196 protein-coding genes, 2 tRNA genes and 2 pseudogenes (2 of these 200 cut by a window edge) are annotated in these 230,686 nt (G+C 43.4%); 122 read left to right on the forward strand and 78 right to left on the reverse strand.

All coding sequences use genetic code 11. The annotated features are described in order from the left end of the window. The 18 genes from gmd to AAA942_RS00545 form a co-directional block, all read left to right on the forward strand. On the forward strand, positions 1 to 1,110 hold the 3' portion of the coding sequence (gene gmd / locus AAA942_RS00460) for a GDP-mannose 4,6-dehydratase (protein WP_338218254.1). 30 nt of this gene lie to the left of the window's left edge; 1,110 of the gene's 1,140 nt are visible here — the last part of the coding sequence; the start codon falls outside the window, past its left edge; the stop codon is at positions 1,108 to 1,110. Between the two features lie 162 nt (positions 1,111 to 1,272). Further along, positions 1,273 to 2,583, forward strand: coding sequence for a nucleotide sugar dehydrogenase (locus AAA942_RS00465; protein ID WP_338218255.1), 1,311 nt, complete (start codon positions 1,273 to 1,275; stop codon positions 2,581 to 2,583). Between the two features lie 137 nt (positions 2,584 to 2,720). Beyond that, positions 2,721 to 3,869, forward strand: a complete 1,149-nt coding sequence (locus AAA942_RS00470; protein WP_338218256.1) for a DegT/DnrJ/EryC1/StrS family aminotransferase — start codon at positions 2,721 to 2,723, stop codon at positions 3,867 to 3,869. Continuing rightward, complete coding sequence (locus tag AAA942_RS00475) at positions 3,866 to 4,441, forward strand: acyltransferase (protein WP_338218257.1); 576 nt, start codon at positions 3,866 to 3,868, stop codon at positions 4,439 to 4,441. Before AAA942_RS00470 ends, AAA942_RS00475 begins: the two co-directional genes overlap by 4 nt. Positions 4,442 to 4,445: 4 nt before the next feature. Then, positions 4,446 to 5,417 carry a Gfo/Idh/MocA family protein gene (locus tag AAA942_RS00480; protein ID WP_338218258.1) on the forward strand — a complete coding sequence of 324 codons (972 nt, stop codon included), beginning with the start codon at positions 4,446 to 4,448 and terminating at the stop codon, positions 5,415 to 5,417. Next, entirely contained in the window at positions 5,417 to 6,682 is a 1,266-nt protein-coding gene (locus AAA942_RS00485; RefSeq protein WP_338218259.1) for a lipopolysaccharide biosynthesis protein, read from the forward strand. The genes AAA942_RS00480 and AAA942_RS00485 overlap by 1 nt, the downstream gene beginning before the upstream one ends. Then, positions 6,679 to 7,791, forward strand: coding sequence for a hypothetical protein (locus tag AAA942_RS00490; RefSeq protein ID WP_338218260.1), 1,113 nt, complete (start codon positions 6,679 to 6,681; stop codon positions 7,789 to 7,791). The genes AAA942_RS00485 and AAA942_RS00490 overlap by 4 nt, the downstream gene beginning before the upstream one ends. Then, positions 7,788 to 9,104 carry an O-antigen polymerase gene (locus tag AAA942_RS00495; protein WP_338218261.1) on the forward strand — a complete coding sequence of 439 codons (1,317 nt, stop codon included), beginning with the start codon at positions 7,788 to 7,790 and terminating at the stop codon, positions 9,102 to 9,104. The genes AAA942_RS00490 and AAA942_RS00495 overlap by 4 nt, the downstream gene beginning before the upstream one ends. Positions 9,105 to 9,112: 8 nt before the next feature. Continuing rightward, complete coding sequence (locus AAA942_RS00500) at positions 9,113 to 10,174, forward strand: glycosyltransferase family 4 protein (RefSeq protein ID WP_338218262.1); 1,062 nt, start codon at positions 9,113 to 9,115, stop codon at positions 10,172 to 10,174. Beyond that, the gene (locus AAA942_RS00505) at positions 10,146 to 10,850 is read left to right on the forward strand and encodes a WecB/TagA/CpsF family glycosyltransferase (RefSeq protein ID WP_338218263.1); all 705 of its coding nucleotides are present in this window, start codon (positions 10,146 to 10,148) and stop codon (positions 10,848 to 10,850) included. The genes AAA942_RS00500 and AAA942_RS00505 overlap by 29 nt, the downstream gene beginning before the upstream one ends. After that, positions 10,850 to 11,905 carry a non-hydrolyzing UDP-N-acetylglucosamine 2-epimerase gene (wecB, locus tag AAA942_RS00510; RefSeq protein WP_338218264.1) on the forward strand — a complete coding sequence of 352 codons (1,056 nt, stop codon included), beginning with the start codon at positions 10,850 to 10,852 and terminating at the stop codon, positions 11,903 to 11,905. Before AAA942_RS00505 ends, wecB begins: the two co-directional genes overlap by 1 nt. Positions 11,906 to 11,934: 29 nt before the next feature. Continuing rightward, positions 11,935 to 13,602: a capsule assembly Wzi family protein gene (locus AAA942_RS00515; RefSeq protein WP_338218265.1), complete on the forward strand. Its 1,668-nt coding sequence runs from the start codon at positions 11,935 to 11,937 to the stop codon at positions 13,600 to 13,602. Between the two features lie 556 nt (positions 13,603 to 14,158). Continuing rightward, positions 14,159 to 15,316: a glycosyltransferase family 4 protein gene (locus AAA942_RS00520; protein WP_338218266.1), complete on the forward strand. Its 1,158-nt coding sequence runs from the start codon at positions 14,159 to 14,161 to the stop codon at positions 15,314 to 15,316. A 335-nt stretch (positions 15,317 to 15,651) separates the two neighbouring features. Further along, the gene (locus AAA942_RS00525; protein WP_338218267.1) at positions 15,652 to 16,788 is read left to right on the forward strand and encodes a DegT/DnrJ/EryC1/StrS family aminotransferase; all 1,137 of its coding nucleotides are present in this window, start codon (positions 15,652 to 15,654) and stop codon (positions 16,786 to 16,788) included. Between the two features lies 1 nt (position 16,789). Then, on the forward strand, positions 16,790 to 17,398 hold the full coding sequence (locus AAA942_RS00530; protein WP_338218268.1) for a sugar transferase: 609 nt from the start codon (positions 16,790 to 16,792) through the stop codon (positions 17,396 to 17,398). Positions 17,399 to 17,584: 186 nt separating this feature from the next. After that, entirely contained in the window at positions 17,585 to 19,498 is a 1,914-nt protein-coding gene (locus AAA942_RS00535) for a polysaccharide biosynthesis protein (protein ID WP_338218269.1), read from the forward strand. A 254-nt stretch (positions 19,499 to 19,752) separates the two neighbouring features. Then, entirely contained in the window at positions 19,753 to 21,333 is a 1,581-nt protein-coding gene (locus tag AAA942_RS00540; protein WP_338218270.1) for an NAD(P)/FAD-dependent oxidoreductase, read from the forward strand. Positions 21,334 to 21,566: 233 nt separating this feature from the next. Further along, positions 21,567 to 22,970, forward strand: a complete 1,404-nt coding sequence (locus tag AAA942_RS00545; RefSeq protein ID WP_338218271.1) for an exonuclease domain-containing protein — start codon at positions 21,567 to 21,569, stop codon at positions 22,968 to 22,970. Positions 22,971 to 23,027: 57 nt separating this feature from the next. On the opposite strand, the gene AAA942_RS00550 is transcribed toward AAA942_RS00545, so the two are convergent. After that, a complete protein-coding gene (locus AAA942_RS00550) occupies positions 23,028 to 25,070 on the reverse strand; it encodes a S9 family peptidase (protein ID WP_338218272.1) in 2,043 nt (680 codons plus the stop codon). A gap of 295 nt (positions 25,071 to 25,365) precedes the next feature. Between AAA942_RS00550 and mscL the strand changes: the two genes are divergently transcribed. Continuing rightward, complete coding sequence (mscL, locus tag AAA942_RS00555; protein ID WP_338218273.1) at positions 25,366 to 25,791, forward strand: large-conductance mechanosensitive channel protein MscL; 426 nt, start codon at positions 25,366 to 25,368, stop codon at positions 25,789 to 25,791. A 57-nt stretch (positions 25,792 to 25,848) separates the two neighbouring features. Here mscL and AAA942_RS00560 read toward each other — a convergent pair whose 3' ends face one another. The 11 genes from AAA942_RS00560 to AAA942_RS00610 form a co-directional block, all read right to left on the reverse strand. Continuing rightward, positions 25,849 to 26,295 (reverse strand): hypothetical protein, encoded by a 447-nt coding sequence (locus AAA942_RS00560; RefSeq protein ID WP_338218274.1) that lies wholly within the window; start codon positions 26,293 to 26,295, stop codon positions 25,849 to 25,851. A 22-nt stretch (positions 26,296 to 26,317) separates the two neighbouring features. After that, on the reverse strand, positions 26,318 to 26,671 hold the full coding sequence (locus AAA942_RS00565; RefSeq protein WP_338218275.1) for a hypothetical protein: 354 nt from the start codon (positions 26,669 to 26,671) through the stop codon (positions 26,318 to 26,320). Between the two features lie 31 nt (positions 26,672 to 26,702). Beyond that, positions 26,703 to 27,248, reverse strand: coding sequence for an RNA polymerase sigma factor (locus AAA942_RS00570; protein WP_338218276.1), 546 nt, complete (start codon positions 27,246 to 27,248; stop codon positions 26,703 to 26,705). Positions 27,249 to 27,335: 87 nt separating this feature from the next. Next, entirely contained in the window at positions 27,336 to 28,259 is a 924-nt protein-coding gene (locus AAA942_RS00575; RefSeq protein WP_338218277.1) for a universal stress protein, read from the reverse strand. 430 nt (positions 28,260 to 28,689) lie between these two features. Continuing rightward, complete coding sequence (locus AAA942_RS00580; protein WP_338218278.1) at positions 28,690 to 30,165, reverse strand: lipopolysaccharide biosynthesis protein; 1,476 nt, start codon at positions 30,163 to 30,165, stop codon at positions 28,690 to 28,692. 43 nt (positions 30,166 to 30,208) lie between these two features. Continuing rightward, complete coding sequence (locus AAA942_RS00585) at positions 30,209 to 30,325, reverse strand: FeoB-associated Cys-rich membrane protein (RefSeq protein ID WP_338218279.1); 117 nt, start codon at positions 30,323 to 30,325, stop codon at positions 30,209 to 30,211. Positions 30,326 to 30,328: 3 nt separating this feature from the next. Beyond that, on the reverse strand, positions 30,329 to 32,461 hold the full coding sequence (gene feoB, locus AAA942_RS00590) for a ferrous iron transport protein B (protein ID WP_338218280.1): 2,133 nt from the start codon (positions 32,459 to 32,461) through the stop codon (positions 30,329 to 30,331). A 5-nt stretch (positions 32,462 to 32,466) separates the two neighbouring features. Further along, positions 32,467 to 32,688, reverse strand: a complete 222-nt coding sequence (locus tag AAA942_RS00595; RefSeq protein ID WP_338218281.1) for a FeoA family protein — start codon at positions 32,686 to 32,688, stop codon at positions 32,467 to 32,469. Positions 32,689 to 32,765: 77 nt separating this feature from the next. Next, positions 32,766 to 33,401, reverse strand: coding sequence for a hypothetical protein (locus AAA942_RS00600; RefSeq protein ID WP_338218282.1), 636 nt, complete (start codon positions 33,399 to 33,401; stop codon positions 32,766 to 32,768). A gap of 74 nt (positions 33,402 to 33,475) precedes the next feature. After that, a complete protein-coding gene (locus AAA942_RS00605) occupies positions 33,476 to 35,878 on the reverse strand; it encodes a TonB-dependent receptor (protein ID WP_338218283.1) in 2,403 nt (800 codons plus the stop codon). Positions 35,879 to 36,072: 194 nt separating this feature from the next. Continuing rightward, entirely contained in the window at positions 36,073 to 37,335 is a 1,263-nt protein-coding gene (locus AAA942_RS00610) for an NAD(P)/FAD-dependent oxidoreductase (protein WP_338218284.1), read from the reverse strand. A gap of 277 nt (positions 37,336 to 37,612) precedes the next feature. Here AAA942_RS00610 and AAA942_RS00615 point away from each other — a divergent pair, with 277 nt between their 5' ends. Beyond that, entirely contained in the window at positions 37,613 to 38,269 is a 657-nt protein-coding gene (locus tag AAA942_RS00615) for a Crp/Fnr family transcriptional regulator (RefSeq protein ID WP_338218285.1), read from the forward strand. On the opposite strand, the gene AAA942_RS00620 is transcribed toward AAA942_RS00615, so the two are convergent. Beyond that, positions 38,270 to 39,073 (reverse strand): universal stress protein, encoded by an 804-nt coding sequence (locus tag AAA942_RS00620; RefSeq protein ID WP_338218286.1) that lies wholly within the window; start codon positions 39,071 to 39,073, stop codon positions 38,270 to 38,272. Between the two features lie 409 nt (positions 39,074 to 39,482). Here AAA942_RS00620 and AAA942_RS00625 point away from each other — a divergent pair, with 409 nt between their 5' ends. From AAA942_RS00625 to AAA942_RS00640, 4 genes are all read left to right on the forward strand, one after another. After that, complete coding sequence (locus AAA942_RS00625; RefSeq protein ID WP_338218287.1) at positions 39,483 to 40,289, forward strand: sulfite exporter TauE/SafE family protein; 807 nt, start codon at positions 39,483 to 39,485, stop codon at positions 40,287 to 40,289. A gap of 4 nt (positions 40,290 to 40,293) precedes the next feature. Continuing rightward, positions 40,294 to 41,169, forward strand: a complete 876-nt coding sequence (locus AAA942_RS00630; protein WP_338218288.1) for a sterol desaturase family protein — start codon at positions 40,294 to 40,296, stop codon at positions 41,167 to 41,169. After that, on the forward strand, positions 41,151 to 41,408 hold the full coding sequence (locus AAA942_RS00635) for a hypothetical protein (protein WP_338218289.1): 258 nt from the start codon (positions 41,151 to 41,153) through the stop codon (positions 41,406 to 41,408). The genes AAA942_RS00630 and AAA942_RS00635 overlap by 19 nt, the downstream gene beginning before the upstream one ends. A gap of 75 nt (positions 41,409 to 41,483) precedes the next feature. Next, complete coding sequence (locus AAA942_RS00640; protein ID WP_338218290.1) at positions 41,484 to 41,819, forward strand: rhodanese-like domain-containing protein; 336 nt, start codon at positions 41,484 to 41,486, stop codon at positions 41,817 to 41,819. Between the two features lie 62 nt (positions 41,820 to 41,881). On the opposite strand, the gene AAA942_RS00645 is transcribed toward AAA942_RS00640, so the two are convergent. After that, entirely contained in the window at positions 41,882 to 42,166 is a 285-nt protein-coding gene (locus tag AAA942_RS00645) for a TIGR03643 family protein (protein ID WP_338218291.1), read from the reverse strand. A gap of 39 nt (positions 42,167 to 42,205) precedes the next feature. Here AAA942_RS00645 and AAA942_RS00650 point away from each other — a divergent pair, with 39 nt between their 5' ends. Together AAA942_RS00650 and AAA942_RS00655 are read left to right on the forward strand one after the other, a co-directional pair. Then, complete coding sequence (locus AAA942_RS00650; protein ID WP_338218292.1) at positions 42,206 to 43,675, forward strand: cryptochrome/deoxyribodipyrimidine photo-lyase family protein; 1,470 nt, start codon at positions 42,206 to 42,208, stop codon at positions 43,673 to 43,675. A 40-nt stretch (positions 43,676 to 43,715) separates the two neighbouring features. Further along, entirely contained in the window at positions 43,716 to 43,862 is a 147-nt protein-coding gene (locus tag AAA942_RS00655) for a DUF2256 domain-containing protein (RefSeq protein ID WP_338218293.1), read from the forward strand. Here AAA942_RS00655 and AAA942_RS00660 read toward each other — a convergent pair. Beyond that, a complete protein-coding gene (locus tag AAA942_RS00660) occupies positions 43,859 to 44,506 on the reverse strand; it encodes a sulfate ABC transporter permease (protein WP_338218294.1) in 648 nt (215 codons plus the stop codon). The genes AAA942_RS00655 and AAA942_RS00660 overlap by 4 nt on opposite strands. Positions 44,507 to 44,582: 76 nt before the next feature. On the opposite strand from AAA942_RS00660, the gene AAA942_RS00665 reads away from it, so the two are divergent. From AAA942_RS00665 to AAA942_RS00685, 5 genes are all read left to right on the forward strand, one after another. Then, complete coding sequence (locus AAA942_RS00665; protein WP_338218295.1) at positions 44,583 to 45,779, forward strand: tetratricopeptide repeat protein; 1,197 nt, start codon at positions 44,583 to 44,585, stop codon at positions 45,777 to 45,779. A gap of 211 nt (positions 45,780 to 45,990) precedes the next feature. After that, positions 45,991 to 46,473, forward strand: coding sequence for an Lrp/AsnC family transcriptional regulator (locus AAA942_RS00670; protein WP_026952335.1), 483 nt, complete (start codon positions 45,991 to 45,993; stop codon positions 46,471 to 46,473). 57 nt (positions 46,474 to 46,530) lie between these two features. Beyond that, on the forward strand, positions 46,531 to 47,073 hold the full coding sequence (locus tag AAA942_RS00675; protein WP_338218296.1) for an NUDIX hydrolase: 543 nt from the start codon (positions 46,531 to 46,533) through the stop codon (positions 47,071 to 47,073). Positions 47,074 to 47,079: 6 nt separating this feature from the next. Continuing rightward, on the forward strand, positions 47,080 to 48,450 hold the full coding sequence (locus AAA942_RS00680; RefSeq protein WP_338218297.1) for an MATE family efflux transporter: 1,371 nt from the start codon (positions 47,080 to 47,082) through the stop codon (positions 48,448 to 48,450). A gap of 55 nt (positions 48,451 to 48,505) precedes the next feature. Next, on the forward strand, positions 48,506 to 49,855 hold the full coding sequence (locus AAA942_RS00685; protein ID WP_445083315.1) for a M24 family metallopeptidase: 1,350 nt from the start codon (positions 48,506 to 48,508) through the stop codon (positions 49,853 to 49,855). On the opposite strand, the gene AAA942_RS00690 is transcribed toward AAA942_RS00685, so the two are convergent. From AAA942_RS00690 to AAA942_RS00740, 11 genes are all read right to left on the reverse strand, one after another. Next, a complete protein-coding gene (locus tag AAA942_RS00690) occupies positions 49,849 to 51,030 on the reverse strand; it encodes an MFS transporter (protein WP_338218298.1) in 1,182 nt (393 codons plus the stop codon). The two genes, AAA942_RS00685 and AAA942_RS00690, sit on opposite strands and share 7 nt — an antisense overlap. A gap of 47 nt (positions 51,031 to 51,077) precedes the next feature. Continuing rightward, a protein-coding gene (gene prfB / locus AAA942_RS00695; RefSeq protein WP_338218299.1) for a peptide chain release factor 2 occupies positions 51,078 to 52,179 on the reverse strand; the annotation gives its coding sequence in 2 pieces (ribosomal slippage) (positions 51,078 to 52,118 and positions 52,120 to 52,179; 1,101 coding nt in all). 66 nt (positions 52,180 to 52,245) lie between these two features. After that, a complete protein-coding gene (locus AAA942_RS00700) occupies positions 52,246 to 52,758 on the reverse strand; it encodes a hypothetical protein (RefSeq protein ID WP_338218300.1) in 513 nt (170 codons plus the stop codon). Between the two features lie 75 nt (positions 52,759 to 52,833). After that, positions 52,834 to 53,901 carry a branched-chain amino acid aminotransferase gene (locus AAA942_RS00705; RefSeq protein WP_338218301.1) on the reverse strand — a complete coding sequence of 356 codons (1,068 nt, stop codon included), beginning with the start codon at positions 53,899 to 53,901 and terminating at the stop codon, positions 52,834 to 52,836. Between the two features lie 64 nt (positions 53,902 to 53,965). Continuing rightward, on the reverse strand, positions 53,966 to 54,514 hold the full coding sequence (locus AAA942_RS00710; RefSeq protein WP_338218302.1) for a cob(I)yrinic acid a,c-diamide adenosyltransferase: 549 nt from the start codon (positions 54,512 to 54,514) through the stop codon (positions 53,966 to 53,968). A 59-nt stretch (positions 54,515 to 54,573) separates the two neighbouring features. After that, the gene (locus AAA942_RS00715; RefSeq protein WP_338218303.1) at positions 54,574 to 55,290 is read right to left on the reverse strand and encodes an ABC transporter ATP-binding protein; all 717 of its coding nucleotides are present in this window, start codon (positions 55,288 to 55,290) and stop codon (positions 54,574 to 54,576) included. A 77-nt stretch (positions 55,291 to 55,367) separates the two neighbouring features. After that, the gene (locus tag AAA942_RS00720) at positions 55,368 to 58,133 is read right to left on the reverse strand and encodes a tetratricopeptide repeat protein (protein WP_338218304.1); all 2,766 of its coding nucleotides are present in this window, start codon (positions 58,131 to 58,133) and stop codon (positions 55,368 to 55,370) included. Continuing rightward, positions 58,126 to 58,422 (reverse strand): Asp-tRNA(Asn)/Glu-tRNA(Gln) amidotransferase subunit GatC, encoded by a 297-nt coding sequence (gatC, locus tag AAA942_RS00725; RefSeq protein WP_338218305.1) that lies wholly within the window; start codon positions 58,420 to 58,422, stop codon positions 58,126 to 58,128. The genes AAA942_RS00720 and gatC overlap by 8 nt, the downstream gene beginning before the upstream one ends. After that, positions 58,419 to 59,174, reverse strand: a complete 756-nt coding sequence (locus AAA942_RS00730) for a lysophospholipid acyltransferase family protein (RefSeq protein WP_338218306.1) — start codon at positions 59,172 to 59,174, stop codon at positions 58,419 to 58,421. Before AAA942_RS00730 ends, gatC begins: the two co-directional genes overlap by 4 nt. Continuing rightward, entirely contained in the window at positions 59,167 to 59,544 is a 378-nt protein-coding gene (locus tag AAA942_RS00735; RefSeq protein ID WP_338218307.1) for a globin domain-containing protein, read from the reverse strand. The genes AAA942_RS00730 and AAA942_RS00735 overlap by 8 nt, the downstream gene beginning before the upstream one ends. A 26-nt stretch (positions 59,545 to 59,570) precedes the next feature. After that, complete coding sequence (locus tag AAA942_RS00740; RefSeq protein WP_338218308.1) at positions 59,571 to 60,917, reverse strand: NfeD family protein; 1,347 nt, start codon at positions 60,915 to 60,917, stop codon at positions 59,571 to 59,573. A 156-nt stretch (positions 60,918 to 61,073) separates the two neighbouring features. On the opposite strand from AAA942_RS00740, the gene AAA942_RS00745 reads away from it, so the two are divergent. The 3 genes from AAA942_RS00745 (at position 61,074) to AAA942_RS00755 (ending at position 63,674) form a co-directional block, all read left to right on the forward strand. Further along, on the forward strand, positions 61,074 to 62,261 hold the full coding sequence (locus AAA942_RS00745) for a LysM peptidoglycan-binding domain-containing protein (protein ID WP_338218309.1): 1,188 nt from the start codon (positions 61,074 to 61,076) through the stop codon (positions 62,259 to 62,261). 86 nt (positions 62,262 to 62,347) lie between these two features. Then, positions 62,348 to 62,902 (forward strand): hypothetical protein, encoded by a 555-nt coding sequence (locus AAA942_RS00750; RefSeq protein WP_338218310.1) that lies wholly within the window; start codon positions 62,348 to 62,350, stop codon positions 62,900 to 62,902. Positions 62,903 to 62,906: 4 nt separating this feature from the next. Further along, positions 62,907 to 63,674 (forward strand): TIGR02757 family protein, encoded by a 768-nt coding sequence (locus AAA942_RS00755; RefSeq protein WP_338218311.1) that lies wholly within the window; start codon positions 62,907 to 62,909, stop codon positions 63,672 to 63,674. On the opposite strand, the gene msrB is transcribed toward AAA942_RS00755, so the two are convergent. From msrB to AAA942_RS00780, 5 genes are all read right to left on the reverse strand, one after another. Continuing rightward, the gene (gene msrB / locus AAA942_RS00760) at positions 63,671 to 64,120 is read right to left on the reverse strand and encodes a peptide-methionine (R)-S-oxide reductase MsrB (RefSeq protein WP_338218312.1); all 450 of its coding nucleotides are present in this window, start codon (positions 64,118 to 64,120) and stop codon (positions 63,671 to 63,673) included. The genes AAA942_RS00755 and msrB overlap by 4 nt on opposite strands. Before the next feature lie 39 nt (positions 64,121 to 64,159). Beyond that, positions 64,160 to 66,553, reverse strand: a complete 2,394-nt coding sequence (locus AAA942_RS00765; protein WP_338218313.1) for a penicillin acylase family protein — start codon at positions 66,551 to 66,553, stop codon at positions 64,160 to 64,162. Between the two features lie 86 nt (positions 66,554 to 66,639). Beyond that, entirely contained in the window at positions 66,640 to 67,821 is a 1,182-nt protein-coding gene (locus AAA942_RS00770) for an aspartate aminotransferase family protein (protein ID WP_338218314.1), read from the reverse strand. A gap of 15 nt (positions 67,822 to 67,836) precedes the next feature. After that, complete coding sequence (locus tag AAA942_RS00775) at positions 67,837 to 68,733, reverse strand: class I SAM-dependent methyltransferase (protein ID WP_338220018.1); 897 nt, start codon at positions 68,731 to 68,733, stop codon at positions 67,837 to 67,839. Positions 68,734 to 68,788: 55 nt separating this feature from the next. Further along, positions 68,789 to 69,625 (reverse strand): SDR family NAD(P)-dependent oxidoreductase, encoded by an 837-nt coding sequence (locus tag AAA942_RS00780; protein ID WP_338218315.1) that lies wholly within the window; start codon positions 69,623 to 69,625, stop codon positions 68,789 to 68,791. Between the two features lie 161 nt (positions 69,626 to 69,786). On the opposite strand from AAA942_RS00780, the gene AAA942_RS00785 reads away from it, so the two are divergent. The 3 genes from AAA942_RS00785 (at position 69,787) to AAA942_RS00795 (ending at position 72,061) form a co-directional block, all read left to right on the forward strand. Beyond that, on the forward strand, positions 69,787 to 70,620 hold the full coding sequence (locus tag AAA942_RS00785) for a 1-acyl-sn-glycerol-3-phosphate acyltransferase (protein ID WP_338218316.1): 834 nt from the start codon (positions 69,787 to 69,789) through the stop codon (positions 70,618 to 70,620). Between the two features lie 108 nt (positions 70,621 to 70,728). Further along, positions 70,729 to 71,694, forward strand: coding sequence for a GNAT family N-acetyltransferase (locus AAA942_RS00790; protein WP_338218317.1), 966 nt, complete (start codon positions 70,729 to 70,731; stop codon positions 71,692 to 71,694). After that, positions 71,675 to 72,061 carry a CoA-binding protein gene (locus AAA942_RS00795; RefSeq protein WP_338218318.1) on the forward strand — a complete coding sequence of 129 codons (387 nt, stop codon included), beginning with the start codon at positions 71,675 to 71,677 and terminating at the stop codon, positions 72,059 to 72,061. The genes AAA942_RS00790 and AAA942_RS00795 overlap by 20 nt, the downstream gene beginning before the upstream one ends. Here AAA942_RS00795 and AAA942_RS00800 read toward each other — a convergent pair. From AAA942_RS00800 to AAA942_RS00810, 3 genes are all read right to left on the reverse strand, one after another. After that, complete coding sequence (locus tag AAA942_RS00800; protein ID WP_338218319.1) at positions 72,042 to 72,926, reverse strand: Brp/Blh family beta-carotene 15,15'-dioxygenase; 885 nt, start codon at positions 72,924 to 72,926, stop codon at positions 72,042 to 72,044. The two genes, AAA942_RS00795 and AAA942_RS00800, sit on opposite strands and share 20 nt — an antisense overlap. Continuing rightward, positions 72,913 to 74,055: a lycopene cyclase family protein gene (locus tag AAA942_RS00805; protein WP_338218320.1), complete on the reverse strand. Its 1,143-nt coding sequence runs from the start codon at positions 74,053 to 74,055 to the stop codon at positions 72,913 to 72,915. The genes AAA942_RS00800 and AAA942_RS00805 overlap by 14 nt, the downstream gene beginning before the upstream one ends. A 135-nt stretch (positions 74,056 to 74,190) precedes the next feature. Further along, positions 74,191 to 74,940 carry a bacteriorhodopsin gene (locus AAA942_RS00810; protein WP_338218321.1) on the reverse strand — a complete coding sequence of 250 codons (750 nt, stop codon included), beginning with the start codon at positions 74,938 to 74,940 and terminating at the stop codon, positions 74,191 to 74,193. A 354-nt stretch (positions 74,941 to 75,294) separates the two neighbouring features. On the opposite strand from AAA942_RS00810, the gene gyrB reads away from it, so the two are divergent. From gyrB to AAA942_RS00825, 3 genes are all read left to right on the forward strand, one after another. Beyond that, positions 75,295 to 77,253 carry a DNA topoisomerase (ATP-hydrolyzing) subunit B gene (gene gyrB / locus AAA942_RS00815; RefSeq protein ID WP_338218322.1) on the forward strand — a complete coding sequence of 653 codons (1,959 nt, stop codon included), beginning with the start codon at positions 75,295 to 75,297 and terminating at the stop codon, positions 77,251 to 77,253. 91 nt (positions 77,254 to 77,344) lie between these two features. Then, a complete protein-coding gene (gene ppk1 / locus AAA942_RS00820; RefSeq protein ID WP_338218323.1) occupies positions 77,345 to 79,471 on the forward strand; it encodes a polyphosphate kinase 1 in 2,127 nt (708 codons plus the stop codon). Positions 79,472 to 79,707: 236 nt separating this feature from the next. After that, positions 79,708 to 80,601 (forward strand): DUF3078 domain-containing protein, encoded by an 894-nt coding sequence (locus AAA942_RS00825; RefSeq protein WP_338218324.1) that lies wholly within the window; start codon positions 79,708 to 79,710, stop codon positions 80,599 to 80,601. Between the two features lie 387 nt (positions 80,602 to 80,988). Here AAA942_RS00825 and AAA942_RS00830 read toward each other — a convergent pair whose 3' ends face one another. From AAA942_RS00830 to AAA942_RS00850, 5 genes are read right to left on the reverse strand one after another with little or no spacing between them, the layout of a single operon-like run. After that, complete coding sequence (locus tag AAA942_RS00830; RefSeq protein WP_338218325.1) at positions 80,989 to 81,780, reverse strand: queuosine precursor transporter; 792 nt, start codon at positions 81,778 to 81,780, stop codon at positions 80,989 to 80,991. Then, positions 81,767 to 82,705 (reverse strand): ribonuclease Z, encoded by a 939-nt coding sequence (locus tag AAA942_RS00835; protein WP_338218326.1) that lies wholly within the window; start codon positions 82,703 to 82,705, stop codon positions 81,767 to 81,769. The genes AAA942_RS00830 and AAA942_RS00835 overlap by 14 nt, the downstream gene beginning before the upstream one ends. Continuing rightward, positions 82,702 to 83,079 (reverse strand): STAS domain-containing protein, encoded by a 378-nt coding sequence (locus AAA942_RS00840; RefSeq protein ID WP_338218327.1) that lies wholly within the window; start codon positions 83,077 to 83,079, stop codon positions 82,702 to 82,704. The genes AAA942_RS00835 and AAA942_RS00840 overlap by 4 nt, the downstream gene beginning before the upstream one ends. Before the next feature lie 12 nt (positions 83,080 to 83,091). Continuing rightward, positions 83,092 to 84,033, reverse strand: a complete 942-nt coding sequence (locus AAA942_RS00845) for a phosphoribosylaminoimidazolesuccinocarboxamide synthase (RefSeq protein WP_338218328.1) — start codon at positions 84,031 to 84,033, stop codon at positions 83,092 to 83,094. 59 nt (positions 84,034 to 84,092) lie between these two features. Further along, positions 84,093 to 85,199: a toxin-antitoxin system YwqK family antitoxin gene (locus AAA942_RS00850; RefSeq protein ID WP_338218329.1), complete on the reverse strand. Its 1,107-nt coding sequence runs from the start codon at positions 85,197 to 85,199 to the stop codon at positions 84,093 to 84,095. Between the two features lie 100 nt (positions 85,200 to 85,299). Here AAA942_RS00850 and AAA942_RS00855 point away from each other — a divergent pair, with 100 nt between their 5' ends. Then, positions 85,300 to 86,304, forward strand: coding sequence for an FAD:protein FMN transferase (locus tag AAA942_RS00855; protein WP_338218330.1), 1,005 nt, complete (start codon positions 85,300 to 85,302; stop codon positions 86,302 to 86,304). A gap of 50 nt (positions 86,305 to 86,354) precedes the next feature. On the opposite strand, the gene AAA942_RS00860 is transcribed toward AAA942_RS00855, so the two are convergent. From AAA942_RS00860 to AAA942_RS00875, 4 genes are all read right to left on the reverse strand, one after another. Further along, a complete protein-coding gene (locus tag AAA942_RS00860) occupies positions 86,355 to 87,536 on the reverse strand; it encodes an acetyl-CoA C-acyltransferase (protein ID WP_338218331.1) in 1,182 nt (393 codons plus the stop codon). Positions 87,537 to 87,666: 130 nt separating this feature from the next. Further along, complete coding sequence (locus tag AAA942_RS00865; RefSeq protein ID WP_338218332.1) at positions 87,667 to 88,275, reverse strand: hypothetical protein; 609 nt, start codon at positions 88,273 to 88,275, stop codon at positions 87,667 to 87,669. Beyond that, the gene (locus AAA942_RS00870; protein WP_338218333.1) at positions 88,265 to 88,909 is read right to left on the reverse strand and encodes a hypothetical protein; all 645 of its coding nucleotides are present in this window, start codon (positions 88,907 to 88,909) and stop codon (positions 88,265 to 88,267) included. Before AAA942_RS00870 ends, AAA942_RS00865 begins: the two co-directional genes overlap by 11 nt. Next, entirely contained in the window at positions 88,909 to 89,874 is a 966-nt protein-coding gene (locus AAA942_RS00875) for a VWA domain-containing protein (RefSeq protein WP_338218334.1), read from the reverse strand. Before AAA942_RS00875 ends, AAA942_RS00870 begins: the two co-directional genes overlap by 1 nt. A 135-nt stretch (positions 89,875 to 90,009) precedes the next feature. On the opposite strand from AAA942_RS00875, the gene AAA942_RS00880 reads away from it, so the two are divergent. From AAA942_RS00880 to AAA942_RS00905, 6 genes and pseudogenes are all read left to right on the forward strand, one after another. Beyond that, positions 90,010 to 92,409, forward strand: coding sequence for a TonB-dependent receptor (locus AAA942_RS00880; RefSeq protein ID WP_338218335.1), 2,400 nt, complete (start codon positions 90,010 to 90,012; stop codon positions 92,407 to 92,409). Then, a complete protein-coding gene (locus tag AAA942_RS00885; protein WP_338218336.1) occupies positions 92,409 to 93,245 on the forward strand; it encodes a DUF4249 family protein in 837 nt (278 codons plus the stop codon). The genes AAA942_RS00880 and AAA942_RS00885 overlap by 1 nt, the downstream gene beginning before the upstream one ends. A 359-nt stretch (positions 93,246 to 93,604) precedes the next feature. Next, positions 93,605 to 93,973, forward strand: coding sequence for a BlaI/MecI/CopY family transcriptional regulator (locus tag AAA942_RS00890; protein WP_338218337.1), 369 nt, complete (start codon positions 93,605 to 93,607; stop codon positions 93,971 to 93,973). Positions 93,974 to 94,290: 317 nt separating this feature from the next. Next, positions 94,291 to 94,719: pseudogene (locus AAA942_RS00895) on the forward strand (M56 family metallopeptidase); the annotation flags it as partial. A 207-nt stretch (positions 94,720 to 94,926) separates the two neighbouring features. Then, positions 94,927 to 95,238, forward strand: a pseudogene (locus AAA942_RS00900) (energy transducer TonB); the annotation flags it as partial. A 125-nt stretch (positions 95,239 to 95,363) separates the two neighbouring features. Continuing rightward, a complete protein-coding gene (locus tag AAA942_RS00905) occupies positions 95,364 to 95,765 on the forward strand; it encodes an energy transducer TonB (RefSeq protein ID WP_338218338.1) in 402 nt (133 codons plus the stop codon). 102 nt (positions 95,766 to 95,867) lie between these two features. Here the strand turns inward: AAA942_RS00905 and AAA942_RS00910 are convergent, their stop codons facing one another. Next, positions 95,868 to 98,408 (reverse strand): M14 metallopeptidase family protein, encoded by a 2,541-nt coding sequence (locus tag AAA942_RS00910; RefSeq protein ID WP_338218339.1) that lies wholly within the window; start codon positions 98,406 to 98,408, stop codon positions 95,868 to 95,870. 136 nt (positions 98,409 to 98,544) lie between these two features. Here AAA942_RS00910 and AAA942_RS00915 point away from each other — a divergent pair, with 136 nt between their 5' ends. The 16 genes from AAA942_RS00915 (at position 98,545) to AAA942_RS00990 (ending at position 121,258) form a co-directional block, all read left to right on the forward strand. Then, positions 98,545 to 99,312: a 3-keto-disaccharide hydrolase gene (locus tag AAA942_RS00915; protein WP_338218340.1), complete on the forward strand. Its 768-nt coding sequence runs from the start codon at positions 98,545 to 98,547 to the stop codon at positions 99,310 to 99,312. Positions 99,313 to 99,411: 99 nt separating this feature from the next. Further along, positions 99,412 to 100,752 (forward strand): Gfo/Idh/MocA family protein, encoded by a 1,341-nt coding sequence (locus AAA942_RS00920; protein WP_338218341.1) that lies wholly within the window; start codon positions 99,412 to 99,414, stop codon positions 100,750 to 100,752. 78 nt (positions 100,753 to 100,830) lie between these two features. After that, positions 100,831 to 101,715, forward strand: coding sequence for a M14 family zinc carboxypeptidase (locus tag AAA942_RS00925; RefSeq protein ID WP_338218342.1), 885 nt, complete (start codon positions 100,831 to 100,833; stop codon positions 101,713 to 101,715). 15 nt (positions 101,716 to 101,730) lie between these two features. After that, the gene (locus AAA942_RS00930) at positions 101,731 to 102,087 is read left to right on the forward strand and encodes a hypothetical protein (protein ID WP_338218343.1); all 357 of its coding nucleotides are present in this window, start codon (positions 101,731 to 101,733) and stop codon (positions 102,085 to 102,087) included. A gap of 234 nt (positions 102,088 to 102,321) precedes the next feature. Beyond that, the gene (locus tag AAA942_RS00935; RefSeq protein WP_338218344.1) at positions 102,322 to 104,736 is read left to right on the forward strand and encodes an ABC transporter permease; all 2,415 of its coding nucleotides are present in this window, start codon (positions 102,322 to 102,324) and stop codon (positions 104,734 to 104,736) included. Between the two features lie 191 nt (positions 104,737 to 104,927). After that, the gene (locus tag AAA942_RS00940) at positions 104,928 to 106,571 is read left to right on the forward strand and encodes a TldD/PmbA family protein (RefSeq protein ID WP_338218345.1); all 1,644 of its coding nucleotides are present in this window, start codon (positions 104,928 to 104,930) and stop codon (positions 106,569 to 106,571) included. Positions 106,572 to 106,585: 14 nt separating this feature from the next. Continuing rightward, positions 106,586 to 107,902: a TldD/PmbA family protein gene (locus AAA942_RS00945; protein ID WP_338218346.1), complete on the forward strand. Its 1,317-nt coding sequence runs from the start codon at positions 106,586 to 106,588 to the stop codon at positions 107,900 to 107,902. A gap of 106 nt (positions 107,903 to 108,008) precedes the next feature. After that, positions 108,009 to 108,647: a DUF4159 domain-containing protein gene (locus AAA942_RS00950; RefSeq protein WP_338218347.1), complete on the forward strand. Its 639-nt coding sequence runs from the start codon at positions 108,009 to 108,011 to the stop codon at positions 108,645 to 108,647. Between the two features lie 165 nt (positions 108,648 to 108,812). Then, positions 108,813 to 109,805, forward strand: coding sequence for an AAA family ATPase (locus AAA942_RS00955; protein WP_338218348.1), 993 nt, complete (start codon positions 108,813 to 108,815; stop codon positions 109,803 to 109,805). Continuing rightward, positions 109,795 to 110,661 carry a DUF58 domain-containing protein gene (locus AAA942_RS00960; protein WP_338218349.1) on the forward strand — a complete coding sequence of 289 codons (867 nt, stop codon included), beginning with the start codon at positions 109,795 to 109,797 and terminating at the stop codon, positions 110,659 to 110,661. The genes AAA942_RS00955 and AAA942_RS00960 overlap by 11 nt, the downstream gene beginning before the upstream one ends. Further along, the gene (locus AAA942_RS00965) at positions 110,661 to 111,821 is read left to right on the forward strand and encodes a BatA domain-containing protein (RefSeq protein ID WP_338218350.1); all 1,161 of its coding nucleotides are present in this window, start codon (positions 110,661 to 110,663) and stop codon (positions 111,819 to 111,821) included. Before AAA942_RS00960 ends, AAA942_RS00965 begins: the two co-directional genes overlap by 1 nt. After that, positions 111,818 to 114,004, forward strand: coding sequence for a hypothetical protein (locus tag AAA942_RS00970; RefSeq protein ID WP_338218351.1), 2,187 nt, complete (start codon positions 111,818 to 111,820; stop codon positions 114,002 to 114,004). Before AAA942_RS00965 ends, AAA942_RS00970 begins: the two co-directional genes overlap by 4 nt. After that, a complete protein-coding gene (locus AAA942_RS00975; protein ID WP_338218352.1) occupies positions 114,001 to 115,590 on the forward strand; it encodes a hypothetical protein in 1,590 nt (529 codons plus the stop codon). Before AAA942_RS00970 ends, AAA942_RS00975 begins: the two co-directional genes overlap by 4 nt. Before the next feature lie 447 nt (positions 115,591 to 116,037). After that, positions 116,038 to 118,662, forward strand: coding sequence for an alanine--tRNA ligase (gene alaS / locus AAA942_RS00980; RefSeq protein WP_338218353.1), 2,625 nt, complete (start codon positions 116,038 to 116,040; stop codon positions 118,660 to 118,662). Between the two features lie 18 nt (positions 118,663 to 118,680). Further along, complete coding sequence (gene gatB / locus AAA942_RS00985; RefSeq protein ID WP_338218354.1) at positions 118,681 to 120,141, forward strand: Asp-tRNA(Asn)/Glu-tRNA(Gln) amidotransferase subunit GatB; 1,461 nt, start codon at positions 118,681 to 118,683, stop codon at positions 120,139 to 120,141. A 4-nt stretch (positions 120,142 to 120,145) separates the two neighbouring features. After that, on the forward strand, positions 120,146 to 121,258 hold the full coding sequence (locus AAA942_RS00990; RefSeq protein ID WP_445083316.1) for a redoxin domain-containing protein: 1,113 nt from the start codon (positions 120,146 to 120,148) through the stop codon (positions 121,256 to 121,258). A gap of 811 nt (positions 121,259 to 122,069) precedes the next feature. Here the strand turns inward: AAA942_RS00990 and proC are convergent. Continuing rightward, entirely contained in the window at positions 122,070 to 122,870 is an 801-nt protein-coding gene (proC, locus tag AAA942_RS00995) for a pyrroline-5-carboxylate reductase (protein WP_338218355.1), read from the reverse strand. 173 nt (positions 122,871 to 123,043) lie between these two features. Here proC and AAA942_RS01000 point away from each other — a divergent pair, with 173 nt between their 5' ends. The 6 genes from AAA942_RS01000 (at position 123,044) to rfbB (ending at position 127,595) form a co-directional block, all read left to right on the forward strand. Further along, positions 123,044 to 123,466 carry a hypothetical protein gene (locus tag AAA942_RS01000; protein WP_338218356.1) on the forward strand — a complete coding sequence of 141 codons (423 nt, stop codon included), beginning with the start codon at positions 123,044 to 123,046 and terminating at the stop codon, positions 123,464 to 123,466. Positions 123,467 to 123,477: 11 nt separating this feature from the next. Continuing rightward, positions 123,478 to 123,933: a hypothetical protein gene (locus AAA942_RS01005; protein ID WP_338218357.1), complete on the forward strand. Its 456-nt coding sequence runs from the start codon at positions 123,478 to 123,480 to the stop codon at positions 123,931 to 123,933. Further along, a complete protein-coding gene (locus tag AAA942_RS01010; protein ID WP_338218358.1) occupies positions 123,930 to 124,130 on the forward strand; it encodes a helix-turn-helix transcriptional regulator in 201 nt (66 codons plus the stop codon). Before AAA942_RS01005 ends, AAA942_RS01010 begins: the two co-directional genes overlap by 4 nt. A 150-nt stretch (positions 124,131 to 124,280) precedes the next feature. Next, positions 124,281 to 125,435 (forward strand): glycosyltransferase family 4 protein, encoded by a 1,155-nt coding sequence (locus tag AAA942_RS01015; RefSeq protein WP_338218359.1) that lies wholly within the window; start codon positions 124,281 to 124,283, stop codon positions 125,433 to 125,435. Between the two features lie 51 nt (positions 125,436 to 125,486). After that, a complete protein-coding gene (locus tag AAA942_RS01020; RefSeq protein WP_338218360.1) occupies positions 125,487 to 126,539 on the forward strand; it encodes an NAD-dependent epimerase in 1,053 nt (350 codons plus the stop codon). 3 nt (positions 126,540 to 126,542) lie between these two features. After that, positions 126,543 to 127,595 carry a dTDP-glucose 4,6-dehydratase gene (rfbB, locus tag AAA942_RS01025; RefSeq protein ID WP_338218361.1) on the forward strand — a complete coding sequence of 351 codons (1,053 nt, stop codon included), beginning with the start codon at positions 126,543 to 126,545 and terminating at the stop codon, positions 127,593 to 127,595. Between the two features lie 53 nt (positions 127,596 to 127,648). Here the strand turns inward: rfbB and serA are convergent, their stop codons facing one another. Next, entirely contained in the window at positions 127,649 to 129,541 is a 1,893-nt protein-coding gene (serA, locus tag AAA942_RS01030) for a phosphoglycerate dehydrogenase (RefSeq protein ID WP_338218362.1), read from the reverse strand. Positions 129,542 to 129,855: 314 nt separating this feature from the next. Between serA and AAA942_RS01035 the strand changes: the two genes are divergently transcribed. Beyond that, positions 129,856 to 130,374: a DUF4920 domain-containing protein gene (locus tag AAA942_RS01035; protein ID WP_338218363.1), complete on the forward strand. Its 519-nt coding sequence runs from the start codon at positions 129,856 to 129,858 to the stop codon at positions 130,372 to 130,374. Beyond that, positions 130,374 to 130,577: a hypothetical protein gene (locus AAA942_RS01040; protein WP_338218364.1), complete on the forward strand. Its 204-nt coding sequence runs from the start codon at positions 130,374 to 130,376 to the stop codon at positions 130,575 to 130,577. The genes AAA942_RS01035 and AAA942_RS01040 overlap by 1 nt, the downstream gene beginning before the upstream one ends. A 71-nt stretch (positions 130,578 to 130,648) precedes the next feature. Here AAA942_RS01040 and AAA942_RS01045 read toward each other — a convergent pair whose 3' ends face one another. Continuing rightward, a complete protein-coding gene (locus tag AAA942_RS01045; protein WP_338218365.1) occupies positions 130,649 to 131,533 on the reverse strand; it encodes an HAEPLYID family protein in 885 nt (294 codons plus the stop codon). 44 nt (positions 131,534 to 131,577) lie between these two features. Next, the gene (locus tag AAA942_RS01050; protein ID WP_338218366.1) at positions 131,578 to 131,979 is read right to left on the reverse strand and encodes a hypothetical protein; all 402 of its coding nucleotides are present in this window, start codon (positions 131,977 to 131,979) and stop codon (positions 131,578 to 131,580) included. A 123-nt stretch (positions 131,980 to 132,102) separates the two neighbouring features. Between AAA942_RS01050 and AAA942_RS01055 the strand changes: the two genes are divergently transcribed. The 7 genes from AAA942_RS01055 to AAA942_RS01085 all read left to right on the forward strand — a co-directional run bounded on the left by AAA942_RS01055 (position 132,103) and on the right by AAA942_RS01085 (position 138,529). Beyond that, positions 132,103 to 132,474 carry a DUF983 domain-containing protein gene (locus AAA942_RS01055; protein WP_338218367.1) on the forward strand — a complete coding sequence of 124 codons (372 nt, stop codon included), beginning with the start codon at positions 132,103 to 132,105 and terminating at the stop codon, positions 132,472 to 132,474. Between the two features lie 69 nt (positions 132,475 to 132,543). Then, positions 132,544 to 132,951 (forward strand): DoxX family protein, encoded by a 408-nt coding sequence (locus AAA942_RS01060; protein WP_338218368.1) that lies wholly within the window; start codon positions 132,544 to 132,546, stop codon positions 132,949 to 132,951. Continuing rightward, the gene (locus AAA942_RS01065) at positions 132,944 to 133,303 is read left to right on the forward strand and encodes a DUF2237 family protein (protein ID WP_338218369.1); all 360 of its coding nucleotides are present in this window, start codon (positions 132,944 to 132,946) and stop codon (positions 133,301 to 133,303) included. The genes AAA942_RS01060 and AAA942_RS01065 overlap by 8 nt, the downstream gene beginning before the upstream one ends. Before the next feature lie 106 nt (positions 133,304 to 133,409). Continuing rightward, the gene (locus tag AAA942_RS01070; RefSeq protein ID WP_338218370.1) at positions 133,410 to 134,087 is read left to right on the forward strand and encodes a TetR/AcrR family transcriptional regulator; all 678 of its coding nucleotides are present in this window, start codon (positions 133,410 to 133,412) and stop codon (positions 134,085 to 134,087) included. Beyond that, the gene (locus AAA942_RS01075) at positions 134,080 to 135,780 is read left to right on the forward strand and encodes a peptidase domain-containing ABC transporter (RefSeq protein WP_338218371.1); all 1,701 of its coding nucleotides are present in this window, start codon (positions 134,080 to 134,082) and stop codon (positions 135,778 to 135,780) included. Before AAA942_RS01070 ends, AAA942_RS01075 begins: the two co-directional genes overlap by 8 nt. A 5-nt stretch (positions 135,781 to 135,785) precedes the next feature. Beyond that, positions 135,786 to 137,141, forward strand: coding sequence for an HlyD family secretion protein (locus AAA942_RS01080; protein ID WP_338218372.1), 1,356 nt, complete (start codon positions 135,786 to 135,788; stop codon positions 137,139 to 137,141). After that, positions 137,138 to 138,529: a TolC family protein gene (locus AAA942_RS01085; protein ID WP_338218373.1), complete on the forward strand. Its 1,392-nt coding sequence runs from the start codon at positions 137,138 to 137,140 to the stop codon at positions 138,527 to 138,529. The genes AAA942_RS01080 and AAA942_RS01085 overlap by 4 nt, the downstream gene beginning before the upstream one ends. Before the next feature lie 7 nt (positions 138,530 to 138,536). Here AAA942_RS01085 and AAA942_RS01090 read toward each other — a convergent pair whose 3' ends face one another. Continuing rightward, entirely contained in the window at positions 138,537 to 139,868 is a 1,332-nt protein-coding gene (locus tag AAA942_RS01090; RefSeq protein WP_338220020.1) for a tagaturonate reductase, read from the reverse strand. A gap of 26 nt (positions 139,869 to 139,894) precedes the next feature. Between AAA942_RS01090 and AAA942_RS01095 the strand changes: the two genes are divergently transcribed. Both AAA942_RS01095 and AAA942_RS01100 read left to right on the forward strand, forming a co-directional pair. Next, a complete protein-coding gene (locus tag AAA942_RS01095) occupies positions 139,895 to 140,176 on the forward strand; it encodes a DUF1330 domain-containing protein (RefSeq protein ID WP_338218374.1) in 282 nt (93 codons plus the stop codon). 124 nt (positions 140,177 to 140,300) lie between these two features. Next, entirely contained in the window at positions 140,301 to 140,984 is a 684-nt protein-coding gene (locus AAA942_RS01100) for a hypothetical protein (protein WP_338218375.1), read from the forward strand. A 123-nt stretch (positions 140,985 to 141,107) separates the two neighbouring features. Here AAA942_RS01100 and AAA942_RS01105 read toward each other — a convergent pair whose 3' ends face one another. Beyond that, entirely contained in the window at positions 141,108 to 142,736 is a 1,629-nt protein-coding gene (locus AAA942_RS01105; RefSeq protein ID WP_338218376.1) for a UxaA family hydrolase, read from the reverse strand. 46 nt (positions 142,737 to 142,782) lie between these two features. Between AAA942_RS01105 and AAA942_RS01110 the strand changes: the two genes are divergently transcribed. Genes AAA942_RS01110 through AAA942_RS01130 form a run of 5 tightly spaced genes read left to right on the forward strand, consistent with a single transcriptional unit; the run spans position 142,783 to position 147,194 of the window. Then, on the forward strand, positions 142,783 to 143,775 hold the full coding sequence (locus AAA942_RS01110; protein WP_338218377.1) for a sugar kinase: 993 nt from the start codon (positions 142,783 to 142,785) through the stop codon (positions 143,773 to 143,775). Beyond that, positions 143,775 to 144,446, forward strand: coding sequence for a bifunctional 4-hydroxy-2-oxoglutarate aldolase/2-dehydro-3-deoxy-phosphogluconate aldolase (locus AAA942_RS01115; RefSeq protein WP_338218378.1), 672 nt, complete (start codon positions 143,775 to 143,777; stop codon positions 144,444 to 144,446). The genes AAA942_RS01110 and AAA942_RS01115 overlap by 1 nt, the downstream gene beginning before the upstream one ends. Further along, on the forward strand, positions 144,443 to 145,423 hold the full coding sequence (locus tag AAA942_RS01120) for a TRAP transporter substrate-binding protein (RefSeq protein ID WP_338218379.1): 981 nt from the start codon (positions 144,443 to 144,445) through the stop codon (positions 145,421 to 145,423). The genes AAA942_RS01115 and AAA942_RS01120 overlap by 4 nt, the downstream gene beginning before the upstream one ends. Next, the gene (locus AAA942_RS01125; protein ID WP_338218380.1) at positions 145,420 to 145,893 is read left to right on the forward strand and encodes a TRAP transporter small permease; all 474 of its coding nucleotides are present in this window, start codon (positions 145,420 to 145,422) and stop codon (positions 145,891 to 145,893) included. Before AAA942_RS01120 ends, AAA942_RS01125 begins: the two co-directional genes overlap by 4 nt. A 2-nt stretch (positions 145,894 to 145,895) precedes the next feature. Continuing rightward, entirely contained in the window at positions 145,896 to 147,194 is a 1,299-nt protein-coding gene (locus tag AAA942_RS01130) for a TRAP transporter large permease (protein ID WP_338218381.1), read from the forward strand. Between the two features lie 68 nt (positions 147,195 to 147,262). On the opposite strand, the gene AAA942_RS01135 is transcribed toward AAA942_RS01130, so the two are convergent. After that, positions 147,263 to 147,898: a peroxiredoxin gene (locus AAA942_RS01135; protein WP_338218382.1), complete on the reverse strand. Its 636-nt coding sequence runs from the start codon at positions 147,896 to 147,898 to the stop codon at positions 147,263 to 147,265. A gap of 305 nt (positions 147,899 to 148,203) precedes the next feature. On the opposite strand from AAA942_RS01135, the gene AAA942_RS01140 reads away from it, so the two are divergent. From AAA942_RS01140 to AAA942_RS01165, 6 genes are read left to right on the forward strand one after another with little or no spacing between them, the layout of a single operon-like run. Further along, positions 148,204 to 148,536: an arsenosugar biosynthesis-associated peroxidase-like protein gene (locus AAA942_RS01140; protein ID WP_338218383.1), complete on the forward strand. Its 333-nt coding sequence runs from the start codon at positions 148,204 to 148,206 to the stop codon at positions 148,534 to 148,536. Next, positions 148,536 to 149,588, forward strand: a complete 1,053-nt coding sequence (arsS, locus tag AAA942_RS01145) for an arsenosugar biosynthesis radical SAM (seleno)protein ArsS (RefSeq protein ID WP_338218384.1) — start codon at positions 148,536 to 148,538, stop codon at positions 149,586 to 149,588. Before AAA942_RS01140 ends, arsS begins: the two co-directional genes overlap by 1 nt. After that, positions 149,588 to 150,235, forward strand: coding sequence for a TIGR04282 family arsenosugar biosynthesis glycosyltransferase (locus AAA942_RS01150; protein ID WP_338218385.1), 648 nt, complete (start codon positions 149,588 to 149,590; stop codon positions 150,233 to 150,235). Before arsS ends, AAA942_RS01150 begins: the two co-directional genes overlap by 1 nt. Further along, positions 150,204 to 150,836: a DUF6134 family protein gene (locus AAA942_RS01155; RefSeq protein WP_338218386.1), complete on the forward strand. Its 633-nt coding sequence runs from the start codon at positions 150,204 to 150,206 to the stop codon at positions 150,834 to 150,836. Before AAA942_RS01150 ends, AAA942_RS01155 begins: the two co-directional genes overlap by 32 nt. Then, complete coding sequence (locus AAA942_RS01160; RefSeq protein ID WP_338218387.1) at positions 150,833 to 151,537, forward strand: TIGR04283 family arsenosugar biosynthesis glycosyltransferase; 705 nt, start codon at positions 150,833 to 150,835, stop codon at positions 151,535 to 151,537. The genes AAA942_RS01155 and AAA942_RS01160 overlap by 4 nt, the downstream gene beginning before the upstream one ends. Then, positions 151,530 to 152,588 (forward strand): VOC family protein, encoded by a 1,059-nt coding sequence (locus AAA942_RS01165; protein WP_338218388.1) that lies wholly within the window; start codon positions 151,530 to 151,532, stop codon positions 152,586 to 152,588. The genes AAA942_RS01160 and AAA942_RS01165 overlap by 8 nt, the downstream gene beginning before the upstream one ends. Here the strand turns inward: AAA942_RS01165 and gap are convergent. Beyond that, the gene (gene gap / locus AAA942_RS01170; protein ID WP_338218389.1) at positions 152,569 to 153,597 is read right to left on the reverse strand and encodes a type I glyceraldehyde-3-phosphate dehydrogenase; all 1,029 of its coding nucleotides are present in this window, start codon (positions 153,595 to 153,597) and stop codon (positions 152,569 to 152,571) included. The two genes, AAA942_RS01165 and gap, sit on opposite strands and share 20 nt — an antisense overlap. A gap of 184 nt (positions 153,598 to 153,781) precedes the next feature. On the opposite strand from gap, the gene AAA942_RS01175 reads away from it, so the two are divergent. The 5 genes from AAA942_RS01175 (at position 153,782) to AAA942_RS01195 (ending at position 158,832) form a co-directional block, all read left to right on the forward strand. Continuing rightward, positions 153,782 to 153,853: transfer RNA gene (locus AAA942_RS01175), tRNA-Glu, on the forward strand. Between the two features lie 75 nt (positions 153,854 to 153,928). Further along, positions 153,929 to 154,000: transfer RNA gene (locus AAA942_RS01180), tRNA-Glu, on the forward strand. A 181-nt stretch (positions 154,001 to 154,181) separates the two neighbouring features. Then, positions 154,182 to 157,595 (forward strand): HEAT repeat domain-containing protein, encoded by a 3,414-nt coding sequence (locus AAA942_RS01185; protein ID WP_338218390.1) that lies wholly within the window; start codon positions 154,182 to 154,184, stop codon positions 157,593 to 157,595. Continuing rightward, positions 157,592 to 158,446: a PIG-L deacetylase family protein gene (locus AAA942_RS01190; protein WP_338218391.1), complete on the forward strand. Its 855-nt coding sequence runs from the start codon at positions 157,592 to 157,594 to the stop codon at positions 158,444 to 158,446. Before AAA942_RS01185 ends, AAA942_RS01190 begins: the two co-directional genes overlap by 4 nt. Positions 158,447 to 158,490: 44 nt before the next feature. Then, positions 158,491 to 158,832, forward strand: a complete 342-nt coding sequence (locus AAA942_RS01195) for a zinc ribbon domain-containing protein YjdM (protein WP_338218392.1) — start codon at positions 158,491 to 158,493, stop codon at positions 158,830 to 158,832. A gap of 28 nt (positions 158,833 to 158,860) precedes the next feature. On the opposite strand, the gene AAA942_RS01200 is transcribed toward AAA942_RS01195, so the two are convergent. Continuing rightward, positions 158,861 to 160,465, reverse strand: coding sequence for a hypothetical protein (locus AAA942_RS01200; RefSeq protein ID WP_338218393.1), 1,605 nt, complete (start codon positions 160,463 to 160,465; stop codon positions 158,861 to 158,863). Positions 160,466 to 160,778: 313 nt separating this feature from the next. On the opposite strand from AAA942_RS01200, the gene AAA942_RS01205 reads away from it, so the two are divergent. From AAA942_RS01205 to AAA942_RS01215, 3 genes are all read left to right on the forward strand, one after another. After that, positions 160,779 to 161,795 carry an alkaline phosphatase D family protein gene (locus tag AAA942_RS01205; RefSeq protein ID WP_338218394.1) on the forward strand — a complete coding sequence of 339 codons (1,017 nt, stop codon included), beginning with the start codon at positions 160,779 to 160,781 and terminating at the stop codon, positions 161,793 to 161,795. A 74-nt stretch (positions 161,796 to 161,869) separates the two neighbouring features. Beyond that, positions 161,870 to 162,247: a metallophosphoesterase N-terminal domain-containing protein gene (locus AAA942_RS01210; RefSeq protein WP_338218395.1), complete on the forward strand. Its 378-nt coding sequence runs from the start codon at positions 161,870 to 161,872 to the stop codon at positions 162,245 to 162,247. Further along, on the forward strand, positions 162,244 to 163,365 hold the full coding sequence (locus AAA942_RS01215; RefSeq protein WP_338218396.1) for a calcineurin-like phosphoesterase C-terminal domain-containing protein: 1,122 nt from the start codon (positions 162,244 to 162,246) through the stop codon (positions 163,363 to 163,365). Before AAA942_RS01210 ends, AAA942_RS01215 begins: the two co-directional genes overlap by 4 nt. A gap of 350 nt (positions 163,366 to 163,715) precedes the next feature. Here the strand turns inward: AAA942_RS01215 and AAA942_RS01220 are convergent, their stop codons facing one another. Then, the gene (locus AAA942_RS01220; RefSeq protein ID WP_338218397.1) at positions 163,716 to 165,584 is read right to left on the reverse strand and encodes a gamma-glutamyltransferase family protein; all 1,869 of its coding nucleotides are present in this window, start codon (positions 165,582 to 165,584) and stop codon (positions 163,716 to 163,718) included. Between the two features lie 97 nt (positions 165,585 to 165,681). Beyond that, on the reverse strand, positions 165,682 to 166,743 hold the full coding sequence (locus AAA942_RS01225) for a carboxypeptidase-like regulatory domain-containing protein (RefSeq protein WP_338218398.1): 1,062 nt from the start codon (positions 166,741 to 166,743) through the stop codon (positions 165,682 to 165,684). A 175-nt stretch (positions 166,744 to 166,918) separates the two neighbouring features. Between AAA942_RS01225 and AAA942_RS01230 the strand changes: the two genes are divergently transcribed. The 4 genes from AAA942_RS01230 (at position 166,919) to AAA942_RS01245 (ending at position 170,188) form a co-directional block, all read left to right on the forward strand. After that, positions 166,919 to 168,280, forward strand: coding sequence for a DEAD/DEAH box helicase (locus AAA942_RS01230; protein WP_338218399.1), 1,362 nt, complete (start codon positions 166,919 to 166,921; stop codon positions 168,278 to 168,280). An 83-nt stretch (positions 168,281 to 168,363) separates the two neighbouring features. Further along, complete coding sequence (locus AAA942_RS01235; RefSeq protein WP_338218400.1) at positions 168,364 to 169,191, forward strand: N-acetylmuramidase family protein; 828 nt, start codon at positions 168,364 to 168,366, stop codon at positions 169,189 to 169,191. Continuing rightward, positions 169,191 to 169,640 (forward strand): DinB superfamily protein, encoded by a 450-nt coding sequence (locus AAA942_RS01240; RefSeq protein WP_338218401.1) that lies wholly within the window; start codon positions 169,191 to 169,193, stop codon positions 169,638 to 169,640. Before AAA942_RS01235 ends, AAA942_RS01240 begins: the two co-directional genes overlap by 1 nt. Positions 169,641 to 169,711: 71 nt before the next feature. Continuing rightward, a complete protein-coding gene (locus tag AAA942_RS01245; protein WP_338218402.1) occupies positions 169,712 to 170,188 on the forward strand; it encodes a TspO/MBR family protein in 477 nt (158 codons plus the stop codon). A 4-nt stretch (positions 170,189 to 170,192) separates the two neighbouring features. On the opposite strand, the gene AAA942_RS01250 is transcribed toward AAA942_RS01245, so the two are convergent. Both AAA942_RS01250 and AAA942_RS01255 read right to left on the reverse strand, forming a co-directional pair. Next, positions 170,193 to 171,470, reverse strand: coding sequence for an APC family permease (locus AAA942_RS01250; protein ID WP_338218403.1), 1,278 nt, complete (start codon positions 171,468 to 171,470; stop codon positions 170,193 to 170,195). Between the two features lie 257 nt (positions 171,471 to 171,727). Beyond that, complete coding sequence (locus tag AAA942_RS01255) at positions 171,728 to 174,853, reverse strand: WD40/YVTN/BNR-like repeat-containing protein (protein WP_338218404.1); 3,126 nt, start codon at positions 174,851 to 174,853, stop codon at positions 171,728 to 171,730. Positions 174,854 to 175,021: 168 nt separating this feature from the next. Between AAA942_RS01255 and AAA942_RS01260 the strand changes: the two genes are divergently transcribed. Continuing rightward, positions 175,022 to 176,860 (forward strand): M1 family metallopeptidase, encoded by a 1,839-nt coding sequence (locus AAA942_RS01260; protein WP_338218405.1) that lies wholly within the window; start codon positions 175,022 to 175,024, stop codon positions 176,858 to 176,860. Between the two features lie 174 nt (positions 176,861 to 177,034). Here AAA942_RS01260 and AAA942_RS01265 read toward each other — a convergent pair whose 3' ends face one another. After that, positions 177,035 to 177,784 carry a 3-keto-disaccharide hydrolase gene (locus tag AAA942_RS01265; RefSeq protein ID WP_338218406.1) on the reverse strand — a complete coding sequence of 250 codons (750 nt, stop codon included), beginning with the start codon at positions 177,782 to 177,784 and terminating at the stop codon, positions 177,035 to 177,037. Positions 177,785 to 177,968: 184 nt separating this feature from the next. Between AAA942_RS01265 and ypfJ the strand changes: the two genes are divergently transcribed. Then, the gene (ypfJ, locus tag AAA942_RS01270) at positions 177,969 to 178,871 is read left to right on the forward strand and encodes a KPN_02809 family neutral zinc metallopeptidase (RefSeq protein ID WP_338218407.1); all 903 of its coding nucleotides are present in this window, start codon (positions 177,969 to 177,971) and stop codon (positions 178,869 to 178,871) included. Positions 178,872 to 179,134: 263 nt separating this feature from the next. Here ypfJ and AAA942_RS01275 read toward each other — a convergent pair whose 3' ends face one another. Further along, positions 179,135 to 180,361, reverse strand: a complete 1,227-nt coding sequence (locus AAA942_RS01275; RefSeq protein ID WP_338218408.1) for an NRAMP family divalent metal transporter — start codon at positions 180,359 to 180,361, stop codon at positions 179,135 to 179,137. 76 nt (positions 180,362 to 180,437) lie between these two features. On the opposite strand from AAA942_RS01275, the gene AAA942_RS01280 reads away from it, so the two are divergent. From AAA942_RS01280 to AAA942_RS01295, 4 genes are all read left to right on the forward strand, one after another. After that, entirely contained in the window at positions 180,438 to 181,454 is a 1,017-nt protein-coding gene (locus AAA942_RS01280) for an alpha/beta fold hydrolase (protein WP_338218409.1), read from the forward strand. Beyond that, entirely contained in the window at positions 181,444 to 182,685 is a 1,242-nt protein-coding gene (locus tag AAA942_RS01285) for a DNA recombination protein RmuC (RefSeq protein ID WP_338218410.1), read from the forward strand. The genes AAA942_RS01280 and AAA942_RS01285 overlap by 11 nt, the downstream gene beginning before the upstream one ends. 143 nt (positions 182,686 to 182,828) lie before the next feature. Then, complete coding sequence (gene trkA / locus AAA942_RS01290) at positions 182,829 to 184,175, forward strand: Trk system potassium transporter TrkA (RefSeq protein ID WP_338218411.1); 1,347 nt, start codon at positions 182,829 to 182,831, stop codon at positions 184,173 to 184,175. 3 nt (positions 184,176 to 184,178) lie between these two features. Further along, positions 184,179 to 185,627, forward strand: coding sequence for a TrkH family potassium uptake protein (locus AAA942_RS01295; RefSeq protein WP_338218412.1), 1,449 nt, complete (start codon positions 184,179 to 184,181; stop codon positions 185,625 to 185,627). Here the strand turns inward: AAA942_RS01295 and AAA942_RS01300 are convergent. Both AAA942_RS01300 and AAA942_RS01305 read right to left on the reverse strand, forming a co-directional pair. After that, positions 185,624 to 188,083 carry a ligase-associated DNA damage response DEXH box helicase gene (locus tag AAA942_RS01300; RefSeq protein ID WP_338218413.1) on the reverse strand — a complete coding sequence of 820 codons (2,460 nt, stop codon included), beginning with the start codon at positions 188,081 to 188,083 and terminating at the stop codon, positions 185,624 to 185,626. The genes AAA942_RS01295 and AAA942_RS01300 overlap by 4 nt on opposite strands. Further along, on the reverse strand, positions 188,073 to 189,665 hold the full coding sequence (locus AAA942_RS01305) for an ATP-dependent DNA ligase (protein ID WP_338218414.1): 1,593 nt from the start codon (positions 189,663 to 189,665) through the stop codon (positions 188,073 to 188,075). Before AAA942_RS01305 ends, AAA942_RS01300 begins: the two co-directional genes overlap by 11 nt. A 129-nt stretch (positions 189,666 to 189,794) precedes the next feature. Here AAA942_RS01305 and AAA942_RS01310 point away from each other — a divergent pair, with 129 nt between their 5' ends. Further along, complete coding sequence (locus tag AAA942_RS01310) at positions 189,795 to 190,301, forward strand: hypothetical protein (RefSeq protein ID WP_338218415.1); 507 nt, start codon at positions 189,795 to 189,797, stop codon at positions 190,299 to 190,301. Positions 190,302 to 190,369: 68 nt separating this feature from the next. Here AAA942_RS01310 and AAA942_RS01315 read toward each other — a convergent pair whose 3' ends face one another. The 6 genes from AAA942_RS01315 to AAA942_RS01340 form a co-directional block, all read right to left on the reverse strand. Beyond that, positions 190,370 to 190,966: a hypothetical protein gene (locus AAA942_RS01315; RefSeq protein WP_338218416.1), complete on the reverse strand. Its 597-nt coding sequence runs from the start codon at positions 190,964 to 190,966 to the stop codon at positions 190,370 to 190,372. 14 nt (positions 190,967 to 190,980) lie between these two features. Then, positions 190,981 to 193,341, reverse strand: coding sequence for a TonB-dependent receptor (locus AAA942_RS01320; RefSeq protein WP_338218417.1), 2,361 nt, complete (start codon positions 193,339 to 193,341; stop codon positions 190,981 to 190,983). A gap of 109 nt (positions 193,342 to 193,450) precedes the next feature. Then, entirely contained in the window at positions 193,451 to 193,885 is a 435-nt protein-coding gene (locus AAA942_RS01325) for a hypothetical protein (protein WP_338218418.1), read from the reverse strand. A gap of 71 nt (positions 193,886 to 193,956) precedes the next feature. Continuing rightward, positions 193,957 to 195,138 (reverse strand): class I SAM-dependent rRNA methyltransferase, encoded by a 1,182-nt coding sequence (locus tag AAA942_RS01330; protein WP_338218419.1) that lies wholly within the window; start codon positions 195,136 to 195,138, stop codon positions 193,957 to 193,959. Beyond that, positions 195,135 to 196,523: a sodium:solute symporter family protein gene (locus AAA942_RS01335; RefSeq protein WP_338218420.1), complete on the reverse strand. Its 1,389-nt coding sequence runs from the start codon at positions 196,521 to 196,523 to the stop codon at positions 195,135 to 195,137. The genes AAA942_RS01330 and AAA942_RS01335 overlap by 4 nt, the downstream gene beginning before the upstream one ends. Positions 196,524 to 196,534: 11 nt before the next feature. Further along, positions 196,535 to 198,154 carry an ABC-F family ATP-binding cassette domain-containing protein gene (locus tag AAA942_RS01340; RefSeq protein ID WP_338218421.1) on the reverse strand — a complete coding sequence of 540 codons (1,620 nt, stop codon included), beginning with the start codon at positions 198,152 to 198,154 and terminating at the stop codon, positions 196,535 to 196,537. A gap of 358 nt (positions 198,155 to 198,512) precedes the next feature. On the opposite strand from AAA942_RS01340, the gene AAA942_RS01345 reads away from it, so the two are divergent. From AAA942_RS01345 to galE, 5 genes are all read left to right on the forward strand, one after another. Then, positions 198,513 to 199,820, forward strand: a complete 1,308-nt coding sequence (locus AAA942_RS01345; RefSeq protein WP_338218422.1) for a T9SS type A sorting domain-containing protein — start codon at positions 198,513 to 198,515, stop codon at positions 199,818 to 199,820. A gap of 35 nt (positions 199,821 to 199,855) precedes the next feature. After that, entirely contained in the window at positions 199,856 to 200,443 is a 588-nt protein-coding gene (locus AAA942_RS01350; RefSeq protein WP_338218423.1) for a hypothetical protein, read from the forward strand. A 120-nt stretch (positions 200,444 to 200,563) separates the two neighbouring features. Continuing rightward, entirely contained in the window at positions 200,564 to 203,707 is a 3,144-nt protein-coding gene (locus AAA942_RS01355; protein WP_338218424.1) for a PKD domain-containing protein, read from the forward strand. A 21-nt stretch (positions 203,708 to 203,728) separates the two neighbouring features. Beyond that, a complete protein-coding gene (locus tag AAA942_RS01360) occupies positions 203,729 to 206,869 on the forward strand; it encodes a PKD domain-containing protein (RefSeq protein ID WP_338218425.1) in 3,141 nt (1,046 codons plus the stop codon). A 62-nt stretch (positions 206,870 to 206,931) separates the two neighbouring features. Next, positions 206,932 to 207,942, forward strand: coding sequence for a UDP-glucose 4-epimerase GalE (gene galE / locus AAA942_RS01365; protein WP_338218426.1), 1,011 nt, complete (start codon positions 206,932 to 206,934; stop codon positions 207,940 to 207,942). Between the two features lie 262 nt (positions 207,943 to 208,204). Here galE and AAA942_RS01370 read toward each other — a convergent pair whose 3' ends face one another. From AAA942_RS01370 to AAA942_RS01385, 4 genes are all read right to left on the reverse strand, one after another. Continuing rightward, a complete protein-coding gene (locus AAA942_RS01370; RefSeq protein WP_338218427.1) occupies positions 208,205 to 208,846 on the reverse strand; it encodes a hypothetical protein in 642 nt (213 codons plus the stop codon). Between the two features lie 47 nt (positions 208,847 to 208,893). Beyond that, a complete protein-coding gene (locus AAA942_RS01375; RefSeq protein WP_338218428.1) occupies positions 208,894 to 209,520 on the reverse strand; it encodes a hypothetical protein in 627 nt (208 codons plus the stop codon). 374 nt (positions 209,521 to 209,894) lie between these two features. Further along, positions 209,895 to 211,589 carry a gamma-glutamyltransferase gene (ggt, locus tag AAA942_RS01380; RefSeq protein WP_338218429.1) on the reverse strand — a complete coding sequence of 565 codons (1,695 nt, stop codon included), beginning with the start codon at positions 211,587 to 211,589 and terminating at the stop codon, positions 209,895 to 209,897. Positions 211,590 to 211,667: 78 nt separating this feature from the next. Beyond that, complete coding sequence (locus tag AAA942_RS01385; protein WP_338218430.1) at positions 211,668 to 212,327, reverse strand: metal-dependent transcriptional regulator; 660 nt, start codon at positions 212,325 to 212,327, stop codon at positions 211,668 to 211,670. Between the two features lie 152 nt (positions 212,328 to 212,479). Between AAA942_RS01385 and AAA942_RS01390 the strand changes: the two genes are divergently transcribed. After that, entirely contained in the window at positions 212,480 to 214,756 is a 2,277-nt protein-coding gene (locus AAA942_RS01390) for a TonB-dependent receptor (protein ID WP_338218431.1), read from the forward strand. A 123-nt stretch (positions 214,757 to 214,879) separates the two neighbouring features. Then, on the forward strand, positions 214,880 to 216,976 hold the full coding sequence (locus AAA942_RS01395; RefSeq protein WP_338218432.1) for a fibrobacter succinogenes major paralogous domain-containing protein: 2,097 nt from the start codon (positions 214,880 to 214,882) through the stop codon (positions 216,974 to 216,976). Between the two features lie 64 nt (positions 216,977 to 217,040). Here AAA942_RS01395 and AAA942_RS01400 read toward each other — a convergent pair whose 3' ends face one another. Genes AAA942_RS01400 through sdaAB form a run of 3 tightly spaced genes read right to left on the reverse strand, consistent with a single transcriptional unit; the run spans position 217,041 to position 220,425 of the window. Further along, the gene (locus AAA942_RS01400; protein ID WP_338218433.1) at positions 217,041 to 218,351 is read right to left on the reverse strand and encodes an efflux RND transporter periplasmic adaptor subunit; all 1,311 of its coding nucleotides are present in this window, start codon (positions 218,349 to 218,351) and stop codon (positions 217,041 to 217,043) included. Between the two features lie 3 nt (positions 218,352 to 218,354). Next, positions 218,355 to 219,707 carry a TolC family protein gene (locus tag AAA942_RS01405; RefSeq protein WP_338218434.1) on the reverse strand — a complete coding sequence of 451 codons (1,353 nt, stop codon included), beginning with the start codon at positions 219,705 to 219,707 and terminating at the stop codon, positions 218,355 to 218,357. Between the two features lie 40 nt (positions 219,708 to 219,747). Continuing rightward, positions 219,748 to 220,425, reverse strand: coding sequence for an L-serine ammonia-lyase, iron-sulfur-dependent subunit beta (gene sdaAB, locus AAA942_RS01410; protein ID WP_338218435.1), 678 nt, complete (start codon positions 220,423 to 220,425; stop codon positions 219,748 to 219,750). 589 nt (positions 220,426 to 221,014) lie between these two features. Between sdaAB and AAA942_RS01415 the strand changes: the two genes are divergently transcribed. From AAA942_RS01415 to xylA, 3 genes are read left to right on the forward strand one after another with little or no spacing between them, the layout of a single operon-like run. Further along, entirely contained in the window at positions 221,015 to 222,658 is a 1,644-nt protein-coding gene (locus AAA942_RS01415; protein WP_338218436.1) for a sodium/sugar symporter, read from the forward strand. 3 nt (positions 222,659 to 222,661) lie between these two features. Next, the gene (locus tag AAA942_RS01420; RefSeq protein WP_338218437.1) at positions 222,662 to 224,158 is read left to right on the forward strand and encodes a xylulokinase; all 1,497 of its coding nucleotides are present in this window, start codon (positions 222,662 to 222,664) and stop codon (positions 224,156 to 224,158) included. 58 nt (positions 224,159 to 224,216) lie between these two features. Continuing rightward, entirely contained in the window at positions 224,217 to 225,530 is a 1,314-nt protein-coding gene (gene xylA / locus AAA942_RS01425; protein ID WP_338218438.1) for a xylose isomerase, read from the forward strand. A 145-nt stretch (positions 225,531 to 225,675) separates the two neighbouring features. Here the strand turns inward: xylA and AAA942_RS01430 are convergent, their stop codons facing one another. Together AAA942_RS01430 and AAA942_RS01435 are read right to left on the reverse strand one after the other, a co-directional pair. Then, entirely contained in the window at positions 225,676 to 226,749 is a 1,074-nt protein-coding gene (locus AAA942_RS01430) for an alpha/beta hydrolase (protein ID WP_338218439.1), read from the reverse strand. 1 nt (position 226,750) lies between these two features. Then, positions 226,751 to 227,401 carry a hypothetical protein gene (locus AAA942_RS01435; RefSeq protein WP_338218440.1) on the reverse strand — a complete coding sequence of 217 codons (651 nt, stop codon included), beginning with the start codon at positions 227,399 to 227,401 and terminating at the stop codon, positions 226,751 to 226,753. 135 nt (positions 227,402 to 227,536) lie between these two features. On the opposite strand from AAA942_RS01435, the gene AAA942_RS01440 reads away from it, so the two are divergent. Together AAA942_RS01440 and AAA942_RS01445 are read left to right on the forward strand one after the other, a co-directional pair. After that, the gene (locus AAA942_RS01440; protein WP_338218441.1) at positions 227,537 to 228,118 is read left to right on the forward strand and encodes a hypothetical protein; all 582 of its coding nucleotides are present in this window, start codon (positions 227,537 to 227,539) and stop codon (positions 228,116 to 228,118) included. Between the two features lie 382 nt (positions 228,119 to 228,500). After that, positions 228,501 to 229,091, forward strand: a complete 591-nt coding sequence (locus AAA942_RS01445) for a hypothetical protein (RefSeq protein WP_338218442.1) — start codon at positions 228,501 to 228,503, stop codon at positions 229,089 to 229,091. Between the two features lie 50 nt (positions 229,092 to 229,141). Here the strand turns inward: AAA942_RS01445 and AAA942_RS01450 are convergent, their stop codons facing one another. After that, complete coding sequence (locus AAA942_RS01450) at positions 229,142 to 230,392, reverse strand: ADP-ribosylglycohydrolase family protein (RefSeq protein ID WP_338218443.1); 1,251 nt, start codon at positions 230,390 to 230,392, stop codon at positions 229,142 to 229,144. 1 nt (position 230,393) lies between these two features. Beyond that, positions 230,394 to 230,686, reverse strand: partial view of a phosphotransferase gene (locus AAA942_RS01455; protein ID WP_338218444.1) — the 3' portion only. 670 nt of this gene lie beyond the right edge of the window; 293 of the gene's 963 nt are visible here — the last part of the coding sequence; its start codon lies beyond the right edge, outside the window; its stop codon occupies positions 230,394 to 230,396.

Genomic DNA, 230,686 nt, shown 5'->3' on the forward strand with positions numbered 1-230,686 from the left:
CTTATTACAGGAATCACCGGACAGGATGGTTCGTATTTGGCCGAGCTACTGCTAGAAAAAGGCTATCAAGTTCACGGCATTAAGCGTCGTGCCTCATCCTTCAATACCCAAAGAATAGATCACCTGTATCAAGACTTACATGAAGGCGAAGTGAATTTTTTTCTTCATTACGGTGACCTTACAGACTCTACCAATATCATTAGAATCATTCAGGAAGTACAGCCAGATGAGATTTATAATCTCGGGGCTATGTCTCATGTAAAAGTATCTTTTGACTCTCCAGAGTATGTGGCCAATGTGGATGCGGTAGGGGCCTTGAGAATCTTGGAGGCAGTCCGAATTCTTAAGCTAGAAAAAAAGACCCGTATCTATCAAGCATCTACCTCGGAACTTTACGGAGGCATGCCGGATAATAAAAATGAAAAGGGCTTTTATGATGAAAACACCCCTTTTTACCCTCGTTCTCCCTATGGAGTAGCCAAAATCTACGGTTTCTGGATTACCAAAAACTACAGAGAAGCCTATGGCATGTTTGCTTGCAATGGAATTCTCTTCAACCATGAATCCCCAAGAAGAGGGGAAACTTTCGTGACCCGAAAGATTACCATGGCGGCGGCTGCAATTGCTTTGGGAAAGCAGGATTGCTTGTACTTGGGTAATTTGGATGCCCTGAGGGACTGGGGACATGCCAAAGACTACGTTAAAGCCATGTGGCTGATTTTGCAGCAGGAAAAACCCGAGGATTTTGTCATTGCCACCGGCAAAACCACCAAAGTCCGTGACTTCGTCCGTATGGCCTTTGCCCACGTCGGCTTCCATATTCGGTGGGAAGGAGAAGGAGTCGAGGAAGTCGGAATCCTTGATTCCATCGATGAGCAGAAATACTACAGCGCCACCAACTCCCCCCTTAAGGGGGGGCAGGGGGGGGTAAATTTCGGCCACATCCTTGTTCGCGTAGATCCAAGGTACTTCCGCCCCACTGAAGTGGACCTCCTCCTCGGTGACCCTACCAAAGCCAAAACCCAATTAGGCTGGGAACCGGAATACGATCTGGAAGGATTGGTAGAAGATATGATGAAAGGAGACCTAAAGGAGTTAGTTAAGGGTTAATAGTTAATGATAGTCTAGTTAACCCTTAACCATTAACCCTTAACACTTAACTTTTACCATTACCATTTATGTTGCTTCCAACTGCGGTTCCCCAATTAAACCACAAAAAAACTCTGTGTTCCTCCGTATCTCTTCGGTGGTTCTCTGTGTAACTATTTAATTATGCTAAAACCTTTTAACGAAAGTAAGATTGCCATTATCGGCCTGGGCTATGTAGGATTACCTCTTGCTGTAGCGTTTGCCGAAAAATTCAAAACTGTAGGGTACGATATCGATCCCAAGCGGGTGGATGAACTTCAAAAGGGACATGATCGGACTTTGGAAGTAGAAGATGACTTGCTCCAATCCGTGTTGGTCAAGACCTCCATGGGATTGGATGAAAAAGAGAAGGGTTTATTGATTACCGATGCGGTCCTTCCCATTTCTTCTGCCAATATCTATATCGTTACCGTTCCTACCCCTACCGATAAGCACAATAGACCGATTCTCACCCCCATGCTAAAGGCTTCCGAAGCCATAGGTAAGGTCCTGAAAAAAGGAGATGTGGTCATTTATGAATCCACGGTTTACCCTGGGGTGACCGAAGAGGAATGTGTTCCGGTATTGGAAAAAGTATCCGGGCTAAAGTTTAATGAAGACTTTTTTGCAGGCTACTCTCCAGAACGAATCAATCCCGGAGATAAGGAACATACCGTTACCAAAATCCTGAAAGTAACCTCAGGGAGTAACCCGGAAGTGGCCGAATATGTGGATCAATTATACAAAGCAGTCATTACTGCTGGAACACATAAGGCCTCTTCCATAAAGGTTGCTGAGGCTGCCAAGGTGATCGAAAACTCCCAACGCGACATCAATATTGCCTTTGTCAATGAGCTAAGTAAGATATTCAATCTCTTGGGTATCGATACGCAGGAAGTGCTCGAGGCAGCAGGTACCAAGTGGAATTTCTTGCCTTTCCGTCCTGGATTAGTAGGGGGGCACTGCATCGGAGTAGACCCTTTCTATTTGGCCCAAAAGGCCCAGGAAGTAGGGTACCATCCGGAGATTATCTTGGCTGGACGCCGGCTTAATGATTCCATGGGCAAACACGTAGCCACGGAGACCATTAAGTACATGATGCGAAAGGATCTTAAGGTAATTGATTCTAAGGTACTGATCTTGGGTTTTACCTTTAAGGAAGACTGTCCGGATGTAAGAAATACCCGGGTGATTGATATCTATCGAGAATTAAAATCCTTCGATATGGAGGTGGATGTGTATGACCCTTGGGCGGATCCGGAAGAGGTAAAGCAGGAATACGGATTAGAGATTATCAATGGGAAAACCAAGGAAAATCTGGATCAATATTCCGCAATTATTTTGGCTGTTGCCCACAAGGAATTTAGATCTTGGCCAATTCAGAAATCAGAGAATCAGGTTGTTTTTGATGTGAAGAGTGTGTTGGAGAAGAATAAAGTGGATGCAAGACTTTGATTGAAGATACAAGGATAAAAAGATACAAGATTCAAAAAATGAACTGTTCAGGGTTCGGAGTTCATTGTTCTATGCCACAACCCGGAAAATTGAATCTCGAACCAAGAACTTAAAACAATTAACTCTTAACCTGTTTCATGCAAAATCTTACAATTCCTGAAAAGATCCAAATGGTCGATTTGAGATCGCAATATGAACGAATCAAACCTGAGATTGACGCTGCTATTCAGGATGTTATTGACCAAACAGCCTTTATAAATGGTCCTCAGGTCAAGAAATTTGCTGAGGAACTCAAAGACTACACAGGTTCCGGATTTGTAATTCCCTGTGCCAATGGTACAGACGCTCTTCAAATAGCTATGATGGCTTTGGATTTTGAACCCGGAGATGAAGTAATTGTTCCTGCCTTTACTTATGTAGCAACGGTTGAAGTTATAGCCTTGCTGGGACTAAAACCTGTCTTTATTGATGTCATTTCAGAGACTTTCGAGTTAGATGTCAATCAATTGGAGTCCAAAATTACAGATAAAACAGTAGGTATAGTTACTGTTCATCTGTACGGGCAATGTTCCAATATGGAGGAAATCCTTAAAATTGCTCAGTTATATAAACTTAAAGTTATCGAAGATACTGCTCAGGCAATTGGTGCTGTTTATACCTTTTCAGATGGAAGAAAGGCCCAGGCAGGAACTATGGGTGATATTGGGACTACTTCCTTTTTTCCTTCCAAAAATCTGGGCTGTTATGGCGATGGTGGTGCCATGTTCACAAATGATCCTGTTTTGGCAGAGAAATTACAAATGATTGCCAATCATGGTCAAAAAATGAAGTATTACCACGATTCAATTGGAGTAAACTCCCGCTTGGATACGTTACAGGCTGCCATCTTAAGTGTAAAGTTAAAGCACTTAGATAGATATTCTAAGGCGAGGAATGAAGTTGCAGATCGTTACGATAGAGCGCTTTCAGGTCATTCAAAACTACAAGTTCCTAAACGAGTTCCAAATTCCACTCATGTATTTCATCAATACACTATTAGGCTTGATGAATCGGTGGATAGAGAACAGTTCAAGAAGTACCTATCAGAGAGAGGTATTCCCACCATGGTTTACTATCCCTTACCCTTGCACTTACAAAAGGCTTATTTGGAATATGGAGGACGGGAAGGGCAATTTCCTGTCTCAGAGGCGCTTTGCAAACAAGTGATTTCTCTTCCTATCCATACTGAAATGAAAGAGGAAGAGCAGAATTATATAATTCATCAAATCTTAACTTATTTTCAATGAGCAATTTTTTTGCACACGAGACAGCTGTTATTGATGAAGGCTGTGAAATTGGCGAAGGAACAAAAATCTGGCATTTTTCCCACATAATGTCAAATTGCAAGATTGGAGAAAACTGCAATTTTGGTCAAAATGTGGTGGTCTCTCCGGGTGTAGTTTTGGGAAAAAATGTTAAAGTTCAAAACAATGTTTCGATCTATACAGGTGTGACTTGCGATGATGATGTGTTTTTAGGGCCTTCCATGGTCTTTACCAATGTAATCAATCCCAGAAGTGCCATTAATAGGAAATCAGAATACGCAAAAACCCATGTAGGTAGAGGAGCAAGCATTGGGGCAAATGCAACAATCGTCTGTGGACATAATATAGGGGAGTTTGCCTTTATTGGTGCAGGTGCAGTGGTGACAAAAGACGTTCCTGCCTTTGCCTTGGTAGTAGGTAATCCCTCCAAACAAATTGGCTGGATGAGTGAGTGTGGTCAGCGTCTTAATTTTGATCAAAATGGCTTTGCTATTTGCTCTGAGAGCGGAGAAAAATATATTTTAAATAATAACCGAGTAGAAAAACAACTTTAATTATATGAAAAATTTTGGATTGATTGGTGCTGCTGGATACATAGCACCTAGACATATGAAAGCGATTAAGGATACTGGTAACAATCTTTTAGCAGCATACGATAAATTTGATTCTGTTGGAATAATGGATAGTCATTTTCCGAATGCTGACTTTTTTACTGAATTTGAACGATTTGATAGGCATGTTGAAAAGTTAAAAAGAAGTGAACAAAAGATAGATTATGTAAGTATCTGTTCTCCAAACTATCTACATGATTCCCACATCCGTTTTGGACTCAGGGTAGAAGCAAATGTGATATGTGAGAAACCACTAGTCCTCAACCCTTGGAATATTGATGCTTTAGGAGAAGTAGAAAAAGAGCATGGTACTCGTGTTTTCAATATTTTGCAGTTAAGATTGCACCCGTCTATTATTGCTTTACAAAAGAGAATTGAAGAAGGGCCAAAGGATAAAATATATGATATTGATTTAGCCTATATCACCTCTCGGGGACATTGGTATTATACTTCCTGGAAAGGCGATGAAAGTAAATCTGGTGGAATAGCGACTAACATCGGAGTACATTTTTATGACATGCTAACCTGGGTTTTTGGTGCCGTCAAAAAAAATGTTGTTCATATCCATACCCATGATCGAGCTGCCGGCTATTTTGAATTGGAAAAGGCTAGGGTAAGATGGTTTTTAAGTATTAATGCCGATACCCTTCCTTATCATGTAAAAGCTAAGGGCGGCAGAACCTATAGATCTCTAACTATAGAGAATGAAGAGATTGAATTTAGCGATGGATTCACTGAACTTCATACACATAGTTATCAGCATATTTTGGATGGATTTGGCTTTGGATTAGAAGAAGCTAGGCCTAGTATTGAGATAGTTCATGATATTCGATATATGCACCCAAGTGGTTTAAATGGAGATTATCATCCTTTAGCAGCAGGAAAATTGGCAAAACACCCATTTTTTGTGGGTATTTAATGAAAATGGGAATAAAAATAGAAATTGACAGTTATTTAAGAAATATATTATCTCTTTTAACTGGAACTGGTGTAGCTCAGATTATTCCTATTTTATTTTCTCCAATTTTAACAAGAATATTTAGTCCAAAAGAGTTTGGATTATTTGCTTTTTTTTTTAGCATATCTTCCATTCTCAACATAGCCGCGGCAGGAAGACTTGAGCTTGCTATTTTAATACCTAAAGAGAATAAGGATTCCTTGATGGTCTTGAAAACTTCAATTTTTTTCTCAATTACTTTTTCACTCATAATTTTCATCTCTTTATTATTGTTTTATGATCAAATAAAATTCTTATTAATTGACGACTTTAATATTCTTTATTTGTTTTTTATACCAGTAAATACTTTAATTTATGGATTCTATCAAAGTTTAAATTATTGGTTAAATAGAAAGAAAGAATTTAAGCGTTTGTCGATAAATAGAGTACTACAAAGTGTTTTTACGATAAGCTTCCAATTAATTTTAGGGCTTGGAATTATTAATAGTGCATTGAGTCTCATAATAGGTTCGCTTTTCGCTCAATTTATAACTTTATTATTTTTAATAAAATATTTTCTTGAAAAGGAAAAATCAATTATTAGATTAAAGTTTAATGATTTCTTTAAAATTATAAATAGATATAAGAGTTTTCCACTTGTAGATGTTCCAACTATGTTATTAAATGTTGGAGCAAACCATATTCCTAATATTTTTTTTAATATTTTAAATTCAGCGAACATTGCAGGTAATTATTATTTCACTCAGCGGATTCTTCAAGTTCCTGTTACACTTATTTCAGGATCAGTGTTAGATGTTTTTAAGGAAGAAGCTTCAAAAAGATATAGGGAATCGGGAGAGTGTAAAAAAATATTTCTTAGAACAGCTAAATTATTATTCTTTTTGACTGCAGTTCCTTCGATTTTACTTTTTTTTTATGTAGAGAATATTTTCGTGTTTATTTTTGGTGAAGAGTGGAGGATAGCGGGTTTTTTTGCAAAAATCCTGATTCCTTCTTTAGCGTTAAGGTTTGTTGCAAACCCACTTAGCTATATGATTTATATAGGTCAAAAACAAAAAATCAATTTCTTATTAATGTTATTTTTATTTTTAAGTGTATTGATAATATTTTATTTATTTAAGGATTTTAATGTTATAATTAAATTAATCTCTTTCGTTTATTGTATTTATTATTTGTTAAATCTATTTATTTCTGCTTTAATCGCCAAAGTATTTCAATTTATATGAAAATATTGTTTATTACTTATTACTTTGATCCTTATACTGGAGTAGGGGCTAAAAGAGTTTCTTATTGGGCAAATGAAATTTTTAAGGTTTCTAATTTTAAAATTATGCCGACAGTAATAACTGCAACTAATCCTATAAGAATAAACGAATATACTTATGATGGACCTAATGTAATATTTATTCCAGATAATAAAAAACCTATCTTTAATTCTTTAATAAATTTTGATCCTGGATATTCATGGTATTTTGCATTAAGGGATTATTTTAATGTGATAAACACATTTGATTATGAGTATGTGATTCTCTCAGGAAATCCTTTTTTACATTTCTACATTTCAAGGTATATTAAAAGTAAATTTGGTTCAAAAATTGTTTTAGATTTTAGAGATCCCTTTGCAAATAATCCTTTATTTTTTAGATCACACTGGCTTAAAAAAATTATTAAAAAACATTTAGAAAAGCTATTTATAAATAATTCTGATTTGGTTATTACTGTTAATAAATATTGCCTTAAACTTTTAGAATTAAATTCCACTTCTAATACCTTAATAATTGAAAATGGATATGATGAGCGTGTTCTAAATTTCTTAAAGAAGGTAGAATTTGATGGGATTTTCGTTGAATTTGTTTACTGTGGAAAAATTTCCCTAGGTCGTGATTCGCTTTGGTTAAAAAAAATTGTTGAGTCTGATGAAAAGTTTAGAGTTCATTATTTTGGCGATGACTTCCATAAAATTGAAAAACACAATAGGATAATTATTCATGGTTTTAAAGATTATGATTATGTTATGTCTTATATCAATTCATGTCATTTTGGAATTATTTTATCTACAGGAAATGAATTTGAATCAACAACGAAAATTTTTGATTATATTGGATTGAAAAAGAATATAGTTGTTTTGTCTGATAGGCCATTAACAAAGGGTAGTATATTTGATTTGAGTTTAGTATATAAGAAAATATTTTTTTTCTCAAGTTTAGGTAATGATTTTACTGATTTTGTTGGTAAGGTTATTAATCAAAATGTAAGTGTTGATGTTGAAGAATTTTCAAGGTTGGAAGGTCTGAAAAGGTTGATTTTTACATTGAATAATTATAATAAGATATGATTTTAGCTAATCTTATTACTGCTTTTTCCTTAATATGTTTTTGGATCTTTTGGTTACGTGATCAAAAAGTAAATAAGTATATATTTTCTCCAGTAAAATTGTTCATTATTGCTTCTTTTATCTATTTGATTCTCCCGTCAATTATTATTCCTAATTTTTTTCCAGTAGGACTTTTTTGGAGAATTAACATGAGTGTTATACCTCTAAATCATTTTGTAATATTTGTATTTAATTTTATTTTTCTTTTTTTCTTTACATTACTTTCTAAATTAAGATTTTATAAAATTAATTTTGATTTTTCAAATAATGCGTTGTATTTATCTGTTTTGTTTTTAATATTAGCCATCTTCGCAAAAGTATATATGATTAATAGTGGTTTGTTTTTTGTCGAAGATGATAATATGGTTGAAGTAGTTAATGTACCTAGGTTTATTAGATTGTTCAATAATCTTCATTTATGGGGCTTTATGATTATAACTATTATGTATTTTAAAACTAATTATAATCCCAATATTAGTTCTTTTAATAAAACTAAGTTTATATTTTATTTTTATTTCTTATTTACTGCTATTATACCTTTTTTACAAGGTAGAAGATTTGGTGTTTTGTTTCCAATAATAATTGTTTTATCAATTTATTTTATTTATAATATTATTAGTAAGAGAAAAATCTTTATTTATTCTTCTATTGTTTTTTCTATTTTTTTATTAATGACTTTATTTAGACAAGCTCAAATTTTTTCTTTGTCATATTACAATTCAGTAGACATTTTTTCTATTTTTAAATCTATTAGTCATTTAGATAATAATTTTTTAGTCGAAAGTTTCTCGAGTAGACTTTTTAACGTTTATATTAATTTGGTTCGTGTTATAGAATTTGTAGAAAGTTCTTATTACACACCTTTTTATAATCCTTTTTATTTAGCTTTTATTGGTTTAATTCCTTCAATTTTTTGGTCTTCAAAACCTGGTCTATCCATTGGAAATGCTTTAGGTAAAGAATTAAGTTTGATTCATCAGAATAATGATTTAATTGGAATTAATATTGGATGGATAGGAGAAGGATATTATTTTGCTGGTATTATTGGAGTTATTTTTTCTAGTCTTCTTTTTTGTGTTTCAATTATATTTTTTTATAAAATTGTCAATTATCAATCAGATAGTGGCAAAATTGTTATTCTTATGTATGTAATTTTTCTTATTTCTGGTTTTCAAATGGAACTTGCATTCACATTCAATAGTTTTTTTAAAGGTAACTTTATTTTGTTGTCATTATTATTCTTTTCTTCAAGGTTTAAATCTATCAAAATTTAATGAGATTTATGAAAAAGATGCTTTTAATATCTAATATGTATCCAAAAAGTGATCTAGATTTTTTTGGTATTTTTGTAAAAAAGTTTGAATTAGGAATAAAAGAGGAATTTTTTATTAAAAAAGTTGTTTTAGTTGGTAATACTAATACTTTTTTTTTAAAAGGTATTAAGTATCTTATATTTTATTTAAAAATTTTTTATAATATATTTTATAATTTCGATGTTGTCTATGTTCATTTTCCAACTAGGTCAGCTGTTCCTATTCTTTTAAATCCTTTTTTTTATAAAAGATTGATAGTTCTTAATTATCATGGGTCTGATTTAAATTCTCTCTCTAAAGTTAATAGATTTTTAAATTTTATTTTAACCCCATTAATTAAAAGGTCATCTTTAATTGTTGTTCCTTCTCATGTTCTTAGATCTACTTTTTTAAATAAGTATAATAATATCAATATTTTTATTAGTGCTTCTTCAGGAGTCCCTGATAACTTCTATATTAAAAATATAAAGAATAATTATACCTTAAATATATCTTTTATATATTTATCTAGTTTATTAGAAAGTAAAGGTATTTTAACTTTGTTGGATTCTATAAAAAAGTTAATTAATAAAGGTTATAAATTTCGTTGTTCTATTTATGGTGAGGGTCCTTTATTGGAATATGTTAAATCCTTTTCGAAGAAATATAATACTTTTGTTTCTTACAAGGGAATTCTTGAAAATGGTATGATTCCTCAAATTTATTCAAAACATGATTTTTTTATCTTTCCTTCTAAAACAGAAAGTCTAGGTTTAGTAGGCCTTGAAGCATTAGCTTGTGGCTTACCTGTAATAGGTTCAAAAATTCCAGCCATAGAATCTTATCTTATTGATGAGTATAATGGTCTTTTGTTTGATCCTTTTGATTCTAATGATTTAACTGAAAAAATAGAGATTTTATTGCAAAATAGAATGTTACTTGTTTCATTAAAAAATAATTCAAGTTTTTCCGTTTTAAAGTTTAAAAATTCACATATTAATTATAATCTGGTTAAAAAATTAAATGAAACTATTAGAGATTTCCGGGGTTAAATGTTATTGTTTTTCTTCTGATTTTGATGTTTTTAAGATTTTTGATTATTTAATATCAAATTCATTAGGCACGTATAGTGTTGCAATCAATGCTGAAAAGATAATTAGATGTCATGAAGATCCTGATTTTTTAAAAATTGTAAACGAATCATTTTTTCAAGTTCCGGATGGATTTGCAGCTATCTTATTTTTAAAGAAGAAATTTGGTTTAAAAAGCCTTAAAATTGATTTGCCTAGAATGGCTTTACAATATTCTAATTTAAAAAGATTAAGATTGGCAATTGTAGGAACTAACGAGGAAAATAATAAGTTGGCATATAATTTTATTGAAAAGAGTTTTTCCGAAATTAATTTAGTGGGACGACTTAATGGGTATAATGATTTTCAGGCAATAGTTGATTTTTTAGGTATTAATCAGCCTCAAATTATTTTATTAGGGTTGGGTTCTCCAAAGCAAGAAATTATTTCTTCAAAATTGTTAGGAATATTTCCTAATTTGATAATTATAAATTGTGGAGGGGCATTGGATATATTATCTGGTTCAGTTAAAAGGGCTCCTGTTTTTTTTCAAAAGTTTAATTTAGAATGGCTTTACAGGCTATTATCTCAACCCAAAAGATTTAAAAGACAAGTTAAGTTATTTAAAATAATACCAATTTATTTATTTAATGTATAATGAAAATTCTTACCATTTTAGGCGCTAGACCTCAATTTATAAAAGCTGCTTCACTAAGTAGAGTTCTTAAATCTAATCCAATTATTCAAGAAATCATTGTTCATACAGGTCAACATTATGATCCTAATATGAGTGACGTTTTTTTTAAGGAATTAAGTATACCGAAAGCTAATTTTTATTTAGGTATCGGTGGAACTTCTCATGGAGCAATGACTGGAAAAATGATAGAAAAAATTGAAGAAATTGCTATTTTGGAAAAACCAGATTGGATATTAGTTTATGGAGATACCAACTCTACTTTAGCTGGAGCTATAGTAGCTTCTAAATTGCATATTAATCTTGCACATGTTGAAGCTGGTTTAAGAAGTTTTAATATGAATATGCCAGAAGAAGTGAATAGAATTTTAACTGATAGAGTAAGCAATATCTTATTTTGCCCTACTGATCAAGCAGTTCTTAATTTAGAAAAAGAAGGGTTTAATAATTTTAATTGCTCTATTATTAATTCTGGAGATATTATGTTAGATGGAATTTTGTTTTATGGAAATCTTTGTAAACGTCCTAATGAAATATCTACTAACAATTTTGCTTTAGCCACTATCCATAGAGCTGAAAATACCGACTCTAAAGATCGTTTGGAATCAATCCTTTCCGCTTTAAACGAGATTAATAAAGAGATTAATATTATTCTTCCTTTACATCCAAGAACAAAAAATAAGATTAAAGAATTCGGTATTCAAGTTGATTTTGAAGTAATAGATCCTGTTGGATATTTAGAAATGATTTGGCTAATTAAAAATAGTTCTATTGTTTTAACTGATAGTGGCGGACTTCAGAAAGAAGCATATTTTCTTAATAAACCTTGTGTTACTTTAAGAGATGAAACAGAATGGATAGAGCTTGTAAATAGCGGTTTTAATATTTTAACTGGATGCGAAAAAGATAAAATAGTTATGGCTTATAATAAATTGATTAATTTTAATTTTAGCTCTAATAATCTTTATGGTAATGGAAATACTAGTAAAATAATTATGGATTCATTGTTATCTTATTGAAAAATGTTAATTAATAGTTCAATTTTATTATGAAGTTTAAATTTTTTATTTTGTTAATTTCATCTATTAGTTTATTTCCATATTCTTTCGGTCAAATTCTTTTTAGAGATTTTTCTATTTTAAGTGAGTATTCTAGACGAGATATTCTGACAAGTCAGGACTCAATTAATTCTGCGATTAGGCCTCAATTTATATTTAATTCAGATTCACTTATTTCATTAGATGAGTTTATTGATTTCAAATTTGAGGATATTGAAGTTAAAATCCTTCCTCTTTATGCCATTTCAAGGATAAATACAAAACGTCCATATGGCTGGGGAGATATGCTGATGATTCCCAATGTTGGTTTCCAGCAATATGTTTCTACAGGGATTTTTTCAAAGTGGAAATTTTTAAATCTGCAGATACAGCCAGAGATTGTTTTTGCTCAAAATGCAAGTTATCAGGGATTAGAAACTGATCTTACCAGAATAAATTATTTAGATCGGTATTACGTATGGAGTAGAGGAGACTATCCTGAAAGATATGCGGAGAATGCATATTCAAAACTTTGGTGGGGTCAATCGAAATTGACTGCTACATTTGGAGCCTTTGAGGCTGGAATTTCGACTGAGAATATTTGGTGGGGGCCTGGGCAGTTTAATTCTCTTTCTTTTTCCAACAATGCACCTGGTTTTCCGAACATTACAATAAACACTACTAAACCGACAAAGACATTTTTGGGAAACTTTGAAACTCAACTATTAATTGGGAAATTATCATCAAGTAGCCAGCCAGCTTCTCAAAATGATAGCCTCAATGTTATTTATGAAGATCAAGTGCCGCTTGGAAAAAGATATTTAAACGCATTAATGCTTTCATATCAGCCTAAATGGATACCTAATCTTCGAATTGGTTTTGCAAGAACTTTCCAAGTATATGATTCCTTGCCAAGAACGAGTTTCTATGATTGGCTCCCTGTATTTGAAGCCTTTCAGAAAGAACGATTTTTTGAAAATGGAAATACTGTGGAATTTGATGGCAATGGCAGGGATCAGCAAGTTGTAGTGTTTGGAGATCTTCGGTTTCCCAAAAGTCAATTTGAGATATACTTCGAGTACGGCAAAAGGGATCATGCTTTAAATTGGAGAGAATTTATTCTAAATCCTGACCATTCACGTGCATTTATGTTTGGATTGATTAAGCTTTTTGATGTACCTGAACTAAAGAAAAAAATCCAAATACGAGGTGAAATTACGCATCAGCAGGAATCAATAAATAGAATTGTTCGATATTCCGGGTTGGGCGGCAGAAACAGTTGGCATGAGCACGCTCAAGCGAGAGGCTTTACCAATTTTGGTCAGGGGCTTGGAGTTGGAACAGGGCAAGGCGCAAATGTTCAAACTTTAGAGTTTGCTCTAGTTGATGGGTTTTCAAAGCTTGGTGTCTTGTTTGAAAGGGTGGAAAGAGATCAAGGATTTTATTATAGATCCTTTTTTGAACCGAATGAACGCAAACCCTGGATCGACCTTTCTCTTGGCTTCCTTTACGACAAGCAATTCAATAACCTCTTGCTGAGTTCCAAGCTGCAGATCATTCATGCGAGGAACTATCAATGGCAGCTCGATCCGGCAAGTACTCCTGAGTTCCCGAAAGGGGAGAACCTGACCAGTGTTATGGCTCAGGTTAGTGCGATTTATTTTTGGAATAAAGATTAAGAGAGTATCTAGTAGCAGGTATCAAGTATCAAGAAGCTAGAATCGAGAAACAAGAGACAAGAGACAAGAGAAAAGATCAAAAAACTCATAACCACGTACCCCGAACCACTCAATTCGACAATTCCCCGATTCATCAATTCGATAAAAAATCACCCGCAAATGACACCAAAGGAATTTTAAACCACCAAGGACACCAAGGGTACTAAGAAACCAGAAAAAATTCTTTGTGAACTTCGTGCTCTTCGTGGTTTAATTTTTTACCCTATATTAATCCCGAATAAACCCTGGATAAAAAGTATATTTGATTCCACTTGATTTGAGATTGGTTAAAACTTGATGGGAAAGATTTTTTGAGTTTCCTTTCAAGATTTTCTTTCAAAAGAAAAAATCAAGAAAAACGCATTTTGATATAACCAAAGTTGTTTTTAAATTAATCTTTTCGTATTTTAAATTACTCAAGATTAGGTCTCTATAATTATTAAATCATTAAAAATTAGGTTCTTTCCCTATCGAAAATTATTTTTGTTCCGTAATTCTTTCATTTCCAAATACCACCATGTATCTCCTTTTAGCAGCCCTCACTTCTTTTTCCGTGGGTTTTTTGATCACTCCTGTTTTGATTTCCATCCTAAAGAAGGCTCAAATTGGAGATGTCCCCGGAGGACGCAAAATTCACAAGACCTTTACCCCATCCATGGGTGGAATTGCCTTTATGCTTTCCACTTTCATTGCTTTGGGAATTTGGGGTTGGCAATATCCTCTTCCTGATATTCGCTACCTGTTAGGGGCTATTGCCCTGATGTTTTTTGTGGGTTTTCGGGATGATATGGTTGAGCTAAAGGCCAAACACAAGCTGATGGGACAGCTCGTTGCCGTGATTTTGGTGATTGGTGCTGGAGATATCCGGATTCGGGATTTCCATGGTTTCTTAGGGGTAGGGGAGTTAAATCTCTGGTTTAGCTATGGCTTTACGGCCTTTTCCCTATTGGCTTTGACCAATGCATTTAATCTAATCGATGGATTGGACGGATTGGCAGGAACAGTCGCCGTGATTACGCTGGCACTCTTGGGTTCCTGGTTTTATTTTCAGGGATTGGCTAGCTATTCGGTACTGAGTTTTACCCTTTTGGGAGGAGTTTTGTCCTTTTTGGTTTTCAATTGGCACCCTGCCAAGATTTTCATGGGGGATACCGGTTCTCTCACCCTTGGATTTGCAATGGGAAGTTTGGTGGTAGCCTTTATGGATTACAATGCTGCCTTGCCTCAAGGTGCTCCTCTGAAACTAATGCCTTCCTTCACCATGGGAGTTGCGCTGTTGATTTATCCTCTATTTGACATGGCTAGGGTTTTTGCCAGAAGGATTCGGAGAGGTAGGAACCCCATGATTGCAGACAAATCCCATATCCATCATTTTATGATGAGGATGGGGTTTAGCCATGACAAGGTTGCCCTGATTTTGGGAGGAATACAACTGTTTCTGATTGCAGGAGTTTTTGGAATGAGTGAGCTTACTGATAATATGGCATTGCCTATACTGTCCGTGGTGGTGCTTTTTATGGGGTATCGTTTAGACCGGGTAACTCCAAAGTATATCAAAAAGAAGGTGTTGAAAAGCTCTAATCAAACCCACGAAAATCTTCCTGCAAAAAGGGAGAAAAAGAAAATTAAGCTTGAAAAAACCGTACTCAAACAGGATGAAATCAATTTGAATTAAGAAATCATTTTTAAACCACAAATACTTCAGAAAAGCACCTGATATTTAAAAGATTCAATTTCAATGGCTTGATCATCTGTTGTTTAAGAAAAAAAGAGGAGAAAAATGCGCCTAATCGGCGATTTTCTCCTCTTTTTATTTTTATCCTCCTATACTCAAAAAGGGAACTTGATGCAAAAAAAATGAATTTGGTTTGGCCCATTGGGCTAGAAGCTTGGTTAAAATAAATTTAGTGTAGTTTAAATACAAAAAATTGATTTTTAGAATTTGACTTTTGGTTGGGTTTTTGTTTTGGTAAATTTTATAACTTACCAAGCATTCTGATCACCCCCTGAATGGTGTTTAAAATACCTCTATCTTTTCCTGAATTTTCTTCCACGGAAGGACAGTATTTGGAGCAAGCGGTCCAGTCAGGACAGTTGGCAACGAATGGCCCATTCATCACAAAATTTGAGTCTAAGCTTTCCAAAAGACTAAAAACCCATCAGGCAGTAGCTTTGAATTCCGGTACATCCGCCTTGCATTTGGCATTGGTAGTCTTGGGTATTGGAAAAGGGGATGAGGTAATTTGTCAGTCTTTTACATTTTGTGCTTCTGCAAATCCGATCGTGTATTTAGGTGCCACACCTATTTTTGTTGATAGTGAAAAAGATACATGGAATATTTCTCCCGAAATCCTGGAAGATACCATCTTGAGCCGAATTGCTTTGGGGAAAAAGCCTAAAGCGATAATCTGCGTTCATCTTTTTGGTATGCCTGCCAAAATGAAGGAAATACTGGAGATATGTCAGAAATACCAAATTCCGCTTATAGAAGATGCGGCTGAAGCTGTGGGTAGTAAGTACGATGGACAGCTATGTGGTACTTTCGGGAAACTTGGGATTTTCTCCTTCAATGGAAATAAAATTATCACGAGTGGGGGAGGTGGAGCTCTGATATGCCAGGATTCATCCCTGATCAGAAAGTCAAAATATCTTTCAACCCAAGCAAGGGAAGATTTGCCCTACTACCAGCATTTGGATATTGGGTATAATTATAAAATGACCAATATGGCCGCTGCGGTGGGTTTGGCACAGCTTGAGCGTTTGGATGAGATAGTAGAAAAGCGGAAACGAATAAATAAGCAATACAAGGAGTTGATGAAGAGTTATCCGGGAATTTCCTTCCAGGAAAATTCAGGGATTTCAGATTCCAATTATTGGCTGACCTCAATATTGGTAGATGAGCAAATCACCGGCTTTTCCAATGATCGGCTGAGGGTAATCTTGCTAAAAAACGGTATTGAAACCCGATTTCTTTGGAAACCTCTTCATCTGCAGCCGGTTTATAAGGGTGTTCCATTTTATGGGGGAAAAGTTTCTGAAAACCTGTTCTCCAAGGGTCTTTGCCTCCCGAGTTCTGCGAATTTGACTTTTGAACAACAGGAGTGGATTGTAGAACTCATCGAAAAGGAGTATAAAAAAGTAGTTTAAAGTGGTTTATTCTCAATTTGGAAAAAGGTTTTTGGACGTGGTGCTAGCCACTCTTATGCTTCTTATCCTTTCTCCCTTCTTTATCCTGATCTTTTTGATTTTGGGGATTCACCACAGAGGCAATCCATTTTTTTATCAGGAAAGACCAGGGAAGGGATCTCATATTTTTGAAATAATCAAATTCAAAACCATGAGAGATGGAGTGGATAATAATGGGGATCCATTGCCTGACGAATATAGAATTACCGCTCTTGGAAAATTTATTAGAAATACCTCTTTGGATGAGATTCCGCAATTACTCAATGTGCTCAGAGGGGATATGAGTCTGGTAGGCCCCCGACCTTTGCTCAAGGAATATTTAATCCTCTATTCTCAGGAACAGTCCCGAAGACATCTGGTGAGACCGGGAGTGACAGGCTGGGCCCAAATTAATGGAAGAAATGCGATATCTTGGCAAAGAAAATTTGCTTATGATACTTGGTATGTAGATAATATTTCGTTTGGCCTTGATGTTAAGATTTTATTTATCACTCTTTGGAATGTATTAAGAGGAAAAGGAGTAAGCCAGCAAGGGCATGTCACGGTAGGTAGGTTTACAGGTAATAATTAAAGTTTAGGAGAAACTAAATGTTAGGAGATATTTTATTCAGCAGCATTAAATTTTTCTTTTGATTCAGTTTTCGAAAAAAAATTATTGTTTTTTAGCAATAATTAATATATGTGTATACATTTAGCGGTCACTAAGTCATCCTAACCTCCACTAGTAGAGCGTGAAGAATTTAAAAGTTTCTTTTTTATGAATTTTTTATCCAGATTAAAAATCCTTCCCAGATGGATTATTGTAATCTTAGATTCTTCTATTCTCTTCTTTTGTTCCCTCTTTGGCTATCTGGTTAGATTCAATTTTGACCCTGTTGCCATTTCAAAATCCAATGCTTTTGCCGGGAGCCTTACATTCATGCTTGGAGGCCTTTTGGTTATGCAAAATACCAAGAGCTATGAAGGAATAGTCAGGCATACGGGCTTTAGGGATGCAGGAAATATTTCAAAAACCATCCTTATAAATTTTATCATTTTCCTCTTCTTGAATTTCTTTCACGGGAGTTTTTTGAATGAGAGGTTTTTGCCACCCACTTCTGTGTTAATCATTGCCAGTTTGTCTGGATTAATTAGTTTGATCTTCTACAGGCTTTTGGTAAAGGAGATTTTTGTCTATTTGAAAAGTGGAGTTTCTGAAAAGAAGCTGCTAAGGAATGCTATTATTTTCGGTGCAGGTGAGGCAGGGATTATTGCCCAGGAAGCCATTAACAGAGACAGTAAAAGTTTACTTAATGTGGTGGCATTCTTTGATGATGACCCCAAGAAGGAAGGCAAAAACATTGATGGAAAGAGGATATATAGAGGTTTGGATAATCTGGAAAAATTATCCAAAGAGCAGAATGTAAAAGATCTAATCATAGCTGTAAGGTATCTGTCTGTATCCCGAAAAAAACAGATCATCGATGAATGCCTAAGACTAAATGTATCTGTATCCATGGTTCCACCTGTAGATCAATGGATCAATGGAGGTCTAACAGCGGGAGAAATCCGGGAAATAAAAATTGAGGATCTTCTGAGCCGGGAACCAATCGTCTTGGATAATCCAAGAATTGAAGAAGATATAGCCGGAAAAGTGGTTTTGGTCACAGGAGCGGCCGGTTCCATTGGTTCTGAGCTTTGTCGCCAAATCAGCTATTATCATCCTAAAGAATTGATCCTTTTGGATATAGCAGAGTCACCTTTATATGACATTGAGCAGGAATTCAAGCAAAACTATCCTACTTGTCCCATAAAAATTATTTTGGGTGATGTAAGGAATAAAAGGAAAATGACCGAGGTATTCAGGGAGTTTAGACCTCAGGTAGTCTTTCATGCCGCTGCTTATAAGCATGTCCCTATGATGGAAAATTATCCTGAAGAGGCTATTCATGCCAACGTAATCGGCACCAAAATTCTTGCAGATCTCTCTGTTTTGGCAAAAGCGGAGAAGTTTGTCTTCGTGTCTACGGATAAAGCAGTAAATCCCACCAATGTCATGGGTGCCAGTAAAAGGGCTGCAGAAATGTATGTGCAGGCCTTAAATGAGTTTCTTGAAAAAAATCATCGCCAACCGCATACGAAATTTATCACAACTCGATTTGGAAACGTTTTAGGTTCAAATGGATCGGTAATTCCTCTTTTCAAAAAGCAAAATGAACAGGGTGGACCTATCACCGTCACTCATCCGGATATCACCCGCTACTTTATGACTATTCCAGAGGCCTGTCAGTTGGTGTTAGAAGCCGGCGTAATGGGAGAGGGAGGAGAAATTTACGTTTTCGATATGGGTGAACCAGTAAAGATTCTGGATTTGGCGAAGAAAATGATTCAGTTGTCGGGGAAAAAAGTAGATCAGGATATTAAGATTGTTTTTACCGGTCTAAGAGAAGGGGAGAAGCTTTTTGAGGAATTGCTCAATGATTTTGAGACAGTGAAAATCACCCATCATCCGAAAATTAAAATCGCTCAGGTTTTACCTTCTTCCTTCAAGAAAATCGAAGGTCAAATAGAGTTATTTCAAGAATTGATCACGAAAAATTCTGAAACGGACATCGTCAGGCATTTGAAAGTATTAGTGCCGGAATTCATTTCCAACTCCTCCCGTTTTGAGGTTTTGGATAGAATGAATTGAGATTTAAAGTATCAAGTATCTGGTATCAAGTATCTGGTATAAAGTAGAACAATTTAGAATCAATTGAGCTGCAAGAGATTGCGGCTTTTTTTTTGCCCAAAATTCCGGCAGCTTAATAGACCAAAATTACCAATTACCAATTACCAATTACCAAAAACCACCTAATAACCAATAACTAAATAACGAACACCCAATAACCAATTTCTCGTCCTGCTTTCTACCTTTGCATCACTTTAAGGATAAATACCTTACCCATGAAAAAAGAATTTTCCCTCAAGCTCAGCCCAGAGGAGGCCTATGATCCTGAGCTTTTCCAGCAAGCCGTACTCAAAAGGGCAGGTTTAACTCCAGATTTTCCTCAAGTCTTTGCCAGACAAACCCGTAGATCCATTGATGCGCGTGGCAGAAAAGTCATCGTGAATGTGGAGGCTGATTTATTTATCAACGAAAAGCCCGGTTCTCTTCTTGATCATTCACCTGATTATCCCTTTGTGGGAAATGCTGAAGCATTGATTATAGTTGGGGCAGGTCCCGCAGGCATGTTTGCAGCCCTTAGGGCTATCGAACTTGGGATCAAACCCATCCTTATCGAAAGGGGGAAGGATGTCAGGGCAAGAAGAAGGGATTTGGCCGCGATCAACAAGGAGGGAATTGTCAATCCTGACTCCAATTACTGTTTTGGAGAGGGTGGGGCAGGCACTTATTCAGACGGCAAGCTTTACACCCGTTCTAAAAAGCGGGGAGACATCCGGAGAATCATGGAGATTCTAGTGACTCATGGCGCTACAGAGGAGATATTGGTCGATGCTCATCCCCATATTGGGACCAACAAATTGCCTGTTTTAGTTGCCAAGCTCCGGGAAAGCATCTTGGAAGCGGGTGGAGAGATTCATTTTGAGACCCGGGTGGAAGATTTGATTATCAAAGAAGACGAGATCAAAGGAGTAATCACCCAAGCAGGAGATCAAATCCATGGAATAGGTGTTATTTTAGCTACAGGACATTCGGCAAGAGATATTTTTCAGCTTTTGGACAGAAAAAAGGTATTTATCGAAGCTAAACCTTTTGCCCTAGGCGTACGCATAGAGCACGCCCAAAACCTAATTGACCGAATTCAATACCATTGTGAAGTGGATCGTGGGCCCTATTTGCCAGCCTCATCCTATTCTTTGGTTCATCAGACACAGTTTCAAGGAAAGCAAAGAGGGGTATTTTCCTTCTGTATGTGTCCTGGAGGATTTATTGTACCTGCTGCCACGGCCCCCGGAGAATTGGTAGTGAATGGGATGAGCCCAAGCCGTAGGGATTCCCGATTTGCCAATTCGGGCATGGTCGTATCGGTGGAGTTGGAGGATTTGCCCCAATATCAAAAATACGGCCCATTGGCAGCCATGCACTTTCAGGCTGAAATCGAGCAAAAGGCATGGGAACTGGGAGGTAAAACCCAAACCGCACCTGCCCAACGCATGGTGGATTTTGTGAAGAAGCGGGTAAGTACCTCTCTTTTGGACACCTCTTATCAACCAGGTTTAAACTCGGTGGAAATGCGTGAAGTATTGCTCCCATTTATCGCAGAGCGCATGGCCATGGCATTTACGGCTTTTGGGCAAAAGATGAAGGGCTATTTTACCAATGAAGCTCAAATCATCGGAGTGGAAAGCCGAACTTCCTCACCGGTAAGAATCCCGAGAGATCGTGAAACCTTCGAGCACCCACAAATCAAGCGGCTTTATCCTTGCGGAGAGGGGGCGGGCTATGCCGGAGGAATTGTCTCCGCAGCCATGGATGGAGAAAGATGCGCGGAGAAACTGATTGAGGCATACGCGAAGAAGTAGGGGAGCTTTGTCGGATGACAGATGTCCGTTGTCCGGTGTGGGATGATCCATGTTTGGTGAGACGGATGGAGGTAGGGTTTTAATGGAAAACTACCCAAAATAAGGGTTGAGGTCCTAGAATAGGTCGTAAATCGTCATTAAAAGGGCTTCAAATGGCACGGAAATCAAAAAAGGAAGATTGTCATTTTTCGTCAATCAATCCCCAATAAACAGACAAATCCCTACTTTTAGCCATGGAATTTGCCATTGTGGATATTGAGACTACGGGAGGTTCTCCTGCTTCAGGGGGAATCACCGAGATAGCTGTTGTGATCCATGATGGAGAAAAGATTACCCATGAATTCCAATCTCTGATCAATCCCCAACAGTCAATTCCCCATTATATCACCGGTCTCACCGGAATTGACCAATCTATGGTGCAGGACGCGCCCACTTTTACTGAAATCTCCGAAGAGCTTTGGAGTTTGCTCGAAGACCGGGTTTTTGTTGCCCATCAAGTCAATTTTGACTTTGGGTTTATCCGCGCAGCCTTTCAAAAAGAAGGAAGAAACTTGACTAATTCAAAGCTGTGCACGGTAAGACTAGCGAGAAAAGCCTTTCCGGGACTCCCATCTTATAGCTTGGGCAGGATTTGTGAAAATCAGCGCATCCCTATCCTTGCACGCCATAGGGCTATGGGAGATGCCAAAGCAACCGCGATTCTTTTTGACCGAATGATCCGTCAGCAAAGCGAGGTGATTTATTCTTCTCTGAAAAAAAGGGCTGGAGAAAACCACCTTCCACCCAATTTTTCCCCTGCCCGATACCGGGAAATTCCGGAAGCATGCGGAGTCTATTACATGCTCAACTCCTTCGGAAAGGTGATTTATGTGGGAAAAGCCAATAATATCAAGGAAAGGTTTAAGGGCCATTTTTCAGGAAATATTCATCCTCATCTCAAGCAGCAACTAAAAGCCGAAATAACCGACTTGCGCTGGCAATTGACCGGATCGGAGATGATGGCCTTGCTTTTGGAGGCTTTGGAGATCAAAAAACTCTGGCCCAAGTATAATTCAGCCCTAAAGCTGCCTAAGACACTTTGGGGGATTTTTGATTATCAGGATTCTTCCGGGTATTTGCGGTTTCAGGTGGCGAAGGTGACCAAGAATCTCCGTCCTTTGGAAACCTTTTTTTCTTCAGAAGAAGCCCTTTCCTACCTCAAATCGGGTATTGATTCCTTTCAGCTCTGCAAAAAACTCAGCGGTTTGCGAAAAGTAACTTGTGAGACCGTTCAGGATGAATTCTGTCAAGGTGCCTGCAAATCCGAAGAATCTCCAAAAAACTACAATGCTCGAGCTAGGGAGTTTATCGCTTTGATTCGGAAAAGTAAATTGGACTTGATCATCGAACTTCCGGGAAGAGAGAAAGCAGAAAAGGCGGTCTGCTACTTCGAAAATGGAATGTTGAGTAGGTTTGGGTATCAACTGGATTGGGAAGGGGATATCGACTCTTTGGAGGTGGTGCCCAAGATTCCCGAGACTTTTTATATTCTCAGGCAGTTTTTGCCCAAGCTGGATCAAGAGTCTATTCGGATTTTGGAAGGGGAAAAGATCCCTGCCAAAGGAGAACCCCAATTAGGTTTTGGTTGGGATTGGTAAAAAGGGATAAGAAATCAACGTTTCCTGATCCCTTATCCCTGTATTAGATTTTAACTATTACCCAGCTTTTCCTTCCAGCATGAGGAGGAAAGTGTATTCCAAAGCCAATTCTTTCAAAGCATTGAATCTTCCCGAGGCTCCACCGTGACCCGCTTCCATATTCGTGTGAAGGAGGAGGTGGTTGGAGTCGGTTTTCAATTCTCTGAGTTTGGCTACCCATTTGGTTGGTTCCCAATATTGGACCTGAGAATCGTGCAAACCAGAGGTCACCAGCAAATGCGGATAATCTTTGGCCTCGACATTATCGTAAGGAGAGTAGGAGAGCATATACTCGTAATACTCCTTATTCTTAGGATTTCCCCATTCCTGAAACTCTCCTGTAGTCAAGGGGATGCTTTCATCCAGCATGGTAGTTACCACATCTACAAAAGGAACGTTAGCAATGACTCCATGGAACAATTCCGGCCGCATATTGATCACCGCCCCCATCAGTAGTCCACCGGCACTTCCTCCCATGGCATACATTCGGGAAGCACTTGTCATTTTTTCAGCAATCAGCTTTTCTCCACAGGCAATAAAATCGGTAAAGGTATTTCGTTTTTTCAGGAGCTTGCCATCTTCATACCAAGGCCTTCCCAAATCTTCACCTCCCCGAATATGAGCTATCGCAAAGACAAAGCCCCTGTCCAATAAGCTCAGTCGGGTACTGGAAAAATAAGCATCCATGCTGAATCCATAGGACCCATAGGCATAGAGTAGAAGAGGATTACTTCCATCTTTTATGAAAAGGGATTTTTTATAAACCAGAGAAATGGGAACCTGAGCTCCATCCTCGGCTGTTGCCCAAATCCTATGAGCCTGATAGGCTTCAGGATCATAGCCTCCGACAATTTCCTGCTGTTTGAGCAGAAGTTTCTTTCGGCTAGGCATATGATAGTCAAAGGTGGAGTTGGGAGTAGTCAAGGAAGTGTATCCAAATCTCAGCATATCTGACTCAAACTCCGGATTGATGCTGATCCATGCGGTGTAGGTTTCCTCTTCAAAATCCAGAAAATGACCTTCCCCATCCCAAGGTTTGATATGAATCCGCGTCAATCCATTTGATCTTTCCTGAGTGACCAAATAGCTTGAGAAAAGCTCGAAATTTTCGAATAGGACATCGGATCTGTGCGGAATTTCATCCTGCCAATGGGCTTTGTCCGTCTGGGTGACTGGAGTTTTGACCAGTTTGAAATTAGTCGCCTGATCGTTGGTTCGGATCCAAAAATAATCTCCATAGTGGTCAGCTGCGTATTCCAGATGGGGAATACGGGCCTGCAATAGTTGGAATTCTCCGGAAGGATTATCCGATTTGAGGAATCGCATTTCGGAGGAAATGGTGCTGGAGGAGTGAATGAAAATGTAGTCCTCCGATTTGGACTTGTGAACTGCACAGGTAAATTCCTCATCCTTTTCCTCAAAAATCAGGATATCTTCCTCAGGCTTTGTGCCCAAGACATGCCGATAAATCTGAAAGGAGCGAAGGGTTTGTGGATCCTGTTTGGAATAGAAGATAGTCTGATTATCTGCCGCCCAAGTCAAATTTCCCGTTACATAAGGAATGGATTCGGAGAGGATTTCCCCTGTTTCAAGATTTTTAAAATGAATAGTAAAAATCCTCCTTCCCACTTCATCGGCAGCAAATGCCAGCATTTTTTGATTGGGTGAAGAGGAGGTTCCGCCGACTTGGTAATAGGCTTTTCCTTTTGCCAATTCATTTACATCCAAAAGTACTTCCTCAGGACCTTCCAAACTCCCTGCCTTTCGGCAATAGATGGGATATTCAGCTCCCTGTGTGTATCTCACATACCAATAAAATCCCGATTTGAAATAGGGTACACTTTGATCATCCTCTTTGATTCTGCCCTTCATTTCCTCAAAAAGCCGGTTTTTGAATTCCTCTTTCGGCTTCATGATTTCTTCCAAATAGGCATTTTCTTCATTGAGGTAGGAAATGACTTCCGGGTTTTCCCGCTCATTCATCCAATAGTAAGGGTCCATTCGTTTGTGGCCGTGGATTTCCAGAATTTTCTCTTTTTTTGGCGCTTGAGGTACTTTCATTTTGGATAATTTTTGGATTGCAAGGATAAGGAAAAAATTCCCCCTTGGAATAGAAACTAAAGTGAAAAAGGACTAAAAAGGGATTATTGTTTCAATGCCTTCGCTTTTTCAATTGGCTTAAAAATGTTAGGCGTTTATAAAAATGAGTCAAAGATAGATTGCCTGGCTTTTTCCAAAATTTCAGAGTTCAGTCTCTTTCCCCAAAATGATAAAATAAAGCGCAGTTTTTTGTAGATGAATGCGAAATAGCTATTTTCCGAATAATTAAACCATCATCAACCTAACCATTCACCTTATGGGATTTATTAAAGAATTCAAGGAGTTTGCCGTCAAAGGCAACGTGATCGACCTAGCAGTCGGTGTGATCATCGGTGGAGCATTCGGAAAGATCGTATCCTCCTTTGTTAATGATATCGTAATGCCTCCAATTGGCTTAATGCTAGGAGGAGTTGATTTCAAAGATCTTACGCTAACTCTCAAGGAAGCAACAACCGATGCAGCTGGGGAAGCAGTAGCTGCAGTGACTTTAAATTACGGGATGTTTATCCAAAATGTAGTGGATTTTGTCATCGTTGCCTTTGTGATTTTCCTTGCCATCAAAGGGGTAAATAAGATGAATAAAAAGAAGGAAGAAGCACCGGCACCACCTCCGGCACCGCCTGCGCCTACTCCATCAGAAAAGCTCTTAGAAGAAATTAGAGACTTGCTGAAGAAGCAATAAAAAATGGCCCGGAGCATATAATCAGGGCCATTTTCATTTTTATAGAAAGCAATTTGGCTAAAGACCACCTCCTCCGCCACCTCTCTGCCTTTGATAAAGCTGTCGGGTAAAATCTCGGGCGATATTGTTCAGCATCAGGATTTGTTTGGCTGTCAACACTCCAGAGGCTTTTTGAACAAACTGCTGCTCTTCATTCAGCATGGCTTGCTGCAGTTCAAATCTTTTTTTGATCCGGTCTTTGGCTTGTTCTTCTGATATGGATTCTGTATTCCGATTGAGCTCAGCTATTTGCCGCATGGTAGCTTCCCTTTTGTCGTTGTACTCGTTGAATATGGGCCAAAACTTCTCAGCCTGCTCTGGCTTAAGGTCAATCCGCGTTGTGATAAAGGCTATTCGGGCTGCCTGAAGCTTTTCGGGGTCGATTTGTCCCGGTCGCTGTGCAAAACTTTCCCAAGAGAGCAGAAGCATGATCAGGGTGATGAGTATAGATTTTATATTTTTCATTTTATTTTCATTTAGGTTCAGTTTAGAACCAGTTTTCTTCTTCGTAGTAGAAAAGACCATCTTCAGGCATTTCCTCGGCTATGATTTCATCTAAGATAGAATTGGGGTCTTCTGCCATGCTGAGTACATCCTCGGCTGTCCATTGATTGCTTTCTATGTACAGCATAGCTTCTTCATCGAGGCTGAGTTGCTCATTTTGATTGGAGACAGAGCTCAGTTGCCACCAACCCAAGGAGAGAATCAGAGCTGCAGCTGCTGCATACTTGATCCATGGATTGGATTTTTTGGCCGAGGCTTTTTCCAGAATCCGGTCCGGAAGCTGCTCAAAGTAACCCTCAGGTGCTTTGAATTCCTTGAATTTAGGTAACTGTTCCATCTTTTTTTAGACCCGTTTGTAGGCCGTAGGTTTATTCTTGTAAGACAAAATGCTCAATTTTTTTTACTGCATGGTGAAAACTTGCCTTCAAAGCTCCCACACTTGTCCCTGTTATTTCTGAGATCTGCTCATAGCTGAGATCTTCCTGATGCTTCAGGTTGAATACCAACCTTTGCTTTTCCGGAAGAAGAAGTAGGGCCTTTTGGAGTTTGAGCTGGATTTGATCACCGTTGAAATTTCCGGGTTGATCAAGATAGGATTCCAACCTTTCCTGATGGTCGTCTATGGAAAAAAAGAAACGCTTCTTCTTTTTTTCCAGAAAGGTGAGGGTTTCATTCGTCGCTATCCGGTAAAGCCAGGTAAAAAGGGATGAATTCCCTTCAAATTTCTCCAAATACCGATAAGCTTTGATAAAGGTGTTTTGGGTCAGGTCATCTGCATCCTCATGGATGAGTACCATTCTTCGGATGACGTGGTATACTTTCTTTTGATAAGTTTCGATCAGTAGCCGAAAACCCAGTTCTCGCGTAAACGGAGAATGAATTTGGTCCAGAATTTTTTGATCGATTTCTTTCATTGACCCCGTTTGGACTGCTTGAAGAGGCTAAGGTTTAATCTGAAAAAAAATGAGTCGAAAAATTCGACTCATTGTACTTGTTTCTTTTTAGATCTCCAGGATGTAATCCAGAATCCCTGCATTTTTTCCTTTGGGACGGGTGACAAGAAGAGGAAGACTGTCATTGTATTGGATCAATCGCTCGGCCATACTGCCAATAAAAAGTGCTGTGGCGGCTGTTCTTCCCTTAGCCCCGATAATGATTCCATCCACATTTTGCTCCAGAGCCATATTTACGATTTCTTGCACCGGATCATCGTCATCGTCTTTGGTATAAATGGGGATAATTTTCAAGCCTTTGGTATCGATCCTCCGGATAAACTTCTTGTAATTGATCTCGGCATGCATCCGCATGATCTCGGTGAATTCCTCATAGCTTTTACCTGTGAAATGATATCCAGTGGGCACGCTGAATACATTTTGGCAGATAATCTCCGCATTTCCCCCGTGTTTTTCCACGATCATGATTGCCTCCTCGAGGGCATCTTTGGAGTATTCGGAGAAGTCACTCGGTACCAGCAGTCTGTTGATTTTTGGTTTGGAGCCTTCAGGTACAATCAGGAGGGAACAGCTTGCTCGTCTTGCCAATCGCTGAGAAGCCACGCCTGTTCCTGGTAAATCGACTTTTCTCCCGATCAAAATCATGTCTACAGACTTTTCTTCGGCGAGTTTGAGGATCTTTTTCGAAAGGTTACCTTCTTTGACCACGTAGCTGATGGAGATGCCTTTGATCTTAGGGAAGTGCTCCTCTACCAATTTTTCCATGGCTTCCTTTCTTTCGTTGACCATGTTTTCTACCAGATTGGGAAATTCTTCCAAAATCTCCTTGGGGATAGAAAGGTTTTTGATGACGTTGGTAAAGTATATTTTTTTGGTTTGATTGACTTTAGCGATAAAAGCTGCATGCTCAATCAGGGTCTGGTCAAGCGGGGTTTGATCGAGGCAAACGATCATTTTTTTAATCAGGTACATGGCAAGCGCGGTTTTGCAATGCAAATTTACATTGACACAAGTAATCTATTCAGAATTTGGCAAAATATTATTTTGAATTTTTATTCTCACTCTTGCTCAGGGCTCAATTTTGAATTTTGAACTAGGTTTAATGAAAAATAAAATTTGGTAATGGTGGAAAGTAGGCCCGTTACAAAAGAATAAATGAAGTTCTTATTTGCTATAATTTCTCTTTGCCCAAACTCCTTCCTGCCAAAATCGTATATTTGCAGTATCCGGGCCGTCGACATGTTCGAACTTCACAATTAAAAAACAATTCCGAGTGAAGCCCTCTCCAAAAACAGGCCTCATCCCGCATCTGCGGGACCTCGCACAAAAAGCAGGATAACAGTGGAAGTTTGCGGTTTTAAGGCAGCTCAAATCTTGTCTATAAAAGAGGTTTCGTAACACTCTAAGGCCCGGATTTTTTAAACAGCTTTTTCAAATAGTCCCATTCCTCTCTGCCCACATTCAAAGCCATGGACATGACTCCGTAAATCCCCAGGATAAATAGGCTCTTGAAGAAGATATTGATTATTGGGGCTGCACTTTCTATCCCATGTCCGCTCAGAGAAAGAACCATGGATCCGATAAATAAAATCCGAAGTGTATCCCAGCTAAAAGGGTCCAGACGTAATTTCCACTTCAAGTAACCATATTTGATCCCATTGAAAATCAGCATGACTAAAGCTGATCCTATGGCAGCTCCATTGATCCCATAGATAGGAATCAGCCAAAAATTGACCGCGATGATGAGGACACTCATGGCGATAGTCAAAATCAGATTGAATCGATAATATTTGGAAAAGACCAGGATCTCAGAGTTGATGGAAAAACCCACGTCGAATATTTTTCCCAAAGCGATATAGAAAACCACCCACTTTCCCGCTTGATAGATTTCCCGGTTGGGAACAAAGTGGTAAATCTGATCAATATTCCCCCAAATCAGAGCAAAAATCAGCAGGCAGATGTACAGCTGACGGTTGGATATCTGCCGGTAGAGATGGTTGATCTCTTCGATTCGGTCTTTGGCAAAATGATCCGCAATCACAGGCATAGCCACCTGAGAGACCGCCCTTCGGGGAAGTTCGATGACCAAAGCCATGTAAAAGGCAATGGAATAGATGGCATTGGCTTCGAGTCCCACCATGGCACTGACCATGATGCTGTCGATCTTCATGATAAGCGTAGAAGCAGCTGTAGCCAAAAAGGTGATCAGGCTAAATTTCAGAAAAGAGCTTCTAAATCCCGTGGGGAAGTTTTTCCAACGAAAGTCCAAAACCAGCACTTTTCTCCAGACCAGAAAAATCAGAACACCTGCAAATGCCAAACCATAGACCACAATCAAGCCCAGCATCACCTGCTCAAAATCAATCCAATCCAGTAGGTAAAGACAAATCAGCACTGAAGTCAAAAACCGAAGAAAAACCTCCCGAAAAAAGGTGGGTACAGCCACTTTCAGAAAAGATCGGGCATAGGCATCCATAACGCTACCCAATAGGGCAAAAAGGGTGATCAGCAGGACTATTCCCAAGAAATCAACAACCTCTGGAGAATTGATTGCAAAGACTTGAATCACTTCCTCTTTAAATCCCAGAAATAAAGCTGCGACCACCAAAAATCCCAGAAGTGAAAAAGCTAATCCATAGCTAAGAAAGGCGGATTGATTGGATTCGAGTTTGGGAAAATATCGGGTGATGCCATGTCCGACTCCCAGTTGGGCAAAGGGTACAAACAAAAGCGCTAAATCCTGAATGGTCCGGAAGATTCCCAGTTCGTTGGCATCAAGCGCGTAGGGATAGAGCCAAAGGACATTGACATAACCGATCAGGACACCCAGGTAAGAAAAAACGGCAGTGAGAATGCTTTGGCTGGCGATTTTGCCCATAGGCTAAATGTATCAAAAAAATCAGAACCTGAAAATTGATCGCTTAGGGCTTGGCACATTTATCACAACCCGGCTGGGTTTTGGGCTTGACCATAAACTTCCGGATCAAAAATACGGCTGCGGCCAAAACCAACAATCCGACGATTAATTCCTGCCACATGGTTTAAGATAGAATTTGGTAGGTGATGAATGCGGTCAGATAGGCCAGTCCGGTCATGTAAATAGTCTGAAGAATTGGCCACCTCCAGCCTTTGGTTTCTCTTTTTACCACTGCCAGCGTACTCATACACTGCATGGCAAAAACATAAAACACCATCAGAGAGAAGGAAGTTGCAACATTGAAGGTTTTTTCGCCGGTATTGGCATTCACTTGCTGTGCCAGTTTCTCACGAATGGTCAGTTCGTCTTCCACATCACCCTCAATGCTGTAAATGGTAGCAATGGTGGATATGAACACTTCCCTTGCCGCAAAAGAGGTAATCAAGGCAATCCCAATTTTCCAGTCGTATCCCAAGGGTCGAATTACAGGTTCTATGGTCCTGCCCATGATTCCGATAAAGGAATTTTCCAAAAGTAAAGAGCTCGTCTCTGCCTCTATAGCGGCTATTTCTTCTTCTCCTCTTGCTTGCTCAAGCCTTGCTTCCCCTTCAGCCCGGATTTGGTCCATCCTGCTCGGAGGACCATAAGAGGCAAGGACCCAAAGCAGAATGGAAATCGCTAGAATTACTTTTCCTGCCTCAAAAACGAAGGTCTTGGACTTTTCGATCATGGTAAGTCCAACATCCGCCCATCTCGGTAGTCGGTAGGGAGGCAACTCGGAGAGTAGGAAGCTTTTTTCATCTGTTTTCAGGATAAGCTTCAAAAAGAAGGAGGTGATCAAAACCCCGATAATTCCCAGCAGATAAAGACTCAAAAGTGCCAAGGCCTGCAAATTGACAAAGCCCATCACGACTTCATCCGGTACCGTAAGACCGATCAAGATGATATAAACTGGAAGTCTCGCCGAGCAACTCATCAGGGGAGTTACCATGATGGTGATCATTTTTTCCTTCCAGTTGGAAATATTTCGTGTAGCCATGATGCCCGGTATGGCGCAGGCTACTCCGGAGACAAGCGGCACGATACTTTTGCCATGAAGCCCAAAGGGTCTCATCCATCGATCCATCAAAAAGACCACTCGGGACATGTAGCCCGTATCTTCCAAAATGGCCAAAAACCCAAAAAGAAGGGCGATTTGAGGAATGAAAATAACCACTCCGCCTATTCCCGGGACAATACCTTCTGCCAACAAGCTGGTCAAGGGACCTTCCGGTAGCCAGCTGACAAGTCTTGTGCTGATGTCTGCAAAGAATCCATCAATCCAGTCCATGGGATAGGAGGCCCAAGTGAAAATGGCCTGGAAAATCAGCAAAAGGATCAAACCAAAAATGACATATCCCCAAACGGGGTGGAGGGTAAGCTGATCAAATTTGGATTTGGGCTTGACCTCTTCCCTTTTTGCCACAGCTTTGGTCACCAAATCGGTGATTTTCTTGTATCTCAGCTTTGTTTCTTCAAGTTGAGCTTCTTCCAAGTTAAATTGAATGGAATCCAAAAGGTCTGAAATCCATCTCCTTTCTTCGGCAGGCATGGCCTTGTCCTTGGACCCAAATCGGATCATCTGATAGGCCTGGTAGTGGTTTTCAAGCTGAAATCTCTCTGCTACCCTATCCAGAATCTCAACGGGAATCACTTGGCGGATATCCACAAAGGTGGAGGCTTTGGAGAAGTTTTTCTCTCCAATCAGCTGCTTGACCTGGTCAAGTCCCTTTTGGCTTCGGGCATCGGTAGAGACGATTGGCACACCCAGAGCTTTGAAAAGCTCATAGGTTTTGATCTCAATTTTTCGCTTTTCAGCGAGATCAGACATATTGAGGATGACAGCAAGATTGACCCCGAGGTCAATCAATTGTGAAGCTAGAAAAAGCCCTCTGGAAAGTTGCGAGGAATCAATGACCATCAGCACAAAATCTGGTCTATCTTCGATCCGTGTGTGGTTTAGGACCCGATGGGCGATGATCTCGTCTTCTGAGTTGGGAAAAAGACTGTAAGTACCGGGAAGATCTACAATCTCAAAAGTCGCTTCACTTAGATGAAGTAAGCCGGTTTTTTTGTCTACCGTTACTCCGGGGTAATTTCCGATTTTTTGATTTAAACCAGTCAGGTAGTTGAAAATCGTGGATTTGCCAACATTGGGATTCCCGATGATTGCTACTTTTTGGGTACGTGTGGTAGAGGAAAGAAGGGCTTCAGACATGGGCTTCAGATCAGTTCGACTTGGATTAATGCAGCCTCTGATGTTCTGAGCGCCAGAAGCGTCTCTTCCATTCGGAATGCTTTAGGTCCACCGGATGGGGCTTCATGCTGCAGGGTGATTTTTTTTCCGGGCAGAAATCCTAATTCCATCAAATTCAATTTCAACGGGGAGGGAAGAATTTCAATGATTTTTCCGGTTTGATCTATCCTGAGCTGATCAGCTGTCATTGGGCGATTTTTGGGCTTAGTGCCGCAAAAGTAGGTGTATTTGGAATGAATCTAAAGAAAAATAAAGAAGATTTTTGTCAGTTTTTTGAACGAACGCTTAAAATCTCATTTGAGATTTGGAATGTTTCTCCATTTTCCAGCACTAGGTTAAAGCTGAGTTTTAGCTCCAGGCTTTTTCCGGGGTCTTTTATCAAGCCTACTTTTAGAAAATCTTCCAATATCAGGGTCAATCCTTCTCCTATGAACTCGTCAATTGGAACCAGCGAGGAACTGAAAAAACTATTCATCCCAAAGAATTCTGAAAGTTCCTGACCTACTTCCCATCGGGTTCCATCCCCAAGGATTACCTCCTCCTGATTGATGATCCGCAGGTCGATCAGCTGCTTGTCCACTGTAATCGGAGGAGGGCTGCATGCATAGGCTACTCCAAGATTCCAGTTGAAATTGGAAGACTTTTCAGCTGAAGAAATCAGGTCAAAATCCTTGATTCGAAATGCCTTTACCACTTGGTCGTATGGCTGATTTAGACTGGGAGTGATTTGTTGCCCACCGGTGGAAAATGTCAGAAGCTCGAAAGACCGGATTCTGGCACTCTGCTCGGGAAAAGTCGGATTGCATCCACAGGGGTTGTTGCAGAGAATCCCACAACCTCCAGGGGCCAAGGCCAAGAATGCAAGCAGAAGAAGGGTCAATCCCGATTTTTTCGAAGCCATCTGTAAATCAGTAAGTAGGTAAAGATAACTTCCTCAAAGGCTTAAAGTTATATTAATACGAAAATTTCTTGAGCTTAGAATGAAGCCTTAAGACTTAAGGTAAAGTTCCTTCCGGGAGCCACAATTCCCGAACTGTATGGTCTGTAGCGCAGATTGCCGATATTTTCCACTCCTCCATTAATCTGCAAAAAAGAAAAGGCCTGATAGGAGGCATTAAGGCTAAAGATCGTCCAAGCCGGTGAATAGGGATTTTCGTTTTCATCCAAAGCATAAATGAAGGTTTTGGATTTCTCTTCTTCTGGCATATTCTCAAATGACCGTTCTGCACTGTATTGAGAGCTAAGTTCAACTCGAAGATCTTTATGGGTATAGGTCAATCGGGTGAGTCCAAATGCCGGAGCCGCATGACGGGAAGGACTTTGGGTGGCATCGTCCAATTCTTCCGTCCCTTTCTGCCAATTGTATCTGGAGGTAAGAACCCAGTTTCGGGATATTGCCCATTCGAAGCCCGCTTGAATCCCATAGACTTCGGTGAATGCTGCGTTTTGTATGGCCAAGACTTGGCTGAGCTCTCCGTCGTAGATGATTTCATCCTCTCCGTTGAGCTCGAAGGGTCTTCGGACCAATGCATTGTCTAGGTAAGTAACAAAGCCTGTGAGGTCGATTTTGACCTTGTTTTGAAAATGCTTGTTCAGATTGAGTTCAAAATTATAGGCATATTCTGGTTTCAAATCAGGATTGGGAACCACCGCAGCGCCGGGTTCTGAATCAAAAATTTTTCCGATGTCATCTACATTTGGAGCTCTGAAGCCCGTGGAGAAAACAGGGGAGATGGACAAGCTTGGCTCCGGAGTGTAGACCAATCCAAGATTTCCGGTAAGGGATTGATTTTGTTGACTGGCTTTACTGAAGGGTAGGGGAAAAAACTCCGTGTTGTTTCCAAAATCTGCATCCAGACTTACCCAATTGTAGCGCAAGGCAGTCTGAATTTTCCATTGAGAAGAAAGCACTCCAAAAAAGTTGCCATAAGCGGCCAAAGAGGCCCAATTCGAATCGGGGTATCTGGCCGAGGCTTTTTGAGATTCTCCTGACTCTATATTTCTCTCCGAGCCGGTGGATTCTACCCGATTAGTTACCCCTTCCAGTCCGTAGGTAAAATAATTCTCATTTTTTAGACTTTTGAAAAAATCCGCATTGAGAGAGTAGGCATTCACTTTTTCTCTTCGGTCAAACTCCAAGACGCTTTCAAATCTCCTGTCGATACGACTTTCCTCGAAGTATTGCTGCGCAATAATCACCTTTACCTGATCAAACCATTTGTTTTCGGCCTGATAGGTCCATTTCAGATTATTCATCATCCAAACCTGAGGACCATAATCCCATCTGGCAAATCTTAGTTTTCCGTTTCTCTCTTCCAGCAAGCGGTCATACCTCGGGATATCAGAGGTTTCGGAATAGTGAAAACCATAGTCCCAAGTAGATCGATCATTGGGTTTCCATTGGACTTTTTGCATGAGGTTCAGTTGCTGATATCCGCTTTCTACCTGCACCAATGGGTCGGGATTGGTGATTTCTACATCTTGTCCGTCAATCTGATCGGCATATTTGAGTCTGAGATAAGAATCTGGACCTCCTGAATTTCCCATTTTTAGATCACCATAGTCAAAATGGGTAGCACTGGTGACAAACTTCCACTTTTTACCTCCATAGGACAGGTCTGCATGGAATGTTTTTTCAGAATAGGCAGATGAAAACCGGCTGACTACATTCCCTGAAAGTCCCTGAGTTTGGGGTTGGAGAGTTTCAAAATTCATCACTCCGCCGATGGCATCGGATCCATACATGACCGAGCCGGGCCCAAATAGAATCTCCGTATTGGCTAGGGAAAATGGATCGAGGGAAATGACATTTTGAAGATTTCCGCTCCGGAAGATGGCGGTGTTCATTCGTACTCCATCCACGGCGTAGAGGAGGCGATTGGCAGAAAATCCCCGGATCATTGGGCTTCCTCCTCCCAGTTGACTTTTTTGAACAAATACCTCACCGGAAGAGCCCAGCCAATCGGCAGTGTTGGCAGGGTTTCGGATGGAAAGCTGTTCAGGATTGAGCCGAACTATTTTACTGGATACTTCTTGGCTGTTTTGTTCCCACCTGCTGGCAGAGATGACTGCAAAATCCAATACCAGAGGACTGATTTCCAGTTCGATTACTCCATTCATCGATTGGATTTGAGCCCAAGAAAGTTTCAGGGATTCATAGCCCATCATCTGAACTTGAATGGCATTTATATCTTCAAACGTTGACAAATCCGCCTGTCCTTTTGCATCAGTAAGTCTGCTGATTCCCAGCTCCTGAGAATAAATCAATACCCCTTCGATCGGCTGACGGCTCTCCTTGTCAACGACACGAATGCTTTGGCCAAAGCCAAAAGAAGTGAAATTCAACAAAAGGAAGGTGAAAAGAAGGAGTCTTTGCATAGCTAGGCGCAAAGCAAAAGTAAGCCGCGAATTAATCCAAAATATTTTATTCAGATGGAATAGAATGGGCTTTTTGGTAGCAATTGCTTCTTCTTGATTTGTTCTTATTTCAAAAAAAAGAAGGAAAGCACCAGGCTCAGGTACATTTCCTGAGCCTTGGAGACTTTCCTTCTTCGGATTTAAGGAGGGTGGACTTAGGCTTTTCCTCTCAGCATCAGATTCCAATACATAAATGGTAGACCATATTTTTTCAGCAACCACATGCTGTACTGCTCTTTGGTAGTGTCGACGAAGGTCGAGATCATCGGATCGCTATCCTTCACATTGTCGTATTTGAACTCGCAAAGCAGCATTTTGCCGTAGCCAGTGACGATAGGGCAGGAAGAGTATCCTTCGTAAGATTTGCTTCCAGCTTTACCGGATTGGATAAGTCTAAGCAGATTTTCAACCAGGACAGGTGCTTGCTTACGGATCGCTGCCCCGGTTTTGGCTGTAGGCAGATGGGCCACGTCTCCGATGGAGAAAATATTCGGATATCGCTTATGCTGCATGGTATGAATGTCCACATCTATCCAGCCTTTTCCAGGGCCTTCCTGGATGGAAATCTTGGAATCGCGGATAAACTTTGGAGCCGCCTGAGGTGGGGCCAGGTGCAGCATGTCGTAATGCACTTTGATTTCTGTTGCTCCAGTCAGCTCTTCTCCTAGAGGATTTCCCTCCATGATGGTACAGTTACTTTCGCCCGGTTTGGAATATTGAAAGTAGATTTCCTGCTTTTCGGGATCAATTTTGATTGGCGCGTAGAAAGGTTTGAAAATGATGTCCCGATCGTGAATGATTTTATTCAGCGTCTTGGCAAATTCCGGAACGCCAAAGATGACCGTTCCAGGGGTGGCAAAAAGGACATTGGTTTTATCACGGATTCCTTTCTTTCGGAAATAATCCTCCGCCATATACATGATCTTTTGCGGAGCACCCCCGCATTTGATCGGAGTGGTTGGCTGGGTAAACACTGCATTTCCGCCTTTGAAGTTTTGAAGTACTTCCCAAGTATGCTCTGGATCGGTGTAGTTGGAGCAAACCACCCCTTTGTCCATGGCCTCAGTAAGCCCGGGCAATAGTTCTGGTGCCATGACCAAACCGGGAACTGGAATCAGATAGTCGTAGGTAAAATCTCCGGAATTGGCAGTAGATACCTGATTGAGATCCGGGTCTATCGCAGTAGCCTTATCCTTGATCCAATCTACTCCCTTCGGGATGTAGTCTACTTCATCTCTTTCAGTTTCTTTGAAATCGAAGGCACCAGCACCAACCAAGGTCCATGCAGGCTGATAATAATGTTTTTCAGAAGGTTCGATCAATCCAATATTCAGAGAAGAATCCTTTCTTTTCAGTTGGGCTGCGATGGTGATCCCGGCAGTTCCTCCGCCAATGATCAAAATTTGATAATGTTTCATTTGAATAAGGGTTTCTTCTGGAATTTTTGATTTTTGGAAATAGAGGAAGGAAAACTCTTTCACCTTTTTCCGCAGAATCTGATCCAGTCAATTAGTCCTGGGTTTTATTAACTGGAAGAAAGGTACTTAGCTCCTTTATTAAAATTGGTGATAATTGTCACCTTTTCGCCTGATCTTTTAAAAGAGATCAGGGAAGATGAAGAATGGTTTTTCCAAGTGACATTTATCACTAAATTCGTATGTGTCCCCAGGACATTTTTGCAAATTGTTTTTGAAAATGACACTAGAAAAGCTCAAGCAAGCCTTACCCGAATTAACTGACCCAAAATTGCTTCAGGCCATTTTGGACAAAGGTCAAGTCATGCACTTGCCATCCGGAAAAACACTCATGGAACCAGGCCAATTTATAAAGGCTGTTCCTTTGGTGATTGACGGTTCCATCAAAATCATGCGAATGGATGAAGACGGGAAAGAGTTGTTTTTGTATTACCTGGAGGAGGGGGAGACCTGCGCACTTTCTCTCACCTGCTGCTCGGCAGCCAAGCCCAGTGAAATCAAAGCTGTAGTGGAGGAAGATGTCACTATAATTTTTATCCCAGTTCAGATTCACGAGCAATGGGTCGATGAATTCAAGCAGTGGAAAGATTTTGTGTCCAGTACCTATCAGCAGCGATTCCGGGAAATGCTTATTGCTCTCGATGCAGTCGCATTTAAGCGGATGGACGAGCGACTGATGCGCTATATCGTAACCAAAATGAAGCAGCTCAAAGCCAATGAACTGCACACCACCCATCAGGAAATAGCCAATGAACTGGGGACTTCCCGGGAGGTGATTTCACGTCTGCTCAAGCAACTGGAGAAGAAAAAATGGATCGAACTGGGAAGAAATGTGATCTATATCCGGGATGATTTTGAGGAATTGATCAGCAAATGATCAATTCATGATCAAAAGCGGAATATGTGTATGGTAAGCCATGGCTACCGACTCGCTTTTTTCTAGAATTTGCTTCCACAAATTCTTATGCTCATGACACATAACGAGGATGGTGTTTTCATGCTCATCCAGGTATTCCTCCAAACCTGCAGAAGCAGATTCTGCATAATACGTGTGGATTCTTACCGGTAGCTCTGGGTATTTTTTTTCTAAATATTTTTCCAGTCCCAGCACAGAAAGCTGGTCTCGGAATTCCTGCTGAGTCTGGACATGTAAAAATTCCAATCCCAATTGCCAACGCTGGGACATATTCACGATCCAATCGATAAACTTCTCCTCATGATTGGCAAATTCTAGTGCCAACGTGACTTTTTTGATACTAGCGATATTGGCCTTTTCTGGAATGATTAATACCGGACAAGTAGCCTCTCGAATCAAATTAACAGCTGTAGATCCAATCAGGACTTTATTGATCCCGCTTGCTCCCTTTGTACCCATCACGATGAGGGTGGCATTTTCTTCCTCTGCCAGTCTGGCTACAGTAATCGCCGGACTTCCTTCCAGCAATTTGTAGCTCATGTTGATTTGGGACCCAGAGTAATTATTGATCAGAGCCTTAAGCTGCTTTTCTCCATCGCTATACATGGACTCCAGTGCTATTGCGGCTTGGGAGGCGAAATCATAGACCATCTCAATGACATGGATGAGGATGACTTGCCCATGCTTTTTATTGGCCATGGTCAGTGCCATCTCAAGTGCTTTTATTGAATTGGGAGAAAAGTCAATTGGGACAATGATCTTCATGATAGCCTGATTTTATTCGTTAATTTAAGGTTTATCGATTGTTTATTTCTTTCCGGAAAGGGATAATAATGGAAATTTAACAGTGAATTTTTTCAAAACACTAATTCCAAATGAGGAAAAATGAGACTGTTCTCATTAGGAATCCTTCTTTTTTGGCAGAAAGAATATTTTTTAGAAAGGATGGGATAAAGTCTCCAAAACCAAGAGATTCTTACCTTTGGTATAACTCACTTGGGAATCGGATTATTTAAAGGGAATGGTTGGGTGAAGGATTATTCCGGAATTAGTCGGGCTTTCGGATGCGCATACCCAAATGACGGAATTGAAAACTGACATGTAACATTTGTCACCACATTCAGGTCTTTAGGCTCTTTACTTTTGTCATCAGAAATCAAAAGAAGAAAAGATTATGGATTTTATTGTCCTCATTGGATTTGCAGCCGCAATATTGATTGGAGTGAGTTTGGGACTTATCGGTGGAGGTGGTTCCATACTTACCGTTCCGGTATTGGTTTATATTCTTGGAGTTGATCCAGTCTTAGCCACCGCCTACTCTCTTTTTGTAGTAGGTTCTACCTCATTGGTGGGTGCCGGCACTTATATGAAAAAGGGCTTGGTTAATTACAAAACAGCAATAGTCTTTGCTATCCCTTCCTTTATCGCAGTATTCCTGACACGTAAATTCCTTGTTCCGGCTTTGCCAGACCCTCTTTTTACATTGGGCGGTGCAGAGATTACCAAAAACATTGGGATTATGGTGTTTTTTGCCATCATCATGTTGGCTGCATCCTTTTCCATGATTCGAAACAAGAAGTGCGTGGATTGTGATGAAGATGTAGAAATCAAATTCAACTTCCCAATGATTGCCCTTGAAGGTTCTGTGGTGGGTCTTGTCACAGGGATTGTTGGCGCTGGTGGTGGATTTTTGATCATTCCAGCTTTGGTTATTCTGGCCCGATTGCCTATGAAGATGGCCGTGGGAACATCCTTGCTGATCATTGCAGCCAAATCCCTGATTGGGTTTTTGGGGGACGTGTCTACCCAAACCATTGATTGGAACATGTTGTTGATCTTTACCGGACTGTCCATTGTGGGGATATTTATCGGTAGCGCAATTTCCAAGAAAATCAATGAAAAAGCTTTGAAAAAGGGATTTGGATGGTTTGTCCTCGTCATGGGTGTCTATATCATTGCAAAAGAATTAATGAGTTTGTAAGACTATGCTAAACGAGTATTTCAAAGTCTTTTTGGACGGATACTATGGCTATTGGAATTATCTCAAATCCGAAGTGCTGTATCCATCTTGGCACAATTACTTTTATTGGCTGATTGGATTATCGCTTCTGGTTTGGGTATTGGAATTGGTTTTTCCCTGGAGGAAAAACCAGCCTGCCTTCCGTAAGGATTTCTGGCTGGATGCTTTTTACATGTTTTTTAATTTTTTCCTATTCTCCTTAGTCGTCTACAATTCCCTTTCCAATGTGGCTGTGGAGGCTTTCAATGATTTTCTGGGCCTTTTTGGTGTCAGTAATCTGGTAGCGATTCAGGTAGCATCTTGGCCCGGTTGGGCTCAATTTCTCCTCATGTTTGTGGTAGCGGATTTTATCCAATGGAATGTGCACAGATGGCTGCACAGAAGTCCTTGGCTTTGGGAGTTTCACAAGGTCCACCACTCAGTTGAGCAAATGGGTTTTGCCGCTCACCTTCGATATCATTGGATGGAGACGATCGTCTATAAATCTGTCCAATACATTCCCCTGGCAATGATTGGGTTTGGACTGGATGATTTCTTTATACTGCACATATTCACCATTGCCATCGGTCATCTCAACCATGCCAATATCAAAATCACCTACGGCCCATTAAAATATGTCCTAAATAACCCAGTCATGCATCTATGGCATCATGCGAAGCACTTGCCTGAAGGAAGCCATGGGGTGAATTATGGGATTTCATTAAGCCTTTGGGATTACCTCTTTGGTACTGCTTATATCCCAAATGAGAACGAGAACGAGCCTTTGGGTTTTGAGCATGTGGAGGAATTTCCCAAGACCTTTTGGCAGCAAATCACCTATCCGTGGAACAAAAAGAACTAAACCGAAAAGTCTTCTACAACAGTTGGAGCTTTGTCATCATCCTCTGCATTGCTTTGGGTTTGGCCCCAATTACTCAAGAGCCCCATATCTTGGGCAAGATCCAATGGGTAGCAGGAGGAGCTGTGGGAATGAAGCTCATCGATTGGGGAGACTTGTTGATGCATGGGTTTCCATGGGTATTATTGATTCGACTTTCTTTCTTGGACATAAAAAAGAAATTCTTTTCAGCCAAAGCCTGATTTTTTTTCAAGTGACTTTTATTACTGATAGTCAGCCGATAGGTGGATTAACTTTGAAGAAAAAATAAAACAACCATGTTTGACTTCTTCAAAACCACACCAAAGAATTACGAAGATATCCCCGCAGGTCCATTTCATGACCTCATGCTACAGCCTGACACAATTATTCTGGATGTACGTACTGCAGGAGAATTTGCAGGAGGCAAAATCCGGGGTGCGAGAAATCTCGACATCATGTCCAGAGATTTTGTGAATCAGATCAAAAACCTTCCCAAAGACAAAACCTACCTCGTGTATTGCCGAAGTGGAAACCGAAGTGGGCAGGCTTGCGGAATAATGGCTGATATGGGCTTCAAAAACTTGAAAAATCTGGCAGGAGGCATCATGAGATGGCCTTTTGAGACAGTATAAAATAAATAGGTTGATAGTTTTGGGTTAATGAAAAAGACTGGGTCCAATGGGATTCGGTTTTTTTATCTTTTCGAAATTTTATTCAGGGCAATACTCTTTTGCATCCTTGATTTAAAAGTATCCATGTCTTCGGGAGCTTTTTTGGCATGCTTGGTAGCTCTGCCCTGCACTCTTGCTCTCCACATTTTGAAAGAGCTTCTTTTCATCGTATTTCGCATTAGAGCAATGGTTTCTGCCTCACTGATCCCAAACTGAGCCTGAATCGCGTCGAATGGTGTACGGTCTTCCCAGGCCATTTCCACGATTCTATCCACCTCTTCCTCAGATAAATCTTTCAATTTCTTCATGAATCTCAAACTTTGCCCAGTCCTGAAAGTTTTCTGGTTGTGCAGAAAATTTCCCTGGTTTGGCTGAAAAGAGACCTACGACTGAGCGATCACGCCCCGTTGGCAGAAGCGATTGACTCAGGCTTTCCTATATTGATCATCTATTGTTTTGAGCCAAGCCTGATTCAAGCTCCCCAAAGTGATGTCCGGCATTGGAGATTTGTCTGGGAAAGTCTTCAGGATCTTCAAATCCGACTCCGGGCCTATTCAACTCAAGTAGCCATATTTTATAGGGAAGCGGAAGAAGTTTTTTCATTTCTCGCTGAAAAGTTTGCCATTCAGGCTGTGTATTCCCATCAGGAGACAGGGATTGATTTGACCTTCAAACGGGATTTGAGCTTGGCCGATTTTTTCCGAAGGAAAGGAATCAAATGGAAGGAATCTCTTCAGCAAGGGGTGGAAAGGGGGAGGAAAAACCGACATCGATGGAATAATCTCTGGTTTGGATTCATGAGCTCAGCCCTTGCTCAACCCAAGTGGGATAAAGCTTCTTGGGTTGAATTATCAAAAGAGATTTGGGATGAGTTTTCGCAAAACCCTATTCCTGAAGAATGGAAAGTCCCCAATCCTCAAATGCAGCCGGGAGGAGAGTCCAAGGGAAGGAAATACCTTCAGAGTTTTCTTTCCGATCGGGTCAAAGATTACAGCAGACATATCAGCAAGCCGGAACTCAGCCGTAAATCCTGCAGTAGATTGTCACCTTATTTAGCCTGGGGATGCCTGTCCCTGCGAGAGGTCTACCAGCTTTCTCAGATTCAGGCTAAAACAGGTAAACAAACCCGTAATTGGACCAATTTCCAGTCCCGACTCAAATGGCATTGTCACTTTATCCAAAAATTTGAAATGGAGTCCCGAATGGAGTTTGAGCCCATCAACAGGGGATTCCTTCAATTGCCTTTGGAGAAAAATGAGAATTGGATCAAAGCCTGGGAGGAGGGGAGAACGGGAGTGCCTCTGGTAGATGCCTGTATGCGATGCCTAAGGGAGACCGGATACCTTAATTTCCGAATGCGGGCCATGGTCGTTTCGTTTTTGACTCACCATTTGGGACAAAGTTGGAAATCCGGTTCGGATCATCTGGCGAGGATGTTTTTGGACTTTGAGCCAGGTATTCATTATCCCCAATTACAGATGCAATCCGGTGTCACAGGTATTAATACAGTCAGGATATACAATCCAGTCAAGCAGTCTCTGGATCATGATCCGGAAGGGGTATTTATCCGAAAGTGGGTTCCCGAACTCCGGGAGCTCCCCAATTCCCTAATCCATACCCCTTGGGTTGTCACTCCCGTGGAGCAGAGTGATTTAGGCTTTGAGCTTGGCAAGGACTACCCTCTGCCCTTGGTGAATTTGGAAAAAGCGGCAGCAAGAGCAAGGGATGTGATTTGGGGAGCCCAAAAACTCCCTGAAGTGCTCATGGAGGCTGAAAGGATTTTGGCCAGACATACCCTGTCCAAGCGTTGGGCTTAGCTCAAAAAGAGATTCACCAGATCAAAATCATCGAAAATCTATGAAAAAAGAACATTTGCCCACCAAAATGTGCCCTGTCTGCTCCCGCCCTTTTACCTGGAGAAAGAAATGGGAAAAAAACTGGGAAGAGGTCAAGTACTGCTCCAAGCGATGTTCAGGAGAGGCCAAATCCATGAGAAAAGCCTAGCGATAGGCACCTACATAAAAAAGCAACCATATAAACAAAGGCAGGAAATAAGCCAACAGCACCACCAAAGTACTTTCAGAAAGGCTTCTTCTGCTGATCATGTGATAGCCGAATACCCAAAAGATTCCATAGAGAATCTCGAATACATTCAGTACAGAAAGCGCATAGTGGTACTTTTCCTCAATATTTTCCGGCCCAACCAGCCAAAGGGCTGAAAGCGGTTCAAAATTCTGGATTTCCTGATAGGTGATATTGCCCGAGGGATTAATATAGGTAAGGATTCTAAGGAGTTCTGGAAAAATAAAAATCACTTCTGCGACCAATGCAAACTTCCAAAGTGCTTTAAAGTCCGCCTTGTATCCGATCATTAGTCCAATAGACCAAAACAGAAACGCAATGACGGTGAACTTCCATAGTAAGGCAAAAGGGGTCCATAGATAATTCAGGGAATTGAAGAGGTGAAAAAACATCAAATCGCCTTTTCTCTCTAAATCCTCGTACCCTGGGATAGCCTCCAATACCAAAACATTGGTCAGATACCGGATTAAAAGAAAAATGAAGAGCAGAAGGAAAAAAAAGACACGTTTATCGAAATCAATCAGTTCGCTTAAACGTTGTGCCAAAGGAGAAGCGTGTTTTGCCATGGGAAATGCTAAATCCTCCTAAATCTAATTGATTGTGGCCAATTCGCTTTAGTTTTGTGGAGAATACCTGTGTAGGATGAACAAAAGAATAACTGGATATATCTTTTTCTTAGTGTTGCTTCTTGGGTCTCTTGGACTTCATGCCCAGCCTCAGCAGCCTGTAGATTTACCGTCAAATTCAGAATATCTGCTTTTGGACAAAGGCTTGCAGTACCGGATTACCAAGGCGATCAACAGCATGTACAATTTTGACTTTCCCACAGCAGAGCGGGATTTTTTAGTCATTATGTACCAATACCCCGAACACCCGCTTCCGGATTTCCTGATGGCTTTGGGTTATTGGTGGAGAATCGAAGTGGATGTGACCAATACTAGGTATGACAATGTCTTTGTGCAATACCTCGAGCGTGCAAATGATAAGGCAGAAAGAATGTTTGATGCCAATCCCAATAACAAAGAAGCCGCTTTCTTTTTGGCAGCCGGATATGGGTTTTTGGGAAGGCTATATAGTGAGCGAAAAAGCTGGACTAAGGCAACATTTGCCGGGAAAAATGCCTTAAAGTACATGGAATTAAGCAGGGGAGAGGAAGAATTCAATCCCGAATTGCTGTTGGGAGATGCCTTGTTCAACTATTTCTCCGTTTGGATTCCTGAAAATTATCCCTTACTCCGTCCTGTGATGGCGCTTTTTCCCAAAGGAAATAAGGAACTGGGGATCCAACAGCTCGAAACTGTTGCGAGCAATGCCTTCTACACTCGAGTAGAGGCACAGTATTTTCTTTTTCGGCTTTATGCTTCCATGGAAAATCGGCCCTATGATGCCTTGAGAATTTCAGAATATCTTCACCAGAAGTTTCCAAATAATCCCTATTTCCACAGATCTTATGCGCGACACCTTTATTCTGTGGGAAGATGGTCTGAATCAGTCCGGGAATCCTATGAAATTTTGGATCGAATAGATCAAAAGCAAACCGGCTATGAAGCAAATAGTGGAAGGTATGCGTCCTTTTATGTAGCTGAGTACAATTTCAGGACAGGAAATAAAAACGTAGCAAAGCAGTACTACCAAAAAACAGTGGCTTACGGAGAAGAGTCGGAATCTCAGGAAAGCGGATATTACCTGCACGCCTTAATTCAATTGGGGAAAATAGAATCCCAAGCAGGCAATAAGGCTAAGGCGAAAGCGTATTTTAATCAGGTGAAAAAATACGCCAAGCGAAAACACCCTGCGCACAAAGAGGCTCGAGATTTTATAAAAAAGAATAAACTTTAATTTCGGCCTTCCCGTTAGTACCACTCTAAGGCAAGAGATAATTTGAAATTTTCGCGTGTACCTTGCTGTTTGTAAGGAATTCATTGCCAAATACTCAGGAATACTTCTAAAAAATTTTGAATCCGTTCATCAAAAAGCGAATAATCGATTTAAAATTTTAATCAATTATATTAAATTTGCGCCACAGAAAATTTTGTAAAGACGTAGAAACATGGACAATAGTGTAAGAATCAAATTTGATAAAATCGACCGTAGAATACTTGAGATTCTTCAGGCCAATGCCAAGATTACCAATGCCCAATTGTCCAAGGACATCGGACTCTCTCCTGCACCTACTTTGGAGCGAGTAAAAAAGCTGGAGCAATCTGGAATTATCAAAAGCTACCATGCAAAGCTGGATCCTGAAAAAATCGGATTAGGGGTGAGTACTTTCGTTTTGGTCAGTCTGATCGGACACAACAAAGGAAATATTGATGCCTTCATGAAAGAAATTAATGACATTCAGGAGGTAATTGAGTGCCATCATATTACCGGTACAGGCGATTTCATTCTTAAAATCATCGCCAAGGATATTACCGCTTATCAAAAATTAATGCTGGAGAAAGTTTCCGAAATCAAGGAAGTGGATTCCATGCAGTCTATGGTAATTCTCTCTACCTTTAAGGATTCAAAAGTTTTGCCTATTCCTGCCTAATCAGCAAACTAATTATAGAAAGGGTGGCAAATTGCTACCCTTTTTTTTTGAATAAATATGGAATCAAACCCCTGGAAAACCCTCAAAGAGGAAAAGATTTATGAAAACCCTTGGATCCGGGTAGAGAATCATCTGGTACTCAATCCTGCCGGTAAAGAAGGGATTTATGGAAAAGTCCATTTTAAAAACCGAGCCTTGGCAATAGTACCCATCGATAAAGATCATACTACTTGGCTTGTAGGCCAATATCGGTATACTTTGGAGGAGTATTCATGGGAAATTCCTATGGGCGGAGGCAAAATCGATCAGGATTATTTGGAGTCTGCCAAAAGAGAACTGAAAGAGGAGACGGGAATTTCCGCCTCGAAATGGACCGAAATCATGAAAATACATACGTCCAATTCCGTCACGGACGAAGTGGGATATATTTATTTGGCAGAGGACTTGAGTTTTGGAGATACGGAATTTGACGAGACGGAGGTATTGAAGATCTTCAAGTTGCCTTTTCAGGAAGCCTTGGATTGGGTGATGACCGGAAAAATCACAGACTCGATCAGTGTAGCAGGAATTCTAAAAGCTGCCCGTATTTTAGGTTATTAGTAAGCCATGACGATTAGAGATCATTTTAAGACGACTTTTATTCTGGCCTACCCGGTGATGCTGAGTCAGTTGGGGCAGGTGGCTGTAGGCGTCGCAGACAGTATGATGGTGGGGCAGTTGGGCCCTGTCCCTCTGGCTGCTTCTGCTTTAGCCAACAGTATCTTTTTTGTGATTATGATGTTTGGAATCGGTGTGTCTATGGGCATCACTCCCTTGGTCTCCATTGCTGATGGCAAAAGTAAGTTGAAGCGAATATCCAGGCTATTTAGTCATGGGCTTTGGATCAATGTCACTGCAGGAATTCTTTTGATTGGGGTCATTTTGGGCTTGTCCCAAGGGCTTTCCTACCTGGAGCAGCCAGAAGAAGTGGTGGTTTTGGCATTGCCATACCTGTTTATCATCACCGCCTCCTTGCTGCCCATGATGGTCTTCCAGACTTTCAAGCAGCTGGCAGAGGGACTTTCCCAGACCAAACAGGCGATGTATATCACCATCTTTTGTAACCTGGTCAATGTCTTTTTGAATTGGGTTTTCATTTGGGGGAAGTTCGGAATGCCGGCTATGGGATTGAATGGTGCGGGCTTGGCTACCTTGATTTCCAGAGTATTGATGATGCTGATGATGGGGGCCTATATTCTTTCCTCATCCAGATATAAAAAATATCATTTCAAGCTTCGCAATCCAAGTCCCAGCTTTTTGATGATTACCCGTATTTTGAAAATCGGTATTCCCACCGGCTTCCAGTTTATCTTCGAAGTATCAGCATTTGGTACCGCAGCCATTATGATGGGTTGGATTGGAGTCAATGCACTTGCCGGTCATCAAATTGCGCTCAATTTGGCTTCCATCAGCTACATGATGGCTACAGGGCTTTCTACAGCCGGAATGATCCGGGTAAGTAATCAGATTGGAAAAGGCAATCTGAAGGCCATGAGAGAGGCTGGGATGGTAGTCTTCGGGCTGGTGATGGCTTTTATGTTTCTCTGTGCGGTGATATTTGTGGTTTTTAGGGACTTTCTACCTGAGCTTTATATCGATGATCCTGAAGTAATTGCATTATCTTCTTCCCTATTAATCATCGCTGGTCTATTCCAGTTGAGCGATGGGGTTCAGGTGGTTGGTTTAGGCGTATTGAGGGGATTGGAGGATGTAAAAGTTCCTACTTTGGTCACTTTGATGGCTTATTGGGTATTGGGTCTTCCTTTGGGCTATGTTTTGGCTTTTGAATTTGGATTTGCTGAAAAGGGCATTTGGTACGGATTGCTAATTGGTCTGAGTATCACCGCGGTGCTTCTATTCTTCAGGTTCAATTCCCTGAGCAAGAAAAAAATCCTTTCTTCAAATCCTTATTTTTCTTCAGCCCAACTGGCGGAATAAATGCTTTCCATTTCAGTCCAAACATTTATCTTGGAGCTGAAAAACCGCCATTCTTATGAGATTAATGATTATTTCGATCCTGTGGATCGCTTTTGTTTTTTCTTCTTTAGCCCAAGAACCGGCTGTCCTTACGCAAAGGGAACAGTCTCGGGTTATTGATCAATGGCTGGAAGACCGAATCGGGAATCTCCTTCCAAGCCTGATGACAGAAACCGGCATTGATATGTGGATCGTGATGTCCCGGGAGTACAATGAAGACCCCGTCATCCGCACTTTGCTTCCCTCTACTTGGCATGCTGCGCGAAGAAGAACCATCTTGGTGATGTATCAGCCTTCTCCAAATGCGCCTATAGAATCATTTGCTATAGCCCGATACGATGTGGGCAAATCCTTCAAAAAAGCCTGGGACCCGGAAGCCCAGCCTGATCAATGGAATGCTTTGATGGAGATTATTCAGGCAAAAAATCCCAAGAAAATAGGGTTAAACTATGCCAAAGACTACGGCCATGCTGATGGACTTACTCATTTCGATTATGAGGAGTTTATGAAGCGACTCCCTGATTCATTTCAGGACAAAGTAGTCTCTGCCCAGACTTTGGCTGTGCGCTGGTTGGAGACTAGAACAGCCTCAGAAATGGCAGCCTATAAGCATATTCAAGAATTGGCCCATTATATCATCGCAGAGGGGCTTTCTGATCAGGTGATCACTCCGGGGGTCACTACCACAGATGATGTGGTGTGGTTTTACCGCGAAAAAATCAAAGAGATGAAACTGGACACCTGGTTTCACCCTACCGTGGATATTCAGCGACCTGATCCCAATTCCAACGAGGCCAATCGCTCTTTTGCCGTAAGACCTGATGTGGCAGTCATCATGCCCGGAGACCTGCTCCATATTGATTTTGGGATTTCCTATCTGAGGCTCAATACCGACACCCAGCAGCTGGCCTACGTCTTGAAAGCGGGCGAAACCGAGGTGCCTGCCTATTTGCAGGATGCTTTGAAAGTCGGCAATCGACTTCAGGATATTCTCACCTCCAACTATGTGGAGGGTAGAACAGGAAATGAGATTCTTCGGGCCTCACGTAAGCAGATGGAGGTAGAGGGGATTCGGGGAAGCATTTACACCCATCCGCTTGGGTTTTATGGCCATTCTGCCGGACCGACTATCGGTATGTGGGACAATCAGGGGGATACACCGGGTGCGGGTGATTTTCCGCTTCATGCCAATACTGGATATGCCATCGAACTCAATGCCGTAGTTTTTGTCAAAGAATGGAACAAAGACGTACGGATCATGCTGGAAGAAGGGGCGTTTTTTGACGGAGAAAAGGTGACCTACTACAATGGTCGCCAAAAGTCCATTTTGGCCATTCCAAGGGTAAGCAATTACTTGGGCTATTGATGGGGTTGGCTGAGTTTTCGGTCCCTTTTGGTGAAAATCAAAATCAAAAAGGATAAAAAGGCAAATCCAGCTGCTGTCAGGAAAACCAGTTTGAAATTGGAGGAAGAATTGGAATAGAGCCACCCGGAGACGAGTGCGCCTACGCCAATTCCGCTTTCCAAAAAGATATACATGGTAGCCAAGGCCCTGCCCCGGAATTTGTCCAGAGACAAGTCCACCACCCAAGCAGTAGTAGTAGGGCTATACATTCCTACAGCAGCACCAAATAGAACCCCTGAGGCGAGCAAAACAGTCTTGCTTTCTGCTAAAGCAATGGCTGCCATCGCTGCAACCATGCAAATGCTGGCAACTCTCATCACTACCACCCGACCGTACCTGTCTGAGGTTCGGCCTGCAATAAGACGGATACCCAAGCTGGAAAGGGTGAAGACAGCGAAAAACAGCCCTTTATTCTGTATACCCAAATGAGTGGAAAAATCCGGAATGATGGTCAGGACCACTCCAAATGAAAAAACGGATAAAAACAGAACCACTGAGGGAAGAAGTACTCTTTTTTCAATAATTTCTTCTCGATTCAGTTTAAATAGTCTGGGAGTAAGTTTTTCTCGCTCCACCAAGGTCTCCTTGAGCTTGATCAGAATCAAAATGGAAAAGATAGCCGTGAAAGCAGAGCAGTAGAAAATCCAATCTATACTCCAAAACCCGGCTAACCAGCCTCCCACAGCCGGTCCTGCCGCCATGCCCAAGGAACCAAAAAGAGATTGGATTCCCATGGCTTCCCCTCTTTTCTGAAAAGGGACAATGTCGGCAACATAGGCAGATGCCCCTGTAGGGGTAAATCCCGCCGAGAATCCATGGGCAAATCGGAGAAAAAGAAATCCGGAGACAAAGGTAAGCAGGGGATACATCAGGCCCACCACGAAGCAGACGGAAGCTCCAAACATCATCACCGGAATTCGGCCGACTTTATCTGCCAGTTTTCCGCTGAATGGTCTGGAAAGTCCAGCTGAGAGGGTAAAAAGTGCAATAATCAATCCTTTGTAATCTTCTCCTCCCAAAGAGCTCAGATAGGCTGGGAGTTCGGGAATGATCATGTTGAAAGAAGAAAAAAACAAAAAGTTGCTGAGGCAGAGCAGAAAAAAATCAAGGGTGAAAAAGGAGGGTTTGATGGCCATATATCGAAAATTCGAAAAAAGGCTGGAAAATCTCCGGCCTTTGTTATTTACTCTTTATTGGCTTCTTCTTCGCTTTGGGCGAGTAGGAAGGCTTTCATAAACTCATTTAAGCCACCATCCAAGACGCTTTGTGCATCTGAGGTTTCATGTCCTGTTCTGTTGTCCTTGACCAGTTTGTAAGGGTGGAGGACATAGTTTCGGATTTGAGAACCGAAGTCCACTCGGAGTTTGGAAGATTCGATTTTGGCGATTTCCGCGTTTCGCTTTTCCAATTCCATCTGGTAGAGGCGGGATTTTAGCATCTGCATTGCTTTTTCCCGGTTGGCAAGCTGAGAGCGCTCCACTTGGCAGACTACCACGATACCTGTTGGCTTGTGCGTCAGCTGAACCTTGGTTTCCACCTTGTTCACGTTCTGTCCACCTGCGCCACCAGATCGAGAGGTGTGCAATTCCACATCAGCAGGGTTGATTTCGATCTCTATCGAATCATCCACTTCCGGATAGGCATATACCGAAGCGAAAGAAGTATGTCTTCTTCCTCCTGAGTCAAAAGGAGAGATTCGAACCAATCGGTGTACTCCAGTTTCGGATTTCAGGAAGCCATAGGCCAAAGGACCTTCAAATTCCAGTGTGGCAGATTTTATTCCTGCAACTTCACCGGGCTGCACATCCACCTCGCGGACTTTGTATCCGTTTTTCTCCCCCCACATGATGTACATTCGCATCAGGATAGAGGCCCAGTCGTTACTTTCTGTTCCTCCCGCTCCCGGATTGATTTCCAATACCGCATTGAGTTGGTCTTCTTCGGCAGAGAGCATTTTTTTGAGTTCAAGCTCTTCTACTGCAGCCTTGGCTTTGATGTATTCGGCTTTGATTTCTTCCTCGCTTACTTCCTCCATGCTGTAGAAGTCATACAATACTTCCAGGTCTTGGATGGTCTTGTCAAGGTTTTCGAAATCGCTGGTCCAGGTCTTTCGGGCCTGGATTTGTTTCATGGTTTTTTCTGCCTCTTCGGGGTTATTCCAGAAGTCAGGCTGGGCCGAAACGGCCTCTAGATCTTGGATTTCTAATTTCTTCCGATCGTAGTCAAAGATACCTCCTCAAAGCCGAAGTGCGGGCTTTCAAGTCTTTCAGTTGTTCTGAAGTCATCTGTCTAAGTTAAAATTTCGGTTGCAAAAGTCTGAAAAAAATCGGGCATATACCAGCAAAGCCGGATTAATCCATTCGCATAATGATGATTTGAATCCGGTTGTCTCCCTGGTTTTTAAAAGTCTTATAGCGAAGGGGAACCAAAGCCAAACCTGTACCTACCAAGACAGCCGAGAGAGTAGCTACTCCGGAGTCAATCTCAAACTCCTCATCTTGGTAAATGCTATTTATAGTCTCAACGGAAAACAAAAGAACTCCAGAACCTAAAAACAAGGCTGTCAGGTTTCTTAAAGTTCTGTTTCTTTTATCCTTTTGCCTGATTTCAATAGCTTCTATATCGTTTGGACTGATGATGTTTTCTGTGAGGAAAATGAAATCATTATCCAGTCTTTCGATTTTGTCAGTAATGAAATAGCCCAGCTTTTTGCTTTTGTAGGTAATCATTTCTCCGGGATAAAACCGGATTTGGCTCTTTTGGTTGCTTCCTCTTTTGAGCAAAATGAAATCCTTCGAAGGGGTCTGTGAAAAACCCAAAGTGGAGAAGGAAAATAAAAAGAGGAAGAAAAGCCGTGCTAGCATAGGGTTGAAAAAAAGGAGGGCTGAGTCCAGAAGTGAGAATCCTTTTCTCTACAAAATGAACTCAGCCCTTTTTGTTTAGATTTTGATAATCCAGCCGTGTGGATCGGTGATTTCTCCGTATTTGATCCCGTCCAATTCTCTCAGGATTCGATTGGAGAAGGCTTCATTGCTCTTTTCTGGCAGGGTGTAGGTCTTTCCGTTCACTTGGATCTTGGCAATATGGGCAATGGTAGCAGCAGTTCCTACGCCAAAAGCCTCTTCTAAAGTCCCGTTTTCCAAGGCTTCCTGAAGCTCGCTTACGTTCAAAAAGCGCTCTTCCAGAGGTTCTGACCAGTCCTTTGCCAATTGGATCACAGAGTCTCTTGTGATTCCTTTGAGAATTGTGCCTGTATTGGTGGGAGCGGTGATTAGTTTGCCATTGATTTTAAACATCACATTCATGGTGCCACTCTCCTCGATTTTGCTGTGGGATTTTCCGTCAGTCCAAAGCAGCTGATCGAAGCCTTCTTTTTGGGCTTGAAGGGCAGGATAAAGGGAGGCCGCATAATTTCCGGCTGTTTTTGCAGCACCGGTTCCTCCTTCTGTGGCTCGGGTCCAGTAGGTTTCTACCTTCACATTGACCGGCTTGCTGTAGTAAGCCCCAACAGGACAAGTGAAAATGATGAATTTATATGTGTCGGAAGGTTTGACTCCGATGTAATTATCCATGGCAAACATGAATGGACGGATATATAAACTGGATCCTTTTGCAGAGGGAACCCAGTTTTTATCCAGCTCGATCAGTTGAGCTAAACCTTCCATAAAGATTTCCTCAGGCAAAGCCGGCATGCACATTCTGGCTGCGGATTCATTCAATCGTCTGGCATTGGCATCCGCTCTGAAAACCAAAACTTCACCTTTTTCATTTCGGTAAGCTTTCAAACCTTCAAAAATGGACTGTCCATAATGAAGGGCAGCATTGGCAGGGCTCAATTCCAAGGGTGCATAAGGTTCGATACGAAGGTCGGTCCATTCTCCGTCTTTGTAATCTGCCACGAACATGTGGTCTGAAATCACACGACCAAAGGCCAAATTTGAAAAATCGATTTCCGCCAATCGGGACTTCTCGATTTGGGTTACCGGAATAGCTAAGGAAGTTTTCATACTCAAGTTTTTTTTGGGTTTGGAAAACCCGGGTCAATTTATTTTGAAAAACTGGCTAAATGAATTAGGATCTGGGTTTCCAGGTTACTTCATCCACCTCCAGTTCGGCTGCCATTTTTCGGCCTAATACGAATAGAAAGTCGGAAAGTCGGTTGAGATATTGAATCACCAATGGATTGACCTGCTCATACGAAGCGAGTTCTACTACGATTCGTTCTGTCCTTCGGCATACTGTTCTTGCCAAATGGCAGAAAGAGACAGCCTGATGACCTCCGGGAAGGATAAATGCAGTCAAAGGCGGGAGTTCAAGATCCATTCGATCCATTTCCAGCTCCAGTTCTTCGATGTCTTCCACATGCAGATCAGGCTTTTTTACTTTATCCTTTCCTGGAACCGTGGCCAAATCTGCACCGATAGTAAAAAGTCTGTCCTGAATCTCTTTGAGAAAATCAGCTCTCTTGTCATTGATTTCCTGATCCCTGAGAAGGCCCAGGTAAGAATTCAACTCATCCACAGTCCCGTAGGCATCTATTCTGAGATCTGATTTTGGGACTCTCAAGCCACCCAATAGAGAGGTAATGCCTTCGTCACCGGTTTTGGTATAGATTTTCATTTCAGCCGCTTTTCTAACTCAGGCAAAAATAGCATTCTAATTCGATTTCTCAGGGAATATCAGGCATGAACGGCCATTCCTCGAGTAGGATTGGGGTTTATTTTGTCTGACTCTACCAATCCATCTCTGAGTCGGACTATTCTATGGGCATAGTGTGCGATATCATCTTCGTGGGTAACCATGATGATTGTATTCCCCTTGGAATGCAACTCATGAAAAAGCTCCATGATGTCGTAGGAGGTTTTGGAGTCCAGGTTACCGGTAGGTTCATCGGCAAGGATGATACTGGGATTGTTTACCAAGGCTCGGGCGATGGCTACTCTTTGTCTTTGACCACCGGAGAGTTCGTTGGGTCGGTGTTTGGTTCTATCTCCCAGACCCACATTTTCCAAAGCCTTGAAGGCCATCTCTTCCCTTTCGGCTCTGCTATATCCGGCATAGACCAACGGCAAGGCTACATTTTCAAGACAAGTAGCTCTGGGGAGAAGGTTAAAAGTCTGGAATACGAATCCGATTTCTTTGTTTCGGATATCAGCGAGTTCATTTTCGCTCATGTCACTCACATCTTTTCCTGCCAAAATATAGGTGCCTGAAGTAGGGGAATCGAGGCAGCCGATGATATTCATTAGGGTTGATTTTCCCGAGCCGGATGGACCCATGAAGGCAACATATTCACCACGCTCAACACTGATACTTACCGATTTGAGGGCTTGAATGATTTCTGCGCCCATTTTGTAGGTTTTGTTGATTTCGTGGGTTTCAATGACTCTGCTCATAATGCCAGTGTTAGTTTAGGTTAGTGGTTTAAGTTTTCTTTTTGCAATACCGATTGCTCAAATTACGTGAAAATCGGCTAATAGTTAGCCATTTGAAGTTTTTCTATTTCATCCCAAGTCATCCAACTGCTCATCTCCTGAATTGCTGCAGCAGCATAGTGATCCAAACCGAGTCTTTTTGCAGCCTGTATTTTCCTCATCCATAATAAAGGGTCACGATTAAATTCACTGCTTGCCTGCAGAATTTCATATTGGTTGAGCGGGTCAGGAATCCGGTCAGCAGCACTTAAAATCAAAGGGGTGAAATAAGGATTGGAAGCGAGGTCTTCGCCTGCATCAAGAAATTTCATCAGGGAACTTAATGTTTCTGAATTAGCCCAATCCGGATTGGCCAAGAAGGGCTGAAGAGACTCGGCATTTTCTGAATTTTGCTGTAAATAGACGCCCAAGTCTTGAATTTGAGCTCTTTTCAGTCCATGTGATTTTTGAGCGAGAAGGCGAAGAGCCAAGTCTTTTTTCAAGGAAGGATTGGAGATGGATATCCAATTTTCCCAAGCTTTTTCCGGAAGCCACTCATTAAAGCTGGGAAGTGTGGATTCATATTCAGCAGCCAGGATTTCTTCTTGAATTCCAAATTGACGGCTAATTGAATCAGCGAAGGCCTCCTGTCTTCCATACTTTAGAATTTTCAGATGGTGAGGAGCAAAAGCCCGAAATCCTTTCTCTTCGGCCACGATCAAATCTTTTGCCGCCTTGACAAAATCCAGGTTTTGGGCCTGAATCATGGCTGTAAGTTGCAGATAATAAGCAGCATCCCCCGGATTTCTGAACGCCAATCCATTCAGGTTTTTGACCGCCTCCATGATTCTGTCAGCCGCAAGGCTTCGAAGAACAGCGGTCTCCTGAACGTCAAAGAAATAATCCAAAAACTCTTCTTTTTTGGTGAGTGAGTCCAATAGCGCCAAATCCTGGATTGGATCGGCAGTGGTCTTTTGAGTCACTAAATTCCTCCAACCGGCATGAATTAGCAGGGGAGAGGTCTCTTTTTCCAGGTTTTGTCGAATTGATTTGATATAATCTTCTTCCGGAGTTTTTCCACTTTTGCGGATGGCAGCGAGGGTATTGATTTGTGTGATCAAATCCGCTTTGGATTCAGAAAGATTGACTTCCTGATTCAATTTGGTCTGTAGCGCTATTCTGTTGGATTCCGTAACTGGGTTTTCAGAAGGATTGATTTCCAATATTTGTTTGGCTTTTTCGGGCTGCTGAGTGAGGGTGAGGTAGAGCGCCAGATTATTTACCAAATAGGGGTTATCTGGAAATTTTTTGAGTCCGTTTTCCAGATAGAAAATGACCTCAAAGGGTTTGTTTTCCCAATTGAGTCTTTCGCAAAGCAATAAAATGTTGTCCACCTGAGGAGCTTCGGAAAAGCTTTGCTCCAGATGCTCCTTAGCCAAGCTGGGCTGATTCAGATCAAACAAAAGCTGAGCCGTCAGAAATTTGGCTTTTGGGTTTTTTCGGTAGGTATCCCAACTGTTTTCGTAGAGGATACTGGCTTCCAGTTTCTGTTCGGTCTGGTAGTAGTAGTCTCCCAAAATATTGCTGGTCAGAGAATTGAATTGAGCAGCCACCACACCTTCCATATAGACCATGATGACAAGAATCGCTATCAATCCACCTATCCTTAGATGGTAGTAGGGGAGGGAAAATGGCTTAAACAGAATCCGCTGCACTGCTTTACCTGAATTCATCACGCCCAGGAAGTTGGTCATCAAATAGACCATGAAAAACAGGGTAAATCCTGCCTGAGTATAGGTCAAAATATGCTTTAAAAGCTCTTCGGCCGGTTGATTTCCTGCAAATCTGACTTTCCAGATCAGCAGTAAAATAAGTCCAAACCCCAGAAAATAGAGGGTTTTTAGAATCGCCGGCCGAGCTGCCAAATCTTCGCCCTGCTGTAGCTTTTCCCGGGTTGAAAACCATCCTAGGATCCCGATCGGAAACACAATCCAAAGCGGAGAAAAAGGATGAAAAGGCAGCGTGACTGTTCCTCTCAAATCCGCAAGCTGTCCTACCAAAATACCAAAATAGACGAAAGCCAAGATGGATATCTGAACCGATATTTTGGTGTTCAAATTCGTGTTAATTCGAGCAAGCAAGACGTAAAGACCGGAAATCACTGCATGTCCCTGCCAAAAAAGCCAAGCAATGGCAAAAATCAGGGCAGGGACTAAGGAATGCTCCGCCAAATACAGCGCAGGATCAGAAATTGGACTTAAGTAGATAAGTATCCCGATCGATGCGCCGAAGCTAAGGCCGATGACCAAGCTGCGAACCAAGAAAGAAATTCGATCCAACCATACATGAAAGATCAGGGTAGGGACCAAGGAACCAATTATCATCACAATCAAGGAACTGTTGGAACTGGGTGCACCGATATTCAGTCCATTGACATTGGTCAACGTAAGAAGAACAATCCAACCCAATCCTGCCCCTAAAAAGGGGAGTTTTTTGAAATAGCTGAATCCTGCCAAAGCCAAAACCGAAACCAAAAACACCAAAAGGCTGAAGGCTTTGCTTTCAGCTATCCCAAAAGAATTTGGTAAAGCTTTAAACTCTTGAAAAACAAGGTAATTATCCAAGGAGATCGGAAGTTTTAAATCACCAAAATATTGGGTGTGAAATGGGACTTCTACCGAATCCAGGAATCCAGCAGGTAGAATCTCCCGATAAAACCCCTCCTCATTGGCCAAACCCCAAACGGCAAAAAGCCCTGCTGCCACAAGAAGCAGAAGGGCTGGGATTCTGATGAAAGATTTCTTTTTGTTTGATTGCTTACTCATTGGATTCCAATACCTTGGGTACGCGGAAGTATTCGGAGTCCCTTTTTGGGGCGTTTTTCAGTGCTTCTTTGTGGCTGAGGTGATTCCCTACTTTATCTTCCCGCATGACATTGACTTCAGAAGACATGGTAGTCAGAGGTTCTACTCCCTCGGTGTCCACTTCGTTAAGTTGCTCCACCCAATCGAGAATCTGGGACATATCTTTTGACATTTTATCAGCCGAACTTTCGTCGAATTCCAATCTTGCCAAATGGGCTATTTTTTTGATGGTTTCCTTGTCTATTTTCACGCTTCGCTGGTTTTCAGTGACTTTTTTGGAGGATTATCCTGATGGAGTTGTTCTTGGATGATTTGGAAGCATTGCTCGGAAAGTTCATATTCTGAGCTGAAATTATTAGAGTCTAGTGCCTCGTGCAGCACCATTTTTGCAGGTTTCCAATGAAGCAGGAATTTTCCGTCCTCAGGCAAAATTAGATGATTATAAGATAAGGTGACAGGGATTATGGGGATTTGTTTCTCGACGGCCAATCGAAAAGCTCCGTATTTGAAGGGAACCATATGAGGAGGATTTTGGGTATAAATACCTCCTTCGGGAAACAAAACGATACCACTTCCTTTATCAATAGCTTCTCCGGCTCTGCGCATGGTTTCCGCCCTGCTTTTGACCCGACTTCTGTCTACGGCAATGTGAAGTTTTTTGAAATAGTAACCGAAAAGCGGGGCTTTGCGAATAGATGCTTTTCCTACAAAAAGCACATCTCCCGGTATAAATCCCATCATGGCCACATCCAGATAGCTGAAATGATTTGCCAGGAAAATATAAGGTTGATTCTTTTGAATGGTTCCCTTAATCTCAAGCCGGACAGGCAAGAAGATCAGGGAGAAGTAAACTTTTGCCCAATATCGGTTGATTTTTCGCCCGAACTTTTGCCATCCCGGAACCCAAATGCAGATCAGGAAAAATGGAAAGATCAGCAGAAAACTTATTACAAATAGTACTGCCGCATAGATGGAATAAATTCTGCTTAAAAATTTACTCATGGTTGATCATATGATTAGCCACTTTGATGAAGTACCCCATCATCAATTCCTTGACATTTTGTTCGGGTTCGATTTTATCCAGGGCAGTAAACATGGCATTCAGCCAATGATCACGCATTTTGGCATCTATTTGCCAGTTGAAATGCCTCATTCTCAATCTCGGATGACCTCTCTCTTCCGAATAGGTTTGAGGTCCTCCAAACACCTGAAGCAGAAAGAGAAAGAGTCTCCGTTCGGCGGGGGCCAAGTCTTTTTCCGGATAAAGTCTCCTGAGTTCCTGATTTTCAGCCACCTCCTGATAAAAGTACGCGGTGAGTTCTTTGATTTTCTCTTCACCTATCAGTTGGTAGACAGACTGGAATGGATTCATGTCACAAACTTATCAAAATCCAGAGTTTAGCCTTCCCATTTTTTGACTTTTAGGCTTGTCCCTTCTGTGGAAATGACGATGATAGGTTCTCCCTGATCCAAAAATTCTCCCCGGGAATAGGCATCGTAAATTTCTCCTTCGATTTCTACTTTCCCACTTGGTCGAAGTCGATTGTGGACGATTCCTGTTTTTCCTTTTAAGCTGTCAGCATAAAAGCTCGAGGTGTAGCCTTGGGTCCGCTCTTGGGTATTTGCCAAAGTGATGGTGCTGAATGCCCCCCACTGATTCACTTTTGGCGTCAGCCAAAAGACTAAACCTACTGAGGCTAACGCAGCCAAAATCACGGTTAGTAAAGCAAGGAATAGCTCAGAAGCAGGTACAAAATCAAAATTGAAATCTTGATTTGGAAGCATACCCAAGACCAATCCGCCGAGGATAAAGACAATTCCCAGAACACCGAATATGCCAAAGCCGGGTATGACAAATAATTCCACCGCAAGCAGGATAATCCCAAGCACAAAGACAATGATTTCCCAATTTTCAGCCAGACCGTTGAGGTAGTAAGGGATGAAATAAAGTAAGGTGGCGATAATAGCTGCCAGAAGTGGGAATCCGACTCCGGGTGTCTGAAGTTCAAAATATATGCCTCCAATGATAATCAGGATCAGAATGCCGCTGATAGCCGGACTCAGGAAAAAAGAAATGATAGACTCTGTAGAGCTCTCCTCGTAAGCAATCAATTCAGCATCAGCTAGTCCTTTTTCCTCTAAAATCTCATTCAAGGAGCTAAATTCTCCGTCACAAAATCCAAATTTGATGGCTTCTGAAACAGAAAAAGTGATAACCGAACCAGCTGCTGAAACACCTTCAATCTCAATTTTTTCATCCACCATGGCTTCTGCGATTTTTGGGTCTCTTCCCTTGGCCTCGGCAGTGCTGCGCATCATGGAGCGCATGTAGGATTGGTATTTGTCAGGTGCAGCTGCTCCATCGACTCCATTGACGACCGTGGCGGCTCCGATACTTGCTCCGGGTGCCATGTAGATGCTGTCGCAGGCAATGGAAATCAAGGCTCCTGCAGATGCTGCATCCTTATTGATAAATACATAGACGGGAATCTCGGATTCCAAAATCCGGGTTCGGATCTCATCAGCATCCGTGACCACTCCTCCATAGGTATCCATTTCGATCAAGACCAGGCCTGCGCCTTTTTCTTTGGCTTCGTCCAAGGCCATTTTTACCCGACGGTTCATCGCAGGATCGATGTCCTTATCGATTTTGAAGGTGTAGACCTTTTCAATTTTTTCCTGAGAAAAAGCAAATGCCGAAAAGAGTCCGAAAAAAAGAATAAGAGATAGTCGTTTGAGATTCATAATTGGGATAAGAGAAAGAAAAGATACTAAGCTATCAGACAAATCACTAGAAATGACTTTTATTCTTTAGTGGTTTGGAAGTGATTTTTAGCATAATTATTGCCTAAAAGTAGTACAGGATTAATCCTGAATTTGTTCTAAAAATAATTACGACCCATGAATACCACTTTCTTCTCTGGCAAAACTCTTCTGATATTCACCTTTTTTGCTTTCCTAATTTCTTTTCAAGAATCTCATGCCAACGAATTGACCTTGGGAGATTCTGTAGGCGTGGAGCGGGTAGGAGACAAAACTTTTATCCTTCATCAAGTAACCGGAGGGGAGACTCTTTTTTCCATTTCCAGAAAATACCAAGCTTCAGTCGGAGAAATCCAAAATGCCAATGAATCTCTCAAGCAGGGATTGAAAGCAGGGCAAACTATCCGGATACCTTATATCACTGCGGCTAAGCTACCTGAGGGAAATTCCCTTCACAAAGTAGCTCCCGGAGAAACCCTTTTCTCCATTTCCAAAAAATATGGAGTGACAGTGGATTCATTGAAGCAGTGGAATAAGCTATTGGGAAATGACTTGAGCGTCGGACAGGCCTTAATAGTCAAAGAGACCAGCTCTTCACCCGTTGTCACTGCTAATCCAAGCATAGCCATTACCAATACCACTACTTCAGTACCTACTTCTACCACTCAGGAAAGTCCAAAATCTGAGCCAGCGCCAAAGAAAGAGGAGCCCAAGAAGGAAATGCCTGCTTCAAAACCAGAACCATACAAGGCATCACCCACCGCTGTTTCTGTGGCAAATACTCCTACAACAGCACCGATTGTTCCCGGAGAGTGGATTTCCCATACAGTAAAGTCGGGAGAAACCCTCTTTTCCCTAGCCAACCAATACAATTCCAGTGTAGAAGATTTGATCAGATGGAATGGATTGACCTCCAACAATCTCCGTGCAGGGCAAAACATTAAAGTAGGAAGAGCTCCTGAAGGCCCTTCTACTGTGCCGGTAATTGGAGAGCCCAAGATGGCAGTTTCTACGGCTGAAATGAGAGAGGAGAATACTATTGAAAATACCTCCGGAGGATTTAAAAACATTAAGGAAAATGGTCAGGCCGAGGTAATTGAAGGTACTGGAGGGCACAAAAAATATTTGGTTTTGCATCGCACCGCCCCAGTTGGCAGCATTATGCGTGTAAAGAATGAAGAAAATGATATCACCATTTTTGCCAGGGTAGTAGGTACGCTGCCTGAAACAGGAGATAATTCCAGACTGGTGATCAAACTCTCCCAAGCAGCCTACGATCAGCTCAGAGCCGTGAATAATAGATTCCCTGTTGAAGTGTTGTACTAAACACAAAAAGGAAAGTAGCCTGGCTAATCGGGTTGACTTTGGGATTCTAGTCTTACAGCGGTACCTTTACGGCTCAGTACTATTCCATGAACAAAGTCCAACTTTTCTTTCACCACCTGTTCAGATTTATCTGGAACGCGATTTTTATCATTTCTTATCCGATTCTGGCTAGCTTCGGCTTGCTGTTCATTGGTTTGACTTTTGTGTTTTCCAAGCTTTCGCAGCTTTTGGCGAGTATCCGGCCGGAAGGGAAAAAAGTAGTCATCAAAGAGTCAGAATGGGAAACCTTGCCTCATTCCAACGAGTTATTGGAGGCTAAGCTTTGCAAGCAGATTCTATTTGGACCGGCAGGCTTCAAGCTGAGAAGAAAGGATGGAGTGCCCTCCGTGCTATCTGATTTTGTCTTTGGAAATAAAATAAGAGTAATCGAAGAAGGGTTTATTCTGGAAAAATGGAATACGCTTGACTCCAAGAGCATGCCTGATTTTGATATTTGTCTGTACAATCCTGACGAAGATTCTCTTCGCTCATTGACTCAGATTAAGTCATTTGATTGGCATGTATCTGAAAAAGCCGAGAATGAGCTTTCCTTCAAATGGTTTGATGGGGCCCAAGGTGGAGAAGTGAAAGTGGCCCTTTGAGCGCATGAATTCACTGAAGGATTTTTTGGAGGAAAAATATTTCCAATACAATCAGCCTGGATTTATTCCCAATGACCCCATTTCTATTCCCCATAAGTATTCCAAAAAAGAGGATATAGAAATCACCGGGTTTTTTGCGGCGATTTTAGCTTGGGGACAGCGCAAAACCATCATCAACAAGTGCAATGAGCTATTCGGGTTGATGGATAATGCTCCCCATGATTTTTTGATCCACCATCAGGAAAGCGATTTAAAGCCTTTTTTGAATTTCAAACATCGGACTTTCAATGCTACGGATACGCTTTATTTCATTCATTTTCTGGCATGGTATTATCAAACCCATTCCAGTCTGGAAGAAGCATTTCTAATCGGTCAAACTAACCAAGATGACGCCATGGAAAATATGCTGATCCGATTTCATGATTTCTTCTTCAGCTTCGCGGACGCCCCCTCCCGCACCCGAAAGCATATTGCCACGCCTGCCCGAAAGGCAGCCTGTAAGCGGATCAATATGTTTCTCCGATGGATGGTGAGAAAGGATAATAAGGGAGTGGATTTTGGAATTTGGCAAAAAATCCAACCTGCTCAGTTGATCTGCCCCTGTGACCTACATGTGGATCGGGTAGCAAGAAAACTGGGATTGATTCAGCGTAAGCAGACTGATTGGCTAACAGCCTTGGAACTGACAAACCGGCTCAGAGAATTTGATCCTTCAGACCCGGTAAAGTATGATTTCGCCCTTTTTGGATTGGGGATAGAGGAAAAGTTTTAGGCTTTGTCGTCCTCTTTTTTGAAGTCCATACTGACTGAATTAATGCAGTAGCGGATTCCCCCTTGGTCTTTTGGTCCGTCGGGGAAGCGATGTCCTAGGTGCCCTCCGCAGTTTCCACAAAGAATCTCCTCACGGATCATAAAATGGCTGTAATCCATTTGCACGTCAATGGCTTCAGGACGAATAGGTTCAGTGAAGCTGGGCCATCCGCACCCGCTGTCGTACTTCTTGGAAGAGTGGAAAATCTCATTTCCGCAGGCTTTGCACTCGTAGATTCCAGTATCCTTATTGAGGTAATATTGGCCTGTAAAGGGTCTTTCTGTTCCTTTTTCCCTAAGCACATGGTAAGAATGAGGATCTAACAATTCTTGCCACTCTTCCTCTGCCTTTTGGACTGGATAGGCCTTCGATTCTTTTTTACCTTTGTTTCGATCAAAAATTCCCATATCAATAACTCAATGATTCAACTTCTTAATAACACCACTCTAGTCAGCAGGGTTTAAGGTTAGCTTATTTTTTGAGCCAACCTTAATTCTGTCCTCATTCATTTCCTGAGGTCGGTACTTTCCTTTGACAAAGAGTTCTTTTTGGTCGGCATAGTGCTTACTGAAGCGATTTCCACTATTTCCTGTTGGAAGCACAGAAACGGAGTTTTCCAAATCTCCAAAGTCGAGAATGATCCGGATCGCCGGTCCTGCAACTATTTGATAGGTGCCGTCTGGCAAAGGTTTCAGCGTCAGCTTGTTTACCGCTTCTTCATTACCTGCAATAGGGCCAGCCTGAACATTGAAGATTTTATCCAAAGGCTTTTGGCTACCCAATGGATGAGGATGTTCCAAATGGACCACCTTTTCCCATTTCCAGTCTTTTGGATTATTTCCCAACTGTTTAGAAAGCTCATCCAAGGAAAGGTTCAGAGCTTCGGACAGAATATCCCCTCGGGTTTCTTTTTCCGGAGTATCCTGCTTGTCCCACCAAGGATTATCCGTTTTTGTGATGAAATGATGATTGCTGTTGACCATGATAAAGGTCTGAAGAAATGCTTCAAAACCTTCTTTTCCCAATTCATCTTCCATAGCCAGTCTCCAGGTATGGATCAGCCATTTGTAGAAGAGGGTGGGTGCAGTCTTTTCGATTTGATGATCTCCATCCCAGGTTTCCAAACTTTCAAGAGCTGCTGAGAATTCCTGATAATCATCCGGGTTGATCTCATTAAGCATGAATTGGGCTAATTCGGGAAATACTTCATTTATGGTCTCCAGTTGAAGACTTTGTAGGGATTTTACATCCCAATCGGAGCGGGAGGAGATAGTTTTGGCAATTCGGTTCCAGCGATCTCCCGGGAAATAATATCCGGGGAATAAATGGCCCCCTCTGGTAGAGTGCGGTTGATTGTTTGCAGAGGCCACAAAGCCACTGGGAGGGTTGACACTTTTTGGGTTTTCTTCAAAAGGATACCAGCCTTTGGGCTGAGCATCGGGATCGGAGCCATCCGCAAAAATCTTAGAATGGACTTTTTCCCCCCGGATGGGAAGCTTTGCTGCTGCCCACCAAGCTATATTTCCCTCCACATCACCGTACATGATATTCAGTCCGGGAGCATGGATAAGAGCGGCAGCTTCGGCTACCTCTTGCATGGATTGGGCATGATTCATTTTGTACACTGCCTCAAAGCTTTTGGCAGGTTCGAGTAAATAGACCCACCAGGAAGAGACAGGATTGGTGGTCAAAGCTGCAATTTCTTTGACTACAGGATTGATGATCGGGCCATGAGGGGTTTCTCGGATTTCCCATTCTACAGGATCTTGTCCTTTGACTCGGATGATTTCTTTTCTGGTTTGGATGGGAAAAGCTTCCTCACCGATAAGGATTTCATTCGGGTTTTGGGGATTCAGTTTTTCTTCGAAAAAGTCCTGATCATCGTTCTCAAACATGGTCAGACCGATGGAATGATGCCGGTTATTTCCCATAAATCCAAAGGGAATACCCGCTAAATGATTGCCGTAGAAGCTGAATCCGGGATACTCTATATGAGCCTCAAACCAGACTGAGGGAGATGAAAACCCGATATGAGTATCGTTACTGAAGATTACTTTGCCGGATTGAGTTCGACTGCCGGCAATCACCCATGCGTTAGAGCCCTGCAGTTGAGGAACGGGGAGTTTATCCAAAAGTGCAGTTAAAGTGGCGTTCGTAGAGGTAGTGTCTGCAATAGAATCCGGGTAATGAACAGGGATTACATGATGCTCAGGCAGGGTCTCGACAGCGAGAGAGTTAAGGAAATCGGGGCCTAGGTCTCTAGCGATTTTGGTCAGCAAGGGGTCTGTCTTTACGGCCATGGCAAAAGTAAAAGACATGTACCCCACAATGCTATGCATGTCTTCCAAGGTGTAAGGTCGGGGCTTTTCCCCCAACAGAAGATACTCCAAAGGAAGACTTCCATGGTCGATATACTCATTTACACCTTCGATATAGGCTTCAGCAGCAGTTCTCCAGGGAGTATTTCCTTGGGCTAATAGGGCTGCTGTACTTTCCTTGGCATGCTTGGGAATACCAAGGGTGTGAAAAAACTGATCGACTTCAAGAAGATCTTTTCCCAGAAATTCGGCCAAGGTACCCGAACCCACTCTTCGGAGCATTTCCAGTTGAAAAAGGCGCTCTTGAGCATGTACATAGCCCAAAGCACGATAGGCATCAGTTTCAGTTTGGGCATAGATATGGGGGATTCCAAACCTGTCAAAATAGACTTCTGCTGATTGGGTAAGTCCGGGAAGGCTAACTTCTCCATTGTATTTTGGACTTTTAATAAAAATTAAAACCAAGATTCCGGCAATCAGCAGAAAGGCCAAGAATCCCAAAAGGGAGAAGAGTTTTTTCATACGAAAGGATTTTGCCTTGAATATAATCAAAAGGCAATAGACAGGTTTGAGGAAAACTAAGAGGGAAAAATTTCAAGTTTTTTTATCTAGCATTCCTCAATAGCCTGTAAAATGAGTTGGCAGGCTGTTTTGATTTCATCATTGCTGATGATCAAAGGCGGAGCAATCCGCATGGAATCGTCACAAAACAAAAACCAATCGGTGATTACACCCAATTCGATGGCTCGGTCAATAATTTTTTTCAGGACTTCGAATGATTCAAACTCTACAGCCATCATGAGACCTTTGTTTCGAATGGCCTTGATTTTTGGATGGACAAGCAAGGACTTTATCAGATTGGCTTTTTGCTCTACCTGATCAATCAGCTTTTCTTCTTTGAGCACCTGAATCGTAGCTAAAGATGCAGCTGCACTCACCGGATGCCCTCCGAAGGTAGTGATATGTCCTAGGATGGGGTTGTTTTTGAATACCCCCATGACTTCTTTATTGGCGATGAAGGCTCCAATTGGCATTCCTCCTCCCATTCCCTTGGCGCAGACCAGAATATCCGGTTCGATTTCGAAATGTTCAAAAGCCCAGAACTTCCCCGTTCGTCCAAATCCTGCCTGGATTTCATCCAAAATCAGCAAGGTGCCGGTCTCATCGCAACGCTTCCTTAAAGCCTGAAAGTACTCACGGCAAGCAACCCGAATTCCTGCTTCGCCTTGTATGGTTTCGATAATGATTGCCGCCGTTTCAGTGGTGATTTGTGCCAAATCCGAGTAGCTGCCGTACACAATATTTTTCACCCCGGGTAAGAGTGGTCGATAAGCCCTTTTAAAAATCTCATTTCCCCCCACACTGAGCGAACCATGGCTACTGCCATGATAGGCATTGACGCAGGAAAGTATTTCTCTCCGGTTGGTAAAGCGTTTGGCTAATTTCAGGGCGCCTTCTACAGCCTCTGAGCCGCTGTTGACGAGATAGACATTATCCAAATGAGGAGGAAGAGTATCTGCCAATGCCTTGGCCAGCAGGGTTTGAGGTGTCTGCACATATTCCCCATACACCATGAGATGCAGGTATTTGTCCAATTGGGCTTGGATGGCTTGGATTACTTTGGGGTGGCGATGGCCCACATTGCTGACTCCGATTCCAGAGATGAGATCGATGTATTTTTCTCCCTTGGGACCAAAAAGGTAAATGCCTTCTGCTTTTTCCACTTCGATCATCAGTGGAAAGTCAGTCGTTTGGGCTAAGTGGGAAAGGAAAATCTGTCTGTTGTTCATTGAAAATCCCCCCGATCAATAACTGGAAAACCGGTAAAAAATGCCCAATGGGAGCTTTTTACCCTGCTTTTCTTCCAGATATAGTTCTCCATGTTCTGCGTTTTTCACCTTTCCAAAATTGGACTGGATCAAATTTGCCGCGATAAGGGAAGAAAAGCTCAAGGAATACATATTGAGCAAAAGAAAATGATCCTTGGGATCCAAAATCGCTCTGCAGGTCTTCAGCATCTCGTTGATTTGCTCTTCCAAAATCCACTTTTCCCCGTCAGGACCTCTACCGTAGGCTGGAGGGTCGAGGATGATTCCCTGATATCGGTTGCCTCTTCGCTCTTCTCTTTTGATGAATTTCATGGCATCATCTACGATCCATCGGATTCCGTCCAGCCCTGAAGACTCCATGTTGTGCTTGGTCCAAGTGACGACTTGCTTCACCGAATCCAGATGAGACACTTCAGCACCGGCAGCTCTACAGGCCACACTTGCAGCTCCAGTGTATCCGAAGAGGTTCAGCACTTTTGGATTTTTCCCGGGAAAGGCTTTTACTTTTTGGTACAAATAGTCCCAGTTTACAGCTTGCTCCGGGAAGAGGCCGATATGCTTGAAGGAGGTCTGGGCCAAGTTGAGCTTCATTTTGAGCCCATCTGAATTGGCATATTGAATTTGCCAATTGTGTGGCATAGATTTCAGCTGTTGCCAGTGACCTTTCTCAGGATTGTTTTTTTCCTTGGCAAAATGGGCATGGGCCAGTTTTTTCCATTCAGCCTCCGAAAGGCTTTTGTCCCAAATGGCCTGCGGTTCCGGCCTACTGAGGATAAATCGCCCAAAGCGTTCCAGCTTTTCAAAACCTCCGGTATCGATCAGTTCGTAGTCTTCCCAGGGACCTGGGCAGAGGGACAGGATAGTCTCTTTCATCGGAGCAAAAATAGGGATTATCGTCCAAGCAGCAATTCTTACTTCAGCGTAGTGATTACTGGGTAGAGACATCCACTAATTTATGGAGCTCTTTGAGGCTATAATTCCAAAGCTCCTGAGCTGCCTTAGGGTCCAAGGCCACTCTTGAAGGGGTTTTCTGCTTTTTCTTATCGTAGTATCCGCCGGTTTTAAGTTTTTCTTTTGGTGTTAAAGCCAGGTAAATACTGGTTTGAGCTCCTGCTTTTGGGCTGATGAAGAAGAGTTGGGTAGCCCGGATGATGGCCTTGGCGATCAATGACGTCTCTGAGCCAAAGGCCGTCTTTACGGCTCCTGGGTGAAGAGCATAGGCTTGAATCCCTTCTTGATCAAATCTGCTTTTAAGTTCTTTGGTAAACAGGATATTGTACAGCTTTACCTTTCCGTAGGCATTGATCGTGTTTCCTGCATTTTTCAACCCCCAATCCTCATTGAGGGAAGTAGCAATGCGATGAGCCTCGGAACTGACATTGATGATTTTTGCCTTTCCTTTTTTCAGTGCAGGGAGCAGTTCCATGGTCAATAAGAAATGGCCAAGATGATTGGTTGCAAAAGTTAAATCGAGCTTCTCTTCTGTAAGCTTGCCTCCGGGATACATTCCTCCAGCATTGTTGATCAGAAGATCAATTTGATCGCTGGATTTCAGGATGAGTTTTGCGCCTTCTTTGACCGATTGCATCGAGCTCAGATCCATGGAGATTAATTGGATCTTTTGTTTTTCGGCTAAAGAATTGATCATTGTTTTTGCTTTATCCGGATTTCTTACCGGTAAAAAAACCTGTTTAAAATGAGGTAAGAGTGCTTTCAGGGTTTCCCACCCGATCCCGGAGGTACTGCCAGTAAGGACAAGATTCATGTTCTTTTTTTTTACACTACTCAAAAATCAGCCCCTTGGTTTTCAATGCTCTAGGAATTGACACTTGACTTGGATTCAGGGAAGGGGTAAATTTTTGTAGTTTTGGGTCAATTTTAGGGAAACATTTTCCCCAATTGATTATTGCCAGTTCATTTTACTCCATGACCAAAAAATACATTGACATCGAGAAAGCCATTGGGTCGAAAAACCCCAAGCTGCTGAAATGGATGCCTGGCTTTTTGCTCAGGTACATCAAAAGGGTCACTCATGAGCAATGGATGAACGGAATAATGGAAAAAATCCACCATCTGAAAGGACTGGATTTTGCTGATGCCCTGATCGAAGAGTTTGGGGTGAATGTGGAGCTATTGGGTGCTGAGCATATTCCTCAATCGGGTGGGGTGATATTGGCAGCCAATCATCCTCTCGGGGGCTTGGATGGGATCGCACTAATTCATGCTGTGGGTAGAATCCGTCCCGAAATCCGCTTCTTAGTCAATGATTTGCTGATGACCTTCGATAATTTCGAACCTATTTTTGTCCCTGTAAATAAGCATGGGAAAAACTCCAAAGAAGCCAATCTGAAAATCGAGGAAGCTTATTCACAAGGACATGCCGTGCTGATTTTTCCTGCAGGATTGGTCTCCAGAAAGCAGAATGGACAGATCCGGGATTTGCAATGGAAAAAGAGCTTTGTGACCAAAGCAAAAAAATACAGCTTGGATATTGTACCTTGTTTTATACAAGGAAGGAATTCTGAGTTTTTTTACAATCTTGCCAACTGGCGAAAAAAACTGGGAGTCAAAGCCAATGTGGAGATGTTTTGGCTGGTGGATGAGATGTATAATCAGCGGGGAAAGGAAGTGAAGATTACAGTGGGAGCTCCGATTCCTGTCGAATCGCTTACCCAAGAAAAAAATGACGGAAAATGGGCTGATGAAATAAAGGAAAAGGTTTATCAGCTAGGAGAACTCAAAGGTCAGAGAAGTTTCTAAAAATTGAAAAAGAGAATTCTTTTCTCCAATAAAGGTTAGAAGCCTTCAAAAAATGTTTATTTCGATAAGTCTGGACAGAGATAGAATTAATAAGTATTGGAACATCAGATGAAAAAAGAATCAGAAATCATTCCCCCTGTGGATCGTGCTTTGTTAAGGAAGGAGCTTTCGGAGGAAAGGTTTTTGAGATATACCAATAACGGGGACAATCTGGTCTATTTGGTCAATTATCACAATTCCCCCTATACAGTCCGGGAAATCGGCAGGCTGAGAGAATTGACCTTTCGATCTGCCGGTGGAGGCACGGGTATGGAGTTGGATCTGGACGAAAATGACACCTGTGAGAAGTGCTATGATCAGTTGATCACCTGGAATCCCGAGGATGAGGAAATAGTGGCAGGCTACCGGCTGATCAAGTGTAAAAATGCCATTCAGGAAGACGGTTCGCTCAATCTCTCTACCACACATCTGTTTGATTTTTCTGACAAGTTTATTCAGGATTACATTCCTCAAACTTTAGAATTGGGTCGGTCATTTGTACAGCCCAAATACCAGCCAAGTCTGGACAACAGAAAAGGAATATTCAGTCTGGACAATCTTTGGGATGGACTTGGTGCGGTGGTTTTGCTCAATCCCGATGTCAAATACCTCTTTGGAAAAGTCACAATGTATCCGCATTACAACCGGGAAGGAAGAGACTTGCTCCTCTTATTTATGAATCATTATTTTCCTGATCATGATCACCTTGTGATTCCAAAGGAGAAAATCAGATTAAGCTACGAAACGGATATTTTATCCCATCCCAATCCTTTCGAAGGACTGGAATATAAGGAAGGGTACAAGTTGCTAAACGGTAGAATCAGAGCTTTGGGAGAGAATATTCCTCCTTTGATCAATACCTATATGAATCTGTCACCCACGATGAAGACTTTTGGCACTGCTCTGAATGATGAGTTTGGAGAAGTGGAGGAAACGGGGATCATGATCACCTTGGCCGATATCTATGAAAGTAAAAAACATCGGCACATGGATACATTTGAGCGGGATCGAATCTATGGAAGTCGTCAAGTCTGAGAAGAAGAAAACGCTGATTGTCGGTGCTACTGACAATCCCTCCCGATATGCATTTTTGGCGGCAAGTATGTTTGAGGAAAGAGGAATGGACTTCATTCCTATTGGGATCAAAAAAGGAAAGGTCTTCGGTCGGGATATTGTAGATCTGAGGGAAAAACCATCCTTCGAGGGGATCCACACCATCACTCTTTATATCGGCCCGGCAAATCAAGAGGAATGGATCGACTACCTCATTGGCCTCAAGCCAAGAAGGATTATTTTCAATCCAGGAACTGAAAATCCTGTGTTTTTCAGAAAAGCCAAAGATGCCGGAATCGAAGTTTTGCCGGCCTGCAACCTCGTTATGCTCAGTACGGGTCAGTTTTGAACCATCTGACAAATCGATCCATGTAGATCACATGGGGAAAAGAAATCAGGGAAATCAGAATAAAGAAGAGTAATAACAGCTCATTGGATTCCAAAAAGTTTTGGCCAAAATAAATCATCAGCGCAATTCCAAAAAGGCTAATCAAAGAGAAGGGCAAGAGCTGCCAAGTGAATTTTTTCAGAGAATTGTATTGAGGGAATTTTTTTAAAAAAGAATATTCCAGTTTCATGCTTGGAAAAGCATGCCAAAAGCCGAAATACACGATAAAGCTGATCAATAAGGGGGTAAAGTAGAGCAGAGGAGCCAAGACAACCAAATCAATCCAAGTGGAGGATTTGATTTTGCGAGATTCAATTCCTTCCAGCAATAGAGAAAGAAATAAAAGACCAAAAATGATCCAGTAGGAATAAGGAGAAACCCCTCCCAAATCCAAAAGTGGATCGAGAATGGTCCGAGTCATGGGCAAGTCACCAAACAAGATCACCGAGATAAAAAAAGCTCCCCTCGATACAAATAGCAATCTAGATAAAAGAGAGTGGGATTTGAGTTCGAAAAAATGGGATTGTCCGAAGTGGTAGGAAGAAAAAAGGAGAAAGAAGGCCAGGGAAAATACCGGGAAAAAGACCCACAGCATCAGATAGATCCCAATCATCCCCAAATATCGGATTAGGAAAACAAGCATTCCTTTTTTGGTAGTATTTGGCTCTGAAGTCAGGTGGTCGATTGCCCCGTGAGGTATTCCCAAAATAATCAAAATTATTCCCGCTACGGTCAGTTCCAAACCCATAGGATTTTCAGGGATTAAGGCAAACAGTACGCAAATCCCAACTCCCAGGGCTTTCAGCAGGTGTTCAGTGCTTTTCATAGTGCCAAAGACTTTTGAGAAATGGATAAAACTGAACCTTGCTCAGAATAGAAATCTCTTCCCAAATCCCGGTTTTCGCTTGAAGAAAACGGAGTACATGATCAGGAGAATTGCTGGTGAAAAGATTGACAAATAAGCGGTCCAGTTGCTTGGGCCATTTTTTCACGATGTTGAGCAGAATATTGTCATAGAAATAGTGCCTGCTTGGCATTTTCTTTAGAGTAGGAGTTCCTGATGATTCCAATTCGGAGACCAATTGTTGGCAGTATTCCTGAATGAACTGGAATGTAAATCCTGTGGAGGGGCGAGACCATCCTGCCCGCGTACCCAAATTGATCCATCTGGGATGGGGAGAATTCATTTTGAATTGTGTACTCATGGGAATTCTTCCTTTTTCTTCGAAATAGATATTGTAGGAAATTCTATCCAGCTGATCGCTTAAGTAATTTTTTAGCTTTTCTTCCAAAAGGGAATAAGGAATTTCCTCTTCTGAATAGCAAGTGAATTCCACTAGAGCATGTTTGGCATCGTAGGGCAGGATATATCCGAAGGAAAAATTTCCATTTTCAGAAGGTATGATATCCATCCACGTAACTGATTCAGCATCAAAAAAGGATTGGTCCAGTTTGATTTTCCATCCAACAAACTGCTGCTTAAGTATTTTTTTTCCGTCTTGGAATATTTGGGTATCCAAGCGGGAATCGAATAAATAGTCACAGGTGAATTTTTCGCCCTTTTCTGTGATGATCTCAAAGCCCGATGAGGAGGTTTGACAGGTTTCTACCTGGCTTTCTGAAAATTGAATATTGGGTAATTGGTCAAAGTAAAGACGGAGATTTTCAAAAAAATCACTGGCCTGAATATGGTAATAGGTTAAATTTTTAAGTTTGAGAAGTGTTTTTTCTTTTCCTCTTCCAAAAGAAAGTTGATTCCACTGCACCAGCTGGTTGGGTGGGTGAATTTCCAAAGGTTTTTCGGCCCAATAACACCAAGTTTTGGAAGGATAAGACCTGCCTTGAGGATCAATCACCAATATGTTTTTGGACTTAAGGCTGCTTTTGGTCAAGTAATGGATTAAACTGAAAGCAGCGCATCCTCCACCGGCAAATATGTAGTCATAATGGGTCATAGTTGGGGGAAAAGGAGGCTGTCCTTTGGCCCTTGGTTTCAGTCCCAGAAATCAACAGAATGATTGAATCAATCTGATTTTACTTTCCTGAATTCTGAAGGTGAAAGGACCTAAAGACAGCCTCAGGGATGAGAATTACGCAGTGGCAGCTTTGCCTTTGCCAGATTCTGATACGGCAACAGAATAGATCACCAAACCGAAACCGATTTTGTTGATGGCATCGGCCAAGTTGTAAAACAGGTCGATTGAGCTTACCTCAAATGCGCCTGACAACAAATTGCCTGGTAACACCATGTATCCGATTGGATAAATTGACCATCCCAGAGTGATGAAGATTTTCAAAAGGAACATAGCTCTTCCCAAAGCAGGGCTGTTGGAATCTTTGGCCAACTTGGCTACGTCTCCTGCAAATACTTCATACACGATATAGAGATAGCCGATCGTGGAGATTACCCCCCACATAATGTTGTTGTCGATTCCGGAAGTTTCACCGATATACCCTGTCACCAACATCAGCAGGGAAGCTACGATGAGCTTAAAGAGTGTTCCACCTTTGGCACCAAATGGCTTGGTAAGGAGGTAAAACTCAACGCACATCAGCGGAACAGTCAGAGTCCAGTCTACATATCGGAACGCTGTCGGGCTAGAACCGGTCTGCAGATAGAAGTCTCTCATGTAATAGTAGTGTACGGCAGCAATACCGGTAATCAGTCCGGATACCAAAAGAGAAAGTTTCCACTTTCCGTCTACCGAACCTCTTTCTACAAAGAAGAAAACGGCCGAAGCAAACATGGCCATGTAACCGATAAAGAAGGTTATGGCCACTGGGTCTGAGTTAATGATGCGGTCTAGTCCCACTAAATCCGCGAGTAGGGTTAATTTCATGGTAATTTGGTTTTATTGGTGATAGAAATGGTTTGATATTCAGCTATGAAATGCCAGAGGAATAAAATTTGTTTAACAAAAAATTTTAAAGATTAAACAGAAATAAATGAATAGCTGAAAATCAATGATGTATGGCGTCAACTAGATGATTAACTTCTTGAAAAAAATTTTTGTTAAACAAAACAAAACGAAATAAAATTTGGCAAATATCTTTGTTTTTGAAATTGGGTAAATCTGCTTTTGAGGATTAAAAAAATGTGGTTCAGGTCACTTTTTTTGACTAACTTGCAACATCTATCAAAACAGAAAAAATCACCTTTTTAGCCCCATTTTGAAGGGTTTTCTCCAAAAAATATGAGTGACGAAAAAGCAAAGAACCCGGCGGAATACGGCGCTGGGAATATCCAGGTATTGGAAGGCCTTGAGGCAGTAAGAAAGAGACCGGCGATGTATATCGGTGATGTAGGGATCAAAGGTCTTCACCATCTGATATGGGAAGTAGTTGACAATTCAATCGATGAAGCCCTTGCAGGACATTGCGACACAATCCATGTTACTGTCAATAAAGACAATTCCATCACTGTTGAGGATAATGGTCGGGGTATCCCTACCGATATGCACCCAAAGGAGAAGAAGTCTGCATTGGAAGTGGTATTGACGGTATTGCATGCCGGTGGAAAGTTTGACAAAGACACGTACAAAGTTTCAGGAGGTCTTCACGGTGTCGGGGTTTCCTGTGTGAATGCACTTTCTACCTACCTCAAAGCTACGGTCCATCGAAATGGAGTGATCACGGAGCAGGAATTCAGCATAGGAATTCCAAAGTATGCTGCCAGACAAATTGGAAATACGGATAAAAGAGGAACGATCATCCACTTCAAACCGGATGCGTCGATCTTCACGGTCACTGAATACAAATACGAGACGATTGCCAACCGTCTGAGGGAAATGGCTTATCTCAATGCCGGAATCCGGATTTTTCTGAAGGATTTCCGTGAATTGGAAGAGGATGGAAGTCCAAAGTCAAATGAGTTTTATTCCGAAGGGGGATTGGTGGAGTTTGTTCAGTATTTGGACGAGACCAAAGAAAAAATCATTGAATCTCCCATCTACATTGAGTCCCTTAATCAGGAAGTCCCAGTGCAAGTAGCTATGAACTACAATAGCTCCTACAGCGAAAATGTGGTTTCCTATGTGAACACCATCAATACCTATGAGGGAGGTACTCACGTGACAGGCTTTAGAAGGGCTTTGACCCGAACCTTAAAAGCCTATGCGGACAAATCGGGCATGCTGGAAAAAGTAAAGATCGAAGTTTCCGGAGACGATTTCCGAGAAGGTTTGACTGCGGTCATTTCTGTGAAAGTGGCTGAGCCTCAGTTTGAAGGGCAAACCAAGACCAAGCTGGGTAACTCAGATGTAGTTGGTTTTGTGGATTCTGCCGTATCGGAGGTACTTCAAAGCTGGCTGGAAGAGCATCCTCGTGAGGCTAAAATCATCGTTGGAAAGGTCATTTTGGCTGCACAGGCAAGACATGCTGCCCGTAAGGCACGGGAAATGGTGCAGCGGAAAAATGTTCTTGGAGGAGGAGGTCTGCCGGGTAAGTTGGCAGACTGTGCCAATTCTGATCCCACAGTCTGCGAATTGTATCTGGTCGAAGGGGACTCAGCTGGTGGATCTGCCAAGCAGGGAAGAGACCGGGAATTTCAGGCGATCTTGCCTTTGAAAGGTAAAATCCTCAACGTAGAGAAGGCGCATGAGCACAAGATTTATGACAATGAGGAGATTAAAAATATCCTCACTGCTTTGGGCGTGAAGTTTGGAACGGTGAATGATGACAAGGAATTGGATCTTTCGGGATTGAGATACCATAAGATCATCATCATGACGGATGCCGATATTGACGGTTCTCACATCCGAACTTTGATCCTGACGCTTTTCTTCCGCTATATGCGCTCACTTATAGAAAATGGCTATGTCTACATTGCCCTACCTCCGCTTTATTTGCTCAAGCGGGGCAAAGATGAGCGCTACTGCTGGACAGAAGAGGAACGAAAGCTATTGACTGCCGACATGGCCAAAGACGGAAAGGAAGACAGCGTCGCCATTCAGCGCTATAAAGGTCTTGGAGAAATGAATCCGGAACAACTCTGGACTACGACCATGGACCCCAGTGTCAGGACTATCAAGCAAGTGACCATTGACTCAGCCGCTGAGGCTGACCATCTCTTCAGCATGCTGATGGGAGATGAAGTGGCACCTCGAAGGGAATTTATCGAGCGAAATGCTAAATATGCCAAAATAGACACCTAATAAAAGGGAGCTTTTTTGGCTCCCTTTTTTGATTTTTTATTCTCTTTTATCCAAGGAAATTTAAAAATTGACTTAGAAATAGTTCAGAATCATGCGATCCACGATAGCCGATAGATACGAATCCACGATCCAAAAAAGTGATCTGGTAAGCCGAGACCTCAGTTGGGTGAAATTCAATGACCGGGTTCTTGATCAGTCAAAAAAAACGCACCGTACCATTTTTGAAAAACTCAAGTTTTTGGCCATTACGGCGTCTAATTTGGATGAGTTTTTTATGATTCGCGTAGGATCTCTCTACAATTATCTGGATTATGACAAGCAGAGAGTGGATTATTCTGGATTGAGAGAGGAGCCTTTCAAGGAGAAGCTGATGGATGCATGTCAAAATTTCCACCTCGATCAACATCAGCATTTTACCCAAGTCATCCTGCCAGAAATGGCGAAAGAAGGGATTTCTTTGATTAATGTTAAAAAATTGAGTGAGGAAAATCGGGATAAAGTACGGGAGTACTTCATGAAAGCCATCTATCCCATGCTTACTCCCATGGTGTATGATGGATATCGGACTTTTCCAATCCTGATGAATAAACTGCTGGTTTTTGGAGTAGTGACTACCAGCCCGGGAGAGCGCAAAGACATGCGTAAAATGAGCTTTGTTCAGATTCCGGCAAATATCCCCAGATTCTTTGAGATCGAACAGGAAAATAATCTGTTATTGATTCCAATAGAGGAGGTGATTCGTGAAAACATAATTTCTCTGTTTCGAAACGTGGACATTGAATCCATCAGCTTGTTCCGGATCACCCGAAACGGTGACTTTACTTTGGAGGAGAGTGAGGACATGGACGCCAACTTTTTGGAAGAGGTGAAGCGAAAGCTCATGGAGCGGAAAACAGGCAGGGTAGTTCGGATCGAAATCGAAGAGGGATATTCCAAATGGATGCTCAATTCTCTTTTGGAAAGATGGAGCTTAGGCAAAAACTCCGTATTTCTGGTCAAAAGAGAAAGTATGATTGACTTCACCGGGCTATGGCAGATTGTTGGAAACAAGCGCTTCAGAGACCGACTTCCTCAAATTCCCGAGCCAGTTAATCCTATTTCCTATCCTGAAGAGGGAAGAGCGGATATTTTTGATACGTTGAAAGAAAAAGACATTCTTCTGCATCATCCTTACAATAACATCGAGCCTATTTTGGACTTGATAGAGACTGCAGCTGAAGACCCGGATGTGATGGCTATCAAAATGACGATTTATCGTTTGGCCAAAGAAAGCCGCATTACCAAAGCTTTGCTCAAAGCAGCTGAAAATGGGAAGCACGTGTCTGTGCTATTCGAAGTGAAAGCGAGATTTGACGAGGAAAACAATATCCGGGAGGCGAAAAGGCTTCAAAAAGCCGGGTGTTTTGTGATCTATGGGATATCCAATCTGAAAACTCACACCAAGCTGCTCTTGATTGTCAAAAAGGATGCTTCAGAGATTACTCGCTTTGTTCACTTGGGATCAGGTAATTATAACGAGGATACGGCCAGGCTATATACGGATATTGGTTTATTGACTACCAATGAGATTTTGGCCAATGATGTCTCCGAGTTCTTCAATGTCATCACAGGGCATTCTGTGCCGAGCAATTACAGGAATCTGATTACGGCTCCTCGGGATATGCGCAACCAGTTGATTGAGTTTATCGAGCAGGAAGCTGAAAATGCCCGAAATGGGCTTCCCAGCGGGATTTTCATCAAAGTCAATTCCCTTGAGGATTCGGAAATTATCTATGCACTCTATAGGGCGTCTCAGTCTGGTGTCACCATCAAATTGATCGTGAGGGGGATCTGCTGCCTGAGACCGGGAAGACCGGGATTGAGTGAAAATATTGAGGTCATTTCTTTAGTGGGGGATTTTCTGGAGCACAGCAGAATATATCATTTCCACAACAACGGGCAGACAAGGACCTATTCAGGAAGTGCAGATATGATGGTGCGAAGCTTTGATAAGCGTCTAGAATCCCTCTTTAAAGTAGAGTCCCCGCTATTGGAAAAGCAGCTGATGAACATACTTCGCTACAACTTGCTGGATAATTCGAATGCTTATGTGATGCAGGAAGACGCCAGCTATGTGGCCAAAGCTCCTCAGCAAGGAGAAGAAGAATTTAATATTCATAAGCGATTCTTTGAGATCACCGCTGAGGAAGTGATGGAGGTTAGATTAGTCGAGGGATAATCCTGAAATCAGCATCAGATAAAACCAAAACCCATGTTAATCATGGGTTTTATTTTTTACTCGAAAGCCTGATAGTTTTGAAAAGTGAAAGTTTCAAATGGTCTTTTTCCAAAAAACGAATGGAAAAAATCAGGAAATGGATAAAAGCCCTCATGATGTTTGGGCATCAGAATCATGGAAAAAATTAATTTTGTAAATTATTTAAATTTATTTGCGAATATTTTAATTTCTAAAAAATGAAAAAACTCTTTACTCTGATCGCCTTTGGAATGCTTTTTCAAGCAGCAATTGCACAGACTGATACTGCGACAGTAGCGAAAGATACTCTTTGGCTTAAGGAAATTGCCGGTGGATTAAATCTTAATCAAGCCTCTTTTAGCGGCAACTGGAAAGGAGGAGGTGTAAATTCCATCGCTTTCAACGTCTATCTTCTCGGTCGTGCCAATTATGCCAAAGGGAAATGGTCTTGGGACAATACCTTGGACCTACTATATGGAGTGGTGAAAAATGACGGAGAAGATGGTCGAAAAGCAAATGACCGGATCTATTTGGACTCAAAATTGGGCTATAAAATCGCTCCCAAATGGAACATTTATTTCGGTTTGAATTTTTTGAGCCAGTTTGCTCCAGGCTATGATTTCAATACCGAGCCTCGAACCCTCATTTCAAAATGGGCTAATCCCGCTTATTTGACCACCGGTTTTGGAGCGGAGTACAAGCCCAATGATGAGTTTGTTCTCAGACTTTCTCCATTTGCGCCACGCTTTACTTTCGTGACAGATACCAATCTTTATTTGGCTGTACCGGAAAATTATGGGGTTGAGATTGGAGAGACAGTAAGACAGGAATGGCTAGCCTTCAATCTCTTTGCAGAATGGAATAAAAAGTTTAGTGACCGATTTTCACTTCTGATGCGCTATCAGATGTATGCCAACCTTGAGACCTTCGCATTTGATACGATCGATCATCGATTGGATGCCGGTGTGGTAGCCAAAATTTCTGAAGCAATTAATGTCAGCCTTACCACGCTTACTATCTACGATATCGATCAGGACGAAAAAGTACAATTTAGCCAAGGACTTGCAATTGGCTTAGCCTTCAAAAGGGGTAATTTCCCAGAGAAAAAATAATCTTTAACAAATTTTTATTTGGGATTTTGATTTCTTTAGAATTGTATTATTTTTGAATTCATTGTGGTAGTTAAATAATAGTTGGTTTAGTTTTCAAATAAAGGGCAGGGGAAGTTCTCCTGCTTTTTTATTGTCCAATAAATAAAAAACTGGATTATTTCAAGATTTTTTGGATTGAATGAAATTCTCTTTTTACGATAAAATTCAATTAATTCCATGGCTAAATCGGTCTGATACTTATAGGGGTTGATAATTATCTTTTGCCTACCCAAGCCCAGACCCAAGCTGGTCCTTGATTGCAAAAACAGGGTTTTTTATTCCAGAATCCAGCCTTTTCTTTACCCTTGAAGGTTTTAGCCTTAATTGACGGAGGCGACTTGGTGAGAATTAAAAAAAGGAACGGTCAGCCGTGGCATCTTCTGCCATTTTGTGAGCCAGCTCTTTTCCCAAATACCGATCGATCAATCCGTGTCCCAGATAGAGAAGGGGAGTTAAAAGGATTGCCACAGTGAATTTGTACACATAATTGATCAGCCCTACTGCAATGATTTGGCTCAAACTCCAATTTCCGAAAACATAAAATGCAATACCCAACACCACAAAGGAATCGAAAAACTGTGAAACCAAGGTGGAACCGGTAGCTCTCAGCCAAATCATGTTAGCTCCTGTGACGGCACGTAATCTGTGAAAGACAAAAACATCCACTAATTGACCCAGTAAAAAAGCAGTTAGGGAACCGATAATGATCCCCAATCCCTGACGAAATATCGTATTGAAGGCATAATTGATGTCGAAAGATTCTCCTGTTGGGGTTTGGGAATTGACTTCTATCCAAAAATCCGCAGGTACCAGCACGGTCACCAAACTGATGATGACAAAAACGTAAGCGATTAGGGCTGCAGTCAGAAAGCTGATTTTGCGGACGCCTTTTTTTCCAAAATATTCATTGATGATATCAGTGGTAATAAATACAATCGGCCAAATAACAGCTCCGGCAGTCAGATTGAAGTCAAGAACATATTCTCCAAAAAAGCTCCAGTTTACCGGATCATACCCCAAGGTTTTTTCCCCTGAAAAGATCTTTACCCCGATGATTTCTGCCAGAATAGCATTGGTAAGGAAGATGCTTCCGAGTATGATAAAGAGATTGGTCTTTTTGCTTTCGTCAATCTTGCTCATAAAATGGCTTTATAGGATAAGTATCACCTTCTCTACTTAAGACCGAACTAGGGAAAATGGTTTTTGCCTCTGCCAATATTTCGTCCAAATTACCATATCTGGAAGAAAAATGACCCAAAAGGAGACTTTTTGCTCCGGAAATCCGAGCTATTTCTGCCGCTTGTTTTCCTGTACTGTGGAAGGTTTCCAATGCTCGTTTGGCATCAGCTTCTGTAAATGTGGATTCATGGTACAGAAGGTCCGCTCCGGCTATGAATTGTGACAGTCCCGGTTCAAATCGCGTATCTGAGCAAAAGGCATAGCTTCGGAGAGGAGGTAGGGGATGGGCATAATCCTTTACTTTGTATTGCTCCCCATTGGTGTCAGTAAAATCCCTTCCTTGACGGATTTCATGGATGGCCTGTAAGGGGATTCTCCTTTCCTGAAGCTTTTCTTTGATCAAATTTCTCATTCCCTCTTTTTCCCGGATTAAAAATCCGGTGGTCGGAAGCCGATGTACCAAAGGAAAGCTGAAAACTTCGAACCTTGGATGATCCAGCAAGAGATGCATTCCATCTGTTCGGGTTTCTACAAATTCAAGAGGGTAATCAATCTGTGTATTGCTCCAGCGAAAATGGGTGGTAATGATTTCATCCAGACCTTTGGGGCCAAAGACCCTCAGCGGTTTTTTTCTTTTGGACAGCTGGTAGCTGGAAAGCAATCCTACCAGTCCGAGATAATGGTCGCCGTGGAGATGGGAGATAAAAATATTGGTAATCCGGGAGCTTTTGATTTTAAATTTTCTGAGTTGAATTTGTGTTCCTTCTCCACAATCCAGCATTAAAAACTCCTGCCCAAATCTTACGACTTGGGCAGTGTGATTCCTTCCATGGACTGGAATGGAAGAGGTGTTTCCCAGAATGGTTATTTCAAAATCAGGGATCAAGCTTCCTCCTCTTCTTCCCCTCCTTCGATTTCATGCATGAAAATGGCCTCTCCGGCTTCTTCCAGAGAGCTGACCAAATTCAGCTTTTTGTCCAGCATGGAAATTTTGAGGAGCTTCATCACGTGCTCTTGAACTCCGGAAATGATGAAAATCCCGCCATTTCTTCCAAACTCTCTATCTCCAACCAATAATGCACTCAGTCCACTGGAGTCTACATATTTTACATTGCTCAGATCAAGAACGATATTGGAGTATCCTTCTGCATGAATAGTCAGCAGCTCTGATTTCAACTTTGGAGCAAGTAAAGAGTCGATCTTTTCCTCGATAGGAGTGAAGACCACGTATTGTTCTTTTTTATCAATGGTGTATTTCATTGTGAGTTGGTTTTATTGGCCTAAATGGGCCAAGATTGCTTTTTCTATTCTATTTTCGATTTGGCCGGTATCAGCCTTGACAAATGCCTGCCCGGTGATTTTTTCAAAGAGCTCAATATAGCGATCGGAAATGCTTTCTAAAATTTCATCGGTCATTTCAGGTACTCGTTGGCCTTCTTTTCCCTGAAATCCATTGGAGATGAGCCATTGTCTGACAAACTCCTTGGAAAGCTGCTTTTGAGGCAGGCCTTGTTCCAGATTTACCTCGTATCCATCCGCGTAGAAATATCGGGAAGAGTCGGGGGTATGAATCTCATCGATCAGAAGTATTTGATCACCAAACTTTCCGAATTCATACTTGGTGTCAACAAGAATAAGCCCTTTTTCATGGGCCATTTCCTGTCCTCGTTTAAATAGTGCCCGGGTATATTTCTCCAAAATGACATAATCCGCTTCGCTGACTATTCCCTGTGCGAGGATATCCTCTCTAGAAATATCCTCATCGTGTCCCTCGGCAGCTTTGGTCGTCGGGGTGATGATGGGCTCAGGTAAGCGGTCATTTTCTTTCAATCCCTCGGGAAGAGGTACTCCGCAAACCATGCGTCTCCCGGCCTTGTATTCCCGTGCGGCATGACCTGCCAAATAGCCGCGTATGACCATTTCAACCTTAAATGGCTCACATTTCTTTCCGATTGTGACATTGGGATCCGGAATGGAAGTCACCCAATTAGGGACAATATCCGCCGTAGCTTTTAGGAAATTTGCAGCAATTTGGTTCAAAACTTGACCTTTAAAAGGAATGGCCTTGGGAAGTACTACGTCAAATGCTGAAATCCGGTCTGAGGCTACCACCACCAATTCTTGGTCAAACATGTAAACATCTCTTACTTTTCCTTTGTAAAATCCTACCTGTCCGGGAAAATTAAAGTGGGTTTCTTTGATCGCTTGGCTCATTCGAATTGGGTTTTGGCAAAAATAGGAAAAGCCTTTTTCCCTTACCTTCCTGTTTGGATTTATTTCTTGATAATGTTTCCATTTTCGTACAATTCTGAAACAAGCAACTGACCCTCTGAATCATATTCTTCTCTTGGGCCATTAAGCCTTCCTTTGGAATAGGTTCTTAATTCTTTCAGATTGCCATTTTCATAAAAGACTTTTACCTCTCCATCTAGTAAATCATTGATGTAGGAATAGAAAGATTGAAGTTCTCCATTTGGGAAATAATTCTGTTCTCGGATTTTTTGACCTGAAGCATTGAAAAATACCCGCTGCCTCACGGCTCCATTTTCATGAAAATAGACGATGGGTTGGGTGGGAATACCTTTGGAATAGGAGGATTGCATTCGTATCGAACCATCTTGGAAATACTCCATAAGTTCACCTTCAGGATTCCCTTTTTTATAGGTTCCTTTTCTTTCAATTTGTCCAGTGGGGTAGTAGAGGAGATATTGTCCATCCAAGACACCGTTAGAAAAATTCCGCCTAGACTTGATGCTTCCGTCGTCGAAATAGGTGATTTCAGGTCCATTCAGTATCCCTTTGCTGTATTGAGCTTCATAGATCAGTTGGCCCTCCTCGTTGTATTCTTTGTAGTCACCTTCATACTGACCTGAAAGGAAGTTGGCTTTGGTCTGGATTTGACCATTTTCAAAGTAGGAAATAGACTCCCCGTTAGGCTTGTTGGCTTTGAAAGTAGTCTGGTCTTTGATTTTTCCATTTTCATAATAGGTAGTGACCAGCCCTTCCAATTGGTTGTTGACAAAATTGGATTCTTGGCTGATTTGACCATTTGGAAAAAAGCTCTTGCTTGGCCCTTGTCTGAGATTGTTGACAAATTCCACCCCCCGAAGTGTATCTCCGGTTTCCGGATCCAAATCATAGAAAAAGCCGTTTTTTTTGTCATCCTTCAGAAATCCAATCAAAATCAAGTTGCCCTCGGGATCAAAAAGCCTCACTTGACCTTGGGCTTTTCCATTGATTTTAGTCAATATTTCCTTTACCCGAAGATTCTCCTCATCGTAAAAGGTCCTAATGGTGTCTTGAGCCAAAACCGAAGAGGAAAAACTAAGACCAAGAGTAAAAAGGAGGAAAAGGATACGATGGGAAAAGCGGATAATCATGGAAATAGGCAAATAAATCGGGAGGTTCGAAGGGAAGTTCTCGGAAAGTTAACAGCCCAAAGGGGCAAATTATCTATTTTTGATCCGTAAAATTAAAAATATGAAAAGATTTGTCGGGCTGTGTTTAGGAGGTATGTTGATGTTAACTTCCTGCAAGGAGGAGGTGAAATACAAGGTATATGAAGGGGAAATTTTTGGAACTTACTATCGAATCCAGGTCAAAGACGGTGGAGAGGATCTTCAACCTCAATTTGATGCAGTTTTTGATCAAATCAATTCAGCTTCCAACTCATACATTCAGGAGTCTGAAGTATCTGATTTTAATAATACCGGTCAACTCAAAAATCCTTCACCGACCTTTTTGGCAATGATGGATTCAGCCTATCGAATTCACGATTTGACTAATGGATATTTTGAACCTACTCTTTATCCTTTGATCAAAGCCTGGGGTTTTTCTTTTGATAAGCGAGAACAGATGGATTCCCTCAAGGTGCTTGGTCTTTTGGATTTGGTAGGATTTGAGGAAAAAATCATCCAAAGCGATTCAGGCATTTTTGCAGCTAAAGAAGGGGTGCAGTTGGACATTACAGGGATAGGAGAGGGCTATGCCATCGATCAACTGGTAGAAGTGGTGGAGAAAAACCAAATCGCTGATTACATGGTCGAAATTGGAGGAGAAATGAGAGCCAGAGGACTTAATTCCCGTGGAACAGAGTGGACCGTAGGTGTAGAAGACCCTGTTCAGGCAGAGATGGGAGTCACAAGCAGTATGCTGACCAAAGTGATGATGGATCAAAGATCTCTGAGCAGTTCGGGTAACTATAGGAAGTTTTACATTGACGAGCAAGGCAATCGTCGATCTCATATTTTGGATCCCAAAACCGGATTTCCTGTAAGCCATAATTTGGTTTCTGTATCTGTATTAGCTCCTTCTGCTACTTTGGCTGATGGATTGGCTACAGCATTGATGTCCATGGGACCGGAAAAAGGAATGGAATTAGCCGAAAGACTTCAGGGGGTAGAAGCCATGTTCGTTTTGGGAGGAAAGGAAAAGCTCGAATTGCTTTTCACTTCTGGCTTCCCCAAACCATTGGCGGCTGAGTAAATAAAAAAAGCAGGTTTTAGGCCTGCTTTTTTCGTGGTATTTTATTTCAATTACATCTTCTCGATTACCAATGCAGAGGCTCCACCACCTCCGTTGCAAATTCCTGCTACTCCGATTTCACCGGATTTTTGATGCAGGACAGAGTTTAAGGTAGCAATGATTCTGGCACCGGATGCTCCTAGAGGATGGCCTAGAGAAACAGCTCCTCCAAACACATTGATTCGGTCAAGGTCTAGCTTAAGTTCGCGCTGATTGGCCAAAGCAACTGCTGAGAAAGCCTCATTTATTTCGTAGTAAGAGACCTCGTCGGAAGATACGCCAGCATGCTTCAAGGCTTTTGGTATGGCCAATGCAGGCGCTGTGGTAAACCACAACGGATCGGTTGCAGCATCAGCAAATCCGCGGATTTTTGCCAAAGGCTTTAATCCCAACTCTTCCGCTTTTTCCTTACTTACCAATACCAAGGCAGAAGCCCCATCATTCATGGTGGAGGCATTGGCAGCGGTCACGGTTCCGTTTTTGTCAAATACCGGACGAAGTGTAGGGATTTTATCAAACATCACATTCTTATACTCCTCATCTTCATCGATTAGGATCGTTTCTCCTTTTCTTCCGATCAATTCTACCGGAACCACTTCATCCTTGAACATGCCTTTGGCCCAAGCGCCAGCCGCACGCTGATAGGATTGGATAGCGTAAGCATCCTGATCTTCTCGGGAGATGTTCATTTCTTTTGCAGTATTGTCTGCGCAATTGCCCATTGGGAACTTGTAGTAGACTTCGAAAAGTCCATCTTTCACCAGTCCATCCACCAGTTCTGCATTTCCATATTTATAACCAAATCTTGCCTTTGGAACATAAAAAGGCACATTGGACATGCTTTCCATTCCTCCGGCCACTACCACGTCATTGATTCCAAGCATAATAGACTGAGCAGCAAACATGACTGCTTTCATCCCGGAAGCACAGACTTTATTGATAGTGGTACAAGGTACTTGGTATCCTATTCCTGCTCCGATGGCTGCTTGACGAGCCGGAGCTTGTCCGAGATTGGCAGAAATCACATTGCCCATGAATACTTCCTGTACTTGGTCTGCAGCAACTCCGGATTTGGCAAGTGCTCCTTTAATGGCAGTACTTCCAAGCTCGACCGCAGTCAACCCGGAGAGTTTTCCTCCAAAGCTTCCCAAGGGTGTACGGACGGCTGATACGATATATACTTCTTTACTCATGTTTATTTGGGTTTAGTTGATTTTTGAAGTTGGATGCTAAATATCTGGTGAATAATCTAAATAAGGATCTTATCCTGAATTCACTGCTCGACTAATCATCGGACAACTGGCATCGGACATCTGACTTATTTTACCAATCCGGAAGCCCTCTGTTCGGTCTTTGAGTTGGCCTTTTCTTATTTTGTTGAATGTATCTCAGTTCTGCAGCATTGAGTGATTCCAGAATTTGTTTGGCCTGTTCTGGCGTTAGATTCAAAGCCTTGAGTTTTTCTCTCATTTCTTCCATTTTTTGCTGACGATCGGCAAGGTTAGCATCCATTTGGTCGTTGCTGTTTTCACCCTGTTGATCCGACTGTTGGGAAGGGTCTTCTCCCTGCTGTCCCTCTTTGGCTTTGTCTTCGTCGGTTTGCTCTCCTTCTTTTTCTTGGGAGTTATTCTGTCCCTGCTCTCCTTCGCTTTGCTGACTTTGGTTCTGCTGGTTTTGCTGCTGCTGATCCTGAGGATTTTGCTGCTGTTCTTGCTCTTGTTCTTTTTCCAGTTTTTCCTTCAGAGCCTTCAGTTTGGCATCGTCGGGATATTTGGTCAATCCGTCATTCACGGTTTCCAAGGCTTGATCTTTTTGGGTTTTCACATAAGATCTGGCTGCCCTGTTAAAATAATCCCCCGCAGACTGAGCTTGGACAGTCCAAGCTGATCCAAGGAAAAAGAGAAAAGAAAGGATTAAAATTTTATTTCTCATTGATCTCTACTACCTCCTTTAGATTGGTGATGAAATCCTGATAAGCTGCTACTGTTTCGTCTTGTGCGAGCGCATCTTCCATAACTTTTAAAGCCTCAGCGAAGCGGAATTGTTCCACCATTCGGTCAGCTTCTGCTTTTTTTCTTTTGGCAAACTCCGATGGCTCTGGTCTGTTGTTTTCCTGCTGTTTTCTTTCTTCGTCACGTTGCAGCCATCTGGCCAGGAGTTCATAATTATATCTGGCCTCATCGTTGGTAGGATCTTTGATCAGGGCAGATTGAAATTTGCTCAAAGCCGCCTGATATTCCTTTTTATTTCCCATCAGGATGCCTCCTTGATTGAAGGCAAAGGAGGAAAGTTTCTTATCAGTTGATACTGTAGTTTTATCATAAAAACTTGCCGCTTCATCAGGCTGATTCGCATGGTGATGACTCAGTCCCAAATTAAAATCCAGATAAGGAGAAGTGATGGCGAATTCATTCAATAGGACCATATGGTCTGCAATAGACTCCTCGTATCGAGCTTCGGCATAGCTTTTTTCCGCTTTTTCTATGGCCTCATTTTGTCTGCTGACCTGAGTCCAGGACGCAGGAATGATCAAAAGAAGGGCTATGGTACTTTTGCTCCAGCTCATCATAATTTGATGGTCTTTACGGGTAATATCATATCTACCAAGGCCAAAGCCAACGCTGCCAAGAGGAAATAGAAATACTTATTGGAGCTGGTTTCTACCATTCGTGTGTTGGATACTCCGCCTTTCATATTGCTGAGTGCGGATATAAGCCCTCCCATTTCTTTGGCCTGGTCAGAAATTTCAAAGTATTCTCCACCAGTCTCAGATGCCAGATATTGAAGAGGGTCCCTGTTGAGTTGAGTCAGGGCAGGCTGACCCGTATTGGGGTCCATGACCAATCCATTTCCTCTGGGCATTTCTCCGCCCTTTTCAGAACCTACCCCAAGAGAGAATACCCGAATGCCATTTTCCTGCATTTGGTCTGCCACTTCGTCCAAGTCATCTCCAAAATGCTCTCCATCAGATATGAGAATTACTGCTTTGGACTTTACTTCCTGGCTTTCGTCTTTCTCAAATTTATCCAAAGCCATCTTAAGCGGTGTGGTCAGGTCTGTTCCTAGATTGGGGACCAAGCCAATATTCAGTCCGTCAATGTAAAGATTCAGAACGGCCTGATCATAAGTGAGCGGCAGCTGCATAAACGCTTCTGTGCTGAAAATAATCAAGCCGATTCGATCAGATGGAAAAGACTTCAGCAATTCTTTCAATTCAAACTGAATCCTGGAAAGTCTGTTGGGAAGGATATCCGTGGCAACCATGGATTGGGAAAGGTCCACAGCGATAAAAATATCTTTGCCTTCCTCCTGTATTTCTTTGAATGAATTGCCAATCGATGGACCCGCAAAAGCAATCAAAAACAAAACGAAATATAAGGTCCGAAGAGTCAGTTTGGTAAACAGCCGCTGTTTCTGGACCTTCAGCCGTCGGTTGATGATCCAGTAGCGGGTGATGTAAAAAAAGTACAACAGGGCAAAAACGCCCGAGAAGAGAAGAATAAGTTTGATGTCAGGATATGCCCAAATCATGGCCTGAAATTAGGAAATAAACCTAATTTTGAAAGCCGGCTTTTTGGGAGCGGTACTTCAAAGCCATCAACTTTCCCAAGAATTAACAAACATTAAACTCATTTGTCCGTTCGCCAAGGATATTCACCTATTCAGATGCCCCTCCTTTCTGTTTTTCGAGTCATTACCTTCTGGATCAGTTTTACCTTTTGTTTGGGTTTTTCTTTTGGCCAAAACGCCCCCAAGATCAGGGGAGAGGTTTTTGATGCGGTAAGTTCTCAACCTCTGATAGGTGCCAATGTCTACTGGGAAGGCAATACAGCTTCAGGCGTAGTGACAGGTTTGGACGGAGATTTTGAAATCATCTCAGTGACTTTCCCTGCCAAATTGGTGATTTCCTATATTGGCTATGAGCGATCAGTGCGGGTCATTCAGGCTAAGGACGGTGAAAAGGGCCTTCGTTTTTTCCTCAAGCCCGAGGAAATGTCCTTGGAAGAGATTATTATCCAAGAAAGACGGCCCGATGAGCAGATCAAAAACCTGGAAATGGGCAAAGCGAGTGTGCCCATAGAAACAATAAAAAATATTCCGGCTCTTTTTGGGGAAGTGGATTTGTTTCGTTCTCTGCAGCTTTTACCCGGGGTACAGACCGCCGGAGAGGGGACGACAGGTCTATTTGTCCGGGGTGGTTCTGCTGATCAAAATCTGGTTCAATTGGACGGAGCACCTGTCTACAATGCTTCTCATTTCTTTGGGATTTTTTCTGTTTTCAACCCCGATGCCTTAAGCAAAGTGGACTTGTACAAAGGGAATATGCCTGCCTCATTTGGTGGACGGGCTTCTTCTCTAATTGACGTCTCCCTTCAGGAGGGGAATAGGAATCAGATTCACGGACAGGGAGGGATTGGGACTATTTCCTCTAGATTGACTTTGGACGGCCCTCTTTTTGGAAAAAACTCTTCATTTATTGTCAGTGGGAGAAGAACCTATGCCGATTTGTTTTTGAAGCTATCCCGAGATGAAAATCTGAGGAACAACAAACTGAATTTTTACGATCTGAGTGGGAGGTTTTCTTTCTTTTTGGGAGAAAGAGACAAGCTTTCTTTCAGTATTTATGAAGGGTCGGACTTTTTGGGATTGGATGATCAGTTTGGCTTGGGATGGAACAATTGGGTGAATTCTGTGAATTGGAATCGGGTCAACTCCGAGACTTCCTTTTTTGATCTGCAGGCTTACTACTCCAGATATCAGTACATCGTGGACATCAATGATCCCGAAAACGGATTTGAATGGACCAACAGGCTCTCAGAGTCGGGGATAAAGGCCAATTGGATTAGAGTACTGTCTGATAAATCCACAATCAACTGGGGAATTCACAGCCAATTTTACCAATTCTCCCCTGTAGACCTTGCCCCTGATCCTGAAAGCGGAATAGGAGAAATAGTGACCAATCCGAAAAACGGACTGCTTAATAATCTCTTTTTTGGACTCAATCAGAATTTTTCTCCTAGGCTAAGTATGGAGGCAGGTTTGAGATGGGGACTTTATACTCAGGTAGGAGAGGGAGTGGAGTATTCCTATCCGGACGATAGGCCCGAGCGTGATGGTGAAATTGGCACCGAGAGTTTTGATGCTTGGGAACCGATGCAGTTCTATCAAGGCTTGGAGCCAAGATTGGCATTTCGGTATTTGATCGATGAGCAGTTTTCAGTCAAAGCAGCTTACAACAGAAATTTCCAATATGTACAGATCGCCACCAATAGTTCTGCCGGACTTCCCATTGATCGCTGGATGCTGGCAGACCGATACACCCGCCCCATCCAAAGTGACCAGATATCTTTGGGGCTATTTCGAAATTTTGACAATAATCGGTGGGAGCTATCTGTTGAGGGGTATTACAAAGACCTTAGGAATGTCATTGATTTGAGAAACGGAGCTCAGGTTCTGTTTACCGATCAAGTGGAAACGGAGGTTCTTTCCGGTGACGGTTGGGCCTACGGCGTGGAGACCTTACTCCGGAAAAATACCGGAAAAACTACCGGATGGCTTTCTTACACCTGGTCCCGGACCTGGAGACAAATCGAAGGAGTCAGTCTCAATCAAAAGTACAATCCCCGCTTTGACCGGCCACATGATGTGACATTGGTACTCAATCATGAATTTAACCCAAGATGGTCCGCAGGCTTAACCTTTGTCTACACTTCTGGCTTGGCAGTGACTTTTCCGGTCGGTTCCTATGTTGTAGACAATCAGAATGTCCCGCTCTATCCAGAATTGAGAAATCTGGATCGATTTCCGGATTACCACCGAATGGATGCCTCCATCACCTGGAGAAATGCGGATAAGGGAAGAAAATGGAAGGGAAGCTGGAATTTCAGTGTTTATAATCTCTATGGCAGGAAAAACCCCTTTGCTTACGAGTTTAGAGATATTTACAACAATGACATCAACTTTAATCCATCAGAAGATGGAGATATAATTAGCTCAAGGCCAGGAGTAGTGATGACCTATTTATTTACGGTTTTACCTTCCATTACTTATAATTTTCAATTCTGATGAGATATACGCTTTTTGTACTAGTGCTTTTCTTATTTTCTTCCTGTCAGGAAGAGGTGGTTTTACCCTTGGGTAGTAAGGAAGAGTTGATCCCAACTATTGAGGCGTTCTGGACTGACCAAGGGACTTATAATGAAGTCAGGATATCCTTGTCAAAAGACTACTACGATTCCTTGCAAACTGAAATTATCCGGGATGCAGAGGTAATGATCACTATTCCCGGTACAGATAAAGTGATTCCATTCCAGTTTTTGCCCGGACTCAATACCTATCGACCAATCAATCCCTTGGAAAGGGCAGTAGTGGGCCAGCGGTATCAACTGAATGTCAAATGGGGAGAAAATATCTACCAATCCGAAGGTGTGATGTTGGAGGCACCGATTTTGGATAGCTTGACCTGGCAATTTGAAGAAGAAAGGATTTTTAGGGAAGAAGGTTACTACATCAAGGTGTATGGAAAGGTACCTTTTGAGGAGGATAATAATTATCGAATCCGTGTCATTGAAAATGATACCCTGAAAAATCAAAGAGATGATTACCTTCTGTTTGATGATACTTTCGGACTGCAGTTTTTTGAGCAGGGCCTTGAATTGGGCTATGCTTTTGAGGAAAATGACCGGGTGAGATTGGAGCTTTTTCGACTCAATCGTGACGCCTATGATTACCTCAATGAATTGGTAAATTTACTTTTCAACGATGGTGGACTGTTTAGTCCCCCTCCTCAAAACCCAACTACGAACATCAGGGTGGTTCAAGGTAAGCCTGAGGTTTTAGGCTATTTTATGGTTTCTCCGGTTCTAGTGAGGACCGTAGTCATTCAGGCAAAGTATGATTGACCAATTTCTATTTTGATCAACCCTGAGAGGATCAGGAAATCGGGGTAACCTAACCCAGGAAGATTCAATTTTCCTCAGAAAAACACAAAAAGAAGTCTCAACTAATCAAAAAAGAAATTTACAATTTCTAAGCTTATTGAAAGAGTAGGAATACTCCAAAAACGCCCTTAAACCCTTATTTAGGCCAAATTCCAATTGTTCCAGATTCCAATCGGAAGGATTGGAAAAAGAGATTTTTATCCGGCTTCTGATTTTTTTAAAAATAATGGCGAAAAAAAATCCAATATTAATTGCAGGTTTTAAAATTAATTCATAGACTTACTTAAAATTCGTAAATCATTAAAACTTATCACCAAATTATGAAAGAATTAAATCAGCACGAAGAGCAAATCATGTCTATTTTCTGGAGTCAGGGAGAGCTTTTGATCCGTGACGTTTTGGACCTACTTCCTGAACCAAAGCCACCGTATACCACTTTGGCCTCCACCATCAGGAATATTGAATCCAAGGGATATCTCACCCACAGAATGTATGGCACGGTGAACATCTACAAACCTGCCATCGATCAGGAGGATTACAGCCGAAAGAGTTTTCAAAGGCTGGTGGGTAATTTCTTTGAAGGTTCTGTGGGCAACTTCCTTTCCTTTATGGTAAAGGAGAAAAATATTTCTCAGAAGGAGGTCAAAGAACTTAAGAAAATGATCGACCAAATGGAGGATAACAAGTAATGAACGAGGTACTGCTATACCTCCTAAAAGTCAGTCTGGCTCTTGGAATCGGGCTGGGATTGTTCAGAGGATTTCTGAGCGGACTGACTTTTTTTTCCTGGAACAGAGCCGTTCTCCTGCTCATTTTGACTGCTGCTCTGATCCTGCCTGCGATTGATTTTTCGTTTTTCACGATTCAATCTGCAGGAATTGGAGAGTTTGTTCTTCCGGTCTTTGAGGTAGGGCAAAATACCGTTCAGATTCAGGACAAAGGGTTTTCCTGGCAGGAATGGGTTCTTTTTGTCTACCTGCTCGGAGTAGTGGTAATGGCTGCCAGAATGATTTTAGGTTTCATTACTGCCCAAAGACAGATTGGAAAAGCCAAACTGACCCAATTTGACAAAAACTGGGTAGCAGTTCATCCGGATTTCTCACCGGCCTCCTTCTTCAGCTATATTTTGATGCCTGATTTTGACCTGAATGACCCCCAACAACGACAGATTCTCACTCATGAATCCATGCATGTTCGTCTGCTTCATAGTTGGGATTTGCTTCTGGTCAATGCAGCAAAAATACTTTTGTGGTTTAATCCAATGATTTACGCCTTCGAGAGTTCCCTTAGAGAAGTGCATGAGTATCAAGCAGATCAGGGAGTCACTCACCAGGTGTCCAGAAAGGAATATGCGACGCTTCTCCTTCATCTGGTGACATCAAGGCCTTCATGGCAATTCATGAACAACTTTAACCAGTTTCAAACCAAAAAACGTATCCTTATGCTAACTAAAACCAACTCAACACCACACCAAAAGGTCCGGTTTCTGGGACTGATTCCGGCAGTAGCACTCTTAGTCACCGTATTTTCCTGTGAGATCACTCCTGTAGAGGAAATTGAAGGGCCTACCATGGTCGAAAAACCACTTTCTATGTCACCTTCCAACCTAATGGCGAGAGTAAGTGATGTAGGCAAAGACGGAAAAGAAATTTTTGATGTAGTCGAGGACCAGCCTAATCCTGCTGGAGGAATGACAGGTTGGAATCAATATCTGGCCAAAAATCTGAAATATCCCGAAGAGGCTCGAAGAATGGGAATCGAAGGAACAGTCATCGTAGTCTTTACAATTAATTCAGACGGATCAATTACCAACCCTGAAATCCTTCGAGGCATCGGAGGCGGAGCAGATGAAGAAGCACTTAGAGTGGTAGCTGAAGCTCCAAATTGGACTCCTGGATATCAAAAAGGAATTGCTGTTAATTGCAGAATGAGGCTTCCAATCAGGTTTAAGCTTGCAGGTAGTGAAAATAAACCTAATCTCACAGAATTATCTTCGGCTGAGGAAGTGATTCCTTCTGCTAATGAAGTGGTCGTTGTAGCTTACAATTCCCTCCATAAATCCAAATAGAATAACATACTATGAAAAGTCTGATTCAAATTAAAGCTTTAATTCTTTTGACATTTCTTTTGGCATTAAGCTTTCAATTTAATGAAGCAAAAGCCCAAGAAACCGTACACAAGCAAGTGGAGGAAATGCCTTCGCCTCCAGGAGGAATGCAGGGCTTTACCCAATATATGATTGATAACCTCAAATATCCCGAGGCGGCTAAGGAAGCGAATATTCAAGGAATGGTCATGGTAACTTTTGTGGTAAGAGCGGATGGCTCGGTCGACACTATTGAAGTGCTCCGCGGTATTGGGGGAGGATGTGACGAGGAGGCAGTTCGTGTAGTTGCAGAATCCGGAAAATGGACTCCTGGTAAAAAGGAGGGGAAAGCAGTCAATACGCAAGTAACCTTGCCTATACAATTTAAAATGTAAACTAAACCAACTTCTAACTCAAAAGCCGCTGAATCCCTGATCCAGCGGCTTTTTTTCTAATCCTTGTGCTGAGCTTAGTCGAAGCATCAAATCTCAAATGGCCTAATCCATATTATCCCCATGGAAAAGGGCATTCAGGAATAGCTTGTTGGTACCGAACCAAGTGCCTCTGAAATTGGGACTGTCAAAGAAGTGAACCACTCTGCCTTGACCTGAAGGTGAAATCACCACTCCGGCACTCTGCTTTAATTTTTCCAAATTGGTTTTGGAAATGTATCCTCCCAAATGAGGATTTGGCGTGTATTTGATCGGAGTGAGGTATTTGTCTGCTGATGGCTTGATGAAAATATCCGTATTTCTGTACACGGGGAGATTTTTTCGGTGATAGCCATAGGAGATCGGGTGCGTCAAATCCAGTTCGGCCAGATAAATACTTCCGCCTACTTCCTTGGCTCCCTCAAAGTCATTTCGGGTATTGAATGGGAGGGAAGCCGGTTCTTTATCCTCTTCCAGCTTCACTGCTTCTTCTTTGGTGATGCCTACTCGATTGAGCCAAAGAGAGGCGCTTTTCATGGAAATGATCGTTCCCCCACGATTTACCCAGTCTTTGAGGTGATTGACCTGTCCCTCAGAAAGGGAATTGTAATTGCCGGAAGGAAGAATCAGGGTGTTGTAATTGTGAAGATTCACTCGGCCAAACTGCTCCACGTTCACCTTGGTAATCGGCATACCTACCTGCTGATCCAGGAGATTCCAAATCTCCCCTGCTTCGTAAGAATTTACGCCAGTACCCACCATCATCAAGACCTTAGGCTGCTGTACGGCAGAAACCAAATTAGAACCGAGATCAATCCCGCTCAGATTGAGCCCGGTCTGAACGGCGTACACCTGCTGATGGGTTATGGCGGCGATTTCCTTGATTTTGGCACTGACTTCTTCTGTATTCATTTTCTGAAAGCCCATGGGAATCATCAGGGTTCCTGCCGGAAAATCCACTTTTCCATCCTGAGTTTGGGAGGAAAACGGTCGGTGAACTGATTCTACATGAATTCCCGCTTTTTGGAGTTCAAAAAGCATCTTCGGAGCGTAGTAATCCGACCAATCAATCAGATAAGCATAGGCCTTTCCTTCAGGAAATACTAAAGTTGGAGCTTTGACCTCAGCTACTTGACTTCCTGTTTTTGCCGCAGGCGCAGCCGCAAAAGGCATCCCATAGGCAGCAGCCATGGTCCAGGCTGAAGCATCGTAAAATACCGAATCGGCAAATTCTTTCACATACTCAAACATGGTCCGCACCATGCGGTACTGAGGCTGATTGGTAGGAACTACCCAGGATTTTCCTTTTTTGAAGGATTGACCTCCAGCGCTGAGGTCAGCTGAGTTTTCATAGACCTTGATCTTGTGGTCCAAAAGGAATTGGACAAAAAGCCGATTTCTGCTTTCGTCAAACTCATCGCCGAAAACATAGTTTTTCGCAGGGTCTTTGGCTCCTTCCGCCACCGCACTAACCAAAAACTCTCTGAGGTACTCATGCATGTACTCCCGATTGTCTAAGGCAGCTTCCATAGTCGCTAGGGAGTTGACCACATGATTTCGGATGGTAAAGGCAAAGGTGATCGGTCCGCGTTGGCTATTTTGCACATGACCTCTGGAGCTGGCAGTCTCAAAAACCAAACCCAAGCCCCCGTGGATGTCTGGATAAGTCGATCCGTAGCCCGGATAGCTGTTGTCAAAGACTTCCTTGGTCCAATACAGGCTTCTGATTTCGTCCATGTATTTGGCAAAATATTTGGCAAAACGCGGGTTGATGTCGTCGTAATTTTTTCTTGGTACCACCGGATTTTCTGAGCCATATGGTTTGGTCGGTTCGAAGAAATAGGTGCTGTTGGTGCCCATTTCATGGAAATCCGTGGTCACATTGGGATACCACTGATGATACCATTCGACTTTCACTTGCGATTCGGGATGGGCAAGCGGAAGCCAATCCCGGTTCAGGTCAAACCAATAATGGTTGGTACGACCGCCCGGCCAAGCTTCATTGTGTTCACGATCCAAAGGATCAGCAACAGCAGGGAAACCTTTGTTGGAATTAGCCCAAAGGCTGTGACGGTCTCTTCCGTCTGGGTTTAGCGTAGGGTCGATATGGACAACGGAATTTTCTCTGAGATTCTTCGCCAAATCTGACTGGGAAGCCATCAGCCAATAAGCAGTCAGCATTGCAGCCTCGGCCGAGGAGGGTTCGTTTCCGTGAACGCCATAGCCCAAGTGGATGATCGAAGGCATAGACGCCACATCAGGTTTGGGCTGGGAAGGATTTGCCAATTGGAGTTGTTTTTGGCGGATTTCTTCCAGATTTCCCATGTTTTTGACCGAAGCGATGGTTAGGATCACTTTGGGTCTATGCTCATGGGTGTAGCCGATGGTAAAAAGCTGAGCGCTTTCGCTCAGTTGATCGAGTTTTTCAAAATACTTCACGATCAGGTCATACCGCGTATGCCAATCTCCGACTGGGTAACCCAAAAACTGGGAGGGGGAAGGAATGGAGGGGTCAAATTTTTCTCCGGGGAAGTAATATTCCTCCTGAGCAAAGGCTTGTAAGGTCAAGATAAAGCCGAAAATCAATCCAAGTAAAGGTCTTTTCATTTCGATGTTTTTTTTGGGAAAAGTAGAAAAGGATTTGGGTAATTCCAGCAAAAATCCATCAACGGCTTTTCGTTTCACGCCTTTTTTCCAGTAATTTATTAGCTTAGTCCAATGTCCTAAAATAATCTATTGTACCATGAAGAAACTTTTGACCCTGGCTTTGATCGCAAGCGGTTTGAGCTTGACGAATTTGTCCATCGCCCAGCAAAACCCAACACCACCCCCCATGCCTCCTCAGGCTACGGAATTTTACACCCCTGTGCCTCCCAAAATCACACCCGGAGCCCAAAACAATCTTCCTCCATCGGATGCCATCGTGCTTTTTGACGGAACCAGCTTGAGCAATTTTGTATCAGCAAAAGACGGTTCGAGTCCAGCAGAGTGGAAAATTGAAAATGGTGAACTGGTGGTCGTCAGGGGAAAAGGAGATATTCAATCCAAACTGCCCTTTGGAGATGCGCAATACCATGTGGAATGGTCCGCACCTACCGAAATCGTGGGTGAAGGTCAGGGTAGAGGAAATTCAGGTTTTTTCCTGATGGGCATGTACGAAGTGCAAATCTTGGACAGCTACGAAAGCAAGACGTACACCAATGGACAGGCAGGTTCGATCTACAAGCAATATCCGCCTTTGGTCAATCCGCTGAGAGCTCCAGGTGAGTGGAATTATTACGATATCATCTTCAAAGCTCCGAGATTTGATAAAAATGGAGTATTGACTTCTCCTGCTACAGTTACTGTGTTAATCAATGGGGTAGTGGTCCAAAACAATGTGATCCTGAGAGGTCCTACCGAGTACATCGGTATTCCGAATTATAAAGCACATGCAGAGGAATTGCCAATAAAATTGCAGGATCATGGCAATCCGGTGAGATTCAGAAATATCTGGGTCAGACCGTTGTGATTTCGGATTTCGGATGGTTGATTTCGGGTCTTCCGACCTCCGAAATCCCAAATCCGAAATTTCACTTTTCTCTCAATAACCAATAATACAATAACCATCATGTCCTCAAGAAGAAAATTTATACAAAACACCATGCTCCTCGGGGCTGGACTCAGCATGCCGTCAATTTTGACTGCTGCCGATTTCGGGAAATTTACCCGCACGATCGGACCAAATGACCAGATAAATTATGGAGTCATCGGCTGTAAAGGTATGGGATGGTCCAATATGAATGCCCATCTCAAAATTCCCCAGGTCAACTGTGTCGCCCTCTGTGATGTAGATCAAAGTGTCTTAGATCAGCGTACCGAAGATGTTTTCAAGTTACGTGGTACCCGACCCAAGCAGTATAAAGATTACCGCAAAATGCTCGAAGACAAGGATATCGATGTAGTGATCATCGGTACTCCAGATCATTGGCATTGTCTGAATATGGTAGATGCAGTGTCTGCCGGAAAGCATCTCTACGTAGAAAAACCCATTGCCAATACCATTGAAGAGTGCCAAATCATGGTCAAAGCTCAAGAACGCTATGGAAAAGTAGTTCAGGTAGGGCAATGGCAGCGATCCGGTTCTCAATACGATGAAGCCATTCAATATGTGAAATCAGGAAAACTAGGGCAAATCCGTCTGGTGAAATGCTGGGCCTATCAAGGCTGGATGAAGCCTGTACCTGTCGTGCCAAATGGACCGGCTCCTGCTGGAGTGGATTACGACATGTGGCTGGGTCCTGCACCCAAAAGAGAATTCAATGCCAACCGCTTCCATTTCAATTTTCGTTGGTTTTGGGATTATGCGGGTGGTTTGATGACCGATTGGGGAGTGCATGAGATCGACATCGCTTTGTATGCGATGGGAGTCAGTGCACCGAAATCAGTGATGGCTTCTGGAGGAAAATTCGCCTATCCGGATGATGCTTCCGAGACACCGGACACCTTGCAGACGGTGTATGAATACGAAGGATTCAATATGCTTTGGGAGCATGCTACCGGAATTGATGGAGGAAATTACGGGACGACTGAAGGAATCGCCTTCATCGGAAACAATGCGACCTTGGTTGTCAACCGTGGTGGCTGGAAAGTCATTCCTGAAACAGAAAATGTGGACGGGCAGCGCAAGCCAAAAGTGGATGAAGTGCCTCATACCCGACCTCAGGGCTCAGCTTTAGATCTTCATGCGGTCAACTTTGTCGAGGCGGTAACTGCCAATGATCCTAAACTACTAAAATGTGCCATCCAAACCGGTTCGGTAGCCGCGATCAATGCCCAAATGGGAAATATTGCCTACAAAACCGGAAAGAAGGTGTATTGGGATGCAGGGAAAAATATGTTCACCGATTCAGAGGCCAATCAGCTGATGAAAGCGCATTACCACAATGGCTGGAATGTGCCAAAGGTGTAAGGATTTGAAATTAGAAATTTGATATTTGAAATTGCCCTTCGGAGAAATTCGGAGGGTTTTTTCATTTATTTGCAAATCATGAAACGTCTCAAACCATCATTTTCTCTGTTGCCCCTTTTAATCCTCCTTGCCTGCAAATCTACTGCGCAATGGGAAGGGCAAGAGCCGATCCAAATCGTCGAAACAATTGATCTCCCGGTACAAATTCAAACGAAGCAAACTTTCGATCTGGGGAATGGACTTTACTTTTCCAATCAAATGGAAGGGGCGAGACTGAATGATGCATTACGGTTAAATGATTCGCTGATCCGGGTAACTATTCTTCCTGAAAATGAACCGATCAATCCCAGTCCTTGGTATGCTTTTAAGCTTTGGTCAGCCGAACCGCAGAATTTCTGGATTGAGTTTACCTATGGGGAACGGGGCTTTCATCGCTATTATCCCAAGTTTAGTTTGGATGGGAAAGTATTTTCCAATATGGATTCAAGTGATTTTTTCCTCCCCAAAACCGAATCAGGTGGACCCAAAAGCGCTTTCCTTAAAGTCAATTCTCAATCAGATACTTTGTGGATCGCTGCTCAGGACCGAATGGGTACAGAGCATGTTGAAGAATGGAAAAAGGCCTTACTCCAAAAGGATTTTGTTGAAGTGATTCCGATCGGAAAGAGTAAAGCTGGAAGACCACTTGAGGTATTGAAAATAGGGGAGGCTGATGATAGTGAAATGCTGATGGTGATTTCTATGCAGCACCCACCCGAATTGACGGGGTATCTGGCAATGCAGGCTTTTATGGAAGAAATCATCAAGGATAGTCCGGAAGCCCGGAAGTTTCGAAGTAAGTATAACCTTTATCTCATGCCACAAATGAATCCTGATGGAGTGGCCAATGGGCACTGGAGGCACAATTTGGGCGGGATTGATTTGAACCGGGATTGGGTGAATTTTAATCAGCCGGAAACATAAGCATTGGAGGATTTTATGGTTAGAAAAGTTCAGGAAAGTGGAGGGAAGTTTGTTTTCGCAGCGGACTTTCACTCCACTTGGGAAGATATCTTTTATACCAATAATGAAGAACTTGAAGGGAATTTTCCGGGCCTGATTCCAAAAGTCATTAAGAGATCATCCAAACGTATCCCCGGATACGTGCCAAATATCCGACCCAATAAAGGCAATGAGCGAAGTGTGACGTCCAACTCTTATTTCTTTTTTGTACACCAGGCCGAGTCCATGACCTTCGAAGTAGGGGATAATACCCCGAGGGATATAATTCAATTGAAAGGGAAATATTTGGGGCAGGAGTTGATGAAGATTTTGAATAAGAAAAAGTGGAAATAAGAAGGTCCATGTTTTGACAGTTTCAGGATTAAAGTAGCTAGATCTTTATTCATTTATTCCTGTCGCCGGTTAGCTCTTTTATAGATTCAATGTCATATCTGTTTCGTTCGGATTCGCACGTTTTTGTGCGGGTGAATTATTATAAACTTCTACAAATCCATCATTCAAGGAAACTGAGATGGTTTTTCTTTGGCAAGACTTTCTCAAATAATTAAAGGATTTAAACCTATTTCCATGGTATCTCATCTCCTTAAGACCAGTCTCAGAAGCTTCCGTTCCAATCCTTTTTATAATGGAATCAGCCTAGCAGGAATAAGTTTGGGTATTGCTACTTGTCTTTTGATGCTCAGCTATTGGTCCAAGGAAACGCATTTCGATCAGTTTCACTCAGATTTTGAACAAGTGTATCGGATTGCCCAATCCAAAGAGATTGAAGGCGGGGGAGAAGTTCTCAGCGCATCCACTTTTTCCAATTTGGGGAGACACCTTTTTGACCAAAGCAGCCTGATTGAGTCTGCGGTTAGAATCCATAGAAATAGTTCGAATACCAGTCTTCAGGCTGGTGAGGAGATCCTGATTCAGGAGGATATAGTGGGAGTGGAAAATACTTTCTTCGACTTGTTTGACTTTGAGTTTCTCTATGGATCGGTTTCTACTTGGAAGTCAACCCCTCAAGCAGTGATCCTGACCCAAGAAGTATCAGAACGCCTCTTTGGTGAGCAAAATCCAGTTGGACAGCCTCTTTTGGTCAATGGATCTTATGGGGTTTATGGCTCTGAGGGATATGAAGAATTTAGAAATTATACAGTAGCTGGAGTCTTAAAATCAATTCCCGACGATACGCATTTGAAGTTTTCTGTCTTGATTTCTTTGGATTTGTACGCGGAACCTGACCGGGAATTTGCGAATTGGGGAGATCAGTTTTTCACTTATGTCAAACTTAGGAATGGAAAATCTGAGGCCGATCTGAATCAAGCATTAGCCCAAATTTCTTCCGACCATTTCCCCAATACAGGTCTTTCGTTTTTTACACAGCCTTTGACTTCCATCCATTTGCGGTCTCATTTACTCAATGAATTCAAAGCAAACGGGGATCCCGGATCGATTTGGATCATGGTGGGTTTGGCATTTTTGGTGCTGGTTTTGGCCTGTACAAACTACATCAATTTCACTTTGGCTCGATCGATCCAGAGGCAAAAAGAACTGAGTCTGCGAAGGATCTTTTGGGCCAGCAAAGGCCAGCTTTTCAGACAGCTGGTTTTGGAAGCCGCTCTGATCAATATGCTTGCTTTAGGATTAGCCGCTTTGATTATTGTGCTAGTTAACCCCCTGCTTCAATCGATTACCGGTTTGGATTTGTTGTCGCCGTTTTTCCTTTTTGAAAATATTCTTCTGGCCCTATTGATTTGGGTTCTTGCGGTCCTGATTTCAGGGTTTTATCCTGCTTGGTCTATTGCCTGTAGAAATTATAAAAAGCTGATTCCTGAAGGATTTCAGGCTCCACAGTTCCAAAAACCTTTGGTGATTCTTCAGTTTACCGTTTCAATTTTTGTCGTCGCATTTACCCTTCTGATTTATCAGCAGATACGGTTTATGCAGGAAAAGGATTTGGGCTTTGAGCTCAATCAAACCTTGGTTCTTACCGGACCCACTGTCATCATTGATCAAGAAAACTGGGATCAAAGGCTCTCTACTTTTTTGGAAGAAATCCGAAAAATGCCTGAAGTCCATTCTGTCTCTTCCTCCAATTTCGTTCCAGGGCAACCCATTCGGGGAAAGGCAGAGGGGTATGTCCGGCAGCTAAATCAATCAGAAGAGGGTGCCCAAACCTATTATTTTTCGCAAGTGGATTCCCGATTTTTAAAAGAATTTAAAATGCGCCTGTTGGCAGGGGAGCTGTTTTCTCCTGAAAAGCCTCAAGAAAAAGGCCTGGTGATTTCCAGACAGGCTTCCCGATTTTTAGGCTTTGAGAGTCCTAAAGATGCAATAGGGCAAAAAATCCATTACAGAATCAATTCCACTCCGGAAATTATTGGGGTGGTAGAAGACTTCCATTTGCTAGGTGCTCAGGAGGAGTTTCAGCCTGTCATTTTTGAATTGAGGGAATTGCCCGATTCCTATTTCTTTGTCCATTTTCAGGAAGGGTTGGATCGGGCTGTGGTAGAAAAAACCGAACAGCTTTGGGCCTCTTTTTTTCCATCAAACCCTATTCAGTTCTTCTTCTTGGATGATTTTTTTAACAGGCAATATGAACAAGAAAATAATTTCTTTACTGCCATGAAGCTATTTACAGGCTTGACTTTGCTGATTTCCTTTTTCGGATTTTATGGATTGCTTTTTTGGGTCGCCAACTCGAGAACCAAGGAACTGGCCATCCGAAAAACCCTAGGGGCAGAACTGAAAGATTTTCTAAATCTGTTGGGCAAGGAAGCTGTGATTTTTCTGCTTGTTGCGGGCCTGGTCAGTGGACCATTTGTAGCCTGGTTGGGTACTTTTTGGTTGGAAAGTTATGCTTTTAGGATCTCACCAAATTTATGGGTATTTGTACTTCCTATACTTGGTTTTGGAATGTTGATAGGGGTCTTGGTTTGGATTCAGGCATTGAAGATTAATTTTCAAAACCCCATAAATAATCTTCGGGACGAGTAGGAATCCAATAGTACTTTCTACTCTGTTTTTAGATTTTTTTTGGGATGAAATCCAAGCTGTTTTGACCGCTCAAGGGTAATTTTTCCTCCGATAAGGTCTTTTTTCCACCACTATAACAATCCAGTTGAATCCAATCAATAATCCTCTTACTTTTAAAAAAAGAGATTTACTATCACCATAACTACAATCCATTGAAAAGAAGAGACTTTCTACACTATTCAGGGCTTGGTTTGGGTGCAATGATGGTCCCAAGTTTGGTGGCTTTCAGCAAACCCGTCGCCGCTGAGCACCTCATGGCCCCCGGAATGGATGCTGCTGCCAAAAAGCTTTTGGCTGATGTGGCACTCAACACGACCAAAAGTCTGGGCGCTACTTACACCGATGTCCGTATCGGCCGCTATTTGCAGCAGTACCTGTTTACGCGAGAGAAAAACGTACAAGGAATCACCAATGCCGAGTCCTTCGGAGTCGGTATCCGCGTGATTGCAAACGGCACTTGGGGCTTTTCTGCCACCTCCGACGTGACTCCTGACGGGATTAAAAAATGTGCAGAAACGGCCGTGGCTATCGCAAAAGCCAATTCCAAACTCCAAAAAGAACCTGTAGAACTCGCTCCGGTCAAAGCGTATGGAGAAGTTAGCTGGAAAACTCCCATCCAGAAGAATGCGATGGAAGTGCCGGTCAAAGACAAAATTGATTTGCTGCTTTCTGTCAACAATGCTGCCTTGGATAATGGGGCTGCTTTTGTGAACTCCGCGCTTTTCATGATCAATGAGCAGAAGTATTTCGCTTCTACCGATGGTTCCTACATCGATCAGGATATTCACCGCATTTGGCCAAACTTCACAGTGACTGCTGTAAATCGTCAGGAAGGGCTTTTCCGTTCCCGTCAGGCACTGAGCGCTCCCATGGGAATGGGTTATGAATATTTGGATGGCTTAGCTTCCGAAAAGTTCATGAATCCGGCCGGATTCAATAGCTACCGCAATAGCTATGACATGGTGGAAGACGCCGTCACGGCTGCCAAGCACGCCAAGGAAAAACTGACAGCCAAGTCTGTTCAGCCCGGAAAATACGACCTGATGCTCGATCCGGATCACTTGGGATTGACCATTCACGAGTCTGTGGGGCACCCCCTGGAGCTGGATCGAGTACTTGGCTATGAGGCCAACTATGCGGGAACGAGCTTCGCTACCTTGGATAAGTGGGAAACCAAAAACTTCAAGTACGGCTCTGACCTCGTCAACATCGTCGCAGACAAAGTCCAGCCCAATTCCCTTGGAAATGTAGGTTGGGACGATGAAGGCGTGCAGACTAAGGAGTGGGATTTGATCAAAAATGGTGTGTTGGTAAATTACCAAGCCATCCGAGATCAGGCTAAAATCATCAATGAATCCGAATCTCACGGCTGCTGCTTTGCGGACAATTGGAGTTCGGTGCAGTTCCAGCGCATGCCAAACGTGTCCCTGAAGCCGGGTGAGGCTAAAATGAGCCCGCACGACATGATCAAGGACATCGAAAAAGGAATTTACATCTTGGGTCGTGGTTCGTATTCCATCGATCAGCAGCGTTACAATTTCCAGTTTGGAGGTCAGCTTTTCTACGAAATCAAAAACGGAGAAATTGCCGGAATGCTGGAAGACGTCGCCTATCAGTCCAATACTCAAGAATTCTGGAACAGCTGCTCTGCCCTTTGTGACAAAGACGATTACCGCCTGTTTGGGTCATTCTTTGACGGCAAGGGCCAGCCTTCCCAAGTATCTGCAGTTTCCCACGGTAGTCCTACCACCCGCTTTGACGGAGTCAATGTAATCAATACCGGTAGAACTATTTAATCCTCAAAATCAACATGGCTATACTAACTCAAGAACAAGCTAAAGCAATCATAGATAAAGTGTTGTCTTATGCCAAAGCCGATGAAACCGAGGTGACCATCAGCGGTGGCCGAACCGGAAACATCCGCTATGCAAGAAACACAGTCAATACCAGTGGGGAGACTAATGAGCTAAGTCTCGCAATCACCTCGGTATATGGTAAAAAATCAGGGACCACCACCATCAATGAATTTGATGATGAATCTCTCAAAAGAGCCGTGGCAAGGGCCGAAGAAATCGCCGCATTGGCTCCGGAAAACCCGGAATACATGCCCATGCTCGGACCTCAGAATTATGCTGAATCCAAGACCTTTGCCAAGGCAACTGACTCCATCAATCCTGACTATCGTGCGCAGCTCGCTGTGGACAGCATCCAACCCTGTGTAGAAAACAACCTGACTGCGGCGGGATATTTGGAAGATTTCACCGGATTTGTGGCCACAGGAAACAGCAAAGGCCTGTTTGGCTACAACCAAAGCACTTCGGTGGATTTCACCGTCACAGTAAGAACAGCCGATGGAACAGGTTCAGGCTATGCCGGCAAAGACTTCAATGACGCCAGTCTCCTAAAGGCAGGACCGGTGACCAATATTGCAGTGCAAAAAGCCAAAGCCTCGGTCAATGCACAAGCCATCGAGCCCGGAAAATACACCGTGATTCTCGAACCGATGGCAGCCAATGACCTCCTTCGGTTGCTGACTTCTGCCATGGATGCCCGAAATGCCGACGAAGGCCGAAGTTTCCTGAGTAAAAAAGGCGGAGGGACCAAATTGGGAGAAAAGCTCTTTGATGAGCGGGTAAATATCTACTCCGATCCCAATCACCCGGATATTCCCTCTGCTCCTTGGTCAGGAGAAGGCTTGCCTTTGGAAAAGACAACATGGGTGGAAAATGGCGCGGTGAAAAACATGTTTTATTCCCGCTATTGGGCTCAAAAGCAAGGTGTTCAGCCCGTACCCAGACCAAGAGGAGTGATTTTCCAAGGGGGTGATCAATCCTTAGCAGACATGATCCGAAATACCGAGCGTGGGGTTTTGGTGACCCGATTCTGGTATATCCGGGCAGTAGATCCTCAGACTTTGCTCTACACGGGACTTACCCGAGACGGTACCTTCTACATCGAAAACGGTCAGATCAAATTCCCGGTGAAAAACTTCCGCTTCAACGAAAGCCCCATCATCATGCTCAACAATATTGAAGCGATGGGCAAGCCCGAACGAACCGGCGGAAACATGGTGCCTCCGATGAAGATCAGGGACTTCACCTTTACCTCATTGTCGGACGCTGTTTAATTTGATAGCCTTTCCATACCTGTGAAAAGTAAGTGGTAACTGGTGAGTAGTAAAGGAACTACTTACTTTTTACCACTTACTGCTTACTGCATGTAAACTGAACTCTGTGACTGCCAACTGGAAACTGCCATCTGGAATTTTCTTCTTCACCCGAATCAAATACACCTCCGGCAATTGGGATACGGATCAGCGCATGCCTTCCAATATCCTACATAGCCTGGTGGAGTACACAACTATTCCGGTGGATGAGAAAGAGCGAGTGATTGAGCTCAGCAGTGAGGAGATGTATAAAAGTCCCTTCTGCTACCTGAGCGGACACAAGCTCGTGGAGTTTACCCAAAAGGAGCGGCAAATCTTCAAAAACTATGTGGAGCGGGGAGGTTTTGTCTTTGTCGATGACTGCAATCATGATATTGACGGGCTTTTTGCCAAGTCCTTCGAAAAAGAAATGGCCCGAACCTTCGGAGAAGAAGCCTTGCAAAAAATCCCAAACGACCATTGGCTCTACCGATGCTTCTTTGAGTTTGAGGATGGTCCGCCTACCACTTCCTTCGAGCTCAATGGCTGGGGTGATGATTTGGTTCACGATTACCTGAAGGCCATTCAGATCAATGGCCGCATTGGTGTGCTATATAGCAACAAAGACTATGGCTGCGAATGGGATTACGATTTTCGAAACAAACGCTTTAACAAAATCGACAATACCCGATTCGGGGTAAATATTATCGTTTACGCTTTAACCTAAATCTATGTGTCCCAAAACTTTCGCTCAACCAAAGGATATAAAGTTTGATGCTGGATTTTGGCAAATTCCCCCTTATCAAGGGGGCTACGGGGATTTAAACCTCGAAATGATTTCAAATTTTATTTATTCGTGAAATAATCCAAAAAGTCATAAACCTAAACCAACTTGGAGACCGAACTCATCAAATACCAACAGCTGGTAGAGAAGATTCCACAGCTGAAAAAAGAAATTGCCAAAGTCATCGTCGGACAGGAGGAAGTCCTAGACGAGGTGATCATCACCCTTTTGGCAGGAGGGCACTGCCTGCTGGAAGGAGTTCCCGGTTTGGCCAAAACCCTGATGGTCAAAACCATCTCCGAGGTGATGGAGCTGAGCTTCAAGCGGATTCAGTTTACACCGGATCTGATGCCCGGTGACATCATCGGGACAGAAATTCTCGAGGAGGATCACAGCACGGGCAAAAAGTTTTTCCAGTTTAACCAAGGGCCGATCTTCGCCAATATGGTTTTGGCCGATGAGATCAACCGAACTCCTCCCAAAACTCAGGCAGCTTTGCTGGAAGCCATGCAGGAAAAGTTGGTGACCTATGCCGGAAAAAACTACCCGCTTCCTGATCCTTTTTTGATCATAGCTACCCAAAACCCCATCGAGCAAAGTGGAACCTATCCGCTTCCCGAGGCACAGTTGGATAGATTCCTCCTTTATATAAAATTGGGCTATCCCTCCGAGCAGGAGGAACTCGAAGTTCTCCAAAAAACCACAGGAACCTATAAAGGATCTCCTCAGAAAGTTTTGTCAGGGGAGGAAGTCAAACAACTTCAGGAACTCACCCGACAAGTTCATTTGGACTCAGCTTTGTTGGCCTATATCAATCGCCTGATCCGGGAGACGAGATTAGAAACCACCTCAGTAGCCGAAGTGAAAAACTTCGTGGAGTGGGGGGCAGGCACCCGTGCCGGACAGGCTTTGGTCCTTTGTGCCAAAGCCCGGGCTATCGTCAAAGGCAGGTTTTCCGTGATTCCTGAAGATATTCAGCACCTGATCTATCCGGTTTTGAGGCATCGAATTTCCCTGCATTTCCGTGCAGAGGCTGAGCAGTTGGATACCGACTTTATCATCAAAAAGATCCTCGAGCAAGTCCCAGTTCATGACAAGTAATCTGGAAATCATCAAGCTCAACGACCTGCGTCTCGCCGCCCGACTGATCAGTCAGCAGCTGAGGCAAGGTATCCATTCGGGCATTCGGGTGGGGGTCGGCAGCGAGTTTGAGCAATACCGGCACTATCAGCCTGGGGATGATCTCAAGCGGATTGATTGGAAGTATTTTTCCCGATCCGGCAAGTACATGATCAAAGAATCCACTACTGAAAGCAATCTCAATATCCGTTTGATGTTGGATCTTTCAGGATCAATGAATTATATCGATAATGGGGTTTCAAGGCTGGATTATGCCAAAAACCTGATTGCTTCTTTGGCTTATCTGGGATTTTTGCAGGGGGATGCTTTGAGTTATTTTACCCTTTTCGAAGGCAAAATCGAGCAAAAAGTAGCACCCACACCCAAAAGTTTCCAACGGATTTTGTTGTTTTTGGAGCAGGCCAAAGCGGCCGATTCTTGGCCCTTGCAGCCGATTTCAGAATCTTTTTTTCAGGGAAAAGAACGAGAGTTGGTGATTTGGGTTTCTGACTTTTTGCAAAAGGAATCCGAATGGGAAAACCTCATCAAATCCTTCAATCATCCCAGAAAAGAGCTGATGCTGATTCAGATTTTGGGTGAACAGGAGTTGGACTTCAATCTGGAGGGGAACTTTGTTTTTCGGGATTTGGAGTCCGGACAGGAAGTGGTGCAGGATGCACGGGCCATGCAGACTCAGTTTCGCGAGAGGTTTCAAGCCTATCTCGATCACTTGGATCAAACTTTTCAAGCGCCAAATGTGCAATTGATCCGGGTTTCCATGAAAGAACCTTTGGCAGGGGTGGTTCGGCAGATTTTGAATCGTAAAAAGTTAGCCTGATGGAGTGGATTCAGCCGACTTTGCTTTGGGGACTTTTGGGTTTGACGATTCCCGTGTTGATCCATTTGTGGAATGGGAAAAAGGGCAAAGTGATCGCTTGGGCGGCTTTTCCGTGGCTCGATCCCAAAGAATCCCAATCCAGCCGTTCGATCAAGTTGGAGAATTGGTTGTTGCTTTTGATCCGAATCCTGCTCATTGCAACGCTAGTTTTTTTGTTGGCGGGGTTGATTTGGAAAGGATTTGGAAGCAGTCGGGAATACAAAGTGGTGCATCTGATTTGGCCGGATGAGCAAGTGGAGGCAGAGTTCCGGTTTGAACTGGAGCAGGCGACTCAAAAAGGGCAGGAAGTTCGCTGGATTGGAACTGGCTTGCCGGAATATGGAACGGAGCAGGTTTCGGCGGTGGATTTTTCTCAAGAAGAATTGCAAGACTACCTCGATGAACTGAATACGGACTTGGACTCGATTTATCTCTACACTTCATTGCAATCCTCATTTTTTCCAAAAGAAACCTATTGGTTGCCTCAAAATCCGGTGATCCGAGTGGCTGAGAATTACCTTCCCAACGGATCGAATCCGGCTGTCAGCCTGGAATCAGGCGAGTTTTTGGAATTGGATCAAAATGGGATCTTGGTCAAAACGGCTACAAATGGCAATGCATCCAAGACCATTTCGGGTCAGATTTCCTACGCCTTTGGGATAATTTCGGAGGAGAGAAAAGCGAGTATTCAAAGGGCCTTGTCTGCGATTTCAGAGGTTTATAGTTTCCGCTTTAATGAAGGGAATTTGAATACAGCTGAACTGCTGTTTTCAGATTCGTTGACTTCAAATTTTGATGGAAATAAATTAGTATTTCTTTCAGAAAATCAAGGATATAAGATTTCAAAAAAAGTCTTGGCCCTTAGCCATTTGGTTAATCTGAACTGGGAGGAAACGGTAGAAAAAGGGCTTCTGCCGGAACTGATTTTGGAAGGGATTTTGGCTAATTTGGGAATGGAAAAACCTGATCTGAAAATCACCAAAACTCAGCTCGAAAAAAAGTTTTTAGCCATTCCAAGCTCCAAATTGAGCAAAACCGCCAACCTGAATGAAGTGCTGTTGGTTCTCTTGGTGATCCTCTTTGCTGTCGAACGCTTTCTCGCCTATCGCGCCAACCTGTGAATAAACTCCAAGCACATATCGCCTCGATCGAGCGTCAGCTTTTGGCCAACCTTTGGTTGAAGGCTCTTTTGCTCAATGTGAGTTTTGCCCTGATTTTGGGACTTTGGTGGGAATATGCTACTTGGAAAAGTGTGGTAATCGGTGCAGGTACGGTGATCATTGCTATGGTTTTGGGAGCTTTTCGAAGCCAGCGAAAAAAGGCAGTTCGGATCGTGCATCAGCAGGCCGGAAATATGGAGTTCAGTTTGGAACTGCTGGACAAAAAGGAATTGAACATTGCCGAACGGCTACAGATTTCTCGGATTTTGAAACAAATACCCCAGAAAATCTCGGTTTGGGGATCAGGGCTTTGGCCCTTTTTGACGGTTTTTGCTTGTTCAGCTCTGCTCTCTTTTGTCATTCCTTATTTGAGCCATCCCAATCCAACTCCTTTAATCTCTATTTCTCAGCCAAATGAACTGGCGCAAGCGGTTTCTAATCCTGCAAACCTACCCATTCTACAATCTGCCCAAGTTCAGATTCAGTCCCCGTCATACACTGGAATTCCCTCCAAAACCGAATCCAATCTGAACATTAAAGCTTTGAAAGGTTCGAAGATAAAATGGGAATTGGACTTCCAATATGGAGATGAGTTGGAAGTTTTTCTCGTGAATTCAGGGAATGAAAAGCTTCCATTTCAGGCCAATTTCGGCATTTTTTCACTTCAGGAAGAATTGCTCGGTTCGGGCATTTATTCCATTCAGGCTTTCAAAAATGGAGAGGCTGTTTTCCAATCGGAGTTTTACACCCTCGAGGCAAAAGAGGATCTAAGTCCAGTAATTGAGCCTGAAGAGAAAGAGATGTACAAGTTCTTTTTCCCCGGAAACAATCCTAAAATCCCGCTCAAGGCTCAAATTTCTGATGATTTTTCTGTTCAGGAGGTCGTGATAGTTGCGACATTGGCCAGAGGAAGAGGAGAGAATGTGAAGTTTAGGGAAACTCAGATTCCGGTGGAAAGCAGGCCATTTCAAAGGAAATCCAGCGAATTAGTTTTGGATCTTTCCGATATGGATTTTCAGCCTGGGGATGAGCTGTACTACTATTGGTCGGCGAAGGACAACAAGCAACCTGAAGCGAATTTTTCCCGGTCCGATACCTATTTTATCAAGTATTTCAATGAAAATGACGACAGTGAGGAAGCTTTTGCGGGAATGGCGATTAATGTTTTGCCGGATTATTTCCGCAGTCAACGACAAATCATCATAGATACGGAAAAGCTGATTGCCGAGCGAAAGAAGAAGTCGGAAAAGGACTTCAATTTCACTTCAAACGAGATTGGCTACGACCAAAAACTGCTTCGCCTGCGCTATGGACAATATCTCGGAGAGGAATTTGAGTCCGAGGCAGGAGGTGGCACGATGGAAGGGCAGGAGGGCGATCTGTTGAGCGGGTACATGCACCTGCACGATCAGGAAGGGGAGCATGATCCGGATTTCAAAATCGAGGAAGAAGGCCACGAAGGCCATGAGGGCCACGATCATGGGGAGGAAGAGACGAATACAGGTGGAGGAATCGAGAATCTGCTTGCGGACTACATGCACGCCCACGATTCGGAGGAGATGAACACCTATTTTGAAAAAAGTACGCGAGGTGCACTGAAGTCAGCCCTCGAGCAAATGTGGCAGGCAGAGCTGTATTTGCGGCTTTTTGAACCCGAAAAATCCCTTCCTTACCAGTACAAAGCCTTGGAAATGCTGAAAACCGTGCAGCAAAAATCCAGGGTTTACATCAAGCGAACAGGCTATGACCCGCCTCCGATCAAAGCGGATGAAATCCGTCTTAGTGGAAAGTTGGAGGAATTGGGAACCCGCTTGGAAAAGGAATTGGCCGAACTGGAAGCTCAGATCGAACCGCTGGCTTCTGAGGTTTTGGGTTTTTTGCTTAAGCAGGATTTGACTGCTGCTGAAAAGGAAAAAGTCAAGCAGTTGGGACAATTGTGGACCGCACGGATTCAAAACACCGGGATGGAGGATTGGTCAGTTTTGCTGGGGTTGCAGGAATTGGAAGCGGGAAAATTGGATGAAAAGGGCAGAAATCTACTTCGAGAAAAACTATATCCTTTTGCCAAAAATTACAAGCCCACCGACCCAAGTAGGCTGTCCAACAAAGCCCTGAAGGAGGCCTTTTTAAAGAAGAATCCATGAGTTTGAGCTTCGATCCGATAACATCTGATTTTTTCCTTTGGACCATCCTGATTTTGGTCTTAGGGATCGGTTTGGCTTCGGTATTTTTTTATGGGAAGAAAGGAATTTCAAAAAATCGACTTTGGGTCAAAACCGGTCTATTTTTCGGATTTTGGGCTTTTTTGGCTATTTCTTTGCTTCGGCCTCAAGTTTCGGATTTGAAAGATTCTAAGCTTTGGTTGGTCTATGGAGAAGGCCTAGAACAGGCTGAGCTTGACTTTTGGATGGATAGTTTGGGTTTGGATAAGTCAGTCGGAATATCGGATTTTGACTTGCACTCAGACCAAGTCGTTTTGCTCGGAATGCAATTTTCCAAAGAAGAACTTTATTCCCTTCGGGGAAAGCAAGTCAGCTGGATTTTGCCCCGTGAACAGGGCTTAATCCGGGATATTTCCTGGAAAGGCTACCTGCGAAAAGGGGAGGTTCAGCGGGTTTCGTTTTCGGTTTTTTCTTCAAAATCCGATCAAAAACTGTCACTAGGAATTCCCCAGTCCGATTCGGTTGCTTTGGATAAAGGTTGGAATGAAGGGATGCTCGAGTTAAGACCTTCCGGTCAAGGCAGGGTAGAGCTTCCTCTTGTTCTGGAAAAAGATACCCTTGCTATTCTTCGCTACTTTATTGGGCCCTCCACTTCCAAAAAGTATCAGGTTCAGATGGGATTTCCGAGCGCAGAAAGTCGGACTTTGGCCAATTGGCTTCGAGAAAAGGGAGAGACGGTAAGCGAGCAGGTCCAACTTTCCCGGGAGACTTTTTTGCAGAGCAATCCCCAATCGGATTCCCTTCAAGTCCGCATTATTGACCCTGCCCAACTCAATCAAAAAGCGCTTCAGGATTGGGTGAAAACTGGTAATGGAAATCTGATGATCATCCAAGTCGGCGACCCTTTGACACTCAATCAGCAGGTTAATCGGCTTTTTGGGACGGATTTTGAGTTGGAGCCGGCCAAGACCGAATTGGAAAATGGATTGGATGCCTTGCCTTTCTCTTGGAAAGAAAAGGCCGGTCAGGAAGTTTTTCAGGAGAATCGAATTGCGATTCAGCGATTGGGGAATGCTCAAATAGGGATCAGTCTGCTGGAATCAACCTATCCACTGCTGTTGGAAGGGAAAATGGAGTCCTATGAGGAGATTTGGGGAGAGGTATTTGGAGCGATGGAACCCGCCGAACCTCGTTCCAAAAGACTGGATGCTCCCGTTTTTCAAAGTTTGGAAGCTCAGATTCAACTTTTTGATCAGGATAGTTTACCGGAAATTTGGAGCGCTGGAGAGGATACCGTCTGGTTGAAGCGAAGTGCGATCAATCCCTTTTTGGCGAAAGGCATCTGGCAGGCAACTTCAATCGGATGGATCGATTCAGGCACTGATTTTTCGGTTTACAGCTATCAAGCGGCGGATTTTCCTGCTGTAAGCACGGCAAGGTTTGTTTCAGAACTTCAACAGGATTACAGAAAGGCCGAAAATGAGCAGTATAAGGAGATTTCTCCCTGGATTGGCTTGATTGGAATGTTATTGTTTTTGGGGGCGATGTGGCTGGAGCCTAAGCTTTGACCGCCAAGTTCACAAAGATAAAATGGAGGGCACAAAGAGAAATTCACCACAGAGGCGGGGAGTTTGGCAAGTGATTTTTTTAAAAGTTAACTCAAATACTTTTTGTCTCACAGATTTCAGAGATGGGCACAGACGATTTGATTTCGAGACTTTTTCTACCGCAAAGTTCCCAAAGAAAAAAAGAAGATTTAAAAGTAAAATCTGCACCAAGTTAGCTTTTAGATTCAATTGAAAGCCAAAGACATATTCTGTAACAACCAGCTTCGCAATGCTGAGAATAAAAGAGATGCGATTGATTTTGTTTTTTTAAAGATTGACTTTCACTTTAATAAATTATCAAGCAAATCCTCGATTGCCCGTCAAATCTGCTAATTTTGTGACCCGATAAAAAGGCCCTTTTTTGGTCTGAAATGAAGAAAATCAAATTTCCTGCACGACATATCTTCCATGGAAGCAAAGAAAATCCGAAGTACGTTTATTGAGTTTTTCCAATCCAAGCAACACCAATACGTTCCTTCCTCACCCATTGTAGTCAAAAACGATCCCACGCTGATGTTTACCAACGCGGGGATGAATCAGTTCAAAGACGCTTTTTTGGGGAACGAAGTCGCCAAATATCCAAGAGTTGCCAATTCCCAAAAGTGTCTTAGAGTCAGTGGCAAGCACAACGACCTCGAGGAAGTAGGAGTGGATACCTACCACCACACCATGTTTGAGATGCTTGGTAATTGGTCCTTTGGAGATTACTTCAAGAAGGAGGCCATTGAGTGGGCATGGGAGCTACTGACTGATGTCTACCAACTTCCAAAGGACAGATTGTATGTGTCAGTTTTCCAGGGAGATGAAGGAGATAAACTGGCCATGGATCAGGAGGCTTATGACTTATGGAAATCCATTGTTCCTGAGGACCGAATCATCATGGGTTCCAAAAAGGATAATTTCTGGGAAATGGGCGATACGGGGCCTTGCGGACCTTGTTCAGAGATCCATGTGGATTTGAGATCCGATGCTGAGCGCGGGGAGATTGCGGGAAGAGACCTGGTCAACAATGACCATCCTCAGGTGATTGAAATCTGGAATTTGGTTTTCATGCAGTTTAACCGCCTGTCAGATGGCAGCCTGAAAGAACTTCCGGCCAAGCATGTGGATACAGGTATGGGCTTTGAACGTTTGGTGAGAGCCATTCAGATGAAATCATCCAATTACGATACAGATTTATTTGGGCCGTTTATTCAGGCTTTGGAGAAAAAGTCCGGTAAAACTTACGGACAAAACGAGCCCAATGATATCGCTTTCCGGGTCATTGTAGACCATATTCGAGCGATTTCATTTACTATCGCCGACGGGCAGATTCCTTCCAACAACAAAGCTGGCTATGTCATCCGAAGGATTCTTCGAAGAGCTGTGCGTTATGGATATACTTTCTTGGGCTTTCAGCAGCCGTTTTTGTACGAATTGACTCCTCTGATCGCAGACTATTTTGGGGATATTTTCCCTGAGGTCAGAGCTCAGCAGGAGTTTATTGCCAAGGTGATTCAGGAAGAGGAAACCTCTTTCCTTCGCACTTTGGATAATGGTTTGAAAATGCTCGAATCCATCAAGGCAGAATTAAATGCAAAAAATCAAAAAGTAATCCCCGGCAAAACGGCTTTTGAACTCTACGATACCTATGGATTTCCTTTGGACCTCACTTCTCTGATCGCCAGAGAAAATGGGTTCTCGGTGGATGAAAAAGGCTTTGCAGAAGAAATGGAAAAGCAAAAGACCCGTTCCAGAGCGGCTTCTGAATCAGAGACCGGGGATTGGGTTTTCGTGCATGAAGATACTGGCGTGGAGTTTATCGGATATGATTTTACCGAAACCCATTCCCAGATTATCAAATACCGAACTATCACAGATAAAAAAGGTGACCGATACCAATTGGTATTGGATCGAACTCCATTTTATGCAGAAAGTGGAGGACAGGTAGGAGATACGGGTTGGTTGATTTCCGATTCGGAAAAAATCAGGGTTATCGACACCAAAAAGGAAAATGATCTGATCGTTCATTTTGTAGAAAAGTTGCCAACCAACCCTGAGAAGCGCTTCTCAGCAGAAGTGGATAGGGAGAAGAGAACTTTGACTATGAATAACCACACGGCTACCCATTTGCTCCAATCGGCTTTGAGAGAAGTTTTGGGTGATCATATTCAGCAGCGTGGATCTTTGGTGAATGAAAACCTCCTTCGCTTTGATTTTTCCCATTTTGGAAAAATGTCTGAGGAGGAAATCGCCCGTGTGGAAGAGATTGTCAATGCCAAGGTGAGGGAAAATATTCCTCTGGTAGAGCAGAGAAACGTGCCAATCGAAGAGGCTAAAAAGATGGGAGCCACGGCTCTTTTCGGAGAAAAGTATGGAGACTTTGTGCGTGTGATCACTTTTGATAAGGACTTCTCTGTAGAACTTTGCGGAGGTACTCACGTTCCTGCTACTGCACAGATTGGACTGTTTAAGATTACTTCCGAAGGTTCGATATCTGCCGGAGTTAGGAGAGTGGAAGCCATCACATCCAAGGCTGCCGAGGAGTATTTGCGTGAGCAGGAAGCTTTGGTCAAGGAGATTCTGGAATTGCTAAAGAATCCAAGAGATGTCAAAAAGGCGATTGAATCCCTGATTCAGGAGAGAAACGACCTGAAAAAGGAAATCGAAACCCTTCATTTGGAAAAAGCGGCCGGAGTCAAGAGTGAGTTGCTAAAGCAGTTTGTAGAAAAAGAAGGAGTTCAGATCCTGATCTCTCAAGTTGAATTGCCAAATGCAGATTCCTTGAAAAAACTGGCGTACGAATTGAAGAATGAAGTCTCTCCAGCTTTGGTGGTGTTAGCGGCCAAGATTGAAGACAAGCCGCAGCTTGCGGTGATTTTGGAAGAAAGTCTGATTGCTTCCAAGGGCTGGAATGCAGGTCAGATTGTCCGGGATTTGGCTAGAGAAATCCAAGGCGGAGGAGGAGGACAGCCTTTCTTTGCTACAGCAGGAGGAAAAGACCTGTCCGGATTGGAAAAAGCAGTGGCCAAAGCCAAGGCCATGTTTTTGTAAAAACCGAACCTATAAACCATGCCTAGCGAGGAAATAAAAGATAAATATCAGGTGGTAATCGGGCTGGAAGTCCATGCCCAATTGCAAACTGAAAGTAAAATATTTGCAGCGGACTCTACCGAGTTTGGAAATCACCCCAATACCCAAGTGTCTGTCATTACCTTAGGGCATCCCGGCACACTGCCAAAAATCAATAAAAAGGCGGTAGAATACGCAATCAAAATGGGCTTGGCCTGCAATTCGAAGATCACCCGTACCAATATCTTTTCCCGCAAAAACTACTTTTATCCTGACCTTCCCAAAGGCTATCAAATCACTCAGGACAAGGGACCGATTTGTGTAGGAGGGATAGTTCCGATCCTTTTGGCGGACGGCACAGAAAAAGAAATCCATCTCAATCGGGTCCATCTCGAGGAGGATGCCGGCAAGTCACTCCACTTGGCTGGAGAGTCGGACACTGCGGTAGATTTTAACCGGGCTGGTACAGCCCTGATCGAGATCGTCACTGATCCCGATTTGCGAAGCTCAGAAGAGGCTACGGCATTTCTTGCTGAAATCAAAAAGCTGGTCAAGTACCTGGAAATCTGTGACGGAAACATGGAGGAAGGTTCCCTTCGCTGTGATGCCAATGTCTCTGTGATGAGAAAGGGGGCTACCGAGTATGGGAAGAAGGTAGAAGTAAAAAACATGAACTCCTTCCGAAACGTAGCCCGGGCAATAGAGCATGAGTTTGAGCGTCAGGTCGAATTGCTCGAAAAGGGAGAGGAAGTGGTATCTGAGACGCGGACTTTTGATGCCAATACCTTCACAACAGCGAGCATGCGGACCAAAGAAGATCTGAATGACTATCGGTATTTTCCTGAGCCGGATCTTAGCCCTGTGGTTATTTCCGAAGAGTGGTTGACTTCTATTCAGCATCAGATGCCTGCCTTGCCCAAGGAGCTTTTCCACAAATTCATGGATGAGTATGGCCTTCCGGTGTATGATGCAACCTTCTTGACCGAAGAAAAAGATTTGGCAATTTGGTTTGTGGAATTATGTTCCAAAACGACCAATTATAAATCAGCCTCCAATTGGATCATGGGGCCCATCAAATCCTCGCTGAATGAACTTTCTCTTTCTTTAGCCGAATTTCCTATTCGACCCCAAACCATTGCCGAGCTTATTGCTTTGATAGATGAGGGGAAAATTTCTTTCTCGGTTGCTTCCCAAAAAATCTATCCTGAACTTATCCAAAATCCCGGAGAAAGTCCCGAGCAAGTGGCTCATCGATTAAATCTTCTTCAGGAAAGTGATGAAGATTCTCTCAAGCCAATTGTGGAAAGTGTCCTGAAGGAAAACCAAGCCAAAGTGGCTGAGTATCGATCTGGAAAGAAAGGATTGATGGGCATGTTTATGGGGCAAGTCATGAAAAAATCCCAAGGGAAAGCCGATCCCAAAGTGGCTACCCGCATATTGACAGAATTATTGGAAAATTAAAGCTATGAACAAAATGATGATTGGAATCTGGATGATTGCCTCGCTTTCACTTTTCTCCTGTGGAGGAAATGAATCAGCAAAAGACGGGAAGGTTCAGGTATCCGGAAAAATCGGAAATGCACCGGAAGGAATAGTCATTCTTTCCCAGTTTACAGACAGCAGACCCAAGGTATTGGACACCTTGGAGGTAAATGGTCTTGGTGAGTTTTCCTATGAGTTGGAAGTCACTACCCCTACTTTCTATGAATTGAACTTGTATGGTCAAAGGGTGGTTAGACTGGCCCTTCTCGATGAGGATGTGTCCGTCAGCTACAACTTCAATGAGCCATCCAGCTTGGTGATCGAAGGTTCAAAAGATTCTCAGGAAATGCTGAAAATCGAGACTTTGATGGAAGAATACCAGTTAGCTGTAAACCAGCTTAACGAGCGGTACTATGAGGCTATGGGAAATAATGATACCGAGGCGATCAAGCAGATTCAGACGGAAGCATTGAAACTGGAATCAGATCAGGCAGAGAAAGTGAAGGCGATGATCAGCAGCATGGGAGACTCTTTTGCCCCATTGGCAGCTATCGGATTGCTCAATCCTAAGAATGATTTTCCTTTTATTGACGAACTTATCTCCAAGTTAAATGATCTGTATCCCGGCACTTCTTCCATCATGCAGATGAAGCAGCAACTGGATGAATTGAGAGCCTTGTCTGTTGGTCAGCCGGCGCCGGAGATTGAGCTTCCAAATCCTGATGGAAAGCTAGTTAGGCTTTCTGACCTCAGAGGAAAGTATGTTTTGATTGATTTTTGGGCTGCTTGGTGTAAGCCTTGCCGTCAGGAAAATCCCAACGTAGTAAGGCTGTACAATCAGTACAAGGATAAAGGATTTGAAGTTTTTGGAGTTTCTCTGGATAGAACCAAAGAAGACTGGGTAAAAGCAATTGCAGATGATCAGCTCACTTGGACTCAAGTTTCCGATTTGAAATACTTCAATTCTGCAGCTGCTGAGACTTATCAGATTCAAGCTATTCCGGCCACCTATATGATTGATCCGGATGGAAAAATCATCGCCAAAGACCTTAGAGGTCCTTCATTGGAGAATAAGCTAGCTGAGCTTTTTGACTAAAAATCTCCATCATTTACCAAAAAAAGAGCCTTCTGTTTTCGCAGAAGGCTTTTTTGTTGAGCAGAAGTTCAAAGTTATGAGAAAAGGAGGAGGAAAAAGTACCAAACATTCCTCCTTTTTAAAAGTCGAGTCTCTCAAAAAGGAATAGCAAAAGTTGTTTATCACCCGAGACAAAGCTAATAAAAAGATTCAATTTAAAAACAATTCGATATTTATTCTTTTTTCCTCTTCTTTCAATTTTGTAATATTTAATTGCATTATTCAAATACGAAAGAATCTGTTCTATCGATTGCAAGGGCCCAAAAGGCCTCTTGTTAAAAAATTGTCAAGAAATCGATTTCCTGATTTCAAGGATGAAAGCTTTTACAGTTTGGCTGGTATGTAGCAGGATACATGTTTATCATTGAGGAAGAATGTCAGGAAAAAATAGGATTGGAATTCCCCAAGATCTAATTGAATTCGGTACACATAAAAAAAGTGGTTGTCTCATAAATCGTTTTGTTGTCAGCCTGACCCTTCGATCTCGAGACTCTCGTCTCTCAACTGCTCAGGGTGACAGGAGTCGAAAGCCATTTCCATTCTTCCGGACGACATTTCGACTTCGCTACCAATGACGGGATGATTTTAAAGGTCGCAAATTTAGTCAGTCCGAGTGGAGTCGAGGACCTTTCGACTCCGCTCAAGGTGACAATGATCCTACTCAATGGCGAATGACCAGTCATTTCCTTTTTGTATGTTTATGGAATATTTAAGACTCAATGTGACAAACTTCACTTTTAAGACAGCCTCTATTCAATTAAGAGTTTACTTTTTACTTCTCTATTTTTTCATAACTGGCAATGACTCCCCTAACCATCGCCGAGCTAAAGCCTTGATGCTCCATTTCATTAAGTCCGACTATCGTACAGCCCTTGGGAGTAGTCACTTTGTCTATTGCAGCTTCTGGATGGATATTTTTTTGAATCATCAATTCGGCAGCTCCTTTGACGGTTTGATTTACGATCTGACTGGCAGTATTTGCATCAAAACCAATTTGTATCCCTCCCTGAATCATAGCCCTCATGAATCTCAAAACATAAGCAATGCCACATGCCCCAAGGACGGTAGCAGCTTCCATTAGGCTCTCATCGATGGAAATGGTATGTCCGATAGAGTCAAAAAGTTCTTTGACCAAACCGATTTGTCCCGGATTGGCCTTTTGCTGACAGATGCAGGTAATGGATTCCTGGATATCCGCCGCAATATTGGGCATAGCTCGAAAGGTGACGGTTTCAGAATCAAGAACCTGATACATTTCTTCCAAGGTCACTCCTGTAGCCAAAGAGATGATCAACTGCTTTTTAGGGCTTAATACAGGTTGGATTTCCCTAAGGATGGTGGCTACATTGTAGGGTTTGACTCCAAGTAGAATGACATCAGCATACTGTGCAGCTACTTTGTTGTCGGAATGTACATGTACTCCACGGGCCTCAAACTCAGCCAAAGAGCTGGAATTTCTCTTGGTTAAGCTGAGATTTTTTGGATCAAAATCTTCCTTCATCAATAAACCATTGGCGATAGAAGTACCCAGGTTGCCACATCCGATGATGGCGATTTTCTGACTGTTTAGCATGGATTTTCTAATTAGAGCAGCTGTTGCTTGAATAAAGGTAAACAAATCGGGCTCTTTTTTGCCAAAATGAAAAAGCATTCTTTTTTATTTCTGAAATCCACTCAAAAAAATATGGAAATTTTGTTTGACATAAAGTAAAGTTTGTTTTACATTTGGTAAAAAATACTTGACTTATGGAAAATCAAATCTTATTCAAAGTCCCTCTTTTGCCGGAGTCTTGGAAGAAAATTGCTTTTGTCTTCTTTCCTCTTCCGGTCTTTTTGGTGATCGGTTTGGCTTTTGTCAATCCAAATTGGGATCCCAATGAAGCAGCGCAGCTGATTTATGGGTTTTGGGCAATTGGTTTCGGGATCCTTAATCTGACCAAAGAAAAGATTGAGGATGAAATGATCCGATCATTCCGTCTTCAGGCGTTTCAGACGGGTTTCTATTGGTTGCTTTGGGGCCTTGCAGCCCTGATGCTGATCAATTATATCAGATTTGAGCGGTTCACCTCAGAGATATTTACAGCCTACCTTGTTTTGTTTTTGCTCAATCTGTACATCTATGCGGCTTTTCAGCTTCAGAAGCATCAGGCCAATAAAAAAGAGGATTAAAAACAAGTGTCATGAAACTTTCCAAAATCTTATTACCCTCCAGATTTAAGCTCATTGGATGGATTCTGCTAGGGCCATTTGCAGTCTTGACTTATATGGCGGCATTTCACGAATTTACCTTTGATTGGCTGGATGTAGGCACTCAGTCCTTGTCTACTGCCTTTAATTTTGAGGATAAAAACCTTACCAATGAATTGGCTATTCTTGGCGTCTTGGTTTCCTTGTTTCTGGTTTCTTTTTCCAGAGAAAAGGAGGAAGATGAGTTTATCCAAAAAATCAGGCTCGACAGTCTATTGATTGCCTGTTATGGCTATTTCCTGATCAATGTGTTGGGCACCCTGATTTTCTTCGGGCTGGATTATTTGTCATTTATATTTTTCAACATGTTCACCATTCCGGTACTTTTCTTGGTTCGTTTCCATTGGGTATTGATGAAAGAGCGAAAAAACTTGGACTTGGCCTCATGAAGAATACCCTAAAAATAGAGCGTGCCAGGCAGAATCTGACCCAACAGGATTTGGCAGAGAAGGTTCAGGTCTCCAGACAGACCATCAATTCAATTGAGGCTGGAAAATATGTTCCCTCTACCGTTTTGGCCTTGAAGATTTCCCGGGTTTTTGGAGTGCCGGTAGAAATTTTATTTGAATTGGAGGAGGGGGATTAGTCGATTTTATAATCCCCTAACTCTTTTTAAAGGTGTATATGACTAAAAAGTAAGAAAGCATTTGGGATATTTTCTGAGGCAACTGTCAATTTTTGGGGAGGTTGACTCGTTAAAAATCTTACCTTTGCGACCCAAGAATCTGCTTTTTTAATGCCAAAACTGATCCGAATCACTACTGTTCCGATTTCTCTCAAGCTTCTCCTTGCCGGTCAGATGAAGTTTATGAAAGAAAAGGGTTGGGAGGTAATCATGGTCAGTGCCGATGGGAGGGAAGTTGCCCAAGTGATCAAAAATGAAGGCGTCAGGCATGAGGTGATCCCTTTTTCCAGAAAAATCACTCCCGTCCAAGACCTCAAATGCATTGCCCAATTAGTCAAACTTTTCAAAAGAGAAAAGCCAGACATCGTGCATACACATACTCCCAAAGCTGGCTTGTTGGGTATGATTGCAGCCAACCTCGCCGGAGTAAAAATCCGGATTCATACCCTTGCCGGCATCCCGGCCATGGCAGCTGAAGGAAGCAAGAAAGGGCTTTTGGAAAATGCCGAAAAGTGGACCTATTCAAATGCCACAGAAGTATGGCCTAATTCCAAAGGGCTATTGGATTTTGTGGTGGAGTCTGGCCTATGTCCTGCGGGCAAGCTGAGGCTAATCGGAAGAGGCTCTTCCAATGGAATTGACCTAGAGAAATTCAATAGGGAAAATCTGAAGGAAAACCACTTGGTAGCCGCTACGATGAGGATTTTGCCGGGAGATCAGGATTTTATAATTCTCACAGTAGGCAGGCTGGTCAGAGACAAAGGGATTGAAGAATTAGTGGATGCATTTTTGGAGTCGAAGATCGTCAATCGGTCCAAATTGGTGCTTTTGGGTTCCTTTGAGCAAGAGTTGAATCCTCTTTCTCCTGCCACAATTCAGACGATTCAGGATCATCCGAGAATCGTGCAAATCGACTGGACAGACCATGTGTCGCATTACTTGGCCTTAGCAGATGTATTGGTGCATCCTTCACACCGGGAGGGTTTTCCCAATGTGCTACTGGAAGCTGGAGCGATGCAGGTGCCAGTGATCTGCTCGGACATTATCGGTAACCGGGATTTGATTTCACAGCAGAAGACTGGACTTATTTTTCCGGTCAAAGAAGCTCCAGTTTTGAAAGAGGCCTTGGAGTTTGCTTTTGTCAAAAGAGAAAAAATGGCAGAATATGCTGATCAACTTTATTTGGAAGTGAAAGAGCACTTCGAAAGAAACCGCATGCATGAGCTGATTTTTAATGAATACCAAAGGCTGATCGAGAAAGCATAAACGGGAGAATAGTTTATCTTTGACCTTCAATCAAACACAATACTTTTCTGTATGAAGTACCTGGTGACCGGCACTGCCGGATTTATTGGATTTCATGTTGTCCAGAAGCTGATAGAAAGAGGTGAAGAGGTAGTCGGCTTGGATGTCATCAATGATTACTACGATATCAATCTTAAATTTTCCCGACTGGAACATCATGGTATAGCCAAGGAAAATATCGAGACTGGAGTTTTAATTTCCTCCTCCAAGCATCCCAATTACCGTTTTTTGAAACTGGACCTGATTGATAAGGATTCTCTTATGGGTTTGTTTGAGCGGGAGAGATTTGATGTGGTTATTAATTTAGCTGCTCAGGCTGGGGTAAGATATTCTCTTACTCATCCTGAAGTATATGTGCATAGCAATATCACCGGATTCCTTAATATTTTGGAGGCTTGCCGTTTTTATCCGGTCAAGCATTTGGTTTATGCTTCTTCAAGCTCGGTCTATGGTTCAAATGAAAAAATGCCTTTTTCTACTTCGGACTCCGTAGATCACCCGATTTCCCTCTATGCTGCATCCAAAAAGTCCAACGAATTGATGGCTCATACCTACAGCCATTTGTTTGGAATTCCGACTACGGGATTGCGGTTTTTCACCGTTTATGGTCCTTGGGGAAGACCGGATATGGCTCTTTTCCTTTTCACTGAAGCCATTCTAAAAGGAGAACCTATTCAAGTCTTCAATTACGGGCAGATGAAGAGGGATTTTACCTACATTGACGATATCGTGGAAGGGATTTTAAAAGTCGCTGATCGCCCTGCTCGACCCAATAAAGACTTCGATCCAAAGAATCCTGACCCCGGAAGCAGCAAAGTGCCATTTAAAATTTATAATATCGGCAATTCTTCTCCGGTTCTTTTGATGGACTATATCCAAGCAGTGGAAAAAGGCTTAGGGAAAGAAGCCAAAATGGAACTATTGCCTTTGCAGCCGGGAGATGTGCCTGCATCCCATGCAGATGTGGAGGATCTGGTTCGAGATACAGGATACAAACCTTCTACTCCAATAGATCAGGGAGTTAAGGCCTTTACAGATTGGTATATGGATTACTATAAAAAATAACCTATGTCTAAGCGAATTTTAATCACAGGCGGTGCCGGATTTATCGGTAGTCATGTGATAAAACTTTTTGTTGAAAAATATCCTGATTACAGGATTGTCAACCTGGATGTGTTGACTTATGCAGGTAATCTGGAAAACCTAAGAGAAGTGGAGGATGCTTCCAATTACCACTTTGAAAAAGTAGACATTCAAGATGCGGATGCTTTGGATGGGGTTTTTTCAAAACATCGAATCACCGACGTGATTCACCTTGCAGCAGAATCCCACGTAGATCGCTCGATTTCTGATCCTTTGGCCTTTGTAAAAACCAATGTTTTTGGGACCGTAAACCTTCTAAATTCCGCTAAAAAAGCATGGGCGGGCGAGTTGGATCAGCACTTATTCTACCATGTATCTACCGACGAAGTATATGGCTCCCTGTATGATGGAGGATTCTTCTTGGAGACTACTCCCTACGATCCCCAATCGCCTTATTCTGCCTCCAAAGCAGCTTCTGATCATTTTGTGAGGGCCTACGCCAATACGTACAAAATGAAAACCGTGGTGTCCAACTGCTCAAACAACTACGGCCCTAACCATTTTCCGGAGAAATTGATCCCGCTGTGTATCAATAATATCAAGAATATGAAGCCGCTTCCGGTCTACGGAAAAGGAGAGAATGTTCGTGATTGGTTGTTTGTAAAAGATCATGCGCGGGCGATAGATACTGTTTTTCACAAAGGGCAACCGGGTGAAACCTACAACATAGGCGGCTTCAATGAATGGAAAAATATCGATATCGTCCGTCTGCTTTGCAAAAAAATGGATGAAAAACTGGGTCGTGAACCTGGAACTTCAGAAAAGCTGATCACCTTCGTCCAGGATCGTGCAGGTCATGACCTTCGTTACGCCATCGATGCCAGCAAAATTCAAAAAGAACTGGGATGGGAACCAAGTCTACAATTTGACGAAGGAATCGATATCACGATCGATTGGTACCTCGCCAATCAGGATTGGTTAGACCATGTGACTTCCGGTGCTTATCAGGACTATTACAAAGAGCACTACGAAAACTGATAAAAACAAAATTCCCCGGAGATTATCCGGGGATTTTTGTATCAAAGCGTTTTTTAATACAATGTCCTAAACCGGATCGTTCCCGGGATATTTTTCAGCGCATCAATCGCATCTTCCTCGTAGGCTTTGTCAATATCTGTGATCACGTAACCAATTTTTTCATTGGTTTTGAGATACTGCCCTACGATGTTGATGTTGTAGTTTGCCAACACTTGGTTGATTTTTGCCAAAACTCCGGGTTCATTGTGATGCAAATGGATCAATCGGTGAGCATTTTTCAGGAATGGCAACTGAATATTTGGGAAATTGACTGAGTTGAACGTGTTACCGGTATTGATATACTCCATGATTTTGCCGGGGACAAATCGTGCGATATTTTCCTGCGCCTCAAGCGTAGAACCTCCGATATGGGGAGTAAGGATCGTATTTGGTAATCCGATCAATTCTGACTCGAAGGGCTCTTTATTGTTTTTGGGTTCTTCGGGGAAGACATCCACTGCACATCCAGCCAAGTGTCCGGAAAGAATCGCATTCCGAAGTGCCGGAATGTCCACTACATGGCCTCGGCTCAGATTGACCAGAATCGCACCGGGCTTCATTTTTTTGATCTTTTCAGCATCGATCAGGCACTTGTTTTCCTTCCTGCCGTCTACATGAAGAGAAATCATGTCGCAGGTTTCCAACAGCTCATCCAAAGAGTTCATTTTGGTAGCATTGCCAAGGGCCAGCTTTTCTACCACGTCGTAGTAGAATACATTCATCCCCATGTTTTCGGCAAGTACAGACAGCTGAGCTCCGATATTGCCGTAGCCCACGATTCCCAGCTTTTTGCCACGAATTTCGAAAGAGCCGGAAGCGGATTTGTCCCATTTACCTTGGTGCATGCCAATGGATTTGTCGTGGAATCTTCGCATGAGGAAAATAATCTCAGCAATTGCCATTTCCACTACAGATCGGGTATTGGAAAAAGGAGCATTAAATACGGCCACACCTTTTCTTTGGCACTCCTCAAGGTCAATCTGATTGGTGCCGATACAGAAAGCTCCAACTGCCAAGAGTCGATTAGCATTGTTCAAGACCTTCTTTGTCACATTGGTTTTGGAGCGAATCCCCAAAATGGAGACATTTTTGATCTTTTCGCAGAGCTCATCTTCGCTCATCGCTCCCGCGGCCACTTCGACTTGGTAGCCTTCTTCTTTGAGCAAATCCACGGCGATAGGGTGTACATTCTCCAAGAGAAGTACTTTGATTCGGCTTTTTGGGTAAGAAAATTTCGTGTTCAATTTGTTGATGTATAGAATTTCGTCAAAACTGGGGGCAATATGATCCGCCTGGCTGGTGACTTTGGGCCGGTGGACGTTTTCAGTGAAGGCATAAAACTTATTGGCCAGACCTGAAGCTTTAATCTCATAGTCAGTGTAGCCGTCACCGATGACATAGATATCACCTTCCAGATTCACATTCCGAATTGTCTCAGCTTTACCGTTGTTTTGAGAAAGTGGATTGTTTCGGTTGAAGTCTACAATATTTCCTTGGTCATCATAGACAAAATCATTGGCAAAAACATTCTCTTTTTTGATACCAAATTCGGTGACAATGGGGATGATAAAGTCTTTGAACCCATTCGATATGATAAAAACATCTTCAGCATTTTCTTTCAGCCATTCTTTGTTCCGCTCAAAAGATTTGGAAACCTTCTTCTTCAGTGCCTTGATTAATAAGTCAATTTGAGACTTATTGGCTTTTAAGATATCTAGCCGCTGCTCCAGACTTTCCCGAAAGGTTACCGTCCCTTCCATTCCTCTATCGGTAATGTCTTTGATTGCCTGAAGTTTTTGTGGTTTTTGTGGATCACCCTCAAGAGAGATTTCTCCAAGAATATCCAAGGCTTCCACCCGGGTAAAGGTACTGTCAAAATCGATGATGAACTTTTTGGTTTGAGGCATAAGTGCAGGGAATTCGCTGAATTGATGAGGTAAAATTAAAGGATTGTCAAAAATTGCATGGGATTATTGTCACTTTTGTTTAAAAAGATTTTCTGTAATTAAAATTTGTTAAAAAAATCGCGGTTTACTGCTGTTTCAATCGTTTTCAAGACTTTTCCATCGGCAGTTTTTTTCCCAGACCACTTTTGCCTTATTTTTGGGAAAAATAAGATCAACTCATTTTAGAGCCAATTTAGATAAAAACGAGTTTGGTCAATTATACTTCTTTCCCTTTCGAGCAGGGACGCTCGATCATTAAAATAATCTATTTAGCTATGAAAAAAACGTTCATTCTTTCCGTAGCAGTCTTGTCTTCTTTGACCTTTTCCTGCCAAAAAGCGACAGACACAGCTGCCGAAACCACTACCTATGAGGTGGTCGGAGAAGCTGAGGTAGTTCCTGGCAATTATGGGGACATTTTTGAATCCCAAGAAATCACATTAGCAACTGAGATGGTATCTCAGGTGGAGGCTAATGGAACTTTTGAAGGGAAAATTTCCGGTGAGATCAAAGAAGTGTGTACCAAAAAGGGCTGTTGGTTTTCCATGGATTTGCCCAATGGAGAGTCCATGAGAGTTACTTTCAAGGATTATGGATTTTTTATCCCCACCAATTCTCAGGGTTTTCCGATCGTCATGGAAGGAAAAGCTATACTTACTGAAACCGACGTAGAAACTCTTCGTCATTTTGCAGAAGATCAGGGGAAAACCAAGGAGGAGGTAGAGGCGATCACGGAGCCAAAGAGAGAAATTACTTTCGAAGCTACCGGAGTAGTGATCAAAGCAAAAGCCTAATGCCGATAGCTCTGGATAACCTCCGGGTAGGAAGAATATATCTTCTTGTCAATCAGGGAGAAAGGCGGAAGTTGGAGGTCGTGTCGAGGATTTCCGGAGAAAATTTCAAAGTTAAAGATTTGGATACCTTGGAATATTATACTCTTGAGGAACTGCTCCGGTGGGGAAGAGGCAAAGACTACGATCTCGAGGAATTAAGATAAATCTGGAGGATTTCTTGAATTGGAACTAGAAAAAATGGGCAGCATTCAATCGAATCTGCCCATTTTTTTAATTAGTGAATCGCTCTAAACCCGGGTTCGTAGATGATCCGCACAAAAGAGCCCAAACCTGCGTCCGGTTGACCCACCGGAATTGCAGAAACAATTCCGACCATTAAGTTTTCTGCCAAACCCAGCCTCATCTGAGGACGGAGCGTGGTCCAGATTTTATCTCCAGCCAGTTCCTGATTGATCTCCATCCCGATGAAGTTTCTTGTGCCAGTGACCATGTAGTGGAAGTTCCAGTTGATCTGATACCCAAAGTTTGCTTTTTTATCAAACTCCTTTTCAATCACCGGGCCGGTGTAAATCAGCGTATGATAATTGGTGTTCCACCGTTTGGCAGCCACAAAAAAGGGATTGTAGATATTCCCTTTGAAAGTTTGTCCTTTTCCGAGTTTGTTGAGGTCTACCAATTCGAATTCATGGATGTATCCTAAGGCTAGGGATATGTTTCTTTTTTCAGAGACCAAAAAGGTATACTGAGTAGCAAGTTTTAAGGATTCCAATCGATTGGCGGGAATGGCACCCTCCCGATTTCCGTTTCGAAAAGAGTACAGGCTCAAGGGTAGTTCCACCTCCAAACCTAAGCGATCAATTGGAGCCCATTCGTATTCGATCAAGGCTTCAAATTCATCATAACGGCGCATATCCTGCATGCCCATTCCGACGTTCCATTCTTTTTCGCCTTTTCTGGCACCCAAATCCCGAATCAAATCAATAAATAGGGGTTCGGCATGGAGGATTTTGGGCTTTTTATCGGAAAAGTGTTTTTCTACTTCTTCTATGAACAGACTGTCTTTAATTTCTCGTGACAGCCTGAGCGTATCGGTCTCTTCCTGTGAAAAGACCATAGGTGAATACAGTCCAAAAAGGACCATAAACAAGAATTTTTTCATGGTAAGTGTTGGATAATAGTGAGTTGATTATAAAAAAGAAAGAATCAACTCAGATCTGGAGGTGAAAAAGGGGAGGCCATAGGTGAATCCACCAAGTCTTCCTGGCTATTGAAAAATTTCTTTTTCTCTATGGACGAAAAGAAATTCAAGAATTCAAACTCTTTGGCAGAAAACCAGTCTTTTGCCTTTTTTGTCGATTTGTCTTCTTGTTCTGTTCCGTTGTCAGGAATCACATCGCAGTCTCCCTCCAAAGCCCATTCATAGACCAGTTCTCCTAGAGTATCGATTGGGTCTTCTAACTCCAGAGTTTCGCTTTGGATAATCGAAGACTCCTGAAAATTGACAGATAGATTGATGAAGTTGACCAAAACCAATCCAAACCAAATCCTGCATAGGAGATGTCCCTTAATTTGGGAAAGGAAAGCATAAGAGGCTTTGGATTTCATGATTCAAAACTAGGAAAGGCAAATCATCCTGTCCAACTTTTTAATATTTATTAGCAAAAAGGTAACCTTTGTCACCTTTTTAATCCCTAGGTGAGTTTACTTTTGGTCAGAATTGAATTCCTTATGTCCAGATCCCTTTCTTCCGCTATTGCCCATTGTACCTGTCCCAGATGCAGAGAGGGCAAGCTATTCCCTGTCTCTCCTTTTAGCTATCGCAAACTCACTGAAGTAAATATGACCTGCGAAGTATGTGGAGCTCGGCTGATTCCGGAACCTGGTTTTTATGACGGAGCGATGTATATCAGTTACGCCTTTTCTGTGGCCTTGGTGATTACTTCTCTTGTGGCTATGAATGTTTTGGTGGAAAAACCGGAACTATGGATGTACCTTACCACCGTGGTCGTATTAAATATTGTCTTGCTTCCTGCCATGCTTAGGTATTCCAAAACATTATATCAATATGCTGCAGGAAAACTCAAATACCGGGGAGAATAATGAATTGAGCTGAGGAGCTTTTTGATTCAATGATTTTTTTGCATGTTGGAAGAGGATAATTCCTTTCTGATGAAAAAATCTACATCAACTCTATTGAAAAAAGTGGCGATTCATGCGATGGGGTACTTTTACCTTGCTGCGGGAATCAATCACTTTCTGACTCCTGAATTTTACCTTCCTCTGATTCCTCCTTTTTTTTCTTATCCGGAATTGATCAACATCCTTTCGGGAATAGCCGAGGTACTGCTTGGGATGGGAGTTTTATACTATCCAACCCGCAGCAGGGCTGCCTGGGGTGTGGTGGTTATGCTTTTGGCATTTATTCCTTCACATGTATATTTTATTCAAATCGGGTCATGTATAGAAGGTGGACTTTGTGTAGAGGAGTGGATAGGTTGGGTGAGACTCGTGATAATTCACCCCATCCTGATTTTTTGGGGGTATTGGATTGCAAAGAATCCCAAAATCTATGGCTAAGAATGTTTTTGGAGAAGAATTGGAGGTTTGCTGTACAAATCCCATGACTGGGTTTTACAGAGACGGATCTTGCAAAACGGGGCCTCAGGACTTGGGTACACATACGGTTTGTGCAGTCATTACTCAGGAGTTTTTGAATTATACGCTATCTAGAGGCAACGATTTAATCACTCCCAGACCGGAATATCTTTTTCCCGGATTAAAGCCAGGGGACCGATGGTGCCTTTGCGCTCTCCGATGGCTGGAAGCATACCGGGCAGGTAAGGCTCCTGCAGTAGTCTTAGAGGCTACTCACGAAAAGACCCTTGAGATCATTCCAATGCATGTTTTAGTAAGTTTTGCCTTTAAATAAGGTGATAATTTTTTCTTATTGTTAGTATTACTAACATTTCTGAAAGAATTACAAACTTTTTGCTTGTAGTCTCCGTTTAGTCCTTGTTCGTGGAATTTAGGAAGTTATGGAGTCAATTCTAAAAAAGATTCGGGTGAATGTAAATTCCAACCTTTATCTAAAAGATCCATTCAGTTCTGAACTGGGAGTATTGATTGTGAGAGAAGCTACTCAACTGATTCAGGAGTTGGGAATGGAAAATTTCACCTTCAAGAAATTAGCATCCAAAATCGGAAGTACAGAAGCAGCCATTTACCGATATTTTGAAAACAAGCACATGCTTTTGCTGTATCTGAATGCATGGTACTGGGCTTGGATGGAGCATAATTTGGTTTTTGCGACAGCCAATCTGATTGATCCCGAAGAGAGATTGGGCGTAGCGATTCGATTGATGGTGGATGGACCGCTCTATCGTGAAAATGACTTTTTGGACCCTAAGCAACTTCATCTTTTGGTTGTCAATGAATCACTGAAAGGTTACCTTACTAAAGCCGTGGACAATGAACATGAATCCGGGATTTTTGCGCAGGTGTACAAGTTTGGGGAAAGAATCTCGGCAATTATTCAAGAAATCAATCCCACATATCAATTTCCCAAAACTCTCGTATCCACCGTTATGGAGTCCTCCCTTTTACAAAATTTTAATTCCCGCCATTTGCCTGGAATGACAGAGGCAAAGCCAGATGGTGGAGAGCGCTTGAACTTCTTTAAAGAACTCGTTGTAAAAACCATTTCCAATGCATAGCACATCAGGTTTGACCCCAACCAAAAGGTTTTTCAGCCTACTCCGAGAGGAGAAAAAACCCGTTTATGCCATCTATTTCTATGCTATTCTCAACGGAATCATCACTCTTTCCCTTCCCTTAGGGATTCAAGCCATCCTCAATTTCATTTTGGGTGGCCGGATTTCTACTTCTTGGGTGATTTTGGTGGTGATCGTTGCTCTTGGGATAGTCTTTGGTGGTTTCCTTCAGATTTCTCAGCTCCAGATTATGGAGAAATTGCAGCAGAGGATTTTTTCCAAATCCGGGCTTTCCATTGCATATAGACTACCTAGAGTCAAGACGGAAATTCTGCATGGAGAGTATGGCCCTGAGATAGTCAACCGGTTTTTTGATACGGTGAATCTTCAAAAAGGACTTTCCAAAATCTTGATTGACTTTTCTGCTGCTTTGCTTCAGGTGTTTTTCGGCTTACTGCTTTTGTCAGTTTACCACCCGACCTTTATTCTTTTTGGATTGGTTTTGATCGGGATTTTGACCCTGATTTTTTATATCACTGGACCTCAAGGAATGGAAACCGCATTGAAAGAATCCAGCTACAAATACAAAACCGCATTTTGGCTGGAAGAAGTGGGCCGAACCATGAATGCCTTCAAGCAAGCTGGGCATACCCGTCTTCCATTGTTGCGTGCAGACAAGTTGCTTCAGCGGTATGTGGAGTTTAGATCGAAGCACTTTTCTGTTTTGATCTTTCAGTACAAGGTCATGATTGCCTTTAAGGTGTTGATTGTGACAAGTTTACTCTTGGCAGGGTCCCTTCTCTTGATCAATGAGCAGATTTCCATTGGGCAGTTTGTTGCAGCTGAAGTAATTATCGTTTTGGTAATCAATTCTGTGGAAAAGCTTATACTTTCTCTTGAGACTGTATACGATACCTTGGTTTCGGTCGAAAAGCTTGGACACGTGATGGACTTGGAGTTGGAACATAGCTCTCCCAATGAAAAAGTAGTTCAGCCTACCAAAGAAGGAGCGCTCAAGTTGGCTTTGGATCAGGTGGTATTTCAGCCTCAGGATTCTTATGAACCTTTGTTAAAAGGGGTTAGTCTGACCATCGATCCGGGAAAAAAAGTCGTAATTACCGGCAAAAGTGGAAGCGGAAAAACGGCCGTTTTGGCTCTGATGTCCGGTATTTATGAAGATTATGAGGGAAAGGTCTTGGTCAATGATCTTTCTTTGGAATTCATCAATTTGGAAAAATACCGGGGGATGGTTGGAGACTTCCAGGAGATCCAACAGATCTTCCATGGGACCATATCTGAAAATATCCTTTTGGGCAGAGACTTCGACAAAAATCACCTAGATCACCTGATAGAATTGGTAGGATTGAAGGACTACATCTATCAGCTTCCTGATGGCTTGGAGACGATGCTTCAGCCGGAAGGAAAAGGACTTTCCAAAGCCCAAGCCCAAAAAATCCTAGTGGCCCGAGGCTTGGTTGGTTCTCCTAAAGCTATATTGATTGAGGAGTCCTTTCATTATCTCAATACCGAGACTTCCCAGAGAATTATTGATTACCTGCTTTCCGGAACATGGACCCTAGTAGTGATTTCAGAAAATGACGAAATCATTCGAAGAGCCGATGTAGTAATCTTGATGGATGAGGGTAAGGTTCTTTACCAAGGTCCATACGAAGGATATAAAAATCTTAAACTCTAAAGGCTATGATGAACATCACTTCCAATAAAATTAAGGATACCATACCTTTTAGTGGTTCTAAAAGTCTGGTTATGACTCTCCCACAAAAGGAAAGTCAGAAGCGTATCCGTATTTTGACTTGGGTTTTAATATCCATGTTTTTGATGCTTTTTCTCCCTTGGACTCAGAATATCCGCTCCAAAGGCTATGTAACCGCACTCAGACCGGATCAGCGTCCTCAGACGATTCATTCTATCATTGCAGGAAGAATCGAAAAATGGTACGTGGCTGAAGGGGACTTTGTCAATGCAGGAGATACGATTTTGCGGGTGTCAGAAATCAAGGATGAATATTTCGATACTTTACTTTTGCCGAGAACCCAGCTTCAGGTAGATGCCAAGTCTCAATCTGCGCGATCTTACGGGGAAAAAGTTCAAGCTCTTCAAAATCAGATTGCCGCCTTGCGAAGAAACAACATTCTGAAAATTCAGCAGGCAGAGAATAAACTGAGAATAGCAGAGCTGAAAGTCCAGTCAGACAGTATAGAATTTGAGCAAGCCAAGGTCAATTTTGATATCGGAAAGTATCAAATGGAGCGAGCTGAGCAGCTTTTCAAGGAAGGATTAAACTCCCTGACCACCTTGGAGGGTAGACGCTTGAAGTTTCAGGAGGTTCAAGCCAAGCTGATTTCATCTGAAAACAAGCTTCTCAGCAGTAAGAATGATTTGATTACAGCTCAAATTGAATTGGGAGCCATTGACAATGATTTTCAGGACAAGTTGGCCAAAGCCGAATCCGATATGTACACTGCCATGTCATCCCAATTTGACGCAGAAGCCTCAGTGACCAAATTGGAAAATCAATATTCCAATTACGCCCAGCGCACCAATTTCAGGCATATTCTTGCTCCCCAAAACGGCTATATCGCTAAGGCAATTCAAGTGGGAATTGGAGAGACGATCAAGGAAGGAGCAGAAATCGTTCAGATCGTTCCATCTGAGGCCGATTTGGCGGTAGAGATGTATGTGCAGCCCGTAGACTTACCTCTTATTAAAGTGGGAAATAAGGTTCGCTTTATTTTTGACGGATGGCCTGCTATTGTCTTTTCAGGATGGCCACAGATTTCCAATGGGACATTTGGTGGTACTGTAGTCGCCATCGATCAATTTGCCGGACCTAATAATATGTATCGGGTTTTGGTGACTGAAGATCCTGGGGAGGAGGCTTGGCCTGATTTGCTTCGCATTGGCTCTGGAGCTGATGGAATTGCACTGCTCAATGATGTACCTGTATGGTATGAGATTTGGCGACAACTCAACGGCTTCCCTGCTGATTATTATACCCAAGAAGAGAAGGATAATACTGCCTCTGCTAAAAAATGAAAAAACTAATCGTCAGCTGCTGTATTCAGCTTCTTTTTTCAGTTTCCTCTTTTGCGCAAGACACACTCCAGCTAAGATTTGAGGATTTCTTGGAGTGGGTAAGGCTGTATCATCCCATTTCTGCTCAGGCCGAAATCAATCTTCGCATGGGACAAATGGAAGTCCGGCAAGCTAGGGGAAGCTTTGATCCCATGGTTTTTGGGAACCTTGACAAAAAGGAATTCAAGGAGACCACTTACTATGATAAAAGAGAGGCTGGCGTCGTCATTCCTACCTGGATGGGTGTGGAGTTAACAGGGACTTTTGAGCAAAATACTGGGTCTTTTCTCAATTCAGAGAGTTCTGTGCCTACAGATGGACTGATCGCTGCAGGAGCAGCAGTGAACTTGGGGCAGGGATTAATCCTCGATGATCGGCGGGCAGCACTAAGAATTGCACAAATCTATCAGCAATCTACTGAAGTGGAGCGTGTCAGGCTGCTGAATGAGTTACATCTTTCTGCGACTGACATGTATTGGAAGTGGGCTCAGGCTTTCGAAAACCTCAAGGTTTTTCAAGAAGGGGTCCAGTTGGCAGATTTCAGATTCAGAGCAATCAAAAGGAGCTATGAGCAGGGAGATCTGGCGGCAATTGATACCGTAGAAGCGTTTTCTCAACTTTTGAATAGGCAGTACCGATTGCAGACTGCCGAAAATGTATTTTTCGCTACCACTCAGGAGCTAAATACCTTTTTGTGGAATGAAAATGCCGAGCCCATGCAGGTAGCGGAAGGTACAGTCCCTCAAGGTCTATTTGAGGAGTTTTCAAAAGTTCCTGATTTTGAGGAATTGAGAGCTGTTGTTCCCAGTCACCCAGAGTTGATGCTGACTGATTTTGAATTGGCCAGTTTGGACGTGGAGCGAAGACTCAAGGAGCAGCAACTTCTGCCTGTGGTGAAGCTAAAATATAACTTTCTGACTGAGTCGATCTCCGATTTTGATCAGTCTCCATTCTTCGAAAACAATTACAAATGGGGAGTATCCGTCTACACACCCCTTCTGTGGAGAAAAACCCGTGGAGCTATTGGCTTGACTCGTGCTAAAATTGATTTCAAGCAGAACTCCCGGGATCTGAAGGAATTACAACTGAGAAATAAGCTGGAAACTGAGCTGAACAACTGGACCATTCTGAACCGTCAGATTATCACCTTTCAGGACAATGTAACTAGTTTGGAAATGCTTTTGAAAGGAGAGACGAGACGGTTTGAAATCGGAGAAAGCAGTCTTTTCTTGGTCAATGCCCGAGAAGTCTCTGTTTTTGACTCCAGAGTTACCCTAAACGATCTAGCTGCCAAACTTCGGGTTTCCTTTGCTAAGGCCAGGTATGCTGCCGGCCTAGGTTTTGAATAAATCCAGCTTATTCAGAACTGATTTCCTGATAGGCTTTATCAAGGGTAGGACTCCATGCTAGGCCGAATAAATTATTTGTGACCCACTGGAGTTTTTCTTTAGTGGAAAATTCTGTTGGGATTTGCTCGAAAATGCCCCTTACTTCAGATGTATCCTTAACTCTCTGCGGATTTTTTAGATAAAAAAGAATAAGATACACCAACCCTTTGGTGATTTCCTCAGGATAAAGGCCATTGTTTTTTTCATGGAATGACGTCATCATTGGAAGTATCCTGCTCTTGAATTTGGCAGTAGCATTGAGCATGATATCCTCCAAGCGATGAGCTACAAAGGGATTGGCAAATCGGGCAAAAATCTCCTCTTTGTAAATTCTCAAATCATCAGCATTCATGCCCAGAAATGGAATGATTTCCTTTTCTACCATTGTATTTAATGCGGAAAGATTTTCCCCGTTGGCCACAAATTCACCGACTGTCTGAAACCCAAGAACCATTCCCTTCGCAGCCATATAAGTGTGGCATCCATTGAGGATTCTGATTTTTCTGAGCGAGTAAGCCTGTATGTCTTCTTCTAAAATCACCTCAACATCGGCCTTCAAAAAGGGGAGTAGGTGGCTTTGGGATTTTTTACCTTCTATAGCCCAAAAAGAATAAGGTTCTGTTTGTACCAAAAGAGGATCGTTTTCCTTTTCCTTTAAATCCATCTGATTGGGAAATCCCGGGACTATTCGGTCCACAAGGTTGTTAAAGAAAAATACATTTTGGTCTAGCCAAGAAAAGAAATCAGCCGACTGATTCCAGTTTTGTGCATGCTTTACAACAAACTCTTTTAATAGGTCCCCATTTTTTGGTATCAATTCACAGGGTAAAATGATTGTTTCCGCTTCCGGCAGTTGGTTAAATCTTTTAATAAGCCATTGGGTGATCCTTCCCGCAAAGGATTCCGCAAATTTTTCCTGCGGTCCTTCTTCCTTCCATACCATTCCCGCCTCAGTTACATTGGAAACAATCCATTTGACCTCAGACTGGGAGGCAAAACCCATGAACTTTTCTCTATCCTCAGGGAGACTCATACCGTCTTTTACACACGTTATTTTCTGGATTTCCTGTACTTCGGTACCATTTCGGATACCAGCCACACAGACATGATATTGAAAGTTTTGGGCGCTTAGTTTTTCGAGGGTATTTCCACCTGTACTTTGTATGATACAGATATTCAAGGGGATATCTTTTTCATTCAAATTTTGAACCATGGGCTCAAAAAAAGCTCGGAGAAAATTTCCTGTCCCAAATTGAAGGATATGAATGGTAGGGTTTGGCATTTGAAATTTTTTTTTCAGTTTCGGTCAATTAAACATTTCAAACTATGTCAGCATTTGTACTTGTAGAAGTAGATATCTATGATAATGAAGTTTACGATGAATATAAAAAATTGACCCCTGGGAGTATCGAACCCTTCGGAGGCAAGTTTGTAATTCGGGGTCTTCCTGTGGAAGCTTTAGAGGGCGAGTGGAAGCACGATCGTTTGGTGTTGTTGGAATTCCCGGATCGTCAAAAAGCCTTGGACTGGTATCATTCAGAAGCCTATAAAAAAGCGAGAGAAATTCGGGCAAAAGGTTCTTCTGCCAATTTTTTTATCGTGGGCTGATTTTTTTGGCATTTTTATTGGTATAAACTGCAAAAAATATGTTGTTAGTAGTGAGTATGTTTAAATCACCCAACTTCTTATTATATTTCAACATTCTATTTCAATCACCTAACTTAATCATCTAATGAAAATCAAATTTCTAAAGCCTTTGGCTTTGGCAGCTTTCTTAGTTGCCGCTCTTTGGTCCTGCTCGGAATCCGTAGATCAAGAACCCGTACTGGATGCTCAGGAGGTAGCCGATCCTACTTATGATCAGGCTCTTGCGCTATGGCAAGAACTTGACCAAGAAGCAGGAAGCCCCTTTGGTCTGCGTCTTTCCGGAAATTTCAATTATTTTGAAATTTTTCAAAACCAGTTGACTTTTATTCCAGGAGAGGGATATGTAGGAGGTCCAGCACCGGGATTTTACCCAGGTACAGGCGAAGGTTTGGCTACTCGGATGGGGAGGGCAAATAGCTTTCTCAATCAATTTGCCTTTTTTGAAGGATCCGAATTGGTAACCATTGGTGCCCCTGTCACCGGTGTATTTGGAGCTGAATTGGAGGCTTTGGGAATCACAAATGTACCCGATGAGGTCAGTTCTATCACGGTGGATAAAAGAGGAAACTCTATTTGGTTTAAAAATCTCAAAAATACCGTTACTCCGGTAAGTGAAACGCTTTCTTCATTCATCGCAGAGGTGGAGATTGTAGGTGGCACCGGAAGATTTGCAAATCTAAAAGGAACAGGTGTCGTGAGAGGAAATTTCAATCCTACCAATGGTCAAGGAAGATCAGTAGCTATGGCCACGCTCAAAAACAAGAAATAAGCTTTGACGACTAGTCCTAAATAGACCTTACATCATCTTAGGATAAATAAAAATAGCATCGGGTTTGACCTGATGCTATTTTGTTTTTTGAGGTGCTTTTTAGGATTATGAATAAGGAAAAAGTTAAAGTGAGACCCCTCTTTTCCAGGGGATAAAGTCAAAATTAGACTTTTCTTCTGCCTTGGTCTTTTTCTTTCCGCTAGCTACCTCGATGATCAGTTTCAGAAGTTTTTCACCTGCGGATTGGGGTGTGTCCAATCCTTCGATAATCGTTCCGGCATCAAAGTCGATGATATCCGGCATCTTCTTCACTAATTTGGAATTGCTTGAGACCTTGATTACCGGTACGATAGGGTTTCCAGTAGGTGTTCCGAGCCCTGTGGTGAAGAGGATGATATTGGCTCCGCTTCCAGCCAATCCCGTGGTACTCTCCACATCATTTCCTGGAGTGCAGAGCAAGTTGAGTCCTGGTTTGGTAGCATACTCGGTGTAGTCGAGGACATCTGATACTGGCGCAGTTCCCCCTTTTTTTGCTGCTCCACAGGACTTAATCGCGTCGGTAAGGAGTCCATCTTTGATGTTTCCCGGACTGGGATTCATGTCAAAACCGCTTCCTACCCGTTTTGCTGCCTCATTGTAGGTTTCCATCAAATGAATGAATTTTTGGGCAAGCTCAGGGCTTTCGCAGCGCTGGATAAGATTCTCTTCAGCCCCGCAAAGCTCAGGAAACTCCGAAAGGATAGCCTTTCCTCCCAAGGCAACAATCAGGTCTGAGACTGCTCCCAAGGTAGGATTGGCCGAAATCCCCGAAAAACCATCCGATCCACCGCACTCCAATCCTATGGTCAGATAACTAAGAGGTACTGGTTCTCTCATTGCCTGATTGGCTATTATAAGCTGCTGGAAAGTTTCCTCAATGGCTCGGTTGAGCAGGGCTTCAGTGGTTCCTGATTGTTGCTGATCGCAGATGACCAAGGGTTTGGTACAGCCTAATGCCTGAAGTTTTTCCTGAAGGATCCGAACCTCCGCATTTTGGCAGCCTAAACTCAAAACCGTAGCACCTGCCACATTGGGATGATGAATGTATCCGGCAAGCAAAGCACACAAAGTCTCGGCATCCTGCCTTGTTCCTCCACATCCCATGGAGTGGGTCAAAAAGCGGATTCCGTCCAGATTGGAGAAGATTTTTGACTCGAAGATCTCTGTTTTTTGCGCAACCGATTCCGTAAATTTTTCTCCATTCAAGCCTGAAATCAAGGTTCGGATCTGCCTTTCATAGGGGTTCATTTTCTTCAATCCCAAAGCATTTTCAAAGGCTTCCTGCATGAGTTGGACATTCGTATTTTCGCAAAAAACCATCGGCAAAACCAGCCAAATATTAGCTGTTCCTACCTGATTATCAGACCGTTTGTATCCCATAAAGGTTTGGTCTTGCCAAGAAGAGGTATCCGGGGAATTCCAGCTATACCCTCCAGTTTGAACCTGATATTTCTTGGTCTTGTGACGGATGTTTTGCAGGGTGATCGCGCCACCTTCCGGGATGGCCTGGGTCGCTTCCCCTACGATAGTGCCATACATGTAAATTTCCTCTCCAGGAGCAAAGGCCCGCATGGCAAATTTGTGCTTTGCTGCTACAAAATCCTGAATTTCAATGGTTTTCCCATTTAGCATTACCTGATTTCCCGGAAAAAGATCCATCAATGCCACACCCACATTGTCAGAATTATCCAAAAGGAGGACCGTATTGTTCATTTGTATTATTGCTTAACTTGGTCAAATTAGAGAAAAAAATTCTTCCATGAAGAAAATCGTAACCCTCGGGGAAATCATGCTCAGGCTATCACCTCCCGGCAATCAGCGTTTCTTTCAGACCACTTCTCTGGATGTGGAATTTGGTGGCTCCGAAGCCAATGTGGGGGCAGCTTTGGCTTATTGGGGAATGGATGTAGCTCATGTCACTGCTTTTCCGGACCACGAAATAGGTCGGTCTGCAGCAGGCAAGCTCAGAAATATTGGGATTGATACCCGTTTTGTCCAGTTTTCTCCCGGAAGGATGGGGATTTATTTTCTGGAACATGGAGCCATGCAGCGAAGCAGTCAGATAATTTACGATCGGGCTGGGTCTTCTTTTTCCCTGCTTGATCCCAAAGCCCTGAATTGGGAGGAAATTCTGGATGGGGCCGATTGGTTTCATTGGTCGGGAATCACACCGGCTTTGTCCCAAAATTGTGCGGATATTACCCTTCAAGCCCTGGAGGTAGCTGCCCAAAAAGGCGTGAAAGTAAGTGGAGATTTGAATTACCGTAGCAATCTCTGGCAGTTTGGGAAATCACCTGATGAAATCATGCCTCGATTAATGGAACTCACGGACGTGATGATTGCCGGTTCTCGGGATTTCAAGCAGTGCTTGGGAGAAGATTTCAAAAGCTTTGCAGAAGTCAGGTCTATGGCTTTCGAGCGATTTGATCGTCTGGAATATATTGTGAAAACAGACAGGATTTCCCATAGCTCTTCCAGCAATACCCTCTCAGCTTCACTTTATGCTAAAAAGAAAACTTTTTCTTCCCGCGCATATGAACTCACGCATATTGTGGATCGGGTAGGGACAGGAGATGCTTTTGCGGGAGGATTGATTTATGGTCTTTTGGAAATGAAACCCAAGGAGGCTATTGAATTTGCCATGGCTGCAGGAGCTATGAAGCATAGTGTACCTGGTGATGTACTGCTTTGCTCCCTTGAAGAAGTACTAGAACTAACGAAGGGAGAAGCCACCGGAAAAATCAAACGATGATGAGAAACCCAAGTCCATTTATTCAACGCATGCATGCAGGAGGCATGATGCCGATATTTTTTCACCCGGATGAGCAGGTATGCTTAGACTTACTTTTTGCTGCCTATGAAGGGGGAGTTCGAGTGATCGAGATGGTCAATAGGGGAAAAGAAGCGAAATCCATTTTTCCCAAAATCAGAGAAGCAGCCAGTCGGATGCCAGGTTTATACTTGGGAGTAGGAACGATTTACCATCCTTTTGAAGCAGAGGAGTTTCTGGATATGGGGGCTGAATTTATCGTAGCCCCTGTCATGAACCCCAAATTGGGGGAGTATTGTGCTAAAGTTGATGTGCCTTGGATTCCGGGATGCGGAACCGTTTCCGAAGTTTTTTTTGCTCAACAGCTTGGTTCCCAATTGGTAAAGATCTATCCTGCCAATATTCTCACACCTGAGTTTGTGCCTGCGGTCCATGCGGTTTTGCCCCAAATCGAAATCATTCCAACAGGAGGGGTGGAGCCCACCGCTGAAAGCATGAAAGCATGGTTTGGTGCCGGAGTGCTTTGTGTGGGCATGGGGTCCCAGCTTTTCCGAAAAGACCTGATCAATCGGGGAGCTTTTGGAGAGATTCAGGAAAGAGTAAAGCATGCAATGAATATCATCGAGTCTATTCGAGAACAACAAACCCAATGAACCCAAAACTGACGCTCATTCTCTTGTTATTGTTGGCCTTGACAGGATGCAAAGAGGATTCACGAGTAAAAATCATCAAAATGGGCCATGCCCAAGTCACTGCCCATCCGGTGCACAATGCCATGGTTTTTTTGGCACAAAGGCTGGAAGAGAAATCCAAAGGCAGGATCAAAGTGAAAGTCTATCCCAATCAGCAATTGGGTACCGAAAGAGAACTGATTGAGCTTCTTCAAATAGGAAGTGTAGGGATGACCAAGGTTTCTGCAGCTTCTTTGGAGGCATTTTCTCCAGAAATTAGTGTTTTTGGAATCCCCTTTCTTTTCCGGGATGATGCTCATACCAATCAGGTTTTGAATGGGGAAATCGGAACCGAGCTATTGCTGAGCTGCCAGAAGTTTTGGCTTCGTGGCCTTTGCTTTTATGATGCAGGCAAAAGGAGCTTCTACACCAAAAACAAACCTGTAGAGACTCCAGCAGATCTTGCCGGATTGAAAGTAAGGGTCCAAGAATCCAAAATGGCAATCAATATGGTCCGGGCTATGGGTGGATCTCCGACTCCGGTAGCTTATGGTGAGCTTTACACGGCCCTTCAGCAAGGGATCGTCGATGCGGCAGAAAACAACCCTCCAAGCTTTTACAATTCAAGGCATTATGAGGTTTGCAAGTATTACTCCATTGATGAACATACTATGGTGCCAGATGTGGTGTTGGTCAGTACCAAGGTTTGGGAGGAGCTCAATCCCCAAGAACAAGAGTGGCTTCAGGAGGCAGCTGATGAGTCGGCAGTCTATCAAGCGCAACTTTGGAAAGAATCCGTGGAAGAATCCATGCGTGAAGTTCAAAAAGCAGGAGTGATAGTTTCTTACCCTTCCAAGGATGCCTTCCGTGAACAAGTACAGTCTATTTATGATCAGGTAGAAGCTGAAAATCCCGTTTTGGCTCGCCTGATCGAACGAATCCAAAATACACGCGAATGAAAGTCAAAGTCTTTTTGGATCAATTTATTCAAGTATTGATTGCAGTCCTGATGGGTCTGATGGTGGTCAACGTGACCTGGCAGGTCTTTTCCAGATATGTTTTGGGAGATCCCAGTTCCTTTACTGATGAGCTGTCCCGGTACATGATGATTTGGCTGGGATTGGCAGGCGCAGCCTATGTTTCAGGAAAAAACGGTCATTTGGCCATTGATATTCTTCCAGAGAAACTGAAAGGAAAGCAATTGCTATATCTCCAATTATTCATCCACACTTTGGTCATTGTGTTTGGGCTCTTTGTGATGATCATCGGGGGAGGGAATTTGGTCTACATCACCCAGATTCTTGAGCAGAAATCAGCTACACTTCAGATTCCACTTTCTTGGATTTATGGGATTGTTCCTGTCTCAGGTGCTTTAGTGGTATACTATCATTTGTTTCATATTGTCCAACTAGTAAAAAACAAGGCTTAATCATGGAGTGGATCGGTATTGTTATCTTGATTTTAAGTTTTGTCACCTTGCTGGTATTGGGCGTTCCGGTGGCTTGGAGTTTGGGTCTCTCGAGCTTTTTCACTTTGCTGATTACGGTGTCAGCTCTACCGGCATCGACCACCATCGCCCAACGGATGGCCACGGGATTGGATAGTTTTGCGCTTTTGGCGATTCCTTTTTTTGTCTTGGCGGGAGAAATCATGAATCGGGGAGGGATTGCCAACCGACTGATCGATTTTGCCAAAGGCCTGACAGGCAGGCTTCCCGGGGGATTACTATACGTGAATATTATCGCTGCGATGCTCTTTGGGGCTATTGCCGGTTCTGCCGCTGCCGCTGCCTCTGCAATTGGCAGTATTTTGGGCAAAAGAATGGACGAAGAAGGCTATCCAAAGACGCTGGGAGCTTCAGTAAACATCACTTCTTCCACAACAGGCCTGATTATTCCTCCTTCGAATATTCTGATCATCTATTCACTGGCAAGCGGGGGAGTTTCCATTGCAGCCCTGTTTGTAGCAGGCTACTTGCCTGGCCTACTCCTCGGTCTCACACTGATGGTCTGCGCGGCCATTTTTGTCAAAAAACACAAAATCAAAGGTGGAGAATCTGTTAGTCTAGGTGAATTGGGCACCTCCTTTAGGCGAGCTTTACCCAGTCTTTTTTTGCTTTTCGTGGTGATCGGAGGGATTGTGGCCGGAGTTTTCACTGCCACAGAAGCCTCGGCGATTGCTGTGGTTTATACTTTGGTTCTATCATTTGCCTACAAAGAATTAAAACTCAAAGAGCTGCCAGGGATTCTAGTCAGAAGTTCGGAAACCACCGCTGTCGTCTTGCTACTGATTGGCACATCCATGAGTATGTCTTGGGTAATGTCTGCAGAGGATATACCGCAGATGATCAGCGATTTTATGCTGAATGTAAGTGATAATAAATGGGTGATTCTGATTCTGATCAATCTGATTCTTTTGGCCGTTGGGGTGTTTATGGATATCACACCAGCCGTTTTGATTTTCACTCCGATCTTTTTGCCAGTGGTTACTAAGGTAGGGATAGACCCTGTGCATTTCGGAATTATGATGGTGTTGAACCTTTGTATCGGATTGTGCACCCCTCCGGTAGGTTCGTTGCTGTTTGTTGGAGTTTCAATAGCCAAGATTTCTCTGACTCAGGTCATTCGGCCTCTGATTCCCTTCTTTTTGGCCATGATTGTAGCATTGGCCTTGATCATGATTTTCCCGGCGATTACGCTATTCCTTCCTCGTCTTTTTGACTTGATTTAAGGACTGGAAAAATAAAAAATTATTGGAATTAAGAAGGCTGTCTCACGCAAAGACAGCCTTCTTAGGTTTTACAGGTCTGGTTGAGGAGTAGTCCTTAGGTAGGGTTTGATGACTTTATGCCCTTTTGGAAATCTTGATGGAATGTCTGCTGTAGGAATCGCCGGAGCCACTACCACATCCTCACCATGCTTCCAGTTGGCTGGAGTGGCTACAGAGTAATTAGCTGTCAGCTGCAGAGAATCAATCACACGCAATAATTCATCGAAGTTTCTGCCTGTACTTGCAGGGTAGGTAATGATCAGCTTGATTTTTTTGTCGGGACCAATAACAAATACTGATCTCACGGTGAAATTTTCATTGGAATTGGGATGAATCATGTCATATAATGAGGAAACCTTTTTGTCATGATCAGCGATGATTGGGAAATTGACTGCGGTTCCTTGGGTTTCTTTAATATCCCCAATCCAACTTCTATGGCTTTCCAATCCATCTACACTTAATGCAATTACTTTCACATTTCTTCTGACAAATTCATCCCTGAGTTTAGCTACAGCACCCAATTCTGTGGTACATACTGGAGTGAAGTCTGCAGGATGGGAGAATAATACTCCCCAACTGTCTCCAAGAAATTCATGAAAACGGATATCACCTTCTGTTGATTCGGCGGTAAAATCCGGTGCTACATCTCCTAGTCTTAAGCTCATTTTATTAATATTTAATGTCTATAGAATTTATAGGGTAAATATAGCGTAATTTTTATTTGAGAAAAATCAAGGTTGAAATTCGTCTTGGAAGGGGTGGCGATTGATATTGAATCTTTAAAAAAATTCGAGAATGCTAAGGGTTTTGGTAAAATCAAAATTGTCAGTCAGTTGACTTTTCCAGTGATTATTGGGTTTCCTTAGATCAAAAATGGCTTTTTCATTAGGTTTTTATTTAGCTTTTTTGATCAAATCAAAATCCAATTTTAAATCCTAATTCGTATCTGAATTCAAAACCAAACTATTCCATGAAAACATACTATAATCCAGAGGATCTGAAAAAATTTGGCAACATCACCGAGTTGCAAAAAGCAATGGGAGATAAGTTTTTCGACTATTATGCCGAGGTTTTTAAAGAAGGAGCACTTACTGCCCGTGAAAAGTCACTCATTGCCCTCGCTGTAGCTCATGCCATTCAATGTCCTTACTGCATCGATGCCTATTCTGTAGATACTTTGGAAAAAGGCTGTGATGAGGAGCAAATGATGGAGGCTGTACACGTTGCAGCGGCTATCCGCGGAGGGGCATCTTTGGTTCACGGCACCCAAATGATGAATAAGATCAAGGAATTGTCCATGTAATGAAGTCGTTAAAAGCATTAAAGCATTCCTTAGCCAATCCTAAAGGAGCATTTGAGGTCCTAGAATCTCCGATTTTTGATAGATCAGTTTCTTTCGCCGATTATTTGGATTCTTCTGGGCTTTTTCCATTGAAGCCCACTCAGTTGGAGATTTTCCAGATCAATCTGGGCAAAATGTGCAACCAAGTCTGTAAGCATTGCCATGTGGATGCGGGTCCTGACCGAAAAGAGATCATGACTAGAGCCACGATGGCCGAATGTCTTCGCGTGATTCGGTCTGAATCCAGTATTCACACAATGGATTTGACCGGGGGAGCTCCGGAGATGAATCCTGATTTCAGATGGCTGGTAGAGGAAATTCGAAGCTCCCGGCAGGATGTAAAGATTATAGTCAGGTGCAATCTCACCATTATCCTGGCTAATCCCCGGTTTCATGATTTGCCTGATTTCTTCAAAACCAATCGGGTAGAGGTAGTCTCTTCATTGCCTTATTTCACAGCAAGCAGAACTGACTCTCAAAGAGGAGACGGAGTTTTTGAAAAATCAATTGATGCACTTTTGAGACTCAATCAGGTCGGATATGGAATGGAAGGATCGGATTTGGTTTTAAACCTGGTCTACAATCCCGCGGGTGCTTTCCTTCCCGGGGATCAAAGTGAATTGGAATTGGAATTCAAAAAGAAGCTGCTCGACCGATATGGCATCCACTTCAATTCTCTGTTTACCATTACCAATATTCCTATTTCAAGGTTTTTGGAATATCTGGTTCGATCTGAGAATTATGAAGGCTATATGGAAAAACTGATTAATGCCTACAATCCTTCCGCAGCTGCAGGAGTCATGTGCAGAAATACGCTCTCGATCGGCTGGGATGGTTATCTTTATGATTGTGATTTCAATCAAATGTTGGAAATGAAAGTAGAAAAAGGAGCTTCTCAGCATATTGCTGAATGGAACACCGAGTCACTTCTCAACAGATCAATACAAATTAACAATCACTGTTTCGGTTGCACTGCCGGGGCGGGTTCTAGCTGCGGAGGGGCCACAGCCTAATGCAAAAAACTGCGCTGATTATTTTTCAGAAAAACCCCGAATTGGGCAAGGTGAAAACCAGACTCGCTGCCGGTATAGGAGATCGTAAGGCCTTGCAAATCTACCTCAATCTGATCCAGTTGACCTTTCAGGAGGCAGAGAAGACAGGCTTTGATGTTTTAGTGTTCTATTCTTCGTTCATTCCCGAGTCTGAAAGTAGGTTTGGATACCAAGCATTTATTCAAAAAGGAAATGATTTGGGTGAAAAGATGGAAAACGCTTTTCATGAAGTAATTGCTATGGGGTATTCCAAAGCAATTATCATTGGGACGGACTGTCCTGAGCTCAGCACGGAGATTCTACTGGAAGCAGAAAGCAAACTCGAGACAAATGAAGTGGTGATAGGACCTGCAGAGGATGGAGGATACTACCTTTTGGGCCTGAAATCCCTGCACCCCGAACTATTCAGATCCATTGCCTGGAGTACGGGATCAGTTTTGAAAGAAACCTTGGGCCGGGCTAGAGCTTTTCGTTTAAAGTCGGAGTTGTTGGTTCAGTTGAGTGATTTGGATACAGAAGAGGATTTGATCCGGCTCTTTGGTCAGGGTTCTGAGTGGAAAGAAAAATTGGGATGGGATGAGAAAAAACTGGAAAACCATCAGAAGTAAGGGTAGGATTCTTCTTTTCCTGATTGGTTTGATGCTCTTTTCTCAAAATTCACCTGCGCAAGAGGCAGATGTGGCTCTATTTGAGGTGGTGGTTTTGGGTATAAAGATCGGAGAGCTCGAGGCCACCCGGGATAAGAATAGGAAAGATAGCCTCGTTTATGAAGTTAACAGTCAAGTTAAGTTTTGGTTTTTTGGAGGGGTGGATGTGCGGTTTCAAAACCGGTCCTTTTTTCTGAAAGACCATATTGTCAAGACCACTTCCACAAGTAAAACCAACCGGGGAGATTTTTTTTCTTTAGTCCGCTGGGATGGGGATCATTACCAGGTAAAAGCTGATTCGTACCAATTTGAAAATAGAATACCTGTATCAGGACCTTTAGCCTGGTGCAGCACCAAGCTGTTTTTTGAAGAGCCAAGTCCTCAGGATATTTTCCTCTCTGAAGTCTATGGATTAGCTCAGAGGATTATCCAAGTTGAACCTGGTGTGTATGAAATTGAAATCAACGGAAATAAAAACCGCTATTACTATCAATCCGGAAAGCTAGATAAGATCGTACTTGAAAACCCGATTAAAAATTATCAAATCAGAAGGGTAAAATGAATGGTTTATTTCAACTGTCTGTCATCATTCCGGTTTTGAATGAGGAGGCCAATCTCCGGGAGCTGCTCCCCTTGATTTCCGCTCATGGAGGAAAATTCGTCGTGGATTTGATTGTGGTGGACGGAGGGAGCAAAGACAACAGCGTCGCAGTAGCCCAAGAGTTTGGGGCTAAAGTTTTTGAATTAAAAGAAGCCTCGAGAGCCAGGCAGATGAACCTCGGGGCTAAAGCGGCTCAGGGAAATACGCTTTACTTCGTGCATGCCGATACCAGACCCCTTCCCAGTTTTGCCATGGATATTCAAGAGGCCAGATTGAATGGGGTTAGGGCAGGGTGCTATCGCTACCAATTTGATTCTGACCATTGGCTTCTCAAGATCAACGGTTGGGCCACTCGATTCAACGGTCCATTTTCGGGAGGAGGAGATCAGACGCTTTTTATTTCGACCAGTTTATTCCAAAAGTTGGGCGGATTTAAGCCGGACTATTGCCTGATGGAGGATTTTGAACTAGTCCGACGAATTAAAAAAAGATGGTCCTTCTATATAATCCCAAAATCCATCGTAGTTTCTCATAGAAAATATGTAAATAATTCCTGGCTAAGGGTTCAGCTGGTTAATCTTTATATCTTTATCCTGTTCCACATGGGAGTTTCTCCTGAGTCCCTGAAAAAAACATACAAAAAACATTTGAAACATGGGTGACTTCGGCTATCAGTTAAACGGGATTCAACAGGTAGGTATTGGCGTTATAAACCTGGAAGAGTCCTGGAAGTGGTACCGAAAAGCATTTGGAATGGATGTTCCTATTTTTCAGGACAAAGCGGAAGCTTACCTTATGAAAGGGTATACTGGAGGAGAAGTTCACTCCCGGCATGCTGTATTGGCGATGAATATGCAGGGTGGAGGAGGATTTGAAATCTGGCAATTTACCAGTCGCAAGCCCACTGCTTATCAGGGAAAAACGAGTTGGGGGGATTTGGGAATTTTCGCAGTGAAGATTCGCAGCCGGGATGTGCTCAAATCCAAGGCATGGTTGTTGGAATGCGGGGCAGAAGTCGTGACTCCCATCTTTACTCACCCAGACAGCACCAAAAGTTTTTTCATCCGTGATCCCTTTGCCAATTTGTTCGAAATCCGCGAATCCGAATCTTGGTTCAAATCCGGAAAGTCATTGCATGGAGGTGTATTGGGCGTTTGTATAGGAGTCAGTGATCTTGATCAGTCTCTACTTTTGTACCAAAATATTTTGGGTTTTAGTGAACAAGTCTATCTGGAAAAAAACCACCAGGCCAAGTGGGAAAACGATGTAGGAACCTCTTCCAGAACCTTGCTTGAGATGAAAGGACTAAATCCGGGAGCTTTTGGTGCCCTTTTGTGCAAGGCTCAGGTAGAATTGGTGCAGTTGGACCAGAAACCGACCTGCAGGATTTTTCAGGACAGATACTGGGGAGATTTGGGATTCATTCATTGCTGTTTGGATGTCAATGGGATGCATGACTTAAAAGCTAAAGCTCAACTAGCAGGCTATCCCTTTACCGTAGACAGCGAAGACAGCTTTGATATGGGCACCGCTTCCGGTCATTTTTGTTATTTGGAAGACCGGGATAGCACCTTGATTGAAATGGTCGAGACTCATAAAGTGCCCATTTTTGAAAAGTTCAATTGGTATATCCACCTCAAATCTCGTGATCACCGCAAAAACCTGCCCTCGTTTTTGGTCCGGATGCTTGCAATTAATCGAGTAAAGGATTGATTGCACTGAGCCTGATAGCCAAGTCGACCAAGCGATTGGCATAACCGGATTCGTTGTCATACCAGCCGACTACTTTCACCAAATTCCCTTTGGCAGAGGTCAGAGCTTCGTCAATGATGCAGGAGTGAGAGTTGCCAATAATATCCATGGAAACAATAGGGTCTGATTCCACCTGCAAAATCCCCTTCATTTCACTTTTCGCTGCCTGTTTGAATGCCTGATTGATTTCATCCGCACTTGGAGACTTTTCCAATTCTACAATTAAGTCTGTCAGAGAGCCATCAGGTACAGGAACCCGCATTGCCGAAGCTTCAATTCGACCAGCAATAGAGGGCAGTACACGGTCCAATGCCTTGCCGGCATTGGTAGTAGTAGGAATGATGGAATAGGCGGCTGCCCTAGCTCTTCTTAGGTCCCGGTGAGGAGCATCGTGGAGATTCTGGTCATTGGTGTAGGAATGGACCGTGGAAGCATACCCCTTAATCACTCCAAAATACTCATCGAGGACCTTGATCATCGGAGCTAGGCAATTGGTCGTGCAAGATGCATTGGACACGATCTTCTCCTTACCTGTCAAGATGGAATCATTTACTCCCAATACCACCATTGGAATGCTGGCATCAGCTGCCGGGGCTGAGATAATTACTCTTTTGGCTCCAGCCTTCAAATGCTTTTCTGCGCCTTCACGATGAGTAAATCTTCCGGTACACTCTAAGACCAAATCAACGTTCAGTTCTTTCCAGGGAAGATTTATTGGGTCGGAATGGCAAAGGAGCAGCGTCTTTGTCTCATCGATAGTCAGATAGGGTAAAGAAAGACTGATTTGCTTTTCCAATTTTCCATGAATGGAGTCGTACTTGAGAAGATGGGCTATGGAATCGGCCTGTGCCAGGTCATTGATGGCTACCAGTTGAAACTGAGGGTTGTCCAGAAGCAACTTGGCTGTGTATCTGCCAATTCGGCCAAAGCCATTGATGGCCACTCGAATTTTGGGTAAGCTTGAGTTCATTGGGTTTTTATTCCGGGACGAAATTAGCTAAAAGTCTTGATGGTAATTCAAGCAAATTTTTAGGGCTTTGGTTCAGTGATTTACCCTTTTTCCAAAGAAATTTTTGCAGCACTTTTGGCTTTGTAAACTTGACCCGCTATATTTGCACAACCTTTTGAAAAAGCACGTTTTTCAATATAAAAATGGTCCGTTCGTCTAGGGGTTAGGACGTATCCCTTTCACGGATAAAACACGGGTTCGATTCCCGTACGGACTACTTAACATGCTGATTTACAATGATTTATGAAAATATATTCCCTTCGTAAATCAGTTTTATTTTTCACCGTTTCATGGTCCGTTCGTCTAGGGGTTAGGACGTATCCCTTTCACGGATAAAACACGGGTTCGATTCCCGTACGGACTACTAAGACGTCAAGCTCAATCACCGAGTAGTCTTAACTTATTTTTGTTTTATGGTTGTTAGTGGTTAAAGTGAACAAAATCCCGATCCTTGATCGGGATTTTTGTTTTTTACGGCATTTTGATCAACGGCATGCGGGATATTTGCCTTTTTCCTATTTTTCTGTGTCAAAATTCCAATAGTTATGCCCAAAGCCTATTTTCCTTCTCGTCTTGCTCTGCTTCCAGTATTAATTCCTGTTTTGCTTTTTTCTTCCTGCAAAAAGGAAGAGGAGGTAGACCTAAGAGTTCAAACACTGACCAAGGATCAAATCCTTCCTTTGGTAGAAAGTGCCAAAACATCAGTTAATCCTATTTTGACCGAAGGACTTAAACTTGAAGTCTGGGCAGTAGACTCACTGGTCAAAGACCCGATTTCAATTCAAGTCAATGATCAAGGAGATATTCTCTATTCCCGCTCTCCAAGAAGAAACACGGCTGAATTCGATATCCGAGGGCATCAGTCTTGGGAGATCCGATCCATCTCTCTTCAGAATATAGACGACAAGCGGGCTTTTCTCCGGGAAGAACTTTCACCTGAGCGTTCTTCCGAAAATACTTGGCTGACTGACCTCAATGGAGACGGAAGCCATGACTGGAGAGATATGTTGGTCGAGAAAAACGAGGTGTACAAGCTTCGGGATACTGATGGGGATGGATATGCCGATTGGTCTCAGCTCATGGTGCAGGACTTTCATGAGGAAGTCACCGACGTGGCCGGAGGCCTGATGGAAACCGAAGATGCGCTCTTTGTGGCTGCAGGTCCGGATTTGTGGAGGCTGATGGACAAAAACGGCGATGGAATCATGGACGAGAAGAAATCGCTTTCCTACGGCTATGGAATACACATTGGCTTTGGAGCTCATGGCATGTCCGGGATCGAAATGGGGCCTGACGGGAGAATATATTGGGGCATAGGTGATATTGGATTCAATGGAAAAGGTCCCGATGGTACTGAATGGAAATACCCCAATCGGGGAGTAATTGCCCGGGCAAATCCCGACGGAAGTGATTTTGAGATTTTTGCCATGGGTGTGAGAAATACCCATGAGTTTGTTTTTGATCAATACAATAATCTGATTTCTGTGGACAACGATGGGGACCACCGGGGAGAAAGTGAAAGGCTGGTCTATCTCACCAATGGTTCGGATACCGGCTGGAGGATCAATTGGCAATTTGGAAAGTACCGCGACCCGGACAACAATACCTACAAGGTCTGGATGGATGAGAAATTATACCTTCCGCGCTGGGAGGGCCAAGCGGCATACATTACCCCTTGTATCCAAAACTACATCAACGGTCCTACAGGTATGCTATTCAATCCGGGTTCAGGATTGGGAGAGCGTTGGAAAGATCACTTTTTCGTGGTTGAGTTTGTCGGGAATCCCTCCACTTCCGGTCTTCACGCCTTTCAGCTACAGCCAAAAGGAGCCTCCTTTGAAATGACTAAAACCGAAAAGGTAATCGGTAATTTCCTGCCGACAGGAATTGATTTTGCCCCGGATGGATCGATGTATCTTGCTGACTGGATTTTTGGATGGAATGATAAAAATTACGGAAGGATCTGGAGACTGACAGACGAAACAGCCAAAGGCTGGGAATTGCAAAAGCAGACAGAAACTGAAATCAAGGCTGATTACAAAAAACTCAGCGAGAAAGAGCTGGAAGCCAAACTTTATTTCGGAGATCTCCGGGTCAGAAGAAAAGCTCAATTTGAGCTGGCACGCAGGGGAAGCAAAGGGGCAGAAGTTTTTTCAAGAGTCATCCAAGACCAAAGCAATCAATTGGCAAGGGTGCATTCAATTGTTGGATTGAGTCAACTCGCTAGGATGGAAAAGATGGAGTTTGCAGATGCACTTGTGCCTTTGCTGAAAGATAAAGACCCTGAAATCCGGGCTCAGGCCGCCAAATGGCTGGGAGACATTCGTTATTCCAAGGCTGGAAAGGAATTGATTGCGGGACTTCAGGATGAAAATTCCCGAGTGCGCTTTTTCAGTGCAGAAGCCTTGGGCCGTAGCAGCAATCCGGAGGCCGTGCAGTCATTGATTTCCCTTTTGGAATCCAATAATGATGAAGATGCCTATATCCGGCATGCAGCGTCTTTGGCTTTGGCTAGAATCGGTCAGGTAGAGCCTGTGGCCGCACTTTCCAATCACCCGTCTTTTGCAGTGCGCTTGGGAGCGGTAGTCGCCTTGAGAAGGATGGAATCTCCCGAATTAGTCCGATTCCTTAATGATTCCAATGAGCTGGTTGTCACTGAAGCCGCAAGAGCAATCCACGATGATTTCTCCATTCCTGAAGCAATGCCTGCCTTGGGTGCTTTGCTCAGTAGCACCCAATTTCAAAATGAAGCTTTGATCCGAAGAGCCATCAGTGCCAATCAGCGATTGGGAAATGTAGAAAATCTGAATCACCTGCTCATCTACCTCGGCAAACCGGGGATTTCTGAAGCATTAAGAATGGAAACCCTTGCCGCAATTGGCACTTGGGCCAAACCATCCCTAGTCGATCGGGTAGATGGACGCTATCGAGGAGTCGTCGAAAGAGACCCGGCCCTAATTCGCGATCAGGTGAAGCCGGTTCTTGTCTCTCAGATCAACCAACCTGCAGAAGGCTTGAGAATGGAGTCTGCCAAGGCTTTGGGAAGGCTTGGGGTCAAAGATGCTCAGGATTTGCTTTTGACAAAATTGAAATCAGATCCATCAGATGGTGTGAAAATACAGGCCTTGGATGCCTTGGTCGCTTTGAATTCGGATAAGTTGGGAGAGGCGATTTCCTCTGCGATGAAAGATCGGTCTCAGTCCGTTCGCGTTGCCGGGTTAAGCTATTTGGCGGAGCTAGACCTTCCTACCGATCAGAAGGTGCAGCTATTGACTGATATTATCCAAAACCAAACTGTCCCCGAGAAGCAAACGGGTCTTTTGACTTTGGCTGGACTGGAAGGAAGTCAGTCTTTCCCTGTTTGGAAGACTTTTCTAAGTGATTTTGAAGCAGGAAAATTGCCGGAAGCTACTTGGATCGAGCTGGAAGAAGCCATTGTGCAGACGGGTTCAGAAGAATTGAAAAGCCAGTTTACTGCCGCTTTGGATAAAAAGGCCGATGGTGAAGAATGGAAGAAATACTCCGGCGCTTTAGCTCAGGGAAATGTGAGATTGGGAAGGTCAATTTTCTTTGAAAATCAAACCGCCCAATGCATCAGATGCCATGCATACACGGATATGGGAGGCACGGCTGGACCTCCTTTGGATGGGATAGGCCGAAAGCTATCCCGAGAGGAATTGCTCATCGCCTTGGTAGAGCCTAGCAAAAGGCTGGCACCGGGTTATGGCTTTGTGACTTTGGAGATGAATTCCGGAGAAAAGGTGACCGGAACCTTGCTTGAGGAGAATGAAAAGGATTTTCAAATTAGGGTAGGTTCTGAGGAGAAAACCATTTCAAAAGCAGACATCAAATCGTCCCAATTGGCTCCATCCAGCATGCCTGCCATGGGGGGCTTATTGAGCAAGCGCGAAATCAGAGACTTGGTTTCCTATTTGAGCACCTTATTGAGTACTGAATGAAAAAGCTGGTGTTTGTTACTTTAGGGATATTATTGGTCATCATTGTGCTTACACCATGGATGCTGATTCTTTTTGCTAAAGAGCAACTGCATGATCCTAAAATAACCCAGCGAGAGAATTTGGTAGAAAAAGCGCCAAAAAAGGTGATTTTGGCACTTTTTCCACATCCAGATGATGAAGTGACTGTGGCAGGAACCCTGATGAAACTAAGAGAAGACGGACATGAAATCCGAATTGCCACTTTGACCAAAGGGGAAAAAGGGAAGTCATCCGGACTGGAAGATGAGGATCTTCTGGCGGAAATTCGATGTGAAGAAATGCACAAAGCTGCAGATTTGATTGGAGCCTCTGAGTTGCATCTTTTGGATTATCCGGACAGCGGACTTTCCTCCATAGGTTTGGATTCACTGAAAGGGATTGTTTCAGATTTGATAGACCAAATTCAGCCAGATGTCCTGATTACTTATGATTCCAAAGTGGGGCTTTATGGCCATCCTGATCATCGATTGTCCGGTTTGGCTGTGGAGCAAGTCTTTCAGGAAAACTCATCCAATCCCCAATTCAAACCTCAAAACCTATTTCAGGTTACGCTTTGCTCCAAGCAGGTTAAAGTGGCATTGAAGCTTTCTTCCAGCTTCAATAAAAACTATCCGGAAGACCCTTCCCAGGGATTGCCCGATCCCGATTTTTCTGTAAAAACTCAAGAGCATTTTCCTCAGATATTGGAAGTAATGAATGCTCACAAGAGCCAAAAAAAGGTACTTAAAGACCTGATGCCCTTTCATGACCGAGTTCCGGTATGGATGTATTCCCGGGTTTTTGACAGGGAGTACTTCCATGAGGTAAAATAATCCCATTTCAGACAGGCATTTTGCCAAATCAGTTACTTTTGGAAATGGAAAAATTGCCACCGTGCCCCAAATGTAATTCTGAATACACCTATGAATTGGGGGAGATTTTAGCTTGTCCGGAATGTGGGTATGAATGGAATCCAGAAGAAATAAATGAAAATGAAACGCCCGAAGGTCTGGTAAAAGACGCCAACGGCAATATTCTCTCAGATGGCGATACAGTCGTTATCATCAAAGATCTTCCTGTGAAAGGAGCTCCAAAAGCCATTAAAGCAGGTACCAAGGTGAAGAATATTCGACTGGTCGAAGGAGATCACAATATTGATTGCAAGGTAGACGGATTTGGAGCGATGGCACTCAAATCTGAGTTTGTAAGGAAGGCTTGAATTCCTTACTTCATGTCTTCAATACCAATCAAACAGGATAATTTTTGAGTGCAAATGCCTCTGCATTGGTGTAGCAGAAGTCATCCACCCATTTCTCTACTTCTTCTCTGGATTTGAAATGAGCCAAGTGCTTTGCTTTCGGGTCTTTTCTTGCCTGATCGATTTCAAATACCAAATTATTGGCCATTTGCTCATATTGAAGGGAGGTAGGATAGGGATCTACCGGATCGATTAAGCCTTCAAAATCCGTCCCGATCGTAATGCATTTCCAGATATTCGGTTTTTCTTCCTCGCTTAGATTTTTGCTGGAGTAGGCCGCTTTTACAATTCCTTCGATATTCTCCCAAATCAGCTGAATTCCATTGCGCTTGGGGTTATTTTTTAAATCGGATTTGGTGATGCCCAGAATCCTTTGATCAAAAGAAATTCCAAACAATCCTCCCGTTTTTACGATCATCTCGATATCTTCATCACACATGTTGATGTTCCATGCGTTGAATTTTCCTGTAGGATCGCAGTAGTCATCTTTTTCCTTTTTTTCACATTCAATGTGTTCTGCCAGGGAGGCCATACCAGAATACCCACAATGGGATGCTATCACCGGGATAATATCACCTTTCTCCATGCAGGTTTTGACCATCTCGTAATATTCCATTCTTGATCGGGCTGCCATGTGCTTGACATCAATAAGCATCCTGTATCCGAGTTCGGGGTCTTTTTCAAATTGGCTGTTCAGCCCAAGCATTTCCCGGATAATTCTTCGTCCATTTCTGCGAAAACCCTCATTCATGTGTTTTTTCTGATTCATCAGAACTTTTCCCATGCCCGGGATCGAATGGGCATGGCCACACAGGTGATTGTCAAAATGATGGGCAAACGTGATGAAGAATACCGGAGCTTCCCACATTTTCTTAATGAACTGAACCCGGTCCGAAATGTCCTGCACGTATCGAAGTCGGTCCGTTCCCAAGGCATGCGCCCCTTCGATAGTGAGGATCATGGTGATCTCTGAATCGTCATCCAGTGATTTTTTCAGGTCGGCTTTGTCTTTTGGAATTCGATAGCATGCATTTTCTGCCACATAGACTTCCGGTTCGGCTTTGGCTCGCTTTTCTGCTGCTTTTTTGTCTCCGAAAAGGGCCTGGGGTACATGGATTTCATTTTTTTTGATCCGCCTCCCGGAGTCCATCAGGACAAAGTCCTTTTCCCGGTTGAGGGATTCCCAATAGTCGTATTCTTTGGATTGAAAAAAGTCCACCACCTTATCCGGTATTCGCATATATGCGGTCTGGAGAAGATCTCTTTTGATCCCCGAGTGACCCAAAATGCCTCTTGCCAGAAAATTGTACCATTTGTCTTCCCCGATTTTGGGATCCATGCCAATTACAAACTGGCGCTCGAGAGGATAGAGGGAATTGAAAGTGAGTCTCAGATTGGAGTTCCAGCATTTGACCAGATCAATCTGACTGTAGCTGGCCCCCATTTTCCCTTTATCCTTGTTTTTGGAATTGGAGGCGATGACGGTCCAAGGGCTGAATTCTCCCTTTCGGGTAAATTTCTTTTGCTTCTCCTGCATTTGAAAATGTGCCCTCATGTGATTGTGGCAGTGCAGGTCTGAAAATTTCCTCTTCATAATGGTTTCTGTTGGGTTGAAAAAGAATTGGGTACTTGAAAACTTTAAAATGAAAGAAAATACTTTGGGATTCGATTCTATAAGTTGTTGATAAATAGAGGGAATTGCAAGTCTGCCTTAGGTTTTTTAAATGTATGGCTAGGATTAAGAAATTGATAAATTTGATCTGTGGGCTCTATTTTCCACCGCATATTTCTCATTTTTCCTAAGCAAAAAGTCATCACATGAAATGCCCATGAGAAAATGCTTCTCACACAGGGGGATGGTTATCAAGGGCATTCCATCAGACCATTAAAAATCAAATTATAAACAGATGAAATCCACCCGAATCCTATTTCTTAGTGCCCTTATTTTGGCAGGCTTTTTTTCCTGCAAAACCCAAAAACAAACTTCCTCTGAAAATGAAATTACCCGCATAGCCTTCGGTTCTTGTAACAGACAAGATGCTCCCCAGCCACTTTGGAATCCCATCATTTCGGATCAGCCTGATCTTTGGATTTGGATGGGAGATAATATCTATGGGGATTCTCCGATCATGGATACGCTCAAGGCTAAATTTGCCCGACAAAATGCCCATCCTGACTATGCCCGACTGAAAAAATCCGTTCCGATCATCGGAGTCTGGGATGATCACGATTATGGAAGAAATGATGCGGGAAAGTTTTTTGCCCAAAAGAAGGAGTCAAGAGACCTTATGTTTGATTTCTTGGAAGTTCCCGCCAATGCTCCTGAGCGAAAGCGGGAAGGCGCCTATTCTTCTCATGTTTTCGGTTCCGGAGAGCAGCAGGTGAAAGTTATTTTGCTGGATGCTCGTTACTTCAGGGATACTCTTGAACGCGTCGATCAGGTATACCAACCCAATCTGGAGGGGGAAGTGCTCGGAGAAGCACAGTGGAAGTGGCTGCAAAAAGAGCTGAAAGAAAGTCAGGCTAAAATCAATCTGATAATATCGGGAATTCAGTTTTTGCCCACTGAGCATGCTTATGAAAAGTGGGCCAATTTTCCCAAAGAGCGAGAGAGGCTTTTGGATGTGATTGCCGTCTCCGGAGCTCAGACTCCTGTTTTGCTGAGTGGTGACCGGCATATTGCCGAAGTCATGAAGCTGACTGATTCGCGTTTTCCGGAGGGTATATATGAGATTACTTCCAGTGGTCTCACGCATACTTGGAGTGAAATAAGCGAAGAGCCTAATGCTTATCGGGTCGGTGACTTGATCGCCAAGCTCAATTATGGATTGGCCAGCATCGATTGGGAGAAAAAGGAAATTCTCTTTGAGGTAAAAGGGGAAACGGGGGCCGTCTATGCTACTCAAAAAATCCCATTCAATTAATGAGCGCTCAACGGGCATACAGAAGCTAAAAATTATCCTGCCGTTGGCAAATAAGCAGCAAAACCATCCTATCTATGTTTAACAGAAGAGAATTTATCAAAGGATTGAGTCTAGCCTCAATGGGCTGGGTAAGTTTGGGAAATCCTGTTTTGGCTGAGATCCAGAGGGAAGTTTCCCTTCAGAATTTGCCGACTCTATTCCGTCCCATTCGAATCAGAGGTCGGGTGACTACTTCCGGTCAGGGATTGTATCGAGTGGCAGTTTCGGATGGGAGAAGTGTAGTCTGGACCAATTCCTCAGGGGAATACACACTTTATTCCTCCTCGGACAGGGATTTTTTTTTTTATCTCTTCCTTCAGGCTATGAGATTCCCAGACAAGCTAACGGTTCCTCCTCTTTTTTCCAGAAAATCAATAAGACACAGGAGGAGCAGCAAATCAGCTTTGAATTGAAGAAAACAGTCTCTTCTGATGAAAATCATCATTTTTTGCTGCTTTCGGACACCCAAATTCAGGACGAATACGAAGCCAATCAGCTTTTGACGGTAGCGGCTCCGGATGTCAGAAATACTATCTCCTCACTGAATGATCCCAATTTGTTTGGGATCGGATGTGGAGATTTGGTCTACGACCGATTGGAGCTGTTCAAAGAATACAACGAATCAGTGGCCTCCTATGGAGTGCCGTTTTTCGAAGTCATTGGAAATCACGATATGAACTTCGGCGTGAGATCGGATGAGGGTACTTCGGACACCTTTAAGGGGCATTTTGGGCCAACCTATTATTCTTGGAATAGAGGGGAAATCCATTATGTGGTCCTGGATGATGTTTTTTACCTAGGCACAGGGTCCAAATACATAGGCTATATTCCTGAGGAGCAACTAGCTTGGCTGGAGCAGGACTTAATGCAGGTAGAAAAGGGGACTACCGTAGTGGTAGCCTTGCATATCCCCACTTATACTGGTGCGGTACAGCGCTATCCTGACAGGGATACTTTGGGAGGCACGGTTAGCAATCGAGAGCATCTTTATCGACTACTGGAAGGCTATCAGGTCCACATCCTCTCAGGACATACTCATTTCAACGACAATATGATTAATGGGCACGTCTATGAACACTGCCATGGTACAGTTTGCGGAGCTTGGTGGTCTGGACCGATTTGTTATGACGGTACGCCTAGCGGATATGCTGTTTATGAAGCCAAAGGATCCGAGTTGAGATGGAAATACAAAGGCACAGGCTTGGATATCGGAGAGCAGTTTCGAGTCTATTCCAAAGGAGAGCATCCGGATTTTCCGGAATTTTATTCCTTGAATTGCTGGAACTACGACCCTTCTTGGGAGATTTCTTGGTATGAAAACGGCATCAAGAAAGGTCAGCCTGAAAAGATCATGGCTTTGGATCCTTTAAGTTTGGCTCTTCACTCGGGTCCCGAATTGCCCGCCCGAAGGAAATGGGTGGAGCCTCAACTCAATGATCATATGTTTTTCTTCAAGCCTGAATCAACTTCCAATTTGGTGGTAGAAGCAAAGGATAGATTTGGGACAGTCTTTTCAAAGAAATTGGGGTGATTCCTCTGAAAAATAAAAAAAGAGACTGTCTTAAAAGTGAAGTTTGTCACATTGAGTCTTAAATATTATTCGAACATACAAAAGGGAAATGACTGGTCATTAGCCATTGAGTAGGATCATTGTCACCTTGAGCGGAGTCGAAAGGTCCTCGACTCCGCTCGGACTGACTAAATTTGCGGCCTTTAAAATCATCCCGTCATTGGTAGCGAAGACGAAATGTCCTCCAGAAAGCTGGAAATGACCTTCGACTCCTGTCACTCTGAGCACTTGAGAGACGAGAGTCTCGAAATCGAAGGGTCAGGCTGACAACGAAACGATTTAGGAGACAGTCTCTTTTGATTTAGGGGAATTTACCAGGCTATTCCATAGTCATCCCCATAGTTACTGGATCCTCCCCAGAAGGTGCCATGCTTCCAGTCAAACCAGATGGCATTGATCGGTCCGGAGGTTTTTGGCCAGAAATCCATTTTATATCCCCTCCTGAGCAGGTCTTTTCTGATCCATTCAGGAGTATCTTCTCTTAAAGTAATTGCTCCTGGTTTGATCTCATGATCTCCAAAGCTGCTCTGTATCTGATAGGTGTTGAAATTTGCCGCTTCGGTGGCTTCCTGCACATCCATTCCAAACTCCACCATATTCAAAAACAGCTGGAGCAGGTTTTGATCCTGAGAATCACCACCCTGCACGGCAAAGGCCAAGAAGGGTTTTCCGTCTTTCAGTGCTAAGCTAGGGGTGAGGGTGACTCTTGGTCTTTTTCCCGGTTCGGGAAGGTTGTAAGGATTCAGGTTTTCATCCAAAACGAAGCTTTGCATGCGCTGGGAAAGCCCCACGCCGGTGCTTCCGGCAATGACAGCGGGAATCCATCCTCCGCTGGGTGTGACGGATACTACCCATCCTTCCGCATCTGCTGCTTCCACGGAAGTGGTTCCGCTTTGGAAAGCAGAAAGAAAAGTCTCATCCAAGGTCAGATTTGTCTGAGAGGGGTCAATTGCAGCTATTTTTTCCTTGTTTTTATTCAAAATATCGAGGTAGGGATTCGTTTCTCCCTGAAAAGGATAAGGATCGCCGGCTGTGATTTTGGGATCGTTTTTTTCGCCGATAAGTTTGGCTCTTTCCTTTGCGTATTCTTTGGATAGCAGACCCTTCATGGGTGATTTGACAAATGCTGGGTCTCCATAGTAAAAATCCCGGTCAGCAAATGCCAAGCTCATGGCTTGATAGACCGTATTGATATATTCCCCGGAATTGTAGCCCATGGATTTGAGATCAAAATTTTCCAGGATGTTCAGGGACTGAAGCAGGGCAGGACCTTGAGTCCATTCCTGAAGCTTGTACACGTCGATTCCCTTGTAGTTTACATGAAGAGGTTCTTCGATCTTCACCTTCCAGTTGGCTAGGTCGGCTTCCGTGAATAAGCCTCCCTGTTCCCGGGTTCCTCTTACGATTTCTTTGGCGATGTCTCCTTTGTAAAATCGGTCATAGGCAGCATAAATGGCCTCCTTTCTGGATTTTCCGGCTTTTAGCGCTGCTCTTTCCGCTTCGACCAGCTTGGAAAGGGTTTGGTAAAGATCTTCTTGAACAAAAATTTCCCCGGGAGAAGGTCCTTCTCTTTTTTCACCCAAGTGGGGTAAAAATATTTTTTTGGAATAAGGCCATTCTTTTATCCTTCCTTTGCCGGATTCTATGGCGTTGGCAGTCTGTGCTTCGATGGGATAGCCTTTGGCCAGTTGCATGGCTGGGGTCAGGACTTGTTCAAGGCTGAGAGTACCATACTCAGCGAGCATGGTCATGATACCTCCTGGAGTTCCCGGTGTGGTTGCTGCCAAGGGCCCAAATTGTGGAGGATAATCCATTCCTTGGGATTTGTAGAAGTCCACAGTCGCTCCTGTGGGCGCGTAACCCATGGCATTGATGGCGATGACTTTTTTCTCAATAGGGTGGTAGATGAGCGCTTGGGTCTCACCCCCCCAAGACAGGACATCCCACATGGTAGAGGTAGCTGCAATCATCGCACATGCTGCATCCACCGCGTTTCCTCCTTGTTGGAAAATAGCAGCTCCGGCAGTCGCAGCTAGGGGTTTCCCTGTGATAGCTACCCAGTTTTTTCCATGAAGAATGGGTTTGTCATTTGGAGTGGATCCCGGGGCCATTCCCGGGAGATTTTGGGCTTGGCTCATCCAAGGCAGACAGCATAGTGCCAATAGGTAGAGTTTTTTCATAAGGTTTGGGGTTGATTTGCGTATGGGTGTTCTGTTTTTTCTCAGGAGAAAATGGAATCCCAACTAAGTATCCATCTTCAATTAGGATTTACGTCTTCTAATCAGACTCGTCGAGAAGCTGTGTCATAATCGGCACAAAGCCGGGATATTGGGCATTGTAATGCGTGAATAGCTGGAAAATGGTGCTTTTCTCCTTGATATTGAGAGAGTTTTCTTCTACGAATTTTTCCATTTCCTCAGCCTTGTCTCCAAATATCTGAAAGAGGTCTTTCCTTTTCTTAGGTACTTCGTAAAGGTCTTTTCCCATCAAATAGTAATAGACATTTCTTTTGATAATCTCATCGTTTCGGTTTCCTACCATCAGGGCAGTATTGTAATTGGACTCCTTGAATACAGCCATGGTTCTTCTCATCAAAGGCAGTTTCCCTTCTACCAATACCTCAAAAAATCCGGAAATAGGTACTCCATCTTCCTTAAAATCCATCCCATTGACAAAATACCTTGGGACCTTGTAGGAGCTATCCATCCAGACGATATTCTGAATTCTCAAGCCGGGCATTACAGAGACCAGATTGTTTTCCGGTTCCATCAGCTCAAACATATTGGAATTGATATTGTACCTCACTCTGAAGCCTTCCAGTACCTGCTGATCGCGGTAGAGTAGGATAGAGGCGAGGTTCCATTTTGTATCGAGGTAAAAATTCCCTACCACTTCTTTGGGCTCTGGCGGGATTCCGTAGAACATATTTCCCCCGATGAAATTGGGTCTCTCGACCAAAAGACGGCTCACATTGGCTGAACGAATGGTTTTTTGCAAGGCTGCTCCTGTACCCTCACTTCCAAACTTGACCATCCGGATGACACCGAGGTCTATGTCTTTGTCCAAAATGATGATTCTCTCTTGGATGTTGTACCCCGGCAAGCTGATCGCCAAGGTGTATTTTTCGGCCATCACATTTTCAAGAATAAATCCACCCGCTGAATTGCTTTGAACTCCCACCGGGGTGTTTCGGAGCACAATTGAAGCTCCACCTAAAGTCTCTTCTGTTTGGGAGTCAATCAGCCTTCCTTTGATGGAAAAATTTTGACCTAGGGTCACCAGAGGAAGCGAAAAAAACATCGCGATTAAGAGGTGAAATGGTAGGATTCGATAATACATGAATTCAGATTTCTTTGGATAGGGGAATATAAGGTAAACTCTTCATTGTTGCGAAATGATTTATGTTTCCCTCGATTTTGGTGAGGTAGACAGGTAAATTCGCTTTCTATCGTTTAAGGTCTTATATTTGGAGAGCTTGGCCTTATTGCCAACATCTTTTAAAAATCACCAAACATTGAATTTTAAATCATTTGAATTCGAGGAAAATCTTCAGGATGGCCTCGATGCGATGGGTTTTGAACAGCCCACGCCCATACAGGAAAAAGCGATTCCGGTTATTTTAGAGGGCAAGGATCTGATTGCCTGTGCACAAACCGGAACCGGAAAAACAGCAGCCTTCATTCTTCCTATCCTAAACAAAATTTCCAAATCCGGCTCCAGTAGTCTGAATACCCTCATTTTGGCACCAACCCGTGAATTGGCTTTGCAAATAGATCAGCAGATTCAGGGCTTTGCTTACTTTTTGGGAATCAGCTCTATCCCGATTTATGGAGGAGGAGACGGAGTCGTCTGGGAGCAGCAAAAAAGGGCCTTGGAAACGGGAGCAGAGATTGTTGTAGCTACACCGGGACGCTTGATTGCTTTGCTTGCGGGAGGAAAAATGGACCTTTCTACCCTTGAGCATCTAGTCTTAGACGAAGCCGACCGTATGATGGACATGGGCTTTTCTGATGATATTTTGAAAATCGTCAACTACCTGCCTACACAACGTCAGACCGTTCTTTTCTCGGCTACCATGCCTCCAAAAATCCGGCAGTTTAGCATGAAAATTCTGAACAAGCCAGAGGAAATTTCTATAGCCATTGGCAAAACCGCCGAGGGAGTCACCCAATCCATGTATTCGGTTTACGATACTCAGAAAGAAGATCTGGTGCGGAAAATCCTATCCCAGAAAGCTTATGAGGCTGTAATAATCTTCGCATCGACCAAAGAAAAAGTAAAAGCACTCTACAAAGCACTTCGTAAGGACTTTGATGTGGAGGCTTTTCACTCGGATCTAGACCAAGTTGAGCGGGAGAAAATCATGTCCGCCTTCAAAAATAAGATGGTCAAAATCCTGGTGGGAACCGATATCATTTCCAGAGGCATTGATGTGGTCGGTATCGAATTGGTGATCAATTACGATACTCCAAGCGATCCGGAAGATTACGTTCACCGGGTAGGGCGTACCGCACGTGCAGACAAGGAAGGTGAAGCCATCACCTTTGTGAACCCCAAGGATCAGCACAAATTTGTGAGGATAGAAAAGTTGATCGGTATGCAGGTCACTCAAATACCTCTTCCTGAAGAGTTGGGTGAAGGTCCGATTTACTCGGGCGAGAATGTCAAATTCTCCGGTGACTCCGGTAAATCCTTCAAGAAAAAGAAGAAGAAACCTTTCAACAAAGGCTCCAAAGGTCCTAAACCGGAAGAAAGCCATGCAGAAAAAGCGCCAAAGCCAACTGCTCCAAAGCCTTCAGCTCCTCAGGCAGAAACTCCCAAGCCGGACTCCAAACCCAGCCGTTTTGGGAATAGAAAAAATGTAATTGATTCCTGATTTACAAGGGATTGTTTGCGGATTTGTAAAGTACTTCAGGTAAATTGGAGTACTTTTCTTTTTTTCATCAAACCAAAAATCCCATGCAAACACTTAAATACAGATCAAGAGGAGAGTTTGTCTCCTACCTCCAGGAATTGCTCAATAAGCTAGGTTATCAGATTCCGGGTACAGGCTATTTTGGTCAGATGACCGAGGCAGCGGTGAAAGATTTTCAACGGAAAAACGGATTGGTAGATGACGGTAAAGTAGGCGTCAAGACCTGGACTGTTCTCATGGAAAAGACCAAGCCTGCCAAAAAGTTGGAAGACAAGTTCCTTGGCGAACAGGACTTGATCCACTTTGCAAGCAAGTTTCAATTGGAACTGGCAGCTGTCAAAGCGGTAAATGAAGTGGAAAGCAGCGGAAAAGGGTTTTTTGTGGATGGTCGACCCAAGATTCTCTTTGAGGGGCATATATTCTGGAGGCAGCTAAGAGATAGGGGCATAGACCCTTCCTCTCTTGCTAATGCATCTAATGCAGACGTTCTTTATTCCAAGTGGACCCGTTCCCACTACATCGGAGGCCCCAGAGAATACGATCGCTTGGAAAAAGCGGCTAGCTTGCTTTCAGACCCTAGAGTAAGAGAGGCGGCCTTGGCTTCGGCTTCTTGGGGGAGTTACCAAATTATGGGTTTTCATGCCGAAAAACTGGGCTATGCATCGGTGCAAAGTTTTGTGGATGAAATGTACGTCCACGAGCGGAATCAGCTGGAAGCCTTTGGCAAATACCTATCTGTATTTGGATGCCTCGCTCATCTCAAGACCAAAGATTGGGCTAAGTTTGCTAAATGCTATAACGGTCCAAGCTATCACGTCAACAAGTATGACGTCAAGCTGGCAAATGCCTATCAAAAATACCTCAATCAATAATGGAGATAAAAGATATTAACCTACTGTTTCAGAGGGATTTGGATCGATTGAGAAAAGAAGTGGAGGCTTATCAAAGGGAGGAAGACCTTTGGATTGTCGTGCCCGGAACAAGCAATTCAGGAGGAAATCTCACCATGCATCTCTTGGGTAATCTCCAGGCCTTCATCGGCTCGGATATGGGAAAGATTCCATACCAAAGAGACCGAGAGCGGGAATTTGGAGCCAAAAATATTCCAAGAATAGAACTATTGGATGAAATCGATTTGGTAAAGGGAATTATGGATCGCTCGCTGAACAACTTGAATTCTCAGGAGCTGGAAAAAATATCACCTCATGGTTTTTTCGGATATGAGATGACTCAGGGCTATTTTCTCATTCACTTGTATGGCCACTTTAACTATCATTTGGGACAAATAAACTATCACCGGAGGATGATAAATCAGGGATAAACTCGTTAAAAATTGCAATAGAAAGTTTAAATAGGTAAACAAAAGAAAATTAATGGTTTACCTTTAAGGTAATGAACAGCCTTATTGCCAACCTTCTTCTTCTTTTGGGAATTCTTTTTTTGACGAATGTTCCTGCTTATTTCCTCGGGTTGAGATTTGAAGGAAATGAGCCAAAAAAAAGACTTTGGTTTGAGCCTCCCGGATTTGTGATTCCGATCGTATGGATCATTTTGTTTTTGCTTTTGGGATACCTGAGGTATGAATTGCTTCAGATTAATGCAGACAGGCTAGCTCTGATGGTTGTTTTTCTCGCGTTGGTTTGTGCTTCTTATGCCTATTACACACTAGGTTTAGAAAAACTTACCGGTATTTCAGCATTGAAATTTGGCTTAGGGGGAAATGTTTTGGTCATTTTGGTTGCCCTTTGGGTAGGCCGAATGGTTTCGGATCTTTCCGCCAATCTTTCCTATTTTGTCTTTCCGATCGTGGCTTGGACGTTTTTCGCTACCATGATTATCTTGGGTCAATTGAGATACGAAAAAAGCTAAATTCTTAACTTTTACGTTGATCAGCCAGGAAAATCAAAAGTCCCAAAACCATGATTCCTATTCCTGCCAGACTTTCCCAAGGCCTGCTCCAAAACAGATAAATCAAAACCGACGTACTGAAAATCAGATAGATGTATTGAGGAATCGGCTTGAATGGGGTTTTAAACCCGTTTTCTTTTTTGATTCTCAGCGAAGAATAGACAGTGATCGTTCCCATCAACTGCAAGATAAATCCCGCATAGATCATTACCTGCTCGAAGGATCCTGAGAGAAAAAGCAAAAGACTGATTGCTGTATTCAGGAAAATGGCCCTTACGGGGATTCCTTGGGGATTGAGATGAGAAAGTGGTTTCCAAAGCCGGAAATCTTTTGCCATGGCATAGGTGATTCTAGGTCCTACCCAGCTATATCCGGATATGGTGGCGATAAGTTGGACGGCAATAAAAAAGCTCACCCACAAGGCCCCTTTGGCTCCAAAAAGATTCCCAAAGGCAATATCCGCCACTTGTACCTGTCCTGAAAGTTGCTCCAAACTGGCATGTCGAAGCAGAACCAACTGTAGCAGAATATATACTCCCATCACAAACATCGTAGCCCAAATCAATGCTTTAGGGAGGTTTTTAGCCGGTTGTTCCACTTCCTCGGTGATGTAAGCAGCCGAGTTCCATCCAGTGTAGGCATAAAACACATAAATCAGAGAAACCGCAAATCCTGGCTGAAGGAGCTCACTTTTCCATGTGTCAGAGAAAAGTAAAGCAGAAGATTCCACACGGGAAGCGAATAAAACTCCAAGTAGGATCAAGGCCAGTACAAAAAGGATCTTTACCAGGGTGAGTAAATCATGAATCCAGGCAGATCGACTGATGGAAAAAATATGAGCCAGAGGTACTGCCAAAAGGAAAAACAAACCCACCCAAATTTGCTCTCCAAAGAGGGGAGAGAGGTAGAAGTTCATCGCCATGGCTGCTATGGCAATAGGGGCTGAAAATCCTACAGTAAGTGAAATCCAAGCATATAAATACCCGATTGAAGGATGGATGGTCTCGGATAGGAAAATGTAATCCCCACCCGTCTTTCGAAAATGAGTGCCCAATTCAGCATAAACCAAGGCTCCAATCAAGGCCATACCTCCTCCCAATATCCAAAGCATAAGTATGGACCAAGTATTTTGGACCTCGGCCAGCTGAAAACCCAAGCTGGTAAAAACACCGGTGCCTATCATATTGGCAATGACCAATCCTGCGGCGGTTTTCCAGGAGATTTTGGAGGTGGTGTAACTCAAGATTTGGCTGTCTAAAATGATTTAAATCAAGGGAGATTGAAGACTTTTCAATTTCCCTTGGAGAATGCGCATAGGAAAACTTATTCTATGAAAGTAAGTCCAAATAAATAAAAAAAAGAGGTTGTCTCATAAATCGTTTCGTTGTCAGCCTGAGCGGAGTCGAAGGCCGTTTCCAGCTTTCCGGACGACATTTCGACTTCGCTCAATGTGACAAACCTCACTTTGGAGACAACCTCTTTTTAGGATTAAGGTTGGTTTTAATTTTTCACTGCTTCAAACAGGTCGATAGGAGTGGCTTTAACTTTTTCTTCGTAAGCTTTCCAGTCTCCGTTCACGAAAGCATCAACGATAGCCATGGCCTCATCAGCCGATTCTTTGGCCTGATTGTAAAGTCGCTCTTCTGTGCTTCCCTGTGCACCAAAACTGGAATTGACATAGCTTCTAGGAGCAAATTGTCTGGTCATCGTGGTTGGATAAAGGTTTCTCACGATTCCCTGACCTTCGCGGGTAGGGCCGTAGAAGGCTTCTCTTGCCTTATCCAACTTCTTTTTGATCTCCTTCGTGGCTTCAGCTAAGGCCTTAGCTTCATCGGTGTCCACATCTTTGATCATTGCATTGACCTTGTCAATTACTTTTTGGGCATCTTCCAGCTTTTTGGTGGATTCGCTCACCTCGGTATTCAAAGACTCTAGTTTTTTGAGGAAGTCATCTTTTGCTTTCAAATCAGCCAACTGATACTCAATTCTAGGGTCCATATTCACTTGGATGGAAGTCTCAGAAGATTCTTCTCCATATTCGAATACCACCTTGTACAGACCAGGAAGGGCATCTCCGCCACTAGGTTCAAAGAATCCTGATCTTCTTCCGGATCGGGCTGGCATTTCGGCGGTGGACTTTCTGTCGAGGTTCCAAGTAATTCGGTTGACACCTTTTTCAGGTACCGTCTTCAAGGTGCGAATTTGCTCACCAGTTGCATCGAAGATTTTCACAGTAACGGTATCCAGTTTTTCCTTGTCGTCATTGAGGAAAAAGCTCAGTCTTCCACCGAACTCTCTGTTTTCTCCGGCATATTTTCCATCAGCCATAAATCGCTCCCCATGGGCCCGCTGAATTACAGCCTGATAGGCATCCGGAGCTGCAAAAGCCGTGATTTTTCCCGAAGGTGCTTTACCACCATTCTTGGCAAAAGCTCTCAAAGGTCTGATATCATCCAAGACGTAGATCGCACGGCCAAATGTCCCGATCACCAAATCAGCTTCTCTTTCCTGAATGGTCATATCATAGGTAGAAACTGCCTTAGGATATCCATGCTCCCATTTGTTCCAGGTTTTGGCTTTATCAAATGATACATAAAGACCGTATTCTGTACCCAAGAAAACCAACTCCGGAACCTCGGTATCCTGAACTATAGATAGGGTGTAACCCCAAACTTTGCTATCATCCACGATACGTGTGAAAGTCTTTCCATAATCAGCGCTGTGGTACGCGTAAGCATTGAAGTCATTGTTTCGGTAGTTGTTGGCAATCACCCAAACCTCGCCGGCATTGTACTTGGATGCCTGCACTTGAGGAATCCATGAGGCTTTAGGCAATCCAGGAAGTTTTGATGCCAAGTTGGTCCAAGACTTTCCTCCGTCAGTGGTCAGCTGTAAGTTGCCGTCATCTGTTCCCACCCAGATTACATTTTTGTCTACTGGGGAAGGAGCGATTGCTAGGATGGTGGTGTGATTTTCGGCACCTGTGATGTCAAAAGTCAATCCTCCGGTCTGCTGCTGTCTTTGCTTGGTAGAGTCGTTGGTAGTCAAGTCCGGAGAAATGATCTCCCAAGTCTCGCCGGAATCTGTTGACTTATGGAGGAACTGAGAAGCGTAATACACCGTGTTCACATCATGTGGATCCTGGGCAATAGCTGCGTTCCAGTTGAATCTCAGGAATACATCCTTGTCCGGGTGAGTGGGTTTAATAAATCGGTTGTGGCCGGTAAGCTTGTCAAATCGGCTCACATTTCCCCCCTGAGACATGGTATAGCCATATCGGGAATCAGCAGGATGAGAAACTACGTCGAAGCCGTCCCCGAAGGAAACTTCCTGCCAGTATGTGTTTCTGATTCCGTCTACTCTCCAGACATAAGCTGGACCTGTCCACGAACCGTTATCCTGCATACCTCCATAGACATTATAAGGAAGCTCATTGTCTACATTGATGTGGTAAAACTGCCCCACTGGAATTCCTTCGGCAAAGTACCAAGTCTTTCCTCCGTCACGGGTGATGTTCAACCCACCGTCATTGCCGTCAATCATCAGTTTGGGATCGTTGGGATTGATATACCAAGCGTGGTGATCAGGATGCACTCCCTGATATTCCAAAAGTTGCCTGAAGGATTTTCCTCCGTCTTCGGTGATTCCAACTCTCGAGTAAAGCGTGTAGAGCCTGTTTTCGTTTTTGGGATCTGCATGAATTTCAAAATAATAGAAAGGTCGGTCTCCGATTTCATCCTTATTATTGATCATGGAGAATTTTTCACCCCCATCCTCAGATACATACAAGGCATTTTTAGAAGACTCGATCAAAGCATAGATTTTATTGCTGTTAGCCTTGGAAATAGCCAAACCCATTCTTCCCAAATTTCCCTTTGGAAGTCCATTAGCCTCAGCGGTAAGTTTTTTCCAGTTTTCGCCTCCATCATGAGTCACATACAGACCGGAAGACTCTCCACCTGATTCAAAAAACCAAGGATATCTTCTGTGCTGCCACATGTTGACAAAAAGCTTGTTAGGGTTATTTGGATCCATGATCATTTCACCAATTCCGGTTTTGGTGTCGATGTAGAGGATTTTGGACCAGGTTTTTCCACCGTCTGTGGTTTTGTAAAGACCTCTTTCTTCCTGCTCACCCCAAGGTGAACCGATGGCACCTACAAATACCGTATTGGGGTCATCAGGATGAACGATGATTCGGTGAATGGCTCTCGTTTTTTCCAATCCCATTAATTCCCAAGTCTTACCTGCATCCAGAGATCTGTAGACTCCATAGCCTAGGTTGAGCGAGTTTCTCGGATTGCCTTCACCGGTACCTACCCAGATGATATTGGGATTTTTCTGATAGATGGAAATAGCCCCGATAGAGTGCACCTTCTCGTTGTCGAAAATGGGCTCCCAGGTGATTCCTCCGGAGGTAGATTTCCAAAGTCCGCCTGAAGCCGACCCGGCATAAATAATGGATGGATTATCGTCCACGGCATCAATGGCGGTGATTCTCCCGCTCATTGCACCGGGACCGATGCTTCTGGCTTTCATGGACTTGAACCAATCCATGTTGACCTGCTGGGCTTGGATTCCCAAGCTGAACAGCGCCAGAACAATCAATAAACTGATTTTTTTCATAGGGTTTCTGATGGTTTTCTTGCCTTCAATTAAATCAAAAAGGCTTGAATTGCCGCTAAGAATTTATTTCAATGGAAAAATGGCCTTTTTGTGGAGGATTCAAAATTTGACTGATGGTTTGGGATAGGCATATCTTTTCCTTTTCTTTCGAAAAAAAAGATTACCGTTATGCATAAGAATTTCGTGAAGCCTTTAGTGGGGCTTTTTCTTTTTGTGATAGCCAACCCGCTTTCCGCTCAGACTGGGCGCTTTCAGCAGGCTGTGGATTATAAGATGGAGGTTGCCATGGATGTCAACACCAATCAGTACCAGGGAAAGCAAAAGCTGGCTTATACCAACAATTCTCCGGATACCCTTACGCGGGTTTTTTATCACCTGTATTACAATGCTTTCCAACCGGGAAGTATGATGGATGTCCGATCTAGAACCATTGCCGACCCGGACAGAAGGGTAGGAGACCGGATTTCCAAGCTGAAACCTGATGAAATAGGGTATCTCCACGCCAAGTCTTTGACCATGAATGGGAAGCCAGTGGAATTCAGAGAAGTGGAGACCATTCTGGAAGTGAATCTTCCAGAGCCGATTCTGCCCAATACCACTGTCACCTTTGATATGGAGTTTGAGGGGCAAGTTCCTTTGCAGATCAGAAGGTCAGGAAGAGACAGTGATGAAGGAGTTCGCTACTCCATGTCTCAATGGTATCCCAAAATGGCCAATTACGATGAGCAAGGCTGGCATTCCAATCCCTACATCGGGAGAGAGTTTTATGGGATTTGGGGAGATTTTGATGTGAAAATCACCATTGACAAAACCTATGTACTCGGTGGCACAGGCTACTTGCAAAATCCCAACGAAATCGGGCATGGCTACCAAGACGAAGGGGTAACTGTACCTGCTCAACAAGGAAATACGCTGACTTGGCACTTTGTGGCACCTCAAGTCCATGACTTCATGTGGGGTGCAGATCCCAAATACAAGCATGACAAGGTGCAAATGGAAAACGGGATCACCGTTCACCATTTTTACATCCCGGGACCAAAAACAACTGAAAACTGGGAAAAACTGAAGGAATTCACCCCAAAAGCGATCAACTTCCTTTCCGAAAAATTTGGACAGTATCCTTACAAGCAATTTTCTGTAGTCCAAGGTGGAGACGGAGGTATGGAGTATGCTATGTCCACCTTGGTCACCGGAGAGCGGTCTTTGCCCAGCCTGGTAGGAGTGATGGTTCACGAACTGGCGCACAGCTGGTTTCATGGGGTGTTGGCTTCCAATGAATCCCTTTACCCATGGATGGATGAGGGCTTTACCTCTTATGCTACCAATCTGGCCATGGCAAATATCTTCCAGGCAAGTGCCAATCCTCAGCGGGGATCTTATTCCGGTTACTACCGTTTAGCGCTATCAGGATTGGAAGAACCTATGTCCACGCATTCTGACCATTACCATACCAATCAGGCCTATGGATCAGCAGCCTATTCCAAAGGAGCCGTTTTCTTGGCTCAATTGGGCTATGTTTTGGGTGAAGAAGTCCGTGACCGGGCTATGCTTCGGTATTGGGATACTTGGAAGTTTAAACATCCGAATGTCAATGACCTGATTCGTGTGATGGAAAAGGAAAGCGGAATCGAGCTGGATTGGTACAAAGAGTACTTTGTTTACACGACCAAGAAGATTGATTATGCGATCAAAGAAGTAAAAGCCAATGGCAGCAACACAGAGATTACACTTGAAAGAATTGGCTTGATGCCTATGCCTATCGATTTGGTGATTACGTACAAAGATGGTTCTCAAGAGTCGATTTACCTGCCTTTGGTAATAATGCGTGGGGAAAAAGCTCAGGAGTCTTTCACACCTACTAGAATTCATACCGAAACTTGGCCATGGACTAACCTGACCAAGTCCTTGATCCTTTCCAAGCCTTTCAGCTCGATCAAATCTGTGGAATTTGATCCTTCCAAGCGCTTAGCGGATGTGCAGCAGGAAAACAACAAGAAGGAGTTTTAATTCCTCTTTGTCAACAAACAAAAACGGCGATCCAAATCAGGTCGCCGTTTTTTATGATCACATTTCGACTCCGCTCAGTATTACCTACCTTTTGGAACAAAAATCAAAAGGTTAATTATCCTATCTAGGAGGGGACGGAAGTCAAAGTTTGAAAACCTTTTGAACACCTTTCTTTCATTTTAAAGGTTTGATCCAGATATTCCGGTAGAGGACCTCATGTCCTTCCGCCTGGAGTTTGAGCCCTCCAGGGGTGTCGGTGATTCCTTTTCCTCCGTCATTTCCCCCGTCGATTCCTGAATTGGGACCTCCCCAAACTTGCTGGATCTCCACATTGTCATGAATTTTTACTCCGTTGAAAGTGACGGTCACTCTTGCCTTTTCGGTCAGCTTCCCATTTTCAAATCGGGCGGCTCGGAACTGGATATCGTAGGCATTCCATTTGCCGACTCCGTTGTATACTTTTTCTGAAGGTAAATGCTCGTTGATTACGGCAGCCATCCCATGGAGTCCATAATCCCCATCCAGGATTTGGATTTCGTATCGGTTTTGAAGGTAGACTCCACTGTTTCCTCCTTCATTATTCACCAAAAACTCCACATGAGCTTCAAAATCCCTGAATTCATCCTTAGTCACAATGTCAGCTGCCCCGTATTTGCCACCTGCCCCGGAGGGGTCATTGGAGGAAATAGCCGGCTTGCCATCCACCGGATCGGTAACTTCCTCCCATTTGATGGGCATTTCTGCTGAGAATCGGGGACCTTCCCAGTATTCCCAGTTTTTGTGCAGAGACTTTGCAGTACCATCCAGGTACACTTTTGCTCCTTTGGGTGCTGGTGTACCGAGGTATGATGCATTTTGAGCGACTCCGAAGGTGAAAGCTCCAACAAATACGATTAGCGTAGAGAATAGAAACTTTAGGTTCATGGGTTTGATTGGTTTTGGTTTTTGAGCGATCAAAATGATGTGTTGATTTCAACACCTCGTCAATTTCTTTAAATTTATCAGAAATCAAACAGGTTTTCCTACAAGAGGCAAAAGAGAAGCCAAATTGTCTTTGGGAAAAGGGTATGATTGATTCATTTTTCCATCCTAAAACAGCACATAAACCATGAAATGGCAAGGCAGAAGACAAAGCTCAAATATCGATGACCGGAGAGGGCAGGCGGGCCCACGAGGTGGAGGAGGGGGAATTAATCCCTTGCTCTTAGGACCTTTGTTGAAAATATTATTTTCTAAAACAGGCCTGGTAATTATCGGTCTTTTTATTGCTTTTTCTGTCTTCACAGGTACCAATCCCTTGAATCTCTTGGGCGGCCTATTGGGCGGTGGGGGAAGTCAGGGTTTCACCACAGAGACCAACTATACTCCAACTGCCGAGGAGGAAGAAATGGCTGCTTTTGCGGCCACTATTCTAGCTGATACCGAAGATGTCTGGAATCAGCTGATCGACAACTACCGCGAACCCACTTTGGTACTATTCACCGGGGCAGTTTCTTCTGCCTGCGGAAATGCCAGTGCGGCTACGGGGCCATTTTACTGCCCTGCGGATGAAAAGCTTTACATCGACTTGAGTTTCTTTCAGGAAATGGAAACCAAACTCCGAGCGGGAGGGGACTTTGCCTATGCCTATGTGATCGCTCATGAAGTAGGGCACCACATTCAGAAACTGATGGGTATTACCGATCAAGTACACAGCCTTCGGGGTAAAGTGAGCCAAAAGGAATACAACGACAATTCGGTCAGATTGGAGCTACAGGCGGATTTTCTTGCTGGAGTTTGGGCGCATCATAGCCAAAGGTCTTCTGCGATGATGGAGGCTGGAGACTTGGAAGAAGCGCTGAATGCAGCCAATGCAATTGGTGACGACAGACTTCAAAAACAAGCTACAGGAAGAGTGGTGCCGGATTCCTTTACTCATGGTACCTCGGCCCAGCGGATGAGATGGTTCAAAAAAGGATTTGACACGGGGGATTTGAGCCAGGGAAATACGTTTCAGGCGAGGGAGTTGTAAAAAAGATCGAAGACGGAAGTATTGACCGATATCGGATTTCGGATGACCGATGAGTTCAAAAGCTGAAAGGAGGTAAAGTTGGAAAGACGGAAGCTAGAAGACGGGAGACCGAAGCTGGGAGAATTGTCCGATGTCTTTGAAGGATAATGTAAAATGTTTAAAATGGGGGAATTCGGGTTGAGGTTCCTGTAGGCGTCGTAAATCGTAATTCGTACCTCGTAAATAAATTCAGTCCTGTATTCGGGAATTTCAATAGTCGAAATTCAAAACCATCCAAAAACAGCCCCAAGACTTTTTAAGCCCAAAACCAGCGTAAGCACCCATATCAAAAAGCCAAAAAAGGTCCAAGTTTTGGAATTGGCGTGGTCTCCTAGAAAACCGGATTGACTGCCTGCCCAAATCAACCATCCACTGATAATGGGCAAAAGGATGCCATTGGCAAGTTGGGCCGATGTGATCAGGTAAAATGGCCGCATCCCGAGAGAAGAAACCACTATTCCCATCAGCAAGATACTCCCCATACTAATCCGCATCGATGTCGACTGGATTTCCTGACTTTTTCCCAATAAGCCACAAATCACCAATCCACCTGCCAAAGGAGCGGTTATCGTAGAGGTCAATCCTGCAGCCATCAACCCAAACCCCATCAAGTAAGAGGCAAATTCCCCAAATACCCCACGCAGTCCCTGGGCAATATCAGCAGCTGTCTGAAGCTCAGAGACAGGATTCGCCACACCCACAATCAGAATGCTCATCGATACGCCCACACCCAATATCACAGCCAAGCTGATATCCCAGCGCATGGCATTGATTTCTTTGGGCTTAACCCACCTGTTTTTAGCCAGACTGGCGTAGAGAAAAAGATTGTAAGGCACCACTGTGGTTCCAATGAGAGCTACCAGGGTGGGAAGTTTTTCCTGATCAAAAACGGGAATAAATCCTGAGAATACCGCCGACCAATCCGGTCGGGTCAAGCCTGCTGCGATTAAAAAGGCCAAGGACATCAAGATGACCAAGGCAATCAATGCTTTTTCCAAAGTTTTGTAATTCCCGGACCAAAGGAGGAAAAAAGCCAATCCTCCGAAAAGCAAGGTGCCGGATTGGATGCTGAATGTATTGATTTTCCAAACCGGAGCTTCCCAAAACACGCCCAAACCCAGATTGGCACCGGTAAGATTCCCTCCCTCATAGGCTGCATTGCCCAAGCCAATGGCAAGAAAGACCAAAACCAGAGAGAGGATTTTAAAGACTTGATTTTGGGATTGATTTTTCAATAACTCACTCAGATCCATCCGGGTAATCAATCCCAATCGACCTGAGATTTCCTGTAGATAAAGTGTAGCTACCAAACTCAGTCCCAAAGCCCAAAGCAAGGTATAATCAAACTGGATTCCCGCAAGAGAACATACCGTGACTGTTCCCGGACCGATAAAGGCAGCGGTGACAAGAGGACCTGGACCGGTTTTTTTCAGGAGATCTTTGAGTTTCAAAACAGAATTTTTGGGAAAATAGAGAATTGGGAAGATTTTTTGTAGGAATTGTTATATCGCTTAAAGAAAATAGTGCATGCAGTGGATTTCTAGGATTTCAAAAGTTTTGGCCATTCTGATCTTGGCTTTGGTGTTTTTTCTGGCGCTTCTTTATCGGGGAGATATCCCGGCTGAAGAGATCAATACCAAATACTGGACACCTCAGTCTCATTTTATAGAAATCGACGGAGTTAATGTACATGTCCGGTTTTTGGGAGAAGGGGAACCCATTTTTCTTCTTCACGGAAGCTTTTCCTCTTTGCATACTTGGGATATATGGCAGCAGGAATTGAGCCCTTACTTCATGACTATTTCTTTGGATTTTCCAGGTCATGGGCTTACAGGTCCGGATGAGCTCAAGCGCTACACGGTGGAAGATTACAGCCATTTGGTGATGAGGTTGGCCGAAAAGCTCAATATTTCAAAGTTTCACCTAGCGGGTAATTCCATGGGAGGAGCAGTGGCTTTGAATATCGCTTCCAATCGTCCGGACAAGGTTCTTTCTCTGAATCTGATCGACGCCTCGGGTGCACCGCGAAGAGAAGTGAGAAGCTTAGACTCTATTTCCACCACCAACAGAGGGGGAGGTGCTTGGATTTTCAAACTGATCGAGAACCCGGTATTTTCCAAAATTCTACTCAAGTGCACGCCAAAGTTCCTTTTTGCCATGAATATGAAGGAAGTTTACGGGGATGAGTCCCGAGTATCTGCTCAAGTGGTGGATCGATACTATGAGTTGATGCTTCGGGAGGGTAATCGCCGAGCTACCATGGATAGGATGACACAGGGAAGAAGATCCACCATTGATTTTGATCGACTGACTATGCCGACTTTGATTCTTTGGGGCGCAAAGGACACCTGGATTCCTCTTTCTCAGGGGCAACAATTGGAAAAGGTCATTCCAGGCTCCAATCTGGTCGTTTTTCCAGATGCCGGACATGTGCCAATGGAAGAAATACCGACAAAATCTGTCGCGGAATACCTGTCTTTTTTAGGGGTGGAGGTCAGAAAAAACTACCTTGAACCACCTAAACAAATGGTGTATGCCGATTGAATATTTGATTTATCTGATCCTTCTGCTTCAGATTTTGTTGCTGTTCTTTCTGATTTTAAGGAAAGGGAGAGAAAATCAAAAGCAGGTACTTTCTGAAGAATTCTCTAAAATTTCTAAGGAATTGACTTTTTCACTTCAGGAAAACAGAAAGGAGGTTTCAGAACGACTGATCCAGCAATTTCAGCTGGTTTTTGATTCCCAAAGAGCAGGGGCAAAGGATCAAAGTGAAGCCCTGCGTCTGTTTGGAGATACTGTTCGCCAAAGCATGAGAGACTTACAGGAAATGCAACGGGAGAAGTTTTCTGAGCTGAACAGAAGACAGGAGGAGCTGGTCAGAAACACGGAAACCCGACTGGAAAAAATTCGGGAGACGGTAGATGAAAAGCTGCAGAAAACCTTAGAAACCCGTTTGGGCCAATCCTTTGAAATGGTAAGCAATCAGCTACAGGCCGTGCAGAAAGGATTGGGTGAAATGCAGCATTTGGCCAATGGAGTAGGGGATCTGAAGCGAGTTCTTAGCAATGTGAAAAACAGGGGGGTCTTGGGTGAATATCAGCTACAGGCTATTTTGGAAAATATGCTTTCTCCCGACCAATTTCTGTCCAATGCCTCCGTCAACGGATCAAGAGAGCGAGTGGAATTTGCTGTGAAAATGCCCGGACAGGAGGAAATGGTCCTTCTTCCCATCGATTCCAAATTTCCTCAGGAATCCTATTTGAGGCTGGTGGATGCCTATGAAACAGGTGATAAAATCAGCATCGAGGCTTTTCGCCTGGAGTTGGTTAAAGCGATCAAAAAGTCGGCGGCGGATATTCAAAACAAGTACATTCATCCTCCGGCAACCACTGATTTTGCCCTGCTTTTTCTTCCCATGGAAAGCCTCTATGCGGAGGTACTTCGCGAACCTGGCCTAGCCCAGCAGATTCAGCAGGAGTATAAGGTCATCGTAACAGGTCCCACTACGCTTTCGGCTATTTTGAACTCCCTTCAGATGGGATTCAAGACTTTAGCCATCCAAAAAAGGAGTTCCGAAGTCTGGCAAATTCTTGGAGCTATCAAGAATGAGTTTGGAAAATTTGGGGATCTGCTCGAAAAAACTCAGAAAAAGCTCAGCGAAGCTAATTCTGAGCTGGATAAACTAGTCGGGGTAAGGACTCGGGTGATCCAAAGAAAACTTAAAGAGGTGCAGGAACTCCCTGATGCAGAAAGTCAAAGTCTTTTGGAAGAATAATGAGCCTTGGACAAGGATTGGGATTTGGATTTGAAGATCGATAAGGAATAATTCGTGGAATCGGAAAAAAGAAAAAGACTGAATTCCATGTTTCACTGCCAAAAGAATTTAATTTTGTCCCTCAATTCACTCACGCTACCTACATGGGAATGAACATTGTAATCGCCGGGGCAGGAGACATGGGATACCACCTTGCCGAGCGATTAAGTTTCGATAATAAGGACATCACGCTCATTGATACCGATCGGAATGTTTTGGATTATGTGGCTTCCAAATTGGACGTGATGACCGTTCAAGGAGATGCGACCTCCCTGGATGTGCTCGATCAGGCCAATGTCCAAAATGCAAACATGGTCTTGGCGGTCACCACTTCGGAAAAGACCAACTTGGTCACGGCGGTTTTGGCCAAGCAATTAGGGGCAAAGCGAGTGATGGCAAGGGTGAGAAATCACACTTACCTGAAGGAAGAAAATGTTCCCTACTTCAATAATCTTGGAATCGACAACTTGATTTCTCCTACCATGCTTTGCTCTCAGGAAATTGCCAAGATGATTGAAAATTCGAGTTTTACCGAAGTTTTTGACTTTGGTGGTGGCAAGTTGAATATCGTAGGAATTACCTTGGACCAATATAGTCCTTTGGTTAATCAGCGGATCATGGATACCAAAGAGGATCCTACCTATGAGGACATCCGGATCATTGCCATTGTGAGAGACCAAAAGACGATCATTCCCCGAGGAAGTACGATTATCCGAAACAATGACCATGCATTTTTTATCTCCCACAAGAAAAATACGGAAAGTATCATCGAAGCCTTGGGGCAGAAGAAGGTCAGGATCAAAAACATCATGATCATCGGAGGAGATGATATGGCAGTGACTACTGCAATTCGTCTTCAGGGAGACTACAGGATTACTTTGGTCAATAATGACAAGGAAAGGTGCAAATGGCTCGCCGAACGACTTCCTGATACGCTGGTGATCAATGGAGATTATAAAAATATCGAATTGCTCGTGGAAGAGGGGTTGGAGCAAATGGATGCTTTTTTGGCATTGACCGAGTCTTCAGAAACGAATATCATCACCAGTCTTTCCGCTAAAAACCATGGGGTTTACAAAACCATTGCCCATGTAGATACCCGGGAATACATTCATATCTCCCACAGTATTGGAGTGGATTCCCTGATCAATAAAAAGCTGGTGGCTGCCAATGAAATTACTCGTTACCTGAGAAAGGGTAAAGTGGATGCAGTTTCCGGAATCTATGGTGTAGACGCAGAATTTATCCAATACAGCGTTTCCAAAAATAACCGACTAACCAAGCATCCGCTAAAGGATCTCCATTTTCCATCAACGGCGATAGTCGCAGGAGTGATCCGGGGAGAAAATGTATTTATACCGGATGGGGAGTTTACTCTTCAGATGGATGATAAAGCAATTGTCTTGGCACTTCCCGAAGCCAAGCAGACTTTGGAAAAGCTCTTTCACTAAGCAATGGTCCATCTCAAAGCCATAGGGAGAATCATGGGAGCCTTGATGTTTTTGATCGGGGTGTTGATGCTTCCTGCCATTAGTATATCCTGGATTTACGGAGAAAATTCCGCTCCTTTGGCTATCTCCGCGGCTATTTCGGTTTTTCTTGGATTGATTTTTTTCTTCTCTTTTGCCAAATATGATCAGCTGATTCGAAAGCGGGAGGGGTATTTGATTGTGGCTTTGAGTTGGGTGATCATGTCTCTGTTTGGGATGCTGCCCTTTTTGCTTTCTGAAGAAATTACCAGTCTTTCCGATGCGGTATTTGAAACGGTTTCCGGCCTGACGACTACCGGAGCCTCTATTCTTAACGACATCGAAGCCATGCCCAAAGGCCTCCTTTTTTGGCGGAGTATGACTCAGTGGATTGGAGGTTTGGGAATCATCGTATTGACTGTTGCTATTTTCCCGCTTTTGGGAATTGGTGGGTCTGAACTCTTTGTAGCTGAGTCGCCCGGCCCCACTTCGGATAAAGTACACCCCAGAATTTCTGAAACAGCGAAGCGTTTGTGGTATATCTATGTAGGCTTAACTGCGCTAGCTACTTTGGCCTATTGGATCGGGGGAATGACTTTTTACGATGCGATCAACCATGGCTTGACCACCATGGCTACTGGAGGTTTTTCTACCAAAAATGCCAGCATGGCCTATTATGATTCGGCATTTATCCAGTACTCAGCCGTATTTTTTATGTTTTTGGCTGGGACCAACTTCACGCTGATCTATTTTGGCTTGGTGGGCAGGTTCTCCAGAATTGTAAAAAGCGATGAATTCAAAGCTTACACCGGTGCTGTTGTATTACTCACTTTGGTTGTTTTTGCAGGAATCCTAATTAATTCAGAGACTGGGGTGGAATTGTCCTTTCGAAAAGCTTCTTTTCAGGTCGTTTCCTTGATCACTACTACGGGTTTTGTCACGGATGATTATACCCAGTATGGAAAAGGAATCAACTACATCTGCTTCATGCTGCTGTTTTTGGGAGGTTCTGCTGGTTCTACTGCCGGTGGAATCAAATTTATCCGGCACGTCACTTTCCTCAAAAATTCCTGGCTGGAATTCAAGCGCATCGTTCACCCTCGCGCCATTGTACCCTTGATCATCAACGGTGAGCGGGTTACAGGGAGAATCATCAACAATATCATGAACTTCCTTTTGATCTACCTCAGCACTTTTGTTGCAGGTTCATTGGCAATTTCACTTTTGGGATATGATCTGCCCACTTCACTTGGTGCGGTGGCTACTTGTTTGGGAAATGTCGGACCGGCCATAGGTGAAGTAGGGCCAGTCGATAATTTTGCATTCTTTTCTCCGACTGCCAAGTATGTGCTTTCTTTCTTGATGCTATTGGGCCGTTTGGAGCTGTTCACCATTTTGATCCTGTTCACTCCTTTTTTCTGGAGAGCCAATTAATCCACTTCTTCCATTAGGGCGAGGATTTTGGCCACTTTGTCTTCCACACTTTCTGAGGAGATATTGGTTCGGCTGAGTCGATCCACCATGATGGGGAATGAAAAAGGGGTAAACTGACTGGGATATTGGATACTGAATCGGGAGCGGTTAAGTTTTTTCATCGCCCGAATGAACATTTCCTGCTCCATCTGTTGATTGAGCGCTTCTTGCCGAGCTTGTCTGAGCAGAAGGTTGTTCGGGTCGTATTGTTCAAATACCTGAAATAAAAGGCTGGAATTGGCCTGAATATGCTTGAAGGAAGTGGGTTTGCCCGGGTATCCCTGAAAAACCAAACCGGCTATGCTGGCAATTTCCCTGAATTTCCTTCGGGACATCTCGCTCTCATTGACGCAGTGAAGGATATCTTCTTCGATGTTTTTCAGGGTAAAAATATCTTCTTCGATCAGTTCCTCTATGGAAATTGGGGTGTCGGATAAAATCTCAAACCCGTAGTCATTCATGGCCATGTTCAAAGACACCGGATAGCTTTGGGAAATCCGATATGCAATCAGCGCACTCATCAACTCATGCATCATCCTTCCCTCAAAAGGATAGAAAAACAGGTGATAACCATCCCTGGACTGAAGCGATTCTATCAGAAAAGTCTCTCCATCCGGCACGATGGATAGCTTACTTTGCAAATCCAGAATAGGCAGCACCCTTTTTACTTCCTCTGAGCGGATGATTCCCTGATTGTATTCCTTGAAAATCTCCCGAATCTTATCTGAAAGCATGGAAGACAAAGACATTCTTGCTCCCATCCAGCTCACCACATTTGAAGTCTTCTTTTCGGACACTTTCACAAAAACATCCATCCCCTTCACCTGAAGGAGTTCCAAGCTTCGTCCTGCAAAAAAGAAACGGTCCCCAAGTTTCATTTTGGAGATGAAATACTCTTCCACCGAGCCGAGATAAGTGCCATTCTTGAACTTCACCCGCAGATTGACATCCGAGACGATGGTACCCATACTGAGTCGGTGCTTCATGGCGATTTTCTTGCTTTTGACCCGATACAGCCCGTCTTCATCTAAGACGACTTTGAGAAAATCCTCGTAATTGCCCAAAGAAGCTCCTCCTTTGGTGATGAAGTCCATGATCCATTGTTTCTCCTCTTCATTCAGTTTTGAAAAAGAGCGGGTTCTCTTGACCAAAGGAAAAATAAATTCCGGATCAAATCCCTCTCCCACAGCCAAGGTGACCAAAAACTGAATCAGCACGTCGTAGGGCAGTTCAGGAGTATATTGGGATTCCATTTCTTCCTTTTCTATGGCATTTCGAAGAGCTGCTGCCTCGACCAACTCCAAGGCATTCGTGGGGACAAAAAATATTTCCGAGGGAAGTCCAGGCTGATGTCCTGCCCGGCCAGCCCGCTGTACAAAGCGACTTACCCCTTTTGGGCTTCCTACTTGGATGACTCGATCCACTGGCCTAAAATCCACTCCCAAATCCAAGCTTGAGGTACACACGACCAATTTCAGGATTCCTTCGTGCAGTGCATTTTCTACCCAAGCTCGTACTGACATATCCAATGAACCATGATGCATGGCAATCCAGCCTGCCCAATCGGGACGGGTTTCCAGGATTTTCTGATACCAAATTTCAGTTTGTGAGCGAGTATTGGTGAATAACAGGACTGATTTTCCACTTTCAATGATGGAAATTACATGATCGAGCATTCGAATTCCCAAATGCCCGGCCCAAGGGTACTTTTCGATTTCCTCAGGAAATACTGAGCGTATAATGATCTCTTTTTCTACCTTGGCCTTGACAATATGGATAGGAAGCTCATTTCCCAAGAGCGTTTGTGCTGCTTGGCTAAGGTTGCCGATGGTAGCCGAGACAGCCCATCTTCTGAACTGACTGGGGCAGATGGCCTGAAGGTATTCCAAAGCCAGCTGAACCTGCACTCCTCGCTTGTTTCCTACCAGTTCATGCCATTCGTCTACGACCACAGCTTTCAGGGACTGAAAATGATTCCTGTGATCTTTTTGGGAAATGAGAATATGCAGGGTCTCCGGGGTGGTAATCAGGCATTGGGGAGGCCGGCGTTTCAGCGCTGCCCGAGTCTTGGCATCGGTGTCTCCATTGCGGACAACTACTTGCCAAGGAAGTCCAATTGTCTGACAGACTTCCTGCATGGCTTTTTGGAGGTCTTGTGCCAAAGCTCTCAGAGGAGTCACCCAAATAAGCTGAATCCCATCATTTTTAGGAGTTTTCCAGCTATCCGGATGGTTTTGTATGTACTCCAAGATAGCCGGAAACCAAAGCGCAAAAGTCTTTCCCGATCCGGTGGGTGCATTAAGAAGTCCCGACTTTCCTGCCAGAAAATCCCTCCAGGTCTCCAATTGAAATGGAAAAGGGGTCCAGCCTTTTTGCCGGAAAAACTCAAGGCCGATTTCCAGATTCTTATCCTCCATAGACTTTGAGCAGGGATTTGAGATCTTCGAGCGTATTGGCTTCCTCCATGGGTTTGTCTTTTCTCCAGCGTGAAATTCGGGGAAATCTCAACGCAATGCCACTTTTGTGACGGGGACTGTCCTGAATTCCTTCAAAGGCAATCTCAAAAACCAACTCTGGCTTCACGGTTCTCACCGGACCAAAGCGCTCCTTGGTGTTTTTCTTAACAAAGGCATCCACTTCTCGCATTTCCGCATCGGTCAGCCCGGAATAGGCTTTGGCGAAAGGAACCAAACGGTCTCCTTCCCACACTCCAAAGGTGTAATCCGAATACAGGTCAGCTCTTCGGCCATGACCTTTTTGAGCGTAGATCATTACCCCGTCAATGGTCAGGGGTTCGATTTTCCATTTCCACCAGCTTCCCCGCTTTCGTCCAGACTCATAGGGAGAATCGAGTTTTTTCAGCATCAGGCCTTCGGCAAAGTGCTCTCTGGATGCCTGTCGGATAACTCCAAGTTCTTTCCAAGATTCTGGGGATAATGCCTCCGAAAGCTTAAATCGGGGATGAGCATGGGATTGATGAAGTTCATGAAGGATTCTTTTCCGCTCTGCCAAAGGCCAATCCCGGATATCTTTTCCCTTCCACTCCAGCAAGTCATAGACGAGAAGACTTACAGGAGCTTCTGTCAGCTGCTTTTTGCTAAGGTTCTTTCTTCCGATTCGGGTTTGGAGAAGTGCAAAGGGTAGGGGTTTGCCTTCACTAAAGGCGAGAATTTCACCGTCTAGGACTGTTCCGTCCGGGAGATTTTCAGCTAGATCCAGAAGCTCAGGGAACTTTTCATTGACCAGTTCTTCTCCTCGACTCCAGACAAAAGTTTCACCTTGTCTACGGATAAGCTGCCCCCGAATTCCATCCCATTTCCATTCGGCCAGCCACTCGCTTCTTTCTCCCAACTCCTCTGGCTCGGCCTCCAATGGATGCGCCAAGAAGAAAGGGTAAGGCTTGGACAGGTCCTGCTCAATTTCGCCTTGGTCAAATAGGCCCTCAAAATTCAGGTTTAGCGGATCCCAATTTCCCATCAGTGCGTGGGCTATCTGGGATTTGTCCCGGTCTAGATACTTTGCCAAGGCTTGGATCATCAAGTTTTGACTGACTCCGATTCGAAAGCCTCCTGTGATCAGCTTGTTGAATACAAAGCGCTCCGTGCGGTCCAACTCGTCCCAAGCTTGAAGAATGAAGGCTTTCTTGACCTCCTCCTCTAGGTTTTCCAAGGAAATCAATCGATCAATCCATTCCGAAAGCGTCAGCGAGTTGGATTGTTTGGCTTGGGGGAGAAGTAAAGCAATGGTTTCGGCCAAGTCACCTACAGTATGGTAGCTTTCCTCAAAAAGCCATTCCGGAATACAGGATTTCTCCATGCACCAATCCCGAAGCTGTCGGGTGCTGACTTGTCTTTTGGGCCTACGGTGGGAAAAAACTGCGATGGCCCAAACTTTATCAGAATCAGAAGCCTCTTCGAAAAATTGAAGCAAAGCACCAAGTTTATCTCCAGTCTTATTGGATTGGTCCAGTCGGGAGATGAGTTCCGCAAAATGCTTCATAGGGTGGAGAAAAAAGGTGGGCTCAGGAAAGTGAGCGAGATCACCGAAAATGTGGTTTTAATTGATAATTTTAGCTAATAAATGAACAGCTTCCCAGAAGTGTTCGTTAGAAATAAAAACTCTGAATCTATGAAAAAGTTAATCCTAGGATTGGTTGTGATGGCTGGTTTGTGGTCTTGCAGCGAGCAGGAACCGGATCCTTATACAGGACGTCAATTGGAATTTGAACTTTTTAAGTCCAGTGATTATGATTTTGATGGAAACTTGGTCGTGAAAGAGCTGACCGATGGTAATTTGGAGTTGACTTTGAGAATGGATGGGCCTACTTCCAATACGGACTATTCTTTTCCGGCCCATCTTCACTTTGGAAGCTATGACCAGGAAGACTCACCGATTGCTTTCATTCTAAATCCTGTATCTGCCAAAGATTTGAAATCGGTTACCCAATTGGGTCAATTATCGGATGGGTCAAGACTTACCTTTGAAGAAATGTCCCAGTTTGATGGGCATGTGAAAATCCATCTGGCCAATGAGGGACCGGATTATAAGGTGATTTTGGTCGCTGGAAATATCGGAATTAATCCTTCGGCTGGTTTTGATGCTCAGAAAGTAGCAGTTTGCGGAAAGGATTTCTAACTCGAAAAAAACTTTAGACATAAAAAAAGCAGCCCTGAAGCTGCTTTTTTTATTGGGGTAATTCGAAATTAATTAATCACCACAGGGAAAGTGATATCCAAGTCAGACTCTCCACCTGCCTGCACAAAGTTGGCGAAGTTTGGATTGGTTGCGCCAGGGAAGTTTTTGTCCAGGTCATGTCTTAAGACCACTCTCATTTGAGCATTGTTTGCTCCTGGAGAGGAGGATACATTGACCATATTTTGTAGACCTAGTGCGATTCCTCCTTCATCTGCATAGCTGATCGAAAGGATATTGTTGTCAATAGCACTTCCCAAGAAATAGAACTGATGCTCATCGGCTTCTTCTTCGATTTCTTCAGTAATGTCTTCATTCTCGATAGAATTAAATACTTCGATGGTCATAAGATACATTTTGCCTCTGGTAATTGTCACTGTTTCAATAGTAGGAGTAGCTCCTACTTCGATCCCTTCCGGGTCACTTGCGGTAAAGGAAAATGGACTTCCTACCGGATTGTTGGAAGCGTCTATTTCCTGGAAAGTCAAGGTGACATCGGTGATCACTTCTCCGTCGTTTTCCTCTACCGGATCCTCGCTTTCGCAAGATGCAAAGGCAAAGCCCAAGGCTGCAAATAGGTACAACGGTAGTTTGGTGTAGTTTTTCATAGGATTTTTTGGTTTTAGAATTGATAGTTGAATTTGATTAATAAATTTCTTCCCATATCCGCGGTGAAATAGCGGAAGCGGTTCATGTATTCTTTGAATTCGGTATTGAATAAGTTGGTGACTTGTAGGCCTACATTCAGGGAATTGTCCCCCAATTGGATTTTTCTCTGATAGCCAAGATTAAACAGGGCATAGGCAGGAGGTGCAGGAGCTAAGTCAAAATCAGGCTCCCGGGTCTGCTGAGCCACCAATAAGTTGCTTAGTGTAATTCTGTTATTTGGCTGGTCTTTCTTTCCAAACTGATAAGAAAGTCCCCAATCCATCCTGTCTGAAGGAATGAAAGGGAAGAAGCTATCTTCCTCTGTATTTCGAGCCCGGATTAGGGATCCTTTCAGGTAGCCACTGAACTGGTCAGTGAAAGAATAGCTTCCCGACAAGTCTACCCCATAGAAGAAGGCATCGGCTTGAAGGTATTCGTACACATTAAATGTTCCTCTCAGACTGACAAAGGTCTCTCCTGTAGGATTGAGGTAGATGTAATTGTTGATTCGATTGGCGTAGGCGGTCAGCTCGACTAGGGCTTTTTTTCCTTCGTATTGAAGGCCATTCACCCACTTAAGTGAGTTTTCGGACACCATGTTTGGATCTCCTATTTCCACTGAAGCCGCTCCGTGATGCAAGCCCTGACTGAATAGCTCATTGATATTTGGAGGCCTCCAGGCAGTTCCCAAATTGGAAGTGAAAGAGAAATAGGGGCTCAGTTGATATTTTCCTCCAAAGAATGCTGAGAAATTTTGATACTCCAAATCTGCTTTCTGAAGCTCATTTCCAATAAATCTGGCCGCACTTACAGTTCTGAAATCATAGCGAAGGCCTCCCTCAAGCTCCAAGGGACCTTTCAGATACTTCTCCATCGCATAGATTCCGGCATTGACCATGTCGTAGTTGGGGATCAGAGGAGTGACTCCTGTGCCAGGAACATTGGAATTGGCTTGCTGAATCACATTTACTCCAATTGATCCGCTCCAGGTATTTTTTCGCGTATGGTCTACAAAAAGGTCTAGGGTATTGGTAAATAACTCCAAATCCAAGCTAGGCCTACTATTTAATTCTCCTCTTCTTCGGTCAAATTCCTGTCTCTGATTCAATTGGAAGCCGTATTGGAAATTGATCTTCCATTCCGGAGATAAGTGGTAATGGGTTTTGACCTTGGCCAAATGATGGGATACCACTTGTTTGGGGTTATTGATTTCGTAAGTGAAATCCGGTTTAATAAAGGGTTCTCCGTTGTTTATGATTTCCTGCAGGTCAGAAAGGTTACCTGTGTGTGAGTCCCGTAAAATCCCTATTTCTGTATTGAAAAAGCTGTAATAAAGTTCTGCTCCCAGTTTTTGAGAACTGTAGCCTACAGAACCTGAGAAATTGTACTCGGCCATTCCGGTATTGGCCTGATAGTAGTTGGGCGTGCGTACATTTCCGGCCCGCTTGGCAGAACCCTGCACCCGGTAGCCTAGTCCTTTTATTTTTTCAGATCCACCGGTATAGGCAGCAGAAATGTTACCCATTCGGGAGTTGGTACCCCCAAGGAGATGGATATCAGTTTGGTTTTTCTTGGAAGTCGGGAGGGAAGGAGGATTGACCAAAATGACACCTCCCATAGCTTCCGGACCAAACCGGACAGTCTCTGCGCCTTTGATTACCGTGATTTCATCGGCAAGGAAAGGGTCGATTTCAGGGGCATGTTCCGCACCCCACTGTTGCCCTTCAAGTCGGATTCCGTTGTTCAGAATCATGATTCTATTGCTGTGCAGACCATGAATTACAGGTTTTGAAATCGTGCTTCCGGTAGAAAAGGTGGTGACTCCTGCCACTCGTTTCAGACTTTCGCCCAGGCTTTCTCCTCTGGATTCTAGAAGGGCTTCACCATAAAGAGAGGTGACAGCAGTGGTAGTTTGTACACTTTCTCTATGCCCATGCACGTCGACTCCTTCAAGCCCGATGGACTCTTCCATCATTCGGAAAGTCTGATTAAGAGAGTTGCCAGTAAGTTCCAATGTGGTTCGAATTTCCTTATGGCCAATGTATTGAACAGTGATGGTATAAGTGCCTGGACAAAGATCCCTGATGATAAAGTTACCGTTGGCGTCAGAGGCAGCTCCGGTTCTGGTTTCCATCACCATCACATAAGCAGCCTCTATCGGGTTGTCATTTTCCTGATGGAGAATCTTCCCTCTTAAGCTCAAATTGCACTTTTGTGCCAAAGAAGTGCCCGCACCCAAAAGAAAGAGGTGAAGTAATATCAGAACTGTGACTTTTTGTAACACGGTTGCAAAAGTAGCTTTTGACTTCACATTAAACCAATCTTTTTGAAACAAAGTTGCATAGATTTTTAAATGGTCTATTAGCCGGATGTATTGAAATGGGTTGCTTTGGCAAAAAAAAATCCGGCTTAGTTAAACCGGATTAAGACTGTATTGATGGAGATTAACCCAACCAAGCCGCCCATGGAATACGGCTCAGAATCAATACCAGACCTATTGCGTAAAGCATGTAAATGCTTCTGAATTTGGCTCGGGAATCTACCAGTTTCTTTGCGCGAATATATCCCACAGAAATCAAGATGATCGCTATAATATTGATCAAAGGATGCTCCAAAGCGGTCAGGCGAGCGGCTGAGTCTGACATAGCACCACCGCCGGTCAACAAGGAAAAGCCCAAGGGACTAACGAAGTAAAGAATCAATCCGATCAAAAGCTGAGTATGAGAAAGGATAAAGGCGATCATGGCGATTTTTCGGTCTTTTTCAGTAAATGCTCGTCCGGAAAGTGATCCGATCAGCGCATAGATGATTACCAAAACCAAAGCAGCTAGAGCCAAATAAGCCAGTCCTGAATGGGCATGTTGAAGTCCTGTGTACATAGTTGTATTTTTTTACCGATGTGAAAATAGCACAAATGAAAGTAGGAAAAGCTCTCTATTGTTCGAATTCTTTATTCGACATATAAAACCAGTCCTTTTAGATACTCTGTTTCAGGGTGAAAAATATTCACCGGATGATCCGCAGGCTGGGAGAGGTGGTGTAGGATTTTCACTTTCCGCTTGCTTTCCATAGCTGCCGCAGTGATGGTGTGGGCAAAAAGATTTTTGTCCACCACCTGACTGCAGGAGAAGGTAAATAGGATTCCACCGGGTTTAATTTTTCTGATTGCTTCAAGATTGAGCCTTTTGTAGCCCTGCACGGCATTGTGACGGGCTTTGATGTTTTTGGCAAATGCCGGAGGGTCCAATATGATCAAATCAAAATCATCCCCGATTTCACGAATGTACTTGACGACATCAGCCACAATGGATTCGTGACGGCCCTCAAAGCCTGGATTTAGCTTCACATTTTCCTCGGTCAACTCAATGGCTTTGGGGGAAATATCCACCGAATGTACTTCTCTGGCACCTTCCTGAAGGGCCAACACCGAAAAGCCTCCGGAGTAGCAAAAAGTATTCAGCACCTTTTTTCCTTTGGAATAGGTGGAGACCAGTTTTCTGTTTTCCCGCTGATCGATAAAAAAGCCTGTTTTCTGCCCTTTTTCCCAATCGATCCTGTAATTGGCTCCGTATTCCTGGACCAATTCCGTCTCGGCTTTTCCCCACACCCAATGATTGGAAGCAATACCTGAATCCCGTGGAAGTGTCTCGGAACTCTTGTCATAAATGCCCTTCAATTCACTGCCATAAACAGACTTAAGCGCTTCTGCGATATCCTCCAAATGTCGGTGAATCCCCTCATGATGGGCCTGAATCACGGCAGTTCCTTTGTAAAAATCAATGATCAAACCCGGGACAAGATCTCCTTCACCATGAACTAAACGATAGACGTTAGTTTGCTGATTATCAGTTAATCCAATTCTTTTTCTTAAATCAAAAGCAGAAGCAATTTTTTCTTTCCAAAAGGCTTGATCAATCTCTCTTTCCTCAAAGGAAATGATTCGAACCCGGATCGAACCATTGGAAAAATGACCGGTTCCTAGGAATTCATTTCTGTGGGAAAAGACTGATACCAAATCCCCGTTTTCCAGACTGGGTTCAGCCTTGGCCACAGCTCCGGAGAAGACCCAATGGTGTCTGCGATAGAGAGAGATCTCTTTGCCTTTTTGAAGAAATAACCTAGGATAATTCATGCTCTGCTTGATTTTTTGTCAGGGAAGGAAAAGCTTCCCAAGATCATGGATACTATACTTGCCCCCAATCCAAAAAGATGGGTTTCCTCCACCCAGTCGTAATTTTCGGCTGCGAGATAGGCAATCATCCCAAACACCATAGACATCAGGGCTCCCATTTTGGAGGCCTTCTTCCAATAGAGTCCAGCGGTAAGGGGTACGAAAAGGGATACCAGCATCAAGATAGAGGCTCCTGCTACCAATTCGTAAATATTGGACTTCCAGGATGCCATTAGGATTGCCACGATTGCTACTATCACCACATTGATTCTCAATATCCAAAGAAAATGCCGATCATCCAGCTTTTCCCCAAAGTAGGGACGAATGATATTTTCCGAAATGATCGCAGAGGGAGCCAATAGCCCGGAACTTGTGGTACTCATGATTGCGGAAATCAAGGCACCGAAGAAAACAATCTGGATTCCGATTCCTCCATGCTGCAAAATCATGGAAGGAAGAAGCATCTGCTTGTTTTCCAGATAAAGCTCAGGATAGAGCACTTTGGCGCCCAAGGCAATGAAAAGCGGAAGAAGCCCGAAGGTCAGGTAGAAAATACCTGCCAAATAGGTGGACCTGACAGCCACCTTTTGGGATTTGGAAGCCATGACTCGCTGGTAGATATCCTGAGAAGGAATACTGCCCAAGCCCAAGATAGCCCAAGCCCCAAGGTATTTGGTCCAACCTGACCAGGTGTTTTCAGGAAAAAACTGAAAGCTTTCCGCAGGTGCTTGCGAAATGATTTCCTGTACTCCTCCTGCCTCTTGTGCAACAGTAACTGCTACCCATACCAGTCCCACCACGATCATCGTCGTCTGGATAAAATCAGTGATAGAAATCGCCCACATTCCCCCAAGGAAAGTGTAGAAAACCACTATGCCACCAGAAATAAGAATCCCTTGAAAAAGGGTCAAATCGGTAACGGCACCCAAAACCAGACTCAGGGCCACTAATTGCGCAGCCACATAGCCGAAATAGGCCGGAATCATGAAAATAGAGGCAAAAAACTCGATTCTCCTTCCGAACATCTTTTTGAAGACATCCCCAATGGTCAGCACATTCATCCCGTACATGGGACGGAGGTAAAACATCCCAAAGAGAATCAGACAAAGCGCACCGCCAAAGGGATCTTCAATCACTCCCAGTAGTCCTTCTTCCAAATACACCGAGGAAGCCCCGAAGATTGTCTCCGAGCCAAACCAAGTGGCGAAAAGAGCTGAAGCAGAGAGAAATAGGGGCAAGGATCGTCCAGCCAAGACAAAATCACCGGAGTTTTTCACCAGTTTGGATGACCACACGCCAATGCCGACGGTCACCCCCAAATAGATCAGAATTGCGGTGAGTAGCAATTCAGTAGGACTTAGCTTTTTCCATACATTTTCTCTCGCAGAGCTTTAATTTCTTCGCTTGCCAAGTAATCGTCGTAAGGCATTCTGCGATCAATGGTGCCATTTGGAGTGAATTCCACGATCCGGTTACAGGATGATTGCACAAAAGTGTGATCATATGAACTCATCAAAACCGTTCCTTGGAATTCGATGATGGCATTGTTGAATGCCGTGATGGATTCCAAATCCAAATGGTTGGTCGGTTCGTCCATGACCAAGAGGTTGGGGTTTTGGAGCATCATTCGGGAGATCATGCAGCGGACCTTTTCCCCTCCGGATAGGACCGAACATTTCTTTAAGGTTTCCTCACCTGTGAATAGCATTCTGCCCAAGAAAGTCCGGACATATGCCTCTTCCTGATTGCTGGAATACTGTCTCAGCCAGTCGATCAGGTTCAGTTCAGACTGGAAATATTTGGAGTTGTCATTAGGAAGGTATGCTTTGTTGATGGTCACACCCCATTTCAAGCTGCCTTTGGTGGGCTTGTTTTCCTCCATGATGACTTCGAAAAATTTATTTACCGCCTGTTTAGTCTTGGAGATAAAGGCAATTTTATCGCCTTTGTCCACCATGAGATTCACATCGGTGAAGTAAGTGACTCCATCTTCTTTCAGTTCCAGATTTTCAGTCATGAAGATCTGGTCTCCGGCTTCTCTTTCCTGCTTAAACTGGATCCCGGGATACTTTCTGCTCGAAGGTTCGATGTCGTCTACATTGAGTTTCTCGAGCATCTTTTTACGGGCAGTTGCCTGACGTGACTTGGCCACGTTTGCAGAGAATCGGGCGATAAATTCCTGAAGTTCTTTTCGCTTTTCCTCAGCCTTCTTGTTTTGGTCCGAGCGCTGCTTGAGCGCAAGTTGGGAGGATTCGTACCAGAAGGTATAGTTTCCGGAGTAGATTTTGATCTTGCCAAAGTCGATATCCACGATATGCGTAGAGACCGTATCCAAAAAGTGACGGTCGTGAGATACAACAATCACCAAATTTTTGAAATCGATCAGGAAGTCCTCCAGCCACACGATGGTTTCGGCATCCAGGTCGTTGGTAGGTTCGTCAAGGATTAGGATATCCGGGTTGCCAAAAAGAGCCTGAGCTAAGAGCACACGTACTTTTTGATTACCTGCCAGATTTTTCATGGGGGTGTAATGGATATCCTCAGAAATCCCCAAACCAGATAGGAGAGCGGCTGCATCCGATTCGGCATTCCAGCCGTCCATTTCGGCAAATTCTGCTTCCAGTTCAGAAGCTCGGATTCCATCCGCCTCAGAGAAGTCCTCTTTGAGGTAAATGGCATCTTTTTCCTCTAGGATGGCATAGAGTTTTTTATGTCCCATCAAGACTGTTTTGAGGACTTCCACTTCGTCAAATTCGAAGTGATTTTGCTTCAAAACGGCCATTCTTTGTCCGGGGGTGATATTGATTGCTCCGGAAGTGGAGTCAATTTCCCCCGCCAGGATTTTCAGAAAAGTGGATTTTCCGGCACCATTGGCACCAATTACCCCATAGCAGTTGCCGGGCGTGAATTTTAGATTGACGTCTTCAAAAAGTGTTCTTTTTCCAAACTTAAGGGAAAGATTATCTACTGAAATCATGGGTGTGTATTAGCTTTTAGAAGGCGCAAAGATAGGGAATTAAAATTTTTTACGACTTAAGCAAAATAAACCTCTGCTCACCCATTTCACATTTTCCTGGTTTAAAAAAAAAAATATGTATCTCCGCTTGTTTGCACGTTACCGATTATCTATTGGTTTTGAGGATCCAAATAGGAGGATTCCCCCTTATATAGAGGCTAGGAGTCTTTCCCGACGAATGACGGATGGATTTTCCGTCATAGAAATTTGGCTATTCTTAACCTACGGCAATGTTCCGGATTCACATAAAAAAAAAATATTTAAATTGATTTTTTAAAAATTTTTTAGTATTTAGTAGTTTAACGAAGAAAATCTATTTATGATTGAAAATGAAAACAACCTAATCAGGGGAAGCAAGAGCCTAAGGATAGTAGGGTTTTCTTTACTTTTTTTTACGTTTATTTTTCCGCCTAACTTATTTGGGCAAGCAACTCCAACTGTAACAATTACAGGTCCGGAGATTGTATGCCCTAATAACTTTCATCCTAACGGGTCGATTGGACACACCTATATAGCTAATGCAAAGCTTTGGGGACAAAATATCAATTGTTCAAATTGGGAATGGATAATTAGTGAAAATGGGTTTCCAGTAGCTTCGGGTTTGGGAAATACTATTTCGAATTATTCATTCCCAAATGTTGCATCCTACCGAATTCAATTTTCCACGACCTGCGGCCCTATCCCCATAGAAAAGAATTTATATGTGACTTCAAGAGTCAAAATGCCCAATCCAATCCAGCATGTCACAGCTCCAATTATTTGTAACCCTGGACAAGCCTATACTTTTGCAACAACCCCTCCATTAGATTTAGGTGATTCAACTTGCTATTATCATTATTTATATGAATGGACTGCTCCAGCAGGTTGGAGTATTGAAAGTGGTGGAAATATTGAAATGGAGGGAGCTTCTGTAAGTATAGTTGCTCCTGCCAGTACTCCGCACGGAACATATACTATTTCTGTGAAGTCGACTATTCCAAGAAGTGGTCAGCCGAATAATCCATTTAAAAGTGCTCCCGTCAATTATTCCGTACGGGTAGGTCCATTTAATCAGTCTGAAATGTACGTGACAGGTTCCCAGGCAGTTTGCAATGGCAATACTTATCTTTACACAGCAGTTGTGCCGGGGGGCCATAAAAATGGGTACATATACAATTGGTATTTTCCTTCTGGTTGGACCGTGCAGCAGCAACTTACGAACACAATTACATTATATGTACCCACCTATAACAGCTCCTATGGTCCAGTAAGATTTTCTGTAAATACAGGCTGTGGTCCACCTACTGGATATTCAGGAATTACTACATATCCGTGTAATTATTCTGGGTATGGAAACTTTATAGTTTACCCTAATCCGGTAGAAGGGGAATTCAACGTTGAATATATCTTGTCAGAAAACTTTGGTGTAGGCCATGATAGCGAATCCCGAACAGAAACCAATATAAATAATCCTCAAGAAAAGGAGTTTAAGATTGAATTGTACGATAAAGATCAAACGTTGGTCAAAACAGGTAATTCGAAGTTCGGAAAAGTTACCGTTGAAACTTTTGGTCTAAATCCCGGCACCTATTTTCTCCATATCCACTTTGGAAAAGAGGTCTATACAGATCAGATCATTGTGAAATAGTATTAATGTTTTATTGCCACTAAACAATTAAAAAAATGTCATTTCCGAAAAAATATATTCTTCTCGCTTTATTTGGGCTTTCGATGTTTGAAAATAAACTGTTTGCTCAATCTGAAACGGAAACTAAGGCAGAAATTTTCACGGCTAAGAATTTGATATTTGCAGAATTCTTTGGGAATTCTGGTGGCTATGCACTCAATTTTGGGAGGATTTTTTTCCAGAAAGAGAAATGGAAGATTTCAGCAAGTGCTGGCTTCTCTGTATTGTATAAAAGTGAAGATGAACCGCTCCACTCTGGATATTTAGTTCCTGCCTTCATACCAGAGATCTCGGCATTTTATGGAAAGTCAAAACATCATTTAGAATTGGGAGTCGGTTTCAATGCTGCCTATCAAAAAAGCTATTCTTTTGATGAAGATTTTCCAAACAATACAAAAGAACAAACTTACTGGAGTAAATCTATTGTGCCCAGAATTGGATATCGATATCAGAAGCCCGAAGGAGGGTTCTTTTTTAGGGTAGGTTATACTCCTTCGATTAGTTTTGAAAGTCTTGATAAAGCGGCTAAAAAGGCCACCTTTATCCCATTTGGTGCTGGAATCAGTTTGGGGGTAAGTTTTTAATCTTAGCTTTGAAGTAACATAATTAATTAGTTTAAGGCAGCCATTCTCAAGAACAAACTTTTTTAGCCAAAATTTTCGCCACTTTACTATCTTGAATTTCCTTTAGAGGCCCTTTAAGATATGCAGGTAAAGTTTTTGAGGTTGGTTTTGATCTTTGTGTTGTTCTGCTTTGGTTTTTCAGCATTTGGCCAACTTTCCACCGTAGGCAAAGAATTTTGGGTAGGCTTTATGGACAACAACAGGGTTTTGGGCGGTGGGCCAAACAATCCCGGAGCTCCTGATTTTGCGGTCCTGATCATTACTGCAAATGAAGATGCGACAGGATTCATCGAATATTTGAATGTATCTGTTCCCTTTTCCATCAATTCCGGACAGCAGTTTTCGATTCGGGTTCCCTCAGAAGATTTAGACCTTTTGCACCGCTCTTCAGGGGTTATCGAAAGAAAGGGCATCTATATTTCTTCCACGGGGAAAGTGGCTGTGCATGCCTATAATGAACGCTTCAGAAGTGCAGACGGTACGGTGGTATTGCCTGTCGGGGCTTTGGGAAAGGACTACTACATCACCTCGCATTATGAGACCATGACAGCCCCTGTCTCTTACAATGCCAACCTTAATGACGAAAGCACCTTACTCGTTGTAGCTACGGAAGACAATACCACCGTAGAAATCACCACTTCCGTGGGCACTTTGAGTGGAAACCCGGCCCGAACACCCTTTACAATCAATCTCAATCGAGGCCAAAGCTATCAGCTCAAAGCCAAAGCCGACCTTACGGGCTCTCGAGTAAGAGTAGTAGGTGACAATGCGGATGAATGCAAGAAAATCGCGGTTTTCGGGGGAAATAAATGGACTTCGGTTGGGAATTGCGGTGAGGCAAACGATCACCTTTTTCAGCAAGCTTATCCGGTCAATACCTGGGGTACTTCTTTTGCGCATGTGGCTTTGAATGGTCGGACTTCCGGAGAATTGGTCAAAGTTTTGGCTTCCGAGGATAATACTGAAGTCTTGGTCAATGGAACCTCGAGGGGAAATATCAATCGGGGAGAATTTCTTTCTCTAGAGTTTGGCATCAATGAGTCGGGGAAAATTGATACCTCCAAACCTGCCTCAGTTACTGTCTTTTCCAAAAGCATGGCCTGTAATCAGCCAAATTCTCCCAGCCAACTTTCAGGAGATCCATTCATGATCACCTACAGCCCTGCCGAGCAGTTTCTTACACAATTGACTTTCAACTCACTTAATCTTCCATCCATTACAAGTCATTATGTCAATATTGTAGTCAAGACCGGCGAGCAAAACAGAACACTTTTGGATGGGCAAAATATTGGTGGGCGTTTTTTCCCGCTTCCCGGTGATCCTGATTTACAATACGCCCGAGTCAACATCACTCAAGGAGTGCACCGATTGAATAATCCCTCAGGATTTAATGCCTTTGTTTATGGATTTGGGGAATTGGAATCTTATGGGTACGCCGCAGGTGCTGCATTGGACAATCTCAATTTTCAGACAGAGACGGAGTATGGATTTGATGTTGTGGGCGAAAAAGTGGCTTGTCTCAATGTGGAAGGAGTATGGGATGTGAAGCCGGACAATCCTGATTTCAGCTATTTTGTTTGGGATTTCGGGGATGGTTCGGATCCGGAAGTAGGAAAGCAAGTGCCGCATACATTTTCTCAGCCGGGGGTTTATGAAGTGACGATCACGGCTGCTTTGAGTCCTAATTCCTGCGATGAGCAGGAGGAAGTGGTATTTGAAGTGGAAGTTTTGGAGACCAAGGCGGAGATCTTAGGCGAGCAGTCAGTATGTCCTGAGGTTGAGGAGGTTCTTTATCGTATAAAAGGAAAAGAGAATGTGGCTGGTGGGATTTTTGAAATAGAAGGAGGGGAAATCTTGCAGGATTATGGGGATTCGGTATTGGTAAAGTGGGGAGCTGCAAATCCTGAAGCCCTTGTTCGATTGATTCCATTTTCTCCCAATGGATGCCCCGGGGAAGCCATCGAATGGCCGGTGGTGATCAATCAGCGCATCGAAGTGACTGAGGCCGAAGGGGCTGAGGAAATTTGCTTTGATCCGAGCGTATCCTATTTCTATGAAGCACCTAATTCCAGTAGTTCGAGAGGCTATGAATGGACAGTTACAGGAGGTCAAGTCGTTTCTGGACAAGGTACTTCTCGTGTGGAAGTGATTTGGGATCAGCCGGGGATCGAGGGCGAAATCGAGTACGTAGCTTTCAGCTTGATCGATAATTCTTGTGAGGGAAAAGCTCCTGTTCATCGGGTGAGTATAGCTCCTGAGTTTACCGCAAGGATTCAAAATGTCCAGGATGTAAGCTGTAATGGTGATAATTCCGGTTCCATCCGTCTGGAAATATCAGGCGGGACGGGAAGCTATAACTATACGTGGTCACACGATTCCAGTCTGAATTCTCCCAATGCCAATCAGCTTTTGGCCGGAGTTTACACCGTTGAGATTAGAGATGAGCGGGGTTGCCTCAGAACGTTGGAGAATATTGAAATAGTAGAACCCGAAGCCTTGAGCGTAGTATCTGTTTCCCCTGTTGCCACTTCTTGCTTTGGGAAGGCAGATGGCGAGTTGGAATTGGAGATAGCTGGAGGTGTAGGTCCTTATACAGTAGATTTTAATGGCCAAAATGTATTTTCCGGTCGGTTAAGTTTGGATCAGTTGCCTCAAGGGACGTATCAGTGGGAAGTGATCGATGCCAATGGATGCAGCATTCCAGTCAGTTTTGACATTGATTCGCCTCCAGCTTTGCAAGTGGATGTACGATTGGAAAGGCCTGCCTGTCCCGGAGGGTCTGAAGGGGCTCTTATGGCTTTGCCTTCAGGAGGAAACGGGCCTTTTGTATTTCAATGGAATACGCTTGCCAGATCAGGTTCCTTGGTCGATGGGTTGAGTGCAGGCAGCTATGATTTGGAAGTGACTGATACCAATGGATGCGTAAGTCTGGGTCGGGGAGTTGTTTCAGAGGCCGCACCTCAAGTACGAATGCCAACGGGATTTGACCCGAGACAGACCCCTGGGCTTTATGAGGGAGTTTCAAACTGTGAGACAGATTTTCAGTTGTTTATCTACAATCGCTGGGGACAATTGATCTATTTTGGAAACACAGGCTGGGACGGAACTTATCAGGGCGAAGAAGTGCCCACAGGCACTTATACCTATCGGGCTATTTATTCTTTTTCACTTGAAGGAACTCCTCAAAATAAGGAGTTGCAGGGGTCGTTTTTTCTGGTTAGATAGAGGCTGTAAAAGTGGAGGGAGATGAGAAAGGAACAGAAAATAAGTGGCCTTGGAGGATTACTGGTTTTGCTGTTGGTGCTTTTACCTTCCCTTTGTTTTTCCCAATTAAATACCCTAGGCAAGGAGTTTTTTGTTGGTTTTCTGGAAAATGGAAGACCTTTGGATTCAGTCAATACGGCTCCTGAAAAAGCACTGATTATCGTTACAGCCAATGAACGTGCTATTGGTACCATTATCACACCCCGTCAAAGCATTCCCTTTGAAATCGAAAAGGGGCAACAGTTTGTCCGGGAGTTTGATGCTAATGCGGAAGGACTGCTTCTTTCGGCTTCCGGAAGGGTGGAAAAGCGATTTGTCCATATTGTATCTTCCGGGGAAATCGCTGTTCACGCCTTAAATGGCCGCTCCTACAGTACGGATGGTACGGTGGTGCTTCCCAAAGAATCCCTTGGACTGGACTATCTGGTCATGTCCCATCACGAAAGGGCCCTGATTACCGGTTCCTCGCTCAATCATACCACCTTGGAGAGTTCCCTTTTGGTCTTGGGAACAGAGGACAATACAGAGGTGGAAATCATCCCCTCAGCCCGCACCCAAACCGGAATTCCGATTAATTATTCCTTGAAAATCACGCTCAATCAGGGCGATGCCTACCAAATCAAAGCCGATGCAGATTTGACGGGTACCATCGTGCGGGTACTCAATGACAACGATACCTATTGCAAGAAGGTAGCTGTTTTCGGAGGAAATCGAATGTCCAGTTCAGGAATATGCGGGACCACAGGGGATCATCTTTTTCACCAAGCCTATCCTACGAATACCTGGGGAAAGTCCTTTGTCCATATCCCACTGAAAGACCGGACCTCGGGGGAATTTGTCAAAATTCTGGCCTTGGAAGACAATACCGAAGTCTATGTCAACGGAAAACTGGAAACCCGTCTCAATGCCAGAAAATACATTCAACTGGAGTTTGACAAAACTCAAGTGGTCCATATCGAGACTTCCAAACCCACCTCGATGGCGTTGCTTTCCAAAAGCGGCTTTTGCAATGAGTTCTTCGTGGCCTCTCTTGGCGACCCCACACTTTTTGCCTATTCGCCTACCAATCAGATGATCCGGGAAGCGCCTTTTTCCACAGGCAAGCTTTATGGGCGGTTCAATATTTCACTCAAGCATTATATCAATGTACTGGTAAACAAGGGCTCAGCATCCCAGACCAGGTTGGATGGGCAAAATATTGGGAGCCTGTTTCGTCAGGTACCCGGAGCGGATTTTGACTATCTGCAGCTCGAAGTAAGTGAGGGGCCGCACATTTTGAGCAATCCGGAAGGGTTTATCGGATATGTCTATGGTTCCGGTCAGGTGGAGTCTTATGGCTATCCTATCGGTTTGGGGATGGAAAGCATTCAATTTAAAACCGAAACGGAATATGCATTCGAGGTAGAAGGGGATCGGGTAGCTTGTCTGAACCAGGAGGGAACTTGGAAGATTTTGCCTGAAGATGCCATTTTTACAGAGTTCGAATGGAATTTCGGAGATAGCACGTCCATTCAGCAAGGGCAGGAAGTCAGCCATACCTTCACCCAACCAGGCAACTACCTGGTGGAGGTATTTGCCACTTCAGGTTCGGGTGATTGCGATGAGCAGGAAACTTTCCGTTTTGAGGTCGAAGTGAAGGACATCTCTGCCCAAATCTCCGGGCCGGAGTCAGTTTGTCCTCTTTTGGATGAACAGGTTTATGTTTTGACTGATACGTTAAATGTCCATCGGGTAGCCTGGGAAATAGCAGGAGGGGAGATTTTGGAGGAATCCCTCACCTCTGTAAAAGTAAAATGGGGAGCTCCTTCCAATTCTGCCTTTATCAAAGCAATCCCATTTACCGATCAGGGCTGTCCGGGAGAAGTTCAACAGCTGGACGTGGAGATCACAGAGGCGATCGAGCCTGCCTTGCCTAAAGGCGACTCGGGACTCTGTGGGGGAGAGACGGAGTTGATTTATGAGGTTCCTTTTCCAAATGATAATAGAATCTACACCTGGACCGTCAGCGGAGGAATATTGACCTCGGGTCAGGGGACTTCACAGGTGAGCGTGGCTTGGGATCTAAGTGCCCCAACAAAGTCGATTTTCTATGAGGAGAAAAGTACGTCCAATTCCACCTGTTTCGGAGTTTCTGAAGTGCTAGATGTGGTGATTTATCCGGAATTTCGGCTAGAAGAACCAGAGATTTTGACTCCGGCATGTCCGGGTGAATCCAACGGCAGGATTCAGATTAATCCTCAAGGAGGTTCTGGAGTGTATGATTTCGAATGGTCTCATGATGCCAAGCTGAATGCTTCTTTGGCTCAGGAACTTCCTAGCGGAACCTATGCCGTTTGGGTACGGGACCGAACAGGATGTGCCGAGGAGCTGATTACCATCACATTGGAAGATGCTAAGCTATTGGAGATTCAGGGTCAGCCTGAGGCGATTCCGGTTTCTTGCTTTGGAGGAAATGACGGATCCACCGAAATCCGTTTGACAGGAGGCACGCCCCCTTACCAGGCCATTGGCTTAGAATCCATTTGGGATGGAAATGTACTTCGGGTTTTGGGCTTGGAAGCTGGAGAAAATGAGCTTCTTATCGAAGACCAACGGGGATGTCAAATTCCGATTTCCGTAGAAATCGAGTCTCCCGAGGAGCTAACTGTTTTGGCTTTGGTCAATAATCCGGGTTGTGAGGGGAGTTTGGATGGAGAATTGGAATTGCAGATCAGTGGTGGAACCGGTCCTTATGAAGTGATTTGGGACAATGGACAGACAGGCAATAGACTGGTCGAGCTTCCATTTGGGGAGTTTGGCTATACCATTACGGACGCGCAGGGATGTGTGCTTACCGGAAAAGCCCAAGTCAATCAGGCTAAAGCACAGGTCAGAATGCCGACAGGTTTTGATCCGGAGCGTGAACGCTTCGGTCCGGTATCCAATTGCAGCATTGACTATGATCTTTTTATTTGGGATAAATGGGGCGGATTGGTTTATCAGGGAAGAGAACCTTGGGATGGACTTTTGGATGGTACAGAGACGCCTCCAGGATCTTTCTCCTACTTGATCCGATTTAGCTATCAGTGGCAAGGAGAGCAGGTCACAGAGGAGAAAAAGGGAGTTTTTACCTTAATCCGATAACTTTTCTTCTTTGATTTGGGAGTATTTGGGATAGTTTTGCCAAGAATTCACTTTTACACCAGATGAAGAAAATTTTGATTACCGGAGGAGCCGGGTATATCGGTTCTCACACCGCATTGGAGCTTTGGAATGCAGGAATGGAGCCTATCATCATCGATGATTTATCCAATACTCAAGAGAACGTAATTGATCGGCTGGAGGAGATTACGGGCAAGCGCTTCAGTTTTTATAAGGGAGACTGCAATTCCAGAGAATTATTGGATCAGATAGCGGCAGACCATCAAATCGAGGGAGTGATTCACTTTGCGGCTTTCAAAGCCGTGGGAGAAAGTACCCAAAAACCCCTGAAATATTACCGGAATAATATCGGTTCGCTTTTAGTATTGTTGGATTGGATGAGAGACCACGGGATTCAGGATGTGGTTTTTTCTTCTTCCTGCACGGTCTATGGACAGCCGGAAGTGTTGCCGGTGACCGAAGCCACACCCCGTCAGGAGGCAGAAAGCCCCTATGGCAATACCAAGAAGATCTGTGAGGATATTTTGGTGGATTTTGTAAAAAGCAAAGCAGGAGTGCGGGTGATTTCTCTGCGCTATTTCAATCCCGTGGGGGCTCATTCTTCGGCCAAAATCGGAGAATTGCCCCTTGGAGTACCTCAGAATTTGGTTCCGTTTATCACCCAAACTGCCGCAGGAATTCGGGAAAAGCTGACTGTGTTTGGAAATGATTACGATACACCGGATGGCAGCTGCGTCAGAGATTATATCCACGTGATGGATTTGGCGGATGCCCATGTCAAGGCTTTGAGTTTTCTTGGAAAGCAGGAATTGGATTTTTATGAGGTTTTCAATGTGGGTTCGGGCAGGGGAAATACCGTGTTGGAGGTCATCCATGCCTTTGAAAAGGTATCCGGGCAGAAGCTCAACTATGTGATTGGTCCACGCAGACCAGGAGATGTCGTCAAAACCTGGGCTGACACTACCAAAATCAATCAGGTACTCGGTTGGTACCCCCAATACTCCCTGGAAGACTCCATGCGGGACAGCTGGAACTGGCAGAAGAGTTTGGGATAATTCTTTAGTCTCGGGCTAGTTCAATTCTTCAGGCTTGGACTATATTTTCTTTGCAGTCTTCAGACCTGCCTGCCGAAAAAGGCAGGTCAGGAGATTTGAACCCTGAAGACAGTGGGTTTAAGGTTATAGCCCTGAAGGGCTATTTGCCATAGCCCCAATTCAATTTGAGGCTAGGATCAATTGGAAATCGGTTAAGAGACCTAAAGGGGTGACCTATTTACTTTCTTTAATCAGGTCAATGCCTTTGATAAACAGAGCTGACTTATTCCCTTACCCAGAGGCTGTCGTTTTTTACAAAAGCAACCAATCCCAGACGCTTGGCTAAGTAGATTTCCTGAGGCTGGACATTCGGATTGGCTTGGCTGATTTTGAAAATGTCATTATAAACCATTCCTCCCAGTGTCAGGGAAGTGATGTTTTCATAGGTTAATTCTTCGAAATCCCATTTGGTATGACGGGTTCGGTTTCCAACCAAAGTGTCATTGACAATCCTCATTTGCACCGCAGTGGAATCAAACAAGACACTGATGGAAGGCTGCTCCTTGGAATTTTGATAGCCAATTGTGTTGAGTATTACCAAGGATCGTTCTTCAGTGGTATGGCTAGAAGTGTAGCTGGCAAAGCAATCCCTTACCTGACCATCCGGGAAAAGAGCAAAAATTGACCTTCTTTCATATTCCAAGGTGTAGGGCTCGGAGATGTTGTATTCCGAATTGAGCCTCAGGATCTTATCCCCACTTCGAAAAGAATAAGATCTTCCTTCTGGAAAAAGGATCCAATTACTCTCCTGAAGGCTGAAATCAAAGGCCTCACAGTTTTTGACCACTAGTTTGTCTTTCTCTGAAATACATCCCGAGAAGGCCAGCAGAAAAATGGAAGAAAGGACTTTGGAGTAAGGCCTCATGGATTTGAAGTGGATTGAAAGATAAGCCTGCTGGTTAAAATTAGAATTTATTCTATAATCCACAGACTGTCTCTCATGGTAAATGCCACCAATCCCAAGCGCTTAGCCAGGTAGATTTCCTGGGGCTGTGCAGAAGGATTGAATTGACTGATTTTGAATACGTTGCTGTATTGTTTTTCTCCGATCCGAAGGGTGGGAAAATTTTCATAAAGATAATCCTCAGAGTCTTCGACGGTAGGGTTAATTCTTTTGCCGACGAGTGTGTCATTGACAATCTCCATCCGAAAGCCCATTTGTAGAAAATATACTTCCATCAATCCCAATCCTGATGTTTTTCCATAGCCGACTTTATTGGAAAAACTGAAGGCATGGTCTTCTGCTTGATGGGTGGCCAGATATACCCCTCCACACCTGCTTTGGCCTAATTGAACCTGTTCCGGATCGGACTCCACGGTGTAGGGTTCGGTAATGGTATAATTTGACTCAATTTTTCTGGTTTTTTGCCCACTGCGGACGGAATATTCAGGTCCGGGAGTGAGCAACATCCAATCACGGGCGGGGATGGAAAAATCAAAGCCCTCACAGGATTCATAAAAGAGTTCCTCTTCCTCAGGTTGGCAGGAAATCAAGCTCAGACTTACCAAACTAGCGAAAAAAAATGACCGGATTTTCATGGAGTGGAAGTTCGTGTAGTTTTTAAAACGAAGATAACTTAGAGATTATTTAGGTGAAATTGAAAAATTTTGTTTTTCGTTTTCCTTTAGGTCATTTAATGGGTCAAGCCTGTCTGCTTTTGAAGACCGGCAAGTTGTTTGGGACCAAGGATTTAGAATGATTCAAGTCTCCTGACTTGGACTATTGATTAATTAAAAAAAACCAAGCCTTTCCGCCGAAAAAGGCAAATCAAGTATCTTGAATTCTGGGTTTTATTTTCAGCCCTGAAGGGCGGATTAGAGCCCTGAAGAGGCGAGTTTTACCCTCGGATTTAAAATCCGGAGATGGGACCTCCAAATTGCAAATTTGGAGGAGCATAGCTTTAGCCAAAACCTTAATACCCCGCTGCTTGCCCGTCCTTTCGTGATTCGGAAGCGCCGATGTAGACTTTATTGATGGCATCGAAGAGAATGGCCTGATAGCCTCCATAGGGACCTACACTAAACTCGACCCGATGGCCCATTTCCTCCAATTGGCGGATTACTTCGTAGGAAAACCCGCTTTCCAGATTCAGGGAACCTCCATTGGTCATTTTGGAACCTGTAGGTTCGGAACTTCCATTGTGCCTCATTCGTGGAGCATCTCCAGCCTCCTGCAGATTCATGCCGAAGTCAATCAGATTGACCACGATCTGGGTGTGGCCCTGAGGCTGTACTGAGCCTCCCATCAGTCCGAAACTGATGTATGGTTTACCGTCTTTCGTGACAAATGCGGGAATAATCGTATGAAATGGCCTCTTGCCTTTGGCTAGGGAATTCCAATGATCGGGATCCTGGACATTGAACTGCTGACCGCGGTTTTGCAGCACAAAGCCCAATCCATCAGGGACCATGCCTGATCCAAACTCATCGTAAATGCTCTGAATAAAGGACACCATATTTCCATCCTTGTCCGCCACAGTGAGATAGGTGGTGTTTCCTTTTTCGATTTCTCCGGCAGGATAGGAGAGGGCAGCCTTGTTGAGATCAATCAATTTGCGACGCTCTGCAGCATATTCCTTGGAAATCAGGGTCTCCACCGGAATTTGATTGAATTCCTGGTCGGAGTAGAATTTGGCCCGGTCTTCAAAAGCCAATTTTTTCGCTTCTGTCAGTACGTGTAGGTATTCTACACTGCCAAAACCCATGGATTTGATATCGAAACCTTCGAGAATATTCAGCATTTGTAGGACGGCTATGCCTTGTCCGTTGGGCGGGAGTTCCCACACATCATAGCCCCGGTAATTGGTAGAGACTGGCTCCACCCATTCCGATCTGTGCTTTTGCAGGTCTTCGTAGCGGAGATAGCCTCCGTTTTCCTTCATAAATCGGTCGATGGTTCGGGCGATTTCTCCCTCATAGAAAGCCAAGCGGCCTTCCTTGGCGATCAGGGAATAGGTTCTGCCCAAATCTGGATTTTTGAAGACTTCACCTTTTCTAGGAGTATTTTTTCCATTAGGCATATAAGTATTGCGGAAACCTGGGATATCCTGCATCTCCGGCCACATGTGGTCCATCTGCCAGGCAATCACTTCCGTGACTGGAAAACCATTATTTGCATAGTCAATAGCAGGCTGAAGGATTTCTTCCATGGGAAGCTTGCCGAATCGCTCGTGCATGGCAAACCAGCCATCCACACAACCCGGTACGGATACGGGAAGCGGACCCAGCAAAGGCACATTTCTCAATCCTTTTTCCTTGAAAACGTCCATGGTCAGGAGTTCAGGTGCCCGACCACTGCCGTTGAAACCATAGAGTTTTTGGGTTTTGGCATCCCAGATGATGGCAAAAACATCCCCACCAATTCCGCAACCGTTCGGTTCCACGAGTCCCAGCATGGCATTGGCAGCGATGGCTGCGTCCATGGCCGAACCGCCTTTTTTCAGGATATCCAAGGCCACTTGGGTTGCCAAAGGCTGGGCAGTAGCAGCCATGCCATTTTGGGCAATGACCTCTGATCTTGTGGTGAAGGTTTTTCCGGTGACTCGGTCCTGGGCTTGGACCAGTGTGGAGAAAAGAGTGAGTACGAAAAGAAATCCGAGACGAAGCATAGTCATACAGTTTGTACTGCGATACTAGTGCGGACCCGAATTTGTTTCAAGAGAAAGTTTTTGAGCGGTAGGGGGAAATCAGGAAATCGCCCTAACCAGCAATCGCTCGCAGACTTTTTCGCTGAGGGTCTGGGAAGGATGATCATCATAGCTGACAACCATGCTTTGGTCATAGGCCTCTCTGGAGTGGATTTTTAGATTTAGCCCCAGTCTTAAAGCGCGTCCGTTCAAAAACTCCAAAAATTCGGTGGAGGAATTGGTAAGGGCTGTCAACTGTACCTCCTGTCCAACTTTGCAGGATGAAAGCGGGAGATAGGAAAACTCCTGAATACGGCCCTGAGCATCCGGTATCGGTGATCCATGAGGGTCGATAGTCGGAAATCCAAGCATCTCATCCATTCGCTCGAAGAATTTTGGGGCATGAATATGTTCAATCTGTTCGGCCACCTCATGGACTTCCTCCCAGCCAAAGCCCATCTTTTTGACCAAAAACATTTCTGTCAATCGATGCTTTCGGATAACCAAAGCCGCTGCCTTTTTTCCCTCTTGGGTGAGTATTACCGGTTTATATTTTTCATAGCCAACCCAGCCTTGCTTTTGGAGGTTTTTGACCATGCTGTTGGCGGTAGGCATCGATACATGGAGGTTTTGTGCCAAATCGGAAATACTGACTTCCCCCTGATCATTAGCCAGGTTAAAAAGGGATTTGAGGTAATTCTCTTCTGTCGAAGATGCCATGGATTGAATTTTTGTCCAAAAATCGAAAATTTATCTTAAAAACAAATTTGTTAGATTAATCTAAGTATCTAATTTTGTTCTTCTAAATATAAATTTTGAGATAAAATTTCTTTAAATGCAATAATGTTGCATTTTTGAAAAAAACTAAACCAATGAAAAAGCTGGCATTTCTGATAGGATTCATCTTTTTGCTTTCCAAAGGGCTTTTGGCGCAGGAAGCATTGCTTTCGGGTAAGATTTATTCCGATGGAAAACCCTTGCCTTATGCTACTGTAGTCATAAAGGATACAGGTAAGGGAACTGTGACGGACGAGGAGGGAAGGTATTCTTTGCAATTGACCCAAGTTGGTCGATACAGCATTCAGGTAAGTTACTTGGGAAAGAAAGCTTTTGAAGAGATCGTTGAAATCACTAAAGAGTCATTCGAACTGGACATCAATGTAGAGGGTGTGGAGGCCCTGTTGGACGAGGTGGTGGTCAGTGGTACCCTACAGGAGATTTCGAGAAAGGACAGTCCCGTGCCTGTGGAGGTGTATAAAAGCTCCTTTTTTCAAGCCAATCGAAGTCCTTCCCTTTTCGAATCCTTCCAAAATATCAATGGAGTTAGGCCACAAGTTAATTGCAGTATCTGCTACACAGGAGATATTCAGATCAATGGGCTGGAAGGTCCTTACACCATGATTCTGATTGACGGGATGCCCTTAGTCAGTGGTCTTGGGACGGTGTATGGACTCTCGGGAATACCCCAAAGCCTGATTGATCGAATCGAAGTGGTGAAGGGGCCTGCATCCACACTTTATGGCTCGGAGGCTGTGGCTGGATTGATCAATATCATCACCAAGCGACCGGAAAACGCGCCCCTTGTCTCTGCGGATATGATGGGGACCACTTGGGGAGAATTGAATCTGGACTTAGGGATTCGGTCTTCTTTTGGTAAAAGAGTTCAATCTTTGACAGGAATCAATGCCTTCTACTACGACAATCCAATCGACAACAATGGGGATGGTTTGACGGATTTAACTTTGCAGGAGCGATTTTCTCTCTTTCAAAAATTTCAGATTCAACAGAGAAACGGAAAAATGCTTTCTCTGGCCGGAAGGTACATCCAAGAGGACCGATGGGGAGGAGAGCTCAATTGGACCCCTGCCTTTCGGGGTGGAGATGAAATCTATGGGGAAAGCATCCGAACCCGGAGATGGGAGCTTTTTGGGAATTATCAACTGCCTGTGAAGGAAGATATAAGCCTTCAGGTTTCGGCCAACGGGCATAAGCAGGATTCTTACTACGGGGATATGTTTTACCTGGCAGATCAGCGGATTGGTTTTGGACAGCTGACTTGGAATAAGACCCTGGGGAAAAATCAATTGCTCACAGGATTGGCTTATCGATACACCTACTACGACGACAATACCCCTGCCACAGCAGAATCGGGAGGAGTGGGAAATAATCCGGCTCAGATTCATCTTCCGGGATTTTTTGCCCAAAATGAGTTTAAATTCAAATCCAATCAAAGTCTCCTGGCAGGATTGCGGTATGACTATAATTCGGTGCATGGAGGAATTTGGTCTCCTCGGATCAATTACAAACTGAGCTCGAAGGACCAATCCCTGATCTGGAGGACTTCCATCGGAAATGGCTTCCGGGTGGCTAATGTCTTTACTGAAGACCATGCTGCGTTGACAGGAGCCCGTCAGGTGGTTTTTGAGGAGGATTTGGATCCGGAAAGAAGCTGGAATATCAATACCAATCTGGTCAAAAAGATCTACACCGATCAAGGGAACTACTTCAGCTGGGATGCTTCTGCCTTTTTTACGCAATTCTCCAACAAGATCATTCCTGACTATGAAACCAACCCCAATCAGATTATCTATGCCAATCTGGACGGAACTTCCAGAAGTCAGGGGGTAAGTTTGAGCTTTGATGGGCTTTGGGCCAATGGTCTGAAAATCTTGACTGGGTTGACTTTAATGGATGTTTCTTTTAAAGAAGGAGGAGTTAGGGAAAGGCAATTGCTTACTGAGCGATTCTCCGGAGTATGGACGATTGGCTATCATTTTCATCCACTGGAACTTACTGTGGATTATACCGGCAATGTATATGGCCCCATGCGGCTTCCACTACTGGGAGAACTGGATGATCGCCCGGAGTATTCTCCTTGGTGGAGTTTGCAGAATATTCAAGTCACCAAAAGCCTGAGCAGAAAGTGGGAGATTTACGGTGGGGTAAAAAATCTTTTGAATTACACTCCTCCAGCCAATAGCATTGCCCGTGCCTTTGATCCATTTGATAGGGGAGTGGTGTTTGATGATGCAGGACAGGCTGTACCTACTCCTGACAACCCCAATGCTTTGACATTTGATCCTTCCTATATGTTTGCACCGAATCAGGGAATTAGAGGTTTTTTGGGAATCAGGTTGACCCTTGATTAATAATTTTCAATAAAATGTACAGGAAGTTTAGTAAGCAGCCAGAAAATTAATTTTTACAATTTTTCTTTCTCCTGATTTAAATTAGGTTCTTTGTCGAGAACAGGTTCTAGTTTTTTCAAAGCAATGAACAAGATTAGCTATTTCATTTTTCTGTTTCTTTTGGCCGTAGGTGCTTGCAATCAGGAAGAAACTCCTGTCAGGGATGATTTGAATTACCAGGGCTCCATCTCCAAGGAATTTTCCCCTTATCAGATAAGGTATTTTATTCCGGGACCTTTGGAATCTGATATTCAGACAGTTGCCGGATTTTTTGGGGAGGTTCCGATAGAAGCTGGTGTCACCGAAAAAAATGAGGTTGTTTTCATAGTGCCTGACCTTCCTCCGGGAAAGTATCAGCTAAAGTTGGACTTGCAGAAAGAAATCAGAGTATGGGATGTGACTCTTGTAGAAAATTCACTATCTCCTGAGGAATTAGCGGGTTTTTGGCCCAATTATTTTGAAGGAAGTGCCCAAATAAAGGATAGCCTTAGCCAAAATCCTACCTACCACTATTTTCTCGAGGATGTCCAAAAATGGTCTGATCATTTTCTTTCCCAATATTCAAACCTGTCTTCTAAGGAAAGAAATGAATTAATTTATCTTTCCTATCAAAATGGATTCGAAAAGTTGGTTCCATTTAGCCTTCAGGCAGAAGGGGAATTTAAAAACTGTCTCGATGAGAACTTTACCTTATTCCAACTCAATATTATTGAACAAGACTGGGAACTGAATCAGCTAAATACAAGGATCGCCTTTTTGCCAAAATCAACGTTCAATGATGTGTTTTTGTCATTTCTCGGGGACTTGATTTTGAGGAATTTAATGGTTCAAGAATTTTTAGGATCCCAAATTTTAATCTGTCCGATATTTAAAGAAGTAGATTTGAAGTCCAAATTTGGTGTGTTGGGCTCTGATCCTCTGATTTTTAACTCCGGGAGTTCGCTAGCTTTGGAATTGACTGGAGGGTTCTCACCTCTTCGTGCCTTGGATGGAAGTGAAAGCCTCAATGGATTGGGGTCAAAGGTTGGCTACATTAAATCGATAAAAAATCAGAATTCATCCAATCGGGACCTTATCTTTTCCATTCAGCAAAAAAGGAACCTTGAATTACCCGCATTCTCTTTTCTCACCTATTATGATTTCCCGGTTACCAATTTTATAGAAAAAAGGGCCTTGACTGAATTTGAGTTTGAGGTTCATGGCATTACCAATCCAAGAGTGAGTTATTTAAAAGGTGAAATAGTTGATGAAAAATTGTATTTGGCCTTTACTAAGTCGGAAGAGGGCAGGCAGGAATTTGACTTTGTTTTGGATATCCATTTCGATGGATTCCAAGTTTCAAGAACTATAAAAGGAACTATGGTTGATGAATCAGAATTGATTCTGGATTTGTTTTTTGACTCAGGGACAGCATTTCTTCAGGTTTTTTCCGGAATAGAGCCCCTCGCTATCGAATGGAGCAATGGAATTACCAACGAGACACAAGCGACTTTTAATGCGGGAAATCATTCAGTAATAGTAAGAGGAGGCGGTAAGGAAAAAGTGCTGGAATTTATTATTCCAGAATATGGTGAAGTGCTGGACCGTGAAGGAAATGAGTATCAAACCGTTAAAATAGGAGGCCGCTGGTGGATGGCAGAAAACCTTCGAAACACCATTCGGATTGATGGGAGGCCAGTTCCTAGAAGATCGGATTGGCCCGCTCCGAATCCCAACAGCCCACAGAATGCCGATTTTGCTTCCTATTCACCCTATATTAATGATTCGGAATTTGAAAGAGAATATGGCTACCTCTATAACCTTCATGCTTTGTCGGGATGCCTCTGTCCAGATGGATGGGAAATCCCCACTACAGAGGATTTTGAAGCCTTGGCAAGAGAACTTGGCGGTGATTTGGAAGCTGGCAAAATGCTCAAGAAAAGAGGAAGCTGGGAGGAGTCTTATACCTATTCTTCGAATGAGTCAGGATTTAATGCAAGGGCGGGAGGATTGAAAAATCAGTTTGGATCCTTTGAAAGTTTAGGAGTTTTTACCGGATGGTGGGCTAGGAATTCTGCCAATACTGATTTATTGCCTAATACCATTGCCATCTTGGAAGCCGGAACGAGTTCCTTTCAAATCAGCCTTCGATCCAGTTTCTTTTTCGAAGGCCATTATATCCGATGCATTAAAAAAGAATAAGCCTTGGGAGCCAAAAAAGCCCGCGTTCAAATCAAACGCGGGCTTTTTTGGCTTAAGGTTGGTTTTATTCTTCTTTAGCTGCTGGCGCAGCACTCATCTTTTTCACCAAATCTCCATCTTTCAGCTGCTTGGAAACGATGAAATAAGGACCTGAAATAACTTCTTCTCCTTCTTTGATTCCTTCCAGAATTTCGATGTTTTCGTAGTCGGAGATTCCTGTCTTCACTACTCGTTGCACAGCTTTTCCGTTTTCATGTACGAATACAAGTTCCTTCACCTTGGTAGTACCTCCCGCGAGGGTGTCTACAACATTGTCTCTGGTGGTGACTGAAGCCAAAGGAATGGACAAAACGTTTTCTTTTGAGGTAGTCAATATCTCTACTGAGGCGGTCATTCCTGGACGGAAAGGATATCGGTTGCCAGCCTTGACCAGGTCTTCGTAGGAACTGTTCAGGATTCTGATTTTCACCTTAAATTCAGTAACAGCATCTGCAGAAGCTTTGGTATTTGCTGTATTGGCAATACTGGTGACGATTCCTTTGAATTTCTTGCCTGTAGAAGAGTATGCATCAACGTCGATAATGGTCGTGTCACCCAAAGACAATCGAATGATGTCATTTTCATTCACATCCACTCGCACTTCCATTTTGGAAAGGTCCGCAATGGTCATCATTTCAGTACCGGCCATTTGCTGAGTACCTACTACCCGTTCTCCTTTTTCTACCAAAAGGCTGGATACAATTCCGGAAACAGGGGAGTTGACATTAGTCAATCTGAGGTTTTCAGCCGCTTCGTTGACCGATGCTTGAGAGCTTTTTATGATGAATTCTGCTGCCACTACATTTTGCTTGGCTGCTTCTAGGTCATTTTTAGCTGAAAGAAAATTGGCTTGCGCTGTTTCAAAATCAGCATCTGAGATGGCTTTTGAGGCATAAAGTACTTTTTGTCTTTCGAAATTTAGCTCAGCTTGTGTGTATTGAGCTTCAGATCGTTGAAGAGCTGCTTTGGATTGAGCCAAGTTAGCCATCTGTTGATTCAGGTTTGCTCGACTTCTTTCAAGAGCAGAGATAAAGTTGTCGGGACGAATTTTTACCAATAGTTTTCCTGCTTCCACAGAATCTCCTTCCTGAACATTCAATTCGATGATTTCACCGGCTACGTCAGGAGAAAGCTTGACTTCTACTTCGGGCTGTATTTCGCCTGAGGCACTTACCTTTTCGACGATTGAGGTCTTTTTGGCGGCAGCAAATTCCACCTCGGTTTCTTTTGCTCCCCCAATCCATCCGGCAGATCGCCCGATGACTGCGAATAGAATGATCAGGACAACAGCTCCCAGGAGGTAATACAATAGTTTGTTGGACTTTTTGTTAGCCATGGTTTAGTTTAAGTTAATGGGGTTACCGATATAGAAATCAAGTACTTTAATTCTGAAAATGTAGGTGTATTTAGCATTGAGTAGATCTGCCTGCGCGTTAAACAGGTTGTTTTGAGCGACCTGAAAATCAACAGAGTTGATAGCACCCAAATCAAATCTTTGCTGTGCAATTCTGAAGGTTTCTTCCAGACTTTTTACTCGAACCAAAGAAGCTTCATAGGACTGCTCGGCGGCAAGGGCTTGATTATATGCTGTTTCTATGTCCTGGCGAAGCTGGTTTTTAGCCTGCTGATTGTCTACCTCTGCCAAGGCTTTTTGGGCTCTGGCCCGCTGTACTGCTGCCCGATTGTTGAAATTGGTGAAAATCGGGATGTTCAGCTGCAGGTTGGCTGATTGAGACAGGTTTCTCTCAATTTGATCACTAAATGGAGGAATTTCCGTTTGTCCAAAACCTGGCTGATCTACGTAGTTGGAGAATACGTTAGCTCCTAGACCCAAAGTAGGGTAGAAGGCACCTTTTGCGATTTTTACTCCATACTCTGCACTTTCGATACTTGCCTCGCTGGCTTTGATCTCCGGCATGATGTTGATTGCGATTTCATAAATTTTAGCAGGGTCATTGGTTTCCAAATCGTAGGAAGTCACTTCAAACTCCGGCTCGATTACATCAAAATCTTCTGAGAAAGGAATTTGCATCGCCTGTGCAAGCGCAAGTTTGGCTTGTCTTAAATTGTTTTTGGCATTGATTACCTCCAGCTGATTGGTAGCATTTTGAGACTGAAGATCCAATTGATCGGAGATGGGGAGTGAGCCTGCATTGACCAGTTTAGTGGTTCTTTCCAATTGCTCTGAAGTAGATTTCAACTGGTTTTCGGCGATTTTCACTTGTTCCCTGTTGAAAACCACATTGATAAATTGGTTGATGATATCCAAGGTCACCTGATTGGTAGTCGCCTGAAGATTAAACTCCCCAGACTCCAGATCTTTTCGGGCTTGTGCTACGGTGTTGTTGATTCTCATCCCTCCAAAGACGGTCACATTGGAATTGGCAAACAGGTTGATGTTGCCTATTCGGTTGTTTTCAAAGAGGTTGGTTACCGGGTTGATAGAACGACCCCATCTATACCCCGAGCTGGCACCCATGGAAAAGCTGGGTATTCTTTGGCCTTGACTCTGAAGCAAAGTAGCTTCTGTAATTTCCTGATTAAGTCGGGTTCGCTGCAAGGTTAGGTTGTTTTCCAAGGCGATGTCCACACAGGTCTGGAGATCATAAGGACCTGAAGGCAATTCTGCTTGGGCCAATACTGTAAAGAAGGTCCCCAGAGATAGATAAAAGAATAGAAACAACTTTTTCATTCGGATGGATAGTTGGTTTAAGTTGGGAATTTAATGGGTTTTAGAGATCAATATCAGGAATGTATATCAACTCCTTGATCCATGGTATAGACTGTAAATATTGGGTAGTGATCGGTCTAATTCCAGAATCCATTTCAATAACATGGCAGGCGGTATCATGTTTTCCTTTTCTGGAAACGGACATAGTGGCGATGTTCGACCCTTCCTGGGCAATCACGCTCGCAATGAAAGCAATGGCACCGGCCGTGTCTTTTGCTTTTATGATCAATGTGTGAGACTGAGCAGAGAAATTAGCCACAAAGCCATCAACCTCCGCCATATTTATGACTCCGCCCCCTAGGCTTTCTCCCACTACTTCTACCATTTTCTCTCCTCTTTTCAAGTTGAGCTTGATTGTATTGGGGTGATGGACTGAGGAGTTGCCGATGGACTTAAATCTGTATTTTAGCCCTTTTTCTTTGCTGATTTCTATGGCATCCTTAATTCTTGGATCGTCGGTTTTGAAATCCATTAAGCCTCCCAAAATGGCTCGATCGCTTCCGTGGCCTTCATAGGTCCGGGCAAAGGAATTGTAAAAAGTGATATCCGCTTCATCAGGAATTCCACCTAAAACTCGGATAGCGGATCTTGCGATTCTGACCACTCCCGCTGTATGGGAAGAGGAAGGACCGATCATCACCGGACCTATCATATCAAAAACGCTACTCTTATTTGCCATGGGCTTTTTTAGTCAATATTGATGCTAGGCGTAATTTTCCCCCGAAGATTAAAAAAATATTTCCTTAAACGGCATTTTCAGTCAAAAATCCACACTTTCTAGAATCAGTCTATTCAATGACCTGTAGAACATATCTGAAAAGTGTGCGAATATGAACATAAAGATGAGCGGATATGAAACAGGTTCTGAGGAATGGGATGGAAAACGAGGAGTAGCCCTATGTCCGATGACCGTTGTCTGGCTGAGCACCTGAGAGACGGGAGTCTCGAAGTCGAAGCCAAAACATTCATTTGATCAGGAAGGAGGAAGTCCAAAGACGTAAGACCTGAGTCGGGAAAAGGAAGGAACATTGACGTTTTACTGATTATGTTCTGTGTATGCGGGATTTTTTGGGAGGATTTTATCTTATTTCCATTATTTCAGGAGAGCAAAACCGGACTAACTGTAGATTTTCGACAAAATTAAACCCTACTCAAAGAAAATCTCTGCAGACGTTTGCATCAAACCCTTATATTTATCGACCTTAATTCCTAAAATTTGAACTAATAGAAATTTTATTTACCCAAAACCCTCAACCTAACCCAATCCTATGCTTCTTGAACCCATTGACCTAGCCGTATTTATCGGCTATTGCCTACTGATTATCGGTATGGGCATCTTTGTATCCCGTGAGAAAAAGGGACATGTTAAAAACTCCTCAGATTACTTTTTGGCTTCCAAAGCGCTCCCTTGGTGGGCAGTAGGAGCCTCCCTGATTGCTTCTAATATTTCTGCTGAGCAATTTATCGGAATGTCCGGCTCTGGCTTTGCCCTTGGACTCGCCATATCTACCTACGAGTGGATGGCAGCTGCGACTCTTCTGGTGGTGGCTATATTTTTTCTTCCAGTCTATATCAAAAAAGGTATTTACACCATGCCCGGTTTCCTTTTGGACCGGTATGATACGCGGGTGAGAACGACCATGGCGGTCTTTTGGCTTTTGCTCTATGTCTTTGTCAACCTGACCTCCGTGCTCTATCTCGGGGCTTTGACGCTCAATACGATTTTGGATGTGCCTTTATTCACTGGGATTGTTGGGTTGGCCTTGTTTGCTATGATTTATTCCATTTATGGTGGACTGAAAGCTGTGGCGTGGACAGACGTAGTGCAGGTAGTCTTTTTGATTGCCGGTGGATTGGCCACGACCTATATCGCCTTGAGTATGGTCGGAAATGGGGACGCATGGGAAGGTCTTGGATTATTGAGGAAGGAAGTCCCCGGTCACTTTTCCATGATTCTTTCGAAAGGTGAAATGATGATTCCCGATGGAAAAGGAGGTACCAAAGACGCTTACCTGGAACTTCCCGGCCTTTCTGTTTTGATTGGGGGGATGTGGATCACCAATCTCAGCTATTGGGGATTCAATCAATACATCACTCAGCGTGCTTTGGCAGCCAAGAGCTTGGACGAGGCACAAAAAGGGATGATTTTCGCAGGATTTTTGAAACTCTTGATGCCACTGATTGTGGTGATTCCTGGAATCGCTGCTTGGGTGATTGTGAAGAATGGTGGGGACACCGCATTTATCCAGTCCATGACTGATCCTGCCACCGGTTTGGTGAAGTCTGACCGGGCCTATCCGACCTTGCTTCAGTTGTTGCCAGTTGGTTTGAAAGGATTGGCTTTTGCTGCGCTTACGGCTGCTATTGTTTCCTCTTTGGCTTCCATGGCAAACAGTACCTCCACTATATTCACCATGGACATTTATACGAAGTATTTTGGAAAAAATGCTACCGAATCCAAGCAGGTGACGGTAGGTAGAATTACTGCCTTGGTTGCATTTGCCATTGCCTCTATTGTTGCGCCTGCATTGGGACAGCTCGATCAGGCATTCCAGTTTATCCAGGAATACACCGGCTTCATCAGCCCTGGAGTCTTTGCGATTTTCTTTTTCGGAGTATTCTGGAAGAAAACCACTTCCAATGCCGCCCTCGTGGGTGCTTCTTTGAGTATCCCGCTTTCAGTGGCATTAAAAGCAGTTTTCCCAAATCTTCCTTTCCTTGATCGGATGGGGGTGGTTTTCCTTGTCTTGGCTACCTTGATGATCGTAATTTCCTTGGTAGAAGGTAAAGGAAAAGACCATCCAAACAGCATTGATGTCAATAGGGACTTGTTCAGAACAAGCACTCAATTCAAGATTGGAGCGATATTGATTGCAGGAATTATTGCAGGACTCTACACTATTTTCTGGTAAGCGATGAGAAAGTTATTGTTAGGACTGGACATAGGAAGCAGTTCTGTAAAAGCTTCCTTACTTGATGCTGATTCTGGGAAATCCATTGCTTCCAAAGCTTATCCGGAGGAGGAAATGCCAATTTCGTCTCCTGAAAACGGCTGGGCTGAGCAAGATCCTGAAATGTGGTGGAAGTATGTTAAAGAGACAACCGCTTTTGTCCTAAAAAAAGCAGGCGTAAAAAAAGGAGAGCTAAAAGGCATTGGCATTGCCTATCAAATGCACGGATTGGTCTGTGTAGACAAAGATCAAAAAGTGCTGAGGCCATCCATTATTTGGTGTGACAGCCGTGCCGTGGCAATTGGTGAAAAAGCCATGAAGGGTTTAGGAGAGAAGTATTGTCTTCCTCACCTGCTCAACTCTCCCGGTAATTTTACCGCTTCCAAACTCCGGTGGGTGATCGAGAATCAGCCTGAGGTGGCGGCTCAAATCGACAAAATCATGCTTCCTGGTGATTTTATTGCCATGAAGCTAAGTGGTGAGATTTTGACTTCCGAGACTGGGCTTTCGGAAGGTATTTTTTGGGATTTCAAATCCAATGGTTTAAGTAAAAAGCTACTTAATCAAATGGATATTCCAGAGCATTGGATTCCAAAATCCGTTTCTTCCTTTTCCATTCAGGGAAAAGTCAGTAAAAAAGCTGCAAAAGAAACCGGACTGGAAGAAGGGGTTCCGATTTCGTATCGGGCAGGAGATCAGCCTAACAATGCTTTTTCACTACAAGTACTTAAACCCGGTGAGTTGGCTACTACGGCTGGCACTTCCGGGACAGTCTATGGGGTCTGCGATGAGCCGCTCTACGATCCCCAATCCAGGGTCAATACCTTCGTTCACGTCAACCATTCAGAGAAAAGTCCTTCCTACGGAGTATTACTTTGTGTAAATGGCACTGGGATTTTGAATTCTTGGCTGAAAAGACTCATGGGAGGTGCAAGAATCACCTATGATGAAATGAACCGAATAGGCAGCAGTGCCCTGATCGGTTCTGAGGGCCTAGTCTTTATTCCTTTTGGCAACGGAGTAGAAAGAATCATGCAAAATCGCCCCGTAGGCGCACATCTTGTTGGGCTTGATCTGCTAAAGCATGATAAAAGCCATGTGGTACGAGCAGCTCAGGAGGGAATAGTCTCTGCTTTGACTTATGGGTTCAGAATCATGAAAGACATGGGGATGAATCTTCAGACGGTCAAAGCCGGACATGCAAATATGTTTCTGAGTCCGCTTTTCCGCAAGACTTTTGTGCACATGAATCGGGTGTCTTTGGAGTTATATGACACGGATGGAGCTCAAGGAGCAGCAAGAGGGGCAGGTATAGGGGCTGGAGTTTTTGCTTCGAAAGCTGAAGCCTTTCAGGGATTAGGCCTTCTGGAAACTTTGGAGCCCAATGTCAACTTCTTTGAACCCTATGAGGAAGCCTATCAAAAATGGGAAACCCGCTTAAATGAGTGGCTGGGCAACTAGATTTTAAACTTTCGACAAAACCTATTTTATAAACCTATTTCAAAATAACCTAAAACGTATGGCTAAGACCTATTTCCCCAACATCGGCAAAATCCAATTTGAAGGAAAGGAAAGCGACAATCCTTTGGCATTCCGATACTATGACGAAAACCGCGTCATCGCCGGAAAGACCATGAAGGAGCATTTCAAATTTGCCATTGCCTACTGGCATTCCTTCTGTGGTACCGGAGGAGATCCCTTTGGGCCGGGTACAATTGTTCATCCTTGGGATGCCGATCCTGACCCTGTACAGCGAGCAAAAGACAAAATGGACGCAGCATTTGAATTTATCTCCAAAATCGGAGTGGAATACTATTGCTTCCACGATGTCGACTTGATTGATGAAGGACCAAATCTCGCAGAATATGAGCGAAGAATGGGAATCATCACTGATTATGCTTTGGAACATCAAAAAGCCTCCGGAATCAAGTTGCTTTGGGGTACTGCCAATGTGTTTAGCAATCCCCGCTACATGAATGGAGCCTCCACTAATCCTAATTTTGATGTGTTGGCTTTTGCAGGGACTCAAGTGAAGAATGCCTTGGATGCTACCATTAAGCTTGGTGGAGAGAATTATGTCTTCTGGGGTGGAAGAGAAGGGTATATGTCCCTTTTGAATACCGACATGAAGCGGGAAAAGGATCATTTGGCTCGCTTCCTGACCATGGCGAGAGACTATGCCCGGAAAAATGGATTTAAGGGAACCTTCTTCATCGAACCCAAGCCCATGGAGCCAACCAAGCACCAATACGATTATGATTCCGAGACGGTGATTGGTTTCCTTCGGCACTATGGACTGGACAAGGACTTCAAATTGAATATCGAGGTGAACCATGCCACATTGGCTGGCCATACTTTCCAGCATGAGCTTCAGGTGGCTGCTGATGGAGGATTTTTGGGTTCTATCGATGCCAACCGAGGAGATTATCAAAATGGTTGGGATACTGATCAGTTTGCACTCAATCTTCAGGAGCTAGCAGAATCCATGTTGGTAATCCTAGCTTCAGGTGGCTTGCAGGGAGGAGGAGTAAACTTTGATGCCAAGGTGAGAAGAAACTCCACAGATCCGGAGGATTTATTCCTTGCACATGTGGGTAGTATGGATGCTTTCGCCCGGGCGATGATTATTGCTTCTGATATTATGGAGAAGTCAGATTATCTCGAGCGGAGAAAAAACAGATATGCCAGCTATGATTCCGGCAAAGGAAAGGCTTTTGAAGCCGGTCAGCTGACCCTCGAAGACCTTCGTGCTCATGCTATGGAAGTAGGAGAGCCAAAGCAGATTTCCGGAAAGCAGGAATACTTCGAAAATCTGATCAACCGATTTATCTGATCGATTCCAAAACCAAAAATAAGAGGCTGTCTCAAAAGTATAGTTTGTCACATTGAGCGAAGTCGAAATGTGTTCCAGATAACTGGAAATGGCCTTCGACTCCGCTCAGGCTGACAACGAAACGATTTATGAGAAAGCCTCTTTTTTATTTCTGATCCAAGCTTTCCATAAGATTTTTGGCATTGGTCATTTCCTCTACTTGTTCTTGATATTTTGGATTTGGCTTCACACCCACCACATTCTCTAAAAAATCAATACTGGCAAACAACACTCCCTGCCAGTCTTTGGAGGTAATCGAACTGGCGATCACATGATCCCCGGATTTGGGAAAAGATTGTTCTTTTTTCAGGTTTTCAGGCGTACCTAATTGACCGTACATCTCCAACATTTTGGGTACGGATACTACACGGTCCTGTTCCTGATCGTTTTTATAATAATAACCCAAAAACAGTGGCTGCTTGATTTTGCCAAAGGTCTCCGAATTCATGGCACTGTACATCAGGATTCCCAAGCTTTCGTAAGCATTGAAGTGCTGAACTTCAGACCAATACTGGGCCTTTTCTCCAGTCCTATTCATATCCACGACACCATTTTCAGTCATGGCGCTTTTCATCAGCACCTTTGCCCAAGGATTGAAAAGGTAGGAAAGTCGCTCTCCATTATCCCGAATGGCAGGGGAATAAAGAATCACTGAGGCAATCTCAGGCTGCTGACTGGCCAAAAGCAAGGTCAATGCACCTCCCATGGACGTGCCTACTACAATGACCGAATCGCCTAAGCTTTTTCCGATTTGGTAGGCCTCCCCAGCTGCATCTGCCAGCTTTTGGGCGGTGACATATTCCATACCGTTAGCCCTGCGGATGCCGTGGTCTGGAAGCCGGGTCACGAAAACATTGGCTCCAAAATGCTCTCCAAGAAATCGGTGAACAGGATCTCCCTCCATGGGACCTGCACCAAAGCCATGAATATAGATGATAGAATAAGGGGTTTTTCTTTTGTTTAGACTGTCAGCCCATTGGATATAGGCTTCATTTCCTTCTTTCAGCCCAATTACCGTGTCTTCACGATCATGAACATACTTTTCCAGTTCTGATAATCGGGTGGGGACTTCCGGGAAATGGACAATCAAGTTTTCCTTTTTGGTCTTTGGTCCAAGCATATAGACAATGGCCAAGACCATGGCAGTGGCAAAAACGCCTAGAAAAATTTTTCTGAGCATGTCAATTGATCTTTATATAAGGAGAAGTAGAATCAATAAAAGAGCGATCTCCATTTCTCAAAAACAAAAAGGTTCTCGTTTTCAACTGGGAATAGTTTTCAGGGGTGATGTTTAATCGGGTGCCAAAGTAAACGGAAATCCCTTCAAAAGTTCTCAGTTCGGATAATTTTTCCCCTTCGGGAGTTTCCAAAAGGTATCCAATATCAGTTCCTATCGGAAGCCCGGCAAATGGTGCTGTCAATATCACAGAAATATTGGAGATGTTGCGAATGTTAAAAGTCTGTGCACAACTGAGCGCAAAGGCTTGTCCGGGAAGACTTGCGCCGGAGGGGTTTTCTTTTTGTTGGATTTCGAGTTCAAAATTGAACCTAAACTCACCCAGCGGCACAGTGTCTGTGGAACTTGAATACTGTTGATTCGAGTAGGGACTATAAAATACCTCTTTGAGGCTTAAGGCATCTGCTTCTATTGGGTCAGGGCAGAGATCATTTAAGTCAGGCATTTCTACACAAGAAAATGTAATCATGGCAAGCATATAGGTGAGTCCCAGACAAAAGGTTGCCTTCCACTTTTTAGAAATTCCTTTTGATGTTTTGCCATTCTTTTTCATTACATAAAAATAAACAAATGAATGAGGATCAGTGAACTCCATTTAAGTTTTCAGGTTTTTTAGGAATAGAATGGAGCTAGTTGTTGAAAAAAAAATGAATGTGCCTTCTACTTTTTGCTTGTAAATGTAGCGCAATCACTAGTTTTAGCGTAGAAAGCTAGACTAAAGCCCATATTTATGAAAAAACTACTTATTCTTCTTTTCCTGGCTACCGCCACTATTTCGAAGGCACAAGACCTGTATTCTATTGAAACTAAGGTTCCATACCAATCCGTGTATCTGGAATTGGGTGGAGCTGGTTTACCCTATTCCTTCAATTACGATTTCCGCTTTGATAAGAGCAGAATGGATACTTGGGGTATGCGTGTGGGGTTTGGAGGATATACTACCGATGGAGATTCCTTTTTCTCTCTCCCTGTGATGGTAAACAAGTTATATGGAAAAGGCCCTCATTATTTTGAGTTGGGCTTTGGTGCTACGGTATTTGCCTTCGATGAGTACACTTATTCTTACTGTGCCAATGGCTTCTTTGACTCCAATGGGCAATACATCTGCACTTCTCAAATCCAGGAAACCAGTACATATAATTTTATTTTGGATGTGGATGGCTCTCCGAGCGTGATGGGAACTCTAAACTTTGGCTACCGAAGAGTGCCAATAGATGGTGGGTTTACGTGGAGAGTGGCCTTGACCCCCATTTTCAACAACAATGGATTTTGGCCACTTTATGCAGGATTTGGATTTGGCTACGCATTTTAATCGCTTCGAAATGACCTGATTTTGATTCCTTTCGGACAAAGCCTGTACGCAAACGTACAGGTTTTTTTGTGTCAATACATTTGTTTTCAATAGGTTAGAAATATTTTTAAAATTAATTTCTCTTAATCTGCGCAATATCATGCAACCCTGAATTTGAGGGATTTTACCCCTTATTTGTACGGAAATGTGACAGTCGAACGGAGGTTTTCCCAGTGTCGATCATTTTTTTGAGAATTTTTGAAGAAGAAATTATTGGCTTGAGGTCCTGTTTTTTTTAAAAAAGCTTAATTCCTCTGATTTAATGAAGCTCTGGATTTTGGTCTTTTTGGCATTTGGTATCCTGTTCGCATAAATGCTAACAACACTAAACCAACAAAACATTATGAAAACCTTATTCACATTCGCACTTGCAGGCACATTGACTTTAGGTAGCCTTGCTTCTTTTGCATCCGACGACTTGAGAGCCGATTCCGATGTCAAAGCCAATTTCAAAAAAGTAAATGTACTCCTTAAAGAAGGGGTAGGAGAGGCGAAAATCGCCATCTATGACGAATCCGGTAAAAAGCTTCATCAGAAAAAGGTAAAGGTACAAGACCAAGATGTAGTCATTCCTTACAACCTGTCTGAGTTGCCTTGCGGAGAGTTTACCGTAAAGATCGAATCCGATTCTGAGGAGGTAGAATACAAGGTCAATACCTTTGAGCGTCCTACATTTGTGGAAGCGTCTCCCTTGACAGCCTACAGCAAAATGATCGATCGAAACACTATTCAGCTTACTGTGATTGGGATAGTAGAGGAAGGTGTAAAAGTTCGCATCCGAGAAGAAGGCTCAAATCAAATCGTCTACTCTGAAGATTTGGCCGTGAAAGACGCCTTCAAAAAAGACTATTCATTGAAAGGCATGGAAGCTCAGGATATCTATTTTGAGGTGATCGATTCCCGAGGTCAGATGAAATCTCTTCACTTTGAATAACCATTAAACCACCTATTGTAGTGACCCCGGTTTTTATTGAATAGCCGGGGTTATTTTTTGAGAATATGGGTGGTAAGTCTTTGGGCTGATTCTATAAGATCGATTCCAAGCTCATTTTTGTTTATTTCCAAGACTTGCTCCCGTTCTTTGACTGGAAGTCCATCAAACCCGTACCAAGCACCCAATATCCCTCCTACAAGTGCGGCAGTGGTATCATTGTCCCTTCCATAATTGGTGAGGAATACCAGAGAGTTTTTGAAATCAAAATCTGCATAAATCATTGCAGTGAGGGATTGAAGGTAGATTTCCCCGGCATGAAAAGGCATGTCTTGCTGCTTTTGATCGAGTTGGGAAAAAGCAAATTCAAGTGCCGGACTGCCCGATTTCATAGCGCTGGGTAGGCTGTCCAGTTTTTTGGCTTCCTGATTGATAAATAGAGCATCTCTGAGAATCCGGTACGATGTCCTACCCACCAACCTGCTTTGGAAATAGCCCTCAGGATCCAATCGTAAGGAAGCCAGCAGGTCATGCTTGGTGGCTTTGGGTTTCATGCCTGCTGCGGTCATTGCCATGGCCAAAGCTGAAATGTCTCTTGCATAGCCCAAATCAAAAAATGTAAGCTGATATCCCTCTCGATAGGCTTTTTCTGGATTTCCCGGGAAAAACACACCAATTGCCGGGGCATACAATAATCCTGCACAGACCATTTCTCCACCGTAAAATTTTCCAAGAGAATCAGCATATCCGGTCAGGTTATCCTCGATGAAAGGCTGACTCACTTTTGCCCACTCCGAAAGCCAATTGACCTCCAACATGACCTGCTCATAAGGTTCCGGGTCCAAGGATTCCAGTTGCTGAAACTTCTTCAGGCTTTGTTCATAGCGGTTGAGAATATGCTTGGCAAATTCCTTTGCCTCTAACTTACCCGGTTTCTGAGTCAGTAAATAATCTGTAGCCAGAACTTTCCATCGGGTATCATCGGTAGTGCCTCCAGCCGGAAGATTGGCCTTCCAGGTACCCTCGGGAGAGACTTCACGAATCATTGAGTCAAGTCCTTCCACATAGCCATATTCCAAATTGATACTTTCTCTACTCCACATTTCTGTAGGAGCCCCCATAGCATCACCGATGGCAGCACCGACCAGCATTCCCAGCACTTTATCGTAAAGCTCAGCTTCTGTAAGTCCGGATTCGATTTGAACTTCAGTGGAAAAATTGGGTTTCTCAATCACTTTTTCCTCCTTTGAGCAGGAAATGAATAGGAGAAATAGGGGGGCGATGAGGGAAGAATGACACTTCATTTCAGGACAAAATCAGTTTTTTTCCAAAGTTCAAGAGCTCTTCTTTTTGCATCAAACTCAGTCGAAGAGGAAGCTGAGCGATTCCAATCAAGCGCCGAAGGATTTCCACTCCTCGGTATTGATTTAGCAGGAGATTTTCCAAAGGATGTTTGTATTGTTCTAGAATCCTGCTGAGTATCTCCTCACTTTGCAAGCCCATATCCATATGAGCCAAAAACACTCCCAAATCGAATTCCCGATCTCCCAAAAAGCCAAATTCAGGATCGATCACCTTGATTCCAGAATTGACCTGTA

This window comes from Algoriphagus sp. oki45, assembly GCF_036245605.1.
Taxonomy (GTDB): domain Bacteria; phylum Bacteroidota; class Bacteroidia; order Cytophagales; family Cyclobacteriaceae; genus Algoriphagus.

Bases quoted from the DNA above. Each gene is read 5' to 3' on its own strand.
- AAA942_RS00665 (WP_338218295.1), top strand. From the start codon at position 44,583: ATGAACAAAAGAATAACTGGATATATCTTTTTCTTAGTGTTGCTTCTT.
- AAA942_RS01405 (WP_338218434.1), bottom strand. From the start codon at position 219,707: ATGAAAAAGTTGTTTCTATTCTTTTATCTATCTCTGGGGACCTTCTTT.
- AAA942_RS00905 (WP_338218338.1), top strand. From the start codon at position 95,364: ATGAAAAGTCTGATTCAAATTAAAGCTTTAATTCTTTTGACATTTCTT.
- AAA942_RS00865 (WP_338218332.1), bottom strand. From the start codon at position 88,275: ATGAGAAATAAAATTTTAATCCTTTCTTTTCTCTTTTTCCTTGGATCA.
- msrB (WP_338218312.1), bottom strand. From the start codon at position 64,120: ATGGGAATTTTTGATCGAAACAAAGGTAAAAAAGAATCGAAGGCCTAT.
- AAA942_RS00670 (WP_026952335.1), top strand. From the start codon at position 45,991: ATGGACAATAGTGTAAGAATCAAATTTGATAAAATCGACCGTAGAATA.
- AAA942_RS01165 (WP_338218388.1), top strand. From the start codon at position 151,530: ATGGGTGACTTCGGCTATCAGTTAAACGGGATTCAACAGGTAGGTATT.
- AAA942_RS01255 (WP_338218404.1), bottom strand. From the start codon at position 174,853: ATGAAAAAAATCAGTTTATTGATTGTTCTGGCGCTGTTCAGCTTGGGA.
- AAA942_RS00825 (WP_338218324.1), top strand. From the start codon at position 79,708: ATGAAAAAACTCTTTACTCTGATCGCCTTTGGAATGCTTTTTCAAGCA.
- AAA942_RS01075 (WP_338218371.1), top strand. From the start codon at position 134,080: ATGCATAGCACATCAGGTTTGACCCCAACCAAAAGGTTTTTCAGCCTA.
- AAA942_RS00570 (WP_338218276.1), bottom strand. From the start codon at position 27,248: ATGAAAGAAATCGATCAAAAAATTCTGGACCAAATTCATTCTCCGTTT.
- AAA942_RS00615 (WP_338218285.1), top strand. From the start codon at position 37,613: ATGACACTAGAAAAGCTCAAGCAAGCCTTACCCGAATTAACTGACCCA.
- feoB (WP_338218280.1), bottom strand. From the start codon at position 32,461: ATGTCTGAAGCCCTTCTTTCCTCTACCACACGTACCCAAAAAGTAGCA.
- AAA942_RS01205 (WP_338218394.1), top strand. From the start codon at position 160,779: ATGAAATCCACCCGAATCCTATTTCTTAGTGCCCTTATTTTGGCAGGC.
- AAA942_RS01080 (WP_338218372.1), top strand. From the start codon at position 135,786: ATGATGAACATCACTTCCAATAAAATTAAGGATACCATACCTTTTAGT.
- AAA942_RS01385 (WP_338218430.1), bottom strand. From the start codon at position 212,327: ATGGCATCTTCGACAGAAGAGAATTACCTCAAATCCCTTTTTAACCTG.
- xylA (WP_338218438.1), top strand. From the start codon at position 224,217: ATGGCTAAGACCTATTTCCCCAACATCGGCAAAATCCAATTTGAAGGA.
- AAA942_RS00775 (WP_338220018.1), bottom strand. From the start codon at position 68,733: ATGAAAGAGACTATCCTGTCCCTCTGCCCAGGTCCCTGGGAAGACTAC.
- AAA942_RS01010 (WP_338218358.1), top strand. From the start codon at position 123,930: ATGAAGAATACCCTAAAAATAGAGCGTGCCAGGCAGAATCTGACCCAA.
- AAA942_RS01330 (WP_338218419.1), bottom strand. From the start codon at position 195,138: ATGAATTATCCTAGGTTATTTCTTCAAAAAGGCAAAGAGATCTCTCTC.
- AAA942_RS00575 (WP_338218277.1), bottom strand. From the start codon at position 28,259: ATGTACCTGATTAAAAAAATGATCGTTTGCCTCGATCAAACCCCGCTT.
- AAA942_RS01120 (WP_338218379.1), top strand. From the start codon at position 144,443: ATGAACCCAAAACTGACGCTCATTCTCTTGTTATTGTTGGCCTTGACA.
- AAA942_RS01155 (WP_338218386.1), top strand. From the start codon at position 150,204: ATGAGAAAAAACTGGAAAACCATCAGAAGTAAGGGTAGGATTCTTCTT.
- AAA942_RS00580 (WP_338218278.1), bottom strand. From the start codon at position 30,165: ATGGGCAAAATCGCCAGCCAAAGCATTCTCACTGCCGTTTTTTCTTAC.
- AAA942_RS00850 (WP_338218329.1), bottom strand. From the start codon at position 85,199: ATGATTATCCGCTTTTCCCATCGTATCCTTTTCCTCCTTTTTACTCTT.
- trkA (WP_338218411.1), top strand. From the start codon at position 182,829: ATGGGAATGAACATTGTAATCGCCGGGGCAGGAGACATGGGATACCAC.
- AAA942_RS01315 (WP_338218416.1), bottom strand. From the start codon at position 190,966: ATGAAAAACTACACCAAACTACCGTTGTACCTATTTGCAGCCTTGGGC.
- AAA942_RS00780 (WP_338218315.1), bottom strand. From the start codon at position 69,625: ATGAATCTTGTCCTTACTGGCAGTACCTCCGGGATCGGGTGGGAAACC.
- AAA942_RS01055 (WP_338218367.1), top strand. From the start codon at position 132,103: ATGTCCAGATCCCTTTCTTCCGCTATTGCCCATTGTACCTGTCCCAGA.
- AAA942_RS01220 (WP_338218397.1), bottom strand. From the start codon at position 165,584: ATGAAAAAACTCTACCTATTGGCACTATGCTGTCTGCCTTGGATGAGC.
- AAA942_RS00730 (WP_338218306.1), bottom strand. From the start codon at position 59,174: ATGAGTAAATTTTTAAGCAGAATTTATTCCATCTATGCGGCAGTACTA.
- AAA942_RS00870 (WP_338218333.1), bottom strand. From the start codon at position 88,909: ATGAGCTGGAGCAAAAGTACCATAGCCCTTCTTTTGATCATTCCTGCG.
- AAA942_RS01015 (WP_338218359.1), top strand. From the start codon at position 124,281: ATGCCAAAACTGATCCGAATCACTACTGTTCCGATTTCTCTCAAGCTT.
- AAA942_RS01020 (WP_338218360.1), top strand. From the start codon at position 125,487: ATGAAGTACCTGGTGACCGGCACTGCCGGATTTATTGGATTTCATGTT.
- AAA942_RS00915 (WP_338218340.1), top strand. From the start codon at position 98,545: ATGAAGAAACTTTTGACCCTGGCTTTGATCGCAAGCGGTTTGAGCTTG.
- AAA942_RS00830 (WP_338218325.1), bottom strand. From the start codon at position 81,780: ATGAGCAAGATTGACGAAAGCAAAAAGACCAATCTCTTTATCATACTC.
- galE (WP_338218426.1), top strand. From the start codon at position 206,932: ATGAAGAAAATTTTGATTACCGGAGGAGCCGGGTATATCGGTTCTCAC.
- AAA942_RS01150 (WP_338218385.1), top strand. From the start codon at position 149,588: ATGCAAAAAACTGCGCTGATTATTTTTCAGAAAAACCCCGAATTGGGC.
- AAA942_RS00545 (WP_338218271.1), top strand. From the start codon at position 21,567: ATGGAATTTGCCATTGTGGATATTGAGACTACGGGAGGTTCTCCTGCT.
- AAA942_RS00880 (WP_338218335.1), top strand. From the start codon at position 90,010: ATGCCCCTCCTTTCTGTTTTTCGAGTCATTACCTTCTGGATCAGTTTT.
- AAA942_RS01095 (WP_338218374.1), top strand. From the start codon at position 139,895: ATGTCAGCATTTGTACTTGTAGAAGTAGATATCTATGATAATGAAGTT.
- AAA942_RS01400 (WP_338218433.1), bottom strand. From the start codon at position 218,351: ATGGCTAACAAAAAGTCCAACAAACTATTGTATTACCTCCTGGGAGCT.
- AAA942_RS00585 (WP_338218279.1), bottom strand. From the start codon at position 30,325: ATGTGGCAGGAATTAATCGTCGGATTGTTGGTTTTGGCCGCAGCCGTA.
- AAA942_RS00910 (WP_338218339.1), bottom strand. From the start codon at position 98,408: ATGAAAAGACCTTTACTTGGATTGATTTTCGGCTTTATCTTGACCTTA.
- AAA942_RS00645 (WP_338218291.1), bottom strand. From the start codon at position 42,166: ATGAAGAAATTGAAAGATTTATCTGAGGAAGAGGTGGATAGAATCGTG.
- arsS (WP_338218384.1), top strand. From the start codon at position 148,536: ATGAAGTCGTTAAAAGCATTAAAGCATTCCTTAGCCAATCCTAAAGGA.
- AAA942_RS00810 (WP_338218321.1), bottom strand. From the start codon at position 74,940: ATGAAATTAACCCTACTCGCGGATTTAGTGGGACTAGACCGCATCATT.
- AAA942_RS00715 (WP_338218303.1), bottom strand. From the start codon at position 55,290: ATGAGCAGAGTCATTGAAACCCACGAAATCAACAAAACCTACAAAATG.
- AAA942_RS00710 (WP_338218302.1), bottom strand. From the start codon at position 54,514: ATGAAAATCTATACCAAAACCGGTGACGAAGGCATTACCTCTCTATTG.
- AAA942_RS00515 (WP_338218265.1), top strand. From the start codon at position 11,935: ATGAAGTTTAAATTTTTTATTTTGTTAATTTCATCTATTAGTTTATTT.
- AAA942_RS00595 (WP_338218281.1), bottom strand. From the start codon at position 32,688: ATGACAGCTGATCAGCTCAGGATAGATCAAACCGGAAAAATCATTGAA.
- AAA942_RS00860 (WP_338218331.1), bottom strand. From the start codon at position 87,536: ATGAGTAAAGAAGTATATATCGTATCAGCCGTCCGTACACCCTTGGGA.
- proC (WP_338218355.1), bottom strand. From the start codon at position 122,870: ATGCTAAACAGTCAGAAAATCGCCATCATCGGATGTGGCAACCTGGGT.
- AAA942_RS00875 (WP_338218334.1), bottom strand. From the start codon at position 89,874: ATGATTTGGGCATATCCTGACATCAAACTTATTCTTCTCTTCTCGGGC.
- AAA942_RS00705 (WP_338218301.1), bottom strand. From the start codon at position 53,901: ATGAAAACTTCCTTAGCTATTCCGGTAACCCAAATCGAGAAGTCCCGA.
- AAA942_RS01350 (WP_338218423.1), top strand. From the start codon at position 199,856: ATGTCATTTCCGAAAAAATATATTCTTCTCGCTTTATTTGGGCTTTCG.
- AAA942_RS01185 (WP_338218390.1), top strand. From the start codon at position 154,182: ATGCCCAAAGCCTATTTTCCTTCTCGTCTTGCTCTGCTTCCAGTATTA.
- AAA942_RS00925 (WP_338218342.1), top strand. From the start codon at position 100,831: ATGAAACGTCTCAAACCATCATTTTCTCTGTTGCCCCTTTTAATCCTC.
- AAA942_RS01305 (WP_338218414.1), bottom strand. From the start codon at position 189,665: ATGAAGCATTTTGCGGAACTCATCTCCCGACTGGACCAATCCAATAAG.
- AAA942_RS00965 (WP_338218350.1), top strand. From the start codon at position 110,661: ATGGAGTGGATTCAGCCGACTTTGCTTTGGGGACTTTTGGGTTTGACG.
- AAA942_RS01060 (WP_338218368.1), top strand. From the start codon at position 132,544: ATGAAAAAATCTACATCAACTCTATTGAAAAAAGTGGCGATTCATGCG.
- alaS (WP_338218353.1), top strand. From the start codon at position 116,038: ATGGAAGCAAAGAAAATCCGAAGTACGTTTATTGAGTTTTTCCAATCC.
- AAA942_RS00975 (WP_338218352.1), top strand. From the start codon at position 114,001: ATGAGTTTGAGCTTCGATCCGATAACATCTGATTTTTTCCTTTGGACC.
- sdaAB (WP_338218435.1), bottom strand. From the start codon at position 220,425: ATGGCAAATAAGAGTAGCGTTTTTGATATGATAGGTCCGGTGATGATC.
- AAA942_RS01105 (WP_338218376.1), bottom strand. From the start codon at position 142,736: ATGAACAATACGGTCCTCCTTTTGGATAATTCTGACAATGTGGGTGTG.
- AAA942_RS01065 (WP_338218369.1), top strand. From the start codon at position 132,944: ATGGCTAAGAATGTTTTTGGAGAAGAATTGGAGGTTTGCTGTACAAAT.
- AAA942_RS00855 (WP_338218330.1), top strand. From the start codon at position 85,300: ATGAAAAGATTTGTCGGGCTGTGTTTAGGAGGTATGTTGATGTTAACT.
- serA (WP_338218362.1), bottom strand. From the start codon at position 129,541: ATGCCTCAAACCAAAAAGTTCATCATCGATTTTGACAGTACCTTTACC.
- AAA942_RS00735 (WP_338218307.1), bottom strand. From the start codon at position 59,544: ATGAATCCATTCCAGTCTGTCTACCAACTGATAGGTGAAGAGAAAATC.
- AAA942_RS01415 (WP_338218436.1), top strand. From the start codon at position 221,015: ATGCTTCTTGAACCCATTGACCTAGCCGTATTTATCGGCTATTGCCTA.
- AAA942_RS00640 (WP_338218290.1), top strand. From the start codon at position 41,484: ATGTTTGACTTCTTCAAAACCACACCAAAGAATTACGAAGATATCCCC.
- AAA942_RS01370 (WP_338218427.1), bottom strand. From the start codon at position 208,846: ATGAGGCCTTACTCCAAAGTCCTTTCTTCCATTTTTCTGCTGGCCTTC.
- AAA942_RS00770 (WP_338218314.1), bottom strand. From the start codon at position 67,821: ATGAACAACAGACAGATTTTCCTTTCCCACTTAGCCCAAACGACTGAC.
- AAA942_RS00505 (WP_338218263.1), top strand. From the start codon at position 10,146: ATGAAACTATTAGAGATTTCCGGGGTTAAATGTTATTGTTTTTCTTCT.
- AAA942_RS01240 (WP_338218401.1), top strand. From the start codon at position 169,191: ATGGAGATAAAAGATATTAACCTACTGTTTCAGAGGGATTTGGATCGA.
- AAA942_RS00920 (WP_338218341.1), top strand. From the start codon at position 99,412: ATGTCCTCAAGAAGAAAATTTATACAAAACACCATGCTCCTCGGGGCT.
- AAA942_RS01445 (WP_338218442.1), top strand. From the start codon at position 228,501: ATGAAAACCTTATTCACATTCGCACTTGCAGGCACATTGACTTTAGGT.
- AAA942_RS00550 (WP_338218272.1), bottom strand. From the start codon at position 25,070: ATGAAAGTACCTCAAGCGCCAAAAAAAGAGAAAATTCTGGAAATCCAC.
- AAA942_RS00935 (WP_338218344.1), top strand. From the start codon at position 102,322: ATGGTATCTCATCTCCTTAAGACCAGTCTCAGAAGCTTCCGTTCCAAT.
- AAA942_RS00785 (WP_338218316.1), top strand. From the start codon at position 69,787: ATGACCAAAAAATACATTGACATCGAGAAAGCCATTGGGTCGAAAAAC.
- AAA942_RS00765 (WP_338218313.1), bottom strand. From the start codon at position 66,553: ATGAAAAAACTCTTCTCCCTTTTGGGATTCTTGGCCTTTCTGCTGATT.
- AAA942_RS00565 (WP_338218275.1), bottom strand. From the start codon at position 26,671: ATGGAACAGTTACCTAAATTCAAGGAATTCAAAGCACCTGAGGGTTAC.
- AAA942_RS01390 (WP_338218431.1), top strand. From the start codon at position 212,480: ATGAAAAAGCTGGCATTTCTGATAGGATTCATCTTTTTGCTTTCCAAA.
- AAA942_RS00620 (WP_338218286.1), bottom strand. From the start codon at position 39,073: ATGAAGATCATTGTCCCAATTGACTTTTCTCCCAATTCAATAAAAGCA.
- AAA942_RS01040 (WP_338218364.1), top strand. From the start codon at position 130,374: ATGCCGATAGCTCTGGATAACCTCCGGGTAGGAAGAATATATCTTCTT.
- AAA942_RS01160 (WP_338218387.1), top strand. From the start codon at position 150,833: ATGAATGGTTTATTTCAACTGTCTGTCATCATTCCGGTTTTGAATGAG.
- AAA942_RS01050 (WP_338218366.1), bottom strand. From the start codon at position 131,979: ATGAAATCCAAAGCCTCTTATGCTTTCCTTTCCCAAATTAAGGGACAT.
- AAA942_RS01265 (WP_338218406.1), bottom strand. From the start codon at position 177,784: ATGAACCTAAAGTTTCTATTCTCTACGCTAATCGTATTTGTTGGAGCT.
- AAA942_RS00740 (WP_338218308.1), bottom strand. From the start codon at position 60,917: ATGAATCTCAAACGACTATCTCTTATTCTTTTTTTCGGACTCTTTTCG.
- ppk1 (WP_338218323.1), top strand. From the start codon at position 77,345: ATGCGATCCACGATAGCCGATAGATACGAATCCACGATCCAAAAAAGT.
- AAA942_RS00720 (WP_338218304.1), bottom strand. From the start codon at position 58,133: ATGAGTAAGCAATCAAACAAAAAGAAATCTTTCATCAGAATCCCAGCC.
- AAA942_RS00610 (WP_338218284.1), bottom strand. From the start codon at position 37,335: ATGAAACATTATCAAATTTTGATCATTGGCGGAGGAACTGCCGGGATC.
- AAA942_RS01195 (WP_338218392.1), top strand. From the start codon at position 158,491: ATGGAAAAATTGCCACCGTGCCCCAAATGTAATTCTGAATACACCTAT.
- AAA942_RS00540 (WP_338218270.1), top strand. From the start codon at position 19,753: ATGAAAAAAGAATTTTCCCTCAAGCTCAGCCCAGAGGAGGCCTATGAT.
- AAA942_RS01345 (WP_338218422.1), top strand. From the start codon at position 198,513: ATGATTGAAAATGAAAACAACCTAATCAGGGGAAGCAAGAGCCTAAGG.
- AAA942_RS01280 (WP_338218409.1), top strand. From the start codon at position 180,438: ATGCAGTGGATTTCTAGGATTTCAAAAGTTTTGGCCATTCTGATCTTG.
- AAA942_RS00560 (WP_338218274.1), bottom strand. From the start codon at position 26,295: ATGAAAAATATAAAATCTATACTCATCACCCTGATCATGCTTCTGCTC.
- AAA942_RS01310 (WP_338218415.1), top strand. From the start codon at position 189,795: ATGAAAAAGTTAATCCTAGGATTGGTTGTGATGGCTGGTTTGTGGTCT.
- mscL (WP_338218273.1), top strand. From the start codon at position 25,366: ATGGGATTTATTAAAGAATTCAAGGAGTTTGCCGTCAAAGGCAACGTG.
- AAA942_RS01325 (WP_338218418.1), bottom strand. From the start codon at position 193,885: ATGTACACAGGACTTCAACATGCCCATTCAGGACTGGCTTATTTGGCT.
- AAA942_RS01225 (WP_338218398.1), bottom strand. From the start codon at position 166,743: ATGTATTATCGAATCCTACCATTTCACCTCTTAATCGCGATGTTTTTT.
- AAA942_RS00480 (WP_338218258.1), top strand. From the start codon at position 4,446: ATGAAAAATTTTGGATTGATTGGTGCTGCTGGATACATAGCACCTAGA.
- AAA942_RS00685 (WP_445083315.1), top strand. From the start codon at position 48,506: ATGAGATTAATGATTATTTCGATCCTGTGGATCGCTTTTGTTTTTTCT.
- AAA942_RS00525 (WP_338218267.1), top strand. From the start codon at position 15,652: ATGGTGTTTAAAATACCTCTATCTTTTCCTGAATTTTCTTCCACGGAA.
- AAA942_RS00655 (WP_338218293.1), top strand. From the start codon at position 43,716: ATGAAAAAAGAACATTTGCCCACCAAAATGTGCCCTGTCTGCTCCCGC.
- AAA942_RS00485 (WP_338218259.1), top strand. From the start codon at position 5,417: ATGAAAATGGGAATAAAAATAGAAATTGACAGTTATTTAAGAAATATA.
- AAA942_RS01395 (WP_338218432.1), top strand. From the start codon at position 214,880: ATGAACAAGATTAGCTATTTCATTTTTCTGTTTCTTTTGGCCGTAGGT.
- AAA942_RS01340 (WP_338218421.1), bottom strand. From the start codon at position 198,154: ATGATTTCAGTAGATAATCTTTCCCTTAAGTTTGGAAAAAGAACACTT.
- AAA942_RS01135 (WP_338218382.1), bottom strand. From the start codon at position 147,898: ATGAGCTTAAGACTAGGAGATGTAGCACCGGATTTTACCGCCGAATCA.
- AAA942_RS01300 (WP_338218413.1), bottom strand. From the start codon at position 188,083: ATGGAGGATAAGAATCTGGAAATCGGCCTTGAGTTTTTCCGGCAAAAA.
- gyrB (WP_338218322.1), top strand. From the start codon at position 75,295: ATGAGTGACGAAAAAGCAAAGAACCCGGCGGAATACGGCGCTGGGAAT.
- AAA942_RS00520 (WP_338218266.1), top strand. From the start codon at position 14,159: ATGTATCTCCTTTTAGCAGCCCTCACTTCTTTTTCCGTGGGTTTTTTG.
- AAA942_RS00470 (WP_338218256.1), top strand. From the start codon at position 2,721: ATGCAAAATCTTACAATTCCTGAAAAGATCCAAATGGTCGATTTGAGA.
- AAA942_RS01245 (WP_338218402.1), top strand. From the start codon at position 169,712: ATGAACAGCCTTATTGCCAACCTTCTTCTTCTTTTGGGAATTCTTTTT.
- AAA942_RS00960 (WP_338218349.1), top strand. From the start codon at position 109,795: ATGACAAGTAATCTGGAAATCATCAAGCTCAACGACCTGCGTCTCGCC.
- AAA942_RS00805 (WP_338218320.1), bottom strand. From the start codon at position 74,055: ATGACCCATTATGACTACATATTTGCCGGTGGAGGATGCGCTGCTTTC.
- AAA942_RS00690 (WP_338218298.1), bottom strand. From the start codon at position 51,030: ATGGCCATCAAACCCTCCTTTTTCACCCTTGATTTTTTTCTGCTCTGC.
- AAA942_RS01000 (WP_338218356.1), top strand. From the start codon at position 123,044: ATGGAAAATCAAATCTTATTCAAAGTCCCTCTTTTGCCGGAGTCTTGG.
- AAA942_RS01420 (WP_338218437.1), top strand. From the start codon at position 222,662: ATGAGAAAGTTATTGTTAGGACTGGACATAGGAAGCAGTTCTGTAAAA.
- ypfJ (WP_338218407.1), top strand. From the start codon at position 177,969: ATGAAATGGCAAGGCAGAAGACAAAGCTCAAATATCGATGACCGGAGA.
- AAA942_RS01440 (WP_338218441.1), top strand. From the start codon at position 227,537: ATGAAAAAACTACTTATTCTTCTTTTCCTGGCTACCGCCACTATTTCG.
- AAA942_RS00795 (WP_338218318.1), top strand. From the start codon at position 71,675: ATGGAAGTCGTCAAGTCTGAGAAGAAGAAAACGCTGATTGTCGGTGCT.
- AAA942_RS00630 (WP_338218288.1), top strand. From the start codon at position 40,294: ATGCTAAACGAGTATTTCAAAGTCTTTTTGGACGGATACTATGGCTAT.
- AAA942_RS00845 (WP_338218328.1), bottom strand. From the start codon at position 84,033: ATGAGCCAAGCGATCAAAGAAACCCACTTTAATTTTCCCGGACAGGTA.
- AAA942_RS00885 (WP_338218336.1), top strand. From the start codon at position 92,409: ATGAGATATACGCTTTTTGTACTAGTGCTTTTCTTATTTTCTTCCTGT.
- AAA942_RS00675 (WP_338218296.1), top strand. From the start codon at position 46,531: ATGGAATCAAACCCCTGGAAAACCCTCAAAGAGGAAAAGATTTATGAA.
- AAA942_RS01355 (WP_338218424.1), top strand. From the start codon at position 200,564: ATGCAGGTAAAGTTTTTGAGGTTGGTTTTGATCTTTGTGTTGTTCTGC.
- AAA942_RS01100 (WP_338218375.1), top strand. From the start codon at position 140,301: ATGAAAATCAAATTTCTAAAGCCTTTGGCTTTGGCAGCTTTCTTAGTT.
- AAA942_RS00945 (WP_338218346.1), top strand. From the start codon at position 106,586: ATGGCTATACTAACTCAAGAACAAGCTAAAGCAATCATAGATAAAGTG.
- AAA942_RS01430 (WP_338218439.1), bottom strand. From the start codon at position 226,749: ATGCTCAGAAAAATTTTTCTAGGCGTTTTTGCCACTGCCATGGTCTTG.
- ggt (WP_338218429.1), bottom strand. From the start codon at position 211,589: ATGCTTCGTCTCGGATTTCTTTTCGTACTCACTCTTTTCTCCACACTG.
- AAA942_RS00890 (WP_338218337.1), top strand. From the start codon at position 93,605: ATGAAAGAATTAAATCAGCACGAAGAGCAAATCATGTCTATTTTCTGG.
- AAA942_RS00600 (WP_338218282.1), bottom strand. From the start codon at position 33,401: ATGGCTTCGAAAAAATCGGGATTGACCCTTCTTCTGCTTGCATTCTTG.
- AAA942_RS01295 (WP_338218412.1), top strand. From the start codon at position 184,179: ATGGTCCATCTCAAAGCCATAGGGAGAATCATGGGAGCCTTGATGTTT.
- AAA942_RS00745 (WP_338218309.1), top strand. From the start codon at position 61,074: ATGAATACCACTTTCTTCTCTGGCAAAACTCTTCTGATATTCACCTTT.
- AAA942_RS01035 (WP_338218363.1), top strand. From the start codon at position 129,856: ATGAAAAAAACGTTCATTCTTTCCGTAGCAGTCTTGTCTTCTTTGACC.
- AAA942_RS01140 (WP_338218383.1), top strand. From the start codon at position 148,204: ATGAAAACATACTATAATCCAGAGGATCTGAAAAAATTTGGCAACATC.
- AAA942_RS01190 (WP_338218391.1), top strand. From the start codon at position 157,592: ATGAAAAAGCTGGTGTTTGTTACTTTAGGGATATTATTGGTCATCATT.
- AAA942_RS00625 (WP_338218287.1), top strand. From the start codon at position 39,483: ATGGATTTTATTGTCCTCATTGGATTTGCAGCCGCAATATTGATTGGA.
- AAA942_RS00930 (WP_338218343.1), top strand. From the start codon at position 101,731: ATGGTTAGAAAAGTTCAGGAAAGTGGAGGGAAGTTTGTTTTCGCAGCG.
- AAA942_RS01285 (WP_338218410.1), top strand. From the start codon at position 181,444: ATGCCGATTGAATATTTGATTTATCTGATCCTTCTGCTTCAGATTTTG.
- AAA942_RS01130 (WP_338218381.1), top strand. From the start codon at position 145,896: ATGGAGTGGATCGGTATTGTTATCTTGATTTTAAGTTTTGTCACCTTG.
- AAA942_RS00700 (WP_338218300.1), bottom strand. From the start codon at position 52,758: ATGCTAGCACGGCTTTTCTTCCTCTTTTTATTTTCCTTCTCCACTTTG.
- AAA942_RS00475 (WP_338218257.1), top strand. From the start codon at position 3,866: ATGAGCAATTTTTTTGCACACGAGACAGCTGTTATTGATGAAGGCTGT.
- AAA942_RS01005 (WP_338218357.1), top strand. From the start codon at position 123,478: ATGAAACTTTCCAAAATCTTATTACCCTCCAGATTTAAGCTCATTGGA.
- AAA942_RS00535 (WP_338218269.1), top strand. From the start codon at position 17,585: ATGAATTTTTTATCCAGATTAAAAATCCTTCCCAGATGGATTATTGTA.
- AAA942_RS01125 (WP_338218380.1), top strand. From the start codon at position 145,420: ATGAAAGTCAAAGTCTTTTTGGATCAATTTATTCAAGTATTGATTGCA.
- gatB (WP_338218354.1), top strand. From the start codon at position 118,681: ATGCCTAGCGAGGAAATAAAAGATAAATATCAGGTGGTAATCGGGCTG.
- AAA942_RS00840 (WP_338218327.1), bottom strand. From the start codon at position 83,079: ATGAAATACACCATTGATAAAAAAGAACAATACGTGGTCTTCACTCCT.
- AAA942_RS01210 (WP_338218395.1), top strand. From the start codon at position 161,870: ATGTTTAACAGAAGAGAATTTATCAAAGGATTGAGTCTAGCCTCAATG.
- AAA942_RS00990 (WP_445083316.1), top strand. From the start codon at position 120,146: ATGAACAAAATGATGATTGGAATCTGGATGATTGCCTCGCTTTCACTT.
- AAA942_RS00755 (WP_338218311.1), top strand. From the start codon at position 62,907: ATGAATTCACTGAAGGATTTTTTGGAGGAAAAATATTTCCAATACAAT.
- AAA942_RS01085 (WP_338218373.1), top strand. From the start codon at position 137,138: ATGAAAAAACTAATCGTCAGCTGCTGTATTCAGCTTCTTTTTTCAGTT.
- AAA942_RS01260 (WP_338218405.1), top strand. From the start codon at position 175,022: ATGCATAAGAATTTCGTGAAGCCTTTAGTGGGGCTTTTTCTTTTTGTG.
- AAA942_RS00500 (WP_338218262.1), top strand. From the start codon at position 9,113: ATGAAAAAGATGCTTTTAATATCTAATATGTATCCAAAAAGTGATCTA.
- AAA942_RS00790 (WP_338218317.1), top strand. From the start codon at position 70,729: ATGAAAAAAGAATCAGAAATCATTCCCCCTGTGGATCGTGCTTTGTTA.
- AAA942_RS01235 (WP_338218400.1), top strand. From the start codon at position 168,364: ATGCAAACACTTAAATACAGATCAAGAGGAGAGTTTGTCTCCTACCTC.
- AAA942_RS01375 (WP_338218428.1), bottom strand. From the start codon at position 209,520: ATGAAAATCCGGTCATTTTTTTTCGCTAGTTTGGTAAGTCTGAGCTTG.
- AAA942_RS00490 (WP_338218260.1), top strand. From the start codon at position 6,679: ATGAAAATATTGTTTATTACTTATTACTTTGATCCTTATACTGGAGTA.
- rfbB (WP_338218361.1), top strand. From the start codon at position 126,543: ATGTCTAAGCGAATTTTAATCACAGGCGGTGCCGGATTTATCGGTAGT.
- AAA942_RS01450 (WP_338218443.1), bottom strand. From the start codon at position 230,392: ATGAAGTGTCATTCTTCCCTCATCGCCCCCCTATTTCTCCTATTCATT.
- AAA942_RS01360 (WP_338218425.1), top strand. From the start codon at position 203,729: ATGAGAAAGGAACAGAAAATAAGTGGCCTTGGAGGATTACTGGTTTTG.
- AAA942_RS01115 (WP_338218378.1), top strand. From the start codon at position 143,775: ATGAGAAACCCAAGTCCATTTATTCAACGCATGCATGCAGGAGGCATG.
- AAA942_RS01110 (WP_338218377.1), top strand. From the start codon at position 142,783: ATGAAGAAAATCGTAACCCTCGGGGAAATCATGCTCAGGCTATCACCT.
- AAA942_RS01070 (WP_338218370.1), top strand. From the start codon at position 133,410: ATGGAGTCAATTCTAAAAAAGATTCGGGTGAATGTAAATTCCAACCTT.
- AAA942_RS01435 (WP_338218440.1), bottom strand. From the start codon at position 227,401: ATGGAGTTCACTGATCCTCATTCATTTGTTTATTTTTATGTAATGAAA.
- AAA942_RS00660 (WP_338218294.1), bottom strand. From the start codon at position 44,506: ATGGCAAAACACGCTTCTCCTTTGGCACAACGTTTAAGCGAACTGATT.
- wecB (WP_338218264.1), top strand. From the start codon at position 10,850: ATGAAAATTCTTACCATTTTAGGCGCTAGACCTCAATTTATAAAAGCT.
- AAA942_RS00680 (WP_338218297.1), top strand. From the start codon at position 47,080: ATGACGATTAGAGATCATTTTAAGACGACTTTTATTCTGGCCTACCCG.
- AAA942_RS00465 (WP_338218255.1), top strand. From the start codon at position 1,273: ATGCTAAAACCTTTTAACGAAAGTAAGATTGCCATTATCGGCCTGGGC.
- gap (WP_338218389.1), bottom strand. From the start codon at position 153,597: ATGAACTCAAGCTTACCCAAAATTCGAGTGGCCATCAATGGCTTTGGC.
- AAA942_RS01045 (WP_338218365.1), bottom strand. From the start codon at position 131,533: ATGAAAAAATTCTTGTTTATGGTCCTTTTTGGACTGTATTCACCTATG.
- AAA942_RS00495 (WP_338218261.1), top strand. From the start codon at position 7,788: ATGATTTTAGCTAATCTTATTACTGCTTTTTCCTTAATATGTTTTTGG.
- AAA942_RS00800 (WP_338218319.1), bottom strand. From the start codon at position 72,926: ATGAAAAGCACTGAACACCTGCTGAAAGCCCTGGGAGTTGGGATTTGC.
- AAA942_RS00605 (WP_338218283.1), bottom strand. From the start codon at position 35,878: ATGCAAAGACTCCTTCTTTTCACCTTCCTTTTGTTGAATTTCACTTCT.
- AAA942_RS01200 (WP_338218393.1), bottom strand. From the start codon at position 160,465: ATGAAGAGGAAATTTTCAGACCTGCACTGCCACAATCACATGAGGGCA.
- AAA942_RS00750 (WP_338218310.1), top strand. From the start codon at position 62,348: ATGAACAAAGTCCAACTTTTCTTTCACCACCTGTTCAGATTTATCTGG.